A 222087-nucleotide genomic window follows, 5' to 3' on the forward strand; every position below is an offset into this window, starting at 1 on the left:
AGCGATGACCAGGGGTTTTGCTTTTGCGCGCGGAAAAAGGCGTGCTTCCTGTTCACCTTGCCGAAACCCTCCTGGCATGTCCTCTTTCGCGTCTAGCGTAGCGAGAGTCCGGGCGGATCCGCATGGCGCTGGCGTTCTTGGGTTCGCCGTACCTATCCCGATCCGCGAGTTAGGGCCTCGCTTCGAGGAGAAAGACGAAAGGTGGCTTCCGATGAAGGGAATCGCTTGATTTACTGTATGAATAAACAGTATCTTGAGCGCTCCCCCCTTCGTGGCCATCCCTGTTGGCCATCCCAAGGCAGCTCGTCTCTCGAGCTGCCTTTTTCTTTGTCTCAATGGAAATCCCGGCTGCGGACGTCCAGGCCGGTGAGTAGAGGGGTCAGGTCATGCAGGCGCCCTGCGATGACGTGGCGCACCTCGCCGGAGGACTCCAGGATGCCCTCCACCTGCAGCAGCCGGGACTCGAGGAATGGCCGCCTCTGCCGTTCGGCGAGGTCGTGCCGGACCACCACGTTGACCATGCCGAACTCGTCCTCCAGGGTGATGAAGGTGATGCCGCTGGCGGTCTGTGGGCGCTGCCGGCCGACCACCAGGCCGGCGACCCGTATCGGTCGCCCATGTCCCAGTTTCGCCAGTTCGCGGGAGTCGCGGCAGCGGCGGGCCTTGAGCTGTCCACGCAAGAGTTTCAGCGGATGCGGGCCGAGGGTGGTGCCGAGGAGAGCGTAATCGCTCAGCAGTTCCTCGCCGCGCGAAGGCAGCGGCAGGCTGACCGTGGTTTCTTCGATGACGGTCCCTTCGGCGAACAGTGGCAATTGCGGCTCGACGCTGGCGACGGCCCAGCGCGCCTTGTGCCGGTGTCCGGCGAGACCGCGCAGGGCGCCGGCATCGGCCAGCAACTCCAGGGCCCGGGCGTCGAGCCTGGCGCGTCGGCCGAGATCGTGCACGTCGAGGAACGGCTCGGCCTCCCGGACCTGCTCGATACGCCTGGCATCCTCCTCGCGAAAGCCTCGGATCATCCGCAGGCCGAGGCGTATGGCCGGTTGCGCCTGGCCGAACGGCTCCAGGCTGCAATCCCAACCGCTGTGGCGGACATCCACCGGGCGTGTCTGCAGGGTGTGGCGGCGGGCGTCCTGGAGCAACTGGTCGGGGCTGTAGAAGCCCATCGGCCAACTGTTGATCAAGGCGCAGGCGAAGGCCGCCGGCTCGTGACGTTTCAGCCAACTGCTGGCGTAGGTGAGCAGGGCGAAGCTGGCGGCGTGGGATTCAGGGAAACCGTAGCTGCCGAAGCCTTTGATCTGCTCGAAGATGCGCGCTGCGAAGTCGGCCTCGTAGCTCTTGGCGAGCATGCCCCGGGTCAGCCGCTCGCGGTGGTGTTCCAGGCCGCCATGACGCTTCCAGGCGGCCATCGAACGACGCAGTTCGTCCGCCTCGCCCGGCGTGTAGTCGGCGGCGACGATCGCCAGTTCCATGACCTGTTCCTGGAACAACGGGACGCCCAGGGTACGTTCGAAGACCTTCTCCAGTTCGGCCGATGGATAGGCCACCGGCTCTTCACCGTTTCGCCGGCGCAGGTAAGGATGCACCATGTCGCCCTGGATCGGCCCCGGCCGGACGATGGCGACCTGGATCACCAGATCGTAGAACTTCTGCGGGCGCAGGCGTGGCAGCATGGCCATCTGTGCGCGCGATTCGATCTGGAACACACCGATGGTATCGGCGCGGCTGATCATTTCGTAGGTGGCCGGGTCTTCGCTCGGGATACTGGCGATGCTCAACCGCTTGCCGCCGCGCAGCGCGTGGATCAGGTCGAAGCTGCGGCGCAGGGCGCTGAGCATGCCCAGGGCGAGGACGTCGACCTTGAGCAGGCCGACCGCGTCGAGATCGTCCTTGTCCCACTGGATCACCGTGCGCTCGGCCATGCTGGCATTCTCCACCGGGACCAGGGTGTCCAATGGCTGTTCGGAGATGACGAAGCCGCCGGGGTGCTGCGAGAGGTGGCGCGGAAAACCGATCAACTCGTCGGTCAGGGCCAGCACCCGGCGCAGGATCGGACTCTGCGGATCGAAGCCGGCCTCTTCCAGGCGTTCGGCGCTGGGGGCCTGGTCGCTCCAGCGGCCGCAGCAGTTGGCCAGGACGTCGACCTGCTCGGGCGGCAGACCCAGGGCCTTGGCTACGTCGCGCACCGCGCCGGCGCCGTGGTAGGTGCTGACCACCGCGGTCAGCGCCGCGCGCTGGCGTCCGTAGCGTGTGAAAACGTACTGGATGACCTCCTCGCGGCGCTCGTGTTCGAAATCCACGTCGATGTCCGGTGGTTCGTTGCGCTCGCGGGAAAGGAAGCGCTCGAACAGCAGGTTGGTCCGGTCCGGGTCCAACTCGGTGATGCCGAGGGCGAAGCACACTGCCGAGTTGGCCGCCGAGCCGCGGCCCTGGCAAAGGATTTTCCGGCCCCGGGCGAAGGCGACGATGTCCTGCACGGTGAGGAAATAGCTTTCATAGCCCAGTTCGGCGATCAGCTCGAGTTCTCTCCCGATCTGCTTGCGGACCTTGGCGCTCGCGCCGTTCGGCCAGCGCCTGGCGATGCCCTGTTCGGTGAGATGGCGGAGCCATGACGCCGGGTCGTGTCCGGCCGGTACCAATTCGCGTGGGTACTGGTATTTCAGCTGTTCCAGATCGAACCGGCAGCGTTCGGCGATCTTCAGGGTTTCCGCCAGCAGGGCTTGCGGGTAGATCCCCTGCAGGGCCTCCAGGGTACGCAGGTGGCGTTCCCCGTTGGGGAAGAGATAGGCGCCGGCCTCGCTGACCGGAAGATGGTTGCGGATCGCTGTCATGCAGTCCTGCAGGGCTCGCCTGCCGCGGGCGTGCATGTGGACGTCGCCGCAGGCCACGGGCGGTAGCCGGAGATGCGAGGCGAGCGCGAGCAGTTTGTCCAGGCGGGCATCGTCATCGGCGCCGCGATGCAACTCGACGCCCAGCCAAAGGCGCTGGGGGAAGCGTTCGCGGAGCCAGGCAGCCTGCTCGTCCCCATGGTCGTTCGGCAACCAGATCGCCAACAGGCCGGCGAGCGGCTGTTGCAGATCTTCGCGCAGCAGCCGGTAGTGGCCCTTGTCGGCTTGTCGCCGGCCGCGGGTGATGAGGCGACAGAGGTTCTGGTAGCCCTCCAGGTCCTCCGCCAGGAGGACCAGCTTGGGCCCCTGTTCGAGGCGGATTTCGCTGCCGATGATCAGTTGTACCTGATGCTCCCGCGCCGCCTGCCAGGCCCGCACGATACCGGCCAGGCTGCATTCGTCGGTGATCGCCAGGGCCCGATAGCCCAGGCGTGCTGCACGGGCGAAGAGTTCCGCGGCGCTGGAGGCGCCGCGCTGGAAACTGAAGTTGGACAGGCAATGCAGTTCGGCGTAGGCGCTCATGCGAACCAGCCATGCAGCCACAGCGGCCCTTCGCTGCCGACCTCGCGATAGACCCAGGCACGTTGTCCGCTGCGGGTTTCCACCAGGTAATAGTCGCGGCGGATGTCTTCGCCATCCCACCAGCCCGACTCGATCCGCTCCGGGCCGGCCAGCACGGTGGGCAAGGCCTCGCCGAGGGGGCGTGGCTCCGCCAGCAGCCAGCCGGGGCGGAGGCCGCAGGCTGCCGGCGATTGCGCCCTGTAGCAGCTGTGCGGCCGCCAGCTTCGCTCCGGACGGTGTTCGGCGACGGCGCTCAGGCCCTGTACCGCCTCGTCGCCCAGCCGCGCGCGCAGGCGTTCCCGCAACTGTTCCCAGCCGAGATACTGCTGTGGGCGCTCGTCGAACAGTTCGCGGTGCTGCGGCGTGAAAGGAGGCAGCTCGCGGGCCTCCAGGCGCACGGCATGCACGGGGGCGGGCAGTTGCAGCTGTTCGAGACGGCCGCGGGTCAGTTCGAAGAGCATGGCCGCCTCGCGTTCGGCGCTGAGCAGGCCGACCGTGACCTGGCTGTCGGCGCGCCCGTGATGCTCCAGATGCAGGGTGAAGCGCTGCACGCCGCTGTCGCGTCCGGCGAGAAAGGCGGCGAGATCGGCGCTCAGCCGTCGCAGGGGGAAGAGCAGGGCCTGGTGCGACTCCACGTCGAAATTGAGTTCGATGCGCAGGTCGAAGGTGTCCGGCGGCCGGTAGTGCTCCAGCGCCAGCGGGCTGCGGCCGCAGAGGCGGTCGATGTGCAATAGCAGTTCGGCCGGGAAGCGACGGGCCAGGGCGGCGCGCGGCAACTCGAGGACCTGGCGCAGATGGCGCAGTCCCATGCGTCCGAGGGCGACGGCCAGCTCCCGCGAGAGTCCCAGGCGGTCCAGCGGAAGGGCGGACAACTGGCGTTGCAGCGCTGTCTCGTCCTCGATGGCCAGGCCGTCGTGGCTGTTCGCCAGGACCCTCGCCGCCACCGGGTTCGGCGCCAGGCACAGGCGATGGCGGAAGCCCAGCGCCGTGAGTTCCTTGCGCAAGCGGGCCTCGAAGCGTGGCCAGGGGCCGAACAGGGCAAGGCTGGACTGCACTTCCAGCAGCAGCGCACGCGGATAGTGCAGGCTGACCTGCGAGCTGAAACCGTAGGCCCAGGCGGCGAGGAAGGCCTGCCAGCGCTCCACGGCGGCGAGGTCGTATTCCGCCGTGGCGAAGTCCCGGCTCAGGGCCTGGGCGGCGATCAGCGATTGACCGGGCTTCAGGCCGAGCGCGCGTGCCGCTGGGTTGACCGCCTGCAACTGCCGGCGCTGCGCTGGGCCGCCGAGCAGCGCCAGCGGTGCGTCGGGATTGCTCCGTTGACGCAGCGCGCTGTCCATGGCCAGTTGCGGCAGGAGAATGCAAGCCCAGAGCATGGTCGCCTCATTGCCAGGCGCTGGCCGGCAGGGCGGTCGCCGGCGCGAGGCCGCCCCGGCACTTGAGGATGCGCAGGCGTGGGGGGCGGGTTTCGATGCACAGGCGTAGCGCTGCCGGCGAAGGGTTGACCGCTTCGCGCAGGGGGCGATAGGCGAAACCCAGGGCCTGACCGCTTTCGGCGGCGACCTGGAGGCGGCGCAGGGCGCGGTCGTCGGCCTGCTGCGGCCAGCACAGCACTGCGGCGCAACTGCCCGAGCGCAGGCACTGTTCGGCAGCCCACAAGGCGTCGCGTCCGCTGGCCTGCAACAGGACCAGGTGGCGCAGGTCGACCGCGGCGGCCAGCCAGGCCTGCGGATAAGGTACATAGGGGGCGCCGACCAGGACGACACGACGTTGCGCCTGGGTCAGGCGAGCGAGGGTCGGCATCAGTAGTTGCAGTTCGCCGACACCGTCGCGGGCATGGAGGATTTCGCTCAGGGCATGCTCCGGCCAACCGCCGCCGGGCAGCAGTGCGTCCAGGCGCGCATGCCCGGTGGGCAGGGAAGCGCCGGCCGGTACGGCGGACTGGCCTTTCCAGATCCTACGTGCGTCGAGCAGCGCACTCAGCGCTATGCCATTGCCTCGTCCGGCGACGGCTGCGGGTGGGGAGATGTCGGCTACGGATGAAAGGGAGGCCAAGGAAATAACTCGAATGCTGTATGTAAATACAGTATTTGCTGTAGTCCTTTTCTGGTCAATGGCAGTCGGTCGGCATCCTTTCATGTGACACTGAGATTCAATAACGAATATAATTGAGAATCGTTATTGATCCTGGGCGCGCTATGTCGGCCCAGTGCGTTCCGTCCCTCGAAAGGAATTCCCCTATGGATACCCTGGCCCCTGAATCCACTCGGCAAAACCTGCGTTCGCAACGCCTCAACCTGCTGACCAACGAGCCGCACCAGCGCCTGGAGAGCCTGGTGAAGAGCAAGGAACCCTTCGCCAGCCGGGACAATTTCGCCCGCTTCGTCGCCGCCCAGTACCTCTTCCAGCATGACCTGGAGCCGCTTTATCGCAACGAAGCGCTGGCCCGCCTGTTCCCCGGCCTGGCTTCCCGCGCCCGCGACGACGCCGCTCGTGCAGACCTGGCGGACCTCGGCCATCCGGTGCCGGAGGGCGACCAGAGCGTGCGCGAGGCCGACCTGAGCCTGGCCGAGGCACTGGGCTGGCTGTTCGTTTCCGAAGGTTCGAAGCTGGGCGCTGCGTTCCTGTTCAAGAAAGCCGCCGCGCTCGAACTCGACGAGAACTTCGGCGCCCGCCATCTGGCCGAACCGGAAGGCGGCCGCGCGCAAGGCTGGAAGAGCTTCGTGGCGATCCTCGACGGCATCGAGCTGAACGAGGAAGAAGAGCGCCTGGCCGCCAAGGGCGCCAGCGATGCCTTCAATCGTTTCGGCGACCTGCTGGAGCGTACCTTCGCCTGAGGGGCGTTCCTTGTCCTTTGATCGGCGGCCAACCTCGCCGACGACGATTGCCCCGGCCTGGTTGCCGGGGTTTTCTGTCTTGCGCCGCCGGCCAGGAGCGCGGACCTGCGGAGACCCTTAGCGAGGCGGCCGCTGCGCTTCCACTGAGTTGCCGAACGAGGTGCCCAGGCGAATGCGCGTCGCCGATTGGTTGTACAGGCCGAGCTGGTTTGGCGGACGCCGGACGATGGCGGCGGAATCCAGCTCCTGTTCGCGGCGGGTCCTGGCCGCGCTGTCAGGATCGGTCATCTGCTGGCTCAGGCATTCATAGGACAAAGCCTGGTAGCCGTTGACCTCGGTGTTGATGCAGTTCGCCGGCGGCGTCGGCTCGTCGGCCAGGGTGGCGTTCATGGCCAGGCCCAGGATCAGGGCCGGCAGAACCTGCGATGAACGGTGCATGGCGATTCTCCCGCGCTGGGATGGTGGTTTCCCGCTTATACGGCAATCGGTGAAAACATGTCACCGCAGGTACCGTCACACCACAGTCACACAGTGCCATCAGGATGTCCCTCCTGGGTGATGGCCATCTGGCCTGAACCGGGTAGTTCGGACTGGAATCCGTTGATGTCGATCCTCGGGGTGGCAAGGTCGTGCGCAGTGTCGTTGCTCGGTCTCGGCATGCTGCTGCCGGCGTCCGGCGCCGTGCCGGGCGATGGCGGCAGGCCGCCGTTGCGCCTGGCGGTGCACGCGTTCGATATTCCTCCGCAGAGCCTGGCATCGGCGCTGGTGACCTACAGCGGGGTGACGGGAATGGCGGTTCTGGTGGATGGCGAGCTGGCCCGTGGACGGCGCTCGGCCCGCTTGCAGGGGCGCTTCACCGCCAGCGACGCCCTGACCCGACTGCTCGGCGGAACCGGCCTGATGGCGCGCTACACCAGCCAGGAAGCGTTCACCCTGCTGCCGGCGCAGGCCGTCAGGAACGCTGCGCCGCTGCCGGCAGAGATGCCGAAGGTCGAGCAGCCGCTGGATCGCCGCTACGCGGGAGCGGTCCAGGCGGCGCTGGAAGAACAGTTGTGCCGCTCGCCGCGCACTCGTCCGGGTACCTATCGCGCGGTGCTGCAACTCTGGATCGGTCGCTTCGGCGAGGTTCGCCACAGTCGCCTGCTCGGTTCGACCGGCGACCCGCAGCGGGACAGCGCCCTGGTGGAAAGCCTGCGCGGCGTGCGGGTGATGCAGGCGACGCCCGCTACGCTGGCCCAGCCGCTGACCATCCTGTTGCTGCCGAAGACGACGGGCAAGGCCATGGAATGCAAGCTGACGGAGGGAGTGGGAGGGTCATGAGCGATTCGCGGCAAAGCGCGATGGTGAAGCTGTTCCTCGCCTCCTACGACGACTTCAAGGCGCGCCTGAAACGGCGCCTGGGCTCCGAGGACCTGGCGTGCGACGTGCTGCACGAAACCTACCTGAGAGTCGACCGGCTGGATGATGCCCTGGAGGTCAAGAAGCCCCAGGCCTACCTGTTCCGTATTGCCCTGAACATTGCCGCCGACCGCCGCGAGGGCGACGCCCGCCTGCTCACCGGGGAGGAGGTGGCGGAGCTGTTGCAGGTGGCCGACGAAGGCCTCGACCCGGAGCGCATCGTCGGCGGTCACGCCGAGATCCGTCGCCTGCTGGAGGCGCTCTGCGAACTGCCGGCGCGGCGTCGGCAGATTCTCATCGCCTCGCGCCTGGAAGAGACGCCGCATGCGGAAATCTCCCGTCGCTTCGGCATTTCCACCCGCACCGTGGAGAAGGAACTCAAGGCCGCCCTGTGGTTCTGCGCGGAGCGCCTGGAAAGAAAAGTCATCCAGAGGTTCGGTCCCGGGGCCGGAAAACCGTCATAAGCATAAGCAGGTGGAAAACCGCCGCCATATCCATCCCATGAGCCATTCCGGTGTCCGTACAGCACAGTCATGACAGCCTCAGACTCCGCCGCCGATGAAACCGGCGACCTTCGCCACGAAGCGCACGCCTGGGTGATCAGCCTGACCTCCGGACGCGTCACCCAGGGCGACGCGCGGGCCTTCCGCCAGTGGTGTGCGCGCAGCCCGCAACACCTGCGAGCGTTCGTCGAGGCGCGCGATCTCTGGCAGGCGCTCGGCAGTGCCGCCGCTCTGCCGCTGGAGCCGCCGGCCGTGGCGCAGATCGCGCCGAGGCGTTTCGGTCGTCGCTGGTTCGTCGGCGGTGCGCTGGCCGCCTCGGTGGCGTTGTTCGTCTTGCGCCCGTCGCTGCTCGACCATGGCCTGGGCGGCGCCGACTACGTCACGGCGGTCGGCGAGCAACGCCAGGTGCAGGTGAGCGGCGAGACGCGGATCGAGATGAACACCCGCACCCGCCTGAACGTGCGGCGCAATCAAGAGCAGCAGGAAACCATCGAACTGCTCGGCGGCGAGGCCGAGATCATCGCCAGCCACCCGCCGCAGAGCAGCCTGCGGGTGATGGCCGGGAGCGCCTGGCTGAGCGCCAGCCGGGCCCGCTTCAACGTGCGCAGCAGCGGTGATGTCTGCGTGGTGACCTGCCTGGAGGGCAGCGTGCGGCTCGAACACCTCGGCCAGCGCCTGGACCTCCAGGCCGGCCAGCAGCTGACCTTCGACGAGCGACGCAACGGACCGCCGGTGCCTTTCGACGTTGCCGAGGTGATGGCCTGGCGCGAGCGCATGCTGGTGTTCAACGACGTACCGTTGGCCACGGTGATCGACGAAATCAACCGCTACCGTCCCGGCATGCTCCTGCTGCTGGACAAGGCCCTTGGCCGACGCCGGGTCCAGGCCCGTTTCAGCCTCGATCAACTGGCCGACGTGGCGACCCTGATCCGCGATGCCTATGGCATCGAGGTCACCCGCCTGCCGGGCGGGGTGGTGCTGCTCGGCTGAGCCACCGCTTCATTGCAGGGCCACCACCCGTCGATAGCGCTCCACGCCGTTGCGGGTGACCCGCGACAGGCTGATCTCCAGTCCGCTGGCGCGGACTTTGCTGCGTGCCGGCAGGCGCGTCCAGCCCTTTCCCGGCACCCAGGCACGGATCTCGAACCGACTCACGTCGTCCAGCACAGCCACCCGCTCCGCCAGCGGCGGCAACGGCAGGCGGTCGCCGCTGGGCGAGGCGGCGCGGTAGAGGATCTTGCCCTGTCGCCACCAGCGCACGCGCTGCAGCGGCGCGCCTGGCTCGGTACTGGCGCGGACGATGTCCAGGCGCAATGGAATCTCGCTCAGGCGCTTCAGTGCGAGTCCGGGCGGCAGGCTGTCGCCGGCCCGGATCGGCTCGTCGCCGCTGGGCAGGCCGGTCTCCTCCCGGATGGCGCTGTGCAGGGCGATGTCGCGCTCCAGCTGGTTCAGCGCGCGCAGTAGCGCGGCGCCCTGCTCGGTGCTGTCCTCCAGGTGCGCGCTGGCCCGGGCGATGCTGTCCAGGCCGCGCCAGGCCATCAGGCTGACGATGGCCATGAGCATGATCGCGACCATCACCTCGATCAGGGTGAAGCCGGCTTGCCGGCGCCGCGTCGTCGCGCGTTCAGTGTACCCGGACATGGCCGTTCGCCTCGCGCAGCACGGTGACGCTGTGTTGGCCGTCGGAGAGCGTTATCCGCAACGGCGCGCCGATCCATTCGGCGTCCAGCAACACCGGTCGCGGCGGGCGCACGCTGACCCGCAGCGGCGCGGCCTGCCAGTCGCGCGCGCGCAATTCGGTGTCGGCGGCGAAGGCGTCGGTCTTGCCGCGATAGGCCTGCGGGCTGAAGCGATAGCCCTTGGCGCTGGGCTGCCAGAGGATCGGCGTACCGCGTACCCGCGCTTCGCCCTGGGCTATTTCCAGCAACCGCGCCAGGCGCGCGGCATCCTGGCGCAGCAGGCCCGTCGGGTCGGGGCGGGCGCTCAGGCTGATGGCCGCCGTGGCGATGCCGACGATTACCAGCACCACCATCAGTTCGATCAGGGTGAAACCGCCTTGCCGGGGTCGCCTCACCGGATGCCGCTCCGCGAAGAGAGAGGTTTCCAGAGTGCCCGACGAAGATGATCGGCGTGTGAAACATAACGGAGAGAATTCCGCGCTAGGCTGGTGCCGGGGCGCCGTTCGTGGCGCCCGTCGCCCAGACGCCAGGAGAGCCCGCCATGCCGGCCATGCCCCGTATCGATCCGCCCCGCCTGGTCCAGTTCGCCGCCGTGCTGGCGATCCTCGCCGGCCTGCTGTTCTGGGGCTATCTGTTGCTGGCGCCGATTCCCGGCGTGGTCCAGGCCGAGGTCGCCGACGTTCCGCCGCCCAGCGGCGAGGGCGCCGCTCAACGCTGGTTCGCGACGCCTTCCAGTGAGGTCGAGGTGCAACTGGCGGGATTGATCAGCGGTGGTCCCGCGGCGATCGCCATCCTCTCGGTGAACGGCGCGCCGGCCCAGGCCTATCGCGAGGGCGAGGTCCTGGCACGTGCGGCGAAGGTGCGGCGGATAGAGGCCGACGCGGTACTCATCGAGCAGAACGGCGAGGTTCGCCGGGTGGCCATGCAGCGGCTCGCCGAACCGCCGCCGCTGGATACCCTCAAGCGCGGTTGAGATCACCGGGAGCGGCTCAGCAGGGTGTTCAGGCGCGCCAGCGGCACCGCCTGTTCGCGCTGCGTGCGCACACGGATTTCCACCCACAGTAGCGCGGGGTCGTCGGTGGCCTCGACGCGTTGTTCGCAGTACAACCGCAGGCGGCCCTGGGAGCATTCGAAATCACTGTTTCCCGGAGCCGTGCCGACGCCCAGGCGTAGCTCGGCGAGCCGGCTCTCCGCTGCCAGCAGGGCCAGCGACTTGTCGCGCAACAGACCATTGCCGTCGGTCATCAGGCCCACCGCGCGGATCGCCGCGGCCAGGGCGATGGCGACGATGGCCAGCGCGACCAGCACTTCGATCAGGGTGAAACCGCGGGAAGACAGGCGCGTGGACATCGCGGAAAGGTCGGCGAAAGGGGACTTCCAGGCTAGCCGGGAAATCTGACCGATCCCTGACAAAAGCTCGGGAGGGCGCTCCCGCGAGCCATCCCCGGCGCCTGCCGGAAAGCCCGGCTCCAGGGCCTTGCGGGCGCCTCCGGAAGAGCGGCGCACCCGAGGATTTTCAATATCGTTGACATATCTTCCTGAAACAATCCGCGGCGAATCGAACCATGCCGAGGAGTGTCGAGATGGATGTCGTGCAGTTCAGCTCCAGCCCGAAAGGACATCGGGGACAGCGGGGCTTCACCCTGATCGAGATCATGGTGGTGGTGGTGATCCTCGGCATCCTCGCCGCGATGGTGGTGCCCAAGGTGCTCGACCGTCCCGACCAGGCCCGCGCCACCGCGGCGCGCCAGGACATCTCCGGGCTGATGCAGGCGCTCAAGCTCTACCGCCTCGACCAGGGCCGCTATCCGAGCCAGGCGCAGGGCTTGAAGGTGCTCGCGGAGCGCCCTGCCGATGCCTCGGCGAGCAACTGGCGCTCGTACCTGGAGCGCCTGCCCAACGACCCCTGGGGCAAGCCCTACCAGTACCTGAATCCCGGCGTGAACGGTGAGATCGACGTGTTCTCCCTCGGCGCCGACGGGCAGCCGGGCGGCGAGGGCATCAACGCCGACATCGGCTCCTGGCAGCTCTGAGCGCGCCATGAACGGTCATCGCCAGCGCGGCATGGCGATCATCAGCGCGCTGCTGATCGTCACCGTGGTCGCGGTCATAGCCGCCGGCCTGATCGCCCGCCAGAGCGCATTCATCCGCGCCCTGGAAAGCGAGCAGCTACGCATCCAGGCCGGCTGGATGCTGCGCGGCGGCCTGGAATGGAGCCGCCAGTTGCTGCTCGAGGACAGCCGCCGCGACCCGCTGACCCGCCTCGACCAGCGCTGGGCGCAACCGATGCGTGGCTTGCGTCTGAGCAGCGCCGAATTGCCGTTCAACGGCCAACTGGAAGACGAGCAGGGCAAGTTCAACCTGCGCAACCTGTTGGTCGACCAACGCCCCGATCTCCAGGAGCGAGCGAACTTCGAACGCCTCGCCGGTCTGCTCGGCGTGCGCCCGAAGGAGACGCGGCTGATCGTCGAGCGGGTACTCGATTCCTATGCACGGCTGCCCGCCGAAGCGCCGCCGGCCGAGACGCAACCCGCAGGTTTCGACAGCGGCCGCGAGACTTCGCCGGGCGCCGTGTTGCGTGCGCTTCCGGCGCGCATGCCGGCGCTCAGGCGTCTCGACGACCTGGCGCGGCTGGGCATTCCGCCGGCGACCCTGGAACGCCTGCGACCCTACGTCACCATCCTGCCCGAAACCACCTGGATCAACGGCAACACCGCGCGCGCCGAAGTGCTCGCCGCCTGTGTCCCCGGCCTCGGGCTGGACCAGGCGCGGCGGGTGCTAGGCGAGCGCGACCGGGGCCGCTGGTTCCTCAATCGCGGCGACTTCGTCAACCGCCTGAACATGCCGCAATTGCAGGCGCAGTCGGTGAAGGTCGGGATCACCAGCGACTGGTTCCTGCTCACCGCCTATGCCCGGCGCGACCGGCAAGAGGTGCGCCTGCAAGCCCTGGTGCAGCGCAAGGCCGGTGAAAGCACGGCGGTCAACTGGATGAGGGTGGGCTCATGAAGGCCGCCTGGCGTTGCCTGCTGCCGCCGCTGAGCGAGTTCGCCGAGGCGGCGCCGCTGCATTGTTTGCGCCTGGATGCGCGCGGCGCGGTGCAGGAACGAATCGAGGTCTCGCTCGCGGAACTGGCGCGGCGGCGCCAGGGGTTGCCGGTGGCGCTGTTCCTGCATCCGCGCGATTGCCGCCTGGTCAGTCTCGAACTGCCGGCGCTGCCTGCGGCGAAGCTTGCCGCCGCGGTGAACTGCGCGGCCGAGGCGCTGGTCCTTGGCGATCCGGCGCAGCTACGCCTGGCCCACGGCCCGCGCGGCGCCGACGGGCGCCTGACCTTGGGGTGGCTGGAGGCGTCGGCGCTGGCCTCGCTGGAGCAGGCCGTACAGCGGCTGCGGCTCGACGTGCGGGAGGTGCAGGCCGCGCCGTTCCTCCTGCCGTTGCGCGATGACGCTTGGGTGGCCGGCGAGTGGGACGGCCATCTGCTGTTGCGCCGCTCGCTGAGCGACGCTGTGGTCCATCCCTTGCCGGAGCAGGGCCTCGCTGAGGTCCCGCAGGAGTTGCGGCTGTTCTGGCTGGGCGAGCGTCCGGCGTGGCGCTCCGCAGCCCTGGAGCGGGCCGAGGCGCTGGACGAAGCGCTGCGCTGGAGCGGGCCCGCCAGTCCGTGGGGATTGGCGCTGAAAGCGCCGGCGACGAGCGCCGGCAACGGCACCTGGAAGATGCCCCTGATCTGCGCTGCCCTGGCCTTGCTGGTGTGGGTCGCCGGCCTGAACCTGTACGCCGGGCAACTGGCCGAGCAGGGCCAGTCCTTGCAACGGCAGAGCAGTCAACGCGTGCAGCAGGCCTTCCCGGAACTGCCGGTGGTGCTCGATCCGCTGCGCCAGGCTCGCGAGCGACGCGACGCCTATCTGGCCGGCAAGGCCGATGGCGATGCCGTACCGGGGCTGGCCGCGCTGCTGCATGGCGCCGGCGAGGCGATGCCGTTCCTCGCCGGACGCCTGCAACGACTGGACTACCACGCCGGCGAACTGGACCTGGAGCTGCTGCCGGGACCGCCAGGCGGCGATGCCGCTGCCTGGCAGGGCGAGTTGGGCAAGCACGGGTTGCAGGCCGATGCCTCCGACAAGGGCTGGCAGGTGCGCGCCATGGAAGCGCCGCCAGCGCCGGCCGCTGGCGCGGCAGACAGTGGCACTGCCGAGGCGGCTGCCGATGAAGATGAATAAGCGCCTGGCGGGCCTGCTGAATACTCCGGCGCAGCGCTGGAGTCCCCTGCTGCTGCGATTGCAGGCCTACTGGCGGCAACTGGCGCCGCGCGAGCGCAAGATTCTCGCCGGCGGTGGCCTGGCGCTATGCCTGGCGCTGACCTGGCAAGTGTTCATCGATCCGCCGCTGGCGCGGATCGAGCATTGGCAAGCCGAACTGCCGCGCCTGCGTGCGCAGGCTGCGGCGGTGGACGGCGTGTTGCGTGAGGTCGAGGCGTTGCGCGGTCCGACCCTGAGCGGTACGGCGGACGCCGAGGCGATCCGTCGCAGCCTGCGCGATCAGGGACTCGACGGTTTCCAACTGGACGCCCCGCAACCGGGCCAATGGCAACTGGACTTCGCCAGCGTGTCCGGCGAGGCCTTGCTGCGCTGGCTGGCGCGCAGCCCGGCAGCGTTGCGCCTGAGCGTCAGCGAGGCGCAGGTGACGCGTCTCGATGCTCCTTCCGAGGAGCGCTCCGGCTCTTCGAACGAGCCGTCCGGCGGGCTGGTGTCCGCCTCGATCCATTTGCAGTCGACTTCCGCTCCCAAGGATTCCCCATGAGGCAATCAGCTTTCCACCATGCCCGGCGTCGTTGGCCTGTACTGGGCGTGGCGCTGGGCGCGCTGCTGGTCGCGGCGTGTAGCGAGACGCCGAAGGTCCCCGGCGTGCCCCCGGCCGACGAGGAAGTCGGCCGGCCGCTGAGCAGTGTCCGCTCCGGTGCGCCGTTGCGCAGCGCCGACGTCCGCGAGCGGCCCCAGGCCGAGCAGGCCCGCCGCGCGCTGAGTGCCGGACGCGGCGTAGCGCGCTCCGGTGGCGTGGCTCCGGTCCCAGCGACAGCGGCCGAACTCGGCGAGCAGCCGGTCAGCCTGAATTTCGTCGATACCGAGGTGGAAGCGGTGGTGCGCGCGCTGTCGCGCGCCACCGGCCGGCAGTTCCTGGTCGACCCGCGGGTGAAGGGCAAGCTGACCCTGGTTTCCGAAGGCCAGGTGCCGGCGCGCACCGCCTACCGCATGCTCACCAGCGCCCTGCGCATGCAGGGCTTCAGCGTGGTCGACGTCGACGGGGTCAGCCAGGTGGTGCCGGAGGCCGACGCCAAGCTGCTCGGCGGGCCGGTCTACGGCGCCGACCGGCCGGCGGCCAACGGTATGGTCACGCGGACCTTCCGCCTGCGCTACGAGAACGCGGTGAACCTGATCCCGGTACTGCGCCCGATCGTCGCGCAGAACAACCCGATCAATGCCTATCCGGGGAACAACACCGTGGTGGTCACCGACTACGCGGAAAACCTCGACCGGGTCGCCGGGATCATCGCCAGCATCGACATCCCCAGCGCCAGCGACACCGACGTGGTACCGATCCAGAACGGCATCGCGGTGGACATCGCCAGCACCGTCTCCGAACTGCTCGACAGCCAGGGCAGCGGCGGCGCCGAGCAGGGCCAGAAGACCGTGGTGCTCGCCGACCCACGCTCCAACAGCATCGTGATCCGCTCGCCGAGCCCAGAGCGCACGCAATTGGCGCGCGACCTGATCGGCAAGCTGGACAGCGTGCAAAGCAATCCCGGCAACCTCCATGTGGTCTACTTGCGCAACGCCCAGGCGACCCGCCTGGCCCAGGCCCTGCGCGGGCTGATCACCGGCGACAGCGGCGGCGAGGGCAACGAGGGCGACCAGCAGCGCGCGCGCCTGAGCGGCGGCGGCATGCTCGGTGGCGGCAATAGCGGTACTGGTAGCCAGGGCCTGGGGAGCAGCGGCAATACCACGGGCAGCGGTTCCAGCGGGTTGGGCGGCAGCAACCGCAGCGGCGGCGCCTATGGTGCGATGGGCAGCGGCCAGGGCGGCGCCGGACCCGGTGCGATGGGCGAGGAGAACTCGGCGTTCTCCGCCGGCGGGGTCACCGTACAGGCCGACGCCACCACCAACACCCTGCTGATTTCCGCACCCGAGCCGTTGTACCGCAACCTCCGCGAAGTCATCGACCTGCTCGACCAGCGCCGCGCCCAGGTGGTGATCGAAAGCCTGATCGTCGAGGTCAGCGAAGACGACTCCAGCGAGTTCGGCATCCAGTGGCAGGCCGGCAACCTCGGCGGCAACGGCGTGTTCGGCGGGGTCAACTTCGGCCAGTCGGCGCTGAACACGGCCGGCAAGAACACCATCGACGTGTTGCCCAAGGGGCTCAACATCGGCCTGGTGGATGGCACCGTGGACATCCCCGGGATCGGCAAGATCCTCGACCTCAAGGTGCTCGCCCGGGCGCTGAAGAGCCGCGGCGGCACCAACGTCCTGTCGACCCCGAACCTGCTGACCCTGGACAACGAGTCGGCGAGCATCATGGTCGGCCAGACCATACCCTTCGTCAGCGGCCAGTACGTCACCGACGGCGGCGGTACCAGCAACAACCCGTTCCAGACCATCCAGCGCGAGGACGTCGGCCTGAAGCTGAACATCCGTCCGCAGATCTCCGAGGGAGGAACGGTCAAGCTCGACGTCTACCAGGAAGTCAGCAGCGTCGACGAGCGCGCCAGCACCGCCGCCGGGGTGGTCACCAACAAGCGCGCGATCGATACCAGCATCCTCCTCGACGACGGCCAGATCATGGTCCTCGGCGGCCTGTTGCAGGACAACGTGCAGGACAACACCGACGGCGTTCCCGGACTCTCCAGCCTCCCCGGCGTCGGCTCGCTGTTCCGCTACCAGAAGCGCTCGCGGACCAAGACCAACCTGATGGTCTTCCTGCGTCCCTACATCGTCCGCGACGCCGCCGCCGGCCGCAGCATCACCCTCAACCGCTACGACTTCATCCGCCGCGCCCAGCAGCGCGTGCAGCCGCGCCACGACTGGAGCGTCGGCGACATGCAGGCTCCGGTGCTGCCGCCGGCGCAGCAGGGCATCCCGCAGGCCGCCTACGACTTGCGCCCGAGCCCGCGGCCGCTGCGCGCGGTACCGCTGGGCGAGGCGGCGCCGCTATGAGCCTGCTGCCCTACGCCTGGGCCAAGGCGCAGCGCGCCTTGCTGCGGCCGGGCGAGCATGGCGCGACCCTGCTGGTCAGCCCGCGGACGCCCGGCTGGGCGATCAGCGAGGTGCGCCAGCGGCATGCGCCGGCCAGCCTGGAGAGCGTCCGCGACGACGAGCTCGACACCCTGCTGGCCAGCGCCTACTCCGATACCGGCAGCGCCGCGGCGGTGGTCGGCGCGGCGGAGAGCGAGGTCGACCTCGACCGCCTGATGGACGATATCCCCGAGGTTACCGACCTGCTCGACACCCAGGATGGCGCGCCAGTGATCCGCATGATCAACGCGCTGCTGACCCAGGCCGCGCGCGATGAGGCCAGCGACATCCACATCGAGCCCTTCGAGACCCATTCGGTGGTGCGCTACCGCGTCGACGGCGCCCTGCGCGACGTGGTCGCGCCGCGCAAGGCGCTGCACGCGGCGCTGGTGTCGCGGATCAAGATCATGGCGCAGCTGGATATCGCCGAGAAACGCCTGCCCCAGGACGGCCGCATCGCCTTGCGGGTAGCCGGGCGGCCGATCGACATTCGCGTCTCCACCGTGCCCACCGGCCACGGCGAACGGGTGGTGATGCGCCTGCTCGACAAGCAGGCCGGACGCCTGAGGCTGGAGACCCTGGGCATGGCTCCCGGCGTGCTGGCGCCGCTGGACAACCTGATCCGCCAGCCGCACGGCATCGTGCTGGTCACCGGGCCCACCGGCAGCGGCAAGACCACCACCCTCTACGCCGCCCTGGCGCGGCTCGACGCCAGCACCAGCAACATCCTCACCGTCGAGGACCCGGTGGAGTACGACCTGCCGGGGATCAGCCAGATCCAGGTCAACGCGCGCATCGACATGACCTTCGCCGTAGCCCTGCGGGCGATCCTCCGGCAGGACCCGGACATCATCATGATCGGCGAGATCCGCGACCTGGAGACCGCGCAGATCGCCGTGCAGGCCTCGCTCACCGGGCATCTGGTGCTGGCCACGCTGCACACCAACGACGCGGTGTCGGCAGTGACGCGGCTGGTGGACATGGGGGTCGAGCCGTTCCTGCTCGCCTCGTCGATGCTTGGCGTACTCGCCCAGCGCCTGGTGCGGCGCCTGTGCACGCATTGCCGGGTCGAAGAGGATGGCGGCTGGCGCGCGGTCGGCTGCCCGGCTTGCAACCAGACTGGCTACAGCGGGCGCACCGGCATCCACGAACTGTTCGTGATCGACGACGAGATCCGCCGCCTGGTCCACCAGGGCCGCACCGAGCAGGATCTCCGCGAAGCCGCCCGCGCGGCCGGCATGCGCAGCATGCGCGAGGACGGCGAGCGCTGGATCGCCAGCGGCTCCACCACCCTGGAGGAAATCCTCCGCGTGACCCGGGACGCCTGATGCAGACCTTCCGCTACGAAGCCGCCGACGCCCAGGGCCGGATCGAGACCGGCACCCTGGAGGCGGACAGCCAGCGTGGCGCCCTCGGCCAACTGCGCGCCCGCGGCCTGACCCCGCTGGAGGTCCGCGAGCAGGCTGGCGGCGGGACCGGGCAAGGGGCGGGCGCGCTGTTCGCCCCGCGCCTGTCCGACGGCGACCTGGCCTGGGCCACCCGCCAGCTGGCCAGCCTGCTGGCCGCCAGCCTGCCGCTGGAGGCGGCGCTGAGCGCCACCCTCGACCAGGCCGAGCGCAAGCACATCGCCCAGACCCTGAGCGCCGTGCGCAGCGACGTGCGCGGCGGCATGCGCCTGGCCGACGCCCTTGCCGCACGGCCGCGGGACTTCCCGGAAATCTACCGGGCGCTGGTGGCTGCGGGCGAGGAGTCCGGCGACCTGGCCCAGGTGATGGAGCGCCTGGCCGACTACATCGAGGAACGCAACGCCCTGCGCGGCAAGATCCTCACCGCGTTCATCTACCCGGCGGTGGTCGGCGTGGTCTCCATCGGCATCGTCATTTTCCTCCTCGGCTACGTGGTGCCGCAGGTGGTCAGCGCCTTCTCCCAGGCGCGCCAGGACCTGCCGGCGCTGACCCGGGCGATGCTCCAGGCCAGCGACTTCGTGCGCGCCTGGGGCTGGCTCTGCGCCGGCGCCATCGGTAGCGCTTACTGGGGCTGGCGCTTGTACCTGCGCGACCCGCAGGCGCGGCTCAGCTGGCACCGGCGAGTGCTGCGCCTGCCTCTGCTCGGTCGCTTCGTGCTCGGGGTGAATACCGCGCGCTTCGCCTCCACCCTGGCGATCCTCGGCAGCGCTGGCGTACCGCTGCTGCGCGCGCTCGATGCGGCGCGCCAGACGTTGGCCAACGACTGCCTCGCGCAGGCGGTGGAGGAGGCCACCGCGCAGGTTCGCGAAGGTGTCTCGCTGGCCTCGGCGCTGCGCACGCGGCAGGTGTTCCCGCCGATCCTCACCCACCTGATCGCCAGCGGCGAGAAGACCGGTGCGCTGCCGCCGATGCTCGACCGCGCGGCGCAGACCCTGTCGCGCGACATCGAGCGCCGCGCCATGGGCATGACCGCGTTGCTCGAGCCGCTGATGATCGTGGTCATGGGCGGGGTGGTGCTGACCATCGTGATGGCGGTGCTGATGCCGATCATCGAGATGAACCAACTGGTCCAGTAGTCCGTACCTGAACAAGCCCTTCCCGTGCTGGGCGATTAACCGCTCGCGGCTATCCGCCGTGGGGATGGGGCGTCTCAGCAGTCTTCCGAAGAGAGGTATCGGCGGATAACGCCGCTGGCGTAATCCGCCCTACGGGAGGGGCCTGTGCAAGCCGGCCTTCCTCTCGCTGTCATCAACCCGTGTGGCCTCTCGCCAGGGCTCGGGTGCATGTTTCAGCAAGGTTGCCCCGAGGGCGCGCCATGGCCGTCGCGGGCCGGCCGCCGGGAGGCGCTCGCGGAACCTCGCAGGTCCCGCGAAAAGGCCCGGCGCAGAGCCTGCGAACACCCGAGGAAAGGCTGCGAAAACAATTCGATGCTCCCGAGATTTTTTCCCCGATCTGTCACCGGAACTTGCGAGTTTTATCCCCAGCGGCCCCTTCGACCGGCTAGGGATGCAAAGCCCGGCAAGCACGGCGCCGCCTCATGCAAGACGACTTCCTCAACGTACCAACACCACGATGAAAGGAGATTCTTCATGTTCAAGCGCTCTCTGATCGCTGCCTCGCTGAGCGTGGCCGCCCTCGTATCCGCCCAAGCCATGGCCGTCACCGGCGGTGGCGCTTCCCTGCCGGCCGAGCTGTACAAAGGCTCCGCCGACAGCATCCTGCCGGCCAACTTCAGCTATGCCGTGACCGGCAGCGGCACCGGCAAGAACGCTTTCCTGACCAACAACTCCTCGCTGTTCGGCACCACCGGTACCGTTCACTATGCCGGTAGCGACTCGGTCCTCAGCGGTAGCGAACTGACCACCTACAACAGCAACTACAACGGCACCTACGGTCCGCTGATCCAGATCCCGTCGGTAGCCACCTCGGTCACCGTGCCCTATCGCAAGGACGGCAACACCACGCTCAACCTGACCAGCGCCCAACTCTGCGACGCCTTCTCCGGCGCCAAGACCACCTGGGGTCAACTGCTGGGCACTACCGACAGCACGCCGATCCGCATCGTCTACCGCACCGGTAGCAGCGGCACCACCGAACTGTTCACCCGCCACCTGAACTCGATCTGCCCGACTCGCTTCGCCACCAACTCGACCTTTACCAACGCCCGTCTGCCGGCCGGCGGTACGTTGCCGAGCAACTGGGTTGGCGTCGCCGCCACTTCCACCGTGGTGTCGACCGTCAAGGCAACCAACGGCTCCCTCGGCTATGTCAGCCCGGATGCGGTGAACATCAACAGCAACGCCGAGGTTTCCCGTGTGAACGGCAACCTGCCGACCCAGGCTAACGTTTCCACTGCCCTGGGCAGCGTGGCTCCGCCGGCCAACGCCGCCGACCGTGCGGACCCCAGCAAGTGGGTTCCGGTGTTCACCAATCCGAGCGCCGGCTACTCCATCGTCGGTTACACCAACTTCGTCTTCGGCCAGTGCTACAAGGACGCCAGCGTTTCCACCGACGTCCGCGCCTTCATCAACAAGCACTACGGTGGCACTACCACCAACGCCGCAGTTGCCGCCCATGGCTTCATCCCGCTGACTCCGGCCTGGAAGAGCGCCATCGTGAGCGCCTTCTACACCGGCACCAGCGAAAACCTGGCCATCGGCAACACCAACGTCTGCAACACCAAAGGCCGCCCGTAAGCGCTTCGCCTAGGCGAATCGATACGAGGACCGGCAGCCCTATGGCTGCCGGTCTTTTTTCTTGTGGGGAACCCAGGAGGTTTTCATGCTCAAGCCAATGTTTGGCGTCGTTGCTCTGACGCTCTTGACCAGTCATACAACGCTGGGCGCTACGGTGACCGGCGGTGGTGCTTCCATGCCGGCCAAGTTGTACAAAGGTTCTGCCGACAGCATCCTGCCAATCAACTTCAGCTATGCCGCAAGCGGCAGCGGCATTGGCAAGACCGCTTTCCTGATGAATAACCCCATGCTGCTTGGCGCTACTACCGGCACCGTCCACTACATTGGTAGTGACTCGATCTTGAGTAGCAGCGAACTGAGCGCCTATTCAACCAACTATAGAGGCGCATATGGTCCACTGATCCAGATTCCATTGGCGGGTACCGCAGTAACCATTCCTTACAAGAAGCCCGACATTACCGACCTGAACCTGACCAGTGCCCAGCTCTGCGATGCCTTTTCCGGCGCCAAGGTCACTTGGGGGCAACTATTGGGGAACCCCGCCGACCGTACGCCGATTCGTATCGTCTACCAGCGGGGCGGCAGTGGAGCCACCGAGTTGCTGACCCGCCACCTGAACTCGGTCTGCCCGACTCGCTTCGCCACCAACTCGATCTTCACGAACGCCCGTCTGCCGGCCGGCGGTGCGCTGCCGAGCAACTGGGTGGCAGTACAGCCTTATGAAAGTGTCAGGAATGCCGTCGACAATGTGTCAGGCTCGATCGGCTATGAGGGGCCTGATGGTGTGGACCTGAGCGACAATTCAAAGATCGCGCGAGTGAATGGCTTGCTCCCTACTCTAGCCAATCGCGTGATCGCTGTTCGTAGCGTGGCTCCGCCGGGTGTCGCTGCAGATCGCGCCGATCCGAGCAAGTGGATACCGGTCTTCGTCAACCCGAACGCAGGCTACTCCATCGTCGGCTATACCAACTTTGTCTTTGGCCAGTGCTACAAGGATGCCACTGTTGCCGCCGACCTGCGTGCCTTCCTTACCCAGCATTATGGCGGCACCACTACAAATAGAGCGGTAGCTGACCACCGTTTCGTACCCCTGGTCGCTTCCTGGAAGAGCGCCATCATGAGCGCCTTCATCACTGGTACCAGCGAAAACCTCGCGATCAACAATCCCTCCGTCTGCAACGGCAAAGGGCGTCCATGAGTGACCTGTCATGACGGTGGCTGAAATCCGGCTGCCGTCGTGTTTCCGTTCGCCCAGGCTCCTCGCTCCGCTCCATGAACTTTCCATGACAAGTCTTCGGCCCACCCTCCGCCAGGCCGTCTACCAGTAACGGGCGTCGTTGCGGGCGCCCGACCGACTTCATGCTCAAGGACCCCTTCGCCATGCCGTCCCGTTCGCCGTCGTCCGCCCGTTCCTCCCGCGCGCTTTACGCGCCGCGCCTGAAGCCGCTGGCCCAGGCCATCGCCCTGCTGCTGGTCGCAGGGGGCGCCCAGGCCGCCGGGCAGCCGTTCAGCGCCGCCTGGTTCGCCGCCAAGGGCGCGGCTCAGGGCGGCGCTGCCGGGGCGCCGCGACCGGGAGCGCAGTTGCCGGGGGCGCCGCCGCCGCTGGCGCAGCAGCAGCGGGTCAACCAGCAGTTGCAGCGTTCGATGGCCAACCTGAACAACACCGTCGCCGCCATTGCCGCCCAGCAGGCCGCCCAGGCCGCCGGACGCCAGGCGGCGCTGAATCTCCCGCAGGATGTTCCGGACGGGCTCGGCGAGGGCGGCCTCAAGGTCGACGCCTCGCTGCCGTTCGAGCAGGCCTGGCAGAACGCCAAGGGACCGGTGCAGACCCAGGCCGCCGGCAAGACCACGGTGAGCATCGAGCAGACCGCCGACAAGGCGGTGCTCAACTGGGAGACCTTCAACGTCGGCCGCAACACCACCGTGGACTTCCAGCAGCACGCCGACTGGGCGCTGCTCAACCGGGTCAACGACCCCAGCGCGCGGCCCAGCCAGATCCAGGGGCAGATCAAGGCCGACGGCACGGTGATGCTGGTCAACCGCAACGGCGTGGTGTTTTCCGGCAGCAGCCAGGTGGACGTGCGCAACCTGACGGTGGCGGCGGCGAACATCTCGGACGAACAGTTCCGTCAGCGCGGCCTCTACTACGACAACGCCGGCAGCCGTCCGACCTTCACCGACGCGGCCGGCGCCGTGCGCGTGGAGCAGGGCGCACAGTTGCGTACGGCAGCGCCGTCCGGCTCGACCAGGGGCGGCGGCTACGTCCTGCTGCTCGGCAGCGAGGTGGACAACGCCGGCAGCATCGTCACACCGAAGGGGCAGACGGTCCTGTCCGCCGGCGACAGCTTCGTCATCCGCCGTGGCCAGGGCACCGACGGCAACCTGACCTCCACCACCCGCGGTAACGAGGTGCTGCCGGGCTTCGCCGCCGACAGCAGTGCCGGCCGGGTGCGCAACAGCGGCCTGGTGCAGGCCGCCACCGGCGATATCAGCCTCAGCGGCCGCGAGGTGGAGCAGGCCGGCGTATTGCTTTCCAGCAGTTCGGTGGACAGCCGCGGCACCCTGCACCTGAAGGCCAGCGAGCGGATCACCCTGGCCGAAGGCGCCACCAGCGCCATCCTGGTGGATAGCAGCGGCAGCGCCGCCCTCGACAGCCAGCGCGAGGCCTTGCTCAAGCCGTTGAACGGCTCCAGTGCCGCCGTCAGTCGGGGCGACGACGACCGCCGCGACCTGTCGCGGGTGGAGATCGACTCCGCCGGCAGCGTCGATTTCCGCGACGGCTCCATCACCCTCGCCAGCGGTGGCCAGGTGGCGGTCAACGCTGGCCAGCGCGCGCTGCTGCGCGACGGCGCGGTGATCGATGTCTCCGGCGCGCAAGGCGTGCAGGTGGCGATGGAGACCAACAGCATCAAGGTCAACGTGCGCGGCAACGAGCAGCGCGACGCCTCGGTCAACCGCGAGGGCGGCGGTCTGAACAGCCAGGACGTGTGGGTCGACGTGCGCGACCTGGTACGGGTGCCTGCCGGCACCAACGGCTATGCCAGCGACCGCTGGTACACCGCTGGCGGCCTGCTGGAGGTCGGTGGCTACCTGGGCACCCAGGGCCACTCGGCGGGCGAGTGGATGGCCCAGGGCGGCATCGTCAGTTTCACCGGCAACGACGTGGTGACCCAGGCCGGTTCACAGATCAACCTGTCCGGCGGAACCCTCGATGTGCAGGGCGGCTACATCCGCCAGACCTGGCTGAAGGGCTCGGACGGACGCCTCTACGAACTCGGCTCGGCGCCGGGTGACCTGCTCTACGACGGCATCTACCGCGGCTACGAGGCACACAGCGAGCGCTGGGACCAGACCCGTTATTTCTACAATCCGCTGATCGCGCCGACCCAGCGCTACGAGAACGGCTACAGCGTTGGCCGCGACGCCGGCAGTCTGGTGATCGGCAGCGCCAATGCGCGGCTCGACGGCCAGGTGGTCGGCGATACCTATCGCGGCGAGCGGCAGACCGAAGCGCCACAGGCCGGCCTGGACGGCTACAACCAGTCGCAGAATGCCGTGGCGCGCGGCGCGCAGCTGGTCGTCGGGCGCTACACCCCCTACTACGTGAAGAGCAGCGGCCTGCTGGAGTACGCTCTCGGCGCCGATGCCGGCAGCCTCAAGCAGGTGGTCATCGGTACCGGCGAGGTGGCGGCCGAGGAGCCGACCCTGGACGCTCCGGTGGCCGCCGAGCGCCAGGGCCGCCTGAGCCTGGACAGCGAACTGCTCAACGGCTTCCAGCTGGGCGGCCTGAAGGTGGCGGCCGGCGAGAGCATCCGCGTCGACAGCGCGCTGACCCTGGCCAATGGCGGCGAGGCGATCCTGTTCGCCAACGACGTGGCGATCGACGCCGACATCACCGCTCATGGCGGCAGCCTGCAGGCCGGCAACGTACTGGCGCAGATTTCCCCGAACGGGACGATCGATGGTTTCGTCGATGCCGGCCGCGAAGCCGGCATCTTGCGCGTGGGCGATGGTGTACGACTGGATGCCAGCGGCTTGTGGAGCAACCTGCTGCTGGCGCCGGAGGACAACGATACGTTGGCCTACCGCGACGGCGGACGGATTTCCCTGCGCAGCGGCGGCGACCTGAGCCTGGGACAGGGCAGTCTGCTCGACGTGTCGTCCGGGGCGGCGCTGCTGGCCGACGGCAAGCGACTGGGCGGACGCGGCGGCGACATCGCCTTGCACGCCAGTGCCGGGCTGGCGCAGGCCAGCGATGGCCAATTGCAGTTGGGCGGCACATTGAATGGTCTCGGCACGAGTGGCGCCGGCACGCTGTCGCTGCAGAGCGGCAAGGTGCGGATCGGCGGCGACGACCTCGGGGATGGCAGCCTGCAACTGGCCGAAGATTTCTTCCAGCAGGGCTTCGCCAGCTACCGGGTGGTCGGTCGCTCCGGATTGACGGTAGCCGAGGATGCCCAGGTGCGGGTCGCGCGGCCGGTCTACCGTTTCGCCAGCGGGGCCGGCGAGGTCGCGGCTGGCGAGGCGCCGCGAGAGGCGCTGGAGGCCTGGATACCGCCGCTGTACCTAGAGGATGCCTTGGCCGGACGCTTGGTCCAACGCGAAGGGGCGGACCTGTACCTGCAGGCAGGCGGCGACGGCAATATCCTCGGGCAGCTCGATCCCGCCAGCCAGACGCTGGAGCTGGGGCGCGGTTCGCTGGTCGAGGTCGATCCGGGGCGCGCCATCGTCCTGCGCGGTCCCGGACAGATCACCTTGGATGGCATTCTGAACGCTTGGGGCGGACGCATCGACGTGCGCCAGCAGCAGTTCGGCGCGCTCGACGTTACCCAGGACAATCAGCCCAAGGCGCAAGGCCAGCCCCATGCTCGCTCCATCTGGATTGGAGAGCAGGCATTGCTGGATGTTGCCGGCCGCGCTGTCACTGCCTTGGATGGGCGCGGTCGCCGCTATGGAGAAGTGCAGTCCGGCGGCAGCATCGTCATCGGCGGCGAGATCGATCCGGGCAAGGCGATCGCGACCTCGGCGGATGCGTTCGTCATCGTACGCCCCGGTGCACGACTGGAGGCCTCCGGCAGCCAGGCACAGCTGGATGTACCGGGACTGGGAAGGGTTTTGCTGGCCGGCGACGGCGGGCGCATCGCTCTCAGTTCCTACAATGGGCTGTATCTAGACGGCTCGTTGCGCGCCGCAGCCGGCGGCTCGGGAGCGGCGGGCGGCAGCCTGGAGATCATTGCGGACGCTCCCCTGTACCAAGGTTTTACTGTCGTGGATGACCGGGTATTGGCCATGCGTGAGCTGATCCTGACGGCAGGGCACGCCGATTCGGGATTACCGACCTTGCTGCAACCGGGAATGGACGATTCGGCTCTGCGCTATGGCCAGAGCCGAGTTGGGACTCAGTCGCTGACGGGCGGCGGATTCGACCAACTTTCGTTGTTCAGCAACGGTCCGCTGTCGTTCGAGGGGAACATCGATCTTGCGATGGGGCGCAGCCTGAATCTGTACGCGGGGACGATAGCCGCCACAGGTGGTGGGCCGAGCGAGGTGAAGTTGCAGGCGCCCTATGTCCGCCTTTCCGGCATCGGGATGTATGGGCAGCAGGCCTCTGGCGAGTTTCGTCCGCGTCTCACGTACGGGCCGACCGCGACAGCGGAGCAGGTTCGCTTGCAGGTTTCTGCCGGGCGCCTGCTGGATATCGCCGGGCGCTTGTCATTCGGTAGCGACGGGGTGATCAATGGGGTCAACGCAGAGGCTGTCCGCTATCAGCGACCAGGTTTCGAGAAGGTAACGCTGCGCAGCGAGGGCGACCTGCGTTTCGCTGGCGACTATCCAGAGAATGGCGATCCGTCGGGGCGCTTGATAACCCACGGCGATCTGCAACTGACTGCGGCCCAACTCTATCCGGTGACGGGAGCGAGTTCGACCCTCTATGCCGGGTATGGACTGGATGAGGGGGGGCAGGCTGTCTTCGATGCCGAACGGCATTTGGCTATCGAACGTAGCGGCGAGTCCTTGCCGGACACTCCGCTGTCGGTATTCGGCAGTCTGGCGTTCATGGCATCGAATATCGAGCAGGGTGGCGTGGTGCGTGCGCCGCTGGGGCTCATCCAGTTCGGCAGCAATCTGGATCGTGCCCCGGGCACGGTAAGGTTGTTGCCGGGTAGCCTGACCTCGGTTAGCGGCGCTGAGCTGGTCATGCCCTATGGAGGCACGACCGATGGGATCAACTATCTGGTCAACCAGGTCCCCATTCAACTGACCGGTGCCGGGGGCGCTCTCGCTGCTGGGACACTGGTTGCGGGAGTCGGCCTTTATGCCAGCGAGGTCGATGTGCAACAGGGCGCGCGGCTGGACCTGTCCGGCGGCGGCGAACTCGCGGGGGCTGGATTCATCTCCGGCAGAGGGGGTTCGACCGATGCGCGTTTTCATCCCCTGGTGCAGCAGGACAATGATGGGTTCCGTCTGCCGGAGCTGTCCAGCAACCCGGTGTATGCCATCGTGCCTGGACACCAGGCCGTTAGTGCGCCATTGGGCGGCGAGGCGGGCGCCATCCAGCCGTTGGTCGGGCAACAGGTCACCATCGGGGATGGCGTTCCCGGCCTGGCCGCCGGTACCTACACCTTGCTGCCTTCGACCTATGCCCTGTTGCCGGGCGCTTTCCGCGTCGAGATCAACGGTCTGGCGGGGCAAGGCGCGCCCATGGCGACGCAGGGGTTGCGCAATGGCTCCTGGGCGACGTCCGGGCAGTTGTCGATTGCCGGCACGTCCATCCGCGACAGTCTGAGCCGTCAGGTCATCCTGTCTTCCGCCGATACGCTGCGCCGCTACTCGCAGTACAACGAAATGAGCTATGCGGATTTCATTCGCGCCGATGCCGCGCGCAAGAACATCCCCAGAGCGATGTTGCCAGTGGATGCCAGATCCCTCTACCTGGGATTGCGCGCGGATGAGGAGCTTCGGGAAAACGCCCTGAGCTTCGAGGGGAAGGTCGACTTCACGCCGGAAGAAAGCGGATATGGCGGCAGCCTCATCGTGGATGCCGAGGCGGGCATCGAGATTCTGCCTGAAGGTGGGCTGCCCGACTCCGATTTCGCTGGCGTGTCGTTGGTTGCGGACGATCTGAATGCAATAGGCGCCAGCCGTATCGCCATTGGCACGCTGCCCTACGTCGAATACGGCGAGCAAGGAAACTTCGTCCAGTTCGGCGGGAGCAACCGGCTCTTTCCCGTTGTGCTGCGAAAGGGCGCGCACCTTTCCGCACCGGAGGTGATCATTGGCAGGGATATCACCCTTGAAGGCGGGAGTGGCATCAGCACTCTGGGGAAAGGCAAGACTGCATACGATTCGTCCGATGGTTTCATCTATCAACCCGGCGGCCGTAACCTGCTGCTCTTGTCCAACGGATGGCTGAACCTGCTGGCACCCGCAGCGGATAGCTCGTTACCGGTTCGTCTCGGAGGTTGTGCGGAAGGGGCGGGCTGCGCCGACACCGAACTCTATTCGGAGGGCACTCTGGGTATCGCCACCAATGGTACGGTGACGTTTGGCGACAACGTTCGTTACGGGACACGCAATCTCAGCCTGGCGCTGAGTACGATCAATATCGGCTCCAGCCAGTCGCTGGCCGACGCGGCCGCTCGCGGCGTGTTGCCGAACGGCCTGGCGCTGGACCAGACGGTGCTCCAGCGCCTGCTGCGCGGCGAGCGCGGGGCGGGTATTCCGGCCCTGGAAAACCTGATCCTCAGTGCCCGCGATGCGGTCAACATATACGGTAGCGTCAGCCTCGACACCTACGACCCGGCCACCGGCAAATCCAGCCTGGCCAACCTGGTGCTGGGCACCCCGGCCATCTACGGCCATGGCACCGGCGAGGATGTTGCCAGCATTCGCACCGCCAGCCTGGTCTGGAGCGGCTCCAGCCAGCCGGCCGCGGCACCGGTCGCCGGCGGCGCCGGTAGTGGTAGCGGAACCCTGCGGGTGGATGCCGAGCGCATCACCCTGGGCTACGGCGCGAATACCCAGCCGGCCGGCGAGACCGACGAGGCACGCCTGGCGCTGGGCTTCGCCGAGGTGCAACTGAACGCCAGCGAGCGGATCAGCGCCAACCACAAGGGCAGCTTGCGGGTCTACCAGCGCCTGGACGGCTACGTCGCCGGCGAAGGCCTGCGCTACAGTGGCGGCGACCTGCGCCTGAGCACGCCGTTGCTGACCGGCGAGGCCGGCTCGCTGAGTCGGATCAGCAGCGGCGGTAGCCTCAGCCTGGCGGCGCCGGCGGGCGCTGCCGCGGTGACCTTCGACAGCGGCACCGCCGGGCTTGGTGCCGAGTTGTCCCTCAGCGCCCGCGAGATCCGCCTGGATAGCGCGGTCTCGCTACCCAGCGGCAAGCTGAGCCTGAGCGCCGAAGACGACCTGGAGCTGGGCGATGGCGCGCGCATTGACCTGGCCGGACGCAAGGCCAGTTTCAACGATGTGGATAAATACAGCTGGGGTGGCGACCTGCTGCTGAGCAGTCGCGCCGGCGACATCCGCCAGGCCGCCGGTTCGCTGATCGACCTGTCGGCGCGCAACAACCGCGGCGGTACCCTGAGCGCCGTGGCGTTGGCCGAGGACGCCGGGGTGGTGGACCTGCAGGGCCGCATACTGGGTGGCGCCAGCGGCGACTACGATGCCGGCGGCACCCGCGTGCCGTTCCTCGGTGGCGAGCTGGAGATCCGCGCCCAGCGCCTGGGCGATGGCGGCAGCCTGAGCGAGCAGTTCACCGCCTTGAACCAGCGCCTGAACCAGGGCGAGGTCTTCGGCGCGCGGCGCTTCCAGCTCAAGCAAGGCGACCTGCAGATCGGCGACGGCCTGAAGGCGCATCGCATCGAGGTGTCCCTCGACAATGGCCAGCTCGGCGTGAGCGGAACGGTGGACGCCAGCGGCGCGCAGGTCGGCGAGATCCGCCTGGCCGGCGGCCGCGGCCTGAGCCTGGGTGGCAACGCGCTGCTGGATGCGCATGGAAGCCTGCTGCGGCGCGACAGCTACGGGCAGATCATCGACAGCCCGAACCGGGCGATGGTCGAGCTGAGTTCCGGCAGCGGCACCTTGGTCCTGGCCGGCGGCGCGCGCATCGACCTGCGCCATGGCACCGCGGCGCCAGCGGAACAGGTTGATGGCGTCGCCCGTGGCACGTTGGAGTTGAACGCGCCACGCCTGGGCGGGGTCAGCGCCGGCGACATCGCCATCGATGCCAGCGGCGCGCTGGATATCCGCGGCGCCGGCAGCATCGCCCTGAACGCGATGCAGCGTTACGACGATGCGCCCTGGGGCAACGATCCGGCGGCCGGCGGGCGGTCCTACCAGGTGATCGACCAGGCTTACCTCGATGCGCGGCATGCCGAGAGCAGCGCGTTCATCGCCGCGGCGCTGGCCAACCGCGAGTTGCTCGACGGCAAGCTGGCCGGACTGACCAATGCCACCTACGCGGATGCTTTCCACCTGCGTCCAGGGGTGGAGATCGTCAGCGCAACGGCGGACGGCGATCTGGTGGTGCAGGGCGATCTCGATCTGTCCGGCTACCGCTACGCCAGCCTCAATCCGAACACGCCGCTGACCGAGGTCTACGGTTCCGGCGAGGTCGGCGCGCTGGTGCTGCGCGCCGGCGGTGACCTGAACCTCTACGGCAGTATCAACGACGGCTTCGCGCCGCCGCCGGACTCGCCGGACGACAAGGGCTGGATCCTCACCCCGGGAGTGCAGCCGTTCGGTGGCGACCTGGTGGTTCCCGGCCCGGGCGTGGTGCTCGGCGACGGTACCGCGTTCCTCGGCGGCCGCACCCTCAACTACGACCTGCCGATCAAGGGCACCACCCTGGCCGCCGGCACCCGTCTGGCCACCGAGGCGGTACTCGAGCAGCCCTATACCCTGGCCGCCGGCAGCGTGCTGGTAGCGGACATCCACGATGCCGCCGGCACCCTGCTGTACGCCGCGGGCAGCCTGCTGCGCGACGGGGTGACGCTGGAGGTCGGCAGCCGGCTGGGTGCCGGTACCCTGCTGGCGGCACCGGCCAGCGTGCAGGCGATGACCTGGCCTGCGGGCGTGCCCTTGCCGAGCATCCTGCGCGAGGGGCCCAGCAGACCCAATGTCCTGCTGCTCAATGGAGAGCTGGCCTTGGCACGTGGTTCTCTGATCCCTTCGCAGACCGAGGTGGTACTGGCTGGCGATGCGCCTTTCATCGAGTTGCGGCCCAGCGACGGTGTCCGCCAGGGACGCAACTGGGCATTGGCCGAGATGCTGCCGGCCGGTAGCCAGTCCTGGTCCATGCGCCTGGTCGCCGGTGCCGATCTCGCGGCTGCCGACAACCGTCTGGTGCGTCCGGACTCCTCGGCCAGCCTGAACCTGGCCGATACGCACTATCAGGCGAAGATCGAACAGAGCTCGGGAGGGCTGGTGTTCACCGATCAGGCTACCGACTGGGGGATCACCCCGGGAACTCCGGTCGACGAGAGCAATGAATGGATCTGCGGGCTGGGGCCGTATTGTGCCGAGCCTCCCCGCTGGACCTGGGCGCCCGGCAATTACCTGGGCATGCCTGCTGGTACGGCGATCGGCGAGGGCGATCTGTGGTGGTGCAGTGTCGATCCGTCCCTGTGTATCGAGAATCTCGGCAAAACCGTGGTCACACCGCAGAACCAGTTGTTCAGTGTGCTGCGCACCGGCACTGGCGATCTTGACCTGGCCAGTGCCGGTAACCTTACGCAATGGTCGCCGTACGGCGTCTATACCGCCGGAACGCAGGCCGCCGATGTCGCGACGGGATTCAATCAGCCTCGCGGTCTGTTCAATGGGTCGGTACTGGGCGCCGGTGGCGCGGATTACGAAGTGCTCTCAACCAGCCAGTACCAGGCCTGGTATCCGGAACATGGTGGCAACCTCGATATCGCCGTTGGCGGTGATGTGGTTGGCGATCAATGGGCCGAGAAACTGACAAGTAGCGATCCCATTCGCCCCTTGCCCCCCAGCGCTGCAGTCGGCAACTGGCTCTGGCGCCAGGGCAGCGCCGATAGGGAAGGAGTGCCGACGGCCTGGTGGGTCAATTTCGGCAGCTATGTGCGTGGCGCGGAGGGAGATGCTCCCTATCTGGTCGGCTTCACCGGTTTCGGCACTCTGGGAGGCGGCAATCTCAGCATGCGAACCGGAGGTGATGCCGGCAATATCGCGCCACGCGGAGATGGCTCGATACCTTCGTCCGGTAACCTTAATCCGCGCAGCCAGGGACTGGTCTTGGCGGTTGCCGGCACTGGCCGGCTCACCTCCGACGGCGCGCTGCAACTTGGCGGCGGCGGTGACCTGAATGTGAGAATTGGCGGGGAGGTGAACCCGAGCCGGGAGGCGCGGGCTACCCAGACCTACTCGAGTTCGGGGTTTGACGGTCTTTACAGCGGCGGCACCATTCACGATCTGCAGGGGGCCCTCATCAATCTGCGCGGTTCCGCGAGCTTGTACAGTGGTGCGCTGGGAGGCATCGATCCTCGCTACGACACTCTACTGCGGGACCCCGCCGAAGTGCGCAGCAGGGATGCGTTCAGCCCGACGCTGGCTAGCTCCACGGGCGGCCTCACCCTGGTGGCCGGAGATACTGGCATGCGTCTGGAAACCCGTGGCGACCTGGTCCTGGGCGGGGTGACTGATCCCGGTAGGGTGGGGGTGCCGAATACCGTTGGCTTCACGGCTCCCGATGGCAGCGTCTACCAAGGGGGCGGGATCGCTTGGTTCAGTCTCTGGACTGCACACACCTCGATCGATCTGTTTGCGGCGGGCGGCAACCTGACGCCCAGCACCCAATTGGTCGAGGCAACCAACGCTATTCCCATGGCAGGCCGAAACCTGTCGCCTAGCGATGGGCGATTCATCTATCCATCGATAGTACGTGCGGCGGCCCCGGAAGGAAGTATCTATCTCGGTCCTTCCAGCGGTTACATGGGAGGCGTGAGCCTGAATGTCTCGACCACTCCCTACTCCTTGTTACTGGCACCGTCGCTCAACGGTGAACTGGAGTTGCTGGCTGGAGACTCCATTTATGCCGGTGGCTATTCGGTGCAACGCTCAGGTGCCGATCCTGCGAACCTGCCATCGATCTGGACGCCGGCATTTGCCGGCTACTCCGATGCCGCGCTGCTCAACCCGATAGCCGGCAACGGCAGTCCGGACGGGAATCCGGCCGTCATTGGCGGATTGCCTCTGTTCTACTTCGGCCCCGATAGCGCTGCGAGCCTGGCGCGCGATCTGCAACCGGCGCGTTTCTATGCGTTGACAGGAGATATCGTCGGGCTCAATAGCGGTGCGCAGATTCGTTTCGGCGAGCAGGCGGGGAACCGCGCCGGGCAAACCTGGTATGAAGGCGCCGGTCCCGTCTGGATGCGCGCCGGGCGCGACATCGTTGCCTCCGGAACCCCATTGGGACAGCGTATCAGCGCTCCCAGTCAGATCAGTACGGATGCCTCGTTCACCGGCAACCTCTTCGTCCACGACGACCCCAACGACCTCTCGCTGGTCCAGGCCGGCCGCGACATCCTCTACGGCAACTTCAACGTCGCCGGCCCCGGTACCCTGGAGATCAGCGCCGGGCGCAACATCCTCATGGAGGACCGCGCGGCGATCACCAGTCTCGGTGCGGTGGTGCCGGGCGACAGCCGGCCGGGTGCCGATATCGTGCTCCAGGCCGGCGCGGCGGGGGCCGACTATCAGGCCTTCCTCGAGCGCTACCTGGATCCGGCCAACCTGGCGCAGGCCGGCACCCCGCTGGCCGAGCAGCCGGGCAAGGTGGTCAGGACCTACGAAAGCGAGTTGGCCAAGTGGTTGAACGAGCGCTTCGGCTTCGCCGGCGACGCGGAACAGGCCCAGGCGTTCTTCGCTGGCCTGCCCGCCGAGCAGCAGCGGATCTTCGCCCGCCAGGTGTACTTCGCCGAACTCAGGGCCGGCGGCCGCGAGTACAACGAAGTCGGCGGGGTACGCCAGGGTAGCTACCTGCGCGGGCGCAACGCGATCGCCGCGCTGTTCCCCGAGCGCGATCCGGCGGGCAATCCGATCAGCTACGAAGGCGATATCGTCATGTATGGCGGTGCCGGCGTGCACACCGACTTCGGCGGCGACATCCAGTTGCTCAGCCCCGGCGGGCGCCAGGTGTTCGGTATCGAGGGCGAGGCGCCGCCGTCTACCGCAGGCATCGTCACCCAGGGCCAGGGCGATATCCAGGCCTACTCGCGGGACAGCATCCTGCTCGGCCAGAGCCGCATCATGACCACCTTCGGCGGCAGTATATTGGCCTGGTCGGCGGAAGGCGACATCAACGCCGGTCGCGGTTCCCAGACCACCGTGGTGTACACCCCGCCGCGGCGCATCTACGACGCCTGGGGCAACGTCAGCCTGTCGCCGCAGGTGCCCAGCACCGGCGCCGGTATCGCCACCCTCAACCCGATTCCCGAAGTGGCGCCGGGCGACATCGACCTGATCGCCCCGCTCGGCACCATCGATGCCGGCGAGGCGGGCATCCGGGTCTCCGGCAACGTCAACGTGGCGGCGCTGCAGGTGGTCAACGCGGCGAACATCCAGACCCAGGGCCAGTCCAGCGGCATTCCGCTGGTGGCTTCGGTGAATACCGGTGCGTTGACCTCCGCCAGCGCCGCGGCGAGTTCCGCGACCCAGGCGGCGGAGGACGTCAGTCGCCAGCAGCAGGCCGCCGCGCGGCAGCGCATGCCGTCGGTGATCACGGTGCAGGTGCTCGGGTTCGGCAACGAGCGCCTGGAGCCTTCGCGCGACGGCGCCAGTCGTTCGCCGGGCTACAACCCGGACAGCGCCGTGCAGGTGCTCGGCGCCGGAGCCCTCGGCGAACAGGCGCGCAGCCAATTGACCGATGAAGAGCGCGGCAACCTGATCCTGTAAGGCACCGCCGCGGAGGCACGATACCCGCCAGGCCCTCCCCACGGAGGGCCTTTTTTTCGGCGAACTTCCGAGGTGCTGGTCGATTCTCGGGTGAATGCCCGTTCGTCCCCGCCGGCGGCGCGCGAACGGCCGGTCGCATGAAGTTTTCATGACAAAAGTTCGGTGGTGCGGCGGGGTTGCCGTCAAACAGGTGTGAATGAGGAAAACGGAATTCAGTGGTGAAAGGCAGGGACGGGAACGAAAGGAATCGGCCATTTCCCGGTTGCGCTGACCGGTTGCTGGAAATGAGCGTGTCGTTCGAGAAAGACGCGTTCCGCTCTGAAACAAGAGAACAGTATCCGCTAACGGCCGTGGTCACTCCGGTGAATACGGCGAAGGACGGTGAGTATTGATGGAAAGTTACTCGAAAGTCGGTATGCAGGAACTTGATCAGCGCCTATCGAAGATCGTCGAAGCCGCACGCAAGAAACCGGTATCGGTTTATCGATATGGGGCGCCATGGGTCTGGATAGTGTCCCAGGAAGATTGGCAGGGGGCGCTCAAGGAAGTGTCCAGCTATATACCGCCGGGACATTCCCTGGCGTTGCTGAAACCGCAAATAGAAAGTCTCCTTGGCGAAGAGGCTAAAGTCCTCTCGGCGCTCGCCCGCGAACATGGCATGCAGTTGGCCCCGGAGCCGCTGATCCACGCGCTGCTGCTGCAACTGCTGTACGCGATTCCCAGCGAGCAGCAGTTGTACGAGCAATTGAACTACAACCTGCTGTATCGCTGGTTCGTCGGCCTGGAAATGAAGCAGAAGATCTGGAATTTTCCGGTTTTCGTCAGCGATATAACCGTCCTGCTGAACAGCGCGGAGGCGGTAAGGATAATAGGCAGGATTATCGGGGAAGTGATTTCCGGGGATCTCATGCAGATGCCGGAGTTCTCCCTGAACTTCGCCTTGTTGCATACATGGCAAGCGCGCCATGGCGGAGCGCGACGGCTGAATATCTAGCACGAAAGTGAAAATAGAAAAGAACGAGATTTCATAAGGGCGGGCGCCGTTTTTAACAGGTTGTTCATGCGTCGCCGCTAGTTTGTTGTCTTTCACAGAACTGTTCGATGAACGGACTTGTTGCATTAGAACAATAAGTCCCGATGGAACTTCGGGGGACCGTGTGAAGCGTTCGCTGTTCAATTGTGCGCACCCGTTTCGCCAGCGCTGGTCGATCGGTTGCCTGGCTGTCGCATTGTCGTGCGCTTCGCTGGCCGACGAGGCCCCTCCCGCCGCGGCGGGAGCCGAGCCCCAGCGTCTGGTGGACATCAACGAGTACGTGGTACGCGGCAACACCGTGCTGGACAACCGCGCCATCGAGGCGGCGGTGTATCCCTTCCTCGGACCGCAGCGCAGCCTGGGCGACATCGAGGGGGCGCGCGATGCGCTGCAGGCCGCCTACCAGGAGAAGGGCTACCAGTCGGTCTACGTCGAGCTGCCGGAGCAGCAGGTGAGCGGCGGGGTGGTCTACCTGCAGGTCACCGAGACCACTATCGGTCGCGTCCGGGTGGTCGGCGCCAAGCACTATTCGCCGGTGGAGTTGCGCGAGGAAGTGCCGGCCCTGGAGGAGGGCAAGGTGCCCGACTTCGCCCAGGTCCAGCGCGAGCTGGCGCAGGTCAACCGCACCCCCGGCCGCCAGGTGCTGCCGATGGTGCGCGAGGGCCAGCGGCCCGGCACCATGGACGTCGACCTGCAGGTGGAAGACAAGAATCCCTGGCACGCCAGCATCGGCCTGAACAACGACTACAGCGCCGACACCCGTCACTTGCGCTCGGTGGTTTCGCTGGGCTACGACAACCTCTGGCAACTCGGCCACGCCATCTCGCTGACCTATTTCACCGCGCCGCAGGACCAGGACAACGCCAAGGTCTGGTCCGGCTCCTATACCGCGCCGCTGAGCCAGCGCTGGAGCGTGCAGTTGTCCGGCTACCAGTCCGACAGCGACGTGGCCACGGTGGGCAGCATGAATGTGGTCGGCCAGGGCCACTCCTATGGCGTCGCGGCGATCTACAGCCTGCCGGTCACCGGCCTCTGGTCGCACTCGTTCTCCTTCGGCGTCGACTTCAAGGACTTCGAGGAACAGACCCGGATCGGCGGCAACAACGACAGGGTGCCGATCAAGTACGCCCCGCTGACCCTCGGCTACAACGGCTTCCGCTACACCGAACGTTCCCAGTTGGCCCTTGGCCTGAGCCTGGTGGCCGGTACCGGCAGTCTCCTCGGCTACGGCGACGACGACGAGGAATTCGACCGCAAGCGTTATCGCGCCAAGTCCGGCTTCGGCGTGCTCAAGGGCGATCTCAACCACACCCTGACCTTCGGCGGCGACTGGCAGGTGGCGACCAAGGCGGCCTTCCAGCTCGCCTCCGGGCCGCTGATTTCCAACGAACAGTTCGCCGCCGGCGGTGCCACCAGCGTGCGTGGCTACCTGGCGGCGGAGAACACCGCCGACGACGGCTACCTGCTCTCCCAGGAATGGCGTACGCCGTCCCTCGGACGCTTCCTCGGCAAGCGCGCCGGCGGCTACGTCAACGACTGGCGCTTCTACGTGTTCGCCGAGGGCGCGCAACTGCGCCTGCAGGATGCGCTGCCCGAACAGGACGACGACTTCAGCCTGGCCAGCGTCGGCATCGGCACCCGCGCGCAACTCGCCGACTGGCTGTCCGGCAGCCTCGACTGGGCCTTCCCGCTGCTGGAAGGGACGAACACCGACAAACACGACTCGCGCCTGCATTTCAGCGTGCAGGCGAGCTTCTGACGCTGACCCCGGAGTAACCCCACATGTATCGCTTATTGCTGACATCGCTGATCTGCCTGGGCCTGCTGGCCCCGGCCAGCGCCAGTGCCTGGTGGCAGGACGACTGGCAGTACCGCAAGCAGGTCTCGGTCGATACCACCCCGCAAGGCGCGGCGATCAACGAGAGTCTCGGTCGCCTGCCGTTGCTGGTGCGCCTGCATACCGGCAACTTCACCTTCGACGGGGTCAACGAGAACGGCTCGGACATCCGCTTCGTCGCCGCCGACGACAAGACCGTGTTGCGCCACCAGGTCGAGAGCTTCGACCCACTGATGGGCATGGCCCTGATCTGGGTCGACGTGCCGCGGGTGGAGGGTGGCCAGCGCCAGGACATCTGGATGTACTACGGCAACGCCAAGGCGCCGGAGAGCGGCAACGGCCAGTCGGTGTTCGACCCGGACTACACCCTGGTCTATCACTTCGACGGTGCGCCGGGCACTCCGCCGCGGGACTCCACCGCCTACGCCAACAATGCGCAGACCGCCGCCGGCAGTCCGGTGGAGGGCGTCATCGGTCGCTCCGCGCAACTGCTGGGCCAGCCGCTGCTGCTGCCGGCCAGCCCATCGCTGGCGGTGAGCGCCGGTGGCACCTTCAGCTTCAGCGGCTGGGTGCGTCCCGACCAACTGGCCGGCGAACAGGTCCTGCTGTCGCGCCGCGAAGGCGGCAACGCCCTGTTGGTCGGCCTGGCCCAGGGCGCGCCCTTCGTCGAGCTGAACGGTCAGCGCGCTGCCGCCAGCCAGGCCCTGGCGCAGGGGCAATGGCAGCATCTGGCGCTGGTCGCCGACGGTACCCGGCTGGCGCTGTATCTCGGCGGTCGCGAAGTCGCCAGCCTGGCGGCGGCGCTGCCGGCGTTCAGCGGCGCGATCGCCATCGGCGCGGAAGGCCAGGGCGCGCCTGCGGTCGCCACCGAAGCGGCAAGCGGGGAAGGTGAGGCGAGCGCCGCGGCGCCGACCCTGCAACCCTTCCAGGGCGCCATCGACGAGTTGCGCCTGTCGAAGATCGCCCGCCCGGCGGCGCTGCTCCTCGCCGACGCCACCGCCCAGGGCGCCGAGTCGCGCCTGGTGGCCTACGGGGTCGACGAGAAGCAGTCCGGCTTCGGCTTCGGCAAGCTCGGCTTCCTGCTCAACGCAGTGCCGCTGGATGCCTGGGTGATCATCGCGATCCTGGCGCTGATGATGGTCCAGTCGTGGGTCATCATGTACCGCAAGAACCAGAACGTCGGCCGTGTCAGTCGCGCCAACGGGCTGTTCCGCGAGCGCTTCGCCGAGGTCGGCACGCGCCTGGAACTGCTCGCCGACGACCGCGAGCTGGCCGCCCGCCTGCAACACTCCTCGCTGTGGCGCCTGTACCAGGTGGCGGTGAAGGAGATCCGCACCCGCCGCGAGCAGGGCGCCGACACCTCTTCCGTCTCCGCGGCCACCATCGAGGCGATCCGCGCCTCCATGGACGGCGTGCGCACCAAGGAGAACCAGCAGCTCGGCTCGCGCCTGTCGAGCCTGTCCAACGCCATCGCCGGCGGCCCCTACATCGGCCTGCTCGGCACCGTGCTGGGGATCATGGTGGTGTTCCTCGGCACCGCCATGGCCGGCGACGTCAACATCAATGCCATCGCCCCGGGCATGGCCGCCGCCCTGCTGGCCACGGCCATGGGCCTGTTCGTCGCGATCCCCGCGTTGTTCGGCTACAACCGCCTGGTCACGCGGAACAAGGAAGTCAGCGCGGACATGCGGGTGTTCGTCGACGAGTTCGTCACCCGCCTCGCCGAGGTGCATGGCGAAAGCCAGCTCAGCGAAGTGGCCCATCGTCGCAACGGCCAGCCGTTGCCGGCCTGAGGAGAACGCCATGGCTTCCGTGAACAGCAGCCACGACGATGACGACGACGGCGCCGTCGACAGCATCAACATCACCCCGCTGGTGGACGTGCTGATGGTGGTGCTGGTGATGTTCATCCTCACCGCCACCGCCCAGGTCGCCGGGATCCAGATCAACCTGCCGAAGGCCAGTGCCACCGTGGCGCTGTCGCAGCCCAAGACCAAGGCGATCTCGGTGAACGACGCCGGCCAGGTGTTCCTCGACGCCTACCCGGTGACCCTGCCCGAGCTGGAGGACCGCCTGCGTACGGAGAAGGCCCTCAACCCCGACTTCCCGGTAGTGGTCCGCGGCGACGCCACGGTGCAGTACCAGAAGGTCATCGAGGTCCTCGACCTGCTGCGCCGCCTGGAGCTGTCCCAGGTCGGCCTGGTCACCGGCAAACCGACCTGAGGCCCGGGATGAACATGTCCGCCGATCCCAAGCACACCCCCGAGCCGAAAAATGCCGCGCCGCTGTCCATCGACGGCCGCCCGGCGAACCCGACCCTGCGCTACCTCAAGTGGGGCCTCGGCGCGCTGCTGCTCGCCGGCCTCGCCTGGCTGGTCTGGGAGTGGGCCAACGACATGAGCGGCGTGCGCCGCGAGGCGCCCAAGGTGCCGGCGATCATCCCGCTGCCGCCACCGCCTCCGCCGCCGCCGGAAAAACCGCCGGAACCGGAGCAGCCGGTGGAAGAGGAAAAGATCGTCGAGCCGGAACCGCAACCCGAACTGGAGGAGGTCAAGCCGCAGGAGGAAGCGCCGCCGTCGCCGGCCGACGACCTGGCCGACCCGATGCAGATGGATGGCGACGCCCAGTCCGGCTCCGACGCTTTCAACATCGGCGCCGGCAAGGGCGGCGGGATGGCCGGTTCCGGCGGCGGTCGCGCCGGCAACGCCAGCTATAGCCAGTACCTGGCCTACGCCTTCCAGCGCCTGCTGCGGGACAACCCGGAACTGCGCAACCTGGCGTTCCGCCTGCAGGCGGAGATCTGGCTGAGTTCCTCGGGGGATATCACACGGGCCGAACTGACCCGCTCCAGCGGCGACCCCGAGACCGACCAGAAGGTGCTGGCCGCGCTGCGCGCCGCCGGCCGCCTGGAAGAACGCCCGCCGGCTTCGCTGACCCTGCCGGTGCGCATCGCCCTGCAGGGCAAGCGGCCGGGATGAGAAGACGCCAACCCAGAACGATTTCCGGCAGGCGACTGCCTTGAAGGACCTTAGGAGCCGTACACAGATGAACGCGAAAGTGAACCGACTGGCGCTGGGGATGGGCGTCATGCTCGCCGCGCTGGCCGGCCAGGCGCAGGCCCAGCCGCCGGCGCCCTCGGAGAACGCCACGATCAACCTGATCCGCCTGCTGGTACAGCAGGGCGTGTTGAAGAAGGAACAGGCCGATGCGCTGGTCAGGCAGGCCGAGGCCGAGGCGCAGCAGGCCCAGCAGGCGCGCCAGGCCGTGGCGCCCGCGGCGGCCGTTGCCGCTGTCCCCGGGGAGGTCCGCGTACCCTATATCCCGCAGGTGGTGCGCGACCAGATCCGCGACGAAGTGAAGGCCGAGGTAATGACCCAGGCCAAGGCGGAGAATTGGGCGCAGCCCAACGCCTTCCCGGACTGGGCCTCGCGCATCAGCTTCGACGGCGACGTGCGCCTGCGCTACGAGTCGCGCTCCTTCGGCAACGGCAACAGCAACCAGATCACCGACTTCGCCGAACTCAACGACGACGGTCCCTATGACGTCAACCCGAATACCAGCTCGGGCCTGCCGCCGCTGCTCAATACCCGCGAGGACCGCGACAGCCTGCTGCGCCTGCGCGCGCGCTTCGGCCTCAAGGCGGCGCTGTCGGAAAGCTGGAGCGCCGGCATCCGCATCGGCACCGGTTCGGACAACAACCCGGTGTCGACCACCCAGACCCTCGGCGGCGGCTTCGGCAAGAAGGACCTCTGGCTCGACCAGGGCTACCTGACCTGGAAGCCCAGCGAGCGCCTGAGCCTGACCGGCGGGCGGATCGCCAATCCGTTCCTGTCCACCGACCTGCTGTATTCCAACGACCTCAACTTCGACGGCGTGGCGGCGATCTTCAACCAGCCGCTGAGCCGCGATGTCGCGCTGTTCGGCACGGTCGGCGCGTTCCCCGTGGAATACAGCTCGGACACCGCCTCGTCGAACGGCTTCGACAAGGAAGACAGCGACAACAAGTGGCTCTACGGCGCGCAACTGGGCGCCACCTGGAAGATCAACCCGCAGCACAGCCTTACCGGCGCGCTGGCCTACTACCGCTTCGACGATATCGAAGGGCGGCGTTCCAGCCCTTGCCGGCCCTGGGCCGGAGATCCGGAGTGTGACACCGACGGCAGCCGTCCGACCTTCATGCAGAAGGGCAACACGGTGTTCCTCCTGCGCGACATCGTGCCCAACCCGGCCGACCCGGCGAACACGCCGAACCCGCAGTACGTCGGCCTGGCCTCGGAGTTCAATCTGCTCGACCTGAACCTCGGCTGGGATGCCGAGCTACCCAACGACTTCAAGCTGCGGGTGGCCGGCAACTACGTGCACAACCTGGGCTACGACGAGGGCGACATGCGCAAGCGCGCCGGCGGTGTGGCGCAGATCGCCAACAACCTCGGCTCCGACGGCGACATCAAGAGCGGGGCGGACGCCTGGATGCTCCAGTTCACCCTGGGCAACGCCCTGGACATGCGCGACGCCGGCGACTGGCAGGTCTTCGCCGCCTACAAGTACATCCAGCCGGATGCCCTGCCGGACGGTTTCAACGATTCCACCTTCCACCTTGGCGGGACCAACGCCAAGGGCTACATCCTCGGCGCCAGCTATGGCTTCGACAAGCGCGTCTACGGTACCGCGCGCTGGCTCAGCTCCGACGAGGTCTACGGCGCACCGTTCTCCATCGACGTCCTGCAACTCGAGGTCAACACGCGCTTCTGAGCGCTCCTCGAGGCAGACCATGAAGAGGCAGACCATGAACACGCGACCTTTCTCATTACCGATCTGGGCCCAGGCGCTGCTCGCCGGGGCCGCCTTCGCCGCCTACGCCAGCCAGGCGGCCTACGCCGACAGCCTGGAGGAACGCCTGCGCGCCCAGTTGCGCAGCACCACCCAGCAACTCCAGGCGCTGCAGACCGAACAGGCCCAGGCCACCGCGGCGAAAGCCGCGCTGGAAAGCCAGCGCGATGCGGCGCTGGCCCAGGTCAAGCAACTGAGCGCCGAGCTGGCCCGGGCCAAGGGCCAGGCCGAGCAGCTCTCGGCCCAGCAACAGGGCTTGCACGACCGGGCGCGGCAGATGGTCGAGGCGAGCAACGAGCAACTGGGCAAGTACAAGCAGGCCTACGACGAGTTGCTGGTCATGGCGCGAGCCAAGGAGGCTGAGCGGCAGAAGCTCGACCTGGCGTTCCGCGAGCACGACCAGCAGTTGCAGCAGTGCACCGCGAAGAATCGGGAGATGTATGGCGTGGCCAAGGAGATCCTCGGCGCCTACGAGAACGTCAGCGTCGCCGAGGTGATGAAGATCCGCCAACCGTTCGCCAGCGGTGCGCGGGTGAAATTCGAAGAGATGGCGCAGAAGCTCGGCGACGACCTCTACAAGACCCAGGTCGAGAACCGCCAGGCGGCGCTCGCCCAGTGAAATCCGACAGCAAACCAGGAACCCGGATATGAACGACATCACCCTGATCGAACACCTTTCCGTCGACAGCCTGACCGAGGCCTTGCAGGACGCCGGCTACCGGGTCAACCGCAGCGAGCAGAACGGCGTCGTGCAACTGCTCAGTGCCAGCCAGGGAATCGGCTACGCGGTGCGCTTCGGCAATCCGGCGGCGACGCCGGCGAGCTACCTCGACTTCACCTTCAGCTGCGCCCTGCGCGTGCAGGGCGAATTGCCCGCCGGGCTGACCGAGCGCTGGAATCTCAGCCGGCGCTTCGGCCGCCTGTCGCAGCAGGGCGAGTTCCTGGTGATGGAAATGGACGTGATCGTCGCCGGCGGCGTCAGCCCGGCCAACCTGCGTAGCCATATCGAACTGTGGGATCGCCTGCTGCAGGAGTTCATCGCCTATCTGCGCGACTACAGCCGCCTGGCCGCGGAGCAGCAGGGCATGGTGCAGGATGCCGGTCAACCCGTCGATGGCGAGGCCTGAGCCGATGCGGCCGGCATTTCGTTGCGGCGTCCTGGCGTTCGCGCTTGCCGTTCTCGCCGGCTGTGGCCAGCGCGAGGACGGCGGCGCGGGCCAGGCCCAGGCCGCGCTTGCCAAGCCATCTGCCAGCGCCGCCGCGGAACCCGCGGTGGCCCGCCTCGGCGCCTTGCAGGTGGCGCCGGACGAACTGAAGGCGCTGCTGGCCGAGGTGCCGGCGGAAACCCGCGCGCAGTTGAGCGAGAACCGCGACGCACTGGAACGCTGGATGCGTGCGCGGCTCGCCGAGAAGGCGCTCTACGAACAGGCCAGCGCCCAGGACTGGCAACAGCGTCCGCAGGTGAAGACGTTGATCGATGCGGCGGCGCGGCAGATCGTCCTGCGTACCTACCTGGAGTCGGTGAGCACGGTGCCCGAGGACTACCCCAGCGATGCCGAACTGCAGGCCGCCTACCAGGCGAACAAGGCGCAACTGGCTGTACCGGCGCTGTACCGGGTCAGCCAGATCTTCATCGCCGCCTCTGCGGCCGGCGGGCTTGCCGAAGCGCGCAAGCGCGCCCAGGAACTCTACCGGCAGGCCGCGGACGGCGACTTCGCCGAACTGGCGCGCAAGCATTCCGACGACCCGCAGACCGCCCGCAACGGCGGCGACATCGGTGGGTTACTGGCGCAGGCGCAACTGCTGCCGGCGATCCGTCCGGCGCTGGAACGGCTAAAGGTCGGCGCGGTGTCCGAGCCGATCCAGGGCGCCAACGGTTTCCACCTGGTCAAGCTGACCGAGCGTCGCGACGCCCGCCTCGCCACCCTCGACGAGGTCCGTGGTCGCCTGCGCGAAAGCCTGCGCGCGCAACGCCAGGAGCAGATAGCCAAGGCCTACCTGGATGGCCTGGTGAACAACGCTACCCTGAGCATCGACGGCGCGTTGCTCGGCAAGACCCTGGCGGAACTGCACTGATGGACGGCATCCCGGAGGCCAGGCGTGGGCCGCGCGCGAGCCGCTGGCGGCACCTGCGCAGCTGGCTGTTCGGCGAGCCCGAGCGGTTCCGCGACGAACGCCAGCGGCTCTGGGGCGCCTATGCCGCATGGCTCGGCGAGCAGGTCCAGCAGCGCCTGGGCGAAGACGCCGAAACCGCGCCGCGGCTGCTGGCCTTCCTGGAGTCGCGGCGCGCGGCGGGGCAGTTGCCGAATACCGACATCGACCTGCGGGTCTGGCTCGACGAACGCGGCTGGATCGTCCGTCTCGCCTGCCTGCGCAGCGACGCCGAGCCGATCGAGAATGAACTGCGGCGCGCGCTGATGGACCGTTCGTTGCGCCTGCCGCCGCCGGAACACATGCCGCAGCCGATCGAACTGCGGATTCGCCTCATGCCTGGACGCTAGCGAGGAAGCATGGCCCTATCGGAGTCCGCCGGGCAGCGCCCGGCACTGCTCAGGCCCGCGCAGGGACGCGACGACCGTGCCTATTGGCACGAGCTGTTCGGTTCTCTGGAGGTGGTGCATTTCTTCCTGGTCACTGCCCGTTGCGGCTGTTTCATGCAGGCTGCGCGCAGCCTGGACGTCAAGCCGACACTGCTGCGCAAGACCCTGGCCCGGCTCGAGGAGCGCCTCGGCCTGCATCTGTTCGTGCATGAGGGCAACGCCCTCTCGCTGACCCGCGAGGGCCGCATCGTCCAGGCCGCCGGGCAGCGCCTGGTCGAGGACAGCCAGAGCCACGCCGATCTTCACCGGCAACAGCCGCTGGTGCGCCTGGCGGTGGCCGAAAGCGTCCTGCACGATGTGCTCAGTCGCGAGCTGTGGGGCTACCTGCGCAAGAACGCCAACCTGCGCGTAGCCCTCGCCGAGTTGCGCGAGGGCTGGCCGGAAAGCGCAGGGCCGGCGGAGATCGCCATCTGGATCGCCGATCCGGGGCAGCCGCATCCGGCGATGGAAGGCCACTTCGCCGCACCGGCGCGCATCGCCGAGCTGGAGTACCAGCCGCACATCGGCAAGCGCTATTCGCGCGAGCGCACGCGGCCGGCCAGCGAGGACGAGCTGGACGACTACCTGCTGGCGCAGCTCCATGGTCACGCCGCCAGCGCCGCCCTGGCGCCCTGGAACCGGCGGGTGGCGGCTCGCCAGTCGGGAGTGATCGAGGTGCAGAGCCACGACCTGCTGCTACAGGCGATCCTCTGGGGCGCCTGCATCGGCCTGCTGCCGCATTACGCCGGACGCCTGGAGCGCAACCTGGCGGCGTTGCCGCAGGTCTTCGACGAGCCGATGCGGCGGGAAGTCTGGATGAGCGTGCAGCCGGAAGCGGAGAACCGCGTGGAGGTGCGTGCCTTGCTCGATCTGATCGAGCACGCCTTCGACGATCGGCGCGACTGGTTCGGACGCTGACCTTGCGGGCTTGACGGCGGTCGCCATAGCCGACACCGTTTCGCCACGGAACGGTTGACGGAAGGTACGCGATGACGGAGCGGCATTGGCAGGGCGAGGTCTGGCTGGCGCGGGACCACGCGCTGTTCGCCGGGGTCAACGGCGATACCCGCGAGCACGCGCACTATGCCCACCAGTTGCTGCTGGCGGAGACGCCGCTGCGGGTGCGCGTCGCTGGCCAGGTACTGGAGGCCCGGCGCTTGCTGGTGCCCTCGCTGCAAGCCCATCGCGTCGACGCGTCGCAGCCGTTGCTGGCGCTGTACGCCGAGCCGCTGGCGTTCGACAGCGACGACCTGCGTCAGCTTCTCGAGGACGCTCCCGGCGAGCCCGAGGCGTTGCTGGGGCGGCTTGCGCGGCTGCCTCGTCGACGGCTCGACCGCCGCGTCGAAAAGGCCCTGGCGGCGCTCGACGAGCAACTCGCGGCGCGGGTCGAGGCGGAAAGACTGGCGCGCAGCGCCAGTCTTTCGCTGAGCCAACTGGAGCGGCTGTTCGCCGTCCAGGTCGGCCTGTCGGTACGCCGCCTGGTGCTCTGGCGCCGCCTGTACCTGGCCTTCGCCCTGGCCTTGCAGGGGCGCAGCCTGACCGAGGCGGCCCATCACGCCGGCTTCGCCGACGCCGCGCACCTGTCGCGCAGCGTACGCAGCCTGCTCGGTATCCGCGCCGGCCTGTCGCTGCCGCACCTACGCCTGGCCGGCTGAACGCCCCAATCCTTCCGGCGGCTGTGGGACGTGCCTGCTGCGTGGCAGGTCGCGGAATGGCGCGAGCAACTGGCCGGCATAGTCGCGGGGATAGTCAGGCTGGTCGCCGATGCCCATGTCGGTGCTGTCCAGGCGGTAGTCGGGACGATGGAGGGCGGTGCCGAGCAGGCGGTCCCAGACGCTGAAGAACAGCGCGAAGTTGACGTCGCCGGCGCGCCCGTAGCGGATGTGGTGCAGGCGATGCAGCGGTGCCCAGGCGAACACATGGCGTAACCCGCCGATGCGCATGTCGACGTTGCTGTGTTGCAGCAGCAACTGGATGCCGATGGCGAAGGCGAGCAGCGCGGCGACCGTCTGCGGCACGCCGAGCAGCAACAGCGGCAGGGTGCCGCCGAGCGCTTCCAGGCCCAGGTGCAGGGGATGCTTCATCAGCCCGTTGAAACCGTACAGGCGCTGCACGCTATGGTGCACCGCGTGCAGCCGCCAAAGCAGCGCCGAACGGTGGCTGGCGTAGTGCACCAGGGTGATGCCGAGATCGGCCAGGACGATCGCCAGCAGCAGTTGCAGCCACAGCGGCCAGGCCTGCGGCCATACCGGCCAGAAGCCCAGGACTCCGGCCAGCAGTGGCAGGGCGAGGATGCCAAGTGCGTTCAGGCTTTCGTTGACCGACGCGTGCAGGACATCGCGCAGGCGGTCGGCGTGCGGCCGGTTCCAGCGTGGCTGGTAGGGCAGTCGTCGTTCGGCGAGAAAGGACAGGCCGAGCGCCCCGAGGAACAGGGCGACCAGCCAGGCGTGGGAAGCCTGGCGATAGCCGACCTGCCAGGTCGCCAGGCCGATGAAGCCGGACCAGAAGAGGGGCGCGTAGGCGTAGCGCAGGAAGAACTGCATGGTGGGACCTCCGGATGAATGAGGTCCCCAGCGTCGCCCGCGACAGGCCGGCGGCGCTTGAACGAACCGCGCAAGTTCTCAGTCGCGCAGCACCAGCGGCGCGCCTTCCATGTCCCCGCGACCCGGCCAGGTCTCGCGGGCCAGCCAGGCCCCAACCAGGCAGACCAGGTTGGCCAGCAGCAGGTAGCCCAGCGGCGACAGCGGATTGCCGGTGACGCCGATCAGCCAGGTCACCACGATCTGCGCGGTGCCGCCGAACGCGGCGACGCCGGTCGCATAGACCAGGGAAAAACCGGTGGAGCGCAGCGCCCGGGGGAAGCTTTCTACCAGCAGCACGATCAGCGCCGCGCCGCTCATGCCATGCAGGGCCGAGAGCAGGGCGAGGACGGCGAGGAAGACTGCCGGCTCGGGGTGACGGGTCATTGCCTGCAGTGCCGGGAACAGCACCGCGAGCAGCGCCAGGCGCGGCAGGATCAGCACGGCGCGGCGCCCGTAGCGGTCGCAGAGCACGCCGCCGAGCAACGCCGAGAGCGCCAGTGCGGCGCCGGCGACCAGCGTCGAGAGCATCGCGATGCCCGCCGGCAGGTGTAGCTCGGTAAGGGCGAAGGTGGTCATGTAGTTGAGGAAGTACTGGGTGATGGTGCTTCCGGAGAGGATCAGCAGGCCGAGCAGCAGGGCCCGCCGATGATTGCCGAACAACTCGCCGAGCAGGTTCCGGGTGCTGGCCTGGCGGCCGCGTCCGGAAAAGGTCTCGGCCAGGTTGAGGCGGATGTACAGGCCGATCGGCAGGACCAGCAGGCCGGCCGCGAAGGGAATCCGCCAGCCCCATTCCTGCAGTTGGCGCTCGTCGAGCCAGAGGGTGAGCAGGTAGCCCATCAGCCCGGCGGCGACCGCCGCGATGCCTTGCGCCACGACCTGCCAGCAGGCGTAGGTGCCGCGCTTGTGCGGCGGTGCCGCCTCGAGGATGTAGGTGGTCGCCGGCCCGGCCTCGCCGCCCCAGGCCAGGCCTTGCAGCAGGCGGGTCAGCACCAGCAGCAGCGGCGCGGCCGGGCCGATGCTGTCGTAGCCGGGGAGCACCGCGATGCCGCCGGTGCCCAGCGCCATCAGGAACAGGGTAAGGAGCATCGCCGGCTTGCGCCCGGCGCGGTCGGCGTAGGCGCCGATAAGGACCGCGCCGAGGGGGCGGATGACGAAGCCGACGCCGAACGCGGTGACCGACAGGAGCAGGCTGACGAAGGCGCTGTCGGAGGGGAAGAAAGTCCGTCCGATCATCACCGCGAAGGTGGCATAGACCCCGAAGTCGAAGAATTCCACGGCGTTGCCGAGGACCACGGCAAAGACGCTGCGGCGGCTGGCCGGATCGGCGGCCGCCGGGGGACGGGTGGGGGAGCGCATGGCGAAGGCCCTCTCGGAGTGACGACTGAAACACTCAGGCCTGGAGCCGAGCGACGAGCGGCTGCCGGCTTCAGTCAGCCGGCGGCCGTGGCCAGCCGTGGATCGGACCGCGCCAGCCTTCGTAGGTCTTGCCGATGCGCAACAGCCAGGTATCGGCGAAGCGCGGCGCGACCAGTTGCAGGCCGATCGGCATGCCGGCGGCCGTGAAGCCGCAGTTTATCGAGAGCGCGGGCTGTTCGCCCATATTCCACGGCACGGTGAAGACGATGTGCTCGAATGGTCGCTGCGGGTCGTTCAGCGGCGAGGCCCAGTCGGCGGGGAAGGCCTCGACCTGGTTGGTCGGCGTCAGCAGCAGGTCGATCTCGCCGAACAGCCGGGCGGCGCGCCGGCGCATCTCGAAGGTCTGGTTGAAACCGCGCACCGCATCGACCCCGCTGACCCGTGCGCCGCCCTCGGCCCAGGCGTGGACATAGGGCAGCACCCTGGCCCGCCGCGTCTCGTCGAGGAGCAGCAGTTCGCTCCACAGGCGGGCGCGCCAGAAGTCGTTCAGGCCGTCGAGCAGGCTCCGGTCCATCAGCGGTTCGACGATCCTGAGCTGGGCGCCGTGCTCCTCGAACAGCCGCGCCGCGGCCTCGATCGCGGCGCGGATTTCCGCGTCGGGCTGCAGGCCGCAGCCGGGGTCGAGTTGCAGGCCGACCCTCAGGCCGCGCACCGACAGCGGCTCGGCGCTCCAGTCCAGCACTTCCGGCGGCAGGCTGGTGGCGTCGCGGGCGTCGGGCTGCGCGAGGTAGCGCATCAGCAGCAGGCAGTCGTCCATGCAGCGGGTCATCGGACCGGCGCAGCGACCGGTGTAGTAAGGGTCGATGGGGATCCGCCCGAGGCTTGGCTTGAAGCCCACCAGGCCGCACCAGCCCGCCGGCAGTCGCACCGAGCCGCCGATGTCGGTGCCCAGGTGCAGCGGTCCGTAGCCGGCGGTGGCCGCCGCTGCCGCGCCCGAACTGGAGCCGCCGGTATTGTTGGCCAGGTTCCAGGGATTGCGGGTGACTCCGTGGAAGCTGGAGAGGCCGGATGAAAGCATGCCGAAGTCTGGAACCGTAGTCTTGGCCAGGACGATCGCGCCGGCTTCGCGCAGCCGAGCGGCCGGCGGCGCGTCGCAGGGCGCGGGTTGCAGGGCGGTGGCGGCGCTGCCCAATGGGATAGGTTCGCCAGCGGTGGCGATCAGCTCCTTGATGGTTACCGGCAGCCCGTCCAGCGGGCCTTTGGGCTGTCCCTTGCGCCAGCGCTCGGTGGCCGCCGCGGCCTGTTCGCGAACCCGTTGCGGGTCGAAGCGATACAGCGCGTTGAGATGCGGTTCCCAGCGCTGGATGTGGGCCAGCAGATGCTCGTAGTACTCGCCAGGCGAGAGTTCCCGGCGGGCGAACAGTGCCAGCAGGCGGGTTCCCGGGAGGTCGTGCAGCGCGGTCATTCAAGCTCCCTCGAAGAACGGCCGCGGGCGTCAAGCGGCCGGCCTACCCGTTGTCGGGCGGCGATTCGAAACCAAGGTGTATCGGGGAGGTATAGCCCATGCACGACGAATCTTCGCGGTGACGGACTCAGCTCTCGTGATGGAGAAGGAAGCGCTTCAACCGGCGGAAGGTGGTGCGGTTCCACTGCCGCAGCGGCAGCGAGCGGAGCAGTTGCCAGGCATGCCGCTTGTCCGCGACCACGGCGTATTTCAGGGCCTTGTTGACCAGCTCCGTGCGGCCGCGCTCGTAGGCGGGATGCGACTGGTAGGGGGCGATGGTGCGCAGGTCGGCATCGAGCAGCACCTTGTAGCGCCGCGACAGGTTGTCGGGGTGGCGCCGGTAGCGGGTGACCAGTACCGGCAGCTTGTGGATCTGGTAGCCCTGGCTGGCGATGCGCAGGGTCATCTGGAAGTCCTGCACCTTGATCTCGGGATCGTAGAAGCCGGCTGCGCGCAGGGCCTCCATGCGGTACAGGGACACCGGGGCGCCGCAGACGTAGGCGTTGCCGAGCAGGTAGTCGAAGTCCAGCTGGCGGATGCGATTGCCGTTCTGCCGCTTGGTTTCCTGGCCTTCGCTGTCGATGTAGATCACCAGGGCGCCGACGCAGCCGACTTCCGGGTGCTGGTCGAGGTACGCGGCGCGCACGCTCAACGAGTGCGGCAGCATGATGTCGTCCAGGTCCGGCGTGGCTACGTAGTCGCCGCGGGCGTGTCGCAGGCCGAAGTTCAGCGCTGCGCTGACGCCCTGGTTCTGCTGGCGGTAGAGCTGGAAACCGTGGACTTTCTGCAACTGCTCCAGCATGGCGTAGCTGTTGTCGGTGGAACCGTCGTCGACGATGATCACTTCGAAATTCGGGTAGTCCTGCTCGTAGATGCTGCGCAGGGCTTCTTCCAGGTACTTTTCCGCGTTGAAGCAGGGCGCTACGACGGATACCAGCGGGGCGTCCGTCGTGCCTGAGTGCTTGCTGGAAGTGGCTTCTTCAATCATGTGTCGTTCTTGTCACTCGTCTTGCCCGGTAGCCGTTCCAGGGGGCCGTCGGTCATGAAGTCCTGCGATCGTTCCGGCGATCGGTGCTCGGCGCGGGCTGTCGGAAACACAGCGTTTCGCTCCGCCGCTACGGTCGCTGGAGTGGCTCTGGCACGCATGCCTGGATGGCCAGGCATCGCGACAGTATACCGTCGGAAGCATAGAGGGTAGGCCATCGGGCCCGAGAAAAATCCTCGACCTCCTTCGTCCAACCGTCAGGCCGTGGCCTGGCGCTGTTTCCAGTGCCGGTACAAGGCGGGGATATCCCCAGTACACAGCAGTGGCATGGCTGCCTCGATATCGGCCAGTGGCCAGTCCCACCAGGCCATTTCCAGCAGGTTCTGGATATCGCCATCGGAAAAGCGCTTACGAATGGTCCGGGCCGGGTTACCGCCGACGATGGCATAGGGCTCGACATCGCCGGTCACCAGCGCGCGGCTGCCGATGATGGCTCCGTGGCCGACCCGTACGCCGGGCATGAACATCGCCTCGGTACCGATCCAGACGTCATGGCCGATCAGCGTGTCGCCGGCTGGCTGATAGCCGTTCACGGCGCCGGCGAAGACAGGCTCTTCGTGCATGAAGTGGAAGGGGAAGGTCGACGCCCATTCGGCGCGGTGTCCCTGGTTGCCGGCCATGATGAAGGCGGCGCCACTGCCGATCGAGCAGAAACTGCCGATGACCAGCTTGTCCACGTCGTCGCGGTCCGGCATCAGGTAGCGGGCGCAGTCGTCGAAGGAATGCCCGTGATAGTAGCCGGAGTAGTAGCTGTAGCGCCCCACCCGTATGTTCGGGTTGCTGACCTGTTCCGAGAGCAGCTTGCCCCTGAAGGGGCTCTCGAAATAGTTGCCCATGACCGTCGTCCCTGTCCGTCGAAACCGCCAAGGGTAGCGCCTGGCGGGATAGCGGGCCAGCCTGGCGTGACGGCTGGCAGCCGCGTCGGCGTTCAGCAGGCCGGACTGCTGAACGGCCAGGCCTGGAAAGGCTCCGAATAGTGCCTGCCGTGACGGAAGGCGAAGGGGAGTGCGTTGGCTTGTTGGTGCAGTTCCTCATTGTCGACGTTGAGGCAAAGCATCTGGATGTCCTGTGCCACCAGCAGCCGGTTCAGGTACTCGATGCTCTTGCGCTGGCGCAGGTTACGCGTCAGCGGGCCGGGGGCAAGCAGGCGCGCGTCCAGGCCCAGGTAATCGCAGAGGCCGGCGTCGACCTCGGCGAAGCACTGGCGAGCGTCGGTATCGATGCGTTGCGGGTGCAGCGCGATGCGCACGCCGCTGTCGCGTAGCCGGGCGAGGGACGTCAGGTACTCCGCCGAGGCGGGTTCCTGCTCGTCGATGGCCAGCAGCAGGCAGAGTTCGACCTGGTGCTGCTGCAATTGCCTGGCCGAGGCCAGGATCCGCTCGCAGACCCCGGCGTTGCCCAGGCTGCTGGCATGCAGGGGAATGAAGTTCTTGCCGAGCAGTTCGAGGTCGGTGTTGTGCCGGTGCACGCACAGGAGGCGTGCCAGCAGGTGCTTGACCGCCGCCTCGGCAAGCAGCGGCGGTGCGCCGGAAAGGAAGGCCGACAGGTCGACGCGCTGGCGCCGTTCGCGCAGGGAGAGCTTGCTGCCGACCAACGCGCCGTTCCTCGCATAGATGCCATGGGCGAAGAGCTCGAATCCGTCGTTCGCATCACGGTTGCCGAGGCAGAGCCATTTCAATGGCGGGGGCGTTCTGTCTGTCGCAGTCATAAGTGATGGCTCTATGGGCAAATCTCGCCAAGGCGCTCGGGCATGGAGCCCGCACGCAGGGTTGAGGGGTATCTAGCGGAGACGACCCTACCTCCCACGAATCAAGGTCTTTCGTCGGAAAACCCAGGGGGCAGGTAGGGGATCGGCTCGGCAATCGGCCGCCGAGGGTACTTCCGGTGTCGCCGCCAGGCCTGGTTGGTGGCGGCTTTTTCTCTGGTCTGTGCAGTGGTTCCGCTGTTACCGATTTTTCCGAGTGCGTTTGTGTTGCGGCATCGTTCGTTGGCGTCAGTCGGCGCCGATGCTGTCGATGAAGCCCTGGATCAGCGGTGAGGCTTGCTGTTTGCGCCAGACGAAATGGATATCGCTGGAGTCCAGGCCGGCTACCGGTTCGGCATGGAAACCCCGTCGCGTGGAGGGCCTGCGTGCAACGAAGCTCTCCGGCACGCAGGCGAAGCCGAGACCGGCCTCGATGCAGGCGAAGAGGCTCGGGTAGGACTCGATTTCCAGGGTTGCCCGCGGCTGGATAGCGCTCTCCGCCAGCCAGCGGTCGACCTGGCGGCGGTAGTGGCAAGTGTGGCCGAACACATAGAGTTCGAGGCCGGCGAGGTCCTCGGGAGTGGGTGCCGGCAGGTCGGCGGGAGTGACCCGCAACAGGCGCTCGCGGAAGGCCAGGCGGCTGGCCAGCAACGGGTGTTCGATGGGGCCGTCGGTAACGATCAGGTCCAGCTCTCCCTCCATCAGCAGACGCTCGAGCAGCAGCGAATGCTCCGGGCGGATGTGCAGTTCAACGCCCGGCGACTCGCGGCGGTAGCGGGCCAGGCGCTGTGGCAGGTGATTGGCCAGGGCCACGTCCAGTGCGCCGACCCGTAGCGCGCCGTGCGCCTGGTCGCCGGCGAACAGCGCGGCGGTCTCGTCGGCCAGCGCCAGCAGGCGCGTGGCGTGGCGGTACAGCAGGCGGCCCTCGGGGGTGACCAGCAGACGATTCCTTTCGCGATTGAACAGGGCTACGCCGAGTTGTCCTTCGAGTTCGCGCAAGCGGGTAGTGATGTTCGACGGCACGCAATGCAACTGTTCGGCCGCGGCTGCGATGGTGCCGCGTTCGACCACCGCGCAGAAGAATCCGAGTTGAGAGAGTTTCACATCATTCTCTTTAAGTGAGCGATTTGCTGATTATTGATTACTTTTAATGAGTAAAAGGCCACCCTAGCATGGACCTCGCGATCGCTTCCAACCCCATTTCACGAGGAAAGATTCCATGACCTACCACGTACTGGTTCAGTTCGACGTTCCCTCCGACAAGCGCGAAGCGTTCGCCGCGGCAGGCCTGTTCGATGCCAATGGCTCGTTGCAGAACGAACCGGGCACCCTGCGCTTCGAGGTGATCCGCGACGAGAACAACCGCAACCGCTTCTACCTCGACGAGGTGTACGAAGACGAGGCGGCGTTCCTCCAGCATTGCCGCAACGAAACCATCGCGCGCTTCTACGAACTGATCGACAGCTACGCCTTCGGTCCGCTTTTCCTGTTCAAGGGCTACCGCGTCGAGGGTTGATCCCCGCTCCGGCGGCTCGCCGCCGGACTCCACGGAGAGTTTCCATGCGAATCCTGCACAGCATGCTCCGCGTGGCCGATCTCGAGGCCGCGCTGGAGTTCTACACCCGCGCCCTGGACATGCGCCTGCTGCGGCGCCGGGACTATCCCGAAGGCCGCTTCACCCTGGCCTTCGTCGGCTACCAGGACGAGCGCGCGGCCGCTGCCCTGGAGTTGACCCACAACTGGGACCGGGACGGCTACACCCAGGGCGACGGCTACGGCCACCTGGCCATCGAGGTCGAGGATGCCGCCGTCACCTGCGCCCGGGCCAGGGCGCTGGGCTATCGGGTCACCCGCGAGGCCGGGCTGATGCAGCACGGACGCAGCGTGATCGCCTTCCTCGAAGACCCGGACGGCTACAAGGTGGAACTGATCCAGAAGGGCACCCAGTTCGATTGAGCCCGCGACCAGGGGGCGACATAGCGGCTGCTGTCGTTCCGGCTCAGCCGCTGGCGTCGAATGCGGCGTGGAAGGCCACTATTCCTTGCGCCATGCGCCCGCTGAAGGACTGTGCCTGGAAGTATTCGGCGGGAACGCCGGGCAACGCCAGGCCGCTTTCCACCCGAAAGCCGAAGCGCGAGTAGTAGGTCGGTTCGCCCAGTACCACGCAGCCACCCGCGGGCAGCAGTCGCAGCTCGGTGAGCAGGCGCCGGACCAACTGCGAACCGAGACCCTGGCGCTGTCGCCCGGGCGCCACCGATAGCGGCGCGAGGCCGTACCAGTCGCCCGCTTCGCCATCGATGGTCACTGGCGAGGCTGCGATATGGCCGATCACCTGGCCATTCGCTTCGGCCACCAGCGAAAGCGTCAGCGCGCCAGCACGGCGCAGGGCATCGACGATGTACTGCTCGGTATGGCTGCTGTGCGTTTCGTTGCGGAACGCGGCTTCGGTCAGGTGGGCGATGGCGTCGATGTCGCCGGGCGTCTCCGCACGGATGGAAATATTCATGCAAGCACTCCTCGGAACCCCCCCCCTTGTCCCGGCGGGGGCAATGGAAAAGGAAGGGGGTCAGCGATTGTCCGCCTGCGGGCGCACGGCTTTCAGCCCGGCCATGGATATCCGGTAGGGCCTGCCCTGGCGGGAGTGGACCAGGCCCTTGTTCTTCAGCCTGGAGAACACCGCCAGGGTGCAGTCGAGCAGCAGGTGGCCGTCGCGGTTGTAGCACTCGACGCGGGTGATCTTGCCCGAAGCGTCGCGAAGGAAGGCGATATGGCCGCCCTGGGCCAAGGCGTGAAGCGTCCGTTGTTCCGGCTTGGAAACGTTCATGTCGGTAGAACCTGTAATCATCGGTGTGACAACGCGGCCGCACGGCGCGAAAAGGCGCGTGCGAGCCATGGCGAAGGCAGATAACCGGCGACACCTCGTGCGGGATGACGAAGTGGCGGTTATCGGATGACTACTATCTCCAACATGCAAGCCTCGGATCGGGGAGGGCGCAGCCACGAAAGCGTGCTGCGATGCGGCAGTCTAACGAAGCTGGCGAAGCGACGGCAAGGAACTGCCTGCGTCGCCATGCCGCTGTGCGACGCTTGCGGCTTTGTGAGGGAGTTCGCCTCGCCCCGCGGCGGTCCGCGCTTTCATTATCGGGGGAAGCGGGAGGTATCCATGTTTCGCACGGCGCTGACGCTGTTCATGTCTTCGTTGGCAATTCCTGCCGTCGCCTCGATGAGATGCGGCACGCACCTGGTGGACGAGGGCGACAGCGTCGAGCAAGTCCTGGAAAGGTGCGGGCAACCGCTGAGCAGGATCGTCAACGAGCCTGCCCTGCGCAACAACGGCGTGCCCAAGTTGAATGCCGCACGCACCGAATTCTGGGTGTATGGCCCCAGTGGAGGCGTCTACCGACACTTGCGCTTCATCGATGGCAAGCTGGTCGAGATTCGGCTCGAGCGGAAGTGATACGAGGCTGTTGAGGAGTTATTCCTACAGATAATTACTAATTTGCTGCGGGACACCGTGAAAGAGCGCTGAGAGAGAAGACGAGCCGGGTGCGGGCCTAGGTGGATGCGTCTTCCGTCGTGTAGGAATTGCCCGATATCGGGCGGCGGGGCGGAAGGTTGCGGGCCACCCTGATCGCATACCTGAAAAGTTGGCGGCGTAATCTCCGCGATTTTCAGGCGAGGACGCGTCGTGTTGAAGTTATTGGTCGTGGTTGCTTCCCTGTTCATCGGCGGAGGCATGGCCATGGGAGAGCCTGGGGGGGCGGATGGGTTTTCCGCTGTCGCAGCGGTCGATCCGGGAGCGAACCCCGAAGCGCAACTGGACGAGGAGCCCCAGGAGGTCAGCGAAGCGCCGGCCTATCGCGTGGATGACCTCACCTTCCTGTACCTCACCCATGAGGTCTATCTGGAACCCTACGTTTCCTGCCGTCCGAAAGTCCTGGGCGAACGTTCGTACGTCGCCTGCTGGAACGAAACCTATTCCGGCCGCTCCCCGCTGAATTTCTGGGAATACGACGGGGGCGACTTCCTCGCCCTCAACGACCCGGCACGTGTGTTGGCCGAGGGAAAGTTCGCCAGCGAGCAGCACATCGGCGAAGCGCCCCTGCCGCTGCCCCTGGATATCGATCTCGACCAGTTGGAGCGGGCCTACTCGCTGATGATGTAAGGGAGAGGAACCTTCCGGCTGCGTCTCCGCCGAAATCCATGGGGCGCTTCCGATCTTTCCCGGGCTTTACGCGGTAAAGCCTGAAAACAAAAAGCCCCTGGCACTGGTTGGTGTCAGGGGCTTTTGCATTGGGATCTGGAGCGGGCGAAGGGAATCGAACCCTCGTCATGAGCTTGGGAAGCTCAGGTAATGCCATTATACGACGCCCGCTCGGATGGCTTTTGCGGCCAAGGCGCCTTTTTACCAGATGCGCGGCGGCAGGTGAAGCCCGGGGCGGGGTTTTTGTTGATTTCGCTGGGTTTTTCCGCCAGGGGAGCGGGGCTCCCCGTGGCGGTGGCGGTTAGCTGGCGAGGGCGGCGAGGGGGACGCTGGCGCCGTTGGGCTGGGGGCGGTAGATCGGGTTGAGCGGCTGCGTGCGCTGCGGGCGGAGGAAGGCCAGCAGGGCGTCCTGGGTCTGCTGCCAGGCGGCCTTGTGCTCGACGTCGATGAAGTGGCCGGCATTGCGGATGGTGTGGAATTCCGCGCCGCGGATCAGTTGGCCGAACTGGCGGGCTTCGTGGGGCGTGGTGTAGATGTCCAGCTCGCCGTTCATGAACAGCATCGGGATCTCGATGCCGGCGAAGCTCTCGGTATAGCTATCGGCGTTCAGGCGCAGCACTTCGCGGATATGGAAGTGCATCTGGTGGTATTCGTGCTCGTCCAGGCTGCTGACGTGGCGGAAGTTGTAGCGCTTGAACAACTGTGGCAGGTAGCGGCCGATGGTTTCGTTGACCAGGTTGCCGATCTGGGTGCGATCGCAGGCGGCGAGGTAGTCGAGGCCGCGATGCAGGTAGTCGAGCATGGCCGGGTTGAGCTGAGGCGAGAATGAGTTGACCACCGCCCTGCGGATCCGTCCGGGACGTTGCGCCAGGGCCAGCAGGGTGGCGACGCCGCCCCACGAGAACGACATCACTACCTCGGCACGGAAGCGTTCGATCAGTTCCAGCAGGATCCTGGCCTCGCATTCCTTGCTGATCGGCGTGTGGTTTTCGTTATGGGGTTTGGACTGGCCGGCATACGGCTGGTCGTAGAGCACCACGTTGTAATGCGGCTGCAGGTACTTCACGGTCTGGGCGAAGGACGCTGTGGTCGACAGCGAGCCGTTGACCAGGATGATGGTTTGCTGCGCCGCGGGGTTGCCGTAGAACTCGGTGTGAATCCTGTATTGCCCGTGGATCTCGATGATGGCTGTTTCCGGCCTCATGTCGCTTCCTCCTGGAATCGTTCGATGGGAACGCGGCGACCTGCTTGTCGCGGCGAATACAAAATGCTCATGGGCAGATGAAAGCGCCTCCCAATGACAGTTGAATGTCATTCGGATGGATTTGATAAACTTTTGATTTTCAACGACTTACAGGCAAATAGAGAGCGTCCGAAATCCTCTCGGATTTTGGCGAAGCGGCTATTGGCCGGGCAGGAAAGGCCGGCGCCTAAGCGCGGGCAGTCACGCGGGCTTTCTTGGAAGTCGTTTGTGACTTGTCAGTCACAACGTGAGCGTCAGTTAAGCAGCCGGCGTGCCGGGCTGCAAGCCCTGTTTCGCTTTTGGATGGGGGAAGGGGGGCTGGAATCCGACGAAATGCCGCGAGGCAAGTACCGATGCTGCGATTTCGGGATGCCGGGAAGGAAAGGGACGGCGCGGCCGCCGCCCCGGCGGTTCATTTGAGCAGGCTGGCGATGACTTCCGGCGTACGCGCCGCACGTGCCACGGCGCAGCTCTGCGGGGCGAGGAAGCGCGAGGTTTCCAGCCACTTCGGTTGCGGGTAATAGGCGAACACGTAGCTGCCGCGCTTGAGGGTGTTGATCAGCCGGGCCGCCACGGCCGGGCGTACCGCAGGGCAGCCCTGGCTGCGGCCCAGACGACCGAGCCCGGGAACCACCCTGGGATCGGCGTAGGCAGCGGAATGCATGACGATGGCGCGTTCTTCGCTCTTGTCGTTGAAGCCCGGCTCCAGGCCAACCAGGCGCAGCGACTGACCATGCTTGCCGGTATAGAGCTGGCCGGTCTGGAACAGCCCGATCGACGACTGGTAGCTGTTCGGCCGGTTGGAGAAGGAGGTGGCAAGGTCATCGCCGCTGTTCTTGCCGTGGGTCACCCACTCTTCGAAGAGCAGCTTGCGGGTCTTCAGGTCGAATACCCAGAGACGCTTGTCGCGCGACGGCCGCGAGTAGTCGATCACCGTCAGCAGGCCGTTGTCGCCGCCCTGGCTGGCACTCGCGCAGGCATAGGCGGTAAGGGCCAGTTCGAGGGTTGGCAGGCTGGCCTGTGGAGCGAGTTTCTGCAGGTCCTTGGCGGAGGGAAGTGGCATGGCGAATACCGGCCCGCTGGCCAGTGCGCAAAGGGTGGCGCCCGCCAGGCTCAGCCTGCGCAGGGCGGCACGGAGGAAGGTTGGCATACGAGCAGTATTCCCATCGGTTCAGTGTGGTTTTTACCGGATGAGAGGCATTGTGCTCGATTTTTGAACAACTTGCCGACTACTTTTTAAGCGATTTCGTCGGATTGTTCGGTGTTTCCGTGGCGATCACCGTGAAATCGGAGTCGCTGTGGGTGTCCCGGGTCGAGGCCCAGTCGGTGATCACCAGGGTGCTGCCGACGTCCATGGCACCGAGCATTTCGCGGACGAAGGTCGGGTCCATGCGGATCTTGCCCAGTTGCTCGGAGGGTGTCAGGCCCTGTCCCGGGTTGCTCACCTGGACCACCGACCAGCGCAGGTTCGGCGAGGTCTCGCTGATTTCTTCCGGGGTCGGCTTTTCCAGCAGCGAGAACACCGCCATGCCGGTTTGCGGGCGTGCCGGCAACTGCACCGGTGCGGTGCCGATGCGCTGGCCGCCGCGATAGACATAGGCGCGCTGGTCGGCGCGGCTGATCAGCACCGACAACGGACCGCGTTCCGCGCCGGGGTCGTTCCAGGCGATTTCTCCGGGCTCCACCGGCAGCGTCACCGGTCGCCCGTCCGCTACCGTCGGTGCCAGCAGGCCGGGGTGGTCGACTTCCTTCGGCGCGCTGCTGGCGTTGGAAATGATTACCGTGGTGGAGCTGAATCCGGTGATGCCGTAGAGCTTCTTGGCGAACGCCATGGGCAGGCGGATGCAGCCGTGGGAGGCGGGATAGCCGGGCAGGTTGCCGGCGTGCAGGGCGATGCCGTCCCAGGTCAGGCGCTGCATGTAGGGCATGGGCGCGCTGTTGTAGAGGTCGGACTTGTGGTCGACGCTCTTTTGCAGGATCGAGAACACTCCGGTCGGGGTCTCCCGGCCCTTCTTGCCGGAGCTGAGGGTGCTGACCCCGATGGCGATACCGTTGCGGTAGATGTAGGCCTTCTGTTCGGTAAGGCTGACCACGATGGTCACTGGTCCCTGCGGGGAAACCTCAGGGTACCAGAGGTACTCGCCGGGCTTCATGCTCTTCAGCCGCGCCTTGATGTCGGCCGGCGGCAAAGGCGCGTTCGCTGGGCTGGCGGGCGCCGCGTGGAGGCTGCCGACGGCGAAGGCCAGCAGCAGTACGGCAAGGGATCTTTTCATTGGCGCTTTCTCTTGCTCCATGCGGGAAAGGCTGTCGCTCCGACAGATGCCATTCAGCTTAGCGTCGCTCGCGACGGCCGGCCAAACCCCTGCGGTCCGGCCTCTTTCGGTGGACAGGCGGCGGGCGGCGGGGTTTCACACCGAACAGATTTCTTCAGCATTCAGGGGGCGCCAGGCACCCGGCGGCAACTGCGGGTCGAGACAAATATCGCCCATGCGCTCGCGGTGCAGGCGCAGCACCTTGTTGTCGAAGTGGCCGAACATGCGCTTGACCTGGTGATAGCGGCCTTCGTGCAGGGTCAGGCGGGCGCAGCGTGGGCCGATCGGTTCGAGCTGCGCGGGGAGGGTGACCAGGTCTTCGAAGCGGAAGTGGAGGCCGGCGGCGAAGGCATCCACGTAGCGTTGGTCGATGGGCGCCTCGGTTTCCACGTAGTAGACCTTGTCGCGCCGGCTGCCCGGCAGGGTCAGGCGGCGCGACCACTGGCCATCGTTGGTCAGCAGCATCAGGCCGGTGGTGTTGTAGTCGAGACGACCGCCAATGTGTAGGTCGTCGCGCAGGTCTTCCGGGAACAGGTCGAGGACGGTCGGGTGTTGCGGGTCGCGGGTGGCGCTGACGCAGCCCATCGGTTTGTGCAGCATGTAGTAGCGCGCCGGCTTGCCAGCCTGGAGCAGCCGCTCGTCCAGTTCCACCCGGCTGAACACCCGCACCTCGTGGGTGCCGTCGCGCACCACCTGGCCGTCCACGCGCAAGTGTCCACCGGCGATCAGCATCTGCGCGTCGCGGCGGCTGAGTTCGGGCAGGTTGGCGAGGAAGCGGTCCAGGCGCATCAGTCGTCGGCGTCGGGCGGCAGCAGTTGCGCGCAGCGTGGGCAGAGGCAGGCGCGGCGGCGCAGCTCGGCGGGAATCCGCTCCAGCACGGCCGCATCGATCTCCGTGGTGAAGCACCAGCAAGCCTGGGTGGCGCTAGTGGGATAGGCCAGGGTGCAGCGGTTGGATTGCTGGCACAGCGGGCAGCGGCCTGGATCGATTTCGCTGTTCATGGCGCGGTGGATGGCTGGCGGGTGCCCAGGGTGCAGGGCCCGGCGCGCGGATGCAAGCATCGTGCGCCAGGCGGGGCGTTTCAGCGGCGAACGGCGTTGGTGATCCAGGGCTCCAGGCGCTGGCCGAAGCTGAGGTGCAGTTCCAGCGGCGCTAGCCGGTAGTTTTGTTCGTCGACCTTGGCGAATACCGCGTGCCATTGTCGTGGCACGTTGATCGCGGCGAGGTCGGTACGGCTGATGTAGCCGCCGACCAGCGTCCTGCCTCCGTCGACCGCGGACCAGGGACGCACCCGGCCCTTGACGATGGCGTAGCGCTGGCGCTCGGGGTAGCGCTGGCGCAGGGCGGCCAGGTCGAGGCCGGTGTCGACGATGAACAGTCGGCTGGCCTCTCCCTGCTCATGCTTCAGTTGGTGGCGAGCGGCCTCCATCTGGCTGGACAGCATTTCGTCCTTGGGCAGGGCCTTGCTGCGGGCGCGGGCCTCGGCCAGGCGCTCCTCGGCCAGGCGTACTTCGCGGCGATAGGCCGGGCCGTCGAGCTCCAGGACCAGTAGCACCTGTTTTTCCTGTTGGCGGCGGTAGCGCCGTACGCTCTCTTCGTCGAGCGCGTCCGGGATGCTGAAACCGAGGGCGCGCATCTGCTCGGGCGGCAGCGGGGGAGCGAGGTCACTGGGCGGCTCGCTGCTCGGCGAGCGAAGCTCCAGGCGCAGTTCGACGCCACTGTTCTCTTCGCTCCAGAAACCGTAGGACCAGTTGCGCTGGAGCTCGCGCTGGCTGAGCACCAGCTTGCTTTCGGCCTCGCCGGACCGGTTCCAGGCGACGCCACCGAGGGCGGCCAGGTTCGCCGCCAGCAGCAGGAGGCTGCCGGCGATCAGGGCGTTGCGACGGTTGCGATTCATGCGTCAGTCCTCGCGGCGATGCCCAGGGGCGTGCGCAGGCGGCGCAGGACCAGCAGGATCAGCAGGGCGCTGAGGCCGAGCACCAGGAAGAACAGGTACTTCGGCATCGCTTCCCACCACCAGTCGAAGAACTTGGTGTAGAGGAAGATGACGAAGAAGGTGATCCCGGTATTGCTCACGTCCGCCCAGTTGCGTCGCGCGCCGAGCCAGATCACAAGGGCGGCGGCGACGAAGCCGGCGACCTGGTAGAGCCCCTCGATGAGCGCCGACGGCAGCGCCAGGTAGCTGCCTGAGCCCCAGTTGGCCAGCACCAGCATCGGCAGGAACAGGCCGAGCAGGGCGAACACCCGGTAGATCACGGCGAAGCCGCTGAAGTTGCGCTGATCGAAGCACAGCGGCACGGCGAAGATCAGCGCGGCGGCGGGGAAGAAGTTCTCCGGTCGCTCGCCTACGCTCAGCCAGTAGCCGCCGCCCCAGGTGCCGACGCGCGCGGCGATGAAACCCATCACGCAGAGGATCGCCGCCACCAGCAGCAGGCGGGCGTTGCACAGGTAGGCCAGGAGCAGGGCGTAGAGCGCCCAGGGCACCAGCGCCAGGTCGCTGGGGGTGACGTTGAATATCTGCCCGAGCATGGTCAGGTCGAGGACGAAGCAGGCGAACGCGACCATCGCCGCCAGCTTGCTGAAGTAGCCCGAGGCGTCCTTGGCCTGGACCCAGAGCGTGGCGAAGAACGCGGCGAAGGCGCTGCCGATCAGGATCGCCACCTGGGCGACGGTGGGGAACAGGCCCCAGAAGCGATAGAACAGCAGGAACACGCTGGCGGCGAAGGCCAGGGCGCCGAAGAACGAGGCTACCCGCATGCCCAGCGAAAGTTGCTGGCTGCGCAGGTCGTGGTCGATGTCGAAACGGTCGCGGTAGCTGTCCAGCAGGGCCAGGTGATAGTCGGCGAGTTGCCGGGCCTGGGCCGGTTCGAGGCGGAACGCCTGCTCCTGGTCGAGGCGTTGCAGCTCGCGCTGGAACACCAGGATGTCGTTGGCGCGCTGCTGTGCCTGGGCGCGGTCGATGGGTTGCATGCATGCTCCTTGAGCGGTTCCGGCGGGGCCGGCAGTCCTTGGTCCGCGCACTCTACCGAGAAACGCCGGCTGCGGTCACGTTCTGGAGGCCCGTGTCGTTGGTCGGATTCAGGGAATTTCCGTTTTTTCCTTCGGTCTCTAGTGCAGCCGGGTTGCAACCGCCGCAACCGGCTTCCCGCTCCATCGGGATCTTGTCCAGGCGTGGTTCGGCTGCGTTCTGCGATGAAGGAGAATGCTGATGGTCATGCGATTGTTCGGGCTGCTACTGGCGGCCTTCCTGATGAGCGGTTGCAGCGTTCGGGTGCCGGGCGCCTACGTCGAACTGGATCCGTTCGACGATGGCTACTACGGCTACGATCGCGGCGGCCCGCCCCATTGTCCTCCGGGCCACGCCAAGAAAGGCTGGTGCTGAGCCCACTTCCATTTCCCGAGTCTTCACGTCGTATGCGCGCCTCGCGGCGTCGCCGGTCGTCCGGCCGGTCGGCAGCGGGGCCGCAGGAGGCTGCCATGTGGCGCACATTCCTGAGAGTCCCGCTTCTTCTGCTTCTCGCCAGCCTGGGTGGCTGCGCGGTGTATGACTACGACTACGATGACGGCGATTGGCGCCACTATCGCGGCCAGCCCTACGGCTACGCCTACGAAGTGCCGCGCTATCGCGTGTATGACGATGGCTGGCGCAGCGAACGGCGCTACTACTCGACGCGCTACTACGACCAACGCTACTACCCGTCGCCACGCCGCTACGATGGCCACCGCGACTACCGGCGCGAGCAATATCGCTACCAGCAGCGCTACCACGAATCGCGCCCGGCCCATCGCGGCGAGCGGCATCCGGGCAACTGGCAGCGCGGTGGCCAGCCGCAATGGCGCGGGCATTCTCCGCAACGCTGGCAGCAACACGGTGGGCAGGATCGTCCGCGGCACCGGGGCCAGCAGGGCGGGGTGCCTCGCTGGCGCAACTGAGGTGCGCAAGCAAAGACGGCGCCTGCGGGCGCCGTCGTGCTTTCCAGTCGAAAGTGCGGACCCCCTCGGCGCATTTGCTCGGCACACTCTGCCGACATCGAAACGAGGAGGTTCCCCCATGAGTCATTTCCTGTCGTTCGCCAAGGGCGCCCTGGCGATGTTCTGGCTCGTCGCGCTGGTCAACCTGGCCTACCCGCTGGGCGAGTTGCATCGACCGATCCTGCTGTTGTCCGGCGTGCTGGTGCTGGTCCATGCCGCCGAGATCCTGCTGCTCAACGGGCGTCTCAAGGCGCGCCCGGCACCTTGGCTGGAGCGCCTCCAGGTGCTGCTGTTCGGCGTCCTGCACCTGCGTAGCCTCGGCTGATTTACTCAGGCTTTACCCTCGCCGCGGGCACCGCCCGCGCGCCGCGCAGTCCGATGTGCAGGTTCCGGAACAGGCAATCCTCCCGCATCCGCAGGAGAGGCCGGAACCGCACAGGAGGCGCCATGCGTCGTTTGCTTTCCCTGCTGATCCTCGTCCTGCCGCTGTCGGCCTGCGTGGTCTACGACCGCAACGACCACCGGCATCGTCCCGACTACCGCTACGAGCGCTATCACGACCGTGACCGTGACAACCGCGGGCGCGACTGGAACCGTACCTGGCAGGAGCGCCGCGACGACGCTCGCTGGCGCTGAGCCTCAGGCGGCGAAGCGCCGGTCCTGTTCCAGCACCCGCTCGACGAACACCGCCGCGGCCGGCGACAGGCTGCGGCCGGCACGGCTGACCAGACCGTAGGCGGAGCCCTTGGCGCGGGCGGGCTCGGCGCCGGCGGGCCAGGGCAGCAGCGCCAGGCGGCCGGCCTCGACGTCGGCGGCAACCACGTCCCAGGGCGCCAGGCTGATCAGCTCGCTGGAGCCGACCAGGCCCTTGAGCATCAGCACGTCGTCGCACTGTATGCCGAGCGGTTCTTCGCGTTGCAGCAGGCGCGCCAGGTCGCCGCGGACTGCCTCGGGCAGGCGCGGGCCGGCCAGCGGGTAGTCGGCCAGTTGCTCGGCGCTCGGCCTCACCAGACGCAGCAACGGATGGCCGGGGCGGCAGAAGAGTACGCCGGGATACTCGCGTAGCGGGTGGATGCGCAACTGCGGATCGCCTTGCAGCTCGCGGATATCGGCGACGAAGAGTTCGACGGCGTCATCCAGCAGGCGCTGGCGTAGGGTCTGCCAGTCTTCGATGAGCAGTACGACGCGCACGCGTGGGTGGGCGCTGGAGAAACCGGCCAGTGCCTCGGGCAACAGCCGTGCGGCGGGGAAGGGACCGCCGCCCAGGCGTAGCTCGCCGCTGTCGAGATTGGCCAACTGGCTCACCGCGTTGTGCAGTGCGCGATGCCCGGCCAGCAGGCGCCGAGCGTGTTCCAGCACCAGCCGGCCGTGGGCCGTGAGGGCCACGCCGCGGCTGCCGCGCTCCACCAGGGTGCAACCCAACTGTCCCTCCAGCGCCTGGATGCTGCGTGACAGCGCCGGCTGGCTGAGATTCACCGCTTCGGCGGCGCGGGCATAGTGGCCGTGCTCGGCGAGGGCGACGAAGTGGCGGAACTGGCGTAGATCGCTCATGCGGACTCCGCATCGAATGTGGACCTGGAATGCATTGGAATTATTGCCGTGCCGCTCGGCATAGTGCCAGCCGAAGCCCACAACAATAAAACGGAGTATCCGATGAGCCGTCTGCTTGCACTCCTGGCGCTCGCCCCGCTGCTCGCCGGCGCCGCCGAAACCACCACGCCCAAACCGCCCAGTGCCTTCACCGTCGAGGCCCAGCGGCGGGTCGAAGCGGAATTGCCCTTCGCCGACCGCGCCGACTTCGAGCGCGCCGACCGCGGCCTGATCCGGCGCCCGGAGCGGTTACTCATCCGCAACCCCGACGGCAGCGTCGCCTGGCAGCTCGGTGGCTACGACTTCCTCCTCGACGGCAAGCCTCGCGACAGCATCAATCCCAGCCTGCAACGCCAGGCCCTGCTCAATCTCAAGTACGGCTTGTTCGAGGTTGCCGAGGGTATCTACCAGGTGCGCGGCTTCGACCTGGCCAACATCACCTTCATCCGCGGCGACAGCGGCTGGATCGTGGTCGACACCCTGACCACCCCGGCCACCGCCAGGGCGGCCTACGAACTGGTCAGCCGCGAGCTGGGCGAGAGACCGATCCGTACGGTGATCTACAGCCACGCCCACGCCGATCACTTTGGAGGCGTGCGCGGTCTGGTAGAGCCACAGCAGGTCGCCAGCGGCGCGGTGCAGATCATCGCTCCGGCCGGCTTCATGGAGGCGGCGATCAAGGAGAACGTCCTGGCCGGCAACGCCATGATGCGCCGCGCCACCTACCAGTACGGCACGCAACTGCCCAAGGGGCCGCAGGGGCAGGTCGACATGGCCATCGGCAAGGGATTGGCGCGCGGACCGCTGAGCCTGCTGGCGCCGACCCGCCTAATCGAAGGCGAGGGCGAGGACCTGGTGCTGGACGGCGTGCCGTTCACCTTCCAGAACACGCCGGGTACCGAATCGCCGGCGGAGATGAACATCTGGCTGCCGCGGCAGAAGGCCCTGCTGATGGCCGAAAACGTGGTCGGCACCCTGCACAACCTGTACACCCTGCGCGGCGCCGAGGTACGTGATGCGCTGGGCTGGAGCAAGTACATCAACCAGGCGCTGCATCGTTTCGGCAGGCAGGCCGAGGTGATGTTCGCAGTGCACAACTGGCCGCGCTGGGGCAACGCGGAGATCGTCGAGGTGCTGGAGAAGCAGCGTGACCTGTACGGCTTCCTGCACGACCAGACCCTGCACCTGGCCAACCAGGGCGTGACCATCGGCCAGGTGCACAACCGCCTGCGCCTGCCGCCCAGCCTCGACCAGGAATGGTACGATCGCGGCTACCACGGCTCGGTCAGCCATAACGCACGGGCCGTGCTGAACCGCTACCTGGGCTACTACGACGGCAACCCGGCGAGCCTCGACCCGCTCAGCCCGGAGGACTCGGCGGGCCGCTACGTGGAATACATGGGCGGCGCCGAGCGCCTGCTGGAGCAAGCGCGGGCGTCGTACGCCAGGGGCGAGTACCGCTGGGTGGTCGAGGTGGTCAACAGGCTGGTCTTCGCCGAGCCGGATAACCGGGCCGCGCGCGAGCTGCAGGCCGACGCCCTGGAGCAGCTCGGCTACCAGGCGGAGAACGCCGGCTGGCGCAACAGCTACCTCAGCGCCGCCTACGAACTGCGCCACGGCGTACCGCGCGACCAGCCGACGATGAAGGCCGGCAGCGCCGATGCCCTGGCGGCGATGGACACCGGCCTGCTGTTCGACTATCTCGGCGTGCGCCTGGACGCCGGCGCTGCGGAGGGCAAGGCGCTGAGCATCAACCTGCGCCTGCCGGACATCGGTGAGAACTACCTGCTGGAACTGAAGAACTCGCACCTGAACAACCTGCGCGGCGTGCAGAGCGAGGACGCCGGGCAGACCGTGAGCATCGACCGCGCCGATCTCAACCGGCTGCTGCTCAAAGAGGTATCGGCGGTACGCCTGGTCTTCGAGGGCAAGCTGAAGAGTTCCGGCAATCCGCTGTTGCTGGGGCAACTGTTCGGCATGCTCGGCGACTTCGACTTCTGGTTCGATATCGTCACGCCGGCGGCGAAGTCCGAAGGCTGACGACGAAGGCGCCCGAGAGGGGCGCCTGGTCTTTTCAGTAGGCCACGGTGAAGCGCTGGCGATGATGACGGGGCTGCTCGGCCTCGTCGAGCATGGCTACCGCCAGGTCTTCCAGGGAAATCCGGCTCTCGCCCTTGGCGTCAAACAGGACCTGGTCGCCGCCGAGGCGGAACTTGCCGCTGCGCTGGCCGGGTTCGAGGAGCATCGCCGGGCTGAGGAACACCCAGTCCAGTCGTTGCTCGCCGCGCAGTTGGTCGAGGGCGTCGGCGGCGCCGAGGGCGCCCTGCTTCCACTGCTCGGGGAATTCCGGGCTGTCCACCAGGCGCTGGCCGGGGGCGATCTCCAGGCTCCCGGCGCCGCCGAGAACCAGCAGGCGCGGCACGCCGGAGCGTTTCACGCCGTCGAGAATGGCCTGGCTGCCGGCGGCGTGGCGGGCGCGGAGGTCGGCGCTGCCCCAGCCGCCGTTGAAAGCGCTGATGACCACCTCGTGGCCTGCCACGGCGCTGGCCACCTGGGCCGGGTCGCTGACGTCCGCCTGCACTACGCCGAGGCCGTCGCGCGCCGCCAGCTTGCTCGGGTCGCGGACCAGGGCGGTTACCGCGTGGCCGCGTTGCAGGGCTTCGTTGAGGAAATAGTGGCCGACGTGGCCGGTGGCGCCGATCAGGGCGATTTTCATGCTGCACCTTCCGTTCGAGAAATGCCGCAGAGCGGCGTCGATCAGCATCATCCGCCCTGCGCTCGCCGGGATAAACCGCTGCGAGGGGGATGCACTCGTTAGCCCAGCTTAATAATCAGACCTCCTCGCTGTCGCTCATCAGGGTCAGGCTGCGGGCCACGGCGAGGGCGATGAACAGGACCCCGATCACTCCTTCGCTGCCGGCCAGCAGGCGCGCCAGCGGGTTGATCGCCTGGATGTCGCCGTAGCCCACGGTGGTCAGGGTCACCAGGCTGTAGTAGACGAAGGTATCCAGGCCGAGTGCGCCATGGCTGGCGATGAAGCTGGCCGGCTGCATCTGTTCGACCATGTAGTAGGCGAGAGCGAAGGCCAGCGCCATCTGCAGGTAGAGCGCGCAGAGTCCGTAGAGCAGCTCGTGGGTCACCGGGCGCTCCTGGGTGACGCGGCGGAACAGCGCGGCGAACAGGGTCAGGTACAGCAGGATCAGGCTCAGCCCGCGCAGCAGGCCGGGCGGCAGGCTGGAGTAGGGACTGCTGAAGTCCGCAGTGGTGTACAGGGCCAGGCTGAACAGGCCGAAGAAGGCCGTCAGGTAGACCAGCGGACTGCGTCTGCGCAAGGTGTTCATCCCGGCCAGCACCAGCAGCAGGAGGCTGCCGAGCACCCGTGGCTTGGTGCTCGACGGCAGGCCGAGGATCGCCGTGAACAGCACGGTGGAAAAGAACAGCAGGCGGAAACGGTAACGCAGCAGCAGGGCGTTCAAGGCGGGCTCCTCGCATCGTCGAATCGACCAGCCTGGGCGCGGACCCGCCTGCCTGTCTATTGGCCTTGGGTCGGATCGAACAATTTCTGCACCACGGAAAAGTCCCGCTCCGCATAGCCCTGCTTCAGCAGCAGACGGTACAGGCTCAGCGCCAGGCTGCCCATCGGCGTGCTGCTGGCGCTGGCCTGGGCGGCTTCCTGGGCCAGCCCGAGGTCCTTGGCCATCAACTGGGCCATGAAGCCGCCGCTGTAGTCGCGCGACGCCGGAGCGTTCTCCATAACCCCCGGCCAGGGGTTGTAGACTTCCAGCGCCCAGTTGCCACCGGAGCTGCGGCGCATGATCTCGGCCAGCACCTTCGCGTCGAGGCCGTTGGCCACGCCCAGGGCCATGGCTTCTGCGGTACCGATCATCAGCACCGCGAGGAGCTGGTTGTTGCACACCTTGGCCACCTGGCCGGCGCCGTCGGGGCCGGCATGGAAGATGTTGCGACCCATGGCCTCGAACAGCGGCCGGGCCTTCTCCAGGGCTTCGTCGTCGCCGCCGACCATGAAGGTCAGGGTGCCGGCTGCCGCGCCGGCAGTGCCGCCGGACACCGGCGCGTCGAGCATCGCCAGGCCGCGCTCGCGGGCGGCGGCGTGGACCTTGCGCGCCGAGGTCGGGGCGATGGTCGAGCATTCCAGCACCAGGGTGCCGGGGGCGATGTGCGCGAGCAGGCCATCGTCGTCGAGGTACAGGCCTTCGACGTGCTGGCTGGCCGGCAGCATGCTGATGACCACGTCGGCGCCCTGCACCGCGTCGCGGGCGCTGCGGGCGGCGCTGGCGCCGGCGGCGACCAGGCCGTCGACGGCGCTCTGCACCAGGTCGAAGACGTTCAGCAGGTAGCCGGCCTTGAGCAGGTTGGTGGCCATCGGCGCGCCCATGTGGCCGAGGCCGATGAAGGCGATCTGTTTCATGGAGCTCCTCCTGTGGCGGCCGCGAGGCCTCTTGGGGATGCTGTGAAACAGCTTAGACGCTATGGACGTGGCGGGCCCGCGCCCTCCTTCGGCAGAGGGCGGCGCGGCGGATCAGAGCCCCGCCAGCGGATGCTCGCCCTCCCAGGTCGGCTCGAAGTGCGCCTCGATCACCGCCTGCGGGATCGATTCCACCTGCGGCCAATGCCAGTTCGGTGCGTTGTCGCGATCGATCAGCCTTGCGCGTACCCCCTCGGCGAAGTCCGGATGGCGCGTGCAGTTCAGGCTCATGGCGTATTCCAGGCGGAACACCTCGGCCAGCGACAGGTAGCGCGCACGCTCGATCTGCTGCCAGACCAGATGCGCGGTCATCGGGCAGCCCTCGGCCAGGGTCTTCGCGCCACGCGCAAGCAGCGGGTCGGCGTCGTCGCGCAGCGCCACCAGCGCCTGCCAGGCGCTCGCCAGGTCCGGCTGGTCGAGCAGTGCGTCCAGGCGCGGCCGGCGCGGGAGCAACTGGGCCTCCGGCAGTTCGCCGCGGGCCTCGTGTTCGAGGGCGCGAAGCAGGCTGTGAAGTTGCACTTGGGGCGACTCGTTCCAGTTCATCTGCACCAGGCCGGCGAGCAGGGCGTCCTGCTGGTCGTCGAGAAGGAAGCGGTCGGCCAGGTCGAGGTCGAGAGCGTCGCGGGCGTTCATCTGCGCCGCGCTCAGGCCGAGGAACAGGCCGAGCCTGCCGGGCAGGCGGGCGAGGAACCAGCTGGCGCCGACGTCTGGGTACAGGCCGATGCCGATCTCCGGCATCGCCAGGCGGCTGGACGGGGTGACGATGCGAATCCCGGCACCCTGCATCAGCCCCATGCCGCCACCCATCACATAGCCGTGGGCCCAGCAGATGAAGGGTTTCGGGTAGGTATGGATGCGGTAGTCGAGGCGGTATTCATCGGCGAAGAAGCGTCGCGCCAGGGCCGGTACCTCGCCGGGTTGCTCGCGGCAGGCGTCCACCAGCTTGCGCACGTCGCCGCCGGCGCAAAAGGCCTTGGCGCCGTTGCCGCGCAACAGCACGCAGGCGATGCCGGCGTCCTCGGCCCAGGCGTCGAGTTTCGCCGCCAGGGCCTCGATCATCGGCAGGGACAGGGCGTTCAGACTCTTTTCCGCATCCAGGGTGGCAATGCCGATGCGGAAGCCATGCAGGCTCGGGCGTTCTTCGAAAAGCACGTTCATGTCGGGGCTCTCGGCTCGGGCGGGCTGTGGCGCAGCCCGCCGGGTTCGATGGGAAGGCTCAGCAGTTGCGCCACTTGGGATCGCGCTTCTCGAGGAAGGCGTTGACCCCTTCGCGGGTGTCCTGGGCGTCGAACAGATCGACGAAGCGCTCGCGCTCCTCCGGCAGCCAGGTGTTCGGCGCGCGTTCGCGGGCACCCTGGATCAGCGGCTTGATGGTGCGGATCGCCACCGGGCTCTGGCGTGCCACCTTGGCCGCCAGCAGCAGGGCGGCGCCGCGCGCCTCGCCGCTGTCCACCACCTGTTCGACCAGGCCGATGCGCAGGGCGGTTTCCGCATCCACCCGCTCGTTGCAGAGGATCATCCGCTTGGCCCAGCCTTCGCCCACCAGCCAGGGCAGCGCCTGGGTCCCGCCGGCGCAGGGCAGCAGGCCCACCGCGGCCTCCGGCAGGGCCATCTGCGCCTGGCGCTCGGCGATGCGGATGTCGCAGGCGAGGGCGCACTCCAGCCCGCCGCCCATGGCGTAGCCGTTGATCGCCGCGATCGACACCCCGCGGAAATCGCGCAGCGCCTCGAAGGCTTCGCCGAAGCGGCGGGCCATCTCGCGAGCGCGGGCCTTGTCGCCGTCGGCGAACATGTTCAGGTCGGCGCCGGCGGAGAAGAACTTCGGCCCCTGGCCGGTCACTACCAGGGCGTAGATATCGTCGTCGCGGTTGAGGTGCTCGATCAGTTGGCGGAGGCCGATCAGCGAGTCGCGGTCCCAGGTGTTGGCCGGCGGGTGGTTGATGGTGATCAGCGCGGTGTGCCCGTGCTTTTCCACGGTGAGCTTGTGGGTCAGGTCGAAGGAGGAAGCCTTGTAGGGTTCGACGGCAGTGTTCATGAAGTCCCTCACTGGATCATGGGCCGGGGCGTCCCGGCACTATCGGATGCGATGGTTCGCGGCGTTCACAGCAGGCGATCGAGCATGCCGCCCTGCTCCAGCAGGCGGCGGGCGACGATCACCCGCATGATTTCGTTGGTGCCTTCGAGGATCTGGTGCACGCGGGTGTCGCGTACCCAGCGCTCCAGCGGATAATCGTTGAGATAGCCGTAGCCGCCGTGCAGTTGCAAGGCCTCGTTGCAGACATCGAAGCAGCGGTCGGTGGCGAAGCGCTTGGCCATTGCGCAGTACAGGGTCGCCTCGGCGTCGCCGCGGTCCAGCCGATGGGCGCCGAGGCGGACCATCTGGCGGCTGGCGGTGAGTTCGGTGAGCATGTCGGCGAGCTTGAACTGCAAGGCCTGGAAGGTCGCCAGCGGCTTGCCGAACTGCTCGCGCTCCTCGACGTAGCGCATCGACTGCTCCAGCGCCGCCTGGGCGGCGCCCAGGGAACAACTGGCGATGTTCAGGCGGCCGCCGTCGAGGCCTTTCATGGCATAGACGAAGCCCTGGCCCTCCGGGCCGATGCGGTTGCCGGCGGGGATGCGCACGCCTTCGAAGGTGATGGTGCGGGTCGGCTGCGCGCGCCAGCCCATCTTGTCCTCGTTGCGGCCGTAGCGGATGCCGGGCGCGTCGGCCGGCACCAGGAAGCAGGAGATGCCCCTGGCGCCGTCCTCGCCGGTGCGCGCCATGACGATCAGCACCTGGGTGCTGCCGGCGCCGGAAATGAAGCACTTGCTGCCGTCCAGCACGTATTCGTCGCCCTCGCGGCGGGCGCGGGTGCGCAGGCGCGCGGCGTCGGAGCCGGCATCGGGCTCGGTCAGGCAATAGGAGGCGAGCGACTCGCCGCCGATCAGGCCGGGCAGCCAGGCCTCCTTCAGCGCCGCGTCGCCGAACGAGGCGAGCATCCAGGCGGCCATGTTGTGGATGCTGATGTAGGCGGTAGTGGCCACGCAGCCGGCGGCCAGTTGCTCGAAGATCAGCGAAGTGGACAGCCGCGACAGGCCCAGGCCGCCGTCTTCCTCGGCGATGTACAGGCCGAGGTAGCCCTGTTCGGCGGCGGCGCGGATGACTTCCACCGGGAAGTGATGGTCGCGGTCCCAGTCGGCCGCCTTCGGCGCCAGTTCGTGGCGGGCGAAGGCGCGGGCGCTCTCCACCAGCAGGCGTTGTTCTTCGGTGAGGTCGAAATCCATAGGTCCTCGGGTCACTTGAGATGGATGGTCATGTTCGGGCCGGCCGACGATTCGTCGGTCGTCGGTTCATCGTCGAGCCAGCGGCTGGTGACGGTCTTGGTCTCGGTATAGAAGCGCACCGCCTGCTTGCCGTAGGCGTGCAGGTCGCCGTAGAAGGAACCCTTCCAGCCGGTGAAGGAGAAGAACGGCAGCGGTACCGGGATCGGCACGTTGATACCCACCTGGCCGACCTGCACCGCGTGCTGGTAGCGCCGAGCGGCGCCGCCGGAGCGGGTGAACAGGCTTGTTCCATTGCCATAGGGGTTGGCGTTGACCAGGGCGATGGCCTCTTCCAGGCTTTCCACCTCCAGGCAGGCCAGCACCGGGCCGAAGATTTCCTCGCGGTACAGGCCCATCTTCGGCGTCACTGCGCGGAACAGGGTGGGACCGAGCCAGTTGCCGTTGGGATAGCCTTCGACCTGGCACTGCGAGCCGTCGAGCAGGCACTCGGCGCCTTCCGCCTTGCCTTCGGCGATCAGGCGCAGCACGCGCTGGCGCGCCTGCGGGCTGATCAGCGGACCATAGGCGGCGTCCGGGTCCTGCCAGTGGCCGGGGCGCAGGGCGGCCATCCGCTCGGCCAGTTCGGGAATCCACTCGCGCGCCGCGCCGACGAACACCGCCGCGCTGATCGCCATGCAGCGCTGGCCGGCGGCGCCGCAACTGGCGCCGACCAGGTTGCCGAGAACCTGGGCCTTGTTCGCGTCGGGGAGGATCACCATGTGGTTCTTCGCCCCGGCGAAGGCCTGCACCCGCTTCAGGTGCGCGGTGCCGGTGCGGTACACGTGCTGGCCGACGGCGACCGAGCCGACGAAGGAAATCGCCCGGATGTCCGGGTGGGTAAGGAGGGCATCGACCTGCTCGCGGCCGCCATGAATCACCTGCAGCACGCCCTTCGGCGCGCCGGCCTCGAGGAACAGCTCGGCGAGGCGGTTGGGTGTCAGCGGATCCTGTTCGGAGGGCTTGAGGACGAAGGTGTTGCCGCAGGCGATGGCTAGCGGGAACATCCACAGCGGGATCATCGCCGGGAAATTGAACGGGGTGATCCCGGCGCACACACCGAGGGGCTGGATCCAACTGGCGGTGTCGATCTCGCGGGCGACGTTTTCCACCGTCTCGCCCATCATCAGGCTGGCCACGTTGGCGGCGTGTTCGACCACCTCGATGCCGCGCCACACGTCGCCCTTGGCATCGGCGAGGTTCTTGCCGGTCTCCCGGGCCAGCAGTTCGCCGAGTTCGTCGTGGTGTTCCTTGAGCAGGTGCTGGTAGCGCAGCATCAACCGCGCTCGCTCGGGAGCCGGGACTTCGCGCCAGGTCTCGAAGGCGCGCTGGGCGCTGGCGATGGCCTGCTCGATCTCGTCGGCGGTGGCCTTCGGCGCCAGCGCGAGGACGTCCTGGGTCGCCGGATCGGTGACTTCGATCAGTTCGCGGGAACGGCTGCCGCGCCATTCGCCGTCGATCAGCTGGGGGATTGCCTTGGCCATCGTCGCCTCCGCTTCCCGGTGGACCGGGATGTTGTTTTGAGTCGTTATAGCCGGCCGCAAGCCGCCTGTGGATTGACGATCTTGCGCAAGGGATGGACGATCTTGGGATTCAGACTGCCGAGTCGCGTCGCCGTGAAGCGTTCCGTACAGACCTCCGCCTGGCCCCTGCCCAACCAGGGGGTGCGTTTCATCACGCCGCCCCGCCTGCGTCGCGCCCTGGCCCGCCATCCGCTCGGCCAGGCCTGCTACCCACTGGCCCTCGGTTACTACCCGGAGGCGCATGGCCACCACATGCAGCGGCGCGCGCCGGACGACCATCTGTTGATCTACTGCCGTGCCGGACGCGGCTGGCTGGAGTGCGCCGACGAGCGCGTCGAGGTCGGCGGCGGCGACCTGCTGGTCCTGCCCAAGGGCCTGGAACACGCCTACGGCGCCGACCCGCAGCGGCCCTGGAGCATCTACTGGGTACATTTCGAAGGCCTCTTGGCGGAGGACTTCCTGCGCCCGCTGGGCAGCGCTCCGCGCCTGCGCCTGGGCATGCAGCCGCGCCTGCTGGCGGAGTTCGACGCGCTGCTGGCGCTGCGTCGCCAGGGCCTCAGCCTGCCGCACTTCATCCATGCCGCGCACCTGTTGCAGGGCCTGCTCACCTCGCTGGCGGTGCGTCCGGCGCGGGCCAGCCTGAAATCCGGGCGGGTGCTGGACATCGACGCGGTGCAGGCGCTGATGCGCGCGCACCTGCACGACAGCCTCAACCTCGACGAGCTGGCGGCGCAGTTCAAGCTGTCGCGCTTCCATTTCGCCAAGACCTATCGCGCCCTGACCGGCCAGGCGCCGATCCAGGATTTCATCCAGATGAAGATGGCCCATGCCTGCCGCCTGCTCGACGAGGGCGCGCTGGAGGTGCGGCAGATCGCCGAGCAGCTTGGCTACGCCGATCCCTATTACTTCTCGCGGCTGTTCCGCAAGGTGGTGGGCATGGCGCCCAGTCACTACCGGGCGCTGCACCAGGGCTAGTGCTCCGGGCATAATGCTGCATCCTGCCCGTGGGCCGAGACCGACAAGGATCGTCGATGCGCAAACCCCTATCGCTCTACCACCCCTGGCTCTACTGGCTGCGGGTCTGGCAACGACGTCTCTGGCGGCACTGCCGCTGGCGTCTTGGCGGCCGTCGCTACGTGCGGTTGCCATCGGTCGACGAGCGCCTGCCGTACCGCTACATCAAGCACACCTCGAAGTTGATCCGCCGCCTCGGCGACAGCGACCTCGCCCTGCAACGCAACAAGGTGGTCAACCTGCGCCTGGCGGTGGACTGCATGAACGGCGTGAGCATCGGCCCCGGCGAGTACTTCTCGTTCTGCCGGCTGGTCGGTCGGCCCAGCGCCCGGCGTGGCTTCGTCGAAGGTATGGAGTTGTCCTTCGGCGAGGCGCGCAGCGGAATCGGCGGCGGCATCTGCCAACTGAGCAACCTGATCCACTGGATGGCCCTGCATTCCCCGCTGCGCGTGGTGGAGCGGGCCAACCACAGCTTCGACCCGTTTCCCGACGAGGGACGGATCCTGCCGTTCGGCTCGGGCGCGGCGATCTTCTACAACTTCATCGACCTGGTGCTGCACAATCCGACGGCGGATACCTTCCAGCTGCGCTTCCATATCGCCGCCCACCAACTGGAAGGCGAACTGCTGTGCAGCGCGCCGCGCCCTGTGCGCTACCACGTCTATGAGAGGGCCCAGCGCTTTGTCCGCGACGGCGATGCGGTGCTGAGGCTCAACGAGATCTGGCGCGACATCCGGGAAAAGGGCCAGGCCGGCACCCTGCTGGCCAGCGAGTGCCTGTACCGCAACCGGGTGCGCGTGAAGTATCCGGTGGAAGAGGCCCGCCTGTCCCGAGATTGACAAGCGCGGCGGGCTTTTCTACGGTTCCGCGGCCACAGGCTGTCGGCGACCTTCTGAAAAAGGCCGGACGACTTTTTCAGTACCGAGACAGGGGGTTCCATGACCGATAACGACGACCGCATCAAGCTCGAGGCGAGTTGGAAGGAAGCGCTGCGCGAGGAATTCGACAAGCCCTACATGAAGCAACTGGGCGAGTTCCTGCGCCAGGAGAAGGCCGCCGGCAAGGTGATCTTTCCGCCCGGGCCATTGATCTTCAACGCGCTGAACACCACGCCGCTGGAGAACGTCAAGGTGGTGATCATCGGCCAGGATCCCTACCACGGACCAGGCCAGGCCCACGGCCTGTGCTTCTCGGTGCAGCCCGGCGTGCCGACGCCGCCGTCCTTGCAGAACATCTACAAGGAACTCAACCGCGACCTGAACATCCCGATTCCCAACAACGGCTACCTGCAGCGCTGGGCGGAGCAGGGCGTGCTGTTGCTCAATACCTCCCTGACCGTCGAGCAGGCCAAGGCCGGCTCCCACGCCAATGCCGGCTGGCAGCCGTTCACCGACCGCGTCATCGAGGTGGTCAACGAGCGTTGCGAGCGCCTGGTGTTCCTGCTCTGGGGCAGCCACGCGCAGAGCAAGCAGAAGCTGATCGACCCGCAGCGCCACCTGATTCTCAAGTCGGCGCACCCGTCGCCGTTGTCGGCCTACCGCGGTTTCCTCGGCAACGGCCACTTCAGCCGCACCAACAAGTTCCTCGAGCAGAACGGCAAGACGCCTATCGACTGGTCGCTGCCGGACCTCTGAAGGCCGCTGTCGCCCAGCTCTTCACATGGTGGGCGCCGCTGTGTGCCTCTGACCGCGCCCGGAAAAAAAAGCCCGCACGAGGCGGGCTGGAAAACGCCACACATCCAGTGTGGCGGCGTGGCTCGATCAGCCGGCGCGCTTCCTCCAGTAGCGGAAGCACGGCTCGGCGAGGAACAGCACCAGCAATAGCCTCAGTACCTGCAAGGCGGTGACCAGCGGCACCGAGAGCTGCAAGGCTTCGGCGGTCAGGCTCAGCTCGGCGATGCCGCCGGGCATCATGCCGAGCATCAGCGACTGGTGGTCGAGGGTGGTCAGCCAGCCGAGCAACTCGGCGGCGAGCGCCGCGGCGAACATCATCCACAGCGTGCAGACCAGGGTACGACTGACGAAGGCTGGAGCGCTGCGGAAGAAACTGCGGTTGAAATGGCAACCCAGGGCGCTGCCGATCAGCCATTGGCCGACGCCGCTGGAACCGGCCGGCAGGCCGATATGCAGGTCGAAGCCGAGGCTGACGCCGGCCGCCAGCAACAGCGGGCCGAGCAGCCAGGGATTGGGTTGGCGCAACTTCTGCCAGCCCAGCGCGACCAGCGCCCCGGCCGGGAACAGCAGGGCCAGCCAGTGCCAGTCCACCGGCGCGGCCTGGTGCGGGCCTGGCTGGCCGCCGCCGAGCAGGTACTGGAACGCCGCCGGCACCAGCAGCACTACCAGCAACAGGCGCAGGCTCTGCGCTGCAGCGACGCGGCTGAGCACCGCGCCGTGGCGCTGCCCGAGGTTGACCATCTCGCTGGCACCACCGGGCATGCTGGCGAAGAACGCGGTGGCGCGGTCCTCGCCGCTGCGGCGCATGAAGGCGATCGCCAGCACGCTGGAAAGCGTGGTGGCCACGGCGCCGAAGACGATGATCACGCTATGCGCCAGCACTTGCTCGATCACTGCCGGGGTGAAGTGCAGGCCGATGCCGATGCCGACGATCCATTGCCCGCACTTGCGTGCCCCCGGCACTTCGGCCAGCGGCAGGTCGGCCAGGCAACGCACCAGCATCACCGCAAGCAGCGAGCCGATCATCCACGGCAGCGGCCAGCCGACCAGGCTTGCCAGCCAGCCGCCAAGGGCGCCCACCAGCGGCGTCGCCCAGTACAGCCTCCAGGTGACGCGCTCAGGCATCGGCCAGCCCTGTCGCGCGACGGGCCACGCGGCGGCGCCAGGCGCGGACCAGCGGCAACAGCAGCATTACCACCACCAGCGCCCAGGTCACCAGGCTGATCGGGCTCGACCAGAGGATGCCCAGTTCACCGTTGGAGATCGACAGCGCGCGGCGCAGGTTCTGCTCCATCAGTCCACCGAGGATGAAGCCCAGCAGCAGCGGCGAGAGCGGGAAGTCGAGCTTGCGCAGGATATAGCCGATCACGCCGATGCCGACCATCAGGAACAGGTCGAAGGTGGTCGCATGCACGCCGTACACGCCGATCCCGGTGATGATCGCGATGGCCGGCACCAGGGCCCAGTTCGGCACCGCGAGGATGCGGGTGAATACGCGGACCATCGGCACGTTGAGGATGATCAGCATGACGTTGGCGATGAACAGCGAGGCGATCAGGCCCCAGACGATGTCCGGTTGCTGCTGGAACAGCAGCGGGCCGGGAGTGATGTTGTACAGGGTCAGGGCGCCGATCATCACCGCAGTGGTACCCGAGCCGGGCACGCCGAGGGTCAGCATCGGCACCATGGCGCCGCAGGCGGAGGCGCCGATGGCGGTCTCGGGAGCGGCCAGGCCGCGCATGTCGCCCTTGCCGAACTCGCCCTTGGCACCGGCCAGCTTCTTCTCGGTCATATAGGCCACCGCGCTTGCCAGGGTCGCGCCGGCGCCGGGCAGTACGCCCATGACGAAACCGAGCAGACCGCAGCGCAGGTTGACCAGGAATACGCTGGCGGCCTCCTTGAAGTTGAACAGCATGCGTCCGGTGGCTTTCACCGCCTCCTGGCCGTGGTGGGTCTTCTCCAGCAGCAGGAGGATCTCGCTGACCGAGAACAGGCCCAGCACCAGGACCACGAACTGGATGCCGTCGGCGAGGTGGATGCTGTCCCCGGTGAAGCGGTACACGCCGCTGTTGGCGTCGATCCCGACGCTCGACAGGAACAGCCCGAGCAGCGCCGCCAGCAGGGTCTTCAGCGGGCGGTCGCCGGCCATCCCGCCGAGGCAGACGATGGCGAACACCATCAGCACGAAATATTCCGCCGGACCGAAGGCGATCGCCCACTTGGCCAGCAGCGGGGCGAACAGGACCATCCCGCAGGTGGCGATGAAAGCGCCAATGAACGAACTCCAGGCCGACAGCGACAGGGCCACGCCGGCCAGGCCCTTGCGTGCCATCGGGTAGCCGTCGAGGGTGGTCATCACGGTCGAGGCTTCGCCGGGGATGTTGAGCAGGATCGAGCTGATCCGCCCGCCGTATTCGCAGCCCAGGTATACGGCGGCGAGCAGGATCAGCGCGGTTTCCGGCGGCAGGCCGAGGGCGAAGGCCACCGGGATCAGCAGTGCCACGCCGTTGATCGGACCGAGGCCTGGCAGCAGGCCTACGATGGTGCCGATCAGGGTGCCGATCAGCGCGGTGATCAGGTTGGTCGGCGTCATCGCGACGCCGAAGCCCTGGCCGAGGTAGTTCAAGGTTTCCATCACGAAGTCCTCACAGCGGCAGGAAGTCGAGAACGCCCAGCGGCAGCGGGACGTCCAGGGCGCGGTCGAACAGCCAGTAGAGGCCGATCCCGAGCAGGCTCGCGGTGACCACCGCAGGGATTGGCCGGGCGCCGTAGAGAATGGCCATGCAGGAGCCGACCAGGGCGGCGCTGAGGATGAAACCGAGCGCTTCGAACAGACCGGCGAACACCAGCAGCAGGGCGATGCAGGCGAGCACCTTGAGCAGCACGGCGCCGCTCAGCGGCTGTTCGTCCTCGGCGTGGCGGATCGGCGTCGGCCGCACGATCAACCAGGCCAGGCCGGCGCCCATCAGCGCCAGGCAGAGCAGCGGGTAGGCGCGCGGGCCGACCGGTTCGTAGGAAAACGGCGCCTGGTAACGCCAGCCGGCGACCGCCAGGCCGACGCAGGCGAGCAGCCAGAGCCCGGCGAACAGGCGCTGGTACAGGTTGGAACGGGTCATGGGACTATCCTCGTGGCGCGGCCGTGGCCCGGCCGCGCGCGGGCTGGCTTACTGGATCAGGCCGAAGTCCTTGGCCAGTTGCTTGTACTGCTGGACCTGCTGCTTCACGTAGCCGTCGAGTTCCTCGCCGGTCATGGCGAAGGGGAACAGCTCGCGCTGGTCGCGCAGCTTGGCGAAGTCCTCGGAGGCCAGCAGTTGGTCGAAGGCGTTCTTCCACCAGGCGTAGTCTTCGTCGCTGACCTTCGGCCCGAGGTAGAACCCGCGAACTACCGGCCAGACGATGTCGTAGCCCTGTTCCTTGGCGGTGGGGATGTTGGCCATCGCCGCCTCCGGCAGGCGTTCTTCGGAGAACACCGCGAGCAGGCGCATGTCGCCGCTGAGGATGTGCGGCATGGAGTCGGAAATGTCGGTGCTGCCGACCTGGATGTGCCCGCCGAGCAGCGCGGTGGCGATCTCGCCGCCGCCTTCCAGGGCCACGTAGCGCAGGTCGCGCGGATTGATCCCGGCGGCCTTGGCGATCAGCGCGGTCTGCATCCAGTCCTGGCTGCCGACGGTGCCGCCGGAGCCGATCACCACCTTGCTCGGGTCGGCCTTGAGCGCCTTCACCAGGTCGTCGAGGCCCTTGTAGGGCGAGTCGGTGCGTACCGCGATGGCGCCGTAGCTGGTGCCGATGGCGGCCAGCCATTTCACCGCGTTCTCGTCGAAGCGGCCGAACTTGCCCTGGGCCAGGTTCAGCAGCGAGCCGCTGGAGAAGGCGGTGATGGTGCCGGCGTCGCCCGGGCGTTGGGCGACCACCGCGTTATAGGCGACCGCGCCGACGCCGCCGGGCATGTAGGTGACGCGCATCGGCTTGCTCAGCAGCTTGGCCTCGACCAGGGCGCTCTGGGCCAGCTTGCAGGTGAGGTCGAAACCGCCGCCGGGGGACGCCGGGGCGATGCATTCGGGACGCTTGGGTTCGGCCACGGCGGCGCCGGCCAGCAGCAGGCCGGCGGCAACCAAGGCGAGGGGACGAAAAGACAGTTTCATCATCATCGGTGCTCCTGTGGAGTTCTTGTTCTGGCTTACCAGATCGGCAGGGTATAGCTGACGATCAGGCGGTTCTCATCGATGTCGCGGGTGAAATTGGAACGGAAGGTCGCGTTGCGCCAGCGGATTCCGAGGTTCTTCAGCGCGCCGCTCTGGAACACGTACTGCAGTTCGGTGTTGCGTTCCCATTCGCGGCCTTCGCCGCGCTGCCCGGCGAGTTCGACATTGTCGCCCTTGACGTAGCGGGTCATGAAGGTCAGGCCGGGAATGCCGAGGCCGACGAAGTCGTAGTCGTAGCGCAGTTGCCAGGAACGCTCCTTGGGGCCGGCGAAGTCGTTGACCTGGACGAAGTTGACCAGGTACGGGTTGCTGCCTTCCAGGTAGGGGAAGGCGTCGTCGCCGTTCATTCGCTGCCAGGCCGCACCGAAGGCATGGTTGCCAAGGCTGTAGGTGAACATGCCGTTGAGCGACTTGTTGTCGATGCCGCCGGCCTTGGCCGAGCCGCTGTCGGTGCTGCGGGCGAAGCGCAGGTCGCTGGTCAGTTCGCCGGGACCGATCGGCCAGCTGTGCAGCAGGCCGACGAAGTGCTGGCGGTAGACGTCCTGCAGGTTGCTGTAGTGATAGCTGGCGGTGAGTTGGTCGGTGAGCTTGTAGTCCAGTCCGCCGAGGTCGAAGTGATCGGCGCTGACCCCGGCGAAGCGGCCGTTCTTGTCGTTCAGCGCGAGGTCCTCGGAGTCGCTGGAGTCGCGGATCTTGGTCTTTTCCAGGCGCCCGGCGGTGAAGCCGAGGTCCTTTATCTCCTTCGAGGTGAGCAGCGCGCCTTCGAATATCTGCGGGAAGATCCGCCCGTTGTTCGGTTGTACCGATGGCAGCTTCGGAATCAGCGTGCCGACCTTCAGCTCGCTCTGCGAGACCTTGACCTTGGCGGTCAGGCCCAGTTTCGAGTAGGTGTCCGGCGCGCGGCCGTCGGAATCCTTCGGCAGCAGTCCGGTACCGCTGCGGCCGCGGCCGGAGTCGAGCTTGACGCCGAGCATGCCCATGGCGTCGAGGCCGAAGCCGACGGTGCCCTGGGTGTAGCCGGACTGCAGGTTGAGGATGAAGCCTTGCGCCCACTCCTCGCGCTTGGACTGGCCGGGGCCGTCGCGGAAGTCGCGGTTCATGTAGAAGTTGCGGGTTTCCAGGCTGGCCTTGCTGTCTTCGAGGAAGCCGGCGGCGTTGCCCAGGGGCGCGATGCTGGCGAGCACGACGGCGGTGGTGGTCAGGGTGGTGCTGCGGGACGAACGTACAGACCTTGCGGCCTGCGGCAGGGAAGTCGACATGCAGTGGTCTCCGATTCTTGTTCTTGTACGCCGAGCACCACGCTGCAAGGCGTTTTGGCGGACGATCTGCGCCGTCCATCGACTGATCCTAAGGCGCCAAGCTTTCGCCAGGCTTTCAGCAATCCCCGGTGGCAGAGAAGCCATTTACCGGAGGGTTTTCCCCGGTACACTTCGCCTCTTGTGCCCTCATCCGGTGGTGGAGAACCGTCCATGCGCATCCTTCTGGTGGAAGATCATCCGCAGCTCGCCGAAAGCGTGGTCCAGGCGCTCAAGGGCGCCGGCTGGACGGTAGACCTGCTGCAGGACGGGGTGGCCGCCGACCTGGCCCTGGCCAGCGAGGAGTACGCCCTGGCGATCCTCGACGTCGGCCTGCCGCGGATGGACGGCTTCGAGGTGCTGGCGCGCCTGCGCGGGCGCGGCAAGACCCTGCCGGTGCTGATGCTGACTGCGCGCGGCGAGGTGAAGGACCGGGTGCACGGCCTCAATCTCGGCGCCGACGACTACCTGGCAAAGCCTTTCGAACTGTCCGAGCTGGAGGCGCGGGTCAAGGCCCTGCTGCGCCGCAGCGTGCTCGGTGGCGAACAGTTGCAGCGCTGCGGCGCCCTGGTCTACGACCTCGGCACCCGGCGCTTCAGCCTCGACGAGCAGCCGCTGACCCTGACCTCGCGGGAACAGGCGGTGCTGGAAGCGATGATCGCCCGTCCGGGGCGGGTGATGAGCAAGGAGCAACTGGCCGCCCAGGTCTTCGGCCTGGACGAGGAGGCCAGCGCCGACGCCATCGAGATCTACGTCCACCGCCTGCGCAAGAAGCTGGAAGGCGGCGCCGTGCGCATCGTCACCTTCCGCGGCCTCGGCTACCTGCTGGAGGCGCAGGGTGACTGATGCCGGCAGCCTGCGCGGAAGGCTGCTGCTGTGGCTGGCCCTGCTCCTGCTGCTGGTGCTCCTGGCGAGCGGCCTGAGCGCCTACTGGAACGGTCGCGAGGTGGCCGACACCGCCTACGACCGGACCTTGCTGGCCTCGGCGCGGGCGATCGCCGACGGGCTCTACGAGAAGGACGGCACCCTGCGCGCCGACGTCCCCTACGTGGCACTGGATACCTTCGCCTACGACAGCGCCGGGCGGATCTTCTACCAGGTCAACGACATCCACGGACGGATGATCTCCGGCTACGAGAATCTTCCGGCGGCACCCGCCGATACCCTGCGCACCGACGACTACCCGGCCCTGGCCAAGTTCTACGACGGCGTCTACCAGGGCGTCGACGTACGCGTGGTGAGCCTGCTGCAACCGGTCAGCGAACCGAGCATGAGCGGCATGGCGGAGATCCGCGTGGCGGAGACCGAAGGCGCCCGCGAGCGCATGGCGCGCAGCCTGATGACCGATACCCTGCTGCGCCTGGGCGTCCTCGGCGTCGGCGCGCTGGTGCTGGTGTGGCTGGCGGTGAGCGCCGCGCTGCGTCCGCTGGATCGCCTGCGCCGCGAGGTGGAAGAGCGCCAGCCGGACGACCTGCGGCCGTTGCCGATGCTAGAGGTCCAGCATGAATTGCGGCCGCTGGTGGAGTCGCTGAACCACTTCACCCAGCGCTTGCGCAGCCTGTTCGAGCGGCAGTCGCACTTCATCGCCGATGCCGCCCACGAGTTGCGCACGCCGCTGGCGGCGCTCAAGGCGCGCCTGGAACTGGGCCTGCGCGAGCAGGAGCCGGAAGCCTGGCGTTCGACCCTGGAGACCACGGCGAAGAACACCGACCGCCTGATCCACCTGGCCAACCAGCTGCTCTCCCTGGCGCGCATCGAAAGCGGCGCCCAGGCCATCGCCGAGGGCGGCGCCGAGCGTATCGACCTGACCGCCCTGGCCCGGGAACTGGGCCTGGCGCTGGCGCCGCTGGCCTATGCGCGGGGAGCCTCGCTGGCGCTGGAAAGCGCCGGGCCGGTGTGGATCCAGGGTGAACCGACGCTGCTCAACGAATTGCTCAGCAACCTGCTGGACAACGCGCTGGCGCACACCCCGCAGGGCGGCAACGTGATCCTCAGGGTGCTGGAGGGGGGCGTGCTGGAAGTGGAAGACGATGGTCCGGGAATTCCCGCCGCCGACCGCGAGCGGGTCTTCCAGCGCTTCTACCGGCGCGGCGACAGCCCCGGCAGCGGCCTGGGGCTGGCGATCGTCGGCGAGGTCTGCCGGGCGCACCGGGCGCAGATCCAGCTCGACCAGGGCGAACTGGGCGGCTTGCTGGTGCGGGTGCGCTTCCCGGCGGAGTAGGGCGGGGTCTATTGCAGCATGCTGGTGGCGGCTTCCAGGGCGCTGGAGAGGTCCTCGTCTTCCTTCATGTCGACGGTCGGCTCGAGGCCGAGCTTGGCGAACGCCGGGATCTGGCTCCAGTCCAGGCGGGTATAGGGATGCTCGCTGCCAAGGTAGCTCTGCAGGGTGGCGACCTGGACCAGGTCGGTATAGTCCGCGCGCGGCGAGTTGCGGGTGAAGTCCAGGTGCTGGCGCGGGACCTCGGCGATCGGCGCGGGGAAATCCCAGGCCTTGAGGATGCGCTCGCCGATCAGCGGATGGATGCGCTCGATCACATGGCTCAGGCTGATGGAGTCCGACAGCAGCTCGTTGTGATCCTCGGCGTAGGTGAGGATCGGCAGCACGCCGATCTGGTGCACCAGCCCGGCCAGGGTCGCCTGGTCCGGCGCCAGGCGGGTGTAGTGACGGGCCAGCACGTGGCAGATGCCGGCGATCTCGGTGCTCTTGTTCCAGACTTCGCGCATCTTGCGGTCGACCACGTCGGTGGTGGCCTGGAACATCTGCTCCATGGCCAGGCCGGTGGCCAGGTTGCAGGTGTAGTTGATGCCCAGCCGGCTGATCGCCATCTGCAGGTCGGTGATTTCCTTCGGGCTGCGCAGCAGCGGACTGTTCACCACGCGGATGATGCGCGCGGTCAGCGCCGCGTCGTTGCCGATCACCTTGCTCAGGGCCTGGATGCTGACATCCGGGTCTTCCGCCGCCTCACGGACCTGCAGGGCCACCTCGGGCAGGGTCGGCAGCACCAGTTCATCCTGATCGATGGCGCGGATCAGGTCCTGTTGGACTTTGTCGGCAAGCTTGCTCATGGCATTTCCTTTGAAAACGCAATGGCCGGAGCACGCTCTACGTGCACCGGCCATGGGAATACTGGCGGGCCGTCCGCGGACGGCGAGGCACAGTTTACGGTCAGCGCTGGATTTCGCGGTCGCTGTCCAGCGTGTAAGGCAGATTGAGGAGGACGAGCGGCGCTCCTTCGGCGCTTCCGAGGCTGATCCGGCCGTCGGCGACGGCGTCGTCCTGCAGCACGGCGAGCAATTCCACGCTGTTCTCCGGCGTACGGGCGGCCAGTACCACTTCGCCGACGCTGGTGGAATGGACTGGCGAGAACAGCCCGGTGCCGGGCGCCGGCACCTCGTCTGCGTCCAGCGCCAGGCGATACAGGCGGCGCTTGAGGCGGCCGAGATACTGCATGCGGGCGACGATTTCCTGGCCGGTATAGCAGCCCTTCTTGAAGCTGACCCCGCCGACCGCCTGCAGGTTGATCATCTGTGGGATGAACAGCTCGCGGGTAGCGCCGAACACCTGGCCGATGCCTGCGCGCACCTGGCCGAGCAGCCAATCGTCGAGCGGCGCCTCGCGGCTGTGCTCGCGGAGCGTGGCAAGCACCGCCTCGGCGCGCTGCGCCGGAACCCATAGCTCGACGCGGCCGTCGCCCAGGGCGACGGCGAGCAGGTCGCCGTGGCGGGCGATCCTGCCGCTCTCCGCCGGGGTGTCTATCCCCAGGGCGCGCAGTGCCTCGCTGGCGTCGCGCAAGCCTATGCGGAGCCAGGCTGCGCTCTCGTCGGCAAGGCTGGCCTTGGAGAATACGGCGTATTTCTTCAGGTCCGCCAACTGGGCCTCGAGCAGCTCGCCGGCCATCGCCAGCAGCAGGCCGTCGCCCTCGGGCAGGATGCGGAAGCTCGATAGCAGGCGGCCCTTGATGTTGCAGCGGCCGCCGAGGCTGGAGGTCTCGTCGTTGAGGTAGGCGAGGTTGCAGGTCAGCTGGCCCTGGAGGAACTTGGCGGCGTCAGGGCCGCGGACGGCGAGGATGCCTTCATGGACTAGCGGGGTGTGGAAAGCGGGGTCGGCCATTGCGATGCTGCGCGGTCAGTCAGTCAGGACCGTCATCATAGAACTCGGTCCGAGGCTTGTCAGCGGGCAAGAATGCCTGGCGCATCCGCCTTGGCGGTTGTCGGACACTTCCGAGGCCGCCGTCGGCATGGGCCTGCGTCCCGCGCGGATACCCTTGGTTTGCCGGGCAATACGACCAAGGGCGGACGCCGGCGGAGCGACGCCTCGTCATCGGGCCGCGCCATTCGAGCGCAACCGCCCTATAATGCCGGGCGTTTTCGAGGAGCCCGAACATGGCAGATGAAACCGAACTGAAACGACTCTACTGGCACAGCCGTCGCGGCATGCTGGAACTGGATGTGCTGCTGGTGCCTTTCGTGCAGGAGGTTTACCCGGGCCTGGACGCCGAGGACCAGGCGCGCTTCCGCAAGCTGCTGGAGTGCGAGGACCAGGACATGTTCGGTTGGTTCATGCAGCGCGGCGAGCCGGAAGACGCCGACCTGCGGCGGATGGTGCGGATGATCCTGGACCGTGTCCAGCCGGATTGAGCCGTTCGAATGCCGCTGGCGGGTCTCTCCGATCCTGCTGGCGGCGAGCCTGGCACTGTGGGCCCTGGCGCTGCTGTCGATCCTGCTGGCGGCGCTGCCGGTCTGGCTGAAGCCGCCGCTTGCGCTGGTCTGCCTGGCCTACGGTGCCTGGGGGCTGTACCGCCAGGTACTGCTGCGCGGCTCGCGGGCCTTCCGCGGCGTGCGCCATGACGAGCGGGGCTGGCAGCTGTGGAGCGCCGGAAGCGGCTGGCAAGCGGTGCAATTGCGCCCTGACAGCCTGGCGTTGCCCTGGCTGATCGTACTGCGCGTGCGCCTGCCGGGCCGCTGGCGCATCCTTGGCTGCTGTATCCCGGCCGATGCATTGGGCGCCGACAGCCATCGGCGCCTGCGTGTCCGCCTGCGCTTCAGTCGCCGTAGATGGGCGGCACCAGGATAGTGTCGCGGGCTTCGGGCAGCAGGTCCGGATAATCCAGCGTGTAGTGCAGGCCCCGGCTTTCGCGGCGCTGCATGGCCGAGCGGATGATCAGTTCGGCGACCAGTGCCAGGTTGCGCAACTCGATCAGGTCGCGGCTGACCTTGTAGTTGCTGTAGAACTCGTCGATCTCGCTGAGCAGCAGGCGTACCCGGTGCTGGGCGCGCTGCAGGCGCTTGTTGGTGCGCACGATACCGACGTAGTCCCACATGAAACGCCGCAGTTCGTCCCAGTTGTGCGCGATGATCACGTCCTCGTCGGAGTCGGTGACCTGGCTGGCGTCCCAGCTCGGCAGGCTTTCCGGCACGGGCGTGCCGGGCAGGCGCTGGAGCATGTCGGCGGCGGCAGAGCGGGCATAGACGAAGCATTCCAGCAGCGAATTGCTGGCCATGCGGTTGGCGCCGTGCAGGCCGGTGAAGGTGGTTTCGCCGATGGCGTAGAGGCCCGGCACGTCGGTATGCCCGTGCTGGTCGACGAGCACGCCGCCGCAGGTATAGTGAGCGGCCGGCACTACCGGGATCGGTTGCTGGGTAATGTCGATGCCGAAGTCCAGGCAGCGCTCGTAGACGGTGGGGAAGTGCGCCTTGATGAACTCGGCCGGCTTGTGGCTGATGTCCAGGTAGACGCAGTCGATCCCCAGACGCTTCATTTCATGGTCGATGGCGCGGGCCACGATATCCCGGGGCGCCAGTTCGCCACGCGGGTCGAAGCGCGGCATGAAACGCTCGCCATTGGGCAGGCGGAGCAGGGCGCCTTCGCCGCGCAATGCCTCGGTGATGAGGAAACTCTTGGCCTGCGGGTGGTACAGGCAGGTCGGGTGGAACTGGTTGAACTCCAGGTTGCCGACCCGGCAGCCGGCGCGCCAGGCCATGGCGATGCCGTCGCCGGAGTTGCCGTCGGGATTGCTGGTATAAAGGTAGACCTTGCTCGCGCCACCGGAGGCCAGCACGCTGAAGCGGGCACGGAAGGTATCGACTTCGCCGCTTTCCCGATTCAGCACGTAGGCGCCCAGGCAGCGCTTGCTCGGCAGGCCGAGCTTGCGCTCGGTGATCAGGTCGACCGCCACCCGCTGCGACAGCAGCTCGATGTTCGGTCGCCGCCGGGCCTGGGCCAGCAAGGTATTGAAGATCGCGGCGCCGGTGGCGTCGGCGGCATGGATGATGCGCCGGTGGCTGTGCCCGCCTTCGCGGGTCAGGTGGTATTCGAAGCTGCCTTCCTCGTGGTTGTGCTGCTCGTCGCGGGTGAAGGGCACCCCCTGTTCGATCAGCCACTGGATCGCTTCGCGGCTATGCTCCACGGTGAAGCGCACCGCATCCTCGCGGCACAGGCCGCCACCGGCGACCAGGGTGTCCTCGACGTGGGATTCCACGGTGTCGGTATCGTCCAGCACGGCGGCCACGCCGCCCTGGGCCCAGTAGGTCGAGCCCTGCGACAGTTCGCCCTTGCTGAGGACGGCGATGCGCAGGTGTTCCGGAAGGGTCAAGGCCAGACTCAGGCCGGCGGCGCCGCTGCCGATGACCAGTACATCGTGTTGATAATGTTGGCTCATGCCCGCATTTCCCCGTGGTGGAGCCCTAGTATATAGAAGGGCCTGGCGGCACAATAGCGCACCCCCGCTGCCGGTCCGGCGGATGAGCTGCGGGCCTGTCATCGGCAGGCGTCATCAGAGCGGGGCGATGTAGTGCTGGAACTTTCTTAGACGCATCGGTTCCAAAGCAGGATGCCTGAAGACCTCGTCCGGTTGGCCTACCCAGCGGCACAGAGGCCGGGCCCTGAGCCCGATGCAATCCATTTTCGCGGGGCCCGGACACGATGTCCGGGGCCGCACGTCACGAGCGAGGAAAAAACTCGTGACGCATGCTTGGAGGGGAGAACTTTTGCAAGAAGCCCGAGTCTATCTTGGCAAGACGATTCGCTGGGACGCTCGAAGCTCCTCCAGGTTCGAAGAGGAGCTTTCATGCTAACCCAGGAACAGGATCAGCAACTGGTTGAACGGGTACAGCGCGGAGACAAGCGGGCTTTCGATCTGCTGGTACTGAAATACCAGCACAAGATACTGGGATTGATCGTGCGGTTCGTGCACGACGCCCAAGAAGCCCAGGACGTAGCGCAGGAAGCCTTCATCAAGGCATACCGTGCGCTCGGCAATTTCCGCGGCGATAGTGCTTTTTATACCTGGCTGTATCGGATCGCCATCAACACCGCGAAGAACCACCTGGTCGCTCGCGGGCGTCGGCCACCGGACAGCGATGTGACCGCAGAGGATGCGGAGTTCTTCGAGGGCGACCACGCCCTGAAGGACATCGAGTCGCCGGAACGGGCGATGTTGCGGGATGAGATCGAGGCCACCGTGCACCAGACCATCCAGCAGTTGCCCGAGGATTTGCGCACGGCCCTGACCCTGCGCGAGTTCGAAGGTTTGAGTTACGAAGATATCGCCACCGTGATGCAGTGTCCGGTGGGGACGGTACGGTCGCGGATCTTCCGCGCTCGTGAAGCAATCGACAAAGCTCTGCAGCCTTTGTTGCGAGAAGCCTGACACAGCGGCAAATGCCAAGAGAGGTATCGCTATGAGTCGTGAAGCCCTGCAGGAAACTCTGTCCGCTGTGATGGATAACGAAGCGGATGAACTCGAGTTGCGGCGGGTGCTCGCAGCTTGCGGCGAGGATGCCGAGCTGCGTTCCACCTGGTCGCGTTACCAGTTGGCGCGGTCCGTCATGCACCGCGAGCCTACCCTGCCGAAGCTGGATATCGCTGCGGCGGTCTCTGCTGCCCTGGCCGACGAGGCCGCTCCGCCGAAAGCGGAGAAGGGACCGTGGCGGATGGTCGGTCGCCTGGCGGTCGCTGCCTCGGTGACCCTGGCGGTGCTGGCCGGCGTGCGTCTGTACAACCAGAACGACGCCCTGCCGCAGATGGCGCAACAGGGGACCACCCCGCAGATCGCCCTGCCTCAGGTGAAAGGCCCGGCCGTGCTGGCCGGCTACAGCGAAGAGCAGGGGGCGCCGCAGGTGATCACCAACTCCTCGTCCAGCGATACCCGCTGGCATGAGCAGCGTCTGCCGATCTACCTGCGTCAGCACGTGCAACAATCCGCCGTCAGTGGTACAGAGAGCGCGCTGCCCTACGCTCGGGCAGCCAGCCTGGAAAACCGCTGAGGAGAGACATGCGCACCACCTCCCTGTTGCTTTTGCTTGGCAGCCTGATGGCGGTTCCCGCCACTCAGGCTGCCGACGCTTCCGACTGGCTGAATCGTCTCGCCGAGGCCGATCGCCAGAACAGTTTCCAAGGCACCTTCGTCTACGAGCGCAATGGCAGCTTCTCCACCCATGAGACCTGGCATCGCGTGGAGAGCGATGGTGCGGTTCGCGAGCGCCTGCTCCAGCTCGACGGCGCGCGCCAGGAAGTGGTCCGGGTCGACGGGCGCACCCAGTGCATCAGCGGCGGCCTTGCCGACCAACTGGCCGATGCCCAGCTGTGGCCGGTGCGCAAGTTCGATCCCTCCCAGCTGGCTTCCTGGTACGACCTGCGCCTGGTCGGCGAATCCCGTGTCGCCGGCCGCCCGGCAGTGATCCTTGCGGTGACTCCGCGCGACCAGCATCGCTACGGCTTCGAGCTGCACCTGGACCGCGACACCGGCCTGCCGTTGAAGTCGCTGCTGCTGAACGAGAAGGGGCAGTTGCTCGAGCGCTTCCAGTTCACCCAGTTGAATACCGGCGCGGCACCTGCCGAAGACCAGTTGCAGGCGGGCGCCGAATGCCAGGTCGTCGGCCCGGCCAAGGCCGACGGCGAGAAGACCGTGGCCTGGCGCTCGGAATGGCTGCCGCCAGGTTTCACCCTGACCCGCAGTTTCATGCGTCGCAGTCCGGTCACCCCCGATCCGGTCGCCTGCCTGACCTATGGCGATGGCCTGGCACGATTCTCGGTGTTCATCGAGCCGCTGCACGGTGCCATGGTTGGCGACGCGCGCAGCCAGCTCGGCCCGACCGTGGTGGTTTCTAAGCGCCTGCAGACCGATGACGGCGGCCAGATGGTGACCGTCGTCGGCGAAGTGCCGCTGGGCACCGCCGAGCGGGTGGCGCTGTCCATCCGGCCCGAGGCCGCCGCCCAGAAATGATCGAGGAGCAGGGGCGAGTGGTGGCGACCGAGCCGGGAGCGGTATGGGTCGAGACCGTGCGCCGCAGTACCTGCTCGTCCTGCTCGGCCAATGCCGGTTGCGGCCAGGGGCTGATGCAGCGCCTGGGCGTCGGCGCGGGGCGTGCCCGGGTGCGCGCGTTGAGCGACCTGAGCCTGCGGGTCGGCGATGCGGTCGTCCTAGGAATTCATGAAGACCTGTTGTTGCGCGCCTCCGTCCTCTTCTATCTTTTCCCTCTGCTCGGGTTTTTCGTGGCAGCATTGCTGGCGACCCGGGCGGGCCTTGTCGAACCTCTGATCATCGTGTCCGGGCTGGCGGGTTTGCTGGCGGCCTGGCTATTGGTGCGTCGGCATGCTCGTCGTCATGCCGATGATCCAGCCTCGCAGCCGGTGGTTCTGCGAGCGCTGATTTCCGGGCCGTCCGATTCGGCCTGAGTCTTTCTCTTCCCTCGAACATCACGGGAGCTGTAGTCGATGCATACCCTAAAACGCTGTATGGCTGCGATGGTGGCCTTGCTGGCCTTGAGCCTGGCGATGACGGCCCGGGCAGAACTGCCGGACTTCACGCCTTTGGTCGAACAGGCGTCGCCGGCGGTGGTGAATATCAGTACGCGGCAGAAGCTGCCGGATCGCGCCATGGCGCGCGGGCAGCTGTCTATCCCCGACCTCGAAGGGCTGCCGCCGATGTTCCGCGACTTCCTCGAACGCAGCATCCCGCAGGTTCCGCGCAATCCGCGCGGCCAGCAGCGCGAGGCGCAATCGCTGGGTTCCGGCTTCATCATCTCCAACGACGGCTACATCCTCACCAACAATCACGTCGTGGCCGATGCCGACGAGATCCTGGTGCGCCTGTCCGACCGTAGCGAGCACAAGGCCAAGCTGGTCGGCGCGGACCCGCGCAGCGACGTGGCGGTGCTGAAGATCGAGGCGAAGAACCTGCCGACCCTGAAACTGGGCGATTCGAACAAGCTGAAAGTGGGCGAATGGGTCCTGGCCATCGGTTCGCCGTTCGGCTTCGATCACTCGGTCACCGCCGGTATCGTCAGTGCCAAGGGTCGTAGCCTGCCGAACGAGAGCTACGTACCCTTCATCCAGACCGACGTGGCGATCAACCCGGGTAACTCCGGCGGTCCGCTGCTGAACCTGCAGGGCGAAGTGGTCGGCATCAACTCGCAGATCTTCACCCGTTCCGGCGGCTTCATGGGCCTGTCCTTCGCCATTCCGATCGATGTCGCGCTGAACGTCGCCGACCAGTTGAAGAAAGCCGGCAAGGTCAGTCGCGGCTGGCTGGGCGTGGTGATCCAGGAAGTGAACAAGGATCTCGCCGAGTCCTTCGGCCTCGACAAGCCGTCCGGCGCGCTGGTGGCGCAACTGGTGGAAGACGGCCCGGCGGCCAAGGGTGGCCTGCAGGTGGGCGATGTGATCCTCAGCCTGAACGGCCAGTCGATCAACGAGTCCGCCGACCTGCCGCACCTGGTGGGCAACATGAAGCCGGGCGACAAGATCAACCTTGACGTGATTCGCAACGGCCAGCGCAAGTCCTTGAGCATGGCGGTAGGCAGCCTTCCGGACGACGACGAGGAAATCGCCTCGATGGGCGCTCCGGGCGCCGAGCGCAGCAGCAACCGCCTGGGCGTGACCGTCGCCGACCTGACCGCCGAGCAGCGCAAGAGCCTGGATATCCAGGGCGGCGTGGTGATCAAGGAAGTCCAGGACGGTCCGGCCGCGGTCATCGGCCTGCGTCCGGGCGATGTCATCACCCACCTGGACAACAAGGCGGTGACCTCGACCAAGATCTTCGCCGACGTGGCCAAGGCCCTGCCGAAGAACCGTTCGGTTTCGATGCGGGTGCTGCGCCAGGGACGTGCCAGCTTCATCACCTTCAAGCTGGCCGAATAAGCCGGCTGGCGAAAAAAGGGCGGTTTCCACCGCCCTTTTTCATGCCCGTCAATCCGTTACCTGCGTGACGCCTTGCCCGAGCATCAGGTAAACTCCCCGGCTATTTTTCGGCGGATTGCCGCCCTTGCCCTTTTCGAGTGTGTTGAGCCGTGAGCGACCTGAGCCATATCCGCAATTTCTCCATCATTGCCCATATCGACCATGGCAAGTCGACGCTGGCCGATCGCTTCATCCAGATGTGCGGCGGCCTCTCCGATCGCGAAATGGAGGCCCAGGTCCTGGACTCCATGGACCTGGAGCGCGAGCGCGGGATCACCATCAAGGCCCACAGCGTGACCCTGCACTACAAGGCGCAGGACGGTAAGACCTACCAGCTCAACTTCATCGATACCCCCGGCCACGTCGACTTCACCTACGAAGTCAGCCGCTCGCTGGCCGCCTGCGAGGGCGCGCTGCTGGTAGTGGACGCCGGCCAGGGCGTCGAGGCGCAGTCCGTCGCCAACTGCTACACCGCCATCGAGCAGGGGCTGGAAGTGATGCCCGTGCTGAACAAGATGGACCTGCCCCAGGCCGAGCCGGAGCGGGTGAAAGAGGAAATCGAGAGCATCATCGGCATCGACGCCACCGACGCCGTGGCCTGCAGCGCCAAGAGCGGGATGGGCGTGCTGGAGGTGCTGGAGCGCCTGGTGACCGCCATCCCCGCCCCGGAAGGCGAGATCGAGGCGCCGCTGCAGGCGCTGATCATCGACTCCTGGTTCGACAACTACCTCGGCGTGGTCTCGCTGGTGCGGGTGAAGAACGGCCGGGTGAAGAAGGGCGACAAGATCCTGGTGAAGTCCACCGGCAAGGTCCACCAGGTGGACAGCGTCGGGGTATTCACTCCGAAGCACACCGAGACCGTCGACCTGAAGGCGGGCGAGGTGGGCTTCATCATCGCCGGTATCAAGGATATCCACGGCGCGCCGGTGGGCGATACGCTGACCCTTAACAACACGCCGGACGTCGAGGTCCTGCCGGGCTTCAAGCGGGTCAAGCCGCAAGTCTACGCGGGCCTGTTCCCGGTCAGCTCGGACGATTTCGAGGACTTCCGCGACGCCCTGCAGAAGCTGACCCTCAACGACTCGTCGCTGCAATACGAGCCAGAAAGCTCCGAAGCCCTGGGCTTCGGCTTCCGTTGCGGCTTCCTCGGCATGCTGCACATGGAGATCATCCAGGAGCGCCTGGAGCGCGAATACGACCTGGACCTGATCACCACCGCGCCCACGGTGGTCTTCGAGATCGTGCAGAAGAATGGCGAGATCATCTACGTCGACAACCCGTCCAAGCTCCCGGACCTGGCGTCCATCCAGGAAATGCGCGAACCGATCTGCCGCGCCACCATCCTGGTGCCCAAGGACCACCTGGGCAACGTGATCACCCTGTGCATCGAGAAGCGCGGCGTGCAGCGCGACATGCACTTCCTCAGCGGCCAGGTGCAGGTGGTCTACGACCTGCCGATGAACGAGGTGGTGCTCGACTTCTTCGATCGCCTCAAGTCCACCAGCCGCGGCTATGCTTCCCTGGACTACAGCTTCGATCGTTTCGAGCCGTCCAACCTGGTTCGTCTCGACGTGCTGATCAATGGCGAGAAGGTCGACGCCCTCGCCCTGATCGTCCACCGCGACAACGCCCCCTACAAGGGCCGCCAGCTGGTGGAGAAAATGAAGGAACTGATCCCGCGGCAGATGTTCGACGTGGCGATCCAGGCAGCCATCGGTGGGCAGATCATCGCCCGCTCGACGGTCAAGGCGCTCAGGAAGAACGTGCTGGCCAAGTGTTACGGTGGCGACGTGAGCCGTAAACGCAAGCTGCTGGAGAAGCAGAAGGCTGGTAAGAAAAGGATGAAGCAGGTCGGTAGCGTGGAAATTCCCCAGGAAGCCTTCCTCGCCGTGCTCAAAGTGGATAGCTAGAACCCATGACACTCAATTTCCCGTTGTTGCTGGTCATCGCCGTGGCTGTATGCGGCGCCCTGGCCCTGGTCGACCTGGTGCTGTTCGCGCCGCGTCGGCGGGCCGCGATCTCTTCCTACGAAGGGCAGGTGAACGAGCCCGATCCGGCGGTGCTGGAGAAGCTCAACAAGGAACCGCTGCTGGTGGAGTACGGCAAGTCGTTCTTCCCGGTGCTGTTCATCGTGCTGGTGCTGCGTTCCTTCCTGGTCGAACCGTTCCAGATTCCCTCGGGGTCGATGAAACCTACCCTCGAGGTCGGCGATTTCATCCTGGTCAACAAGTTCGCCTACGGTATCCGCCTGCCGGTGCTGGACACCAAGGTGATCCCGATCGGCGACCCGCAGCGCGGCGATGTCATGGTGTTCCGCTATCCCAGCGAACCGAACATCAACTACATCAAGCGCGTGGTCGGCCTGCCCGGCGACACCGTGCGCTATACCAAGGAAAAGCGCCTGTACGTCAACGGCGAGCTGGTGGCGGAGAAACTGGTCGGCGAGGAACCGGGCACCCTGGGCAGCGTGACCCTGTACCAGGAGAAGCTGGGCCAGGCCGAGCACCTGATCCGCAAGGAAATGAGCCGCTATCGCATCGAGCCCGACCGCCAGTGGACCATTCCCGCCGGCCACTACTTCATGATGGGCGACAACCGCGACAACTCCAACGACAGCCGCTACTGGAACGATCCGAAGATCCCCAAGGATCTGCTGGGCATGGTTCCGGACCGCAATATCGTCGGCAAGGCCTTCGCCGTGTGGATGAGCTGGCCCGATCCGAAGATGAGCAACCTGCCGAACTTCTCCCGGGTCGGCGTGATTCACTGACCTGTGCGCAGGTTCGCCACGCGGAAGGGCGCTCCTGCTGAATAATCGCGAAGCGGGGCTGCTCCCGAGGGCAGCCCCGCTTTCACTTCCGCGAACGCCGCCGCAGGGCCCTGCCCGATGGCGTTACCGCTCGCTGGACGGAATAACTACACTGACATGAGGTCCGACATGAGGTTCGCGCGTTCGCAGAAGGGGATGTCCCTGCTGGGGTGGCTGGTGGTGCTGGGCGTGGTGGCGTTCTTCGCCAGCGCCGCGTTCAAGATCATCCCGCACTACATGGATTACTACTCGCTGGAGAAGGTGATCACTTCCGTGGAGACCGACAAGGCGGCCGAGGTGCGTTCCGTGCCGGAGTTCTACAGCTACGTCGGCAAGGGGATGCAGATCAACGGCATCCGCAACCTGGACCTGGAGAAGGCCCTGGAGGTGCAACTGGAAGACAACCAATTCCGGGCGCACCTGAAATATGAAAAACGCGAGCCACTGATCAGCAACATCGACCTGGTGGTCCACTTCGACAAAGAATTCCGTGTACGCATGCCGTGAGTAATTCGCTGGACCGACTCGAGCGCAAGCTCGGCTATACCTTCAAAGACCGGGACCTCATGGTCCTGGCCCTGACCCATCGCAGCTACGCCGGGCGCAACAACGAGCGCCTGGAGTTCCTCGGTGACGCCATTCTCAACTTCGTCATCGGCGAGGCGCTGTTCCACCACTTCCCGCAGGCTCGCGAAGGCCAGCTTTCGCGCCTGCGCGCGCGACTGGTCAAGGGCGAGACCCTGGCCCTGCTGGCGCGCGGCTTCGAGGTGGGCGACTACCTGCGGCTGGGCTCGGGCGAGCTGAAGAGCGGCGGGTTCCGCCGCGAGTCGATCCTCGCCGATGCGATGGAAGCCCTGATCGGCGCCATCTACCTGGATACCGGCATGGACTCCGCGCGCGAGCGGATCATCGCCTGGCTCGGACCGCAACTGCGCGAGCTGACCCCGGTGGACACCAACAAGGACCCCAAGACCCGCCTGCAGGAGTTCCTGCAGTCGCGTGGCTGCGACCTGCCGCGCTACGAGGTGGTGGATATCCAGGGCGAACCCCATTGCCGGACCTTCTTCGTCGATTGCGAAGTGGCCCTGCTGAGCGACAAGACCCACGGGCACGGCGGCAGCCGCCGCATCGCCGAGCAGGTGGCCGCGGCCGCCGCGCTGGTGGCCCTGGGCGTGGAGAATGGCCATGACTGACATGCACGACGACATCCCCGCCGGCAGCCGTTGCGGCTACGTGGCGATCGTGGGCCGCCCCAACGTGGGCAAGTCCACCCTGCTCAACCACATCCTCGGGCAGAAGCTGGCGATCACCTCGCGCAAGCCGCAGACCACCCGCCACAACATGCTCGGGATCAAGACCGAGGGCGAGGTGCAGGCCGTCTACGTCGATACGCCCGGCCTGCACAAGAGCGGCGAGAAGGCCCTCAACCGCTACATGAACCGTACCGCCAGCGCGGCATTGAAGGATGTCGACGTGGTGATCTTCGTGGTCGACCGCACCCGCTGGACCGAAGAGGACCAGATGGTCCTGGAGCGCGTGCAGTACGTCAGTTGCCCGGTGCTGATCGCGGTGAACAAGACCGACCGCATCGAGGAGAAGGCCGACCTGCTGCCGCACCTCGAATGGCTCACCCAGCAGTTGCCGAAGGCCGAGATAGTACCGATCTCGGCGCAGCACGGGACCAACCTGGACGTGCTGGAGAAGCTGGTCGCCGAGCGTCTGCCGGAAAGCGAGCACTTCTTCCCCGAAGACCAGATCACCGACCGCAGCAGCCGCTTCCTGGCCGCCGAGCTGGTCCGCGAGAAGATCATGCGCCAGCTCGGCGCCGAGCTGCCCTACCAGATCACCGTGGAGATCGAGGAGTTCAAGCAGGAAGGTCGCATCCTGCATATCCATGCGCTGATCCTGGTGGAGCGCGAGGGGCAGAAGAAGATCATCATCGGCGACAAGGGCGAGCGGATCAAAAGCATCGGCCAGAACGCGCGCAAGGACATGGAAGTGCTGTTCGACTCCAAGGTCATGCTCAACCTCTGGGTCAAGGTCAAGGGCGGCTGGTCCGACGACGAGCGTGCCCTGCGCTCGCTGGGCTACGGCGACCTCTGACCGTTCCCGGCAGCCCGGCGCCAGCCGGGCGCCATTCCTCTCGCGCCCGGTCGACCCGCCATGTCCTTCGCCGCCGCCCAAGCCACCTACGTGCTGCATAGCCGGCCGTACAAGGAAACCAGCGCCCTGGTGGACTTCTTCACCCCGCTGGGTCGCCTGCGCGCGGTCCTGCGCGGCGCCCGCGGCAAGGCCGGCGCCCTGGCGCGGCCATTCGTGCCGCTGGAAGCGGAGTGGCGCGGGCGCGGCGAACTGAAGACCGTGGCCCGCCTGGAAAGCGCCGGTATTCCCAACCTGCTCAATGGCCAGGCGCTGTTCAGCGGTCTCTACCTCAACGAGCTGTTGATCCGCCTGTTGCCGGCGGAAGACCCGCAGCCGGAAATTTTCGCCCACTACGCCGCGACCCTGCCGCTGCTGGCGGCGGGGCGACCCATCGAACCGCTGCTGCGCGCGTTCGAATGGCGCCTGCTGGAGCAACTGGGCTATGGTTTCGCTCTCGATGTCGACATCGATGGGCGCCCGATCGAGCCGCAGGCGTTGTACCAGCTTTTGCCAGAGGCCGGCCTGGAGCCGGTGGCGCAGCTGCAACCCGGGCTGTTCCAGGGCTCCGAACTGTTATCCATGGCCGACGCCGACTGGAGCGCCCCCGGCGCCCTGGCGGCGGCCAAGCGCCTGATGCGCCAGGCGCTCGCTCCCCATCTGGGCGGCCGGCCGCTGGTCAGCCGCGAGCTGTTCATGAACCGTAAGGAGTCACCCCGTGACTGAAGCCATTCGAATTCTGCTCGGCGTGAACATCGATCACGTCGCCACCCTGCGCCAGGCCCGGGGCACCCGCTATCCGGACCCGGTGAAGGCCGCCCTGGACGCCGAGGAAGCCGGCGCCGACGGTATCACCGTGCACCTGCGCGAGGACCGCCGGCATATCCAGGAACGCGACGTGCGGGTGCTCAAGGAAGTGCTGCAGACGCGGATGAACTTCGAGATGGGGGTCACCGAGGAAATGCTCGCCTTCGCCGAGGAGATCCGGCCGGCGCATAGCTGCCTGGTCCCCGAGCGCCGCGAGGAACTGACCACCGAGGGCGGCCTCGACGTCGCCGGCCAGGAACAGCGCATCCGCGACGCGGTACGACGCCTGGCTGCGGTGGGCAGCGAAGTGTCGCTGTTCATCGATCCCGATCCGCGGCAGATCGAGGCCTCCGCCCGGGTCGGCGCGCCGGCTATCGAACTGCATACCGGTCGCTACGCCGACGCCGAAGACCCCGAGGAGCAGGCCCGCGAGCTGCAGCGGGTACGCGAGGGCGTGGCCCTCGGGCGTTCCCTCGGCCTGATCGTCAACGCCGGGCATGGCCTGCACTACCACAATGTCGAGCCGGTCGCGGCCATCGACGGCATCAACGAGCTGAACATCGGCCACGCCATCGTCGCCCACGCCCTGTTCGTCGGCTTCAGGCAGGCGGTGGCTGAGATGAAAGCGCTGATGCTGGCCGCGGCGACCAAGCGCTGAGGCAATCGCGCCCCGCTTGCCGTCGACCTGTGGGGCGGATGAAAGCATGAAAAAAAGCCCATCCGAGGATGGGCTTTTCCCTATCCGCTGTCAGGGCTTGCGCGCCACCAGCGTGGCGCGCATCGGTGCCGGCAGGCCTTCGACGGTTCGCGAACGGTCCTGCGGATCGAGGAATTCCGGCAGCGACTGGAAACGCATCCATTCGGTGGAGCGTTGTTCTTCGACGCTGGTCAGGCTGACGTCGACGCAGCGCGCGTCGGCGAACCCGGCGCGGCGCAGCCAGAGCTCCAGGGCTGCCACCGAGGGCAGGAACCAGACGTTGCGCATCTGCGCGTAGCGGTCCTCGGGCACCAGCACGGTGCTGGCGTCGCCTTCCACCACCAGGGTCTCCAGGACCAGTTCGCCGCCGCGCTTCAGGCAGTCCTTGAGCGCCAGCAGGTGGTCGATGGGCGAGCGACGGTGATAGAGCACACCCATGGAGAACACCGTGTCGAAGCCTTCGAGCTTCTCCGGCAGGTCTTCCAGGGCCAGCGGCAGGTGCCAGGCCGGCAGCTCCGGCAGGTAGCGCTTGGCGGCGAGGAACTGGCAGAGGAACAGCCAGTTCGGATCGACCCCGACCACGCTTTCCGCGCCGGCGCCGAGCATGCGCCACTGGTAGTAGCCGTTGCCGCAGCCGACGTCGAGGACGCGTTTGCCACGCAGTTCGACATGTGGCGAGACACGCTCCCATTTCCAGTCGGAACGCCATTCGGTATCGACCTGTACGCCGAAGAAGTCGAACGGCCCCTTGCGCCAGGGAATCAGCCCTTGCAGCGCTTCCTTCACCTGCGCTTGCAGCGCCGCATCGTGGTCGCTGTGCAGGGCGAAGCGCTGGGCCAGTTCGACCTTCGGCGCGGGCACCTGGGGCAGGCGCTGGACCGCGCTCCACCAACGGGCCAGGTCGCCGTGGCCTTCCTCGATGCGCGCGGCGATCTGCGCGGGCAGGCTGGTCGCCCAGCCGTACAGCGGCGAGCCGGCGAGGTGTCGCTGGAGGGCGTCGAGGGCGAGGTGCTGGATCATGGCAGGGCGATCATCGAGGCGAAGTTGAGACACTGGAACCATTGGCTGACCCGGCTGAAGCCGGCGGCCAGGAGCCGTTCACGGTGTTCCTCGAAGGTGTCGGGGAGCATGACGTTTTCCAGCGCGCTGCGCTTCTGCGCGATCTCCAGCTCGCTGTAGCCGTTGGCACGCTTGAAGGCGATGTGCAGGTCGGTGAGCAGCGCGTGCTCCTGCGCATCGGCGAAGCGCAGTTTCTCCGAGAGGATCAGCGCGCCGCCGGGCAGCAGTGCCTGGCGGATCCTGCGCAGCAGGCCGAGGCGCTGGTCGGGGGCGACGAACTGCAGGGTGAAGTTCATCGCCACCAGCGAGGTGGGTTGCAGGTCCAGGGCGAGAATGTCGGCCTCGATCAGCTCGACCGGCAGCAGCTCCTGGTACATGGCGTCCTGGGCATGCAGGTATTCACTGCAGCGCTCGATCATCGCGTGCGAGTTGTCCACCCCGATCACCCGGCAGCCGTCGTTGCGGACGTGGCGGCGCAGCGACTGGGTGACCGCGCCGAGCGAGCAGCCGAGGTCGTAGAGCACGCTGTTCGGCTGGGCGAACTGCGCGCCGAGTACGCCGATGTTCTCGACGATGGTGGGGTAGCCCGGCACGGAGCGCTTGATCATGTCGGGGAACACGCGCACCACGTCTTCGTTGAATACGAAGTCGGCGACACGTTGCTGGGGTTGGGCAAACAGGCGATCGGACTCGCTCACGCGGGTGACCTCGGGCATCACGGCTTTTCAGGGGGCCGAATTGTAGCCGAGGGACGAGCGTCGCCCAACTGCGCGGCGACGATTCACCCATGCGCGCAGGCGAATCACCTGAGCTTGTCGGAGAAGTACTCTCCCGCGCCCTGCAGCGGACCCAGCGGGTTCTTCTTGTCTTCCAGGCGATGGATGTTCGGTTCGCCGTTGCTGACCTTGTGCACCAGCACGTCGTTGACGAAGACGAACACTGCCTTGAACGACCAGCCCTGCAACTCCCGTTTCTTGCGGAAGTTGAACACGTCCGCCCAGAAGCTGCCGACCCGCTGGGTGTCGGTCTTGCTGAAATCGAAGGCGTAGCCGATGCAACGGTCCTTCGCTTCCAGGCATTGCACCAGGCCGCCCGGCAGGTAATCGATGGGGATGTTCGGCTGGATGAACATGAGCCGCACGTCGATGAACGACAGCATGCGGCCGTTGCCCTGGGTCAATGGATCGAAACCCAGCCCGAACAGCTGCGAACGGGTCGTGCTGCCGGGTTGCGCCTGGGAATAGCGCAGTTCGGCATCGAGGTAGTCGACGAAGGGGGATTGGACTTCCGCTCGTTCGCTGGGCAGCAGGCTGCCGCAGGAGGAAACGAAGACAGTGGATGCCCAGAGCAGTGAGTAACGAAGAGCGGTGCCCATGACGCGCCTCCTTTCGGTGCCGTCGTAGATTGAGTAATAGACGACGCCAAAAAGGCCTGCCGGAATTTATTCAATCGGCTGAAAGCAGCGTGGTTGCTGGGCTGGCGGCGGATTTCCGGCGGCCCGGAAAGTCATTCGAAAGAAAGCCTATAGCGCTCGCCGAGGACCTTCAGGGTGCCTTCGCGACGCAGTTGGCGCAGCCCTTCGTCGAGTTCCGCGAGACGCGCGTCGACCTCCGGCAGGTGCGGGCTGAGGCCGACGTGCAGCGGCTGCCGCCCGGGCAGTTCGCCGGCGCGGCGGACCTGTCCGGCGAGCTGCGGATGATGCTCCAGGTAGTGCTCGATGATGTCGCGGTCTTCCAATAGCACGTCGATGCGGCCGAGCAGCAGTTTCTGCAGGTTGCGCGGCAGCACGCGCTCGCCGCCGAGGACCTGCAGGTGCAGGTCGTCGTCGCCGGCCTGGCTGCGCCAGGCTTCGAAGCGCGGATTGTTCACGTAGCCCTGGGCGAGGCCCAGGCGCTGGCCGAGCAGGGATGCATCGCCGGAGTAGCGCCAGTCGCTGTCGTGGCGGGTGTAGAAGGCCAGCCCGACCCAGCCGATGGGCTCGCTGCCGACCCGCAGGCCGTCGAGTCCATAGGCGCCGACCAGGCCGTCGCGATGGCCGTCGCGGACCATCTGCACGGCGCGCGGCCAGGGCAGGCTGTCGAAGTGCGGTGGCTCCCGAAGGACCTGGCTGAGCGCCTCGACCAGGTAGCCGGGCCGCTGCGGCGTGCCAGGGCACAGGTAGGGGCAGCCGTCGTCGCCTGCGAAGCGCAACGGTTCGGCCAGCGTGAGCAGCGGAGCGGCGCAGGACAGGGCGAGCAGGACGAAGGAGGCGCGGAGCATGGAGTCCTCGGGGCGACGGGGCCTGTCAGGATAGGCCAGGTCGCCACGGCGCAGGACGTCGGTCTTCGTACAGAATGTGTCCGCCGGGGGCAGCGGTTTCAGCGCACCTGGATCGCGCAGGAAAAGCTTTCCGCCGGTTCCGCGTCCTTTTCCCAGGGCCGCCGGTAGACCAGTTCCAGGCGGTCTTCGCCGCTGGCGGCGACGCGGAAGCGCCAGGTCGATTCGCCGCCGCTGCCAACCAGGCCGCTGTCTTCTTCGGAATTGCTGTAGACCTCCGGGCCAAGGCGCTTGAGCACACTGGCGGCGGGGTTGCGCAGTTCCCAGCGGAAGCCGGTGGTGGGATTGCTCGGCAGGGTCAGCACCAGTTCCTGGCCTTGCGTCAGCTTCAGCGGCGAACAGTCGTCGGCGTCGTCCAGGGTGACCACCGGCTTCTGTTGCCCGGCGCAGCCGGCCAGGACCACGATGGACAATGGCAGCAGCAGACGGGAGGGGGAAAAGGACATGCAGCGCTCCTCGGCTCGAATGGAAAGGGCGCCAGCATAAACCCTGCTGGCGCCCGAGTGCCAAGGTTGGCGCGGCGGACGGCTGAACCGGTCGGCCATCCGCCGCCGGCTCAGGCCGGGAACAGCACCTTGGCCACGTCGCCGTAGCGCTTGGCGAAATGCACGGTCAGCCCTTCCCTGAGATAGTCGGGCAACTCTTCGAAGTGGCCGCGGTTGGCTTCCGGCAGGATCAGCTCGAAGATCTTCTGCCGGCGCGCGGCGATCACCTTCTCGCGGACCCCGCCGATGGGCAGGACCTGGCCGGTCAGGGTCAGTTCGCCGGTCATCGCCACGCCTTTCTTCGGCACCTGGTTGCGCGCCAGGGAGAGCAGGGCGCTGGCCATGGTGACGCCGGCGCTGGGACCGTCCTTGGGCGTGGCACCTTCCGGCACGTGCAGGTGGACGAACGCCTGGTCGAAGAAGGTCGGGTCGCCGCCATACTTCTTCAGGTGCGAGCCGATGTAGCTATAGGCGATCTCGGCGGATTCCTTCATCACGTCGCCGAGCTGGCCGGTGAGCTTGAAGCCACGGTTCAGCGTGTGGATGCGGGTCGCCTCGATCGGCAGGGTGGCGCCGCCCATGCTGGTCCAGGCCAGCCCGGTGATCACGCCGATCCCGGAAAGCACCTGCTCGCTGCGGAACACCGGCATGCCGAGGTAGTCCTCGAGGTCCCTGGGACCGATCTTCACCTTCGACTCGGGATCCTCCAGCAGTTTGACCACCGACTTGCGCACCAGCTTGCCGAGCTGTTTCTCCAACTGGCGCACCCCGGCTTCCCGCGCATAGCCCTCGATCACCGCGCGCAGCGCGGCATCGCTGATGCTCAGGCGGCCCTTGGGTACGCCGGCCTTTTCCAACTGCTTGGGCCACAGGTGGCGCTTGGCGATGGCCAGTTTTTCCTCGGAGATGTAGCCGGACAGGCGGATCACTTCCATCCGGTCGAGGAGCGGTCCGGGGATCGAGTCGAGGGTGTTGGCGGTGCAGACGAACAGCACCTTGGACAGGTCCAGGCGCAGGTCCAGGTAGTGGTCGAGGAATTCGACGTTCTGCTCCGGGTCGAGGGTTTCCAGCAGCGCCGAGGCCGGGTCGCCCTGGTAGCTGGCGCCGAGCTTGTCGATCTCGTCGAGCATGATCACCGGGTTCATCACCTCGACTTCCTTCAACGCCTGCACCAGCTTGCCGGGCAGGGCGCCGATGTAGGTGCGGCGGTGGCCCTTGATCTCCGCCTCGTCGCGCATGCCGCCGACGCTGAAACGGTAGAACGGCCGGCCGAGGCTCTCGGCGATGGATTTGCCGATGCTGGTCTTGCCCACTCCCGGCGGGCCGACCAGGAGCACGATGGAGCCGGCGATCTCGCCCTTGAAACTACCCACGGCGAGGAACTCGAGGATGCGATCCTTGATGTCGTCGAGGCCCGCGTGATGCTTGTCGAGGACCTTGCGCGCATGCTTGAGGTCGAGCTTGTCCTTGCCGTACACGCCCCAGGGCAGGGCTGTGGCCCAGTCCAGGTAGTTGCGGGTGACGGCGTACTCGGGCGAGCCGCTCTCGAGGATCGACAGCTTGTTCAGCTCTTCGTCGATACGCTTGCGCGCCTGCTCGGGCAGCACCTTGCCTTCCAGGCGGGCGCGGAATTCGTCGGCGTCGGCGCTCTTGTCGTCCTTGGTGATGCCCAGCTCCTGCTGGATGATCTTCAACTGTTCCTTGAGGAAGAATTCGCGCTGGTGTTCGCCGATCTTGCGGTTGACCTCGGCGGACAGTTCCTTCTGCAGGCGCGCGACTTCCACTTCCTTGCGCAGCAGCGGCAAGACCTTCTCCATCCGCTTGAGGATCGGCACGGTGTCCAGCACTTCCTGCAGTTCGCCGCCGGGCGCGGTGGTCAGGGCCGCGGCGAAGTCGGTGAGTGGCGACGGGTCGTTGGGACTGAAGCGGTTCAGGTAGTTCTTCAGTTCCTCGCTGTACAGCGGATTGAGCGGCAGCAGCTCCTTGATCGCGTTGATCAGGGCCATGCCGTAGGCCTTCACTTCGTCACTGGGATCGATCGGGGTCTTCGGATAGTCCACCTCCACCATGAACGGCGGACGATGGCGCTTGATCCAGCCCCGGATACGCACCCGCGACAGGCCCTGGGCGACGAACTGCAGCTTGCCGCCCTCGCGCGAGGCATGGTGCACCCGGACCAGCGTGCCGTGCTCGGGCAGGCTGTTGACGTCGAAGTGGCGCGGGTCTTCCGGAGGATTGTCCATGAAGAACAGGGCCAGCGAATGGTGGTCGGTCTTGGCCACCAGTTCGAGGGTTTCCGCCCAGGGTTCTTCGTTGACGATCACCGGCAGCACCTGCGCCGGGAAGAACGGGCGGTTGTGGATCGGGATCACGTAGAGGGTGGTCGGCAGGGTCTGGCCGGGCAGCACCAGGCCGGTGCCGGCGGGCTGCGCGTCGCTGATGTGTTCGGGATTAACGTCCTGGTCGCTCATGAGGCACCTGACTGGCTGAAACATGAGAGTCTAGATGGGGCCCCGGGGGCGGGTTTCAATCCCTGTCCGTTCAAGGATGTTGCCGAAGGTTTCCACGCAGCACGCGGTACGCGGGTACCACTTGCGGCAAGGTGCTGGGCAGCGTCGGGCAAGTCGAGTAGAGTGCGCAAAAATTGAGCAGTTGCCGTTCATGTTCGACACCCGCCTCATCCGTCTGCCCGACCAGTCGCACACCCACGCCCACGAGCATCACCAACTGGTGATGTCGCTGGCCGGGCGCGCCGAATTCGAGGTCAACGGCTGTGGCGGGGAAGTCTGCCGGATGCGCGCCTGCCTGGTGCCGGGCGAGGCGGGCCACGTGTTCGCCGGGGTGGGCGACAACCGCATGCTGATCATCGACCTGGGCGAGGACAACCCGACCCCGGAAGACCCCGACCTGCTCGCGCGCCTGTTCGAGGCGCCGCGCTACCCGACCCTGGACGCCGACTTCCAGAACCTGCTCAGCTACGCCGGCGCCGAACTGGCCCGCTACGGCAGCGACCCGCTGCTGACCCGTGCCCTCGGCGGAGTGCTGATCCGCGCCCTGCACCTGCGCCTGTTCGGCGAGCAGCAGCCCCTGGCGGCCAGCGGGCCGCTCGACCTGGAGCGCCTGGACGCGCATATCGTGCGGAACCTGGCGCGGCGCATCACGGTCGCCGAACTGGCCCAGGTCGCCTGTCTCAGCCCGAGCCATTTCCACGCGCAGTTCAAGGACAGCGTCGGCCTGACCCCGCACCAGTACCTGCTCAAGGTCCGCCTCGACTGCGCCGCGCGGTTGCTGCGGGAAAGCCGCCTGCCTCTGGTGCGGATCGCCGAGGAATGCGGCTTCTCCAGCCAGAGCGCGCTGACCACGGCGATGCGCCGCTACCTGGGGCTGACGCCGAAGTCGCTGCGCAAGGGCTGAGCGCCATCCGCCACCTTCGGCGGATAACCGCAGGCGGTTATTCGCCCTACCGGGAGTGGTGTAGGACGGATAACGGCGCGGACGTCATCCGCCGAGCGAATTCGTCCCGCACGGCCTGTCTCAGAACGCCACCTTCACCCCCGCCTCGATGCCGCGTCCCGCCGCCGGCACCCGGTCGCGCAGGATCGAACTGGCGTAGCGCACGGTCTGGTTGGTCAGGTTGGTGCCCTTGACGAAGGCCAGCCAGCGGCTCTCGCCGAGGTCGAAGTTGTAGCCGAGGCTGGCGCCGAGGGTGGTGTAGCCGTCGGTGGAGAGTTCTTCCTCCGGCACGCGGTGCTGCGAGGCGGCGTGTTCGACGTCGACCCGCGCCTGCCACTGCTGCAACTCCCAGATCAGCGCGGTGTTCAGGCGCAGCGGGGCGATGCGTGGCAGCGGTTCGCCGGTGTCCTTGTTCTTGGCGCGGGTGTAGTCCCCGGAGAGTTCCAGGTCGAAGTTGCCGTACGGGCTTTCCAGCAGGTGGATGCGGTCCTGCGCCTCGACGCCGTAGAAGTCCGCGCGAACGCCGCTGTAGAGGTATTCCGGCAGCGCCTCGTCATCGCCGGCGGCGACCACTTCGCCTTCCTCGTTGCGATGGCGACCGCTGGCGAGCAGGCCGATGTAGTTGGAGAAGCGGCTGTAGAACACCCCGACGCTGCCCTTGTGCACGCCGTTGTCGAAGCGCAGGGCGAGGTCGGTGGAGACCGCCTTTTCCTTGTCCGCGTCGGCATCGCCTACCTCGTAGGTGCCGGTGGCGGCGTGCGGACCGTTGGCGTACAGCTCGTAGAAGGTCGGGGCGCGCTCGGTGTAGCTGAGGGTGGCGGCCAGCGACCAGATCGGCGTCAGCTTGTACACCGCGCCGGTGGACAGGCTGCCGGTGGTGAAGCTCTGCGAACCGTCGTTCTCGGCGAAGCGCTCGTTGCCCTTGGCGTCGGGGTCCACGCGGGTGTGCTCCAGGCGGGCGCCGAAGCTGAGGTCGAGGCGGTCGCTGAGCTTCCATTCCTCCAGGGCGAACAGCGCGGCGCTGTCGGTTTCCGTGTGCGGCACGAAGGCTTCCTCGCCGAGGGCGGAGAAGCGGCTGTTGGCGAACTGCGCGCCGACCACCCCGTTCAGCGGGCCGAGCGGGCGGTGGCGGGCCTCGATGCGGCCTTCGTAGCCTTCGTTCTTGAAGGTGGTGCCGGTCTCGCTGTCCTCGATTTCCTTGTGCTCGTACTTGGTATAGGCGGCGTCCAGCTTCAGCGAGGTGAACGGGCCTTCGAGGTCGCGGATCTCGGAGGCGAAGGCGTAGCGGTCCTGCTGCATCTTCAGGCGCACGTCGTCCTCGGCCGGCGAGCCATAGTTGCTGTCGTAGCCGCTGTAGGAGAGGCCGGCGTAACCGTGCTCCCAGTGATAGGAGCCACCGACGGCGCCGCCGTCCTGGCGGCCGTCGCTGTTCTGCACCCGATGCTTGCCGGTGTCGCCGTCGATCTGCCGCTGGCGGCTGGAATGGGCGTAGCCGGGAATCCTGACGTCGTTGAACTCGCGGCTGGCGGCGTCCACGTGCAGGGCGAAGTTGCCGTCGCCGGCCTCCAGTGCGCCGGAGCGGCTACGGGTGGTGTCGGCGCCGCCGTAGCGCAGTTCGCCGCTGCCGTGGATGCCGTCGACGGGTTCGCTGGGGATGCGGTTGTCGAAGCTGTTCACCACCCCGCCGATGGCATTGCCGCCGTAGAGCAGGGCGGCCGGGCCGCGTACCACTTCCAGGCGCTCGACGCTGTTGGGGTCTTCCGGCACCGCGTGGTCGTAGGACAGCGACGAGGCGTCGAGCGCACCGATGCCGTTGCGCAGCAGGCGGATGCGATCACCGTCCATGCCGCGGATCACCGGTCGGCTGGCGCCCGGTCCGAAGTAGGTGGAGGACACCCCGGGCAGGCCGTTGAGGGTTTCGCCGAGGCTGCCTTTCTGTCGCAGGGTCAGCTCGTCGCCTTCGAGCACGCTGCTGGGCGTGGCGGGAGATTCGTTGCCCAGCGGGTTGGCGGTGATCACCTGGGAGGGCAATTCGCTGGGGCGGCCGTCGGCGCCGAGCGTTTCCCCCGAAACAATCAGGCAGGCCAGCGCCAGTGGCGTGAGAGGCCAGAGCGGACGGGAAGGGAAAAGGCCGGAAGAGGACATTGCGGGCTCCATGGTCATGGGTCGGACTTTTTTCAGGCCAAAGCGAACCCAGGCCCTTCCCGGAGGAAGGGCGACGGGGTCGGATCGGCGTATTTATTGGGATGTTATATTATTTCTTTTTGTGTCGGTAGACCCGCGTAGCCACTCTGCATGGCGTCGTGCCGACGTGCAGCGGCAATGTCCGCATGCCTGCCGGCGAAGAGGAACGGGAAAGTTCCGCAGCCAGGAGTTTTCCGCAAAAACTCCAGAGTCTTTCGCAAGAATCGCCCCTCTCGCAGCCACTACATTCCGCTATCCGCTGGTGCCTCGCGCCGGCGGAATGGGCCTGACCCATACTGATCCGTATTCCCGCGCCACAGGACGTGCCGCGCCGCCGGCACAACCCGCCGGCGGCGGTGCCCCGGGCAATGGACGCCTGGACGGACTTCTTTCAATAACAATGGCTCCACAAGAGGAGGGCGTGATGTTCAAAGCCAGTCACGTCTTGCAGGGCGAGGACCAGACCCGGTCCGCAGCCGAATTCTTCCCTGTCATCAGCGCCAACTACGCGGTCGACGAGGAAGCCTACCTGGGCGAACTGCTGCAGCTCGCCGACCCCGGTCCCGACGGCATCGAGGCTATCCGCCGCAACGCCCGCGCACTGATCGAAACCGTGCGCAGCCGGGACAACGCCGTCGATACCCTCGACGCACTCCTGCGCCAATACAGCCTGGACACCCAGGAAGGCCTGATGCTGATGTGTCTGGCCGAGGCGCTGTTGCGTGTGCCTGACGCGGCGACCGCCGACGCGCTGATCCGCGACAAGCTGTCCGCCGCCGACTGGCAGCGCCATCTCGGCCAGAGCGACAACGTTCTGGTCAATTTCGCCGCCTGGGGCCTGGTGATGACCGGCAAGGTGGTGAACATCGACGAACGCACCGACGGCCGCGCCCCGAGCGTCATCAGCCGGCTGGTGCAGCGCTCCGGCGAACCGGTGATCCGCGCCGCGATGAACCAGGCGATGAAGCTGATGGGCAAGCAGTTCGTGCTTGGCCGGACCATCTCCGAAGCGCTGAAGAACGGTCGTCCATGCCGCGAGCAGGGCTACACCTATTCCTTCGACATGCTCGGCGAGGCCGCGCTGACCGCCGCCGACGCCGAGAAATACATGGCCGACTACCGCCAGGCCATCGACACCGTCGGCGCCGAGCCGCAGGTCGGTCCGGGGCCGCGGCCGTCGATCTCGATCAAGCTCTCGGCGCTGCATCCGCGCTACGAAGTGGCGCAGCGCGAGCGGGTGCTCAGCGAGCTGTTCGCCAATGTCCTGGAACTGGCGGTGCGCGCGCGCAAGCTGAACGTCGGCATCACCATCGACGCCGAGGAAGCCGATCGCCTGGAGCTGTCCCTCGAACTCTACGAGAAGCTGATGCGCGACCCGGCCATCGCCGGCTGGGGCGAGTTCGGCCTGGTCATCCAGGCCTACTCCAAGCGCTGCCTGCCGGTGCTGGTATGGCTGACCCTGCTCGGCCGCGAGCTTGGCGCACGCATCCCGCTGCGCCTGGTGAAGGGTGCCTACTGGGACAGCGAGATCAAGCAGTGCCAGGTGCAGGGCGCCGATGGCTACCCCGTCTACACCCGCAAGGAAGGCACCGACACTTCCTACCTGGCCTGCGCCCGCTACCTGCTCAGCGAGCACACCCGCGGGGTGATCTACCCGCAGTTCGCCAGCCACAACGCCCACACCGTGACCGCCATCCTCGCCCTGGCCGACGAAGCCAGGGCCGCCGGCGGCGAGGAGCGCGACTTCGAGTTCCAGCGCCTGCACGGCATGGGCGACGCGCTGTACGACACGGTGATCGAGAAGTACCGCCGCAACGTGCGCATCTACGCCCCGGTCGGCGCGCACAAGGACCTGCTGCCGTACCTGGTCCGGCGCCTGCTGGAGAACGGCGCCAACTCTTCCTTCGTGCACAAGCTGGTGGACCCGCGCGTGCCGGTGGAGACGCTGATCCAGCACCCGGTTACCCAACTGCGCCAGTTCAAGACGCTGGCCAACGACCGTATCCCTCTGCCCCAGGCGATCTTCGGCGCCGGGCGGAAAAACTCCCAGGGCATCAACATGAACATCCAGAACCAGTGGAACGAGCTGGAGCTCGCCTACAAGCCGCACCTGACCCGCCAGTGGCAAGCCGCGCCGATCGTCAACGGCGAGAAGCTCTCCGGCCCGGCCCACGAAGTGCGTTGCCCGTACGACCTGGAGAGGCTGGTCGGCAGCGTCCAGTACGCGTCCGCCGAGCAGGCCGGCAAGGCCCTCGACGTGTTGCAGGCGGCCTGGCCGCGCTGGAGCGCCACCCCGGTGGACGAGCGTGCCGGCATCCTCGAGCGTCTCGCCGACCTGCTGGAAGCCCAGCGCGGCGAGCTGATGGCGCTGTGCACCCTGGAAGCCGGCAAGTCGTTGCAGGACGGTATCGACGAGATCCGCGAGGCGGTCGACTTCTGCCGCTACTACGCCCAGCAGGCCCGCCAGCGCCTGGTCCGCGAGGAACTGCGCGGCCCGACCGGCGAGCGCAACGAGCTGTTCTACGAAGGCCGCGGCATCTTCGCCTGCGTCAGCCCGTGGAACTTCCCGCTGGCGATCTTCCTCGGCCAGATCAGCGCCGCGCTGGTGGCCGGCAACACTGTGCTGGCCAAGCCGGCCGAGCAGACCAGCCTGATCGCCGCGCGCACCGTCGAACTGATGTTCGAAGCAGGCCTGCCGAAGGACGTTATCGCCCTGCTGCCGGGCGACGGCGCCACCCTCGGCGGCGTGTTCTGCCGTGACGCGCGGGTCGCCGGGGTGGCCTTCACCGGCTCCACCGACACCGCCCGCATCATCAACCGCCAACTGGCCGAGAAGCCCGGCGCCATCGCCACCCTGATCGCCGAGACCGGCGGGCAGAACGCGATGATCGTCGATTCCACCGCTTTGCCGGAACAGGTGATCAAGGATGCGGTACAATCCGCGTTCACCAGCGCCGGCCAGCGCTGCTCCGCGCTGCGCGTGATGTACGTGCAGCAGGACATCGCCGAGCGGGTGATCGAGTTGCTCAAGGGCGCCATGGCCGAGCTGAAGGTCGGCCCGACCGACGTGCGCGTCAGCGACGTCGGCCCGGTGATCGACGCCGAGGCCAAGGCCGGCCTGGAGCAGCACATCGCCGCGCTGAAGGCCGCCGGCAAGCTGATCGCCGAGACCAAGGTGCCGGGCAACCTGAACGGTCACTTCGTCGCTCCCGTCGCGTTCGAGATCAGCGGCATCGACGAGCTGAAGAAAGAGAACTTCGGCCCGGTGCTGCACGTGGTGCGTTATGCCGCGCAGGACCTGGAAAAGGTCGTGCAGGCGATCAACGCCACCGGTTTCGGCCTGACCATGGGGGTCCATAGCCGCAACGAGGAAACCGCCCGTCGCATCGAAGAGCTGGCGCGGGTCGGCAACCTCTACATCAACCGCAACCAGATCGGCGCGGTGGTGGGCGTGCAACCGTTCGGCGGCCACGGCCTGTCCGGCACCGGTCCCAAGGCCGGCGGGCCGAACTACCTGCTGCGTTTCGTCAGCGAGCGCACCACGTCGGTGAACACCACCGCGGTGGGCGGCAACGCGTCGCTGCTGTCGCTGGCCGACGCCGAGTGATACTCCGTTCCCGGGCGCCTTGGCGCCCGGGTCGGTTTCCGGGGTTCGCCGCAGCGAACGCCGAGGGAAATGACCGCCGTTCCGGTGCGTGCCCGGAACGGACCATAAAGGACGATTTTCCCTGCCCGACAGGGGAGGGATCGTGAGGCGTGGGCCTGTTCGGACTCGTTTGAGGCCACCCACGTTTCCGGCTTGCTCCGGCAAGCGCTCACGGAGTGACGCCACAAGCGCCATTCTGCCAACCAAGGGCCCGCTACCCGTTGCTTGCACACGCAAGGGCCCGGATAAAAACAAGCAATAGGGGAGTCCCTATGAGTGTCAATACGCCCACGCTGATCACCTTCGTGATCTACATCGCGGCCATGGTCCTGATCGGCCTGGCGGCATATCGCTCCACCAACAACTTCTCCGACTACATCCTCGGTGGCCGCAGCCTCGGCAGCTTCGTCACGGCGCTGTCCGCCGGCGCCTCCGACATGAGCGGCTGGCTGCTGATGGGCCTGCCCGGCGCGGTGTACCTGTCGGGCCTGTCCGAAAGCTGGATCGCCATCGGCCTGATCGTCGGCGCCTACCTCAACTGGCTGTTCGTCGCCGGCCGCCTGCGGGTGCAGACCGAGCACAACGGCAACGCGCTGACCCTGCCCGACTACTTCACCAACCGCTTCGAGGACAACAGCCGCCTGCTGCGGATCTTCTCGGCCCTGGTGATCCTGGTGTTCTTCACCATCTACTGCGCTTCCGGCATCGTCGCCGGTGCGCGCCTGTTCGAGAGCACCTTCGGCCTCTCCTACGAGACCGCGCTGTGGGCCGGCGCCGCGGCGACCATCGCCTACACCTTCATCGGTGGCTTCCTCGCGGTGAGCTGGACCGACACCGTGCAGGCCTCGCTGATGATCTTCGCGCTGATCCTCACCCCGGTGATCGTGATGCTCGCCACCGGCGGCGTCGAGCCGACCTTCACCGCCATCGAGCTGAAGGACGCGACCAGCTTCGACATGCTCAAGGGCGCCTCCTTCATCGGCGTGATCTCGCTGATGGCCTGGGGCCTGGGCTACTTCGGCCAGCCGCACATCCTGGCGCGCTTCATGGCCGCCGACTCGGTGAAATCGATCCCGGCCGCGCGCCGCATCTCCATGACCTGGATGATCCTCTGCCTCGGTGGCGCCGTGGCCGTGGGCTTCTTCGGCATCGCCTACTTCCAGGCGCATCCGGAGCAGGCCGGCGCGGTCAGCGAGAACCCCGAGCGGGTATTCATCGAGCTGGCCAAGATCCTGTTCAACCCGTGGATCGCCGGCGTGTTGCTGTCCGCCATCCTCGCCGCGGTCATGAGCACCCTGAGCTGCCAGCTGCTGGTCTGCTCCTCGGCGCTCACCGAGGACTTCTACAAGGCCTTCCTGCGCAAGGGCGCCAGCCAGCTGGAACTGGTCTGGGTCGGTCGCGCCATGGTGCTGCTGGTGGCGGTGATCGCCATCTGGCTGGCCTCCAACCCGGAAAACCGCGTGCTCGGCCTGGTGTCCTATGCCTGGGCCGGCTTCGGCGCCGCCTTCGGCCCGCTGGTGCTGTTCTCCCTGCTGTGGAAGCGGATGACCCGCAACGGCGCGCTGGCCGGCATGATCGTCGGCGCGGCGACGGTGATCCTGTGGAAGAACCTGTTGGGCTGGACCGGCCTGTACGAGATCATCCCCGGCTTCCTCTTCGCCAGCGTCGCCATCGTCGTCTTCAGCCTGCTCGGCAAGGCGCCTTCGACGAGCATGCTCAAGCGCTTCGACGATGCGGAGCAGGAGTACCGCGAGGCGCACCAGGGTTCCGCCGCTCCGGTAACCCAGCGCTGATCGAGCCTGCGGGCGGGTAAAGCGCCCGCGCATGGAGACGGCCCGCCCCGCAAGGTGCGGGCCGTCGTTTTGTCCGGCGGCTGCTGCGCCTGGCCGCGCAGGACGGATAACGGCAGCCGCGTTGTCCCTGTCCCGCCGCGCCGCTCAGGCGTCCCGCTCCAGCCGGCAAGCGTGCCCCGACTGTCGTGCCTCCAGCCTCAGCCATTCGAAGAATGCCTTCACCGGCGGATGACGTTCCCGTCCGGGCACGCATAGCGCGCTGTAGCCGGCGCCGTCGACACTGATATCCGCTCTGTAGGGTTGCAGCAGGCCGCTGGCGACGCTTTCCGAAACCAGGATCGAACTGGCCAGCACCAGTCCCTGGCCGGCGATGGCCGCCTGCAGGGCATAGTGCTCCTCGTCGTACTGGCGGATCACCGGCTGGCCCTCCATCCAGTCTTCGCCGGCCTGCGCGCACCAGGCCTCCCAGCCGTGGGCGTAGAGCCTGGAGTTGTGCCAGCGCACGCTGATCAGGGTCGGCTGCCGTTCTGCGGCCAGGGCGACCTGGGCCGGCGAGCCGTAGACCGCGAAGCATTCGTCGAACAGGCAGAGACCGTAGAAGTTCGGATGGTCGTCGAGGCTGTAGCGGATCACCAGGTCGATGCTGGCGTCCTGGTGCAGGTCGAGGACTTCGCAGTTGGTGTCCAGGCGCAGGTTGATCTGCGGGTGCGCGGCGTAGAAGCGGCCGAGACGCGGCACCAGCCAGAGGGCGGCGAAGGCCGGGGTGGTGGAGACCGTCAGGTTGCCTACGCTGCGCTGTGGACGCAGCGTGTCGACGCTCTGCGAAATTTCCAGCAGGGCCCCGTGCAGGCTGCGGAACAGCCGTTCGCCGCAGTCGGTCAGGCGCACTTTCCGTGGCAGGCGCTGGAACAGCGGAACGCCGAGCCAGGCTTCCAGCGAACGGATCTGGTGGGAAACCGCGGTTGGCGTTACCGCAAGCTCCTCGGCGGCGGCCTTGAAGCTCGACTGGCGGGCCGCCGATTCGAAGGTGCGCAACGCGGTCAGCGGCAGGGAAGCGAACATTGGAATCTCCATGGGTGAACTGAATTCACCCTGAACAACTATTGCTCATTTGTCGGGAACCCCCGCTGCCAATAATTTATGGCTCCAGGAGAAGGGCCTTGAGGCCATTCGAGTCTAGCCGAATCCAAGGAGATACAGATGAGTAGAATTCTTGCAGTGCATGCCAGTCCGCGAGGCGAGCGCTCGCAGTCCCGGCGTCTCGCCGAGGTTTTCCTGGCGGCCTATCGCGAAGCCCATCCGCAGGCCCGCGTGGCTCGCCGCGAAGTCGGCCGGGTACCGCTTCCGGCGGTCACCGAGGCCTTCGTCGCCGCCGCCTTCCATCCCCAGCCGGAACAGCGTTCGCTGGCGATGCAGGCCGACCTGGCGCTGAGCGACCAACTGGTCGGCGAACTGCTCGACAGCGACCTGCTGGTGATCTCCACGCCGATGTACAACTTCAGCGTGCCCAGCGGCCTGAAGGCCTGGATCGACCAGATCGTGCGCCTCGGGGTGACCTTCGATTTCGTCCTCGACAATGGCGTCGCCCAGTACCGGCCGCTGCTGCGTGGCAAGCGTGCGCTGATCGTCACCAGTCGCGGTGGCCATGGCTTCGGCCCGGGCGGCGAGAACCAGGCGATGAACCACGCCGATCCCTGGTTGCGCACCGCGCTGGGTTTCATCGGCATCGACGAGGTCACGGTGGTCGCGGCGGAAGGCGAGGAATCCGGCGGCAGGTCCTTCGAGGACTCCTGCGCCGAGGCGGAACAGCGCCTGCTGGCGCTGGCGCGGTCGGCCTGAGGAGCCGCCATGGCCTGGTTCCATCTGCTGGTGGCGGCGGCCTTCGAGGTCGCCTTCGCCATGGGCATGAAGTTCTCCAACGGCTTCGGCAGACTCTGGCCGTCGCTGCTGACGGTGGTCGCGGCGATCGGCGGGATCTATTTCCTGACCCTGGCGCTGCGCGAGTTGCCGGTCAGCGTCGCCTATCCGATCTGGACCGCGATCGGCTCGCTGGGCACGGTGTTCCTCGGCGTCCTGCTGCTTGGCGAGAGCCTGACGGCGGTGAAGCTGGTTTCTGTCGGGTTGATCGTCGCCGGGGTAGCCGGGCTCAAGTAAGCGATGCGGCATTTGGCCTACAATCGGCCGCGTTTCCGTTCCTTCGAGAGCAGCCATGCTGACCACCCTGGCGGTGTCCAACTACCGCACCCTGCGCGACCTGGTGATGCCGCTGCGGCGCCTGAACCTGATCACCGGCGCCAACGGCGCCGGCAAGTCCAACGTCTACCGGGCCTTGCGCCTGCTGGCGGACAGTGCGCGCGGCGAAGTGGTCCCGTCGCTGGCGCGCGAGGGCGGCCTGCCATCGACCCTGTGGGCGGGACCGGAGGACATCAGCCGGGCCATGCGCAGTGGCGCCCAGCCGATCGAAGGCAGCGTGCGCCGGCAGTCGGTGAACCTGCGCCTGGGCTTCGCCGGGGAGGATTTCGGTTATTGCATCGACCTCGGCCTGCCGGAGCCAAGCCAGAGCAAGTTCGGTCTCGACCCGGTGATCAAGCGCGAATGCATCTGGGCCGGCCCGTTCCTGCGCCCGGCCAATGTCCTCGTCGACCGTCGCGGGCCGTTGTTGCGCGCACGCGGCGGCGGCGGTCGCTGGGAAGTGGCGGCGCAGCACCTCGCCACCTTCGACAGCATGCTGGGCGCGGCGGTGGACCCGCGACAGGTGCCGGAACTGCTCGGCCTGCGCGAGCGGATCCGCTCCTGGCGCTTCTACGACCATTTCCGCAGCGACGCCGAGGCGCCGGCGCGGTGTCCGCAGATCGGCACCCATACACCGGTGCTGGGCGCCGACGGCGCCGACCTGGCCGCGGCCCTGCAGACCATCCGCGAGATCGGCGATGCGGCGGCGCTGGACGAGGCGGTGGACGATGCCTTTCCCGGCAGCCGCCTGCACATCGACAACCCGGGAGGGCGCTTCGAAGTGCTGATCGAGCAGCCCGGCCTGCTGCGGCCGCTGCGCACCGCGGAGCTGTCGGACGGCACCCTGCGCTACCTGCTGTGGATCGCCGCCCTGTTGTCGCCGCGGCCGCCGGCGCTGCTGGTGCTCAACGAACCGGAAACCAGCCTGCATCCCGACCTGCTGCCGGCCCTCGGGCGCCTGGTCGGCCAGGCCGCGCAGCACTCCCAGGTGCTGGTGGTGTCGCACGCCGCGCGGCTTGTCGCGACGCTCGAAGAGCACCCGGAATGCCATTCGCTGGGGCTGGAGAAGGACTTCGGCGAGACCCGCATCCAGGGGCTGCGCGAGCTGGACCGACCGGCCTGGTACTGGCCGGTGCGCTGAACCGCTACAGGCGGCCGATCTGTTGCGGCGACAACGGTACCTGGCAGCGGGTGGCGGTGCGTGGGTCGAGGTAGTCCCTGAGGAGCGGTGCCATGCCCTTGAGTACCTGCACTGGCAGGGCCGAGGTGAACTTGAACTGGCTCGACTCGCTGCCGTCGACGTAGGCGGTGAGGGTACCGAAGTGCCGTGGGCCGATGTAGAAGACGAAAGTGGCGGTGCGGTTCAGTGCCTTCGAACTGCGCACGTGGCCGCCGGCGCTGAAGGTCTGCAGGCGGTTGTCGCCGGTGCCGGTCTTGCCGCCCATCACCAGTGGCGCGCCGTCCGGACGGCTGAAGGTGCCTTGCAGGCGCCGCGCGGTGCCGGCGTCGACCACCTGGGACAGCGCGTTGCGCAGGGTCGTGGCGACCTCCGAGGTCATCACCCGCTGGCCGAGGGTGGCTTCCGGGGCGAAGCGCGTCTCGTAGGGCGTACCCAGGGCGAAGTCGAGGTGCTCCAGGCGCAGGGTCGGCATGCGCACGCCATCGTTGACGATGATCCCCATCAGTTCGGCCAGCGCCGCCGGGCGGTCGCCGGAGCTGCCCAGGGCGGTGGCGTAGGAGGGCACCAGGTGATCGAAGGGATAGCCGAGTTTCTTCCATTGCTGGTGCAGGTCGAGGAAGGCCTCCACCTCCAGCAGGATGCGGATGCGCTTGTCGCGGGCGTTCTTGTGCCGCGACTTGAACAGCCAGCCGTAGACCTCCTTGCGCTCGGCGCCGCTGGCCGCCACCGCCTCGCCGAAGGTCGCCTGCGGCTGCTTCTGCAGATAGCCGAGCAGCCATAGCTCCAGCGGGTGCACGCGGGCGACGTAGCCCTGGTCGTTGAGGTTGAACTTGCCCGGGCCGTAGCGCTCGTACAGCTCGGCGGCGCGCTTGTCGGTCAGGCTGCCGCGGGGCAGGCGTTCGCGGAGGAAGGCGCTGAAGCTCGCCAGGTCTGCCTGTGGCTGCAGGTAGCGGTGGATCGCGGCCAGCCGCACCGGCCAGGGACGCAGGCCGTCGAGGAAGGTCTCCAGGCGCTGGTTGGCGTCCTTGTCGCGGTACTTGACCCAGAAGCGGCGCAGGTAGACCTGGCTTTCCTTGTCGACGAAACGGTCGAGGTAGTCGGCGCGGCGCGGGTCCTTGTCGTCGGCCAGCAACTGCACCTTGCTCCCGGCGTTCTGGTAGATATCGTGGCGGATCAGGTCGCGCAGCAGGCGCACGAAGGGCAGGTTGATCGATTCGCGCAGGGCTTCCAGCAGCATCGGCCGGCGGCCGTTGTCTTCCTTGCGGAAGTTGTTGAAGGTGTGCAGCCCGCCGCCGGTGAAGAAGCTCTCGTAGGGGCTGGCCGAATAGCGCCGTTCCATGGCCGCCTGGAGCATCGCGGAAAGATCGCGGTCGCGGCTGGCGACCAGGTAGTCGATGCCCCAGCGGAGGATGAAATCGAGCGGCTCCACTTCCACCTTGCGCAGCTCGGCGACGCTCATGCCGCCATAGTCGCGGTGGATCTGCGCGACGGTCTCCAGGTAGCTGGCCAGCACCCGTAGCTTGGCGGTGGAGCCCAACTCCAGCTTGCTGCCTTCGTTGATGTCGAAGGGCTGGTCGGTGTTGTCGGTCTGCACCCGCACCTGGTTGCCGCTCGGCGTACGTTCGAACAGGGTGAAGCTGTAGCGTACCGAGCGGGTCGAGGTCGGGGTCAGCAGGCGTTCGCCGATCAGCCCGAGCTGGGCGGCGTAGTCCGGGTCGGCGAGTTTCTGCAAGTAGGCGGTGACGCTTTCCTGCAACTCGTGCTGGAGGGTGGTATTGGCCCGCAGGTCGAGACGGTCGAGGTCGTACAGTGGCACGCCGAGCATCCCGGCCAGGCGGGTGCGAGCCAGGGTCACGCCCTTGTTGGTCGGCAGCGGTTGCACCGTCGGCTGGCTGCGTGGGTCGCGGAACGCCAGCTTCTGCGCCAGCGCCGCATCGCGTAACGGCGCCTCGATGACGCCGGCCTGGGTCAGGACCCGCAGGTGGCTGTCGGTCATCCGGTCCAGCTCGTCGCGGCCGCGCGGCGCCAGATAGAAGGAAGGCCGGCGGTGGGCGATCATCAGCGCCAGCACCTGGCGCAGGGCCAGGCCCTGGGCGGCCAGTCCGGCCTTGCCGTCGAGTGCCTCGCCGACCTGCCGGTAGTCGGCGCCGTACCAGACCCACAGGCCATCGGCCAGGCCGGTGACCTCGCCGTAGCCCGGCGCCGCCGACAGCGGCACCGAGTTGAGGTAGGTGAGCACGATGTCCTGGCGCGCGGCGAAGTTGGCCGGGCCTTCGCGATAGCTGCGTACGCTGGCCGAGAGCATCTGCCGCAGCTTGTCGCCGATGCTGCCGGTGCGCCCTTCGGCAGAGTGGCGGTATTTCTCGATCTGGGTCGCCAGGGTGCTGCCGCCGGAGGAGTGCGCGCTGAAGCCGAGCATCTTGCCGACCTGCGACAGCGCCGCCTGGGTGAAGCGACCCCAGTCCACCGCCGGGTTGAGGTAGGGGCGTTCGTGATCGAGCAGGTCGCGGTTCTCGATGAACAGCAGGCTCTGCACCACCAGCGGCGGCAGGCTGGCGAAGTTCGCGTAGCGCCGTTGCGGATAGCGGAAGTCGTAGATCGGCACGCCGCGGCAATCGGCGATGTCCAGCCCGGCCTGGGCCTTTTCCGCGTAGGGCGGGAACAGCCGGTGTTCGGCGTAGCGCATCAGTGCCGGGGAGAAGTGCGCCTGGCGGGTGATGGCGTAGTCGCGGTCGTACAGGCGCTGCATGAACGAAGGCAGCAACTGGTAGCCGAGGCGGCGGTCGAAGGGGCCGTCCGCCGGGAACAGGATGGCCTCGCTGGGACCCTGGCGCACCTCGTAGTCCAGGGTCGCGGCATAGCGTGCCAGCTCGCGTGCCTGCTGCCGCGAGGTGTGCGCTTCGTGAAGTACCACGATGCCCACCGCGGCGAGGATCGGCAAGGCGAAGCCGATCAGCATCAGGCGTTGGCGGAGACGGCTTTTTCGAGGAGAAGCGGAGGCAGGGAGACTGCAGGGTTGCAGCTCGGAAGGGTCGTTCGTGGATCGTTCTGATGCACCCATGCTCGCACCGCCTGTAGCTGCGCAATTCATCCGCACCTGGGGGGAAGTCTAGTTGTCCCGCTGCAACCCTGCTGTCATTCGTGCAAGGAAAATCTCCCCGGTGGCAATCGGACGACCGAGGATTGGAGCGGCGTGGCGCAGGGGTTAGAGTGTCTGTCTGAGTTCCTTGTGTTTCGGGTCCGGAATGTCGATGCGCACACTTTTTCCCCTTCTCGTCGGTGTCGTCCTGGCGGGTTTCTCCGGCCTCGCGGCGCAGGCCGCGCCGGCGCCCTTCTACAAATGGCAGAGCAAGCTCGACGGCCAGGTCGCCTGCATGCAGACCTCGCCGGGAGACGGCTGGGTCAGGCTCGACGGCCCCTACCGCGATCTCCGCTGCCGCGAACCCCTGCGCTGACCCCATGCAGCGCAGCCGGCTGCTCGAGCGCAGCTGGCGCCTGCAAGGCCAGCGCGAAACCGTCCACTCCCGGCTCGGCCGGCCGCTGTCCCTGCTGCCGCGCGCGCGGCCCAGGGAGTGAATCCATTCAGCGTTGGCGGTCCTTACGCCTTTGGTCCAGTTGCCCCATCGCGGGGCATGACGGCCTTGAAATCTTGTGTAAAACTCCGGCCCGACCTCAGTTGTAGTCGACTCCCGCAATGCCCACGTTCGCTCCACGAGAGCGGACAGCCTCTTCCGGTGTGCAGTCCTGGAACCTATGACGCCCCGTCGTCGCCCGCTGTGCGGTATCGCGCAGGGGCCGCGCCGTTGGTGAAATCCGCTTCCCTACCCCGACCGCACGAGCGAGTCCGCAACTGATCTATCTCAATAACAAAATGAGGTTGTTCCCATGTCGTCTGTCGGCGAACAGAAGGTTCAAGACGGCTCCCTGAAGCGCGAGCTCGGTGAGCGACACATCCGCCTGATGGCGCTCGGCGCCTGTATCGGCGTCGGCCTGTTCCTGGGCTCGGCGAAGGCCATCCAGATGGCCGGCCCGGCCATCATGATCTCCTACATCCTCGGCGGCCTGGCGATCCTGGTGATCATGCGCGCCCTCGGCGAGATGGCGGTACACAATCCGGTGGCCGGTTCCTTCAGCCAGTACGCCAAGGACTACCTGGGCCCGCTGGCGGGCTTCATCACCGGCTGGAACTACTGGTTCCTCTGGCTGGTGACCTGTGTCGCCGAAATCACCGCCGTCGCCGTCTACATGGGTATCTGGTTCCCCGACGTGCCGCGCTGGATCTGGGCCCTGGCGGCCCTGGCGAGCATGGGCACGATCAACCTCATCGCGGTGCGTGCCTTCGGCGAGTTCGAGTTCTGGTTCGCCCTGATCAAGATCGTCACCATCCTGGCGATGGTGGTGGTCGGCATCGGCATGATCGCCTTCGGCTTCGGCAACGACGGCATCGCCACCGGCATCTCCAACCTCTGGGCCCACGGCGGCTTCATGCCCAATGGCATCCAGGGCGTGCTGATGTCGCTGCAGATGGTGATGTTCGCCTACCTCGGGGTGGAAATGATCGGCCTCACCGCCGGCGAAGCGCGTAACCCGACCAAGACCATTCCCAGCGCGATCAACTCGGTGTTCTGGCGCATCCTGCTGTTCTATGTCGGCTCGCTGTTCGTGATCATGTCGCTCTATCCGTGGAACGAGATCGGCACCCAGGGCAGCCCCTTCGTGATGACCTTCGAGCGCATGGGCATCAAGACCGCCGCCGGGATCATCAACTTCGTGGTGATCACCGCCGCACTGTCGTCCTGCAATGGCGGCATCTTCAGTACCGGGCGCATGCTCTACAGCCTGGCCCAGCATCGCCAGGCCCCGGCCTTCTTCGGCAAGGCCTCGCGCAGCGGCGTACCGCGCCGGGCGCTGATCCTGTCGATCCTGGCGCTGCTGCTGGGCGTGTTGCTGAACTACCTGGTGCCGGAGAAGGTATTCGTCTGGGTGACTTCCATCGCCACCTTCGGCGCGATCTGGACCTGGGCGATGATCCTGCTGGCCCAGTTGCGCTTCCGCAAGACGCTCAGCCCGGCCGAGTGCGACAAGCTGCAATACCGCATGTGGCTGTACCCGGTCAGTTCCTACCTGGCGCTGGCGTTCCTGGTGATGGTGGTGGTGCTGATGGCCTTCTTCGAGGACACCCGCATCGCCCTCTACATCGGCCCGCCGTTCATCCTGCTGCTGACCGTCCTGTACTACGCCTTCAACCTGGCGCCGAAGGAGCCTTCCGGCACCGGCTCGGTAAGCCGCGCGGCGTCCTGAGCGGTGTAGCGCCGGAAAAGAAAAGGGGCCTCGGACGAGGCCCTTTTTTCGTTGCGCCGATATCCGGTCCGGTGCATCCGGCGGATAACGCCGTTGGCGTTATTCGCCCTACCCAGGCTGGGGCATCAGCCCGCCAGCATGCTCAGCATCACCGCCGCCAGCAGGCCGACGTACACCCGTGCATGCAGCGCATCGGGAATCCGCCCGATCAGCGGGGTCGCCAGGCGGATGCCGAGCCAGCCGCCGCCGGCCAGGGTGGCGAAGGCCAGCAGGTCGATGTAGCCGACGAAGCCTCGGCCCAGGCCTTGCTCCTGGTAGCCGGCCAGGACCAGGTAGGTAAGGGTGCCGCCAAGAGCCACCGGCAGGCTCAGCGGGTTGGCCATGGAGGTCGCCTGGGTCATGCTCAGCCCGCAGCGGCGCAGCAGTGGTACGGTCATCACGCTGCCTCCGACGCCGAGGAAGGTGGCGATCGCACCGATCAGCGTTCCGCCCAGGCGCGTCTCGCCGACGCCCAGCGGCCGCGCCTGGCGCTCCTCGGCGCGGCTGAGGAAGCCGCGACGCAACAGGCAGTCGAGGATGGTGATGGCGAGGTAGGCGACGAAGGCCAGGCGAATGAAGTCGCCGCTGGCCAGGCCGACCAGCGCCGCGCCAAGCACCGCGCCGATACCGATGTACGCGCCCAGCGGCCAGACATAGGCGCGCAGCAGGCTGCCGGCGCGCCGGTGGCGATAGGTGGCGAGGGCGGCGTTGACGATCATCACGCAGGTCGAGGTGGCCACCGCGACCTGCATGGCCGCCTGGGCCAGCGGGTCGTCGGCGGCGCGACCGAGTTGCAGCAGGTGATAGAGCAGCGGCACCACCACGAAGCCGCCGCCAAAGCCGAACAACACGGCGCTGACCCCGGTGAGGCAGCCGCAGAGAAAGAGCAGGAGATAGAACATGGCGGGTTTCCGGAGCGAGAGCGGAAGGCCAGCTTAGGCGTCCCGGGGCTGGCCCGCTTCGCGAGGTTGGCCAATACTATTCGCGTTTCGGCCAAGTGCTTCGACCATGCGCAACGCTTCCATCGAGCAGTACGACGCCACGCCCCGGGCCGTGGTGGCCATGGGTACCGACTATCCCGACGGCTACCTGCTGCCGCGCCATCGGCATCGTCGCGCGCAATTGCTGTACGGTGCCAGCGGGGTGATGCAGGTGCGTACCGGCGACGCCGGCTGGGTGGTGCCGCCACAGCGCGCAGTGTGGATTCCGCCGGGCGTCGAGCACGAGGTGCGAATGCTCGGGGTGAGCACCCGCAGCCTGTACATCGAGCCCGGCAGCGCCATGGCGATGCCGGCGCACTGCCAGGTGCTGGCGGTGTCGCCGCTGCTGCGGCAACTGTTGCTGGCGGCGGTGGACATGCCCCTGGAATACGACACCGAAGGTCGCGACGGCGCGTTGGCGACGCTGTTGCTCCATGAGCTGGCGGCGGCCGAGACGCTGCCGCTGCACGTGCCCTTGCCGCCCGAGCCGCGCTGGCTGGCGCTCTGCGAGGCGTTCCTCGTCGAGCCCGACATCCGCGCCAGCGCCGAACGCTGGGCCGGGTTGCTGCATACCAGCCTGCGCAGTTTCAACCGCACCTTCCGTCGCTACACCGGCCTCAGCTTCGGTGCCTGGAAGCAACGCGCCTGCGTGGTGCAGGCACTGGCGCGGCTGGCCGGCGGCGAAACGGTCACCGCCATCGCCCTAGACTGCGGCTACCAGAGCCCGGCAGCCTTCTCGACCATGTTCCGCCGGGTCCTCGGCCAGCCGCCCAGCGCCTTCCAGGCGGGCGCGCTCAGATCGCCAGGAGGTCCATGAAGCGGTTCACCGGCGTGGCTTCCAGCGATGCCTGGTGGCTGCACAGGTCGAAGATCCTCTGGCAGCGCTGCGGCGGGAAGCGCGTGGCCAGGTTGGCCTTGAACTTCTCCTGCAGCAGCGGGATGCCTTCGGCGCGCCGGCGGCGATGGCCGAGCGGGTACTCCACGGCGACCTGGCCGGTGCTGCTGCCGTCGTCGAAGAATACTTCCACGGCGTTGGCGATGGAGCGCTTGTCCGCCTCCAGGTATTCACGGCTGTAGCGCGGCTCCTCGACGATCTCCATTTTCTCGCGCAAGCGGTCGATCAGCGGGTGGGCGGCGTGGAAGGCGTCCTCGTAGTGCTCGGCCACCAGGTCGCCGAAGATCAGCGGCACGGCGGTCATGTACTGCAGGCAATGGTCGCGGTCGGCGGGGTTGGCCAGCGGGCCGACCTTGGAAATGATGCGGATCGCCGACTCGTGGGTGGTGATGACGATGCGGCTGATCCGTTGCAGGCGGTCCTTCACCAGCGGATGCAGGCGCACGGCGGCCTCGGCGGCGGTCTGCGCGTGGAATTCGGCGGGGAAGCTGATCTTGAACAGCACGTTTTCCATCACGTAGCTGCCGTAGCCCTGGGGGAAGCTGAAGCGCCGCTTGTCCTCGGGCTTGGTCGCCAGGTCCTTGCTGGTGTGGCTGAACAGGACATCGTAGAAACCCCATTGCGGCGCGCTGAGCACGCCGGGGATGCCCATCTCGCCGCGCAAGGCGATGTCCGCCAGGCGCACGCCGCGGCTCGTCGCGTCGCCAGCGGCCCAGGACTTGCGCGAGCCGGCGTTCGGTGCGTGACGGTAGGTGCGCAGGGCCTGGCCGTCGACGAAGGCGTGGGAGAGGGCGGCCAGCAGTTGCTCGCGGTCGGCCCCCATCAGCTTGGCGCAGACGGCGGTGGACGCGACCTTGACCAGCAGCACATGGTCGAGGCCGACGCGATTGAACGAGTTCTCCAGGGCGATCACGCCCTGGATCTCGTGGGCCATGATCATCGCTTCCAGTACCTGGCGCATGCTCAGCGGCGCTTCGCCGTTGGCCAGGCGTTTCTGCGAGAGGTGGTCGGCGACGGCGAGGATGCCGCCGAGGTTGTCCGAGGGATGGCCCCACTCGGCGGCCAGCCAGGTGTCGTTGTAGTCCAGCCAGCGGACGATGCAGCCGATGTCCCAGGCGGCCTTGACCGGGTCGAGCCGGAAGGAGGTGCCCGGCACCCGCGCGCCGTGCGGGACCAGGGTGCCCTCGACCAGCGGGCCGAGGTGCTTGGTGCATTCCGGGAAGCGCAGCGCCAGCAGGCCGCAGCCGAGGGTATCCATCAGGCAGTTGCGGGCGGTGTCCAGGGCCTCCGTGGAATCGATGCGGTAGTCCAGCACGTAGTCGGCGATGTCCTGCAGGACGGCGTCGTAGTCGGGACGTTGGTTGAGATCGACGTTGGCACTCATCGCGTACTCCAGTGGTTCGTAAGTGGTGGGTTTCCTCTCGGGTCAGGCTGGTTCGGGGATGGTTTTTCTTGTCGTGGCTGCAAGACGCCCCGGCCTTTCGCGGTGGCGGAAGGCCGGGGCAAGGATAGGTCGGTTCAGAAGGCGTCGCCGGGTACGCGCACCCAGCCTTCCATGAGGATTCGCGCGCTGCGGCTCATGATCGCCTTGGTCACCGTCCATTCGCCGTTCGCCTGGCTGGCCTCGGCGCCCACTCGCAGGGTGCCGGAGGGATGGCCGAAGCGTACCGCGCTGCGTTCGCCGCCGCCGGCGGCGAGGTTCACCAGGGTGCCGGGAATGGCTGCGGCGGTGCCGATGGCCACCGCCGCGGTACCCATCATCGCGTGGTGCAGCTTGCCCATGGACAGCGCGCGGACCAGCAGGTCGATATCGCCGGCCGCCACCAGCTTGCCGCTGGCGGTGCGGTAGTCGCGGGGCGGGGCGACGAAGGCGATCTTCGGCGTGTGCTGGCGGGTCGCGGCTTCCTCGGGGGTCTTGATCAGGCCCATGCGCAGGGCGCCGGCGACGCGGATCCGTTCGAAGCGCGCCAGTTGCTGCGGGTCGCCGTTGATCTCTTCGCGCAGCTCGGTGCCGCGGTAGCCGATCTCCTCGGCATTGACGAACACCGTGGGAATCCCGGCGTTGATCATGGTCGCCTTGAAGGTACCGACCCCCGGCACCTCCAGATCGTCCACCAGGTTGCCGGTGGGGAACATGGCGCCGCCGTCCTCGCCGTCGTCGGACGGGTCGAGGAACTCCAGCACGATCTCGGCCGCCGGGAAGGTCACTCCGTCCAGCTCGAAGTCGCCGGTTTCCTGGACTTGGCCGCCGCTCACCGGCACGTGGGCGATGATGGTCTTGCCGATATTGGCCTGCCAGATGCGCACCTCGCAGATGCCGTCTTCCGGTATCCGCGCCGGATCCACCAGCCCGGCGTGCAGGGCGAAGGCGCCGGCCCCGGTGGAGAGGTTGCCGCAGTTGCCGCTCCAGTCGACGAAGGGCTTGTCGATGGAGACCTGGCCGTAGAGGTAGTCGACGTCATGGCCCGGCTGGCTGCTCTTCGAGAGGATCACGCACTTGCTGGTGCTGGAGGTGGCGCCGCCCATCCCGTCGATGTGCGCGGCATAGGGGTCGGGGCTGCCGATCACCCGCATGAACAGCCGATCGCGCGCCTCGCCGGGGACCCGGCAGGATTCCGGCAGGTCTTCCAGGCGGAAGAACACGCCCTTGCTGGTGCCGCCGCGCAGGTAGGTGGCGGGGATGCGGATCTGGGGTGGGTGGGCCATGCGTCGTCGTCCTCGGCAATCGAATTCAGGGGCAGCGGCTGCGTTCGACAGCCGCTGCCGGTCGTCGGCGGATGACGCTACGCGTCGTCCGTCCTACCAGGGTGTTTCGCCGGCGCCATCAGGCGCCGGCCGCCTCCAGGAAGTCCTGGGCGAAGCGTTGCAGTACGCCGCCGGCTTCGTAGATGGAGACTTCCTCGTCGCTGTCCAGGCGGCAGGTCACCGGCACTTCGAGCCGCTCCCCGTCGCGCCGGTGGATGACCAGGGTCAGGTCGGCGCGCGGCCGGCGAGCGCCGAGCACGTCGAAGGTCTCGCTGCCGTCGATCCCCAGGGTCAGGCGGGTGGTACCCGGCTTGAACTCCAGCGGCAGCACGCCCATGCCGATCAGGTTGGTGCGGTGGATGCGCTCGAAGCCCTCGGCGACGATCGCCTCCACCCCGGCCAGGCGCACGCCCTTGGCTGCCCAGTCGCGCGAAGAACCCTGCCCGTAGTCGGCGCCGGCGACGATGATCAGCGGCTGCTTGCGCTCCATGTAGGTCTCGATGGCTTCCCACATGCGCATCACCTTGCCTTCCGGCTCGACCCGCGCCAGCGAACCCTGCTTCACGCTGCCGTCGGCGTTGCGCACCATCTCGTTGAACAGCTTCGGGTTGGCGAAGGTCGCGCGTTGTGCGGTGAGGTGGTCGCCGCGGTGGGTGGCGTAGGAGTTGAAGTCCTCCTCGGGCAGGCCCATTTTCGCCAGGTATTCGCCCGCCGCGCTGTCGGCGAGGATCGCGTTGGACGGCGACAGGTGGTCGGTGGTGATGTTGTCCGGCAGCACCGCCAGCGGGCGCATGCCGCGCAGGGTGCGTTCGCCGGCGAGGGCGCCTTCCCAGTACGGCGGGCGGCGGATGTAAGTGCTCGTCGGGCGCCAGGCGTAGAGCGGGTCGACCTTCTCGCGCTCGCCGTGGGTGATGTCGAACATCGGGATGTAGACCTGGCGGAACTGCTCGGGCTTCACCGCCGCCCTGACCACCGCGTCGATCTCCTCGTCGCTCGGCCAGAGGTCCTTCAGGCGGATCTCCTTGCCGTCCACCACGCCGAGCACGTCGCGCTCGATGTCGAAGCGGATGGTCCCGGCGATGGCGTAGGCCACCACCAGCGGCGGCGAGGCGAGGAAGGCCTGCTTGGCGTAGGGGTGGATGCGCCCGTCGAAGTTGCGGTTGCCGGAGAGCACCGCGGTGGCGTACAGGTCGCGCTCGACGATCTCCTGCTGGATCGCCGGGTCGAGGGCGCCGGACATGCCGTTGCAAGACGTGCAGGCGTAGGCCACCACGCCGAAGCCGAGGGCTTCCAGGTGCGGCAGCAGGCCGGCTTCGCGCAGGTATTCGGTGACCACCTTGGAGCCGGGTGCCAGCGAGGTCTTCACCCATGGCTTGCGGACCAGGCCGAGGCGGTCGGCGTTGCGCGCCAGCAGGCCGGCGGCGATCACGTTGCGCGGGTTGCTGGTGTTGGTGCAACTGGTGATCGCGGCGATGATCACCGCGCCGTCCGGCATCAGGCCCTCGGCTTCCTCGGCGCGGGCCCGCTCGAGGTTGCCGGCGATGCCTTTCGCCGCCAGTTCGCTGGTGGCGACCCTGGCGTGCGGATTGGACGGGCCGGCCATGTTGCGCACCACGCTGGACAGGTCGAACTTCAGTACCCGCTCGTACTCGGCGTCGACCAGGCTGTCGGCCCAGAGTCCGGCGGTGCGCGCATAGGCCTCCACCAGGGCGACCTGCTCGTCGTCGCGGCCGGTGAGGCGCAGGTAGTCGATGGTCTGCTGGTCGATGGCGAACATCGCCGCGGTGGCGCCGTATTCCGGAGCCATGTTGGAGATGGTCGCGCGGTCGCCGAGGGTCAGGCTGGAGGCGCCTTCGCCGTAGAACTCCAGGTAGGCGCCGACCACCTTCTGCTTGCGCAGGAACTCGGTCAGGGCCAGCACCACGTCGGTGGCGGTGATGCTCGGCTGGCGACGGCCGCTCAGCTCGACGCCGACGATGTCCGGCAGGCGCATCCAGGAGGCGCGGCCGAGCATCACGTTTTCCGCTTCCAGGCCGCCGACGCCGATGGCGATCACGCCCAGGGCGTCGACGTGCGGGGTATGGCTGTCGGTGCCCACGCAGGTATCGGGGAAGGCCACGCCGTCGCGCGCCTGGATCACCGGCGACATTTTCTCCAGGTTGATCTGGTGCATGATGCCGTTGCCCGGCGGGATCACGTCGACGTTGCGGAAGGCCTGCTTGGTCCAGTCGATGAAGTGGAAGCGGTCCTCGTTGCGGCGGTCCTCGATGGCGCGGTTCTTGGCGAAGGCCTCGGGGTCGTAGCCGCCGCATTCCACCGCCAGCGAGTGGTCGACGATCAGTTGCACCGGCACCACCGGGTTGACCTGGGCCGGGTCGCCGCCCTTGTCGGCGATGGCGTCGCGCAGGCCGGCGAGGTCGACCAGAGCGGTCTGCCCGAGGATGTCATGGCAGACCACCCGCGCCGGGTACCAGGGGAAGTCGAGGTCGCGCTTGCGCTCGACCAGTTGGCGCAGCGAAGCCTCCAGGGTCGCCGGGTCGCAGCGGCGCACCAGGTTCTCGGCGAGCACGCGGGAGGTATAGGGCAGCTTGGCGTAGGCACCGGGCTGGATCGCCTCGACCGCCTCGCGGGCGTCGAAGTAGTCCAGGCGGGTGCCGGGGAGCGGTTTGCGGTGTGCGCTGTTCATGGCTCGGACTCAATCACGGGGTGTTCGGAAGCGTGTCGCTCGCGCCGTGGCGCAGCCCACGCCGGCCTTTCGAATTCTGGGTGCGGCAACCGTCCGGCGCGCTCGCGTTCGGCGCGCCGGACGGCGTGGATCAGCGTTGCTCCAGCGGCACGAACGCGCGCTGCTCGACGCCGGTGTACTCGGCGCTCGGGCGGATGATGCGGTTGTTGGCGCGCTGTTCGAAGACGTGGGCGGTCCAGCCGCTGGTCCGCGAGCAGACGAAGATCGGCGTGAACAGCTTGGTCGGGATGCCCATGAAGTGATACGCCGAGGCGTGGTAGAAGTCGGCGTTGGGGAACAGCTTCTTCTGCTCCCACATGGTCTTGTCGATGGCCTCGGAAACCGCGAACAGGACCTTGTCGCCGACCTCGTCGGCGAGCTGCTTCGACCAACCCTTGATCACTTCGTTGCGTGGGTCGGAATCCTTGTAGATGGCATGCCCGAAGCCCATGATCTTGTCCTTGCGCTCGAGCATCTTCAGCAGCTCGGCGGTGGCTTCCTGCGGCGAAGAGAAGCGTTCGATCAGTTCCATCGCCGCCTCGTTGGCGCCGCCGTGCAGCGGGCCGCGCAGCGAGCCGATGGCGCCGGTGACGCAGGAGTAGAGGTCGGACAGGGTCGAGGCGCAAACCCGCGCGGTGAAGGTGGATGCGTTGAACTCATGCTCGGCGTAGAGGATCAGCGAGACGTTCATCACCTTCACGTGCAGCTCGCTGGGCTTCTTGCCGTGGAGCAGGGCGAGGAAGTGCCCGCCGATGGTCGGCTCGTCGCTGTTGCAGTCGATGCGCTGGCCTTCGTGGGTGAAGCGGTACCAGTAGGTCATGATCGCCGGGAAGGCGGCGAGCAGGCGGTCGGCGACGTCGCGCTGCTGGTCGAAGCTCAGCTCCGGTTCCAGGGTGCCGAGGACCGAGGCGCCAGTGCGCATCACGTCCATCGGGTGGGCGTCCTTGGGAATCCGTTCGAGAACTTCCTTCAGCGCCTGCGGCAGGTCGCGCTGGCCCTGGAGCTTCTTCAGGTAGGCGTCGAGCTGTTGCTTGTTCGGCAGTTCGCCGTAGAGCAGCAGGTAGGCGACTTCCTCGAAGATCGCCGCCGCCGCCAGGTCGCGGACGTCGTAGCCACGGTAGGTCAGGCCGGCGCCTTCCTGGCCGACGGTGGACAGGGCTGTCTGACCGGCCACCTGGCCACGCAGGCCGGCGCCACTCAGTACTTTTGCTTCAGCCATTGCTCTCTCCTTTCTTGAACTTTTTCTGGATGCTGCAACTCGGTTTCACGGGGTTCGCGGACCGGCGCTCAGGCGCACGCCGGGCTCGATGTTCAGGCGTTCTTCTTCTGCGCGAAGAGCGCGTCGAGCTTCTGCTCGAAGCTGTGGTAATCGATGCGATCGTACAGCTCCATGCGGGTCTGCATGGTATCGATCACATTCTTCTGGGTGCCGTCGCGACGGATCGCGGTGTAGACGTTCTCCGCCGCCTTGTTCATGGCGCGGAAGGCCGACAGCGGGTAGAGCACCAGGGACACGTCGGCGGAGGCCAGTTCGTCGGTGGTGAACAGCGGGGTGGCGCCGAACTCGGTGATGTTGGCCAGCACCGGCACCTTCACCGCGGCGGCGAATTCCTTGTACATGGCCAGTTCGGTCATGGCTTCCGGGAAGATCATGTCGGCACCGGCCTCGACACAGGCGCAGGCGCGGTCGATGGCGGCCTGCAGGCCTTCCACGGCCAGCGCGTCGGTGCGCGCCATGATCACGAAGGAGTCGTCGCTGCGGGCATCGACGGCGGCCTTGATGCGGTCGACCATCTCCTGCTGCGAGACGATCTCCTTGTTCGGCCTATGGCCGCAGCGCTTGGCGCCGACCTGGTCCTCGATATGCATCGCGGCGGCGCCGAACTTGATCATCGACTTCACCGTGCGGGCGACGTTGAACGCCGAGGAGCCGAAGCCGGTGTCGACGTCCACCAGCAGCGGCAGGTCGCAGACGTCGGTGATCCGGCGCACGTCGGTGAGCACGTCGTCGAGGCCGCTGATACCCAGGTCCGGCAGGCCCAGGGAACCGGCGGCGACACCGCCGCCGGACAGGTAGATGGCCTTGAAGCCGGCGCGCTTGGCCAGCAGGGCGTGGTTGGCGTTGATGGTGCCGACCACCTGCAGCGGGTGTTCGGTGGCCACGGCTTCGCGGAAGCGCTGGCCGGGGGTAAGGGACGTCTGGCTCATCACGGACCTCTTAGACGGTGGAGGAAGCGGAGGCGAGCTTCGCCGGCTGGGGTTCCAGCTGGCGCTCGATATTGCGGCGCGACGCACTGATGTGGCGGCGCATCAGCAGCTCGGCCAGTTCGCCGTCACGGTCGGCGATGGCGTCGAGAATGCGGTGGTGTTCGGCGAAGGCCTGGCGCGGCCGGTTCGGCGTGGTCGAGTACTGGATGCGGTACATCCGCACCAGTTGGTAGAGCTCGCCGCAGAGCATGCGGGTGAGAGTGGCGTTGCCGCTGCCCTGGATGATCCGGTAGTGGAAGTCGTAGTCGCCTTCCTGCTGGTAATAGCCGCGCCCGGCCTGGAACGCCTCGTCGCGCTCGTGGGTATCGAGCACCCGGCGCAACTCGTCGATCTCGGCCTGGCTCATGCGCTCGGCGGCCAGTCGGCAGGCCATGCCTTCCAGGGACTCGCGGATCTCGTAGAGCTCGATCAGCTCGGCGTGGCTCAGCGACACCACCCGCGCCCCGACATGCGGCACCCGCACCAGCAGGCGCAGGCCTTCCAGGCGGTGGATCGCCTCGCGCAGCGGGCCGCGGCTGATGCCGTAGGTGCGCGCCAGCTCCGGCTCGGAGATCTTGCTGCCCGGCGCGATCTCGCCGCTGACGATGGCGCTCTGGATCTTGCGGAAGACGTGTTCCGACAAGGTCTCGCCGTCGTCATGGGCAATCTCGAGAGGGGGTGGGTTCTGGGTCATGGTACTGGCTGTCCGGGTCGATGTGTCGACAATGTTTGCGAAAGCTACCGCCTGGATTGCGTGGGGTCAATCATTCGTCGCTTGATTGTCGACAATCGTCTAATGCATCGCTGGTCTATGCTTTCCCCTCCAGCCGCTGTGCCAGGAGAGAGTTTCATGGGCATCTATGACCGTTACGTGTTGCCGCGCCTGATCGACTTCGCCTGCGGCATGGGCGACGTGATGAAGCAGCGTTCGCTGCTGGTGCCGCGCGCCCATGGGCGGGTGCTGGAGATCGGTCTGGGCACCGGGCTCAACCTGGGCTTCTACGACGCGGCGAAGGTGTCGGCGATCGTCGGTGTCGACCCGGCCGCGCAAATGCAGGCGCTGGCCCGCGAGCGCGCGGCGCAAATCGGCATCCCGGTGGAAATGGTCGCCCTCGAGCTTGGCGAGATCCGCGCCGAGGCGGAAAGCTTCGACACCATCGTCTGCACTTTCACCCTTTGCTCCATCGCCGCGCCGCTGCCGGCGCTGGGCGAGATGCGTCGGGTGCTGAAGCGTGGCGGCGAATTGCTGTTCTGCGAGCATGGGCGCGCGCCGGACGCCTCGGTGCTGGCCTGGCAACGGCGCCTGACGCCCTGGTGGAAACCGCTGGCCGGCGGTTGCCACCTGGACCGCGACATGCCGGCCTTGCTGCGCGAGGCCGGCTTTCGCATCGACGAGCTGGAACAGGGCTACCTGCCCGGGCCGCGGCCGATGACCTACGTCTACCGCGGCGTCGCGCGCTGAATCCGGGCGGCCCTCAGAGCGCCTTGGGCAAGGGCGCGAACAGCGCGTCGATATCGGCCTCGTCGAGCTTCCAGCCGTCGCCGTTGCCTTCGCTGAACAGGCCGTCGGCGAGGGCGGCCTTTTCCTGCTGCAGGTGCTGGATCTTCTCTTCCACCGTGCCGCGGGCGATCAGCCGGTAGACGAACACCGGCTTGTCCTGGCCGATGCGGTAGGCGCGGTCGCTGGCCTGGTTCTCCACCGCCGGGTTCCACCAGGGATCGTAGTGGATCACGGTGTCCGCCGCGGTCAGGTTGAGGCCGACCCCGCCTGCCTTCAAGCTGATCAGGAACACCGGCACCTTGCCGCTCTGGAAGCGCTGTACCGGGGCGCGGCGGTCGCGGGTCTCGCCGGTCAGCAGGACGTAGTCGACGCCGCGCTGGCGCAGGGCGTCCTCGATCAGCGCGAGCATCGAGGTGAACTGCGAGAACAACAGGACCCGGCGACCCTCGGCGATCAGTTCGTCGAGCATGTCGAGCAGGTAGGCCAGCTTGCCCGAGCTGAGCGCCCGGCCGCTGCGCGCGCCGTCTTCGTGGCGTTGCAGCAGGCGCGTGTCGCAGCAGACCTGGCGCAGCTTGAGCAGCGCCTCGAGGATCACGATGCGGCTGCGCGCCAGGCCGCGCCGGGCGATCTCCTCGCGGACCTTGCGGTCCAGCGCCAGGCGCACGGTCTCGTAGAGTTCGCGTTGCGCCTCGCTGAGTTCGACGAACTGGGTGAACTCGCTCTTCGGCGGCAGTTCCGAGGCCACCTGTTCCTTGGTCCGTCGCAGCAGGAACGGCCGCAGGCGCGCGGCCAGGTGACTGAGGCGTGCCTCGTCGCCGTGCTTCTCGATCGGCGTGCGGTAGTCCTGGGCGAACTGGCGGGCGTCGCCGAGCCAGCCGGGCATCAGGAAATGGAACAGCGACCAGAGTTCGCCGAGGTGGTTCTCCAGCGGCGTGCCGGTCAGGCACAGGCGATGCCGTGCCGCCAGCTCGCGGGCGGCGACGGCGGCCTTGGTGGTGGCGTTCTTGATGTTCTGCGCCTCGTCGAGGATCAGCAGGTGGAACCGCCGCTTGCCCAGCTCGGCGGCGTCGCGTGGCAGCAGGGCATAGGTGGTCAGCACCAGGTCGTGCTCGTCGATGCGGGCGAAGTCGCGGCGCCGGCCGGTGCCGTGCAGGGCCAGCACGCGCAGATCGGGGGCGAAGCGCTCGGCCTCGTCCAGCCAGTTGGGGATCAGGCTGGTGGGCATCACCACCAGCGCCGGCGTGTCGAGCCGCCCGGCCTGCTTTTCCAGGAGCACGTGGGCCAGCGACTGCAAGGTCTTGCCCAGCCCCATGTCGTCGGCCAGCACGCCGCCGCTGTCGAGTTCGCGCAGGGTCTGCATCCAGCTCAGGCCTTCGAGCTGGTAGGGCCGCAGTTCGGCGCGCAGGCCTTGCGGCGGGGTCGCCGGACGAGCCTGGAAACTGCGTAGGCGGCGGGCGAAGTCGCGCAGGTTGTCGCCGCCTTCCCAGGCCAGCGGCAACTCGTCGAGATCGGCCAGGCGCGCCGCGTCCGGTGCGCCCAGGCGCAGCTTGCGCTGCGGTTCGGGGTCGCCCAGGTAGAAGTCGGAAAGCGCCGCCAGCACCGGCTTCAGGCGGCCGAAGGGCAGCGCCACGCGCAGCGGCGGGTTGAGTTCCAGGCGCAGCACCAGTTGCTCTTCGTCGGCGTGCCGGGCGAGGGCGCGCGGATCGAGCAGGGCCGGACTGCGGCGGATCAGTTCGGTCAGCGCCGGCAGCAGGCTGACCCGCTGGCCGGCGACCTGGATGCCCAGTTCCAGCTCGAACCACTGGCGGTCGTCGGCTTCCTCGACCTCGGCGTACCAGGCGTCGATGGGCGTCAGGTCGTAGGCGAAGTCGGCGCGGATGTCGATGAACCAGCCTTGCTGGCGCAGGCGCGGCAGGTCGTCCTGCATGAAGTGCAGCCAGGCGTTGTCGCCGGGCAGTTCGAACATCTCGCCGGCGCTCTCCTCGAGCGCGTCGCTGCGCCGGGTCGCCGGCTTGAAGCCGAGGCGGCGCAGGGTCTCGCGGTATTCCTGCTCGTGCGCCGGACGCCGTTCGATACGCCGCTGGGCCTCCCGTGGCTCGCTGCCGGGACGCCCGGAAACCGCCTCGCCGGCATAGATGAAGGCCAGCGCCGCACGGTGCCGGGAAATGCTCTGCATGCGTCCGCTGCGCAGGTCGTAGCCGCTGTGCACGTGGCTGCCGAGGGTCAGCCGCGCATACGGCCGGGCCGGGTCGATGGCCAGGCTGAGCTGGGTGTCTGGGGCGGAGGGTGAAGTCATCCGGTATGTCCTTCGGCGAAACCAGCCGAAACCGCAAACAGCCGATATTACCAAGCTCGGCGCGCTTGCGCAGAGCGGAGATGGACGTATGGCGCGGCGGACGAATGCGACGGGATACGACCCGCACTCGTCGGACCCCGGCAATCCCTGGCGCGACGCGACCTGGCGGTCGTCCGGAGCAAGTACAAATGCGAACGTAATTGAGATACAGTCGCAAACCTTCCGAATCGACGACCGCCTCGCCACCCGCGAGCGCGGCGTCGCCGTGCCAGCCAGACGAGGTAGCGACGATGCAAGGCCCTGTTTCCACCCGGGACGCCGCCCCATGACCAGCCAGGCCCTGGCCGGCGGACTGTCCGTCACCGGCCGCATCCTCGTCGCGGTGCTGCTCGGCTACGCGCTGGCCTACGCGGTCACCGCCTGCCTGAGCATCTACCTGCCGCTGCCGCGTCCCGACCGGGTCTCGTTCGGCAGCCTCGGCTGCTTCGCCGTGTGGGTCGCGGCCATCGTCTACGCCTTCGCCGCGCGCAGCGCCTGGCGCGCCTGCTGGGTGCTGGCGCTGGCCAGCCTGGCGCTGGGCGGCCTGGCCTGGCTCGGCCTCGACTACGGAGCGCGTCCATGAACCTGCGTCAATCGATGTCCGGCCTGCATACCTGGTCGGGGCTGCTGGTCAGCTGGCTGCTGTTCGTCATCGTCTTCGCCGGCAGCCTGGCCAGCTTCGACAAGGAGCTGACCCGCTGGATGCAGCCGGACCTGCACCTGCCCGGCGCGCAGTCGCTGGGCGCCGACCAGGTGCGCGACTGGTTGCGCCAGCGCGCCCCCGATGCCCATGCCTGGTGGATGCTGCCGCCGAGCGAGCGGGCGCCCTACTGGAACGCCGGCTGGGAGCCGCGCGACGGCAGCGAGTTCAAGGTCTTTCAGCTGGACGCGGTGAGCGGCCAGCCGCTGCCGAAGACAGTCGGCGGCGAGTTCTTCTTCACCCTGCACTACGACCTGCACGCCGGCATGGTCGGCCTGTACATCGTCGGCATCGCCGGGATGCTGATGCTGGTGGCGCTGGTCAGCGGGACCATCGTGCACCGGCGGATCTTCAAGGACTTCTTCACCCTGCGCCCGCAGGCGGCGCGGCAGCGCGCCTGGCTCGACGCGCACAACGTGCTGGGGGTGATCGGCCTGCCGTTCCACCTGATGATCGCCTACACAGGCCTGGTGATCTTCATCGTCTACTACATGCAGGCGGGCCTGCAGGTGGTCTACCAGAACGATGGCGAGCGCTTCTTCCATGAAGTGCAGGGCTCCTACGAACGCGAGGAGGTCGGCCGCCCGGCGGGGCCGCCGGCGTCCATAGACGGCCTGATCGTCGAGGCCGGCAAGGTCTGGGGCGACGGCGGCGCGCCGGGCTGGATCAGCGTCCACCATCCCTATGACGAGGCGGCCACCGTGGACATCCGCCGGCGCGACGCCTCGCGCATCCTCGACGACCAGCGCACGGTCAACTTCGATGCCTCCAGCGGCGAACTGCTGCATGCCCAGCCGTCCTATGCGCCCGGCTACGCCACCTACGGCTGGCTGACCGGCCTGCACATGATCCAGTGGGGTGGCCAGTTGGTGCGCTGGATGTACCTGTTGCTCGGGCTGTCCGGGGCGATGATGATCTTCGGCGGGTTGCAGGTCTGGCTGGCCAAGCGCGAGGTCCGCGGCAGTCGTGGCGTTGGTCTGGTGCGGGCGCTGAACCTGGCGGTCTGCGGCGGCCTGCCGCTGGCCAGCCTGGCGCTGCTGTGGGGCAACCGCCTGCTGCCGACGCAACTGGCCGGCCGCGACACCTGGGAGATCCGCGTGTTTTGCGCCAGTTGGGCGCTGGTCGCGCTGTGGGCCATCGTCCGCCGCAACAGCGGGACCCTCGGTCGCACGCAACTGCGCCTCGCCGCCGTGCTGGCGCTGGGCCTGCCGCTGCTCGGCCTGCTGCGTAGCCCGGAAGGCAACCTGTTGGCCAGCCTGCAGCGCGGCGACTGGGTGCTGGCCGGCGTCGACCTCAGCCTGCTGGGCCTCGGCCTGCTCTGCGCCTGGCTAGGTTGGCGACGTCGGCAAGCGTCGAGCAAGCCCGTCCGGCGACGCCTGAACGTCCAGGAGGTGGCCTGATGCTGCTGGTCTTCGGCCTCAACCTGCTGGCTTTCACCGCTCTCTGCCTGGCCATGAACCGCCACCACAAGAACCTCCTCGGCCACGAGCCGTCGGCTCCCCGGGTGCTTCTGCTACGCGGCGTGGCGCTGCTCGACCTGGGCCTGGCACTGGCCTTCTCGATCCACCGGCAGGGCGTGGAGATCGGCATCGTCTTCTGGTCCTGCCTGCTGATGCTGGCGGCCGGCACGCTGGTCCTGCTGCTCGCCTGGCGGCCACGCTGGGCATTGCCTTGCGCCGCCGGAGTGCCGTTGCTCGGCGGGGTGCTGGCGCTGCTGCGCTGAAGGGCGCGCCGCCCATCCGTGCCTCGGGGGCGGTCCGGTCCAGCGTCTATGCTGGTGGTCGTGCTTTCCCCCGGAGGTATGCGCCATGCACACGCCCGCCAGCAACACCGTCGCCAGCGTCATTCCCTGCCTGCGTTACCGCGATGCGCCGGCCGCCATCGACTGGCTGTGCCGGACCTTTGGCTTCCAGCGCAAGCTGGTGGTGCCCGGCGAGGACGGACAGGTGCTCCACGCCGAGTTGACCTACGCCAGCCCGAACGGCGCCAACGGCATGCTGATGCTCGGCTCGAGCGTCCGCGACAACGCCTACGGTCGGCTGATGCGGCACGTCGACGAAGCCGGCGGCAATACCCAGAGCCTCTACCTGGTGGTCGCCGATCCCGACGCCCTGTTCCGCAGCGCCCAGGCCGCCGGCGCCGAGATCGTCATCGACATCAAGGACGAGGACTACGGCGGTCGCGGCTTCACTTGCCGCGATCCGGAGGGCCACGTCTGGAGCTTCGGCAGCTATGATCCCTGGGCATGAGGCCCCGTCCATTCACCACAGGAGACGCTGCATGAAAACGCTCACGCTGATCGATGGCCAGGAGGTCGCCGCCATCGGCCAGGGTACCTGGCATATCGGCGAGCAGCCCGGAGAACGCAAGCGCGAGGTCGCGGCGCTGCGCGAAGGCATCGAGCTGGGGATGACGCTGATCGATACCGCCGAGATGTACGCCGAGGGCGGCGCCGAAGACGTGGTCGGCGCGGCTATCGCGGGACGCCGCGAAGAGGTCTTCCTGGTCAGCAAGGTCTACCCGCACAACGCCAGCCGCAAGGGTCTGCCGGCGGCCTGCGAGCGCAGCCTGCGCCGGCTCGGTTGCGAAACCATCGACCTCTACCTGCTGCACTGGCAGGGCCGGTATCCGCTGGAGGAAACCATCGAAGCCTTCGAGCGGTTGCGCGACCAGGGCAAGATCCTGCGCTGGGGCGTGTCCAACTTCGACCTGGGCGACATGTACGAACTGGACGGCAGCGCCTGTGCCGCCAACCAGGTGATGTACAACCTGGAGGAACGCGGTATCGAATACGACCTGCTGCCCTGGTGCCAGGAGCGCGGCATGCCGGTGATGGCCTACTGTCCGGTGGGGCAGGGCGGCAGGCTGCTACGGCACCCGGCGCTCGGCGAGATCGCCGCGCGCCACGACGCCAGCAGCGCCCAGGTCGCCCTGGCCTGGCTACTGGAGCAGGGGGTGATCGCGATCCCGAAGGCGGTGACGTCCGCTCACATTCGCCTGAATGCAGCGGCGGCCGACCTGGAACTGAGCGCCGATGACCTGCGGGCGCTCGACCAGGCGTTTCCGCCGCCTACCCGCAAGCGAAACCTGGCGATCGTCTGAGTGGAGTACGGGAGAAACGGCCTGCGCTTGTTTCCCCTGGCCGCGGGAATATGACGAAGTTGGCGAGGAAATATTTAAAAAGGAATAAGTAAATATTTATTTCCTGCGTGGGAACTTTCTTCAACTTAACCTGTACTTTTCGCTGTCCCACAAAAAAGCCCCGTCGGGGACGGGGCTTTTCCTTGCATTCGCGCTGATGCTTGCATGATTCAGGCAGCCAGTGTTTTCTTGCGAACTCGATTGATCACTTCTTCCATTTTGCCGGAGTCGTCGTACTGCTCCGGATACAGGCGCTCGCTGTGGCAGGCCACGCCATGCTGGTCAACGATGGTGAAACTGAAGTTTCCTTTACGAGTTGCCTGGATCAGGCAGTCGAACGGCGCAAATGCGGCGGTTAGGGTGCGAATTGCATCCTGAGTACGATGTTGAATAGACATATTCTTATGTTCCTTTACTTTCACGCTTATGGAGCAGCGTATATTGCAAATGTTCCCGCTCCGTGACAGTGCCAAGAAAGCTTTGTGTCGGGGGAACGTACTGGTTATGCCGGCTTTTTTCGAAAAGAGCAAGCTGGCAGTTCAGGTACTAATCAGAGGATCGATTGGCAGGAAAGTTTCCAGGCCAAGATCCTGATCAATCTGCGGGTGGTATTGCGGGACGCCGGTCTTCCCATCGGCCCTGCATGGCAGGGGATTGCTTCAGAAGAGTGGCGACCGAAGAACCATCGGAAGGCTGTAACCCTGATGGTAGAGCCCTTTTCATCTGTGGGCCCGGTCGTGGGGTAAAGCCTGATTGACTTTCAGTTTGGTACGCAGTCCCGGATTGTATGTCTTTCGACGAAGAAAGGCCAGGACATTTTTTGAGCAGATGTCGCCCCGGCGGCGGGAATGTTTGAGCATTTGTTTCGGCGGACGCCTGCCAACCGGGCAAAGGTTATGGGCCTGGCGTCGGCGGCGCGTGGCAGGATTGCCGTTCCATCGCCGCGCCGAGGTTATCCATGCCGTCGCCCGCTCGCACGCTGCTCGTGGCCTTCGTGTCCGCCTGGTTCCTGCTGGGTGGGCTTGGCCATTTCGTCTTCACCGATTTCTTCGTCGGCATCGTCCCGCCCTACGTGCCCTGGCCGCTGGCGGCGGTGTGGGTCAGCGGGGTCTTCGAACTGCTCGGCGCCGCCGCCCTGCTGGTGCCGGCATGGCGCCGGCTGGCGGCGTGCGGGCTGTTCATCCTGACCCTCTGCGTGACCCCGGCCAACCTCTACATGTGGCAGCACCCCGACCTGTTCCCATCCTTCCCGCCGACGCTGCTGGCCGCTCGCCTGGCGCTGCAGGCGTTCCTCCTCGGCTGCATCCTGGCGCTGATGCTGGCGCGGGACGAGGCGCCGCTGGCACGACGCTAGGCGCAGGCGAAAAAAAGCCACTGTGCGGGGGTGGACAGTGGCCGGGAATGCCAGGAGATGGAAGAGCAATCGGACCTGGCGTGGATAGAGTAGTAGCCGCTCTGTCGAGGGTCTGTATGGCTATTGGTGAACTTTGTGAAGAAGTGCAAAGTAGAGCGGCCAACGGACGAACGGTGTTGCACGCGGCGGGACGCTCGCGGTAGTTTTTTCCCATGATCACGTTTCCCGTGGTCGCCCTCGAAGCCCGGCCCCAGCGCCGGGCTTCGTCGTTTCCGCCCGCCGCGCAACCGGACGCAGCGGGCGGCGACCGCTGCGAAAGGCTCTGGGGTGCGCCCGCACGGCGTCCGGCCAACTTAAAGTTCGGTTGTGCCGGGTGCTGTCATAACGCCATCTTTCAGTGGCCTCGGTGAGCCCCCGTACCCCCAGTTCGCTGGGGCTTGCCTTTGGTGTATCCCTTTTGCCCGGCCGCGTGCCGGGCTTTTTTATGCCCGGTCTTCTTCCTTCCGGTTTAGCCGGGGCCCGCGTTTCCTCGGCCGGCCCCTGAACCTCATCGCTGCATCGACGTCCCTAGCTACAGGCGAGCCTGTGGCCGGGGGCTTTCCATCATCCGCAAAAAGGTGAAAACCATGCTGACCATCGACTACAACAGCTATCGCACCACTACCCCCTACGGCAAACGCGTGCGCTTCCTGGTGCTGCACTACACCGCGCTCGACTTCGCCGCCTCGGTCAAGGCGCTGACCACCGGCGCCGCCAGCGCCCACTACCTGATCCCGGCGCCGCACGACCCCAGCTACAAGGCCGCCGGCTTCAAGGGCCAGCGCATCTTCAACCTGGTCGCCGAGGAAGACCGCGCCTGGCACGCCGGCGTCAGCGGCTGGGCGCGCCGCGACAACCTCAACGACACCTCCATCGGCATCGAGATCGTCAACCTCGCCCGCGACGACGACGGCGTGTTCACCTTCCCCGACTACGAGCGCTCGCAGATCAACGCACTCAAGCAACTGGCGAAGAACATCCTGCAGCGCTACCCGGACATGACCCCGAAGAACGTGGTCGGCCACTCCGACATCGCCGTCGGGCGCAAGTCCGACCCGGGTCCGAAGCTGCCCTGGAAGGAACTCTACGAGGCCGGTATCGGCGCCTGGTACGACGACGCCACCCGCGATCGCTATCGCGAAGGCTTCGAGCGCGACGGCCTGCCGCCGCGCGCCGACCTGCTGGAGGCGTTCCGCCTGTACGGCTATGCGCTGCCGGCGACGGTCGACGATGCCTACTTCACCAGCCTGCTGCGCGCTTTCCAGATGCATTTCCGCCCGGAGAACTACGACGGCGCGCTGGATGTGGAGACGGCGGCGATCCTCTACGCTCTGAACGAGAAATACCCGGCCTGAGCCACTAGCCACGAGCGGCCGCCCGAGGCGGCGGCCGCTTCCTTGCCCACCCCCATGGAGGACTTGCCATGACTGCCGTCGCACAGGTCGTCGCCAAGGCGGAAATGCTGATCCGCCGCCCCATCGCCGAGGTCTTCGAAGCCTTCGTCGATCCGGCCATCACCGCCAGGTTCTGGTTCAGCCGCGGCGATGCCCGCCTCGAAGCCGGGAAACGGCTGCGCTGGCACTGGGACATGTACGGGGTTTCCCAGGAAATCGAAGTGAAGGACCTGCAGACGAACCGCCGCATCCTCATCGAATGGCCGAATGGCGACAGCAACCCTTCCCAGGTGGAGTGGCTGTTCGAGGAACTGCCCGGCGCCGGGACCTTCGTCAGCATCCGCAACAGCGGTTTCGTCGGCACCCCGGAAGAGGTCATCCCGCGGGTGGTCGACGCCACCGAAGGTTTCACCCTGGTGCTGGCCGGGCTCAAGGCCTGCCTGGAGCATGGCATCGCCTTGAACCTGGTGGCCGACCGTTTTCCCCGCGGTCTCGATGGCTGAGCATTGCCTGAGTGCGCGTCCCGCACCGCGCAGCGTGCCCTCAGGCAATGCTCAGCCGAACGCGAAGTCGGCCAGCAGTTGCAGGTTCAGGCCGACGATCGCCAGCGCTACCGCCCAGGCCAGCCACCGGGTCCCGGCGCCGATCGCCAGCGGGCCCATCAGGCGCCGGTCGGAAACGAACTGTAGCAGCGGGATCACTGCCAGCGGCAACTGCATCGACAGGATCACCTGGCTGAAGATCAGCAGCCGCGCGGTGCCATCCTCGCCGTAGAGCAGGGTCACCAGCAGCACCGGCAGCACTGCGACGCCACGGGTCAGCAGGCGCCGCGCCCAGGGCGCCAGGCGCAGGCGGAGGAAGCCCTCCATGACGATCTGCCCGGCCAGGGTGGTGGTGACCGTCGAGTTGAGGCCGGACGCGAGCAGCGCCACGGCGAACAGCAGCGAGGCGAGTTCCAGGCCGAGCAATGGCGAGAGCAGCGCGTGGGCCTGCTCGATATCGACCACCTCGGTGTGCCCGTTGCGGTGGAACACGCTGGCGGCGACGATCAGGATCGCCGCGTTGACCAGCAGCGCCAGGGTCAGCGCCAGGCTGCTGTCGGCCACCGCCCAGCGCAGCGCCTGGCGCTTGCCGGCAAGGCTGCGCGGGTAGGCGCGGCTCTGCACCAGCGAGGAATGCAGGTAGAGGTTGTGCGGCATGACGGTCGCGCCGACGATGCCGATCGCCAGGTACAGGGCAGCCGGGTCGCTGAGCACCCGCGGGCTCGGCAAGAACCCTTGGAGCACCTCGCCGAGTTCGGGACGCGAGAGCAGCAACTGTACCGCGAAGCAGGCGAAGATCAGTGTCAGCAACGCCACCACGAAGGCCTCCAGCGGCCGCTGGCCACGTCCGATCAGGACCAGCACCAGCAGCGCGTCGCCCACGCAGAGCAAGGCGCCCCAGGCCAGCGGCAGGCCGAACAGCAGCTTCAGGGCGATGGCGGTGCCGATCACCTCGGCCAGGTCGCAGGCGATGATCGCCGTCTCGCAGGCCAGCCACAGCAGGCGGCAGGTGCTCGGCGAGTAGCGTTCGCGGCAGGCCTGGGCCAGGTCCAGGCCGCTGGCGATGCCCAGGCGCGCGGACAGCGCCTGCAGCAGCATCGCCATCAGGCTGGAGAGCAGGATTACCGAGAGCAGCAGGTAGCCCAGTTGCGCGCCGCCGGCGACGTCGGTGGCCCAGTTGCCCGGGTCCATGTAGCCCACCGCGACCAGGTAGCCGGGGCCGGCGAAGGCCAGCAGGCGGCGCCACCAGTGGCCGCCGCCGGGGACTTCGACCGGCTGGGCGCGACCGGGCTCGGCGGCCTGGGGGGCCGGGGTATCCTTCGCGGACATGACGAAGCTCCTGCCGGACGCGTGCCGGCGCTGCGCGCGCCTTTCCCGGCGCGCCGTGGCGCGCGGGTTGGGCGAGCGGTTCAGGGGGCAGGAAGGAGGAAGTCGGTCAGGCCGAGGCCGCCAGTTGCCGGTGCAGGTCCAGCAGGTCGCTGGCGATCAGGTCCCAGTCCTGCTCGGCGGCGAGGTCCTGGGACTGGCCGGGGCCGTATTCCAGCGGCCGGGCGATGAACGCGGTCTTCAGGCCGAGGGCGCGCGCGGCCTTGAGGTCGTAGTTGTGCGCCGCGCAGAGCATCACCTCCTGCGGCGGCAGGTCGAGCAGGCGGCAGGCGCCGAGGTAGACCTGCGGGTCGGGCTTGTAGTGGCCGAACAGGTCGGCGCACAGCAGCATGTCCCAGGGCAGCCCGGCGTGCCGCGCGACGTCGAGCATCAGCGCGGTGTTGCCGTTGCTCAGCGCGGCGAGCCAGTAGTCGGCCTTCAGCGCGTGCATCCCGGCGAGCGTGTCCGGCCACGGCCGCAGGCGGTGCCAGAAGCCAGTGATGCGTTGCAGCAGGGCCTCGTCCAGCGCCAGGCCGAACTCTCCGGCCAGGGCCTCGAGACTCTGCCGGTGCAACTGGTCGAGGTGCTGCCAGGGCGCCTGGCCGTTGCGTACCCGGTCCATCGCCGGCTTGTATTGCTGGCGCCAGCGGTCGGTCAGTTCCACGCAGGGCAGGGTCCCGCCGAGTTCGCGCTCCAACGCCTGGAACTGCTCGATCAGGCTGGAACGCCAGTCCACCAGGGTACCGAACACATCGAACAGGATCGCGCGCATCGTGCCTCCTCGGCCGTGGCCGTCATCGCTTCAGTGCTTCTGTGGCAGCGCGGTGGGCAGGCCGCGGCCGCTCCAGGCGGTGACCACAAGGGCTACCGCCGCCATCAGGCAGAGCGCCAGCCAGCCGGGGACGAAGCTGTGGCTGAAGTCCTTGAGCAGCCCCAGCGCCGGCGGCGCGAGAACGATCGCCAACTGGTTGATGGCCATCGCCAGGCCGAGGGCGAAGCCGGTCTTGCCGACCGGCGCGGTATCCGCCACATAGGCCACCCAGGGACCGTACCAGCCGAAGCCGAAGAAGCCCAGCCAGGCCACTACCAGGCCCATCCCCAACGGTGATTGCAGGGGCAGCAGGACCAGCGCCAGCAGGCCGAGGATCACCGCGCCGAGGCAGACCATCACCGGGAAGTAGCGCCCGGCGCGGCAGCGGTCGCTCCAGGCGGCCAGCAGGATGCGCCCGGCGACGCCGCTGCCCTGGGCGACGAACAGCAGGGTCGCGGCCATGCCGATGCCGATCTCCAGGGTCTCGTGCAGGTAGAGCACGGTGAACACCAGGATGCCGTACTGCACCGAGATCAGCGCCACCCCGGAACAGACGATGTTCTTCATCGCCGGGTCGGTGATCATCGCCAGCCGCGACTTCACCACCGCGCCCAGGTCGCGTTCGGCGGGGTTCGCGCCGGGCGCGGGGGCGTCCGGCGGGGTGCGGTAGAAGAGCATGAAGGCCAGCGCGCCGAGGAACGCTACCAGGCCGCCGGCGAGGAATGCGCTGCGCCAGCCGTAGATCCCCGCCAGGTACGGCAGCAGCGCGGCGGACAGCGCGCCGCCCAGCGGCAGCCCGGCCTGGCGGATGCCCATGGCGAAGCCCAGCTGGGTCTTGGCGAACCAGCGTGACACCGACTTGCTGCCGCCCGGCTGCGCCGTGCTGTAGCCGGCGCCGACGACCACCAGGAACAGCAGGATGGTCAGGTAGTCGGTGGCCCACAGCGAGGCGCAGAGGGCCAGCGCGACGATCAGCGTGCCGAGGCCGACCACCAGCCGCTCGGAGTAGCGGTCGAGCAGCTCGCCGGCCACCAGCAGGCCGACGATCGGCACCAGCTGCGCCGCCGACACCAGCAGGCCGATCTGTAGCGACGAGAGTTGCAGGTCGTTCTGGATGAACACGGCGATCGCGCCGATGCCCTGGACGAAGAAGCAGGCGCAGGCCTGGGCGAAGGTGGCGATCAGCAGGATGACCCAGCGGTAGCGCTGGGTTGGGTTCGCGGCGAGGGCGGCGGTCACTGGACGAACTCCCGTGCGAGGGTGAAGTTGGCTTCGCCGAGCGGATGCAGGCGCTGCAGCGACAGGTATTCGCCGAGGGTGCGTTCCATGCCCATGCGCTGGAAGATCCGTTCGCCGTCGAGCTCGGCCTCGGCGCCGTTGGCGCGCAGTTCGTCGAGAGCCTGGCGCAGCAACTGGCAGTTGTCGCTGAGCGTCACCTGGCCGTCATCGTCCACCGCGTAGGGCGTGTCCTCCATGCCGACCCGCAGCACGTCGACCTGGCTGTCCGCCTGCGCGGCATAGGCGGCCAGCCGGCGCACCGCGCAGAGCGGGGTGCCGGCGCGAGGGCCGACGTCGAGCGGCCGGAAGTGCTGCGCGGCATGCTGCGGCATCACCGCCGCGCCGACCGTGATGCTGACCTTGCGCTTGCGCACGCCGGGTTCGCCGATGTCGTACTCCAGGCTCTTGGCGCTCTCGATCACCGCGCGGAACTGCTGGTAGGTCTCCGGGAACGGCAGGCGTGGCGAGAAGCCGAACAGCAGGATCACGTTCAACTGGCCGGAACCGCCCAGGCGCAGGCGCGGGTGCTCCACGGCGAAACGGGTCATGGCGTAGCTGCGCACATGCTGCACCCACTCCACCTCGTGGAACAGGCCGAGCTTCTGGCGCGCCTGGATGGCGTTGCGGTAGACCTGGAACTGGGTCATCGGCGAGGTCACCCCGTAGTCGGCGCCCTTGCTGGTGGAGTGGGTCTGCAACTCGGCCTTTTCCAGCGCCGTCGACGGCTGGTAGTCGCGCAGGTCGGCGAGGAAGGCCGGGCTGGAGGCATAGTCGAGGTCGAGCTTGCGCCTTTGCTTCTCCAGCTCGCAGATCACCTGCAATTCGATGGCCGCCTGGATCGTCACGAAGTGCGCACCGCCCAGGTGCAGCGGGATGGCGCAGTGGCTGACCCGCTCCCACTCGCCGAAGCGGCGGATGTTCTCCTGCACCTCGCTGCCGTTGCGGCTGGCGCCGAAGCTCAACATCAGGTCGGGGAAGCGGTTCTGCAGGGCGCGGCTGACCGCCTGGTAGATGTCGTTGTCGGTGGTCTGTTCCTGGGTCAGCGGGTTGCGCGCGTGATAGTGGTAGTAGCGGCAACCCATCTCGTAGAGTTGGCGCGCTTCGTCCAGCAGTTCGCCAGGGGCGGTGCGGATGGTGGCGCCGGTGCAGATGCTGTCGAGCAGGCGGTCGCCGGTGGCGGCGTGGTTGCGCGGGGTGAACTTGGCGCCGGTGGAGGCGCATCCGAGAATCAGGGTTTTCCGGGATCCGGTCATGGTCGTCTTTCCTCCATTCATCATTCCATTGAGGGCGGAGCGGTCCGCGGCGGACCGAAAGGCTGCCCAGGGCGTCGAAAGTCGTCGGTGTCTCAGGCAGGTGAAAGATGTCGCTGGCGGGATCGTTATGCGTTGTTCTACGAGAGGGATTTAAACCGCATGGCGGCGGCCGTGCGCGGCGCATTCGGCAACGCTCGTTGCCGCCGGCACAAAGACCTTGCGCAAATCGCCCGGCGTTGCGCCAACCGCCGGCACGGCGGCGCAACGTTGCCATTCGCGCAAGGTCGCTCAACTGGCGGCGCGCTGTCGCAGGCAATCCTCCAGGGCCTCGCCGAGGCGCTCGATCTCGCCGTCGTCGGTCAGGTAGTGCGGAGTCAGGCGCAGTACCCCCGGCAGCGCCTGCTCGCGCAGCGCCCAGCGGGCATACTGCGGGCCGATGTAGGAGGCGTTCACGCCGCGCGCGTGGAGGCGCTTCAGCCATTGCTCGCCGCTCAGTTCGGGGGCTGCGTAGGTCATCAACGCGCTGGCGTGCGGCCCTTGCTCCAGTGGCGTCCAGCCGAGCCGGCGGTAGAGCTGCTGGGCGATGCGTTCGCGCAACTGGCGGTTACGCCGGGCGATGCGCCGGACGTCGGTCTGCAACAGGTAGTCGCAACTGGCCTTGAGCGCCAGGCGCAGCCCCGGGTTGAACTCCGAGCATTCGAAGCGCCGCGCGTCATCCCGTGCCTGCAGGGCGAAGGCGTCGCTCCATTGCGCGCCGCCGACGTCCAGCCCGTCGGGCAGGGCCAGGCGCTCCAGGGCACGTTCGCCGAGATAGAGCACGCCGAGTCCCTTCGGCCCGCGCAGCCACTTGCGCGGCGGGAACACCAGCACGTCGCAGCCGATCGCCTCCACCGCCAGCGGCAACTGGCCGACCGCATGGCTGGCATCGAGGAACAACAGCCCGTCATGGGCGCGGATGCGCTCGGCCACGCCCTCCAGCGCGGTAGCCGCGCCATGCCCGGTGGGCACCGCGCTGAGCGACAGCAGCGGCGTCTGGCCGGGGGCGAGGTCGTGCAACTGCTCGTCGAGCCGTTGCAACAGCTGTGCGGCGTCGCCGCGCGCGTCGATCAGGCGCAGCTCCAGCCCGCGCTGCTGGCGCGCGGCGAGCAGGCACAGGCTGTTGGAACCGTATTCGTCGAAGCTGCTGATCGCCCGTATCCGTGGATGGGCGGCCAGGGCCGCGGCAAAGGCCACCGACCATGCGCGGCTGGCGCAGTCGAGCAGGGCGATGTGCCGTGGCTGGGTGCCGAGCACTCGCGCGACGCTGTCGCGGACCGCCAGCAAGGGCTCGGCGAAATGCTCGGCGGCGCGCTGCACGCCCCAGCGCCGCTCGGCTTCCAGCCAGCTGTCGAGGGCGTCGTAGAGCACCTGCGGCGGCAGGCTGGCGGAGCCATGGGCGAAGTGCGCGTAGCTGCCCCAGGCCGGGGTCTCGCGGCGCAGGCGCAGCAGTTCGTCGGCACCGAAGGCGTCGGGGGCGGCGGGGAAGAGCGCGCTCATGGCCGCACCGCCGCGATCAGTTCCACCTCCACCGCGGCGCCGCGCGGCAGCTCGGCCACGCCGACGGCGGCGCGGGCGTGGCTGCCGCGCGCGCCGAGCACCTCGTCGAAATATTCGCTGGCGGCATCGATCACCGCCGGCTGCTGGACGAAACCCGCCGCGCTGGCGACGTAGCCGGTCACCTTGAGCAGCCGCTCGACCCGTTGCAGGCCGCCCAGCGCCTCCTCCAGCGCCTGCAGGCAGCGCGCCGCGCAGAGCCGGGCGGCCTGGCGGGCCTGTTCCAGGTCGAGTTCGCTGCCGACCTTGCCGGTCCAGCGCAGCTCGCCGTGCTGGCGCGGCAACTGGCCGCTGACGTAGGCGATGCCGGCGTGGAGCACCACCGGCTGGTAGGCGCCGCCGGCGACGATGGCCGGAGCGGGGGATGTCTGCATGGTCCTGTCCTCGTGGCGGACCCGCCCGGCCACGATGCTCGGGCGGGTCGATGGCTGGAAAAGCGCGACCTCACTACTGTGGGCCGGTTTTCCCGGTCTGTTTTGCGGGAGTCGACGAGCTGCTTGCCAAATCGGCAAAACAAACCGAACTTTAGCCTTGCAACGGGCACCGCCGCGCGAAGTAGACTGAAAACGCCCGACCGTTGAGGAACGCGCAACGATGATCGACCTGGTGATGCTCAAGGACTTCCTCGTCCTCTGTCGGATCAAGAGCTTCAGCCGTGCGGCGCAGGAGTGCCATGTCTCCGTGTCCGGGCTCAGCCGGCGTATCCAGACCCTGGAACAGTGGCTCGGCGCGCCGGTCTTCGAGCGCCACAAGCACGCCCTCGAACTGACCGAGGCCGGCCGCCAGTTGCAAGGCGTGGCGCAGGACGCGGTGCGCGCCCTGGACAACCTGCGCCAGTCGATCCGCGAGCGCGACGAAGACGCCCAGCGGCGCATTCGTTTCTGCGCCCCGCACATCCTCTCCTCGGTGTTCTTCCCGCACTGGATTCCGCGCCTGCAGGCGGACTTCCGCAGCGCCAAGTTCAGCGTCGACTGCGATTACCTGCCGCAATGCCTGTCGCGCCTGCGCGACGGCTCGGTAGACTACGTGGTGGCGTTGCTCGACGAAGGCGAGGCGGTGTCGCGCCGCCTGGGCATCGACAGCGAAGCCGAGTTCCAGCGCCTGGAGCTTGGCCACGAACAACTGGTGGCGGTCTGCGCGCCGGACGCCGCCGGCCAGCCGCTGTTCAACCTCGACCGCCTGCAGACCGAAGCGCTATCGTTCCTCGGCTACTCCGAGGAATGCCACCTGGGCTGGGCCCTGGAACCGCTGCTGCGCGACAGCGGCCTGTTCCTCCAGCGCCATCACAGTTCCAGCCAGACCGAGGGGCTGCGCTTCTTCGCCCAGTCGCGCCTGGGCGTCGCCTGGCTGCCGCATACCCTGGTCCGCGAGGACCTCGCCAGCCGTCGCCTGGTGCGCGCCGGCGGCCAGCGCTTCGACGTGCCGTTGCGCTACACCCTGATCCGTCGCCGCCTGCCGCTACCCGGCGAGGCCGAACGCCTGTGGACCTTCCTCGGCGAGCTGGCGCGCCCGGCGCCGCGCTACGCGGTGGTCGGCGCGGCCTCCTGAGCCGCCGTCTCGGCCAGCAGGGCGCGGCGGAATTCACCGACCAGGTCGTCCTGCGCCGAACCGCTGCGGCTGACCATCACCAGCTCGCGCTGGAATTCCAGCGCGCCCAGTTCGATCACCCGTACCCGCGCCGGCTCGCGTAGCCACAGCCCGGCCCGGGGCAGCAGCGCCACGCCGAGACCGTTCTCCACCATCCGCGCGATCGCGTCGATCTCATCCAGCTCCATCACCTGGCGTGGCCTGAGCTGTTGCGCCTCGAGGAAATCGCCCACCAGGCGACCGCCGAAGGACACATGGTCGTAGCGGATGAACGGTTGCGTGCGCAGCAATTCCAGCGCATCCGTCGCAGTGCATTGCGGCGGCGCGATCAGCACGAACGGCTGGCGCTCGACCCGTTGCGCGGAGAGCCCGCGCGGCAGGTTGAACGGCGGGCGGATGAGGATCGCCAGGTCCAGTTCGGCGGCGTCCACCTGGTCCAGCAGGTGCAGCGAGACGCCCGGCACCACCTGCGGCTCGATGTGCGGCGCCTGTTCGGCGAGGCGCTTGAGCACCTCCGGCAGCAGCCCGGTCTGCGCCGTGTTCACTGCACCGATGCGCAGGCGTCCGCGCGGGCTGTCGCCCTGGCCGATGCCGTCGAACAGCGCGAGGATCTGCTCGGCCGTACGCACCGCCTGCCTCCCGGCCTTGTTCAGGTGTGCCGCGCGCGGCGTGCGCTTGAACAACTCGACGCCGACGCTGCGTTCCAGCGCGCGGATCTGCGCGCTCACCGCCGACTGCGTCAGCCCCACCTGTTCCCCCGCCGCGGCGAAGGAGCCCCGGCGCGCCACGGCGACCAGGGTGCGGAGTTCGCGGATCATCCAAGCCTCGAAAAAAGTGTTGCTCAGGCGAAATATTATGCGCTTTCCATCGAAATCGGCACGGCAAATAATCCCGGCACAACCACAAGGAACCGCGCCATGAGCCTGATGCCCTTCCACCTCGCCATCCCTGTCCACGACCTGCCCGCCGCCCGGCGCTTTTACGGCGAGGTCTTCGGCCTGAGCGAAGGCCGCTCCGCCGAGCACTGGGTCGACTTCGACTTTTTCGGCCACCAGTTGGTCATCCACCAGCACCCGCAGACCGACTCCCAGCGCCACGCCGGCAGCAACCCGGTGGACGGCCACGACGTGCCGGTGCCGCACTTCGGCGTGGTCCTCGCCTGGGACGACTGGCACGCCCTGGCCGAACGCCTGCAGCAGCGCGGCACCCGCTTCGTGATCGAGCCCTACATCCGCTTCAAGGGCCAGGTCGGCGAGCAGGCCACGCTGTTTCTCTTCGACCCCTGCGGCAACGCGCTGGAGTTCAAGAGCTTCCGCGACATGGGCCAGTTGTTCGCCAAGTGAGATTGCCGGCGCTCCACCTTACTGTGCGCAGTCCGTGCAGAACTCCAGCGCCGCGCAGCTGGACTGCTCGTCCGGTAGGCTCGATGTCGCGCACTCTTTCTTGCGCACCACGCTGCCCAGCGGCGCCAGCTTGAACCGCTCCGGCGGCGGGCTGGCCGGCTTTGCGCTTGTCGTCCCGTCGAGGTCGGGCTTGAAGGCGTGTTCAAGGTCGCCCAGGCGTTCGTCCAGGGTGGCGGAGGAGGCGAGGGCGGGCGTCAGGGCCAGGATGAGCAGGAGAACGCGGTAGGGCATAGGGTTTCCGGTGTGGGTGGCGATGCGCTGGAGCCGAGCACGGCATCCCCGCATGACGAGGAATCGAAGCGGCCATTCAAGGCGATTGCGTGTTGGCGATGGGATGCGCTCGCCCTCTGTTTGGCATTTTGTGAAGCGCTTCGCACCTTGCCCGAGCGGCACCTTGTCCGGGCAAAACCGTCACCGCACAGTCCCCTTCCACCTTCATCCCCCTGCGACGCACCTCGCAATGCAACCAGCATCCCGGCTGCGCCACCCTCTACCTGGACTGCAGTGCAGCCAGCGAAGATCTGTTCGACACCGCCCGCACCCGTCTGGAGTCGGCGATCGGAACGCTGAGCGTCCTCGACCTGCTCGACGAAACCGAAGAACCCGGTGAAAGCACCTGCCGCATCACCGGCTCCTTGCTGTCGCTGTTCGAGGCGGAATACGCACGCAGACACCGATAACCGACGGAGGCGGTGCCCCCGGCCCGTTCTCGTTAATGGTCATAAATAGCCAAGGCTGGGCAGGACTGGGGCTGGATCGGAGGGGACGGGCCAAGCTCTGTGCTATGCCGGCCTGTATGGGCGAGTAATTTCGACACTTTTTCGACACACGGAATGAGGCTGCCTCGCTGGTCCTGGTTCGTCCGTCTGGCGCCGGATCGTCTTCAGGACTCCGTGCGTTCTGTCCGTTGTCGGGAAGCGGTCTCTTTAAGTAGGATTCCTTTGATGGAATATTCCCTGGGGGTTATATTTTGTGGCGTGGGATATCGAGTACACCGACGAGTTCGGTGATTGGTGGGGTTCTCTGTCCGAGGATGAGCAGGAGTCGCTAGCTGTGACGGTTCGCTTGCTTGAGGAGCGGGGGCCATCCTTGGGGCACCCCCACAGCAGCGGCATCAATGGCTCCCGCCATGGCCATATGAGAGAGCTACGGACTCAACACGGCGGGCGACCTTTCCGAACGCTTTACGCGTTTGACCCCAGACGCTCCGCGATACTGCTGATCGGTGGCGACAAGACTGGCGATGATCGTTGGTACGAATTGAACGTGCCCATTGCCGACCGCCTCTATGACGAACACTTGCACCAGCTCCGTGAGGAGGGACTGATCGATGGTTAAGAAATTCTCCGACCTTCGGGCGCAAATGTCGCCTGAGGCACAGGCCCGCGTCGAGTCCAAGGCCCAGGAACTGTTGGCTGAAATGCCCCTGAATGAGTTGCGCCAGGCTAGAGGCTTGTCGCAGAAGATGCTGTCTGAAGTGCTGCAGGTGCAGCAGCCGGCAATTGCCAAAATGGAGCGGCGTACGGATATGTACATCTCCACCTTGCGCAGCCACATCGAAGCCATGGGTGGCCAGCTGGAAGTGATCGCACGCTTCCCGGATGGCGCGGTGAAAATCAGCAACTTCGCGGATATCGAAGAGGCGGGCGCCTAAGGCTATTCGTTACGACAGTTCTTCGACTTCAAAGCCTTAGAGCTGTTTCCAATTTAAAGGTATTTTAGATATCACCGATAAGAAGTAAATGACGCCAATGGAGATGGTCTTATGGGTTTGAAGAAGTTTTAGTAAGGTGTAAGGAAGACAGATTTTGAGTTTGAGTTTGAGTTTGAGTTTGGGTTTCGAGTCGCGAATCTATTAAAGGGGGATGGTTGTTGAATAATAAGTAATAGATACTGTTTGGGTGATATTGAAGGCACGATTAGATAGGTTGAATTCTTGCTTATAAGCACTCTTGTGAGGGGCGGATATTTTTTCTGTCAGGCTCGCCTCATAGGGAGTTTAGCCTTGACGAGCACTTTTGATCCCAGAAAACGTAAGCCCCTACAGGCGCTCCGGCAGCGTATTCGTCGCGTCCAGGCAAGGCTCAGCGCTGAGCAGTTTGTCGCGCCACCGGGGAATCTCGCTGTCTTCCACATCCAGCCGTTTCAGCCATTGATCGGCCGCCCAGCCCACCAGCCGCAATTCGCCGTCGTGGGAGCCGCCGTGTAGCGAGCCGATGGTTTCATAGCGAATGCCTTTGAGCGCGTGGTTCAGCAGCACATACGGAGCGGGCCTGGAGTCTTCCGCATCACCCGCGATATAGGGATAGGCACCGGCCTGGATTACCACGCCATCGCCGTAGCGGTAGAAGGCAAAGTGGCTGGAGGGCAGTTGCGCACGCAGGACATCGAGCCCGCCGGCCAGCGCCAGGCGCTCGTTGTTCAGGAGGGTTAGCCAACTGACAGTTTTGATTCTTGTAGGTTTGAACTCGGGAGTATTGGCCAACAGACAAGCCGTCCCTACATCCAAACCCGGCATACGCGCCGCCATAAAGGCTTCGGAGGGCTCGTCATTGTCCCAACTGGTCGGCGAGAGATTGTAGGCATGCCCCGCATACCCCTGCTCAGGCTCTAGTCGACGTGCGAAGTCGATAAATAGCTGTAGGAAATCCAATGGCTGCTGCTCTTGATATAGCAGAGGTACGGAGAACTCCAGAACACTAAGATCATGCCCCATTTTGGCTTGCCAGCTCCGCTTGCCGTAAATATCAAACAGCCAGGCGCCTGCATCGCGGGATTTCTTGCCGCTGGTGTAGCAGAAGCTGAGATGATCGTCTTCATCCATTGCCCCCATCATCTCGCGCAGTGGTTGGGTGTCACGGTATGCGGTCAGTGGCTTTCCTTGTGCAGGCTCTTCACGCCAGAGCCGGGTGAGGTGGGGCTCTGCCAGGCGCTTGAACTCATCGAAGCATTGGCATAATGACTCTCGTACCAGAGGGGTATGGGCCTCTTTGAAGTAGAGAGTGCCGCGTAGGCAAAGCACTGCACCGATATAGTCTTCGGGGCCGCCCTTCATCAACAGGTTGCCGGCTATTTCCAGCAGATGGGGTTGCTTGGCTAACTCTGCGGCCAGATCGAATGGCTGTTCCATGGGCTTTTCCTCTTGATCAATAGGCGGGAATCATCGGGCGAGGGGAACGGCCTCGGGTCAAGACGAACATCACCCCACCTGCGATGGCGGCGGCCCACCCTACTTGCTCTACTGGCACCTTGGATCGTTGATTTTCCTGGCCACAGTCGCAGTCGGAGGGCTTCATTTCAACAATCTTGTTCTTGTTGCCGGCAATCGCTGCATAATCCTCAAGTTGTTCCCTATTATGTGGGTCAGGCGGAAACTTCATCTCCACCACCTGTTTGATATTGTCCTGGGTTGGCGGCCTGTTGGGATTCTGAACGATGATCACGTCGGGCCTGCGAATCATTCCTTTCCCTGGCTTGAACGGCGGATGCTCCGGATCTTCATCCCAATACTTGCTGATCCATCCCGATATCCAGCCATGTGGACTGTTACCGGTCTGGCTATCGAGAATCGGCTGCGGTGGGTTCTTGGTCATGTCGTAGCTGACCTCGGGCTTGTAGGGGCTGCGTCCCTGGAGAACTTCGTCCAACTCTCCCAGCCGCTGTGCCACGCACGCCTGCTTGAGGCTTTTGCCATCCTGGCTGAGGTTAGGCGTGCTGCTGCAATGGCAGACCGCCGAGCACAGCACCTTCTTGTCCTGCGGATCGAGCCTGGGTTCCAGGGTGCCGACGGGGTTGGTCCTGCCTTCGGGGCTCATGCCTCCCCGGGACAGGCTGGGCTGGTCGCTCATGCGTCGCACCTCTGCACCAGGTCGATGTAGAGGATCTCCGCGGTGGGGCGCTCGATCCAGGAGGTCATGCCGTCGGCATCCGTGGTGTCGAACGCATTCCAGCCGCCACTCGACCAGACCCTGACCCGGCGTCCGGCGACGGGCTTGCCCGTTTCGTGGTCGATGAGCTGGAAGCGCCCGGAACAGGGCACGCCGTTGCGGTTAGGGGGAAGGGCGGGAGCGCGCGGGGCGGGCGTGAAGACGTCGCCGATGAGTACCGTCCCCGAGCCGCCGATCACCACATTGCCGTGCGCCCCGATACTACCCAGCGTCACCGCCGGCAGGCCGTTGATGAGTACCGTCGACGAAACGGCTGAGATCATCGGGCTTCCGCAGGCTGAGGCGTCGCCTTGCCGTGCTGCCGGCAGGCCGTCGAAAACGACGTCGGGAGAGCCCTGGACGATGGGGTTGCTGCCATGCCCTGGCACTGGGCAGGTCGTTGGATCGGTGACGCGGGCGGCGGGTTTTCCACTCATGTGCGGGTCCTTGCATCAGTGAGATGTGCTGGCCGCTCTGGCGGCCAATTCGGGATTGAGCGAGTCGGCACCTATCGCCAGCGGAAGAAACGCAGAAGGGGACTTCTCCTTGTCCCACCTCCCGGCATCGGTTTCTTCTCCGGCCCGCCGAGGACCGTAGCGAGGTGCGCCGGTCAGTCTTGAGGGTGCGACACGGAAGCGCCGGCTACCTGCAGCGCTGCAACTTCCAGCCGGGCGTCGCGGCGGGTCTGTTCCGTATGGCCCTGGATGATGCCGGGAATCAGGAAGGCATCGACGATCCACCAGATGCCGGTAATGATCAGGGGGAACAGGGTGAAACAACCGATCAGTGTGATGATCAGTTGGGTAACCGCCGTGCCGGTTTTCCCCAGGTAGAAGCGGTGTGCGCCGAAACCGCCCAGGAAGAACCACAGAAGATAGGCGGTGCCGGTGGATTTCTGGGCGTTGGAAACTTTCTGCTCCACGAGCATTTCAGACTGTAGTGACATGAGTTTTCCCACTGATCCATGCGGAAGATATGGTGGGAATTGAAACGTTGCCAACGGTGTTTTTTCAAGCATCCAGTCTGAGGATATTTTTGATTTGTAGTTTTATTGCGGAACTCTGGAAGAGTCGGCCAGGAGTCGGAACTCCTGGACTTCGTGGAAGTTCTTGAAAGCAACTGGCGAGTGGCTGGGGTTTATTGGCGAAAGGCGTCCGGCCGGGCGCCTTTCGCTTTTGTCCGTTAACTTCATAGTGGCGTGGTTTCGAACTTTATCTTTTGATAGTTCTCGAAAATGAACCTGTCTTCCGGCGACAGGGCCGTTTCGTCGAAGGGCAGGATCGCGCCGTCATGCATGACCTTGTAGTCGCGAGAGGTGATTTTCGTCTCCGCCGTGGTGAATGTACTCATGAAGCGCTTATGGGCATCCCCCTGGAACTCCTTCCTGTGCTGGAGGAAGTAGGCGAAGTCCATGTGCCCGACCATGAAGACGATGCTCCAGTCCTTCCTGGCGGCCATGTCCCATTTCCACATGGCGGAGAGTTTCCGCCGAATGGCCTGGTCGGACTCCCTCAGGGCCTTCTTGAGACAGTCGAAGGCGTAGGTACTGTCTATGTCGAATTCGCAGATGGTCAGGTAGTTCACGAACTTTTCGCCGAAGACACAACTGGAGCCGAGGGTGAAAATCTCGTATCCAGGGTAATACCTGCGAAAGAAATCAAGTTCCGTCAGGAACCAGTCTTCCAGTGCGGGTCGGCTGCTCTTCCCGTAGACGTTCTTGACGATGTCTGGCGTATATTCGAACCCTTCGCTGGTGCAGGTCAGAACGTTCTTCTCATCTTTGGCGATGACTATCCTGTTTTTTGCTCCTTTCGGTTCCTTTTTCATTTTTCTTGTCCTTCGAGCGTCTGTGGAGGCCGGTTTATCGTGTTTTGGAATCTCTGTTTTAGGTTTCGCTTTCCAGGGATATAAGACGCCTGCTTACCCTAGCCCGGATTTCTCATGAGGCCGGCAGGCGTGGCCGGTGAAGCCTCGGTGTATCAACAACCTGCCTTCCACCGCTAAAAATTGATCGTTTTTTATTCAATTCCCGCGTATGGGGCGCACTGCCCCCTTTCCCCCATTGAGCCGGGCCGGGGGCGCCCGCCTGTTCAGGTCGGCTTGAGGCGGGCAACCAGCCCCGCAAAGAGTTCCTGATGCGGATAGGCCTCGCTGATCAGCACGCGGATGCGCCGGCTGTTGCGAATGATCACCGCACCGATCTTGAGCAGTTTCAAGCGCAGGTTATGGATGCTCATGCGCGCCAATGCGGTGCCCTGGAGATGATCGCGTAGCCGTTCGAACAGCACATAGGCAAAGGCCGACAGCATCAGCCGCCACTGGTTGGTCCACCAGCGTGGGCTGGAGGTGCGGTCGGCGAACAGATCCAACTGTTGGTCCTTGATCCGATTCTCCATGTCGCCACGGCCGCAGTAGTCTTCGTAGTACTGCTGGGCAGCATCCTCGGCAAAGCGGGACACGACGATGAAGCGTGGATTGGCACCCTGCTCGCCATGTTCCAGGCGCGACACGACCAGGCGGCGCCTACGCCAACTACCGGCCTGATAGAGGAAGCGATACACGCCGGACATCTTCTGCCCGGTTTCTTGGTAGGCCTCGGCGACAGCTTGCATGGCCGGCGCCGCCATCCGCTGCAGGCGGGTGTTGCGGGCCAGACCCACCACATAATCCACCTGCTTGCGGTCACACCAGTCGAGCATGCGATGTCGGCAAAAACCGCCGTCACCGCGGAACACGATGCGGGTCTCTGGCCAGAAGCGGCGAATGAACTTGACCAGCAGTGCCAGGATGGCCCAACTGTGTCGGGCGCCATCGATGTTGCTCGGGCGCAAATAGCTCACCAGCAGATGGCGACCACAGAACACATAGAGCGGCAGGAAGCAGTAATGGTCGTAATAGCCATGGAAGAAGCGCCCTTCCTGATCACCATGCACCGGCACATCGGTCGCATCGAAGTCGAGCACGATCTCAGCCGGCGCCTGGTCATGCTGGGCGATGAAGTGCTCCCACAGCAGGCGATGGGCTTGCACCACCGTTTCGCGATCGGCTTGCTGTTCCAGGCGCCCCAGAGTGGATTTGCCGGCCAGCGGTTGCAGGCGGTTGACCGCAGTCTGCAGCGCGTAGTCATGGCGCAGGCCGTCATGATCGTTGAGATCCTCGTAGCCGGCGGCCAGTGCATAGATACGCTGGGCGAGCAGTGTCTGCAGTCCATGCTGGACACGCCCAGGATCACGCCGATCGGGAACGATTTTGGCCAGGCGGCGGGTCAAGCCATGTTGCCGGTCGACCTCGCGCAGCAGCAACAAGCCCGCATCCGAGGTGATGTGACCACCGGTGAAAGAGGCCTCGACGAGGCGGCGAGAGAGGGGTGAAAAGTGGAGTTTTTCTGGTAGCATTTTGTGCGCGGCTGAAGACTTATGGGGCTTTGTTTGGCGACAAGAATCATAAGGCTTTCAGCCGTTTTTGTTTATGCGGTCATGAGAAATCCGGGCTAGTAGTGAGTGTCTAGCTCAAATTCTTTTTCTGTGCTTGACGAAAAGTATGCGTCGGTTTCTCGGAGGCTCGTTTTCTTGGGCGGGGAGTTTCGAACCTGAATCCATGAATGTTTTCCTGCCAGCGTTCCAGAACCTTGTTGGCGGCGGAATCGAACGGTCTCATTAACAGATTCGGGAAATATCATTCCACGCGTCCGCAGCCAAAAGGGCGGGCTGGCGAAGCTCGCCGGGTGCCGGTCACGGTAGGGGAGGGAGCAGCAAGGCGAGCCGGCAACAGGAAAGGCCCGGCGCTGGAGGAGCAGGCAAGGAACTGGGCAAAGAAAAAGCCCCTGAAATTCACTAGGAAAATCAGGGGCTTATCGTTTGCGTTTGGTGGAGCCGGGGGGATTTGAACCCCCGTCCGCCAGCTCTCCGCTATCGGTTCTACATGCTTAGCCAGCTCTACTGAGTTAACTCCGCGCCGCCCGAGTGGCAGGGTGCTTGGAGCGAGCTGTATGAGTTTTAGCCGTTACGTCTACAGCGAACTTGGCGGCGATCCTGTTCTATCTGACAGTCGTTTCGGGTTTACAGGCATCCCCTAGCGACTGCTAGCCGCATTAAGCAGCTAGAGCGTAGTTGTCGTCGTTGGCAACTATAAGTTTGCAGCAGCGAATTTACGAGTTCTGCTACCAGCTCGGCATGCCCCTCAAGTTTTGTTACCGGCGTCGAATCCTAATCGGCCCCAAAACCTTGACAGGTCGACGACCAGTCTACGGCAAAGGGCTGCGAGAGTCCAATCCGCCGCTCATAAACCTTTGACGCCGCTGGGTTTCCCCTCCGGAGGCGGGCTCAGGTCCAGGGCTTTGGCCGGTGCCTTGGCGTTCCGCCCGGGCGCCAGCTGTTTTTCCACGTCGGCCTGGATCGCCTGCAACACCGGTTGCAGGTCGCGCATGTTGTCGCGGACCTCGGGGTAAGGGTGGTCCTTGGCGAAACCGGCGATGCGTTCCAGCAACTGGGCGCGCACCGGGGAGGGCAGGTGGATGAACAGCTCGGGCATTTCCTTGGCCAGTTCGGCGGAGTAGAGCACCAGGTCCTGGCGCTCGAACTGGGCGGTGAGGCCGAGGTAGTCGAGAGCGCTGCCGGTGAGCATCGCCGCGGCCGCCTTGGTTTCCTGCATGCCCTGCAGGCGCGCGGGGTTGCGCTGCTCGGCCTGGGACAGGGTCATCCAGAATTCGACGGTGAGGGTGAACAGGATCGACTGCTCGCGCAGCGAGTAGCTCATCAGGCCCAGCGCCTCGGCGCCGTAGGGCTGCTTGGCGGCGCGGAAGTCGAAGTACAGGCGCATTAGCTCCTTGAGCTTGAACAGTACTTCGCGGGCCTCGTTCTGGCGGATCTCCAAGGGGCTGTAGATGTTCAGCTGCGGGCGGAAGTTTTCCTCGCTAACCATGCGCAGGTAGAGCGGCCCGGTGAATTCGCCGCTGCGTCGCGGCAGGGCGTTCTTCTGGGTTTCCTCGATCTTCTTCAGGGCGTCGATCAGCACCTGGTAGTCGTGGCTGTCCCAGGGCTTCTGGATGTCCGGGATGCGCTGGCCGAGGTAGTAGAGGTCGGCGGCCGCGAGCGGGCGGCCGAGAACCAGTAAAAGGATGGCCAGCGGCCAGAGCAGGCGGCGTGATAGGGTCGGCACGGACTTTCCTTGCGGGGCGCGTGGATCGGCCTAGGTTAGCGATGGCCGGGGCCGCCGTCACCCCGCGCTTCGATTGGGGCGGACGGGATGGCAACGGCGCAGTGGGACGGCTTGCAGGCGGTATTCGAGGATCTCGGCGGCTACGGCGCGCTGGCGCGCCAGGCGGCGCAGGGCGAGGGGCCGCTGGTGGGGCATCTGCAACGGACCAACATCCAGCTCGCGGCGATCCCGGTGTTCACCCGCAAGGGAGTCGCCGAGACCACGGTCAACGACCTGCTGGAGGCGGCGCGGGTCTCGCGGCGGACTTTCTACAAGTATTTCGCCGGCAAGCTGGAGGTGCTGGAAAGCATCTACCACAGCGCCGTGCAATTGCTGCTGGCGCGCTTCGGCGGGCTGCGCAGCGAGGCAGGCAGCGACGAGGACTGGCTGCGGGCGATGGTCTCGCTGTTCTTCGACTACCACCTGGCGGTCGGTCCGATCATCCGCATGATGCAGGAGGAGGCCCTGCATGCCGGCTCGCCGCTGGCGGCGCACCGGCAGCGCGCGCACCTGAAGATTATCGAGCTGTGGGCCGAGCGCCTGGGCGCCCAGGGCGCGGCCCACGATGCGCTGACCTACCGGGTGCTGATCTGGGCGATGGAGGCGGCTTCGCTGGAGCTGCTCAATGCCAGCGACCCGCTGGAGCTGCCGCGGGTCAAGCGGGTGCTCGGCGACCTGCTGGTGGGTACGCTCTGTCCCAGCACCCAGGCTCCGACGAGACTGCAAGGGTAACAGCCGGGCAATCGCCGCTCGCGCCTACAGAACCTAGGTTGGGCTCGCATCCCGCCGTGGCCATGCTCTGATGCCCTGTCATAACAACAAGACGGGAGACGTGCGTCCATGTCCGCGACACCCTATCTGCTGCAACCGCCGCTGGCGGTCGGATTCGCCCGCCTGGGCTTCGGCTCCCTCTCGCTGGAGTCGTTGCGCGAGCGCTACGCCGCACCGTCCAGCGGCTCGCGCTTCATCGAGCTGGACGGTTTCCCGCTGCACTACCGCGACGAAGGCAGCCGCGACAAGCCGGTACTGGTGATGATCCACGGCGTAGTGGCCTCGCTGCACACCTGGGACGACTGGGTGAAGGCGATGTCGCCGTACTTCCGCATCGTGCGCTTCGACGTACCGGGCTTCGGCCTGACCGGGCCGGGGCGTGACAGCCGTTACTCTGGCGAGCGCATGGTGGCGATCCTCGGCCAGTTGCTCGATTTCCTGAAGATCGACAAGGCCTCGATCGCCGGCAACTCCCTGGGCGGCTATATCGCCTGGAACTTCGCCCTGGCGCAGCCGCAGCGGGTGGAGCGGCTGGTGCTGATCGACCCGGCCGGTTACCAGATGCGCAAGGTGCCGTGGATGATCGCCTCGGCGGCGCTGCCCGGCTCGACCCTGGCGATGCCGCTGTGGATGCCGCGAGCGCTGATCGCCCAGGGCATCAAGGAAGTCTATGGCGAGCCGGGGCGGATCAAGCCGGGGGTGGTCGACCGCTACTACGATCTGAGCCGCCGCCCGGGCAACCGCAAGGGCATGATGGAGATCTTCCGCGTGTTGCTGAAGGTCAACCGTGAGGAGCTCGGCACCTCCGGCGAACGCATCGCCCGGATCGTCGCGCCGACCCTGCTGATGTGGGGCGAACGCGACCGCTGGATCTCGCCGAAGCATGTACCGCTGTGGCAACGCGACCTGCCGGGGATCCAGGTGAAGACCTATCCGGGCGTCGGGCATATCCCCATGGAGGAGATTCCCGAGCAGACCGCGGCGGATGCACTGCGCTTCCTGATGGCCTGATCCCAGGCCTTCATGAAGAAGCCCGCGCTGGTCAGTCGCGGGCTTTTTAATGCGTGGACGAAAGGCCGAAATACCAGGCAGGGCAGGGAAGCGATGCATGCCCCTCTCGCGGCGCGGAGGGGCGGCGAGGAGGGTCAGGCGGCCTTCGGTTCCGGTTCGAATTGGTCGCGGTACTGCTCGATGAGGTGCAGGTTATTGTGCTGCCAGGGGTGGAAGTCCTTCTTGTAGAAGTCCAGGTACACGCCCACCAGCGAGCGGAACACGCCGTCCTTGCCCCACAGCCACTTGATGCCGTCGCGCCAGACCTTGAAGTTCCACAGCAGGCCGTCGCGCTTGAGCATGTGGACCAGGCCCTTGGTGGTGTCGAGGGCGAAGAAGAAGGTGCCCTGGACCATCGCCCGGCGGCGCAGCCTGGCCTTGCCGTTGACCAGCATGAACACGTCGTAGGCCACCGCCTTGTGCTCGGTTTCCTCCAGTGCGTGCCAGCGCCACAGGCGGGCCATGGTCGGGTCGGCGCCTTCCAGCCACCTGGGGTTGCTCAGCAGGCCGTCGGCCATGATCGCGGTGAGGTGCTCCAGGGCCGCGGTGGCCGCCAGTTGCCGCGACGGGTGCAGTTTCTGCTGGGCGAAGCGGATGCGCCGTTTGGCGCCGCCTTCCAGGCGGTCGATGTCGTAGCCGAGGGCGCGCAGGCGGTCGCTGTAGACCAGGTGCTCGCGGCTGTGGTGGCCTTCCTGGCCGATGAAGCCACGGATCTGTTGCTTCAGCGCCGGGTCCTCGACCCGTTCGCGGTAGTGGCGCACGGAGTCGATAAAGAAGCGCTCGCCATCGGGGAACAGCACCGACATGGCGTTGAACATGTGGGTCTTGAAAGCGTCGCCGCTGTGCCAATGGCGCGGCATCGGATCGGGCAGGTCGAAGTCCAGATGACGCGGGCGGATCTCCAGACCTTCGGGGGTGGTGCTGGCCATAGCGGCTCCCTGTGATGGTGAAGGACCATGGGATCGACTATCGCTTGCGGGGGATAGCCTCACAAGGTTATCTTCTGCCAACTTTCCGGTCATATCCGGCCAGCGGTCAGAACAATAAACAGCCATGAAACAACCGCTCAATTTCACCGCCGAACTGGTGCCGGTGGCCTATGCCGAGGCACTCCTCGATCTTGTCGCGGAGTACGGCGTATCCCGCCAGGCGCTGTTCGACGCTGCGCGGGTGCGTCCCGAGGTGCTGGACAGCCCGAACGGCCGCCTGTCCTTCCTCGACTTCAACCAGCTCACCTACAGCGCCCAGGCCCTGTGCGGCGAGCCGGCGCTGGGGCTGGTGCTCGGCCAGCGCCTGAACGTCTCCGCCCACGGCATCCTCGGCTACGCGGTGCTGTCCAGCGCCAACCTGGGCAAGGCCATCCAGTTCGCCCTCAAGTACTACCGGGTGCTCGGCCTGGCCTACGAACTGGAACTGGTGCTCGATGACGGCCGCGCCGAGTTGCGCGCGGTGGAGTCGATGCCGCTGGGCGCCGCTTCGGTGTTCGCCGCCGAGGGCCTGATGGCGACGCTGTATTCCATCGCCTGCTTCCTGGTCGGCGAGCCGTTGCAGGACGTGCGGGTCGGCTTCGCCTATCCGCCGCCGGCCCATGCCCGGCGCTACGCCGAGGTGTTCGGGGTGGCCGCGGAGTTCGAGCAGCCCTGGCACTGGCTGAGCATGCCCAGCGAGTACCTGGAACGACCGATGGCGCTGGCCAACCCGGCCACGGTGCAGATGTGCGAGCAGCAGTGCGAGGCGCTGCTGGCCACCCTGGATGTCCAGGAAGGCCTGCTGACCCGTGTGCGCCGCCTGCTGCTGGCGCGTCCCGGCGACTTCCCCGATCTCGAACAGGCCGCCCGCGAACTGCACACCAGCGGGCGCAGCCTGCGCCGGCACCTGTCGTCGTTGGGCACCACCTACCAGCAGGTCCTCGACGATGTGCGCAAGCGCCTGGCCCTGCAATACCTGACCACCACCCAGCTACCGCTGTACGAGATCGCCCTGCTGCTCGGCTTCAACGATTCGTCGAACTTCCGCCGGGCGTTTCGCAAGTGGACCGGCAAGCTGCCCAGCGACTACCGCGAAGCGCCCTGAGCCGACGCCGGCGATCCTCGGCAGCGGATGGATGTGCCATGCTTGGCGTTTCATAGAAATCCATGGCGCGCTTGCCGCGCCGACCGTGATCGGAGTCTTGCATGTCGACATCCCCCGCGCTGATCCGCGAAACCTTTCCCGTCGGGCCTTTGCAGTGCAACTGCACCATCATTGGCGATCCGCTGACCAGGAAGGCCATCGTCGTCGATCCGGGCGGCGACCACGAACTGATCCTGCAGCGCCTCGACCGCCTCGGCCTGCAGGTGGTCAGCATCATCCATACCCACGCGCACCTGGATCACTTCCTCGCCTCCGGCGAGATGAAGAAGCGCACCGGCGCCAGCCTGCACCTGCACAAGGACGACCAGTTCCTCTGGGACAACCTGGAGATGCAGTGCCAACTGTTCGGCGTGCCCTACACGCCGGTGCCGGCCCCGGACCGCTGGCTGGCCGACGACGAGGAACTGGCCTGCGGTTGCGGAGTGGCACTGCACACGCCGGGGCATACGCCGGGCTCGATGAGTTTCTGGTTCCCCCGGGCGAAGCTGCTGATCGCCGGCGACACCCTGTTCCGCCGTGGCATCGGCCGCACCGACCTGTGGGGCGGCGACTCGGCGGCGATCCAGCGTTCGATCAGGCAGCGCCTGTACAGCCTCGATGAGGACGCCACGGTGGTCGCCGGCCATGGCCCGGATACCACGCTGGGCGAAGAGATGCGCGAGAACCCCTTCGTCAGGGGCTGAAAAGGATTTTTCCGAGCATCGGGAATTTTGCCACCTGGCTATGCTCTAAGATATCAGCCGCCCCTCACGCAGGGGCGTTTCAGTACCTCGAGGAGTAGTTTTCCCATGTTCACCTCCCGTTGCCTGCCTCTGGCCGCAGCCGTCACCGCACTGGCGCTGCTCGCCGGTTGTGCCAACAACAACCCCTACGACACGCAAAGCCAAAGCCAGGGTGGCATGAGCAAGACGGCCAAGTACGGCGGACTGGGTGCGCTGGCCGGCGCCGTCGCCGGCGCTGCGATCGACCACAACAACCGTGGCAAGGGCGCGCTGATCGGCGCTGCCGTTGCCGGCGCGGCCGCCGCGGGTTATGGCTACTACGCCGACAAGCAGGAAGCCGAGCTGCGTCGGCAGATGGAAGGCACCGGCGTGGAAGTGCAGCGCCAAGGTGACGACATCAAGCTGATCATGCCGGGCAACATCACCTTCGCCACCGATTCGGCGAACATCGCCCCGAGCTTCTACGCGCCGCTGAACAACCTGGCGAACTCGTTCAAGCAGTACAACCAGAACACCATCGAGATCGTCGGCTACACCGACAGCACCGGCAGCCGCCAGCACAACATGGACCTGTCCCAGCGTCGTGCGCAGAGCGTGGCCGGCTACCTGACCGCCCAGGGCGTCGACGGCACCCGCCTGAGCACCCGCGGCATGGGCCCGGACCAGCCGATCGCGAGCAACTCCACTGCCGACGGTCGCGCGCAGAACCGGCGCGTCGAGGTCAACCTGCGACCGGTTCCGGGCGCCCAGGGCCCGGCGCAGACCCAGCCGCAGTACTGATCGCGGCCTGGACGAAAAAGCCCGCCATTCGGCGGGCTTTTTCATGGGCGCTGGTCGGCGCTCTTCGTCCTAAGCCTTGGCGTTACCGGGAAACTCGCGGTGCAGGCTGTCGAGCAACTGGTCCTTGCGCTCCCACAGCTGGTTGACCCATTGCTGGAATTCCGCGCGGTAGCCGGCGTCCTGGTCGTAGCTCTTGCCGACGAACTGGCGCGGAATCTCCAGTTCCTCGAAGCGCACCACGACGTCCTTCAGGCGTCCGGAAAGCAGGCACCAGAAGGTCGGGCTGCCGTCCGGGTAGTGGATGGTCACGTTGACCAGGGTCTTCAATTGCTCGCCCATGGCGTCGAGGACGAAGGCGATACCGCCGGCCTTGGGCTTGAGCAGGTGGCGGAACGGCGACTGCTGCTCGTCGTGCTTGGCGCGGGTGAAACGGGTGCCTTCGAGGAAGTTGAACACTGCTACCGGGATGCGGCTGAACTTGGCGCAGGCCTTGCGCGTGGTCGCCAGGTCCTGGCCTTTCTTCTCCGGGTGCCTGGCCAGGTAGGCCTTGCTGTAGCGCTTCATGAAGGGGAAATCGAGGGCCCACCAGCACAGGCCGATGATCGGGACCCAGATCAGTTCCTGCTTGAGGAAGAAGCGCAGCAGCGGGATGCGTCGGTTCAACTGGTATTGCAGGACGAGGATGTCGACCCAGCTCTGGTGGTTGCTGGTGACCAGGTAGGAGTGTTGGTACTCCAGGCCCTCCAGGCCCTGGACGTTCCAGCGGGTGCGCTGGACCAGGTTCATCCAGCCCTTGTTGCAGGCGATCCAGCCTTCGGCGATCAGGCTCATGATCTTGCTGCACAGGCGCTGGGCGGCGGCGAACGGCAGGAGCAGCTTGACCAGGGTCATGCCGAACAGCAGGCAGGCCCAGCACAGGGTGCTGGACACCAGCAGCAGGCCGGCCAGGGAGCCGCGCAGGAAATGGGGGAGAAACGACAGCATCAAGGAGTCCTTGTACGTAGGCGCCCGGCCTGGGCCGGGCGCGTGGAGCGGGGCGTGGTCCCGCCGTTCACATGGCACATCCTCGTGCCTGGCCGAAGCCAGTGCCGCCCACTGGGCGGCGTTCCTTCAGGCCGGGGCCTGGGCGTCCGCCTGGATGGCGGTGAGGGCGATGGTGTAGACGATGTCTTCCACCAGCGCGCCGCGCGACAGGTCGTTCACCGGTTTGCGCAGGCCTTGCAGCATCGGCCCGACGCTGACGCAATCGGCGCTGCGCTGCACCGCCTTGTAGGTGGTGTTGCCGGTGTTCAGGTCGGGGAAGATGAACACCGTGGCCTGCCCGGCCACCGGGCTGTTCGGCGCCTTCTGGCGGCCGACGCTGGCGATGGCGGCGGCATCATACTGCAAGGGTCCGTCGATCAACAGGTCGGGGCGCTGCTCGCGCGCCAGGCGGGTGGCCTCGCGAACCTTGTCGACATCCACCCCGGAACCGGAGTCGCCGGTGGAGTAGCTGATCATCGCGACCCGTGCCGGGATGCCGAAAGCCTGCGCCGACGCGGCACTCTGCACGGCGATCTCGGCCAGGTCACTGGCCGAAGGATCGGGATTCACCGCGCAATCGCCGTAGACCAGCACCTGGTCCGGTAACAACATGAAAAACACTGACGACACCAGGTTGTAGCCGGGCGCGGTCTTGATCAGTTGCAGCGCCGGGCGGATGGTGCTGGCGGTGGTGTGGATGGCGCCGGAGACCAGGCCGTCGACCTCGTCCAGGGCAAGCATCATGGTCGCCAGGACCACGCTGTCCTCCAGTTGCTGCTCCGCCATCGGCGCGTTCAGCCCCTTGCCCTTGCGCAGCTCGACCATCGGTTCGACGTAGCGCTGCCGCACCAGGTCAGGGTCGATGATCTCCAGGCCTTCCGGTAGCACGATGCCCTGGGCCTGGGCCACCGCCTGGACCTCTTCCGGCTTGGCCAGCAGCACGCAGCGGGCGATGCCGCGCGCCTGGCAGATCGCCGCCGCCTGTACGGTGCGCGGCTCGCTGCCCTCGGGCAGGACGATGCGCTTGCCGGCCTTCTGCGCGCGTTGCACCACCTGGTAGCGGAACGCCGGCGGCGACAGGCGCAGCTCGCGCGGCGTGCCGCAGCGCTGCTTGAGCCATTCGAAATCGATGTGCCCGGCGACGAACTCGGTGACCCGCTCGGCGCGCTCGCGGTCGTCCACCGGGATTTCCTTGTTCATCCGGTTCAGGTTGGTCGCGGTGTCGTAGGAGCCGGTGGCCACCGACAGCACCGGCAGGCCGCCCTGCAGGGCGCCGCGGCAGAGTTCCATGATCCGCGGGTCGGGCGGGAAGTCGCTGCACAGCAGCAGGCCGGCCAAGGGTACGCCGTTCATCGCGGCCAGGCTGGCGGCGAGGATGATGTCGTCGCGGTCGCCGGGGGTCACCACCAGCACGCCGGGCTTGAGCAGTTGCACGGTGTTGGGCACGGCGCGGGCGCATAGCACGATCTTCTGCACCCGGCGCTGCTCATAGTCGCCGGCGTTGATCACCCGTGCGCTGAGCAGGTCGGCGATGTCGCGGGTGCGCGCGGCGTTGAGTTCGTCCTGCCAGGGAATGCAGCCGATCAGGCGGAAGTCGTCGCGCAGCAGCGGCGAGTGTTCGGTGAGGCGCCGGGCGAAGTCCGCCACGCCGTCCTCGGCGTTGGCCGCGTCGGCCTCGCCGCGGACCTTGTTGAGGATCACCCCGAGCACCTTCGGGTCGCGCGGGCCGCCGAACAGCTGGGCCTGGATCTCGATACGGTCGGTCAGTTCGGTGAGCGTCTCGTTTTCCGGCGCGGAGACCAGGATCACCTCGGCGTCGAGACTCTTCGCCAGGTGGAAGTTGACCCGCGCGGCGTAGCTGGCGTGACGGGTCGGTACCATGCCTTCGACGATCACCACGTCCTTGTCGGCGGCGGCGCGCTGGTAGAGGCTGATGATCTCTTCGAGCAGTTCGTCCAGTTGGCCGTCGCCGAGCATGCGCTCGACCTGGGCCAGCGGCAGCGGCTTCGGCGTATCCAGGCCGTGGGTGCGCGCCACCAGTTCGCTGGAGCGCTCCGGGCCGAGGTCGCCGGGATGCAGTTGGGCGATGGGTTTGAAGAAGCCAACCTTCAGCCCGGCGCGTTCCAGGGCGCGAAGCAGGCCGAGGCTGATCGAGGTGAGGCCGACGCCGAAACCGGTCGGGGCGATGAAGAAGGTATGCATCTGGGCTCCTTAAGCCGTGCGTTTGGCCACGCCGCCTGGTTGGGCGGGGGCGTCGATCCAGTTCAGTCGAGCAGGGCCAGCGTGTCGAGGGCGATCTGCCGCTCTTCGTTGGTCGGGATCACCAGTACCCGCGGATGCCCCGCGGCCTGGATCGGCCCGGCGACGCCGCGCACGCAGCGGGCGTTGGCCTCCTGGTCGAGGCGCAGGTCGAACAGCCGCAGGTGGGCGGCGGTCTTGGCGCGCACCAGCGGCGAGTTCTCGCCGATGCCACCGGTGAAGATCACCCCGTCCAGTTGCGGCAGGGCGCAGCTCATCGCCGCCAGGGACTTGGCCAGGCGGTAGCAGAACACCTCGATCGCCAGGGCCGCGCCGGGGTGGCCCTGCTCGCGCTCCTGCTCCAGGGTGCGCATGTCGTTGGACAGGTCGGAGAGGCCGAGCAGGCCACTTTCGTTGTTCAGCATCGAGTCGATGCGCTCCAGGCTCCAGCCCAGGGTCCGCGCCAGGTGGCTGTGCAGGTTGGGGTCGACGTCGCCGCTGCGGGTGCCCATTACCAGGCCTTCCAGCGGGGTCAGGCCCATGCTGGTGTCGAGGCTCTGGCCGTTGACGATGGCGCAGGTCGAACTGCCGTTGCCGAGGTGGGCGCTGAGCCAACTGCTGTCGCCGACCGCCAACCCGGCCATTTCCGCGGCGCGGTGGCTGACGTAGCGGTGGCTGGTGCCGTGGAAGCCGTAGCGGCGTACGCCATGCTCGCGGTAGAGGGCTTCCGGCAGGGCGTAGCGGTAGGCGTGCTCCGGCAGGCTCTGGTGGAAGGCGGTGTCGAACACGGCGACGTGGGGCAGCTTGGGAAACAGCGTCATCGCTGCCTCGATGCCTTGCAGGTTGGCCGGGTTGTGCAGCGGCGCCAGCGGCGCGGTGGCCCGGATCGCCTCGACCACCCGGTCGTCGATGCGCGTGGCATGGGTGAACAGCTCGCCGCCATGCACCACCCGGTGGCCGATGCCGTGGAGCTTGCCGCCCGCGGCGTTCTGCACCATCGGCAGCAACTGGGCGAGGGCGGCGCGGTGGTCGGCGTTGGGAATCATCAGGCTGTCGCTGTCGCCGCCGCGCTTCCAGCGCAGCACCGCATCGCGGCTGCCCAGGCGCTCGGCGAGGCCGTGCAGGGGAAACAGGGAGTGGGCCTCGTTGACCAGGGCGAACTTGATCGACGAACTGCCGCAGTTGATCACCAGTATGTTGCGTGAGGGCATCACTGCTCCTTGGTCTGCTCTTCTTCTTCCCGGGCACACCAGCCGCAGCGAAATTCGCGGCCGAGCTGTCTGTGCCGCTCGTTTTCGTCAAGGACCCAGGCGCGCGATTGCCAGGGCGGTTGGTGGCGCAGGTGTTGAGTATGGCCACAGGACAAGACTGCCACCCAATGGCCTTCCTCGTCCTGATGAAAATCAATCACCCGCGACGGCGCTCGCGCGCCCCGTTCATCAGGGGCGCGGTCGCTTTCGGGGCTATTGATGCGTACACTTACGCATTCATCTTCTTTATCGAAAAGGTTTCGAACCATGCAGATCGCGGCCAACAAGGCGGTTTCCATCGACTATACCCTGACCAACGACGCCGGGGATGTCATCGACAGTTCCGCTGGTGGCGCGCCGCTGGTCTACCTGCACGGTGCCGGCAACATCATCGTCGGCCTGGAGAAGGCCCTGGAAGGCAAGAACGTCGGTGACGAACTGAGCGTCGCCATCGAGCCGGAAGACGCCTATGGCGAATACAGCGCCGAACTGGTCGCGACCCTGACCCGCGAGATGTTCGAAGGCGTCGACGAACTGGAAGTCGGCATGCAGTTCCACGCCTCGGCTCCGGACGGCGGCATGCAGATCGTCACCATCCGCGACATCGACGGCGACGACGTGACCGTCGACGGCAACCATCCGCTGGCCGGCCAGCGCCTGAACTTCAAGGTCAAGGTAGTCGACGTGCGCGAGGCCAACGCCGAGGAAATCGCCCACGGCCACATCCATGGCGAAGGCGGTCACCACCACTGATCGGCGTTCATTCGCCGATTGATGGCCTGGGCCGTCCGCCGGCGGAACTGCTAAGCTGGTATAGCGAAAGGCGCCTGTGGGCGCCTTTCGCGTCATGCGCCATGCCTGGGCTCTTTACCCCGTCCCTGGGGATGCGCCGCAGCCAGGGTTCTTGCCCGGTGCGGGGCTTGGCACGTTGTGTCGCTGAATGCGCAAGGAGTACGTCATGAGTGCCTTTCACGATCTCACCCTGCAGGGGTTGGATGGACAGGACCTGCCGCTTTCCCCGTTCAAGGGCAAGGTGCTGCTGGTGGTCAATGTCGCCTCCAAATGCGGCCTGACACCCCAGTACGCCGGCCTGGAGAATCTCTACCAGACCTACCGCGAGCGCGGTTTCGCGGTGCTCGGCGTGCCCTGCAACCAGTTTGCCGGGCAGGAGCCGGGCAGCGAGGCGGATATCCAGTCCTTCTGCAGCCTGAACTATGGCGTCAGCTTCCCGATGAGCGCCAAGGTCGAGGTCAACGGCAGCGCGCGGCATCCGCTCTATCGCCTGCTGGCGGGCGAGGGCGCGGAGTTTCCCGGCGACATCACCTGGAACTTCGAGAAATTCCTGCTCGGTCCCGACGGTCGCGTGCTGGCGCGTTTCAGCCCGCGCACGGCGCCGGACGACCCGGCCCTGGTGCAAGCCATCGAGAAGGCCCTGGGTTGATCTCCCGCGGGACGCGTTCGCGTCCCGCCGCTTCCTTTCCTGTCTTGCGCCGCTTCATGACGCAACGCGATAAGCCCCTGCCTGTAACGCCTGATCACCGCCGTTGATAATGCTGGGTGGACGAGACGACCGGTCATATTCTCTCGTTCCATGACTAGCAACCGACTCGACAAGCGCGAACTGATCCTGGCCAAGGGCTCCGAGGTCATGACCCGACGTGGCTACCACGGCACTGGGGTGCTGGAGATCGTCCAGGCCGCGCGCATCCCCAAGGGCTCTTTCTATCACTACTTCGATAGCAAGGAAGCTTTCGCCCAGCAGGCCCTGGAGCACGTCTACGCGCCGCGCCTGGCGCGCTACGCCCAGGCCCTCGGCGATAGCCGCTTCAGCCCGCGCGAGCGGGTGCTGCGCTACTACGGCGAGCTGCTGGAGCACTTCGCCCGCCAGGAAAAGCCCGAATACCACTGCTTCATCGGCAGCCTGAGCTTCGAGATGGCCGAGCTGTCGCCGCCGATCGCGGCCAAGGTCGAGTCGATCCTGCAGGCTTCCGCGCGAATCCTCCAGGACTGTCTGGAGCAGGCGCGCGAGGCCGGCGAACTGGCCGCCGACGAGGACTGCGCGAGCCTGGCCGGCTTCATCGGCTTCGCCTGGCAGGGCGCCCTGGCGCGCTTCAAGGTCGGCGCCGGCCTCGCTCCGCTGAATGCTTTCATGTCGCGCCTGGAGCTGCTGCTCCGCGCCTGATACCTGCCCGAACCTCCCATTCCCCCTCAGGAGTCCGTCCATGAGTGCCCCCGTAGAAGCCCTGTTCCAACCGTTCCGTCTCGGCGCCCTGGAGCTGCCCACCCGTGTGGTGATGGCGCCGATGACCCGCAACTTTTCCCCGGGCGGCGTACCCAACGCCAAGGTCGTCGAGTACTACCGCCGGCGCGCCGCCGCCGGCGTCGGCCTGATCGTCAGCGAAGGCACCACGGTCGGCCACAAGGCCGCCAACGGTTATCCGAACGTGCCGCGCTTCTATGGCGAGGACGCCCTGGCCGGCTGGAAGCAGGTGGTCGAGGCGGTGCATGCCGAGGGCGGGCGCATCGTTCCGCAGCTCTGGCACGTCGGCAGCGTTCGGCGCCTGGGCGTGGAGCCGGACGCCAGCGTGCCCGGCTACGGCCCGATGGAGAAGGCCAAGGACGGCAAGGTGCTGGTCCACGGCATGAGCAAGGCCGACATCCAGGACGTCATCGCCGCCTTCGCCCAGGCCGCCCGCGACGCCCAGGCGATCGGCATGGACGGGGTGGAGATCCACGGCGCCCACGGCTACCTGATCGACCAGTTCTTCTGGGAAGGCAGCAACCAGCGGGACGACGAGTACGGCGGCAGCCTGGCCAATCGCTCGCGCTTCGCCGTCGAGCTGGTGCGGGCGGTGCGCGCGGCGGTCGGTGCGGATTTCCCGATCATCTTCCGCTTCTCCCAATGGAAGCAGCAGGACTATTCCGCGCGCCTGGTGGAAACCCCGGAGGGCCTGCGCGAGTTCCTCGCGCCGCTGGTGGAGGCCGGCGTCGATATCTTCCACTGCTCGACCCGCCGCTTCTGGATTCCCGAGTTCGAAGGCTCGGAACTCAACCTGGCCGGCTGGACCCGCGAGCTGACCGGCAAGCCGACCATTACCGTGGGTAACGTCGGCCTGGACGGCAGCGAGTTCCTGCAATTCTTCGGCAAAACCGACGAGGTGGCGCAGCCGGCGAGCATCGACGGCCTGGTGGAGCGCCTGGACAAGGGCGAGTTCGACCTGGTCGCGGTGGGCCGCGCGCTGCTGGTGGATCCGGAGTGGGCGGTGAAGGTCCGCGAGGGGCGTATCGGCGACATCAAGCCGTTCAGCCGCGAGGCCCTGGCCAGCCTGGTCTGAAGGCGCGTCCGCGACGCACCGGCCCGGCGCCGCGCCGGCAAGCAGATCCCACCCCTCGGGGTGGGATTTTTCATGGCCGTGATTTTTTCCGAAAACCCGCCGTGCGGCCGGCTGACTTCAAAGTCCGAAACGGGCATTGTATGACCGCCAACACAACAATAGGCCGAGAAACGGCCAGAGGAGCGAATCCATGCGTATCGGCCTGGTGGTCGACGCGACCTGCGACCTGCCGCCCGAATTCCTCGCCGCCCACGGCATCCGCGTGATGCCGATCGGGATCCGCCTGGGCGAGCAGCGGCTCATCGATCGACGCGACCCCGACACCACCCTGAGCTTCTACCGCGACCACCTGCCCAAGGTCGGTAGCAAGGACGGCAGCCAGCCGCTCTCCGCCGCCGAGTTGCAACAATGGTTCCTCGACGAACTGGTGACCGACTTCGACTACGTGGTCTGCCTCACCGTCGACAGCCTGCGCAGTCCGATCTTCGAGCACGCCACCCAGGCCTCCTTCGGCCTGCTCCAGCACTACCACGAGCGCCGCCACGCGGCCGGCATCGCCGGTCCCTTCACCCTGCGCGTACTCGACAGCCACTCGGTGTTCGCCGGCATCGCCTGCCTGGCGGCCGAGGGCACGCGCCTGCTGGCGCAGGGCAGCCACCCCAACGCGCTGCGTACGCGCCTCGAACAGCTCAGCCAGCAGACCTGCACCTACCTGGTCGCCGATGACCTGGGCCACTTGCGCCGGCGCGGCTTCCAGAAGGGTGATCGCAGCGGTTTCGTCGACCGGGTCAAGGGCGCGGCGCTGGGGTTGGGCTCGCTGCTCGACGTCAAGCCGGTGTTCAGCCTGGCCGATGGCGAGGACAAACCGGTGGCGCTCTCGCCGAGCTTCGAGAAGTCGGCGGAGAAGCTGTTCGGCTATGCCCTGGCGCGGGTACAGGCGGGTGAGCTGCTGGCACCGCAACTGGGTCTCAGCTATGCCGGCGATCCGACCGCGCTGCGCGACCTGCCGGGCTTCGCCGCGCTGGAGAACGCCTGCCGCGAGCGCGACATCCACTTGCACCTGGGCATGCTCAGCCCTACCGGCGGCATCAACCTGGGCGCCGGGGCCATGAGCCTGGGCTTCATCGCCACGCCGAAAGCCTTTGCCTGAGAGCTACTCGCGGCTGCGAGGCAAGGCCCCGCCATCCTCTGCCGGCGGCCGCTCGGGCTTCGACCGAGCGGGCTGGACCAGCGGACTGGCGCAGGCGTCTTCCAGGTAGTTCTGGAAGTGCTCGACGATACTGTCCCAACCTTGCCGACTGGCGTGTTGGCGGGCGTTTAGACGGACCCGGCGCAGGCGTTCCTGGTCGTCCAGCAGCCAACTGGCGACTTCGACGAAGCCGCTCTTGTCGCCCGGCGCGGCGAGCACGCCGTTGTGCCCATGGCGGATGTGCTGGCCGGCGGCGGCCTGGTCGAAGGCGACCACCGCGAGGCCGGCGGCCTGGGCTTCGAGGACCACGTTGCCGAAGGTCTCCGACAGGCTTGGGAAGAGGAACAGGTCGCCCGAGGCGTAGTGGGCGGCCAGGGTTTCGCCGCGCTGGACGCCGCAGAACAGCGCTTCGGGCAGGTCCCGTTCGAGGTGCCTGCGCTCCGGCCCGTCGCCCACCAGTACCAGGCGCAGCTTCAGCTGCGGATGGGCGGCGCAGAGCGCGCGGAAGGTGCCGCCGAGCAGGCCGAGGTTCTTCTCTGCCGCCAGCCGGCCGACGTGCAGCACGGCGATGTCCTGTTCGCCCAGGCCCCAGCGCCGGCGTAGTTCGGGATCGCGCCGGGAGGGATGGAAGAGTTGGCTGTCGACCCCGCGGGAGAGCAGGTTGAGACGTTCGAAACCGCGCCGCTGCAATTCCATGCGCTGGCTGCCGCTGGGCACCAGGGTCATCTGCGTGCGGTTGTGGAACCAGCGCAGGTAGCCGGTGACCAGCCGGGTCAGCGGACCGAAGCCGTAGTGCTCGCTGTACTGCTGGAAGTTGGTGTGGAAGCCGCTGACCGCCGGGATGCCCAGGCGCCGCGCGGCGCGCAGGGCAGAGAAGCCGAGCGGGCCTTCGGTGGCGATGTAGAGCACGTCCGGGCGCTGGCGCTTCCAGCAGCGCAGCAGCTTGTGCAGGCTCGACATGCCCCATTGCAGGCCGGGGTAGCCGGGCAACGGCCAGCCGCGGGTCAGCACCAGCTCGGCGTCGCTGCGCCGGCCGTCGTCGCCGGGCTGGCGCGGGCGCACCACCTGGACCCGATGGCCAAGCTGCTGGAGACCGGCATGCAGGCGCCCCAGGGTATTGGCGACGCCGTTGACTTCCGGTGGGTAGGTTTCGCTGATCAGGGCGATGCTTAGAGGTCTGCTCATGACGTCAGTGTCGACCGACGCCGTGTAGCGGATGTGAAGTTTTGGTGACGCTTGCGTGACGGCGCCCCTGTCGGGGCGCCGTGGATTTCAGCGTTGCAGCAGGCGTGGGTTCTCCTCGCCGAAGATCTGCTTGCGCAGGGCCTTGAGGCGTTCGTCGATGGCGGCGTGACGCTGCTCCTCGCCGTCGACGCTGGCGAGCACCTCGGCGATCACCTTGTCCGACTCTTGCGCGTATTCGCGCAGTTGCTCTTCCTCGCCAGGCGTCGGCGCTTGCTGCTGGACGGAGGCGTTGTCCTTGAGCGCCATCCAGATCTCGAAGTCGAGCGCCTCGCGGCGCCTGGCATCGGCCTCCACATAGGGCGTCAGACGCTGGATCTCCTCGAAGGTCTGGCGCGGATCGGCGCCGACCGCCACCTCGCGCTTGAGCTGTTCGATCAGACCTTCGGCGGCCTGCTTGCGTTCGATCTCGGACATCTGCCCGGCGTTGCGGCCGAACTCGCCGAGTTGCTGTTCCAGGTTGTCGGGAGCGGTGGCTGTATTCATCTCGGGGGCTCGGGAAGGAATGGAAGGTTTTGCCGCCGGTGTGGCCTGCGGGGGAGACGCGAAGGGCGCGACGGGCGCCGGCTCCGATGGGTAAAACAACAGGACGGCGCCGATGGCCGTGCCGCAGAGCAGCAGGGCCAGCAAGGTCCAGGTCAGGGTAGGTCTCATGCGATGGACTCCTCGCTTCAGGTCGCTGCGATGTCGAGCAATGGATCGCTCCTGCTCGGCTTGCCGGTCTCGACGTGTCCGGCCAGGCGGCGGAAATAGTTGGCTTCCGTATTGCTGGCGGTCACGCTGAGGTCGTACCAGCCCTGGCTGCTGCGTAACAGCCACACTTCACTGATCGCCTGGTTCGGTTCGAGTTCATAGCGACGGCTGCCCTCCCGGGTATAGGCCGGGTTCGGCGTCACCGTCACGCTGCACGGCAGGCGGCCGAGATTGCGGATGTTCAACTGCAGGTTGCCGTTGCGTTGATAGGTGACCGATACCTCGGGCCGCGCCATCTGCGCGGCGAGATGCAGGTTGCCGTGGAACTCGCGGAAGAAGCCGTTGGGGCCGTGCACCTCGAAGGCGTAGCGGCCGTTGGCGTCGAGCAGGTCGTCGAGTTCGTCGTTGAGGGTCCGGCCCAGTTCCTCTCCGCTTTCCTGGACCACCGGATAGCTGGTCACGGTATAGAAGCGCGGATTGCCGACTTCCCGCGGCTGCACCTGGAATACCGCAGCGGAGTGTCCCTGCGGATTGCCCGGCAGGCTCATGCCGTCGTTGCCCAGGGTCAGGCGCAGCTTGCCGGCGGCGATGTCGAGGGCCAGCGTGGCGTGCAACTGGTAGGGCACCGCGAGGGTAGGGCGCTGGCCCTTTTCCTGGCCGGGCAGGCTCTTGGGCTCGTAGGACCAGTACTTGGGACTGGGCCGGTAGAACTGCTGCCAGTAGGCGTCCTCCTTGCGCGCGTCGCTCTGCGGGACGTTGGTCAGGTCGGGGGCGACCTGGGTATCGCCTGCGCCCTGGAAGTCGAACAGCGAAGTCAGGTCGCCGCAGACGGCACGCCGCCAGGGCGAGATGTTTTCCTCGACGACGCCGAAGCGGCGTTCGAGGAAGCGCAGCACCGAGGTATGGTCGAACACTTCGGCGCTGACCTTGCCGCCCTTCGACCAGGGCGAGATGGCGATCAGCGGGACGCGGTGGCCGAGCCCGATGGGCAGCCCGCTGGATGCCTCGATCTCGCCGGCGGTGCTGACCGTGGAAAGGCCGACGCCATCCTTCCACGGCGGCACCGGGGCGCTGGCGTGGTCATAGAAGCCGTCGCCCTCGTCGTAGTTGAGGATGAACACGGTCCTGGCCCAGACCTCGGGGTTGCTGGTCAGCGCCTCGAGCACCCGGGTCACGTAGTACTCGCCGAACGAGGGGCCCCACCAGGGATGCTCGCAGTAGCAGTAGGGCGCGACGATCCACGACACCTGCGGCAGCGTGTTCTCCTGCACATCCTTGCGCAACTGGTCGACGCCGCGGGCGAGCATGGCGCGCTGCCAGAGGTCCGAATCGCGCGGAGCGTTCTTGAAGTTCCTGAACCAGGCGAGGGCGTTGCAGTCGTAGTTGTTCTGCTCCTGGAGCCGGTATTTCCAGTAGGCGTCGACGTACAGGTACCAGAGTGACGAGGAGCGGTAGCCGCCTTCCTGGTAGACCCGCCAGTCCACGCCAGCGGCGCTTAGCCGCTCGGGATAGGTGGTCCAGTCCACCGTGCCGCTGGCGCCGATGGTGCCGTCGCCCATGTCGTTGCCGATGTGTACGTCCTTGCCGTCGCCGCTGGGGGCGGCGCGTCCGCTCATGTGGTAGAGGCGGTTCGGATTGGTCGGGCCCATCATCGACTGGTGGTAGGCCTCGCACAGGGTGAAGGCGTCGGCCAGGGCGTAGTAGTAGGGAATGTCGCTGCGCTTGAAGTAGCCCATGGCTTCGGGGTACTGCACCGCCATCCACTTGTCGTTGCGGCCCTGGTTCCAGATCGCGTGGAAGGCCGACCATTCATGGTTCTGCGAACTCACCCACTGGGCGCTGGTGACTTTGGTATCCCAGTGATAGGGGGAGAACTCGTACTTGTAGTTCTGGTACCAGACCGGCTTGCCGTCCTGGCGCTTGAGCGCGCGAGGATCGTTGAAGCCGCGGACGCCGTTGAGGTGGCCGAAGTAGTGATCGAAGCTGCGGTTCTCCTGCATCAGGATGACCACGTGCTGGACGTCCTGGATGGTTCCGGTGCGGATGTCCGGCTCGATGGCCAGGGCGCGCCGGAGCGTCTCCGGGAACAGCCCGGAAAGGCCGGCCAGGGTAGCGGCCTGGGCGCCGTGCTTGAGAAAGGTTCGACGGCGGAATTTCCAGTTTTCGGTCATCGTTTTATTTCCCGGGTGGTTTTTTGATTTCCATCAATCTGCGTACTTCTTGTTTCGAGATGATTAATCGTCTTCGCTGTTTTTCCGGCAGGGAATACAGCGAGCCGATGGTTTCATGGCGATAATTTATCGGTTGATCCCGAAAGCGACTTCGATATGACCTTGAGCGACAACTTGAGAAGTTTTTCGGGATAAAAACAAAGGGCATGGAAATGGAGTTTCATGCCCTTGTCGGCTGAATGAAAGGTCACTTGTTCATGTGTTTTAAATCACATTTTATTTGACGACTTTCATGCGTCATAAAGTTGGCTGGCGAATCTCGCAACCTTGGCTGGAGCCCGCTAGGGAGTGGTGCCGAGCACCTCGAAGGAGCGGGTCGATCCGCCGATTTCGCTGATCTTCTGGGTCCAGAAGTTCTTCGCGTTGCCGTAGTGCCTGATGTAGTAATGGCCGGGCTCGGTCCCTGGTGGAATGGACCAGCTGATAGTCGCTTTCGAGGCAGATATACCCACTCTCTCCCAGCGGTATTGGGTATCCCAGTCATTATCGGTGGCAACGGTCACGGGCGTCTGTTTGCCATCCTTGCCGATATTCACCACTTCCAGGAAAGTCTTCTCGGTGCGCAAGTCATTCTTCGGATGTCCGGTCACGAAAGCGACGGTCACCTTGTCGCCGATGCGATAACTTTCCCTGGGTTGTTGCAACACGTCGCCGAAGGACTTGCCGATATAGGGATCGTCGGCCACTACTCCGGTCTGGAAGTTCATCTGGCAGCAGGACAGGTCCGGCGCTATCGCCGAGGTTTCCACCGGCAGGCGTTCGCGCAGCGCCACCGCCATGTCGACGAACAACTGCTGGTAGGCGGCCTGGGTCCAGGGGCCGTAGAGGGTCGAGCCGCCTTCGTATTCCTGGGCGGCGTATTCCTCGCGGGTGGTGACGTAGCTGGCATAGGCATTCGCGTAGCCATTGAAGACCACATGGCGGATACCGGCCGCTTCGCTGGCCGCCTGCACCGCGCGGCGGATCCGCACCCCGGCCATCACGGTGAACTCGGCGGGGGCGCCGAGCAGTTCCAACTGGCCGATGCGGAACATCTGGATCGGCAGCACCGTCGGCGTCCAGGGGTAGGGTTTCTTGTTGCCGGTGTCGGCGAGGATGGTCTTTTCCGCCTGGCATTGCACCAGTTCCTGCGGCGGCACGCCGGTGAGCAACCCGCCCAGGGCCGAGAGGAACGGATTGTTGCCTTCCTCCAGCCCCAGCGGGCCTGGACCGTCTTCGGTGCTACCGGCGGCCAGGCTGGTGCCGATGGCCGCGGTGCACAACTGGCGCGGCTGGCCGTCGGTGAACTCCGGGCGGATCGGCAGGCGGGTGAAGTCGACGAAACGGAAGCGCGAATCCAGTTCGCCGAGCACTTCCTCCTGGGCCTGGCCGGCGATCTCGTAGGCCTTGGCGAATTGGCGCAGACCGATCTCGCGGGTGTTGTCGAACTCGTTGTCGAAGGGACCGGAGCCGGGCTTCAGGTTCAGGTTGGGCGACAGGTTGCCGGCATTGGTCTGGGCGAAGGCGGCGACGAAACCGCTCTTGCGGCTGACGTCGTGCTCCCAGTGATAGGAGGCGTAGCCCTTGTTGTCCGGGGAGATCAGGTGATTGGCGTTGGTCATCGAGGTGCTGTGCACCGGGAACCAACTGATCGCGCCGGCCAGCTCGCCGTTGGCGTCGACGAAGCTGAGCACGCTCATCTGCGGGTCGATGCCATCCTCGTAGCCGGCGATGTCCGGATTCTTCAGGTGCGACAGCAGCGAGCGGTTGCGGCTGGCGTTGCGCAACTCGCCGCTGCCGTAGAACAGGCGGCCGGGCTGCAACCTGGCCTGGGCCCGCTCGATGGAGCGGACGATGCCGTCGACGATGGCGTTGAAGGTCTTTTCCTGGAAGCCGAGCACCGACAGGTTGTACATCGCGTAGTGGGAGAAGCCGCCCGGACCGGAGTGGGTGTGGGTGGCGGCGAGCATCACGTTGTTCTCGTCGTAGACACCGGGGTACTTCGCCTTGAGCCGGGCCAGGACCTTCAGGTGCACGGCCTGGAAGATCATCCCCAGGTCGGTGTTGACGTAGACCAGGCGACGTCCGCTGGCCGCTTCCTCGATCACGAAGGCACGCGCCCACTGGCGCATGTGGATGCCGGCGGTCTTCTGTTCGAGGGAGGAGTAACCCATCATGCCGACTTCGGCGGCTTCGCCGGTGATGTCCGCCTTGCCCAGGCCGAAGCGGTAGGGCAGGTCGTCGGCCCTGGCAGGCATGGAGAGCGCCAGCAGGACGCAGGACAGCAAGAGCGCGGTGAATGCGGAACGTGACATGGCGACCCTCTTCTTGTTTTCCGCCGCTGGGCGGGCTGGGGACGGTGGTCATCGAAAGCGGGCCGGAGCCTGCTTCGCCTGGTTGCCACTGTAGTGCCAGGGTGGTGGAGTCGAGGGGGGCGTAGCGGACAGGAAGGGGGTGAGCGCCGGCCATCCTGCATGGACGGCAAGGCAGGCGGGTAAAAAAAGGCCGCCTGCGTGGGGAGGCACCGGCGGCCAGTCGGTTCGGCAGCGTCGAGCCGGTCTGCAAGGGCTGGCGCAGGTCTCGGCTGCGGCCTGCGCCGACGCTCCCGAGGGCATTCGTAGTGTGCCCGACGCCGGCTGTCAGGGCGCTGACGCCCGCCTGACAATGCCGACAGCGGACACCGGGCGCATGCTTATTTCACCAGCGCCTTCTCGCCTTCCTCGCGGACCCAGAACAGGGTGGCGCCGGCGACGGCGGCGGGCATCATGACCAGGTTGACCAGCGGGATCAGCAGCGCCAGGTAGGTCACCCCGCCGAAACCCATGCACGCCCAGCGCTTGCTGCGCAGCCAGGCGAGCATCTCGTTCCAGCCGAGCTTGTGGTTGTCCGCCGGATAGTCGATGTACTGCACCGCCATCATCCAGATGCCGAAGAGGATCCACAGCGGCGTGGCGATCAGGTTGACCCCGGGCACGAAGCTCAGCACCAGCAGCACCAGCGCGCGCGGCAGGAAGTAGGCGAGCTTGCGCATCTCGCGACCCATGGTGCGCGGGATCATCGCCAGCAGTTCGGCCCAGCTGAACGGCGGGAAGTCGTCGCGGCCGCGAACCACCACCTCGACCTTTTCCGAGAGGAAGCCGTTGAACGGCGCGGAGATGATGTTGGCGACCATGGTGAAGGTGAAGAACACGATCACCAGCACCAGCAGGACGAACAACGGCCAGACGATGTACTGCAGGAAGCTCAGCCAGTCGGGCAGGCTGGGCATCAGCAGGTCGACCCAGTGGCTGAACTGCTGCATCGCGAAGCCGATCAGCAGGGCGAACACCAGCAGGTTGAGGGTCAGGGGGATCAGCACGAACAGGCGCAGGCCGGGACGCATGATCAGCTTCAGGCCTTCGCCGAGGTATTGCGGGCCGCTCAGGGCTGGCATAGGGAATGGTTCTCCGATGGGATGCGGGCTGAAACCTTAGCAGACTGGCGAAAGCCCGCGACAGAGCCTGTTTGACCGCGCATTTCAGGCTGGCGCCTGGTACAGGCAATAGTGGTTGCGCTGGCGCTTGGCCTCGTACATGGCGCTGTCGGCGGCACGGACCAGTCCTTCGGCATCGCCGGCATGCCGCGGGTAGAGAGCGATGCCGATGCTCGGGGTGACGAAGTCGATGCGTTCGCCATTCAGCGCGATCGGTTGGACCAGCGCCGCCAGCAGGCGTTCTGCGAGGCGCTGCGGATTGTTTTCCTGGCTGTCCTCGAGGAGCACGGCGAATTCGTCGCCGCCCAGGCGGTAGGCCTTGTCCGGCTGCCGCAGGGTGCTGCGTACCCGTTCGGCGACGGTCCTGAGGAGGGCATCGCCGATGTCGTGGCCGAAGCGGTCGTTGACCTCCTTGAAGCGGTCCAGGTCCAGGTACAGCAGCGCCAGTTCGCTTCCGCCGGAGCCGGCGCGAAGCAACGCCTGGCCGAGCTGTTCGTCGAAGGCCTTGCGGTTGCCCAGGCCGGTCAGGGGGTCGCGGTAGGCCATTTCCAGCAATTGCTGCTGGTAGGCGATCTGGTCGCTGACGTCGCGGACGATGCCGCGGTAGCCCCGTAGTTCGCCCTGCAGGTCGTGGATCAGCGAAACCGTGGCCTCGAAGTAGCCGAGGCTGCCGTCGGCGCGCTGCAGGGGGATGGCGAAGGTCTTGCCTGCGCCGCTCTGCATGGCGCGCTGGAAGGGTTGGCGGGCACGCGCCAGGTCGTCTTCGCCGAGCAGTTCGTAGTAGGGATGGCCGATCAGCGTTTCGCGCGTCTGGCCGAGCAGTTGGCAGAGCGCGGGGTTGACGGTGAGGATCACGCCGTCGACGTCCATTTCGAAGTAGCCGTCGCGCATCGACTGGAGGATCGCCCGGTCGCGCGCCTCGCTGTGTTCCAGGCGCTCGAGCATCTGGTTCATCTCGCCCGCCAGTTGTCCCAGCTCGTCGTTGCCGAAGTCGCTCAGGCGTATCGAGTGGGCGTTGCGTCCGACTTCGGCGACCTCCCGGTTGAGCCGTTGGACACGGCGCAGGACCCACAGCTCCAGGGCCAGGTAGCCGACCAGGAAAGCGCCCAGCGCGACCAGCAGGGAGGCGCCGAGGAAGAAGTTGATGGCCTTCTCGCCCTGGATGTAGAGCAGGCGTTTCTTGGTGATGTCGAAGCGCAGCTGCGGCTCGCCGCTGGAACTCAGGTACTGCACCGAGACCTGCTGGACATGTTCGCCGATGAACCGCCGTGGGCTGAGCAGGGCCTGGTTGTGGGTACTGCCGCTGCGGCTGCGCAGCGGCTTCCAGGTGGAGTCGGTGGCGATGTTGGGCATCGGTTGCAGGTCGGCCTGCATCTGTTCGCGGAGGTTGGCCAGGCGTTCCCGGTCGAGGAAGTAGCCGGCGAGGATCGCGCCCTTCGCCGGCGCGCTACCCTGGTTGTTGCTGATAGGCACGCTGACCAGCAGGGTCGGCAGGTTGTCGACCAGCAGCAGCTCGCTCAGGCTGTGGTCGGTGCGTCCGCGAAAGTCCAGCGCGCCGAGGCGGATGGCGCGTTGCTGCAGTGCCTCGAGCAGGGCCTGGTCGCTCGCCGAGGGGGCGCCGAAGAGCACGCGCTGGTCGGGCGCGGGCGGGGACCACTGCTTCAGTTGCAGGTGACCCCGGTCGTCGAGGAACAGGACGAAGTCGAATCCCAGGTCGTCGAGCATCTCGTGGTCGAGGTTTTCCTGTTCGAAGGTCTCGTTGGGGCGCTGGATGAAGTCGTAGCTGGCATCCCACCAGGCGTAGGTGCGAACGATGTCCAGGTGGCGCTTCAACTCGAAGTCCAGCCGGTTGTGCAGGACGGTGGCGCCCTCTTGCAGGCGTTGCTGGTCCTCTCGGTCGAAACGGCTCAGCAGGATGCTTTCCGACAAGAGCCAGATACCGCCGAGACTGGCGGCCAGCAACGGCAGGAACAGCCAGAGCAGGCGTGTGCGTAGGGGCATGCGGTGAGGACGGGTAATGGGCGACAGCATGAGTCTAGCCGCAGGTTGAGAGCATAGGCTGACTCTATCGTGCGAATTGAAATTCGACATTTCAATGCATCGTCGTGGCTGGGTAACCTGCGCTGCATATTCTTCCGGGAGCCTGGCGTCGCCGGGCGCAACCCAACCTTCTAGGAGCCTCGCGATGAGCGTACTGGTCAACAAGCAAGCCCCCGATTTCACTGCCGCCGCGGTCCTCGGCGACGGTTCCATCGTCGATGCCTTCCAGCTTTCCAGCCTGCGCGGCAAGTACGTCGTACTGTTCTTCTGGCCGCTCGACTTCACTTTCGTCTGCCCCTCGGAAATCATCGCCCACAACAACCGCATGGATAAGTTCCGCGAGCTGGGCGTCGAGGTGGTCGGTGTCTCCATCGACTCGCAGTTCACCCATCACGCCTGGCGCAGCACGCCGGTGGAGAAGGGCGGCATCGGTGCGGTCGAGTTCACCATGGTCGCCGACGTCAAGCACGAGATCACCCGCGCCTACGGCATCGAGCACGAGGACGGCGTGGCCTTGCGTGCTTCGTTCCTGATCGACCGCGCCGGGGTGGTCCAGCACCAAGTGGTGAACAACCTGCCGCTGGGGCGCGAGGTGGACGAGATGGTGCGCCTGGTCGAGGCCCTGCAGTTCACCGAGGAACACGGCGAGGTCTGCCCGGCCGGCTGGCGCAAGGGCCAGAAAGGCATGAAGGCGAGCGCCGAGGGCGTGGCCTCGTACCTGGCCGAGAACGCCGAGGCACTGTGATCCCGATGCCGGGCGCGAAGTGTGCCCGGCCGACCTTTTCCCGGGGCGACCGCTCCTTCCAAGCCTTCCCCATGTGCTTTGGTGGCCCCGTTTTTATTCGCGCCGACGCTGATGTCGGCAGGAGTCCGACGAGATGCCCGATACCCTCCGCCACGCCCGAGTGATCATCCTCGGTTCCGGTCCCGCCGGTTACAGCGCGGCTGTCTACGCCGCGCGCGCCAACCTCAAGCCGCTGCTGATCACCGGCATGCAGGCCGGCGGCCAGTTGACCACCACCACCGAGGTCGACAACTGGCCGGGCGATCCCCACGGCCTGACCGGCCCGGCACTGATGCAGCGGATGCAGGAGCACGCCGAGCGCTTCGAGACCGAGATCGTCTTCGACCACATTCATGCCGTGGACCTGGCCGGCAAGCCGTTCACCCTGCGCGGCGACAATGGCACCTACACCTGCGACGCACTGATCGTCGCCACCGGTGCCAGCGCGCGCTACCTGGGGTTGCCGTCGGAGCAGGCGTTCATGGGCAAGGGCGTGTCGGCCTGCGCCACCTGCGACGGTTTCTTCTACCGCAACCGCGAAGTGGCGGTGATCGGCGGCGGCAATACCGCTGTCGAAGAGGCCCTGTACCTGGCCAACATCGCCAGCCGGGTGACCCTGGTGCATCGTCGCGAAACCTTCCGCGCCGAGAAGATTCTCCAGGACAAGCTGCAGGCGCGGGTCGCCGAAGGCAAGATAGTGCTCAAGCTCAACGCCGAGGTCGATGAGGTGCTTGGCGACACGATGGGCGTCACCGGCGTGCGCCTGAAGACCCGCGATGGTGGCAGCGAGGAGATCGCCGTGGATGGCATGTTCGTCGCCATCGGCCATACTCCCAATACCTCGCTGTTCGAAGGGCAACTGGCCCTGAAGGACGGCTACCTGGTGGTCAACGGCGGGCGCGAAGGCAACGCCACCGCGACCAACGTACCGGGTGTGTTCGCCGCCGGCGACGTGGCCGACCACGTCTACCGCCAGGCGATCACCTCGGCCGGCGCCGGCTGCATGGCCGCGCTGGATGTGGAGCGCTATCTCGATTCGCTCTGATGAGAAGACAGCCCTGAGTGCTGCGTGCAAGGAAGGCCCCGCTTCGGCGGGGCTTTTCTTTGCGCGGGCAGTGGGTCGTCCGGTTACGCATCCGCCGACGGCGTACATCGGGGCCGAGCGGCGTGCCGGCAGAACACGACTTAAGGACGGCGGACTGCGAATAGAGCAATTGCTCTAGCCGGCCTAGAATCCAGACGCTTCATCCTTCCCACGACAACACAATAGAAGGAGCGTCATCCATGTTTCTCAGCCCTAGCGCGATCTGCCTGCTCGGCCTGATCGCCTGGACCCTGTTGCTGGTCTTCCTGCTGGTCAGCCAGCGCGGCCTGCTGGTACTCGGCGGGCGGATGGCGGTGAACGCCTTCGCCGCCGATGGCAGCAACACGCCTGGCGGTTTCGGCCAGCGGCTGGTGCGAGTCCATGCCAACTGCGTGGAGAACCTGCCGCTGCTGGCCGGCGCGCTGCTCTACGCGATCGCCAGCGGGCAGAGCAGCCTGACCGACCCGTTGGCGCCACTGGTGCTCGGCGCCCGGCTGTTCCAGTCGCTGATGCACCTGGTCAGCACCTCCGCGCTGTTCGTCTGGCTGCGTTTTGCCGGCTTCTTCGTGCAGTTGCTGGTGCTCGCCTGGTGGCTGCTGCTCCTCGCGGGGCTGGCCTAGCGGCGCCGGCTCAGTCGCCGGCGGCCAGTTGCTCGGCGAATACCTCGCGGTCGACGTTCGCTCCGCTGAGGATCAGGCCTACCTTCAGCCCCTTCAGGCGCTCGCGCTCCTGCCAGGCGGCGGCCAGCGCCGCCACCCCGGCGCCCTCGGCGACGTTGTGGGTGCTGGTGAAGCACAGGCGCATGGCCGCGCCGATCTCCCTGTCGCTGACCCGCACCAGGCGATCGGCGCCGGCCAGGATCATTTCCAGCGCGCTCGGGTCCGGCGTACTGCACGCCATGCCGTCGGCCAGGCGGGTGTCGACCGGGTGGCTGATCGCCGTGCCGGCCTCGAACGACAGGGCGTAGGCCGGCGCATGGGCGGACACCACGCCGACGATGCGGGTCTTCAGGCCCAGCGCGTCGCGCGCGGCGATCAGGCCGCAGATGCCCGAACCCATACCGATCGGCACGTAGACTTCGTCAAGGTCGGCCAGCGCGGCGAACAACTCCAGGCTGTAGCTGGCGACCCCGGCCACCAGCCAGGGATGGAACGCCGGAATCAGGTGCAGGCCTTCGCGCCGGGCGCGCTCGGCGGCGTATTCGCGGGAGGCCTGGAAGTCCTCGCCGTGCTCGATCAGCTCCGCGCCAAGGCTGCGCATCGCCGCGTTCTTCTCGCGGCTGTTGCCGTGCGGGACGACGATGATCGGCTGGATGCCGTAGCGGCTCGCCGAGAAGGCCACCGACTGGCCGTGGTTGCCGCGGGTCGCGCTGATCACGGCGGCCGGCCGCTCGCCCTGGTGCGCCAGGTGGTGGAAATACACCAGGCCGCCGCGCAGTTTGAAGGCCCCCACCGGCAGGTGGTTCTCGTGCTTCATCCACACTTCGCAACCCAGTGCCTCGCATAGCAGCGGCCAGCGTATCTGCGGCGTCGGCGGCAGGCTCTGGTGGACGATGGCGGCGGCCTGTTGGAGGGCGGCGAGAGAAAAAGGCATGCGTGGTTTCCCCGTGCTGGTGGTCGGACCAGCCTAGGGAGCGCACGGCAGATTGAACAGGCACACGTAGCCAGGGTTTCGCCGGGGGACTGTACCGTTGCGCGGATTCGCCGTCTCGCGGCGGGTGCCTGGCGGCGAAAACGACTGCCGCCCGGAGCGGGCGGCAGTCGAGGGCGTTACAGCAGGGTCCAGGCGTCCTGCCAGGCCATGCCCTTGCCCGGGGCGTAGTAGAGGTCCCAGCCCTTGCACCAGCCGGAGTTCGGGTAGGGCTTGCACTGGTAGCGCTTGCCATCGGCACCGCGCACTACGGTCCCGGCGTCGTATTGCTGCAGGCCTTGCGGATAGTCGAAGTCGACCTTGCCGTCGCCGCCCGGTTGCTCGCCGCCGCCCTCGACCGGCAGTTCGATGTCGACCTGGAAGCGGTAGCCGGCCTGGCGCACGTAGACCTGGTTGTCCTGCGAGCTGGCCACCGGGCTGACCGCCCCGTAGGCATCCAGCACGCCGATGTTGACCAGGGTGGAGTCCTGGTTGACCTTCTGCGCCAGCGCCAGCGGCCATTGCTTGGCACCGTTGGCGCCCTGGGCCAGGGTCAGGCTGTGACGCTGGGCGTCGCGGCCCTGGGCATCGAACAGACGCAGGGTGACGGTAGCACCGGCTGGCAGGTCCTGCTGCGCGCGCAGGTTGCCCAGCGCTTGCCAGGGGTTGGCGACGGCGCCGCTGAAGCTCACGTCGATGCAGGCGTAGAAGGCTTCCGGGCTGTCCGAGCGCTGCCAGACGTTATAGATCACATGCTTGCCGGTCTTGCCCTGGGGCAGCGGGCAGTTCATCCGGTAGGTGCCGTTCTCCAGCTTGACGCTGGTGATCGAGCAGAACGGCGCGGGTTCCAGGTCGCTCCAGGCCAGCGGCTTCTCGGGGTTGTAGCCGTCCTTGGTGATGTAGAAGTCGAAGTAGCGGGTCGCGTGCGGCGCGCTGGCCTTGTAGACGAACTGGAAGTTGCCGCTGGCGTCCGGCGCGATGGCAGTGCTGGGCCAGTCGCTGCGAGCCAGGTTCAGGCCCTTGAACAGTGCCTTGCCGGCGCCGCAGAGCTGGCCGTCGGGGACCACCGCCTGGTGGTTGCCGTTGGCGTTGCCCTGGTTGACGCCATTCCAGTCGTACAGCGCCTGGGTGCCGCCGGCGGCGACGGCGGCCTTGCAGGCGGCCGACTTGGGATTCTCCGGACCTTCGAGGAAGCAGCCGTAGACCCGACTGGGCGGCGTTTCCATCGAGCCGTGGGCATGGGCTGCCTGGGGCAGGAACAGGGCGAGGGTGAGTGGCAGGAGTGCCAGGGTGGCTGAGTAGTGTTTCATGACAAGTCCTTTTTTCCAGAACCGGATTCATTTCGAAGCGGGCTGATCCTAGCCCTCGGTGCCGGTTTGAGGTCCCTACCAAATGTGACGGGCCGGTCAGATTCGCTACCCATTCCTGATGGATGTCGCGGAATGCAAAGCGGTCGGCACCCGCACTGTGAGCCGGTAGAGGCAGGCAAAGGGCCGCCATGGGGGCGGGGAAGGGAAGCCGGCGGGAAGGTGGCGGACCTGTCAGAACGATCAGTGTCCGCGCCCGGCCGCAGCCGGGCGGGAAGGGAACTAGACCTGGCTGCCGAGCTGTTCGGCGCGACGCAGCCAGCCCTGGCGCTGTTCCTCGCTGGAACTGCGCATCGGCGCGAACTCTTCCAGGCGGCGGGTGGCGATGCCACAGGCGCCGAGCACGCTGCGCACCATCTGCCGGTGCGCCGGCGGGCCCTTGAGGAAGCGCAGCCGCGACAGCGGCTGGTCGTGGCAGACCAGCAGGTCGGCGCTGCGCCCGCCCAGCAGTTGCTCCCAGTCCTTGTCCTGGGTGCCGCGGTAGCGGAAGGCGAAGCCCGGCTGCAGGACGCGGTCGAAGAAGCCCTGCAGCAACGCCGGCAGGCCGCCCCACCAGACCGGGTAGACGAACACCAGGTGCTCGGCCCAGTGGATCTGCCGCTGCGCTTCCAGCAGGTCGGGTTCGAGCACCTGGCTCTGTTCGTAGCCTTCGTGGAGGATCGGGTCGAAGGCCAGCTCGCCCAGCTTCAGTTCGCGCACCACGTGATCCTTGCTGCGCGCGCCCTGGGCGTAGCATTCGGCGAGCAGGTGGCAGAAGCTCTTGCGCTTGGGCGAGCCGACGATCAGCAGGATGCGCTTGCCGTCGCCTTCCAGCGGGGTGGCGCCGGTCTTGGCGGTTTCAACCATGGTGGCCGGCCTCCAGCATCTGCTCCGGCCGTACCCATTCGTCGAACTGCGCTTCGTCCAGGTAGCCCAGCTGCAGCGCCGCGGCGCGCAGGGTGGTGCCTTCGGCGTAGGCCTTCTTGGCGATTTCGGCAGCCTTGTCGTAGCCGATGTGCGGGTTCAGCGCGGTGACCAGCATCAGGCCGCGCTCCAGCAGGTCGGCCATGCGCTGGGCGTCCGGCTCCAGGCCGGCGACGCAATGCTTGTTGAAGTTGCGGCAGCCGTCGGCGAGCAGGCGGATGGACTCCAGCAGGTTGTAGACGATCACCGGCTTGAACACGTTGAGTTGCAGATGGCCCTGGCTGGCGGCGAAGGAAATCGTGCTGTCGTTGCCCATGACCTGGCAGGCCAGCATCGACAGCGCCTCGCACTGGGTCGGGTTGACCTTGCCGGGCATGATCGAGCTGCCCGGCTCGTTGGCCGGCAGCTTCACCTCGGCGAAGCCGGCGCGTGGGCCGGAACCGAGCAGGCGCAGGTCGTTGGCGATCTTCGTCAGGGCCACCGCCAGGCTCTTCAGGGCGCCGGAGAGGATGACCAGCGGCTCGTGGCCGGCCAGGGCGGCGAACTTGTTCGGCGCGGCGACGAAGGGCAGGCCCGATTCGGCGGCGATTTCCGCGGCGATGGCGTCGGCGAAGCCCTTCGGCGCGTTGAGCCCGGTGCCCACCGCGGTGCCGCCCTGGGCCAACTGGTAGACCGCCGGCAGCGCCGCGCGGATGGCGCGCTCGGCGTAGTCGAGCTGGGCGACGAAGGCCGAGAGTTCCTGGCCGAAGGTGATCGGCGTGGCGTCCATCAGGTGGGTGCGCCCGGTCTTGACCAGGCTGGCGTGCCGCGCCGACTGTTCGGCGAGACCGCCGGAAAGCTCGGCGATGGCCGGCAGCAATTGTTCGTGCACGGCCTTGGCGGCGGCGATGTGCATGGCGGTGGGGAAGCTGTCGTTGGAACTCTGCGCGCGGTTGACGTGGTCGTTGGGATGCACCGGCGACTTGCCGCCACGCGGATTGCCGGCCAGTTCGTTGGCGCGGCCAGCGATCACCTCGTTGACGTTCATGTTGGTCTGGGTGCCGCTGCCGGTCTGCCAGACCACCAGCGGGAAGTGTTCGTCGTGGCGGCCTGCGAGGACTTCGTCGGCGGCCTGTTCGATCAGCCGGGCGACTTCCGGCGGCAGTTCGCCGAGGTGGTCGTTGACCCGCGCGGCGGCTTTCTTGATCAGCGCCAGGGCGTGGATCACGGCGAGCGGCATGCGCTGGCCGCCGATGGCGAAGTTCTCCAGCGAACGCTGGGTCTGGGCGCCCCAGTAGGCGTCGTCGGGCACCTCGATGGTGCCCAGGCTATCGGTTTCGGTCCGGCTCATGAGTGTTCTCCAGGGTGCGTATCCGGCAGTTTAGGCCTTCGCTCCCGCCTTGGGTTCCGCTGCCGTCGCTTCCTCGTGGGCATTTTTCGCCGCGCTGCGGGTCGGAAATAGATTGCCCGCCGCCGGCCTCACCAGCGCGCGCGGGTCGAACCGATCCAGCCGAGGGCGCCGTCCACCGGCACGCAGTCGCCGTCGTCGTGGCGCAGGGTGCCGTTGAAACGGCCGAACCACTGGCGGGTATTGGCATAGAACAGGCCGACGCTGGGCCGCGCCTGGTGCAGCTGTTCGGGACGGAAGAGCAGCTCGACGCGACCGCAGGCGCTGTCCAGGCGCCATTCGGCCAGCGGGTCGCGAGGCTCGCGGATGTGCACGTCGTCGAGCACGCGGCTGAGCTTGCCGCCGAACCACAGGGCGTTCTCGCGCAGGTCGCTGGCTTCGGTCCAGCCGGTGCCGAAGTTGCCGGCGATGCCGCCGGGGGCGGCGAAGGCGGCGCGGGTCCAGTAGGTATGCAGCGGCCAGACGCCGCGGCCGAAGTCCAGCGCGGCGAAGCTCTGGCCCGCCTGGCAGTCGTAGCGTCGGCGGCCGAGCTGCAGGCAGCCGCTGATCGGCAGGCCGAGCTGGCGGCTGCAGGCATGGAAGGTGTGTTCGCCCATCGGCACCACCAGGTTCACCGACTCCAGGTGCGACGGTCGTCGCACTTCCAGCGCCAGCTCCAGCGGCAGGCCACCGAGGTCCGGGGCCTGGCCGGTGACGCGCAGGCGCCCGGGCTGTTCGTCGAAGCGCAATTGCAGGCGGGGATGCTCGAAGGCATGGCTGGCCTGCGGCTCGTCGGGCAACTGGCAGCCGAGGCCGAAGAAGCGGATCTGCGTGTGCGCTACCGCCTGGCCGCTGTCCAGGTCGAGGAAATAGGCGGCGCCGTAGGTCAGGTAGTCGAGGTCGGCGATGGTCAGCGAGAGCATCCAGCCGGGGCTGACGATGCACCAGTGGTTCCAGCGCTTGCGCCGGCCGAAGTGGCCGGGGATGTGGCAGAGCACCCGCGGCCGGGCGGACCAGCCGACCGCCCGGGGATCGAGCCGGCCGTGGCTGTCGCAGAGGTTGCGCAGGGGCGGGGGCGATACGGCGAGGGTATCGGCGGCGGTTCCGTTCATCTAACACATCCATGTGACAGGCTGACGCAAGCATGCCGGCTGCGGAAGGAAGGCGGCAAGTACCCACTACAGAACTGATAGTAGACGGCATGGAGCGGGCGGGCGCCGGATAGGATTCTCCCGATATTCGGCGCCGCGCTTGAGCGGATTTCGAACTTAGGCGCAGAATGTCGGGTCCCACGGACACATCTACCCAACCTCAAGGATTTTCCATGACCCGTCTTCGCCTCATCGGCAGCGCCGTGCTGCTCAGCCTCAGCTCCATGGCCATGGCCGATTCCGCCAGCCAGGCCGAGCAATTCCTCAAGCTGGTCCATGCCGACAAGCTGACGGTCCCGGTCTATGCCCAGGTGCAGCAGATGCTGGCCCAGCGCTTCGCCCAGGCCAAGGCGCCGGAGAGCAAGAAGGCGGTTCTCGAGCGTTACCAGGCCAAGGCCAATGCCGAGCTGGACCGCGCCATCGGCTGGGACAAGATCAAGCCCGAGCTGATCAAGCTTTACACCACCAACTTCACCGAGTCCGAGCTGAAGGACCTGAATGCCTTCTACCAGTCGCCGCTGGGCAAGAAGGTGCTGGAGAAGATGCCGCGCCTGACCGCCGAATCCGCCCAACTGACCCAGGCCAAGCTGCAAGGCGCCGTCGAGCCGGTGAACAAGCTGATGGCCGACATGGACAAGGAACTCGGCGTCGCCGCGCCGGCCCAGAAGAAAAAGTGAGTCGTGATTCGCGATGAGCATGCGTGACCGTATCCAGACCGCCCTGCAGCCCCTCGATCCGCAACACGTCGAGGTGCTCGACGAGAGCCACATGCACAGCCGCGGGCTGGAGACCCACTTCAAGGTGGTGCTGGTCAGCCCGCAGTTCGCCGGATTGAACGCGGTGAAGCGGCACCAGAAGGTATATGCCACCCTCGGTGGGTTGATGGGCGAGTTCCACGCCCTGGCGCTGCATACCTTCACCCCTGAGGAGTGGAGCCAGGCTGCGGTGCCGGCCTCGCCGACCTGCCGCGGCGGGAGCAAGCACGACATACCCTGAGACGGCGTCCGTCGCGGCGGGGTGCAGAGCCTGCCCCTGCTGCGCTAGACTACGCACCCAGCGCCGGCCTTCCGCCGGCGTTGTCGTTTCCATGGCGCCAGCGGCTGGCGCTTTTCGTTCCGGTCCGCCCTTTACGCGGGCGACCACCTGGAGGCTATATCCCCATGACATCCATCGTCGTGGCGGCGCTGTACAAGTTCGTGACTCTCGACGATTACGTGGCGCTGCGTGAACCCCTGCTGCAAACCCTGCTCGACAACGGTGTGAAAGGCACCTTGCTGCTGGCCGAGGAAGGCATCAACGGCACCGTCTCCGGTAGCCGCGAAGGCATCGATGCGCTGTTCGCCTGGCTGCGCAGCGATCCCCGGCTGGCCGATATCGAGCACAAGGAATCCTACTGCGACGAACAGCCGTTCTACCGCACCAAGGTCAAGCTGAAGAAGGAAATCGTCACCCTCGGCGTGCCTGGCGTCGATCCGAACAAGCAGGTCGGCCAGTATGTCGAGGCGAAGGACTGGAATGCCCTGATCAGCGATCCGGAAGTCCTGCTGATCGATACCCGCAACGACTACGAGGTGGCGATCGGCACCTTCGAGGGCGCGGTCGATCCGAAGACCAGGTCGTTCCGCGAGTTCCCCGAGTACATCAAGGCCCACTACGACCCGGCGCGGCACAAGAAGGTGGCGATGTTCTGCACCGGCGGCATCCGCTGCGAGAAGGCTTCCAGCTACATGCTCGGCGCCGGTTTCGAGGAGGTCTTCCATCTCAAGGGCGGCATCCTCAAGTACCTCGAAGAGGTGCCGCAGGAACAGAGCCTGTGGCGCGGCGACTGCTTCGTATTCGACAACCGCGTGACCGTGCGCCACGATCTTAGCGAGGGCGAGTACGATCAGTGCCACGCCTGCCGCAACCCGGTTTCGCTGGAGGACCGCCAGTCCGAGCACTACGTGCCCGGCATCAGCTGTCCGCACTGCTGGGACTCGCTGAGCGAGAAGACCCGCGCCGGCGCCCGCGAGCGGCAGAAACAGATCGAACTGGCGCGGCAGCGCAACCAGCCGCACCCGCTCGGTCGCGATCCGCGCCAGTCCACGCTGGAGAACTGAACCTTGGCCAAGGCCCGCCTGCTGTACGTGATGGACCCCATGTGCTCCTGGTGCTGGGGCTTCGCCCCGGTCGCCGAGGCGCTGTCCCGGCAGGCGGCCGCCGACGGCGTCGCTTTCCACCTGGTAGCCGGTGGCCTGCGCGCCGGCCACGGCGCGGCGCTCGACCCGAATACCCGCGGCTACATCCTCGGCCACTGGCAGACCGTGCAGCAGACCACCGGCCAGCCGTTCCGCTTCGACGACGCGTTGCCCGAAGGCTTCGTCTATGACACCGAGCCGGCCTGCCGGGCCCTGGTGGCGGCGCGCAGCCTCGACGAGGAAAGCGCCTGGCCGCTGGTAAGGGCGATCCAGCGGGCGTTCTACGCCGAGGGTCGCGATGTCACCCAGGCGGCGGTGCTCGCCGGCCTGGCGGAAGCGGTGGGGCTTCCGCGCATCGAGTTCGCCGCGGCCTTCGACAGCGGCGAGGCGCGTGACGCCACCGCCGCCGATTTCGCCTGGGTCCAGGACCTCGGCATCGCCGGGTTCCCGACCCTGCTGGCCGAACGCAACGGCCAACTGGCGTTGCTCACCAACGGCTACCAGCCGCTTGCCGAACTTTCACCTTTGCTCGGCCGCTGGCTGGAACGGGGCCGGCATGAGTGAGCGCGGAGACCGCCTGAGCTGGGCGGAGATTCGTCGACTCGCACTGCGCCACAAGAAAGCCCTGTTGTTCGCCAACCTGGTGGCGGTGCTGGCCACCCTCTGCACCGTGCCGATTCCCTTGCTGCTGCCGCTGCTGGTGGACGAAGTGCTGCTCGGCAAGGGTGACGGCGCGCTGCGTTTCATGGACCGCCTGTTGCCCGCCGACTGGCAGGTGGCGTTCGGCTACATCGGCCTGATGCTGGCGGCGACCCTTCTGTTGCGGGGGGCGGCGCTGGTGTTCAACGTGCTCCAGGCGAAGCTGTTCGCGCGGCTGTCCAAGGACATCGTCTACCGCATCCGCCTGCGTCTGATCGAGCGCCTCCGGCATATCGCCCTGGGCGAATACGAAACCCTCGGCGGCGGGTCGATCAGCGCCCACCTGGTCACCGACCTGGATACCCTGGACAAGTTCGTCGGGGAAACCCTCAGCCGCTTCCTGGTCGCCTTGCTGACGCTGCTCGGCACCGCCGCGATCCTGGTCTGGATGCACTGGCAGCTGGCCTTGCTGATCCTGCTGTTCAACCCGCTGGTGATCTGGTCCACGGTGCAGCTGGGCAAGCGCGTCAAACATCTCAAGAAGCTCGAGAACGACAGCACCGCGCGCTTCACCCAGGCGCTCACCGAGACCCTCGAGGCGATCCAGGAAGTCCGCGCCGGCAATCGCCAGGGCTATTTCCTCGGCCGCCTCGGCCACCGCGCCCAGGAGGTCCGCGACTACGCCGTGGCCTCGCAATGGAAGAGCGACGCCGCCGGGCGCGCCAGCGGCCTGCTGTTCCAGTTCGGCATCGACGTGTTCCGCGCCGCGGCGATGCTCACCGTGCTGCTCTCGGACCTGTCGATCGGCCAGATGCTCGCGGTGTTCAGCTACCTCTGGTTCATGATCGGTCCGGTCGAACAGCTGCTCGGCCTGCAATACGCCTACTACGCCGCTGGCGGCGCGTTGCAGCGGATCAACGAGTTGCTGGCGCGGGCCGACGAGCCGCGCTACCCGCCGCTGCGCGATCCGTTCGCCGGCCGCACGACCGTTGGCATCGAGGTGCGCGGGCTGGATTTCGCCTACGGCGAGGACAAGGTCCTGGAGCAGTTGGACCTGAACATCGGCGCCGGCGAGAAGGTTGCCCTGGTCGGCGCCAGCGGCGGCGGCAAGAGCACGCTGGTGCAACTGCTGCTCGGCCTCTACAGTGCGCAGCGCGGCAGCATCCGCTACGGCGGGGTGCCCCTGGAGGAAATCGGCCTGGACTGCGTGCGCGAACATGTCGCGGTGGTCCTCCAGCATCCGGCGCTGTTCAACGACAGCGTGCGGGCCAACCTGACCATGGGCCGCGAACGCAGTGACCAGGCCTGCTGGCGGGCTTTGGAGATCGCCCAGTTGGCCGACGGCGTGCGGCGCCTGCCGCAGGGGCTGGACACCGTGGTCGGGCGTTCCGGGGTGCGCCTGTCGGGCGGTCAGCGGCAGCGCCTGGCGATCGCCCGGATGATCCTCGCCGAGCCCAAGGTGGTGATCCTCGACGAGGCCACCTCGGCCCTCGACGCCGCTACCGAGTACGCCCTGCACCAGGCGCTCGGGGACTTCCTCGAAGGCCGCACCACATTGATCGTGGCCCATCGGCTGTCGGCGGTGAAGCAGGCCGACCGGGTCCTGGTCTTCGATGGCGGGCATATCGCCGAAGACGGCGATCACCAGCAACTGATCGCCGAAGGCGGCCTCTACGCCCGGCTCTACGGACATCTGCAACAGATGTGAGGCGCCAGGCTGTCGCCTGGCGGTTTTTCTCGTATATTCCATATAAGACATCCGGTTTTTATTGGTTGCGGCAATAAAAAACGCTGTCTGTTCCGCCAGGTGCAGGGCAGGTTCGGCAAACAGCCACTAGACTCCTACTGTTTGCCAGGTGTCCGCCTCCTCCAGCGTCGTGGCTGCCGGCAGGCAAGGCCTCGGGAGTTCTGCGACGGGATCTTGAGCGGCCGACAGGTGATGCAGTCAGGGGCGACGGAGACGGCGCCCGATCGCTTAGCGCCAGTTTGAATGGTAGATGGAATGAGGCAGAACCGGACTCTCGACAAGCCCCGCCTGCTCGGCCTGGTATGGCCCTTCATCGTCGTGGTGCTGCTGCAGGCCATGCTGGCGGGCGGCAGTCTCTACGTCCTCTCCGCGGTGCGCAGCTATGTCGGCGGCGAAAGCCTCTGGTCGAAGGGCCAGAAGGATGCCATCTACTACCTCACCCTCTATGCCGACTCACGCGCCGACGAAGACTTCCGCCGCTACGAGGAGGCCATCGCGATCCCCCTCGGCGACCGCGAGATGCGCCTTGCCCTGGACCAGCCCGACCCGGACATCGAGGCGGCCCGCCAGGGCATCCTCAAGGGCGGCAACCATGCCGACGACGTTACCGCGATCATCTGGCTGTACCGCAACTTCCACGACTTCAGTTACTTCGAGCGCGCCATCGAGCTGTGGCTGGTGGGCGACAAGTACGTCATGGAACTGATCGATGTCGCCGGCAAGATGCGCGCGGGCATCGGCGCCGGGCAGGCCAGCGCCGAGCAGGTGCAACAGTGGAAGACCGAGATCCACGCGATCAACGAGAAGGTCACGCCGGCGGCCAAGGCCTTCAGCGACGCCCTTGGCGAGGGCTCGCGGGCCTTGCTCAGGCTGCTGCTGGTGGCCAACCTGACCACCGCCAGCGTGCTCATCCTCCTGGCGTTCCTGCGGACCCGGCAGCAACTGATGCAGCGCCAGGAAGTGGAGAACGCCCTCGATGCCGAGCGCGAACGGGCCCAGATCACCCTGGCCTCGATCGGCGACGGAGTGATCACCGCCGACACCCAGGGGGGCATTTCCTACCTCAACCCGGCCGCCGAGCAGATGACCAACTGGACGCTGGACAAGGCCCGCGGCCTGCCCCTGGCGTCGCTGTTCCGGATCGTCGACGAAAGCTCGCGGGAGGAGGGCATGCTGCTGATCGAGCAGATCCTCAGCGGCGAGATCGACGGCGGTCGCGAGCATTCCAAGCTGGTTCTGCGTCACGACGGCAGCAGCGTGCCGGTGACCCTGGTGGGCGCGCCGATCCACCGTGGCGCCGAGATCACCGGGGTGGTCCTGGTGCTTCACGACATGACCCGCGAGCGCCAGTACATGGCGCGCCTGTCCTGGCAGGCGACCCACGATGCGTTGACCGGGCTGACCAACCGCCGCGAGTTCGAGTATCGCCTGCAGATAGCGCTGGAACGCCTGGAGCGCAACAGCGGGCGGCACGCCCTGATGTTCCTCGACCTGGACCAGTTCAAGCTGGTCAACGACACCTGCGGCCACGCCGCCGGCGACGAACTGCTGCGCCAGGTCTGTACCCTGCTGCAACAAGGCTTGCGCGAGGGCGACACGCTGGCGCGGCTGGGCGGCGACGAGTTCGGCATCCTGCTGGAGAACTGTCCGGCGGAAAAAGCCGTGGAGATCGCCGACCATCTGCGCAAGACCATCCAGGACCTGCACTTCACCTGGAGCGGGCAGCCGTTCAACTGCACCGTCAGCGTTGGCCTGGTGCACCTGCTGCCGGGTATCTCGACCCTCGAGGAGGCGCTGCGCTCCGCCGATATGGCCTGCTACATGGCCAAGGAAAAGGGCCGCAACCGGGTCCAGGTGTTCCATCAGGACGACGTCGAACTATCGATGCGCTTCGGCGAGATGACCTGGGTCCAGCGCATCCACCTGGCGCTGGAGGAAGACCGCTTCAGTCTCTATGCCCAGCCCATCGTGCCGCTGGGCGAAGGTGCGGAGGAGGGCTTGCACGTCGAACTGCTGCTGCGCCTGCGCGACGAGGGCGGGCGCCTGGTGCCGCCGCTGAGCTTCATACCCGCCGCCGAGCGCTACGGCCTGATGACGCTGATCGATCGCTGGGTGGTGGAGAATGCCTTCCGCACCCTTGTCGAGCGCGCCCAGGACCCTCGCGCCGAGCCGATCGGCACCTGCGCCATCAATCTCTCCGGCGCGACCATCGGCGACGAGTCGTTCCTGCAGTTCCTCACCGAGCTGTTCGCCCGTTACCGCATTCCGCCGCAGACGATCTGCTTCGAGGTCACCGAAACCGTGGCGGTTGCCAACCTGGCCAGCGCCATCCGCTTCATCAACGAGCTCAAGGACACCGGTTGTCGTTTCTCCCTGGACGATTTCTGCGCCGGCATGTCGTCCTTCATCTACCTCAAGCACCTGCCGGTGGATTACCTGAAGATCGATGGCAGCTTCGTCAAGGACATGCTCGAGGATCCCATCGATCGCGCCATGGTCCAGGTGATCAACCATATCGGCCACGTGATGGGCAAACGTACCATCGCGGAGTTCGTCGAGACCGTCGAAGTCATGGAAGCGCTGCGCGAGATCGGCATCGACTATGCCCAGGGCCTGGCCATCGGCGCGCCCCTGCCGTTCAGTCGCCAGCCTCCGGGGGCTGGAGTGGATGCCCAGGGCCTGTGGCCGAGCCTGGGACAGAACCTCCGGTAGGTGACCGCGGGGCGAAGAAAGAGTAGTTTCGCTGCTATGAGGCCGTTGCCGACAAGAAGAGAAGGGAGACGGGTGTGAGCGAGTTCTTTGACCGTACGGGCCCCTTGCAGGAGGCGGGAAGCTATCCGCAGTGGGCGCAGCAACTGATCGTCGACTGCCAGGCGAGCAAGGACCGGGTTTCCGGTCACGAGCTGTACCGGCGCATGCGCGACGCCGAGCTGAGCCCGGCGCTGATGCGCCTGTACCTGATCGGCGGCTGGCCGGTGGTCGAGCAGTTCCCCTTGTACATGTCGCAGAACCTGCTGAAGACCCGTTTCGCCCGCCATCCCGGCGAAGACATGGCGCGCCGCTGGCTGATGCGCAACATTCGGGTCGAACTCAACCACGCCGACTACTGGCTGCACTGGGCCGAGGCCCACGGCGTGAGCCTGGCCGAGATCCAGGCGCAAGACGTGCCGGCCGAACTGCACGCGCTCAGCCACTGGTGCTGGCACACCTGCGCCAGCGACTCACTGGCGGTGGCCATGGCCGCCACCAACTACGCCATCGAAGGCGTCACCGGCGAGTGGTCGGCGCTGGTCTGTTCGAACGGCGTCTACGAAAACGCCTTCCCCAAGGAAGGCCGCAAGCGCGCCATGAAGTGGCTCAAGCTCCACGCCCAGTACGACGATGCCCACCCCTGGGAGGCGCTGGAGATCATCTGCACCCTGGCCGGCACCAATCCCAGCGCCGAGCTGCGCCGGCAACTGCGCGACGCGATCTGCAAGAGCTACGACTATATGTACCTGTTCCTCGAGCGCTGCATGCAGCTGGAGGAGGCGCGCAGCGCCCGCAAGCTCGCGGTCGGCGCGGAGTAGCCTTGCGCACAGCGGAATCCCGGCATGTTCCGCCGGGATTCCGCTGGTCCTCAAGGCACCAGGATGATCTTCTCGCAGGTGCCTTCGTTCACCGCCCGGTACTGCTCAACGCCCTGCTCCAGCGGGACTTCCCGCAGCCCGTCCGGCAGCGGCAGGCGGCCTTGGTCGAACAGCTTGCCGAAGGCGTCGAGGAAGCCTGCGCAGGCTTCCACGCCATAGAGCAGCGAGTTGATCCCCACCACCGAGCCACCGCGACGGTACAGGTTCAACGCCGGCAGGCGCACATGGCCGTCGGCCGGTGCGGCGATGATCGCCAGGCGACCGAAGGCGGCCAGCGCCGGGACCGCCGCCTCGAGCCAGAAACCGGTCGTATCGAAGATCACCTCGGCCCCGCCGGGGAAGATCCCTTCCACCTGTGCCGCCAGTTCGGCCGGCTCGCCCAGCAGCAGCGCGGCGATGCCCTGCGTTTCCAGCGCCTGGCGTTGCTCCTCGCGCCGCACCGCGCCGATCGCTTCGGCCCCCAGGGCCTTGGCCAGCGCCAGCGCGGCCTTGCCGACCGCGCCGTTGGCGCCGATTACCAGGAGCCGGGTGCCGGCCTTGACCTGGCTGCGTTGCAGGGCATCCCAGGCGGTGCTGTAGGGCACCCCGCAACTGGCGGCCTGGGCGAAGCTCAGGCTTTCCGGCTTGAGCGCGACGCCGGCGGCCGGCAGGGTCAGGAACTGCGCGTGGCTACCGTCGCGGAAGAATCCCGGCTCCCGCCCGGTGCCCCAGACCGCCTGGCCGAGCAGAGCCTTCGGTCCCTCCACCACCACCCCGGCGAAGTCGCGGCCCGGTACCCGGGGCAGGGTGGTATAGGGGAAGCGGCCGAGGACGTTCTTCACGTCGCTCGGATTCAGCCCGGCAGCGCGGATTTCCACCCGCACCTCATCGGCGGCGGGAAGCGGGTCGGGCATGTCCACCAGCTCGAGGGCGGCGAGGTCGCCGGTACGGTCGAATTGCAGTGCTTTCATCGGGGGCTCCGTGTCGTCGCGGCGATCAGTGCAGCCACTGCTGCAGCAGGTCGCGGCCAAGGGGGAAAAGCTGTTCGCCGAGCTGCATGCCAAGCAGGCCGACCAAGGCGATGGTGGGGGGCGCCGGCGAGCGGAAGTCGAGGACGGCGTAGAGCGCGCCGACCAGCAGGCCGATGCCGAGGGAGATCAGGTAGTTCATGGCGGCTGACAGGGACGGTGAACGATGGCACCAGTCTAGTTGGCCGAAAAAACATCTATCGGCCAATCACTATCGAATGCCGGTCAAGGCTGGAACGGCTGGTGATGCTCGGCCCTGTACTCGGTGGGAGAGACGCCCAGCTCGCGGCGGAACATGTCGCTGAAGGCGCTCGGCGTATATCCCAGGGCATGGGCGATGCCTGCCACCGGACGGCCATCGATCAGTGCGGCGGCGGCGGTCGCCAGCTGCACCTGCCGCCGCCAGTCGGCGAAGCCCATGCCCAGGCTGCGCTGGAACAGGCGCGAGAGGGTCCGCACGCTGGCCCCGGCGTCTTCGGCCAGGCGCTCCAGGCCGATGTCCAGGGAGGGATTGGCCATCACCGCCTGGCACAGCGCGAGCAGGCGCCTGTCGGAGGCGTCCGGCAGCGGTACGCGGAGGCTGGAACGGCGCGCGCGGCCGAGTTCGAGCACGGCGAGATCGGCCAGCGCCCGATAGTAGTCGGGGTCGCTCTGCCGTTCCTGCTCCACCAGGCTGACGATCAGCTCGCGCAGCAGCGGGCCGACCACCAGCACCAGGGTGCGGTCCTCCAGGCCGCGGGAGAGTTCCGGGCTCAGGTAGATGTTGCGCATCTGCAACTCGGAGGCGACCCGCACCGCATGGCGCAGGCCCGGAGGCAACCAGACCGCCCGTTGCGGCGGGACCGGCAGGGCCTCGTCGGGCGTCTCCAGCCACATCATCCCGGACACCGCATAGAGCACCTGGCCCCAGGCGTGCTCGTGGGCATCGACGCGGTGCCCGGCAGGATAGCTGCGGGCAACGCCGCGCAGGGGCCGGCGGCTGTCGCTCAGGTCGGGTGGGGCGGGTCGTGCCATGGGAATGCCGTCGCGGAGGAAAGACGCAGATTAACCGCTTGACGCCGATCATGCAGCGCCGGCTTTCAGCGCAGCCGTGACAGCGCTGCTGGCAGCTTTTCGCACCGCACTGTAAAGATAACTTTACGAAGACCGGGCGTTCGCCATGCATGCCGCCGGCGCGTAAGGAATAGTTGCCAGAAACCCTGCGCCAGGCCCTGTGCCGGGCCCTGCGGACGGCTTGTCCGCCGCGCCGCCACGGGGTGAGATGAAGGCATCTCCCATGTCGTCGGCCGCCTGGACCGGCGGCGGTCCATTCAACAAGAACAACGAGGAGGCCGGATGAACGCCGTGGCCAAGATCGAACAGCACAATCCCATCGGTACCGACGGATTCGAATTCGTCGAGTTCACCGCCCCCGACGCCAAGGGCATCGAGCAGCTGCGCCAGCTGTTCAACATGATGGGCTTCACCGAAACCGCCAAGCATCGTTCCAAGGAAGTCTTCCTGTTCCAGCAGAACGATATCAACATCGTGCTCAACGGCAGCCCGACCGGGCATGTCCATGAATTCGCCCTCAAGCACGGCCCGAGCGCCTGCGCCATGGCCTTCCGGGTGAAGAACGCTTCCCAGGCCGCCGCCTACGCCGAATCCCAGGGCGCCAAGCTGGTGGGCAGCCACGCCAACTTCGGCGAGCTGAACATCCCTTCCCTGGAAGGCATCGGCGGTTCGCTGCTGTATCTTGTCGACCGCTACGGCGACCGCAGCATCTATGACGTCGACTTCGAGTTCATCGAAGGCCGCAGCGCCAACGACAACTCGGTCGGCCTGACCTACATCGACCACCTGACCCACAACGTCAAGCGCGGCCAGATGGACGTCTGGTCCGGTTTCTACGAGCGCATCGCCAACTTCCGCGAGATTCGCTACTTCGACATCGAAGGCAAGCTCACCGGCCTGTTCTCCCGCGCCATGACCGCACCTTGCGGGAAGATCCGCATCCCGATCAACGAGTCGGCCGACGATACCTCGCAGATCGAGGAATTCATCCGCGAATACCATGGCGAAGGCATCCAGCACATCGCCCTGACCACCGACGACATCTATGCCACCGTGCGCAAGCTGCGCGACAACGGCGTGAAGTTCATGTCGACCCCGGACACCTACTACGAGAAGGTCGACACCCGCGTCGCCGGGCATGACGAGCCGCTCGAGCAACTGCGCGAACTGAACCTGCTGATCGACGGCGCCCCGGGCGACGACGGCATCCTGCTGCAGATCTTCACCGACACGGTGATCGGCCCGATCTTCTTCGAGATCATCCAGCGCAAGGGCAACCAGGGCTTCGGCGAGGGCAATTTCAAGGCCCTGTTCGAGTCCATCGAGGAAGACCAGATTCGCCGCGGCGTGATCTGATCCCGCTGCCGCCAGCCTCTTCCGGGGCTGGCGGTTTTCCTTGCGCTCCGCGTTTCCGTTCCAGCGGCGCCGATCGCGCCAGCCTTGCCCGCACCGCCGAGCCACGAGCCTGGCGGCCCATTCACGTCACGTACAACAACAAACAGGTGACGCATGATCCGTGAGTCCTCCCTCCGCCCAGCCGACCGCCCGCCGCCACGCGCCCCGCATGGCGCCCGCCGTGCGCCTGCCGCCTGAGCCGCACGGCCCCGTTTCGCCTCCGACAACAATAAATTTCCACTTGCGTGAGATAATTCAATGGACGGCCAACATCCGCATTCGGGCGAGCTCAAGCGCGGCCTGAAGAATCGTCACATCCAGTTGATCGCCCTCGGCGGCGCCATCGGCACCGGCCTGTTCCTCGGCTCGGCCGGGGTGCTCAAGTCGGCGGGCCCGTCGATGATCCTCGGCTACGCCATCGCCGGCTTCATCGCTTTCATGATCATGCGCCAGCTCGGCGAGATGATCGTCGAGGAGCCGGTCGCCGGCTCCTTCAGCCACTTCGCGCACAAGTACTGGGGCGGCTTCGCCGGCTTCCTCTCCGGCTGGAACTGCTGGGTGCTGTACATCCTGGTCGGGATGTCGGAACTGACCGCGGTCGGCAAGTACATCCACTACTGGTGGCCGGAGGTGCCGACCTGGGCCACGGCGGCGTTGTTCTTCGTCGTCGTCAACGCGATCAACCTGGCCAACGTCAAGGCCTTCGGCGAAGCCGAGTTCTGGTTCGCGATCATCAAGGTGGTGGCGATCATCGGCATGATCCTGCTCGGCTGCTACCTGCTGTTCAGCGGCAGCGGCGGTCCGCAGGCTTCGGTGAGCAACCTCTGGGCACACGGCGGTTTCTTCCCCAACGGAGTGAGCGGACTGGTGATGGCCATGGCGATCATCATGTTCTCCTTCGGTGGCCTGGAAATGCTCGGCTTCACCGCGGCCGAGGCGGACAAGCCGAGGACGGTGATCCCGAAGGCGATCAACCAGGTGATCTATCGCATCCTGATCTTCTACATCGGCGCCCTGATCGTGCTGCTCTCGCTGACGCCCTGGGACAGCCTGCTGCAGACCCTCAACGCTTCCGGCGATGCCTACAGCGGCAGCCCGTTCGTGCAGATCTTCTCGATGATCGGCAGCGGCACCGCCGCGCACCTGCTGAACTTCGTGGTGCTCACCGCCGCACTGTCGGTGTACAACAGCGGCACCTATTGCAACGGCCGCATGCTTCTCGGCCTGGCCGAGCAGGGCGATGCCCCGCGCGCGCTGGCCAGGGTCGACAAGCGCGGCGTACCGGTACGCGCCCTGGTGGTATCGGCGCTGGTGACCTTCCTCGCGGTGGTGGTGAACTATGTGATCCCGCACCAGGCGCTGGAGCTGCTGATGTCGCTGGTGGTGGCGGCGCTGGTGATCAACTGGGCGATGATCAGCATGGCGCACCTGAAGTTCCGCGCGCAGATGGACCGCCAGGGCACCCGTACGCACTTCCGCGCGTTCTGGTATCCGTACGGCAACTACCTGTGCATGGCCTTCGTGGTGTTCATCCTCGGCGTCATGTTGCTGATCCCCGGCATCCAGGTCTCGGTCTATGCCATCCCGGTCTGGCTGCTGGTGATGTGGGCCTGCTATCGACTCAAGGGAGCCCCGCGGCCGATGCCGGGCCTGCGGGTGAAGCCGGTCACCGAGTGATCGATGGGGCGCCGGCGCGCAGAGGAGAGGGGAGCGCTCCTTTGCGTGTCCCGGCGGCCCACAAGACTTTTTCTAGGGGCGCCTGTCGTTGACGCGGCAGGTGCCGAATTCCTACAGTGGCAGCGCCATTTTTTCTCGTTAGAGGGATTTCCATGAAAAAAGCGCTCTGGCTGCTTCTGGCTGCCGTTCCCGTGGTCCTGGTCGCCTGCGGCGGCAGCGACGACGACAAGCAGACCGCCCAGGTCGATTACCTGGCCCTGCCGGGGGATGCCAAGCTGGATACCCGCAGCGTCGACTACAAGTGCGAGAACGGTCGCAAGTTCACCGTGCAGTACCTGAACAAGGGCGACAACAGCCTCGCCGTGGTGCCGGTCAGCGACAACTCGACGCTGGTCTTCAGCAATGTGATTTCCGCCTCCGGCGCCAAGTACGCCGCCGGCCAGTACATCTGGTGGACCAAGGGCGAGGAAGCCACCCTCTACGGCGACTGGAAGGGCGGCGAGCCCACCGACGGGGTCGCCTGCAAGGAGCGTTGAGTTCGACCTGGCGCCTTAGCCGAAATGAAGGAACCCGGCCGCGGCCGGGTTTCTTTTGGCCTGCTTCTCCGCTCGGCAAAGGGGTTATGCTGGCAGCCCGTTGGTCCACCGTGCCGCCCCATGCTGATCATCTCCAATGCCGTCCACCTGCCCGACCATGAGATCGAGCTGAATGCCATTCGCGCCCAGGGCGCCGGCGGGCAGAACGTCAACAAGGTCTCCAGCGCGGTGCACCTGCGCTTCGACATCCAGGCCTCGTCGTTGCCGCCGTTCTACAAGGAGCGTCTGCTGGCACTGAACGACCAGCGCATCAGCGGCGACGGCGTGGTGGTGATCAAGGCCCAGCAGTACCGGACCCAGGAGCAGAACCGCGAGGATGCCCTGGAGCGCCTGGCGGAGTTGATCCGCAGCGTGGCCAAGGTGCAGAAGGCGCGCCGCCCGACCAAGCCTACGCGCGGCTCGCAGAAGCGCCGGCTGGACGGCAAGGCCAAGCGCGGCGCGGTGAAGGCCGGGCGCGGCAAGGTGGATTTCTGAGCCGGCCGGTCTTCGCGACGGATCAGCGTACGGCCTGGGCCACCGGCTGGCCGAGGCCGCGCTCGCGGTCGCGTTGCAGGCGATAGGCCTTGGCCGCGGCCGGGATCGCAGTGACCTGGCCGGTTTCCAGCCAGCGTCGCAGGCGCGTGGCGTCGGCGAAGTGGGTGTACTTGCCGAAGGCGTCCAGCACCACCAGATTGACCGGATTGCGGTTGATCGTGGTGCGCATCACCAGGCAGTGGCCTGCTTCGTTGGTGAAGCCGGTCTTGGTCAACTGGATGTTCCAGGTCTTGTTGTTGATCAGGTGGTTGGTGTTGCGGAAGCCCAGGGTGTAGTTGGGGTGGCGGAAGGCCACGGTCTTCTCCGGAGTGGTGCTCCACTGACTGAGCAGCGGATATTGCCGGCTGGCCACCAGCAGGCGGGTGAGGTCGCGAGCGGTGGAGACGTTGTGCAGCGACAGCCCGGTCGGCTCGACGTAGCGGGTGTTCTTCATTCCCAGGGCGTGAGCCTTGGCGTTCATCGCCTTGACGAAGGCGTTCTTGCCGCCCGGATAGTTCTGCGCGAGGCTGGCGGCGGCGCGGTTCTCCGAGGACATCAGGGCGAGCAGGAGCATGTCCCGGCGGCTGATCTGGCTGCCGACCCGCACCCGGGAAAACACCCCGCGCATTTCGCTGGTCTCGCTGATGGCGATCGGCAGTACCTCGTCCAGCGGCAGTTTCGAGTCGAGCACGACCATGGCGGTCATCAGCTTGGTGATCGAGGCGATCGGCACCACCAGGTCGGGGTTGCGCGAGTAGAGCACCTTGCCGGTGTTCTGGTCGGTAACCAGCGCGCTGCCCGACGCCAGCTCCTGTTGCAGCGGCAGCCCGGCCTTGGGCGGCGGGGAGGCGGATACCGCGGTGGCAACGCTGAGGGACAGGAACAGGGTGACCAGTGACAGGAGACGGTTTCTCACGTGCGTTGCTCACTAAGACGAGAAAGTGGGGGCCGTGGGGCGCAGTGTGAACTGGTGCCCATAATTGAGCATTTTATGCTCTTTTGTAGGAAAAGCACGTAGGGCTTTGAAAGTGCTGACTTATGGTTGGCCCGGTTCGGAGAGGTTCGGCGGATAACGCCTGTGGCGGTATTCGCCCTACGCCCACAAGGTCGTGGTGCGGTAGGGCGAATAACCGCAACGCGGTTATCCGCCGCCTCGGCGGGAGTGCGCGGCATTCGCTGGGGCGAAAAAAAGCCGGCCATCACAGCCGGCTCAGGGTAACCGTGAGGGTTCAGTCCGCGCAGACCTGGGCGATGGCTTGCGCCAGGCGGTCGAGGCGGCGCGCGTCGAGACCGGCGACGTTGGCCCGGCCGCTGGAGACCAGGTAAACGGCGTGCTCGTCGCGCAGCCGAGCGACCTGCTGCGGGCTCAGTCCGGTATAGGAAAACATCCCGCGTTGCGCGCCGACATGGGCGAAGCGCTCGGCCAGGCCGTGCGGCGCCAGGGCTTCGACCAGGCCGATGCGCAGGCTGGCGATGCGCGAGCGCATGCCTTCGACCTCTTCCTGCCAGAGTCCCTTCAACTCGCTGTCGCCGAGGATCGCCGCGACCACCTCGGCGCCATGCGCCGGCGGGGTCGACCAGAGGTTGCGGGCGAGGAAGGCCAGTTGGCTACGCAGGTCGGTGAGCTTCTCGGCGTTCTGCGCGCAGACGATCAGTGCACCGACGCGGTCGCGGTACAGGCCGAAGTTCTTCGAGCAGGAACTGGTGACCAGCACCTCCGGCAGTTCGCCGGCGAACAGGCGTACCGCCCAGGCGTCTTCCTCGAGACCGTCGCCGAAGCCCTGGTAGGCGAAGTCGATCAGCGGCAGCAGCTCGCGGCGACGCACCACGTCGAGCACCCTGCGCCAGTCGTCGTGACTCAGGTCGAAACCGGTCGGGTTGTGGCAGCAGGCATGCAGCAGCACCACGTCTCCCTGGGGAATGCGCTCCAGGCCAGCAAGCATCGCCTCGACATCCAGGCGGTTGTCGGCGCTGACGTAGGGGTAGTGGGAAACCTTCAGGCCGGCGGCGGCGAACAGGGTCTCGTGGATCGGCCAGGTCGGGTCGCTCAGCCAGATGCCGCGGCCGGGCAGGCAATGGGCGATGAAGTCGCCGGCCAGGCGCAAGGCGCCGGTGCCGCCGGGCGTCTGGGTGGCGTCGGCGCGTTGCTCCAGCAACAGCGGCGAGGCGGCGCCGAGCGCCAGTTCCGCCAGGCGCGCGGCGAACAGCGCATCGCCGTGGCCGCCGACGTAGCTCTTGGTGGTTTCCTGCTCGACCAGGCGCTGCTCGGCGAGTTTCACCGAGCGCAGGATCGGGGTCAGGCCCTGGGCATCCTTGTAGACACCGACGCCGAGGTCCAGCTTGTCCGCGCGCGGATCGTTGCGGTAGGCGTCGAGCAGGCCCAGGATCGGGTCGCCCGGTACGCGGGCGACCTTGGCGAAATGACTCATTTGCGCCCCTCGGCGGTTTTCGCTACCTCGTCGGTGCGCGCCGCCATGATGAAGTCGTTGCGGTGCAGGCCCTTGATCGAGTGGCTCCACCAGGTCACGGTGACTTTGCCCCACTCGGTCAGCAGGCCCGGATGGTGGCCTTCGGCCTCGGATATCTCGCCGACGGCATTGGTGAAGGCCAGGGCATGCTTGAAGTTCTTGAACAGGTAGACCTTCTCCAGTTGCATGATGCCGTCGCGGACTTCGATGTTCCAATCCGGGATCTGCCGCAGCAGCACGGGCAGTTCTTCGTCGCTGACGTGCGGGGCGTCTGCGCGGCAGGCTTCGCAATGGGCTTGGGTGAGTGCGGTCATGGTGGGAGTCCTTGGTTGTCGCATGTGGGAGCGGCGGACGGGCCGTGCCCGTCCACCATAGTACAAGGCCGCCGCGGGGTCAGCCGCGGCGGCGGCGTTTCTCGTCAGGCCGCCTGCTTGGGCGGGAACAGCGGCGCGTGCAGGCCCAGGCGCATGGCCTCGTGGACCAGCGCCATGATGTCTTCCTGGGCCAGTTGGAACAGGCGCTTGAGGTCGGGCAGGACGAAATAGAGCGGTTGCAGGATGTCGATGCGGTAGGGCGTGCGCATCGCCTCCAGCGGATTGAAGGCCTGGTGCAGCGGCTCGTCGGAGAGGCTGTAGACGGTCTCCTTCGGCGAGGAGAGGATGCCGCCGCCGTAGATGCGCTTGCCCTGGTCGGTCTCGACCAGGCCGAACTCGATGGTCATCCAGTACAGGCGGGCGAGGAACACGCGTTCCTCCTTGCTCGCCTTGAGGCCGAGCTTGCCGTAGGTATGGGTGAACTCGGCGAACCAGGGGTTGGTCAGCAGTGGGCAGTGGCCGAAGATCTCGTGGAAGATGTCCGGCTCCTGCAGGTAGTCCAGTTCTTCCGGGGTGCGGATGAAGGTGGCGACGGGGAATTGCTGGCTGGCCAGCAGTTCGAAGAAGGTCTGGAACGGAATCAGCGCCGGAACCCGTGCCACGCGCCAGCCGGTGGTGGCCTGGAGAACCCTGTTGATCTCGTCGAGCTGGGGGATCCGCTCGTGGGGCAGGCCGAGCTGTTCGATGCCGTCGAGGTATTCCTGACAGGCGCGGCCTTCGATCACCTTCAGTTGCCGGGTGATCAGGGTATTCCAGACCTGGTGCTCGGTTTCCGGGTAGTGGATGAAACCGTTGTCGTCGGGCTGGCGGGCCACGTACTGCGTCGTTTTCATACGGACTCCATGAGCGGCTTGTGGCCGCGGGGTCTTTGTTGTTGTCGTTGCCTTATCGATACCGCGTCGGGACGGTCCGTGCAGCCCCGGATAGGGACCGGGCAACGGGGAGGAATCGGCGTTTTCGTAAAATTTTCCTTACGAATTGGCCTGGGTCGCCTGTTCATTGGGCCAGGCATTGTTGCTGGTGAGTCTAACTGTCACATATTCTTGACGGAAATTTCCGGCCGGGAGTTAAAAAACCGGCCGCGAGCCCATCAGAACGACAACACCGGGCCACGCCATGCGTATCAAAGTGCACTGCCAGAACCGTGTAGGCATCCTCCGCGACATCCTCAACCTGCTGGTCGACTACGGCATCAACGTCAATCGCGGCGAAGTCGGCGGCGACCAGGGCAACGCCATCTACCTGCTCTGTCCGAACATGATCAACCTCCAGTTGCAGTCGTTGCGGCCCAAGCTGGAGGCGGTGCCGGGGGTCTTCGGGGTCAAGCGCGTCGGCCTGATGCCCAGCGAGCGCCGGCACCTGGAACTCAACGCGCTGCTCGCCGCCCTGGACTTCCCGGTGCTCTCGGTGGACATGGGCGGGCAGATCGTCGCCGCCAACCGTGCCGCCGCGCAGTTGCTCGGCGTGCGCGTCGACGAGGTGCCGGGGATTCCGCTGTCGCGCTATGTGGAGGACCTCGACCTGCCCGAACTGGTGCGCGCCAACAAGGCGCGGATCAACGGGCTGCGGGTGAAGGTGAAGGGCGACGTGTTCCTCGCCGACATCGCGCCGCTGCAATCCGAGCACGACGAGAGCGAGGCGCTGGCTGGAGCGGTGCTGACCCTGCATCGCGCGGATCGCGTCGGCGAGCGCATCTACCATGTGCGCAAGCAGGAGCTGCGTGGCTTCGACAGTATCTTCCAGAGTTCGCGGGTAATGGCCGCGGTGGTCCGCGAGGCGCGGCGCATGGCGCCGCTGGACGCGCCGCTGCTGATCGAGGGCGAGACCGGCACCGGCAAGGAGCTGCTGGCGCGCGCCTGCCACCTGGCCAGCCCGCGCGGGCAGTCGCCGTTCATGGCGTTGAACTGCGCCGGCCTGCCGGAATCCATGGCCGAGACCGAGCTGTTCGGCTATGGTCCGGGAGCCTTCGAGGGCGCCCGCCCGGAGGGCAAGCTCGGCCTGCTGGAGCTTACCGCCGGCGGCACGCTGTTCCTCGACGGCGTCGGCGAGATGAGCCCGCGCCTGCAGGCCAAGCTGTTGCGCTTCCTGCAGGACGGCTGTTTCCGCCGGGTCGGCAGCGACGAGGAGGTGTACCTGGACGTGCGGGTGATCTGCGCCACCCAGGTAGACCTGTCCGAACTCTGCGCCAAGGGCGAATTCCGCCAGGACCTCTATCACCGTCTCAATGTGCTCTCGCTGCACATCCCGCCGCTGCGCGAGTGCCTGGATGGCCTGGCGCCGCTCGCCGAGCATTTCCTCGACCAGGCCAGCCGGCAGATCGGCTGCGGCCTGCCGAAGCTTTCCGCGCAGGCGCTGGAACGTCTCGAACGCTACCACTGGCCGGGCAACGTGCGGCAATTGGAAAACGTGCTGTTCCAGGCGGTTTCGCTGTGCGAAGGGGGAACGGTCAAGGCCGAGCACATCCGCCTGCCGGACTACGGCGCGCCGCAGCCGCTGGGGGATTTTTCCCTGGAAGGAGACCTCGACGCCATCGTCGGGCGCTTCGAGAAGGCGGTGCTGGAGCGCCTGTTCCGCGAACATCCGAGCAGCCGCCAGTTGGGCAAGCGCCTCGGCGTTTCGCATACCACGGCGGCGAACAAGCTGCGCCAGCATGGCGTGGGGCAAGGCGAGGGCTGAGCGGCATGCTTGCCGGTTTGTTGCAGGCTGGGAAAGAAACGGTGGAGGCGTCGGCCCTTGTGAAAGGGCGGCAGCACGATGAGGCGTGGGGAAGACGGCCAGGATGTTCGCCGAGGGGCGGGATTGTCGCCGCCGAGTACACAATGATCGCGCCGGATGGGCGAGCTGCCCCTCGTGGCGCGATCCTTCGGAGGTCGACCCGGAGGTCGAGCAGAGTTTAGCCGCCAGTGCAGCCGTTGCCCCAGACCTGATATTCGACGGTATGTTTCTGGCCGTTCGAATCTTCGTAGGTCATGCGTGCGGGAACGATGCCGCAGGCATTGGAAGTGTCGGTTGAAGATATAACGCGAGCCACATCCAGTTGCATGCCATAGGCATATTCTTCAACAGCGTTTTCCTGCTGGCTGGCAGGTTGATCCTGGGCGCCAGCCGCCATCACCAGCGGCGAGCAGGCGAACAGGGCCATCAGGGCGAAAGCCTTCATTACTATTTACCTGAGTAGTTTCTGAGTGGGTACGATCTGCCGTCGGAAGACAGGCGGACAGGTCACCGGGGCAACTCGATAAACAAGGCTGGGTAAGTAAGTCTGCAATCAAGTTGCGGAGTCGAAGTTCAACGGGAGTTAACTTCGGCTGTTAGGTTTATTGTAAGTTGGGATAGGCTGCGACATATAGACTCAGTCAAGACAAGAACCTTGTACGGATCGGTAACAATATCCCTGTGGCCTTCTGCGCCGCGGCTTTGCGACCGGCTCACGGGTTTCTTTCCTGGCCCAGGGGCGATTGCGGGTCGAGCAGGGCGCTGCGAATGAAGTGCAGGTAGCTGAGCACCCGTCGCAGCGGCGAGGTATCGAACTGCGGTGCGCGCGGCTCCGGCGCCGCCCGTACCGCCATGATCGCCTGGTTCACCGCGTGCAGGGCGCGCTGGCGGTTGCTCGGCCCGGGTTGCAGGAACAGCCGGATCAGCGCCCGGCCCATCAGGCGGATCGCCCGGCGCCAGGCGGTGTGTTCGGCGTAGCAGGGCTCCTGGGGCAGGCGTTGCTGTTCGAGGCGCAGCTCGATGATCGCCTGGCCGACCTCCAGCACCAGGAACATCCAGCCCAGCAACCGGCGTTGCACGTCCGGGCGGCCGGCGGAGAAGGTGTAGGCCTGGTTCAGCAGGTCGCGGGTGCCGCTTTCGAAACCGGAGACCAGGCCCTTGCTCTTGCCGCTGATGGCGAACACCACCCGCTCGCGCAGGTCGTGCTCCAGGCGCTTCCACATCCACGGCCGGTTCGGCGGCAGGATCACCATGGCGGCGACCGTGGCGAGGACCATCGACAAGAGTAGTGCCAGGTATTCGTTGAAGAAGGCCAGGGCGTCGTAGCGCGCCATGTTGGCCGGCAGCGAGGCGAAGCAGAACCACACCAGTAGGCCGACGCCGTAGCCGTTCCACTGCGGCCGCCAGAGCAGCAGGGCGCCGACCGCGAAGACCGGCAGCAGGCAGCAGAGCAGCATCGGGAAACCGTCCACGTGGGGTAGCAGGTAGAGCAGCACGAACAGCCCGGTGCAGGCCCCGGCGAGGGTCCCGAGGGTGAGTTGCAGCGACAACCGGCCGGGATTCGGCGAGGTCGAGGAGAGCGCCGAGATCAGTACCGCGGTGAGGGCGAAGGTGCCGCCGTGGGGCCAGGAGGTCTGGATCCAGAACGTGCCGAGCAGGCCGATCATCAGCGCGCTGCGCGCTCCGGCGACCAGCGCGGCGACCGGGTTGGCGCGGGCGACGAAGCTTTCCTTCCATTGCTCGCGGGCATGGTGGTGTTCGGCCAGGGAAGCGTGGGTCAGGGCGTAGTTGTGCAGGTCGTCGGTGAAACGGAAGGCCAGTTCGGCAGCGGTGTTGAAATCCAGCAGGTCGTTCTCGCCGGGGCGCTGCTCCACCAGGCGCTGGCGGGCCTGGCGGATGTTCTGCATCAGTTCCGGCTTGTAGGCCTCGATGCGTTCGGCCAGGCGCGCGGCGTCGGCGTCGGTGGGCGTCCGTTCGCGAATCGGCGCGAGCAGCCCGGCAAGCTCCGCCAGGCAGGGCGCCAGGACCTCCAGGACATTCTGCGCCCCGCGCCCGCGCAGGCGTTCGAGCAGGCGGTGGAGGCCGTGGAAGCGACTGGTCATGACCATGAATTCGTTGTTCAGGCGAATCAGCCGGCCGCTGCGCAGGCGCATGTGCGGATCTTCGAAAGTAGTGGCGCTGCGCAGGTTTTCCAGGCCCACGGACTGGGCGACGAAGCGCGCGCTGAGCTCGCCGAAGCGCTCGCCGTCGAGGCTGCCCTGCAGGCCTTCGGCGGCGAACCCGGCGAAGTCGCGGAAGCGCCCGTAGAGTGTGTTGCGCAGGGCGGCGCCGCTGGTCTGCGGCAGGAAGATGGCGCTGACGGTACCGGTGCAGAGGATGCCCAGGGATATTTCCAGGACCCGCCACAGCGCCGCCATGAAGGCGCCTTCCGGGTGCGCGGTGGCTGGAATCCCGATCATGGTCGCGGTGTAGCCGGCGAGTACGCAGGCGTAGCCGCGGAAATCGCGGTAGCGCGCGGCGCCGGCGGTGCACAGGCCGACCCAGAGCGCCAGGCAGGCGAGGAACAGCACGCGCTCCTGGGCGAACAGGGCGATCAGAGTGACCATCACGCTGAGGCCGATCAGGGTTCCGACGATGCGGTAGAAGCTCTTGGCCAGGACCTGCCCGCTCTGCGTCTGCATGACGATGAAGACCGTCACCAGCACCGTGCTCGGCTGCGGCAGTTCCAGGCGATAGGCCAGCCACAGGGCGAGGCTGGCGGTGATCAGGGCCTTGAACACGAAGACCCAGGCGACGCCGTCGCTACGCGCCCATTCGAGCAGGGCGCGGCGCAATTCGTCGGGGCTGGGAAAGAACGCGAGGGGAGCCGGTGGAACCAGGGGGAGACCTTTCCGGGTGGCGCGGGGCACTGCTGCGAATCCTGAACGACGGCGAGGGGAGGCCGAAACGGCTGGGAATTCTAGGAGCGCCCGCGCTTGCGGATAAGAGCTCGGATAGGTGAAAAATTTTTGTCACAAAAGGCAATAATAGGTGGGTTGACTCGTGACAGAATCTGCGCCGCCTTGGGGTGTCCTCCGGGTTGCGTGGAAAAGAGACGCGCCATAAGCGTCAGAGCCTAGAGGGCCGTGATGGATATCCTGTTCAATATGCGCGCGTTCGTCAGCGTCGCGGAGACCGGCAGTTTCACTGCCGCCGCCCAGCGCCTGGACCTGACGACCGCCTATGTCTCCCGTGCGGTGGCCAAGCTGGAGGCCCACCTGCAGACCCGCCTGCTGCATCGCACCACCCGGCGCATCGCGCTGACCGAAGCCGGGCAGCGCTACCTGATGCGCGCCCAGCAGATACTCGCCTACATCGAGGAGGCCGAGGCCGAGGCGGGCGACGCCCATGCGCGGCCGTCGGGCACGCTGAAGGTCCACGCGATGACCGGCATCGGCCAGCACTACCTGATCAAGGCCATCTCGCAATATTGCGAGACCTACCCGGAGGTTGGCTTCGACCTGACCCTGGCCAACCGGATCACCGACATTCTCGACGAGGGCTACGACATTTCCGTGGTGATCGCCCCCGAGCTGCCGGACTCCGGTTTCGTCTCCAAGTGCATCGGCCAGACCTACAGCATCCTCTGCGCCTCGCCGGGCTACATTGCCGCGCACGGCTTCCCCAAGCTGCCGGCGGAGCTGTCCGCGCACCGTTGCCTGCGCCTGGTGAACTCGGTGATGTCGCTGGACCGCTGGCTGTTCGACGGTCCCGACGGCCAGGAACTGGCCTGCATCAACCAGACGCATTTCCAGGTCAACACCGCCGACGCCATGACCGAGGCGGTGGTCTCCGGCATGGGTATCGGCGCGCTGCCGGTGTACGCGGCGGTCAACGGCCTGAAGGACGGCAGCCTGGTGCGGGTGTTGCCGCGCTATAGCCTGTTCCATCTCAACGTCTACGCCCTCTACCCCTCGCGGCAGTACCTGGATGCGAAGATCCGCACCTGGGTCGAGTTCCTCCGCGAGCACATGCCGGCGATGCTCGCCGCGGACGAGCACAGCCTGGCGGAGAGCGGTGGGTTGGCGAACTGAGCGGGAGTGGTGGGCGGCGCCCTTCGCGACGATCGCACCCCGGCTTGTCGGGAGTCGTAGGGCGGATAACCGCCTGGCGGTTGTCCGCCGATTCTCCGGAGCCCCGCGGACAACGCCAGGGGCGTTATCCGCCCTACAGGCTGTCTCCCACCCTCTGCAACTCCTCGATCAACGCCCGCAGGCAACTCGGCAGTGCTTCCAGGTCGCGTACCAGCAGGCTGCGCTCGCGGATCGCCCAGGGCTCGTCGAGTTCGATGGTCGCCAGCTTCATCGTCCGGCTGTGGCGGCGCGCGGCGGACTGCGGGATCACGCCGATGCCGACGCCGCCCTCGATCATCCGGCAGATCGCCTCGAAGCTGGAGACCTGGATGCGCAGCGATAGCTGCTCGCCCATCTGCTCCACCCGTTCGTACAGGAAGGCGTGCAGGGTGGTGCCCTCGGGCAGGCCGATATGCTGGAACTGCAGGGTGTCGCGCAGGCGTACCCTGGCCTGTCCGGCCAGCGGATGGCCCTGGGGCACCGCCATCACCAGGCGGTCGGTGCTGAAATGCAGGACCTGCAGGCCACTGGCCGCCACCGGCCCGGCGATGATGCCGAGGTCGGTGGAGCCGTCCAGCACGCCGCGGACAATGTCGCGGCTGAGGCGTTCCTGCAGGTCGACGGTGACCCCGGGACGAGCGGCGAGGAAGCCGGCGAGGATTTCCGGAAGGAATT

General features: G+C 66.8%; 202 protein-coding genes, 1 tRNA gene and 1 other RNA gene (1 of these 204 cut by a window edge). 104 read left to right on the forward strand and 100 right to left on the reverse strand.

The genetic code is table 11. The features are described from left to right. Positions 1-332: 332 nt before the first annotated feature. The 3 genes from dnaE2 to imuA are packed head-to-tail and all read right to left on the reverse strand — an operon-like array spanning position 333 to position 5432. Positions 333-3428 (reverse strand): error-prone DNA polymerase, encoded by a 3096-nt coding sequence (gene dnaE2, locus HMPREF1224_RS34090; protein ID WP_074198617.1) that lies wholly within the window; start codon positions 3426-3428, stop codon positions 333-335. Beyond that, on the reverse strand, positions 3404-4819 hold the full coding sequence (locus tag HMPREF1224_RS34095; RefSeq protein ID WP_010793835.1) for a Y-family DNA polymerase: 1416 nt from the start codon (positions 4817-4819) through the stop codon (positions 3404-3406). Before HMPREF1224_RS34095 ends, dnaE2 begins: the two co-directional genes overlap by 25 nt. A 7-nt stretch (positions 4820-4826) precedes the next feature. Beyond that, complete coding sequence (imuA, locus tag HMPREF1224_RS34100) at positions 4827-5432, reverse strand: translesion DNA synthesis-associated protein ImuA (protein WP_031627677.1); 606 nt, start codon at positions 5430-5432, stop codon at positions 4827-4829. 251 nt (positions 5433-5683) lie between these two features. Here imuA and pigA point away from each other — a divergent pair, with 251 nt between their 5' ends. Further along, positions 5684-6280, forward strand: a complete 597-nt coding sequence (gene pigA / locus HMPREF1224_RS34105) for a biliverdin-producing heme oxygenase PigA (RefSeq protein WP_003085321.1) — start codon at positions 5684-5686, stop codon at positions 6278-6280. Between the two features lie 117 nt (positions 6281-6397). Here pigA and HMPREF1224_RS34110 read toward each other — a convergent pair whose 3' ends face one another. Further along, positions 6398-6718: a hypothetical protein gene (locus tag HMPREF1224_RS34110; RefSeq protein ID WP_003455167.1), complete on the reverse strand. Its 321-nt coding sequence runs from the start codon at positions 6716-6718 to the stop codon at positions 6398-6400. A gap of 165 nt (positions 6719-6883) precedes the next feature. Between HMPREF1224_RS34110 and vreA the strand changes: the two genes are divergently transcribed. From vreA to vreR, 3 genes are all read left to right on the forward strand, one after another. Next, positions 6884-7600: a TonB-dependent outer membrane receptor VreA gene (vreA, locus tag HMPREF1224_RS34115; protein WP_003120815.1), complete on the forward strand. Its 717-nt coding sequence runs from the start codon at positions 6884-6886 to the stop codon at positions 7598-7600. Continuing rightward, on the forward strand, positions 7597-8142 hold the full coding sequence (vreI, locus tag HMPREF1224_RS34120; protein ID WP_003085329.1) for an RNA polymerase sigma factor VreI: 546 nt from the start codon (positions 7597-7599) through the stop codon (positions 8140-8142). The genes vreA and vreI overlap by 4 nt, the downstream gene beginning before the upstream one ends. 69 nt (positions 8143-8211) lie before the next feature. Then, positions 8212-9171, forward strand: coding sequence for an anti-sigma factor VreR (gene vreR, locus HMPREF1224_RS34125; RefSeq protein WP_003106396.1), 960 nt, complete (start codon positions 8212-8214; stop codon positions 9169-9171). Positions 9172-9180: 9 nt separating this feature from the next. On the opposite strand, the gene HMPREF1224_RS34130 is transcribed toward vreR, so the two are convergent. Together HMPREF1224_RS34130 and gspH are read right to left on the reverse strand one after the other, a co-directional pair. Then, positions 9181-9822 (reverse strand): PulJ/GspJ family protein, encoded by a 642-nt coding sequence (locus HMPREF1224_RS34130; RefSeq protein ID WP_010793836.1) that lies wholly within the window; start codon positions 9820-9822, stop codon positions 9181-9183. Then, positions 9806-10255 (reverse strand): type II secretion system minor pseudopilin GspH, encoded by a 450-nt coding sequence (gene gspH, locus HMPREF1224_RS34135; RefSeq protein ID WP_003111910.1) that lies wholly within the window; start codon positions 10253-10255, stop codon positions 9806-9808. The genes HMPREF1224_RS34130 and gspH overlap by 17 nt, the downstream gene beginning before the upstream one ends. A gap of 146 nt (positions 10256-10401) precedes the next feature. Between gspH and HMPREF1224_RS34140 the strand changes: the two genes are divergently transcribed. Further along, positions 10402-10833, forward strand: a complete 432-nt coding sequence (locus HMPREF1224_RS34140) for a type II secretion system protein N (RefSeq protein WP_003455151.1) — start codon at positions 10402-10404, stop codon at positions 10831-10833. Between the two features lie 2 nt (positions 10834-10835). On the opposite strand, the gene gspI is transcribed toward HMPREF1224_RS34140, so the two are convergent. Continuing rightward, positions 10836-11210: a type II secretion system minor pseudopilin GspI gene (gene gspI, locus HMPREF1224_RS34145; protein ID WP_003455149.1), complete on the reverse strand. Its 375-nt coding sequence runs from the start codon at positions 11208-11210 to the stop codon at positions 10836-10838. 233 nt (positions 11211-11443) lie between these two features. Between gspI and gspG the strand changes: the two genes are divergently transcribed. The 22 genes from gspG to HMPREF1224_RS34255 all read left to right on the forward strand — a co-directional run bounded on the left by gspG (position 11444) and on the right by HMPREF1224_RS34255 (position 47159). Next, a complete protein-coding gene (gspG, locus tag HMPREF1224_RS34150; RefSeq protein ID WP_003085349.1) occupies positions 11444-11893 on the forward strand; it encodes a type II secretion system major pseudopilin GspG in 450 nt (149 codons plus the stop codon). A gap of 7 nt (positions 11894-11900) precedes the next feature. Beyond that, a complete protein-coding gene (gspK, locus tag HMPREF1224_RS34155) occupies positions 11901-12866 on the forward strand; it encodes a type II secretion system minor pseudopilin GspK (RefSeq protein ID WP_003106847.1) in 966 nt (321 codons plus the stop codon). Next, on the forward strand, positions 12863-14074 hold the full coding sequence (gspL, locus tag HMPREF1224_RS34160; RefSeq protein ID WP_010793837.1) for a type II secretion system protein GspL: 1212 nt from the start codon (positions 12863-12865) through the stop codon (positions 14072-14074). Before gspK ends, gspL begins: the two co-directional genes overlap by 4 nt. Further along, a complete protein-coding gene (locus HMPREF1224_RS34165; protein WP_010793838.1) occupies positions 14061-14654 on the forward strand; it encodes a type II secretion system protein M in 594 nt (197 codons plus the stop codon). The genes gspL and HMPREF1224_RS34165 overlap by 14 nt, the downstream gene beginning before the upstream one ends. Next, complete coding sequence (gene gspD, locus HMPREF1224_RS34170; protein WP_010793839.1) at positions 14651-17062, forward strand: type II secretion system secretin GspD; 2412 nt, start codon at positions 14651-14653, stop codon at positions 17060-17062. Before HMPREF1224_RS34165 ends, gspD begins: the two co-directional genes overlap by 4 nt. Next, a complete protein-coding gene (gene gspE, locus HMPREF1224_RS34175; RefSeq protein ID WP_003158899.1) occupies positions 17059-18468 on the forward strand; it encodes a type II secretion system ATPase GspE in 1410 nt (469 codons plus the stop codon). Before gspD ends, gspE begins: the two co-directional genes overlap by 4 nt. Further along, positions 18468-19682, forward strand: coding sequence for a type II secretion system inner membrane protein GspF (gspF, locus tag HMPREF1224_RS34180; protein ID WP_010793840.1), 1215 nt, complete (start codon positions 18468-18470; stop codon positions 19680-19682). Before gspE ends, gspF begins: the two co-directional genes overlap by 1 nt. A 513-nt stretch (positions 19683-20195) precedes the next feature. Next, a complete protein-coding gene (gene lapA / locus HMPREF1224_RS34185; protein WP_003112123.1) occupies positions 20196-21302 on the forward strand; it encodes an alkaline phosphatase LapA in 1107 nt (368 codons plus the stop codon). An 85-nt stretch (positions 21303-21387) separates the two neighbouring features. Continuing rightward, positions 21388-22500 (forward strand): substrate-binding domain-containing protein, encoded by a 1113-nt coding sequence (locus HMPREF1224_RS34190; protein WP_003112720.1) that lies wholly within the window; start codon positions 21388-21390, stop codon positions 22498-22500. A gap of 182 nt (positions 22501-22682) precedes the next feature. Further along, complete coding sequence (locus HMPREF1224_RS34195; protein ID WP_010793841.1) at positions 22683-35225, forward strand: filamentous hemagglutinin family protein; 12543 nt, start codon at positions 22683-22685, stop codon at positions 35223-35225. A 391-nt stretch (positions 35226-35616) separates the two neighbouring features. Beyond that, entirely contained in the window at positions 35617-36219 is a 603-nt protein-coding gene (locus tag HMPREF1224_RS46230) for a transposase (RefSeq protein WP_003098455.1), read from the forward strand. Between the two features lie 163 nt (positions 36220-36382). After that, complete coding sequence (locus tag HMPREF1224_RS34205) at positions 36383-38017, forward strand: ShlB/FhaC/HecB family hemolysin secretion/activation protein (protein ID WP_003112718.1); 1635 nt, start codon at positions 36383-36385, stop codon at positions 38015-38017. 23 nt (positions 38018-38040) lie between these two features. Further along, entirely contained in the window at positions 38041-39888 is a 1848-nt protein-coding gene (locus HMPREF1224_RS34210) for a DUF2341 domain-containing protein (protein ID WP_003160823.1), read from the forward strand. 10 nt (positions 39889-39898) lie between these two features. After that, entirely contained in the window at positions 39899-40318 is a 420-nt protein-coding gene (locus HMPREF1224_RS34215; protein ID WP_003085366.1) for an ExbD/TolR family protein, read from the forward strand. Positions 40319-40326: 8 nt separating this feature from the next. After that, the gene (locus HMPREF1224_RS34220) at positions 40327-41073 is read left to right on the forward strand and encodes an energy transducer TonB family protein (RefSeq protein ID WP_003098450.1); all 747 of its coding nucleotides are present in this window, start codon (positions 40327-40329) and stop codon (positions 41071-41073) included. A gap of 67 nt (positions 41074-41140) precedes the next feature. Next, positions 41141-42847 (forward strand): putative porin, encoded by a 1707-nt coding sequence (locus HMPREF1224_RS34225; RefSeq protein ID WP_010793842.1) that lies wholly within the window; start codon positions 41141-41143, stop codon positions 42845-42847. Between the two features lie 34 nt (positions 42848-42881). After that, positions 42882-43544: a hypothetical protein gene (locus HMPREF1224_RS34230; RefSeq protein ID WP_003085372.1), complete on the forward strand. Its 663-nt coding sequence runs from the start codon at positions 42882-42884 to the stop codon at positions 43542-43544. 28 nt (positions 43545-43572) lie between these two features. After that, positions 43573-44052, forward strand: coding sequence for a YbjN domain-containing protein (locus HMPREF1224_RS34235; protein WP_010793843.1), 480 nt, complete (start codon positions 43573-43575; stop codon positions 44050-44052). Between the two features lie 4 nt (positions 44053-44056). Then, complete coding sequence (locus tag HMPREF1224_RS34240) at positions 44057-45001, forward strand: peptidylprolyl isomerase (RefSeq protein WP_003120806.1); 945 nt, start codon at positions 44057-44059, stop codon at positions 44999-45001. Next, positions 45001-45426, forward strand: a complete 426-nt coding sequence (locus HMPREF1224_RS34245) for a hypothetical protein (protein ID WP_003110838.1) — start codon at positions 45001-45003, stop codon at positions 45424-45426. Before HMPREF1224_RS34240 ends, HMPREF1224_RS34245 begins: the two co-directional genes overlap by 1 nt. 9 nt (positions 45427-45435) lie before the next feature. Beyond that, on the forward strand, positions 45436-46422 hold the full coding sequence (locus tag HMPREF1224_RS34250; RefSeq protein WP_003098443.1) for a LysR family transcriptional regulator: 987 nt from the start codon (positions 45436-45438) through the stop codon (positions 46420-46422). Positions 46423-46493: 71 nt separating this feature from the next. Then, complete coding sequence (locus HMPREF1224_RS34255; RefSeq protein ID WP_003085387.1) at positions 46494-47159, forward strand: helix-turn-helix transcriptional regulator; 666 nt, start codon at positions 46494-46496, stop codon at positions 47157-47159. Here the strand turns inward: HMPREF1224_RS34255 and HMPREF1224_RS34260 are convergent. The 7 genes from HMPREF1224_RS34260 to HMPREF1224_RS34290 form a co-directional block, all read right to left on the reverse strand. Beyond that, complete coding sequence (locus tag HMPREF1224_RS34260) at positions 47142-48047, reverse strand: sterol desaturase family protein (protein ID WP_003085391.1); 906 nt, start codon at positions 48045-48047, stop codon at positions 47142-47144. The genes HMPREF1224_RS34255 and HMPREF1224_RS34260 overlap by 18 nt on opposite strands. Positions 48048-48125: 78 nt before the next feature. After that, on the reverse strand, positions 48126-49442 hold the full coding sequence (locus HMPREF1224_RS34265) for an MFS transporter (RefSeq protein WP_003112713.1): 1317 nt from the start codon (positions 49440-49442) through the stop codon (positions 48126-48128). A gap of 70 nt (positions 49443-49512) precedes the next feature. After that, complete coding sequence (locus HMPREF1224_RS34270) at positions 49513-50907, reverse strand: amidase (protein ID WP_003112712.1); 1395 nt, start codon at positions 50905-50907, stop codon at positions 49513-49515. A gap of 127 nt (positions 50908-51034) precedes the next feature. Then, positions 51035-51934, reverse strand: a complete 900-nt coding sequence (migA, locus tag HMPREF1224_RS34275; protein ID WP_003112710.1) for an alpha-1,6-rhamnosyltransferase — start codon at positions 51932-51934, stop codon at positions 51035-51037. A gap of 254 nt (positions 51935-52188) precedes the next feature. Further along, positions 52189-52827, reverse strand: coding sequence for a type B-4 chloramphenicol O-acetyltransferase CatB7 (locus HMPREF1224_RS34280; protein ID WP_003112709.1), 639 nt, complete (start codon positions 52825-52827; stop codon positions 52189-52191). A 92-nt stretch (positions 52828-52919) separates the two neighbouring features. Beyond that, positions 52920-53699, reverse strand: a complete 780-nt coding sequence (gene toxR / locus HMPREF1224_RS34285) for a toxA transcriptional regulator ToxR (RefSeq protein WP_010793844.1) — start codon at positions 53697-53699, stop codon at positions 52920-52922. A gap of 285 nt (positions 53700-53984) precedes the next feature. Beyond that, the gene (locus tag HMPREF1224_RS34290; RefSeq protein ID WP_003112707.1) at positions 53985-54839 is read right to left on the reverse strand and encodes a LysR family transcriptional regulator; all 855 of its coding nucleotides are present in this window, start codon (positions 54837-54839) and stop codon (positions 53985-53987) included. A gap of 115 nt (positions 54840-54954) precedes the next feature. Between HMPREF1224_RS34290 and HMPREF1224_RS34295 the strand changes: the two genes are divergently transcribed. Together HMPREF1224_RS34295 and gloA are read left to right on the forward strand one after the other, a co-directional pair. Further along, the gene (locus HMPREF1224_RS34295; protein WP_003085421.1) at positions 54955-55251 is read left to right on the forward strand and encodes a heme-binding protein; all 297 of its coding nucleotides are present in this window, start codon (positions 54955-54957) and stop codon (positions 55249-55251) included. Positions 55252-55295: 44 nt separating this feature from the next. Then, a complete protein-coding gene (gene gloA, locus HMPREF1224_RS34300) occupies positions 55296-55691 on the forward strand; it encodes a lactoylglutathione lyase (RefSeq protein WP_003112706.1) in 396 nt (131 codons plus the stop codon). Positions 55692-55734: 43 nt separating this feature from the next. Here gloA and HMPREF1224_RS34305 read toward each other — a convergent pair whose 3' ends face one another. Then, the gene (locus tag HMPREF1224_RS34305) at positions 55735-56241 is read right to left on the reverse strand and encodes a GNAT family N-acetyltransferase (protein WP_003112705.1); all 507 of its coding nucleotides are present in this window, start codon (positions 56239-56241) and stop codon (positions 55735-55737) included. Positions 56242-56301: 60 nt separating this feature from the next. Then, on the reverse strand, positions 56302-56559 hold the full coding sequence (locus tag HMPREF1224_RS34310; RefSeq protein WP_003085431.1) for a YjhX family toxin: 258 nt from the start codon (positions 56557-56559) through the stop codon (positions 56302-56304). A gap of 339 nt (positions 56560-56898) precedes the next feature. Here HMPREF1224_RS34310 and HMPREF1224_RS34315 point away from each other — a divergent pair, with 339 nt between their 5' ends. Continuing rightward, positions 56899-57192 carry a DUF2845 domain-containing protein gene (locus HMPREF1224_RS34315; protein ID WP_003141121.1) on the forward strand — a complete coding sequence of 98 codons (294 nt, stop codon included), beginning with the start codon at positions 56899-56901 and terminating at the stop codon, positions 57190-57192. Between the two features lie 231 nt (positions 57193-57423). Next, entirely contained in the window at positions 57424-57900 is a 477-nt protein-coding gene (locus tag HMPREF1224_RS34320; protein WP_024100039.1) for a hypothetical protein, read from the forward strand. A gap of 136 nt (positions 57901-58036) precedes the next feature. Here HMPREF1224_RS34320 and HMPREF1224_RS34325 read toward each other — a convergent pair. From HMPREF1224_RS34325 to HMPREF1224_RS34360, 8 genes are all read right to left on the reverse strand, one after another. Beyond that, a tRNA-Gly gene (locus tag HMPREF1224_RS34325) sits at positions 58037-58110 on the reverse strand. 130 nt (positions 58111-58240) lie between these two features. Continuing rightward, a complete protein-coding gene (phaG, locus tag HMPREF1224_RS34330) occupies positions 58241-59143 on the reverse strand; it encodes a (R)-3-hydroxydecanoyl-ACP:CoA transacylase (protein ID WP_003114157.1) in 903 nt (300 codons plus the stop codon). A 451-nt stretch (positions 59144-59594) separates the two neighbouring features. Then, on the reverse strand, positions 59595-60332 hold the full coding sequence (locus HMPREF1224_RS34335; protein ID WP_003114158.1) for a murein L,D-transpeptidase catalytic domain family protein: 738 nt from the start codon (positions 60330-60332) through the stop codon (positions 59595-59597). A 79-nt stretch (positions 60333-60411) separates the two neighbouring features. Continuing rightward, the gene (locus tag HMPREF1224_RS34340) at positions 60412-61455 is read right to left on the reverse strand and encodes a L,D-transpeptidase (RefSeq protein ID WP_003098363.1); all 1044 of its coding nucleotides are present in this window, start codon (positions 61453-61455) and stop codon (positions 60412-60414) included. 135 nt (positions 61456-61590) lie between these two features. Then, a complete protein-coding gene (locus tag HMPREF1224_RS34345) occupies positions 61591-62283 on the reverse strand; it encodes a pseudouridine synthase (protein WP_003114159.1) in 693 nt (230 codons plus the stop codon). Continuing rightward, positions 62283-62495 (reverse strand): cysteine-rich CWC family protein, encoded by a 213-nt coding sequence (locus HMPREF1224_RS34350; RefSeq protein WP_003114160.1) that lies wholly within the window; start codon positions 62493-62495, stop codon positions 62283-62285. Before HMPREF1224_RS34350 ends, HMPREF1224_RS34345 begins: the two co-directional genes overlap by 1 nt. Before the next feature lie 80 nt (positions 62496-62575). Next, positions 62576-63391 (reverse strand): DUF4824 family protein, encoded by an 816-nt coding sequence (locus HMPREF1224_RS34355; protein WP_003114161.1) that lies wholly within the window; start codon positions 63389-63391, stop codon positions 62576-62578. After that, positions 63388-64464: a DUF2157 domain-containing protein gene (locus HMPREF1224_RS34360; protein WP_010793845.1), complete on the reverse strand. Its 1077-nt coding sequence runs from the start codon at positions 64462-64464 to the stop codon at positions 63388-63390. Before HMPREF1224_RS34360 ends, HMPREF1224_RS34355 begins: the two co-directional genes overlap by 4 nt. Positions 64465-64696: 232 nt before the next feature. Here HMPREF1224_RS34360 and HMPREF1224_RS34365 point away from each other — a divergent pair, with 232 nt between their 5' ends. From HMPREF1224_RS34365 to HMPREF1224_RS34380, 4 genes are all read left to right on the forward strand, one after another. Beyond that, positions 64697-64876: a hypothetical protein gene (locus tag HMPREF1224_RS34365; protein ID WP_003098355.1), complete on the forward strand. Its 180-nt coding sequence runs from the start codon at positions 64697-64699 to the stop codon at positions 64874-64876. 95 nt (positions 64877-64971) lie between these two features. Further along, positions 64972-65427 (forward strand): hypothetical protein, encoded by a 456-nt coding sequence (locus HMPREF1224_RS34370; protein ID WP_010793846.1) that lies wholly within the window; start codon positions 64972-64974, stop codon positions 65425-65427. Between the two features lie 118 nt (positions 65428-65545). Then, entirely contained in the window at positions 65546-65791 is a 246-nt protein-coding gene (locus HMPREF1224_RS34375; protein WP_003085479.1) for a DUF1145 domain-containing protein, read from the forward strand. 122 nt (positions 65792-65913) lie between these two features. Further along, positions 65914-66102 carry a hypothetical protein gene (locus HMPREF1224_RS34380; RefSeq protein WP_010793847.1) on the forward strand — a complete coding sequence of 63 codons (189 nt, stop codon included), beginning with the start codon at positions 65914-65916 and terminating at the stop codon, positions 66100-66102. 3 nt (positions 66103-66105) lie between these two features. Here HMPREF1224_RS34380 and HMPREF1224_RS34385 read toward each other — a convergent pair whose 3' ends face one another. Then, on the reverse strand, positions 66106-67017 hold the full coding sequence (locus tag HMPREF1224_RS34385) for a LysR family transcriptional regulator (protein ID WP_010793848.1): 912 nt from the start codon (positions 67015-67017) through the stop codon (positions 66106-66108). A gap of 102 nt (positions 67018-67119) precedes the next feature. Here HMPREF1224_RS34385 and HMPREF1224_RS34390 point away from each other — a divergent pair, with 102 nt between their 5' ends. Beyond that, complete coding sequence (locus tag HMPREF1224_RS34390) at positions 67120-69096, forward strand: alkyl/aryl-sulfatase (protein ID WP_010793849.1); 1977 nt, start codon at positions 67120-67122, stop codon at positions 69094-69096. A gap of 34 nt (positions 69097-69130) precedes the next feature. Here the strand turns inward: HMPREF1224_RS34390 and HMPREF1224_RS34395 are convergent, their stop codons facing one another. The 7 genes from HMPREF1224_RS34395 to HMPREF1224_RS34425 all read right to left on the reverse strand — a co-directional run bounded on the left by HMPREF1224_RS34395 (position 69131) and on the right by HMPREF1224_RS34425 (position 76326). Further along, positions 69131-69772: an NAD(P)-dependent oxidoreductase gene (locus HMPREF1224_RS34395; RefSeq protein WP_003098346.1), complete on the reverse strand. Its 642-nt coding sequence runs from the start codon at positions 69770-69772 to the stop codon at positions 69131-69133. A gap of 115 nt (positions 69773-69887) precedes the next feature. Next, positions 69888-70532 carry a potassium channel family protein gene (locus tag HMPREF1224_RS34400; RefSeq protein WP_003085490.1) on the reverse strand — a complete coding sequence of 215 codons (645 nt, stop codon included), beginning with the start codon at positions 70530-70532 and terminating at the stop codon, positions 69888-69890. Between the two features lie 56 nt (positions 70533-70588). Further along, on the reverse strand, positions 70589-71485 hold the full coding sequence (mmsB, locus tag HMPREF1224_RS34405) for a 3-hydroxyisobutyrate dehydrogenase (protein WP_010793850.1): 897 nt from the start codon (positions 71483-71485) through the stop codon (positions 70589-70591). A gap of 111 nt (positions 71486-71596) precedes the next feature. Further along, entirely contained in the window at positions 71597-72700 is a 1104-nt protein-coding gene (locus HMPREF1224_RS34410) for an enoyl-CoA hydratase/isomerase family protein (RefSeq protein WP_003114169.1), read from the reverse strand. 58 nt (positions 72701-72758) lie between these two features. Beyond that, complete coding sequence (locus HMPREF1224_RS34415) at positions 72759-73577, reverse strand: enoyl-CoA hydratase (protein ID WP_003085498.1); 819 nt, start codon at positions 73575-73577, stop codon at positions 72759-72761. A gap of 65 nt (positions 73578-73642) precedes the next feature. Continuing rightward, positions 73643-74806 (reverse strand): isobutyryl-CoA dehydrogenase, encoded by a 1164-nt coding sequence (locus HMPREF1224_RS34420; RefSeq protein ID WP_003085499.1) that lies wholly within the window; start codon positions 74804-74806, stop codon positions 73643-73645. An 11-nt stretch (positions 74807-74817) separates the two neighbouring features. After that, a complete protein-coding gene (locus HMPREF1224_RS34425; RefSeq protein WP_010793851.1) occupies positions 74818-76326 on the reverse strand; it encodes a CoA-acylating methylmalonate-semialdehyde dehydrogenase in 1509 nt (502 codons plus the stop codon). A gap of 132 nt (positions 76327-76458) precedes the next feature. Here HMPREF1224_RS34425 and HMPREF1224_RS34430 point away from each other — a divergent pair, with 132 nt between their 5' ends. From HMPREF1224_RS34430 to ung, 3 genes are all read left to right on the forward strand, one after another. Continuing rightward, positions 76459-77340 (forward strand): AraC family transcriptional regulator, encoded by an 882-nt coding sequence (locus tag HMPREF1224_RS34430; RefSeq protein WP_010793852.1) that lies wholly within the window; start codon positions 76459-76461, stop codon positions 77338-77340. Positions 77341-77396: 56 nt separating this feature from the next. Continuing rightward, positions 77397-78218, forward strand: a complete 822-nt coding sequence (locus HMPREF1224_RS34435) for a VanW family protein (protein ID WP_003114171.1) — start codon at positions 77397-77399, stop codon at positions 78216-78218. A gap of 99 nt (positions 78219-78317) precedes the next feature. Further along, positions 78318-79013, forward strand: coding sequence for a uracil-DNA glycosylase (gene ung / locus HMPREF1224_RS34440; protein WP_003106436.1), 696 nt, complete (start codon positions 78318-78320; stop codon positions 79011-79013). Positions 79014-79139: 126 nt separating this feature from the next. Here ung and HMPREF1224_RS34445 read toward each other — a convergent pair whose 3' ends face one another. From HMPREF1224_RS34445 to HMPREF1224_RS34465, 5 genes are read right to left on the reverse strand one after another with little or no spacing between them, the layout of a single operon-like run. Continuing rightward, a complete protein-coding gene (locus tag HMPREF1224_RS34445; protein WP_003114172.1) occupies positions 79140-80177 on the reverse strand; it encodes an AbrB family transcriptional regulator in 1038 nt (345 codons plus the stop codon). Further along, positions 80170-81687: a tripartite tricarboxylate transporter permease gene (locus HMPREF1224_RS34450; protein WP_003116509.1), complete on the reverse strand. Its 1518-nt coding sequence runs from the start codon at positions 81685-81687 to the stop codon at positions 80170-80172. Before HMPREF1224_RS34450 ends, HMPREF1224_RS34445 begins: the two co-directional genes overlap by 8 nt. Before the next feature lie 10 nt (positions 81688-81697). Continuing rightward, positions 81698-82168 carry a tripartite tricarboxylate transporter TctB family protein gene (locus tag HMPREF1224_RS34455; RefSeq protein ID WP_010793853.1) on the reverse strand — a complete coding sequence of 157 codons (471 nt, stop codon included), beginning with the start codon at positions 82166-82168 and terminating at the stop codon, positions 81698-81700. Positions 82169-82216: 48 nt separating this feature from the next. Further along, on the reverse strand, positions 82217-83200 hold the full coding sequence (locus HMPREF1224_RS34460) for a tripartite tricarboxylate transporter substrate binding protein (protein WP_004348207.1): 984 nt from the start codon (positions 83198-83200) through the stop codon (positions 82217-82219). Between the two features lie 29 nt (positions 83201-83229). Beyond that, positions 83230-84513, reverse strand: a complete 1284-nt coding sequence (locus HMPREF1224_RS34465) for an OprD family porin (protein ID WP_003101939.1) — start codon at positions 84511-84513, stop codon at positions 83230-83232. 210 nt (positions 84514-84723) lie between these two features. Between HMPREF1224_RS34465 and HMPREF1224_RS34470 the strand changes: the two genes are divergently transcribed. Then, a complete protein-coding gene (locus HMPREF1224_RS34470; RefSeq protein ID WP_003085524.1) occupies positions 84724-85395 on the forward strand; it encodes a response regulator in 672 nt (223 codons plus the stop codon). Continuing rightward, complete coding sequence (locus tag HMPREF1224_RS34475) at positions 85388-86770, forward strand: sensor histidine kinase (protein WP_010793854.1); 1383 nt, start codon at positions 85388-85390, stop codon at positions 86768-86770. Before HMPREF1224_RS34470 ends, HMPREF1224_RS34475 begins: the two co-directional genes overlap by 8 nt. Positions 86771-86778: 8 nt before the next feature. On the opposite strand, the gene HMPREF1224_RS34480 is transcribed toward HMPREF1224_RS34475, so the two are convergent. Both HMPREF1224_RS34480 and HMPREF1224_RS34485 read right to left on the reverse strand, forming a co-directional pair. Then, positions 86779-87615 (reverse strand): HDOD domain-containing protein, encoded by an 837-nt coding sequence (locus HMPREF1224_RS34480; RefSeq protein ID WP_003085528.1) that lies wholly within the window; start codon positions 87613-87615, stop codon positions 86779-86781. A 100-nt stretch (positions 87616-87715) separates the two neighbouring features. Further along, positions 87716-88660 (reverse strand): CAF17-like 4Fe-4S cluster assembly/insertion protein YgfZ, encoded by a 945-nt coding sequence (locus tag HMPREF1224_RS34485; protein ID WP_003114180.1) that lies wholly within the window; start codon positions 88658-88660, stop codon positions 87716-87718. A 272-nt stretch (positions 88661-88932) separates the two neighbouring features. On the opposite strand from HMPREF1224_RS34485, the gene HMPREF1224_RS34490 reads away from it, so the two are divergent. Next, entirely contained in the window at positions 88933-89187 is a 255-nt protein-coding gene (locus tag HMPREF1224_RS34490; RefSeq protein WP_003085532.1) for an FAD assembly factor SdhE, read from the forward strand. Beyond that, positions 89171-89623 carry a protein YgfX gene (locus HMPREF1224_RS34495; protein WP_003114181.1) on the forward strand — a complete coding sequence of 151 codons (453 nt, stop codon included), beginning with the start codon at positions 89171-89173 and terminating at the stop codon, positions 89621-89623. The genes HMPREF1224_RS34490 and HMPREF1224_RS34495 overlap by 17 nt, the downstream gene beginning before the upstream one ends. On the opposite strand, the gene nadB is transcribed toward HMPREF1224_RS34495, so the two are convergent. Beyond that, positions 89592-91208 carry an L-aspartate oxidase gene (nadB, locus tag HMPREF1224_RS34500; RefSeq protein ID WP_003114182.1) on the reverse strand — a complete coding sequence of 539 codons (1617 nt, stop codon included), beginning with the start codon at positions 91206-91208 and terminating at the stop codon, positions 89592-89594. The genes HMPREF1224_RS34495 and nadB overlap by 32 nt on opposite strands. A gap of 408 nt (positions 91209-91616) precedes the next feature. On the opposite strand from nadB, the gene rpoE reads away from it, so the two are divergent. The 12 genes from rpoE to pdxJ all read left to right on the forward strand — a co-directional run bounded on the left by rpoE (position 91617) and on the right by pdxJ (position 102141). Next, complete coding sequence (rpoE, locus tag HMPREF1224_RS34505) at positions 91617-92198, forward strand: RNA polymerase sigma factor RpoE/AlgU (RefSeq protein WP_003085543.1); 582 nt, start codon at positions 91617-91619, stop codon at positions 92196-92198. Positions 92199-92229: 31 nt separating this feature from the next. Then, positions 92230-92814, forward strand: a complete 585-nt coding sequence (mucA, locus tag HMPREF1224_RS34510) for an anti-sigma factor MucA (protein ID WP_003101958.1) — start codon at positions 92230-92232, stop codon at positions 92812-92814. 8 nt (positions 92815-92822) lie between these two features. Next, entirely contained in the window at positions 92823-93773 is a 951-nt protein-coding gene (gene mucB, locus HMPREF1224_RS34515; protein ID WP_010793855.1) for a sigma factor AlgU regulator MucB, read from the forward strand. After that, positions 93770-94225: an alginate biosynthesis regulator MucC gene (mucC, locus tag HMPREF1224_RS34520; RefSeq protein WP_003110245.1), complete on the forward strand. Its 456-nt coding sequence runs from the start codon at positions 93770-93772 to the stop codon at positions 94223-94225. The genes mucB and mucC overlap by 4 nt, the downstream gene beginning before the upstream one ends. Before the next feature lie 39 nt (positions 94226-94264). Then, the gene (gene mucD, locus HMPREF1224_RS34525; protein ID WP_010793856.1) at positions 94265-95689 is read left to right on the forward strand and encodes a serine protease MucD; all 1425 of its coding nucleotides are present in this window, start codon (positions 94265-94267) and stop codon (positions 95687-95689) included. A 149-nt stretch (positions 95690-95838) separates the two neighbouring features. Then, entirely contained in the window at positions 95839-97638 is a 1800-nt protein-coding gene (gene lepA / locus HMPREF1224_RS34530) for a translation elongation factor 4 (protein WP_003085555.1), read from the forward strand. Between the two features lie 5 nt (positions 97639-97643). Continuing rightward, on the forward strand, positions 97644-98498 hold the full coding sequence (lepB, locus tag HMPREF1224_RS34535; protein ID WP_003101969.1) for a signal peptidase I: 855 nt from the start codon (positions 97644-97646) through the stop codon (positions 98496-98498). A gap of 168 nt (positions 98499-98666) precedes the next feature. Next, positions 98667-99044, forward strand: a complete 378-nt coding sequence (locus HMPREF1224_RS34540) for a DUF4845 domain-containing protein (RefSeq protein WP_003085562.1) — start codon at positions 98667-98669, stop codon at positions 99042-99044. Then, on the forward strand, positions 99041-99730 hold the full coding sequence (gene rnc, locus HMPREF1224_RS34545) for a ribonuclease III (RefSeq protein ID WP_003085565.1): 690 nt from the start codon (positions 99041-99043) through the stop codon (positions 99728-99730). The genes HMPREF1224_RS34540 and rnc overlap by 4 nt, the downstream gene beginning before the upstream one ends. Continuing rightward, entirely contained in the window at positions 99723-100640 is a 918-nt protein-coding gene (gene era / locus HMPREF1224_RS34550) for a GTPase Era (protein WP_010793857.1), read from the forward strand. The genes rnc and era overlap by 8 nt, the downstream gene beginning before the upstream one ends. A gap of 60 nt (positions 100641-100700) precedes the next feature. After that, positions 100701-101402 (forward strand): DNA repair protein RecO, encoded by a 702-nt coding sequence (gene recO, locus HMPREF1224_RS34555; RefSeq protein ID WP_003085569.1) that lies wholly within the window; start codon positions 100701-100703, stop codon positions 101400-101402. Next, the gene (gene pdxJ, locus HMPREF1224_RS34560) at positions 101395-102141 is read left to right on the forward strand and encodes a pyridoxine 5'-phosphate synthase (protein ID WP_010793858.1); all 747 of its coding nucleotides are present in this window, start codon (positions 101395-101397) and stop codon (positions 102139-102141) included. The genes recO and pdxJ overlap by 8 nt, the downstream gene beginning before the upstream one ends. A gap of 90 nt (positions 102142-102231) precedes the next feature. Here pdxJ and cmoB read toward each other — a convergent pair whose 3' ends face one another. The 6 genes from cmoB to lon all read right to left on the reverse strand — a co-directional run bounded on the left by cmoB (position 102232) and on the right by lon (position 108511). Continuing rightward, a complete protein-coding gene (cmoB, locus tag HMPREF1224_RS34565) occupies positions 102232-103200 on the reverse strand; it encodes a tRNA 5-methoxyuridine(34)/uridine 5-oxyacetic acid(34) synthase CmoB (RefSeq protein WP_003085573.1) in 969 nt (322 codons plus the stop codon). Beyond that, positions 103197-103937 (reverse strand): carboxy-S-adenosyl-L-methionine synthase CmoA, encoded by a 741-nt coding sequence (gene cmoA, locus HMPREF1224_RS34570; protein ID WP_003123029.1) that lies wholly within the window; start codon positions 103935-103937, stop codon positions 103197-103199. The genes cmoB and cmoA overlap by 4 nt, the downstream gene beginning before the upstream one ends. Positions 103938-104041: 104 nt before the next feature. Beyond that, positions 104042-104614: a hypothetical protein gene (locus HMPREF1224_RS34575; protein ID WP_003085577.1), complete on the reverse strand. Its 573-nt coding sequence runs from the start codon at positions 104612-104614 to the stop codon at positions 104042-104044. Between the two features lie 131 nt (positions 104615-104745). Continuing rightward, the gene (locus HMPREF1224_RS34580; protein ID WP_010793859.1) at positions 104746-105498 is read right to left on the reverse strand and encodes a substrate-binding periplasmic protein; all 753 of its coding nucleotides are present in this window, start codon (positions 105496-105498) and stop codon (positions 104746-104748) included. A 98-nt stretch (positions 105499-105596) separates the two neighbouring features. Beyond that, a complete protein-coding gene (locus HMPREF1224_RS34585; protein ID WP_010793860.1) occupies positions 105597-106001 on the reverse strand; it encodes a protease inhibitor I42 family protein in 405 nt (134 codons plus the stop codon). Between the two features lie 110 nt (positions 106002-106111). Further along, entirely contained in the window at positions 106112-108511 is a 2400-nt protein-coding gene (gene lon / locus HMPREF1224_RS34590; RefSeq protein ID WP_003101982.1) for an endopeptidase La, read from the reverse strand. A gap of 190 nt (positions 108512-108701) precedes the next feature. Between lon and HMPREF1224_RS34595 the strand changes: the two genes are divergently transcribed. After that, positions 108702-109454 carry an AraC family transcriptional regulator gene (locus HMPREF1224_RS34595; RefSeq protein WP_003085585.1) on the forward strand — a complete coding sequence of 251 codons (753 nt, stop codon included), beginning with the start codon at positions 108702-108704 and terminating at the stop codon, positions 109452-109454. Positions 109455-109574: 120 nt separating this feature from the next. Here HMPREF1224_RS34595 and HMPREF1224_RS34600 read toward each other — a convergent pair whose 3' ends face one another. Further along, positions 109575-111638, reverse strand: coding sequence for a TonB-dependent receptor (locus HMPREF1224_RS34600; protein WP_010793861.1), 2064 nt, complete (start codon positions 111636-111638; stop codon positions 109575-109577). Positions 111639-112101: 463 nt separating this feature from the next. On the opposite strand from HMPREF1224_RS34600, the gene putA reads away from it, so the two are divergent. Further along, positions 112102-115284 carry a bifunctional proline dehydrogenase/L-glutamate gamma-semialdehyde dehydrogenase PutA gene (gene putA / locus HMPREF1224_RS34605; protein WP_003085590.1) on the forward strand — a complete coding sequence of 1061 codons (3183 nt, stop codon included), beginning with the start codon at positions 112102-112104 and terminating at the stop codon, positions 115282-115284. A 311-nt stretch (positions 115285-115595) separates the two neighbouring features. Further along, the gene (gene putP / locus HMPREF1224_RS34610; RefSeq protein ID WP_003103073.1) at positions 115596-117116 is read left to right on the forward strand and encodes a sodium/proline symporter PutP; all 1521 of its coding nucleotides are present in this window, start codon (positions 115596-115598) and stop codon (positions 117114-117116) included. Positions 117117-117260: 144 nt separating this feature from the next. On the opposite strand, the gene HMPREF1224_RS34615 is transcribed toward putP, so the two are convergent. Beyond that, a complete protein-coding gene (locus tag HMPREF1224_RS34615) occupies positions 117261-118190 on the reverse strand; it encodes a LysR substrate-binding domain-containing protein (protein ID WP_003123025.1) in 930 nt (309 codons plus the stop codon). A 126-nt stretch (positions 118191-118316) separates the two neighbouring features. Here HMPREF1224_RS34615 and azoR1 point away from each other — a divergent pair, with 126 nt between their 5' ends. The 3 genes from azoR1 to HMPREF1224_RS34630 are packed head-to-tail and all read left to right on the forward strand — an operon-like array spanning position 118317 to position 120489. Next, the gene (gene azoR1, locus HMPREF1224_RS34620; protein ID WP_010793862.1) at positions 118317-118955 is read left to right on the forward strand and encodes an FMN-dependent NADH-azoreductase AzoR1; all 639 of its coding nucleotides are present in this window, start codon (positions 118317-118319) and stop codon (positions 118953-118955) included. Positions 118956-118964: 9 nt separating this feature from the next. Continuing rightward, entirely contained in the window at positions 118965-119270 is a 306-nt protein-coding gene (locus tag HMPREF1224_RS34625) for a DMT family transporter (RefSeq protein ID WP_003103070.1), read from the forward strand. A 55-nt stretch (positions 119271-119325) separates the two neighbouring features. Continuing rightward, on the forward strand, positions 119326-120489 hold the full coding sequence (locus tag HMPREF1224_RS34630; protein WP_010793863.1) for an AAA family ATPase: 1164 nt from the start codon (positions 119326-119328) through the stop codon (positions 120487-120489). Between the two features lie 4 nt (positions 120490-120493). Here HMPREF1224_RS34630 and HMPREF1224_RS34635 read toward each other — a convergent pair whose 3' ends face one another. Next, on the reverse strand, positions 120494-123619 hold the full coding sequence (locus tag HMPREF1224_RS34635) for a transglycosylase domain-containing protein (protein ID WP_031628512.1): 3126 nt from the start codon (positions 123617-123619) through the stop codon (positions 120494-120496). Positions 123620-123773: 154 nt separating this feature from the next. On the opposite strand from HMPREF1224_RS34635, the gene HMPREF1224_RS34640 reads away from it, so the two are divergent. After that, entirely contained in the window at positions 123774-123983 is a 210-nt protein-coding gene (locus HMPREF1224_RS34640; RefSeq protein ID WP_009875978.1) for a hypothetical protein, read from the forward strand. Positions 123984-124413: 430 nt separating this feature from the next. After that, a complete protein-coding gene (locus HMPREF1224_RS34645) occupies positions 124414-125829 on the forward strand; it encodes an amino acid permease (protein WP_010793865.1) in 1416 nt (471 codons plus the stop codon). 125 nt (positions 125830-125954) lie between these two features. On the opposite strand, the gene HMPREF1224_RS34650 is transcribed toward HMPREF1224_RS34645, so the two are convergent. Further along, entirely contained in the window at positions 125955-126770 is an 816-nt protein-coding gene (locus tag HMPREF1224_RS34650; RefSeq protein ID WP_003159593.1) for a sulfite exporter TauE/SafE family protein, read from the reverse strand. A 106-nt stretch (positions 126771-126876) separates the two neighbouring features. Between HMPREF1224_RS34650 and HMPREF1224_RS34655 the strand changes: the two genes are divergently transcribed. Then, a complete protein-coding gene (locus tag HMPREF1224_RS34655) occupies positions 126877-127665 on the forward strand; it encodes an AraC family transcriptional regulator (RefSeq protein ID WP_003103062.1) in 789 nt (262 codons plus the stop codon). On the opposite strand, the gene prpD is transcribed toward HMPREF1224_RS34655, so the two are convergent. The 6 genes from prpD to HMPREF1224_RS34685 all read right to left on the reverse strand — a co-directional run bounded on the left by prpD (position 127643) and on the right by HMPREF1224_RS34685 (position 136154). Beyond that, entirely contained in the window at positions 127643-129127 is a 1485-nt protein-coding gene (prpD, locus tag HMPREF1224_RS34660; RefSeq protein ID WP_003103059.1) for a 2-methylcitrate dehydratase, read from the reverse strand. The genes HMPREF1224_RS34655 and prpD overlap by 23 nt on opposite strands. 134 nt (positions 129128-129261) lie before the next feature. Then, positions 129262-130449: a 2-methylaconitate cis-trans isomerase PrpF gene (gene prpF / locus HMPREF1224_RS34665; protein WP_003103056.1), complete on the reverse strand. Its 1188-nt coding sequence runs from the start codon at positions 130447-130449 to the stop codon at positions 129262-129264. A gap of 118 nt (positions 130450-130567) precedes the next feature. Next, positions 130568-133174: a Fe/S-dependent 2-methylisocitrate dehydratase AcnD gene (gene acnD, locus HMPREF1224_RS34670; protein ID WP_010793866.1), complete on the reverse strand. Its 2607-nt coding sequence runs from the start codon at positions 133172-133174 to the stop codon at positions 130568-130570. Between the two features lie 130 nt (positions 133175-133304). After that, complete coding sequence (gene prpC, locus HMPREF1224_RS34675) at positions 133305-134432, reverse strand: bifunctional 2-methylcitrate synthase/citrate synthase (protein ID WP_003103050.1); 1128 nt, start codon at positions 134430-134432, stop codon at positions 133305-133307. Between the two features lie 92 nt (positions 134433-134524). Next, complete coding sequence (gene prpB, locus HMPREF1224_RS34680; protein WP_003103044.1) at positions 134525-135421, reverse strand: methylisocitrate lyase; 897 nt, start codon at positions 135419-135421, stop codon at positions 134525-134527. A 10-nt stretch (positions 135422-135431) separates the two neighbouring features. Further along, positions 135432-136154 (reverse strand): GntR family transcriptional regulator, encoded by a 723-nt coding sequence (locus tag HMPREF1224_RS34685; protein ID WP_003085635.1) that lies wholly within the window; start codon positions 136152-136154, stop codon positions 135432-135434. A 117-nt stretch (positions 136155-136271) separates the two neighbouring features. Here HMPREF1224_RS34685 and HMPREF1224_RS34690 point away from each other — a divergent pair, with 117 nt between their 5' ends. Continuing rightward, on the forward strand, positions 136272-136922 hold the full coding sequence (locus tag HMPREF1224_RS34690) for a class I SAM-dependent methyltransferase (protein WP_074198675.1): 651 nt from the start codon (positions 136272-136274) through the stop codon (positions 136920-136922). 13 nt (positions 136923-136935) lie between these two features. Here HMPREF1224_RS34690 and HMPREF1224_RS34695 read toward each other — a convergent pair whose 3' ends face one another. After that, positions 136936-138927 carry a DEAD/DEAH box helicase gene (locus HMPREF1224_RS34695; RefSeq protein WP_074198676.1) on the reverse strand — a complete coding sequence of 664 codons (1992 nt, stop codon included), beginning with the start codon at positions 138925-138927 and terminating at the stop codon, positions 136936-136938. A 655-nt stretch (positions 138928-139582) separates the two neighbouring features. Here HMPREF1224_RS34695 and HMPREF1224_RS45680 point away from each other — a divergent pair. The 5 genes from HMPREF1224_RS45680 to HMPREF1224_RS34720 all read left to right on the forward strand — a co-directional run bounded on the left by HMPREF1224_RS45680 (position 139583) and on the right by HMPREF1224_RS34720 (position 143098). Beyond that, positions 139583-139879: a DUF3649 domain-containing protein gene (locus HMPREF1224_RS45680; RefSeq protein WP_003085639.1), complete on the forward strand. Its 297-nt coding sequence runs from the start codon at positions 139583-139585 to the stop codon at positions 139877-139879. Next, positions 139876-141396: a PepSY-associated TM helix domain-containing protein gene (locus HMPREF1224_RS34705; protein ID WP_003103038.1), complete on the forward strand. Its 1521-nt coding sequence runs from the start codon at positions 139876-139878 to the stop codon at positions 141394-141396. Before HMPREF1224_RS45680 ends, HMPREF1224_RS34705 begins: the two co-directional genes overlap by 4 nt. Next, on the forward strand, positions 141396-141719 hold the full coding sequence (locus tag HMPREF1224_RS34710; protein ID WP_003114195.1) for a DUF3325 domain-containing protein: 324 nt from the start codon (positions 141396-141398) through the stop codon (positions 141717-141719). The genes HMPREF1224_RS34705 and HMPREF1224_RS34710 overlap by 1 nt, the downstream gene beginning before the upstream one ends. Before the next feature lie 85 nt (positions 141720-141804). Further along, the gene (locus HMPREF1224_RS34715; RefSeq protein ID WP_003085641.1) at positions 141805-142245 is read left to right on the forward strand and encodes a VOC family protein; all 441 of its coding nucleotides are present in this window, start codon (positions 141805-141807) and stop codon (positions 142243-142245) included. Between the two features lie 31 nt (positions 142246-142276). Continuing rightward, complete coding sequence (locus HMPREF1224_RS34720) at positions 142277-143098, forward strand: aldo/keto reductase (protein ID WP_003123018.1); 822 nt, start codon at positions 142277-142279, stop codon at positions 143096-143098. Between the two features lie 209 nt (positions 143099-143307). Here HMPREF1224_RS34720 and HMPREF1224_RS34725 read toward each other — a convergent pair whose 3' ends face one another. After that, on the reverse strand, positions 143308-143535 hold the full coding sequence (locus HMPREF1224_RS34725) for a hypothetical protein (protein WP_003085644.1): 228 nt from the start codon (positions 143533-143535) through the stop codon (positions 143308-143310). A gap of 560 nt (positions 143536-144095) precedes the next feature. Here HMPREF1224_RS34725 and HMPREF1224_RS34730 point away from each other — a divergent pair. From HMPREF1224_RS34730 to HMPREF1224_RS34740, 3 genes are all read left to right on the forward strand, one after another. Then, on the forward strand, positions 144096-144491 hold the full coding sequence (locus tag HMPREF1224_RS34730; RefSeq protein WP_003106627.1) for a DoxX family protein: 396 nt from the start codon (positions 144096-144098) through the stop codon (positions 144489-144491). A 626-nt stretch (positions 144492-145117) separates the two neighbouring features. Continuing rightward, the gene (ampDh3, locus tag HMPREF1224_RS34735; protein ID WP_003106625.1) at positions 145118-145885 is read left to right on the forward strand and encodes an N-acetylmuramoyl-L-alanine amidase AmpDh3; all 768 of its coding nucleotides are present in this window, start codon (positions 145118-145120) and stop codon (positions 145883-145885) included. A gap of 68 nt (positions 145886-145953) precedes the next feature. Continuing rightward, a complete protein-coding gene (locus tag HMPREF1224_RS34740; protein WP_003085649.1) occupies positions 145954-146427 on the forward strand; it encodes an SRPBCC family protein in 474 nt (157 codons plus the stop codon). 51 nt (positions 146428-146478) lie between these two features. On the opposite strand, the gene HMPREF1224_RS34745 is transcribed toward HMPREF1224_RS34740, so the two are convergent. The 6 genes from HMPREF1224_RS34745 to HMPREF1224_RS34770 all read right to left on the reverse strand — a co-directional run bounded on the left by HMPREF1224_RS34745 (position 146479) and on the right by HMPREF1224_RS34770 (position 153140). Further along, a complete protein-coding gene (locus HMPREF1224_RS34745) occupies positions 146479-147795 on the reverse strand; it encodes an Nramp family divalent metal transporter (RefSeq protein WP_003106624.1) in 1317 nt (438 codons plus the stop codon). Positions 147796-147901: 106 nt separating this feature from the next. After that, positions 147902-148603, reverse strand: a complete 702-nt coding sequence (locus HMPREF1224_RS34750; RefSeq protein ID WP_003106623.1) for a haloacid dehalogenase type II — start codon at positions 148601-148603, stop codon at positions 147902-147904. Between the two features lie 30 nt (positions 148604-148633). Beyond that, positions 148634-149881: an MFS transporter gene (locus HMPREF1224_RS34755; protein ID WP_003085654.1), complete on the reverse strand. Its 1248-nt coding sequence runs from the start codon at positions 149879-149881 to the stop codon at positions 148634-148636. Beyond that, positions 149878-151173 (reverse strand): 3-keto-5-aminohexanoate cleavage protein, encoded by a 1296-nt coding sequence (locus HMPREF1224_RS34760; RefSeq protein ID WP_003124233.1) that lies wholly within the window; start codon positions 151171-151173, stop codon positions 149878-149880. Before HMPREF1224_RS34760 ends, HMPREF1224_RS34755 begins: the two co-directional genes overlap by 4 nt. A 288-nt stretch (positions 151174-151461) precedes the next feature. After that, positions 151462-152709 (reverse strand): aminotransferase class V-fold PLP-dependent enzyme, encoded by a 1248-nt coding sequence (locus HMPREF1224_RS34765; RefSeq protein WP_010793868.1) that lies wholly within the window; start codon positions 152707-152709, stop codon positions 151462-151464. Next, on the reverse strand, positions 152706-153140 hold the full coding sequence (locus tag HMPREF1224_RS34770) for a RidA family protein (protein ID WP_010793869.1): 435 nt from the start codon (positions 153138-153140) through the stop codon (positions 152706-152708). The genes HMPREF1224_RS34765 and HMPREF1224_RS34770 overlap by 4 nt, the downstream gene beginning before the upstream one ends. A gap of 220 nt (positions 153141-153360) precedes the next feature. Here HMPREF1224_RS34770 and HMPREF1224_RS34775 point away from each other — a divergent pair, with 220 nt between their 5' ends. Next, positions 153361-154314 (forward strand): LysR family transcriptional regulator, encoded by a 954-nt coding sequence (locus tag HMPREF1224_RS34775; RefSeq protein WP_003085661.1) that lies wholly within the window; start codon positions 153361-153363, stop codon positions 154312-154314. On the opposite strand, the gene HMPREF1224_RS34780 is transcribed toward HMPREF1224_RS34775, so the two are convergent. Beyond that, positions 154287-155171: a LysR family transcriptional regulator gene (locus HMPREF1224_RS34780; protein ID WP_003114205.1), complete on the reverse strand. Its 885-nt coding sequence runs from the start codon at positions 155169-155171 to the stop codon at positions 154287-154289. The two genes, HMPREF1224_RS34775 and HMPREF1224_RS34780, sit on opposite strands and share 28 nt — an antisense overlap. A 99-nt stretch (positions 155172-155270) precedes the next feature. Here HMPREF1224_RS34780 and HMPREF1224_RS34785 point away from each other — a divergent pair, with 99 nt between their 5' ends. Further along, entirely contained in the window at positions 155271-155696 is a 426-nt protein-coding gene (locus HMPREF1224_RS34785; RefSeq protein ID WP_003114206.1) for a VOC family protein, read from the forward strand. Positions 155697-155714: 18 nt separating this feature from the next. Here HMPREF1224_RS34785 and HMPREF1224_RS34790 read toward each other — a convergent pair whose 3' ends face one another. Beyond that, positions 155715-155987 (reverse strand): hypothetical protein, encoded by a 273-nt coding sequence (locus HMPREF1224_RS34790; RefSeq protein ID WP_003085667.1) that lies wholly within the window; start codon positions 155985-155987, stop codon positions 155715-155717. Between the two features lie 206 nt (positions 155988-156193). On the opposite strand from HMPREF1224_RS34790, the gene HMPREF1224_RS0112375 reads away from it, so the two are divergent. From HMPREF1224_RS0112375 to HMPREF1224_RS34795, 3 genes are all read left to right on the forward strand, one after another. Continuing rightward, on the forward strand, positions 156194-156436 hold the full coding sequence (locus HMPREF1224_RS0112375) for a hypothetical protein (protein ID WP_042115131.1): 243 nt from the start codon (positions 156194-156196) through the stop codon (positions 156434-156436). A 292-nt stretch (positions 156437-156728) separates the two neighbouring features. Continuing rightward, entirely contained in the window at positions 156729-157094 is a 366-nt protein-coding gene (locus HMPREF1224_RS0112380; RefSeq protein WP_003111825.1) for a type II toxin-antitoxin system RelE/ParE family toxin, read from the forward strand. Continuing rightward, on the forward strand, positions 157087-157410 hold the full coding sequence (locus tag HMPREF1224_RS34795) for an XRE family transcriptional regulator (RefSeq protein WP_010793870.1): 324 nt from the start codon (positions 157087-157089) through the stop codon (positions 157408-157410). The genes HMPREF1224_RS0112380 and HMPREF1224_RS34795 overlap by 8 nt, the downstream gene beginning before the upstream one ends. A gap of 387 nt (positions 157411-157797) precedes the next feature. Here HMPREF1224_RS34795 and HMPREF1224_RS34800 read toward each other — a convergent pair whose 3' ends face one another. The 8 genes from HMPREF1224_RS34800 to HMPREF1224_RS34830 all read right to left on the reverse strand — a co-directional run bounded on the left by HMPREF1224_RS34800 (position 157798) and on the right by HMPREF1224_RS34830 (position 164839). Further along, complete coding sequence (locus tag HMPREF1224_RS34800; RefSeq protein WP_010793871.1) at positions 157798-158886, reverse strand: DUF3396 domain-containing protein; 1089 nt, start codon at positions 158884-158886, stop codon at positions 157798-157800. Positions 158887-158902: 16 nt separating this feature from the next. Next, complete coding sequence (locus tag HMPREF1224_RS34805; RefSeq protein ID WP_010793872.1) at positions 158903-159604, reverse strand: VRR-NUC domain-containing protein; 702 nt, start codon at positions 159602-159604, stop codon at positions 158903-158905. Beyond that, complete coding sequence (locus HMPREF1224_RS34810) at positions 159601-160119, reverse strand: PAAR domain-containing protein (RefSeq protein ID WP_010793873.1); 519 nt, start codon at positions 160117-160119, stop codon at positions 159601-159603. Before HMPREF1224_RS34810 ends, HMPREF1224_RS34805 begins: the two co-directional genes overlap by 4 nt. 173 nt (positions 160120-160292) lie before the next feature. After that, entirely contained in the window at positions 160293-160628 is a 336-nt protein-coding gene (locus HMPREF1224_RS34815; RefSeq protein ID WP_003119438.1) for a TM2 domain-containing protein, read from the reverse strand. Positions 160629-160870: 242 nt separating this feature from the next. Then, positions 160871-161509 carry a hypothetical protein gene (locus HMPREF1224_RS34820; RefSeq protein ID WP_003119439.1) on the reverse strand — a complete coding sequence of 213 codons (639 nt, stop codon included), beginning with the start codon at positions 161507-161509 and terminating at the stop codon, positions 160871-160873. Between the two features lie 263 nt (positions 161510-161772). After that, positions 161773-163077 (reverse strand): IS1380-like element ISPa33 family transposase, encoded by a 1305-nt coding sequence (locus tag HMPREF1224_RS34825; RefSeq protein ID WP_010793081.1) that lies wholly within the window; start codon positions 163075-163077, stop codon positions 161773-161775. Positions 163078-163546: 469 nt separating this feature from the next. Beyond that, positions 163547-163899, reverse strand: a transfer-messenger RNA (tmRNA) gene (gene ssrA / locus HMPREF1224_RS44650). A gap of 61 nt (positions 163900-163960) precedes the next feature. Beyond that, the gene (locus tag HMPREF1224_RS34830) at positions 163961-164839 is read right to left on the reverse strand and encodes a hypothetical protein (RefSeq protein ID WP_010793874.1); all 879 of its coding nucleotides are present in this window, start codon (positions 164837-164839) and stop codon (positions 163961-163963) included. An 87-nt stretch (positions 164840-164926) separates the two neighbouring features. Between HMPREF1224_RS34830 and HMPREF1224_RS34835 the strand changes: the two genes are divergently transcribed. Together HMPREF1224_RS34835 and HMPREF1224_RS34840 are read left to right on the forward strand one after the other, a co-directional pair. Further along, a complete protein-coding gene (locus HMPREF1224_RS34835; RefSeq protein ID WP_003085795.1) occupies positions 164927-165610 on the forward strand; it encodes a TetR/AcrR family transcriptional regulator in 684 nt (227 codons plus the stop codon). A gap of 108 nt (positions 165611-165718) precedes the next feature. Next, entirely contained in the window at positions 165719-166660 is a 942-nt protein-coding gene (locus HMPREF1224_RS34840) for an alpha/beta fold hydrolase (protein ID WP_003085798.1), read from the forward strand. Between the two features lie 134 nt (positions 166661-166794). Here the strand turns inward: HMPREF1224_RS34840 and HMPREF1224_RS34845 are convergent, their stop codons facing one another. Beyond that, on the reverse strand, positions 166795-167628 hold the full coding sequence (locus HMPREF1224_RS34845) for a metal-dependent hydrolase (RefSeq protein ID WP_003109433.1): 834 nt from the start codon (positions 167626-167628) through the stop codon (positions 166795-166797). Between the two features lie 124 nt (positions 167629-167752). On the opposite strand from HMPREF1224_RS34845, the gene oruR reads away from it, so the two are divergent. The 3 genes from oruR (at position 167753) to HMPREF1224_RS34860 (ending at position 170334) form a co-directional block, all read left to right on the forward strand. Next, positions 167753-168772, forward strand: a complete 1020-nt coding sequence (gene oruR / locus HMPREF1224_RS34850) for an ornithine utilization transcriptional regulator OruR (RefSeq protein WP_003114220.1) — start codon at positions 167753-167755, stop codon at positions 168770-168772. 101 nt (positions 168773-168873) lie between these two features. Further along, the gene (locus HMPREF1224_RS34855; RefSeq protein WP_003085806.1) at positions 168874-169515 is read left to right on the forward strand and encodes an MBL fold metallo-hydrolase; all 642 of its coding nucleotides are present in this window, start codon (positions 168874-168876) and stop codon (positions 169513-169515) included. Positions 169516-169620: 105 nt separating this feature from the next. Then, the gene (locus HMPREF1224_RS34860) at positions 169621-170334 is read left to right on the forward strand and encodes a YiaD family glycine zipper/OmpA-like lipoprotein (protein ID WP_003085808.1); all 714 of its coding nucleotides are present in this window, start codon (positions 169621-169623) and stop codon (positions 170332-170334) included. 69 nt (positions 170335-170403) lie between these two features. On the opposite strand, the gene HMPREF1224_RS34865 is transcribed toward HMPREF1224_RS34860, so the two are convergent. The 4 genes from HMPREF1224_RS34865 to HMPREF1224_RS44655 all read right to left on the reverse strand — a co-directional run bounded on the left by HMPREF1224_RS34865 (position 170404) and on the right by HMPREF1224_RS44655 (position 175144). After that, positions 170404-171318 (reverse strand): acyltransferase, encoded by a 915-nt coding sequence (locus HMPREF1224_RS34865; protein ID WP_003085811.1) that lies wholly within the window; start codon positions 171316-171318, stop codon positions 170404-170406. 126 nt (positions 171319-171444) lie between these two features. Further along, positions 171445-173559: a phosphate acetyltransferase gene (gene pta, locus HMPREF1224_RS34870; protein ID WP_003114221.1), complete on the reverse strand. Its 2115-nt coding sequence runs from the start codon at positions 173557-173559 to the stop codon at positions 171445-171447. A gap of 62 nt (positions 173560-173621) precedes the next feature. Further along, on the reverse strand, positions 173622-174806 hold the full coding sequence (locus tag HMPREF1224_RS34875) for an acetate kinase (protein ID WP_003085814.1): 1185 nt from the start codon (positions 174804-174806) through the stop codon (positions 173622-173624). Next, positions 174806-175144: a DUF3565 domain-containing protein gene (locus HMPREF1224_RS44655; RefSeq protein WP_003109430.1), complete on the reverse strand. Its 339-nt coding sequence runs from the start codon at positions 175142-175144 to the stop codon at positions 174806-174808. Before HMPREF1224_RS44655 ends, HMPREF1224_RS34875 begins: the two co-directional genes overlap by 1 nt. Here HMPREF1224_RS44655 and HMPREF1224_RS34880 point away from each other — a divergent pair. The 5 genes from HMPREF1224_RS34880 to HMPREF1224_RS34900 all read left to right on the forward strand — a co-directional run bounded on the left by HMPREF1224_RS34880 (position 175113) and on the right by HMPREF1224_RS34900 (position 179330). Continuing rightward, entirely contained in the window at positions 175113-175598 is a 486-nt protein-coding gene (locus HMPREF1224_RS34880) for an FKBP-type peptidyl-prolyl cis-trans isomerase (protein ID WP_003085816.1), read from the forward strand. The genes HMPREF1224_RS44655 and HMPREF1224_RS34880 overlap by 32 nt on opposite strands. Positions 175599-175803: 205 nt before the next feature. After that, a complete protein-coding gene (locus tag HMPREF1224_RS34885) occupies positions 175804-176286 on the forward strand; it encodes a glutathione peroxidase (RefSeq protein ID WP_003109429.1) in 483 nt (160 codons plus the stop codon). A 150-nt stretch (positions 176287-176436) separates the two neighbouring features. Further along, the gene (locus tag HMPREF1224_RS34890) at positions 176437-177027 is read left to right on the forward strand and encodes a TetR/AcrR family transcriptional regulator (RefSeq protein WP_003116488.1); all 591 of its coding nucleotides are present in this window, start codon (positions 176437-176439) and stop codon (positions 177025-177027) included. 40 nt (positions 177028-177067) lie between these two features. Next, a complete protein-coding gene (locus HMPREF1224_RS34895) occupies positions 177068-178180 on the forward strand; it encodes an NADH:flavin oxidoreductase (RefSeq protein WP_003122997.1) in 1113 nt (370 codons plus the stop codon). Between the two features lie 190 nt (positions 178181-178370). Further along, positions 178371-179330: a DegV family protein gene (locus HMPREF1224_RS34900; RefSeq protein WP_003114223.1), complete on the forward strand. Its 960-nt coding sequence runs from the start codon at positions 178371-178373 to the stop codon at positions 179328-179330. Between the two features lie 3 nt (positions 179331-179333). Here the strand turns inward: HMPREF1224_RS34900 and HMPREF1224_RS34905 are convergent, their stop codons facing one another. The 6 genes from HMPREF1224_RS34905 to HMPREF1224_RS34930 all read right to left on the reverse strand — a co-directional run bounded on the left by HMPREF1224_RS34905 (position 179334) and on the right by HMPREF1224_RS34930 (position 188987). Beyond that, complete coding sequence (locus tag HMPREF1224_RS34905; protein WP_003116486.1) at positions 179334-180554, reverse strand: glycosyltransferase family 4 protein; 1221 nt, start codon at positions 180552-180554, stop codon at positions 179334-179336. An 87-nt stretch (positions 180555-180641) separates the two neighbouring features. Continuing rightward, positions 180642-181265, reverse strand: coding sequence for a phospholipase C accessory protein PlcR (gene plcR, locus HMPREF1224_RS34910; RefSeq protein ID WP_003122996.1), 624 nt, complete (start codon positions 181263-181265; stop codon positions 180642-180644). A gap of 17 nt (positions 181266-181282) precedes the next feature. Continuing rightward, a complete protein-coding gene (locus HMPREF1224_RS34915) occupies positions 181283-183475 on the reverse strand; it encodes a phosphocholine-specific phospholipase C (RefSeq protein ID WP_010793875.1) in 2193 nt (730 codons plus the stop codon). Between the two features lie 341 nt (positions 183476-183816). Further along, positions 183817-185829 (reverse strand): ceramidase CerN, encoded by a 2013-nt coding sequence (gene cerN, locus HMPREF1224_RS34920; RefSeq protein WP_003145650.1) that lies wholly within the window; start codon positions 185827-185829, stop codon positions 183817-183819. A 377-nt stretch (positions 185830-186206) separates the two neighbouring features. After that, positions 186207-186947: a sulfate transporter CysZ gene (gene cysZ, locus HMPREF1224_RS34925; protein WP_003116482.1), complete on the reverse strand. Its 741-nt coding sequence runs from the start codon at positions 186945-186947 to the stop codon at positions 186207-186209. 84 nt (positions 186948-187031) lie between these two features. After that, positions 187032-188987, reverse strand: a complete 1956-nt coding sequence (locus HMPREF1224_RS34930) for a sensor domain-containing diguanylate cyclase (RefSeq protein WP_003115193.1) — start codon at positions 188985-188987, stop codon at positions 187032-187034. A gap of 184 nt (positions 188988-189171) precedes the next feature. Here HMPREF1224_RS34930 and HMPREF1224_RS34935 point away from each other — a divergent pair, with 184 nt between their 5' ends. From HMPREF1224_RS34935 to HMPREF1224_RS34945, 3 genes are all read left to right on the forward strand, one after another. After that, positions 189172-189771, forward strand: a complete 600-nt coding sequence (locus tag HMPREF1224_RS34935) for a peroxiredoxin (protein WP_003085842.1) — start codon at positions 189172-189174, stop codon at positions 189769-189771. Between the two features lie 133 nt (positions 189772-189904). After that, positions 189905-190855 carry a thioredoxin-disulfide reductase gene (gene trxB, locus HMPREF1224_RS34940; protein ID WP_003114229.1) on the forward strand — a complete coding sequence of 317 codons (951 nt, stop codon included), beginning with the start codon at positions 189905-189907 and terminating at the stop codon, positions 190853-190855. A gap of 239 nt (positions 190856-191094) precedes the next feature. Then, a complete protein-coding gene (locus HMPREF1224_RS34945) occupies positions 191095-191514 on the forward strand; it encodes an MAPEG family protein (protein ID WP_003085846.1) in 420 nt (139 codons plus the stop codon). Between the two features lie 10 nt (positions 191515-191524). On the opposite strand, the gene HMPREF1224_RS34950 is transcribed toward HMPREF1224_RS34945, so the two are convergent. The 5 genes from HMPREF1224_RS34950 to HMPREF1224_RS34970 all read right to left on the reverse strand — a co-directional run bounded on the left by HMPREF1224_RS34950 (position 191525) and on the right by HMPREF1224_RS34970 (position 197271). Beyond that, entirely contained in the window at positions 191525-192487 is a 963-nt protein-coding gene (locus tag HMPREF1224_RS34950; protein ID WP_003114230.1) for a threonine dehydratase, read from the reverse strand. A gap of 176 nt (positions 192488-192663) precedes the next feature. Beyond that, positions 192664-193833, reverse strand: a complete 1170-nt coding sequence (gene cbpD, locus HMPREF1224_RS34955; RefSeq protein WP_003114231.1) for a chitin-binding protein CbpD — start codon at positions 193831-193833, stop codon at positions 192664-192666. A 279-nt stretch (positions 193834-194112) separates the two neighbouring features. Then, positions 194113-194736, reverse strand: a complete 624-nt coding sequence (locus HMPREF1224_RS34960; RefSeq protein ID WP_003114232.1) for an NAD(P)H-dependent oxidoreductase — start codon at positions 194734-194736, stop codon at positions 194113-194115. Then, the gene (locus HMPREF1224_RS34965; protein WP_010793876.1) at positions 194729-196123 is read right to left on the reverse strand and encodes a class II fumarate hydratase; all 1395 of its coding nucleotides are present in this window, start codon (positions 196121-196123) and stop codon (positions 194729-194731) included. Before HMPREF1224_RS34965 ends, HMPREF1224_RS34960 begins: the two co-directional genes overlap by 8 nt. 128 nt (positions 196124-196251) lie before the next feature. Next, a complete protein-coding gene (locus HMPREF1224_RS34970) occupies positions 196252-197271 on the reverse strand; it encodes a DUF2804 domain-containing protein (protein ID WP_003109416.1) in 1020 nt (339 codons plus the stop codon). A 167-nt stretch (positions 197272-197438) separates the two neighbouring features. On the opposite strand from HMPREF1224_RS34970, the gene HMPREF1224_RS34975 reads away from it, so the two are divergent. The 7 genes from HMPREF1224_RS34975 (at position 197439) to HMPREF1224_RS35005 (ending at position 205442) form a co-directional block, all read left to right on the forward strand. Beyond that, positions 197439-197987, forward strand: a complete 549-nt coding sequence (locus HMPREF1224_RS34975; RefSeq protein WP_003120754.1) for a DUF2059 domain-containing protein — start codon at positions 197439-197441, stop codon at positions 197985-197987. Between the two features lie 13 nt (positions 197988-198000). Next, the gene (locus tag HMPREF1224_RS34980; protein WP_003114234.1) at positions 198001-198306 is read left to right on the forward strand and encodes a BolA family protein; all 306 of its coding nucleotides are present in this window, start codon (positions 198001-198003) and stop codon (positions 198304-198306) included. A 164-nt stretch (positions 198307-198470) separates the two neighbouring features. Then, positions 198471-199409: an oxygen-dependent tRNA uridine(34) hydroxylase TrhO gene (locus HMPREF1224_RS34985; RefSeq protein WP_003085861.1), complete on the forward strand. Its 939-nt coding sequence runs from the start codon at positions 198471-198473 to the stop codon at positions 199407-199409. Between the two features lie 39 nt (positions 199410-199448). Then, positions 199449-200051, forward strand: a complete 603-nt coding sequence (locus HMPREF1224_RS34990) for a DsbA family protein (protein ID WP_003145641.1) — start codon at positions 199449-199451, stop codon at positions 200049-200051. Then, a complete protein-coding gene (locus tag HMPREF1224_RS34995; protein WP_003085865.1) occupies positions 200044-201834 on the forward strand; it encodes an ABC transporter ATP-binding protein in 1791 nt (596 codons plus the stop codon). Before HMPREF1224_RS34990 ends, HMPREF1224_RS34995 begins: the two co-directional genes overlap by 8 nt. 294 nt (positions 201835-202128) lie before the next feature. Further along, positions 202129-204585, forward strand: a complete 2457-nt coding sequence (locus tag HMPREF1224_RS35000; RefSeq protein ID WP_003145639.1) for an EAL domain-containing protein — start codon at positions 202129-202131, stop codon at positions 204583-204585. A gap of 74 nt (positions 204586-204659) precedes the next feature. Further along, positions 204660-205442: an iron-containing redox enzyme family protein gene (locus tag HMPREF1224_RS35005; RefSeq protein ID WP_003106577.1), complete on the forward strand. Its 783-nt coding sequence runs from the start codon at positions 204660-204662 to the stop codon at positions 205440-205442. 50 nt (positions 205443-205492) lie between these two features. Here the strand turns inward: HMPREF1224_RS35005 and HMPREF1224_RS35010 are convergent, their stop codons facing one another. The 3 genes from HMPREF1224_RS35010 to HMPREF1224_RS35020 all read right to left on the reverse strand — a co-directional run bounded on the left by HMPREF1224_RS35010 (position 205493) and on the right by HMPREF1224_RS35020 (position 207523). Beyond that, complete coding sequence (locus HMPREF1224_RS35010; RefSeq protein ID WP_003106575.1) at positions 205493-206452, reverse strand: quinone oxidoreductase family protein; 960 nt, start codon at positions 206450-206452, stop codon at positions 205493-205495. 25 nt (positions 206453-206477) lie between these two features. Beyond that, the gene (locus HMPREF1224_RS35015) at positions 206478-206651 is read right to left on the reverse strand and encodes a DUF1427 family protein (RefSeq protein WP_003163180.1); all 174 of its coding nucleotides are present in this window, start codon (positions 206649-206651) and stop codon (positions 206478-206480) included. 83 nt (positions 206652-206734) lie between these two features. Further along, a complete protein-coding gene (locus HMPREF1224_RS35020; RefSeq protein ID WP_003106570.1) occupies positions 206735-207523 on the reverse strand; it encodes an AraC family transcriptional regulator in 789 nt (262 codons plus the stop codon). A 321-nt stretch (positions 207524-207844) separates the two neighbouring features. Here HMPREF1224_RS35020 and hppD point away from each other — a divergent pair, with 321 nt between their 5' ends. The 4 genes from hppD (at position 207845) to arfB (ending at position 211704) form a co-directional block, all read left to right on the forward strand. Beyond that, the gene (hppD, locus tag HMPREF1224_RS35025; protein ID WP_010793877.1) at positions 207845-208918 is read left to right on the forward strand and encodes a 4-hydroxyphenylpyruvate dioxygenase; all 1074 of its coding nucleotides are present in this window, start codon (positions 207845-207847) and stop codon (positions 208916-208918) included. A gap of 297 nt (positions 208919-209215) precedes the next feature. Continuing rightward, a complete protein-coding gene (locus HMPREF1224_RS35030) occupies positions 209216-210634 on the forward strand; it encodes an amino acid permease (protein WP_003159652.1) in 1419 nt (472 codons plus the stop codon). 152 nt (positions 210635-210786) lie between these two features. Further along, entirely contained in the window at positions 210787-211170 is a 384-nt protein-coding gene (locus tag HMPREF1224_RS35035; protein ID WP_003085889.1) for a lysozyme inhibitor, read from the forward strand. 120 nt (positions 211171-211290) lie between these two features. Continuing rightward, positions 211291-211704: an alternative ribosome rescue aminoacyl-tRNA hydrolase ArfB gene (arfB, locus tag HMPREF1224_RS35040; RefSeq protein ID WP_003105972.1), complete on the forward strand. Its 414-nt coding sequence runs from the start codon at positions 211291-211293 to the stop codon at positions 211702-211704. Positions 211705-211726: 22 nt separating this feature from the next. Here arfB and pbpG read toward each other — a convergent pair whose 3' ends face one another. From pbpG to phhA, 4 genes are all read right to left on the reverse strand, one after another. After that, positions 211727-212659, reverse strand: a complete 933-nt coding sequence (gene pbpG, locus HMPREF1224_RS35045; protein ID WP_003105974.1) for a D-alanyl-D-alanine endopeptidase — start codon at positions 212657-212659, stop codon at positions 211727-211729. A gap of 313 nt (positions 212660-212972) precedes the next feature. Beyond that, on the reverse strand, positions 212973-214172 hold the full coding sequence (locus tag HMPREF1224_RS35050) for an amino acid aminotransferase (protein ID WP_003114240.1): 1200 nt from the start codon (positions 214170-214172) through the stop codon (positions 212973-212975). Beyond that, positions 214169-214525 (reverse strand): 4a-hydroxytetrahydrobiopterin dehydratase, encoded by a 357-nt coding sequence (locus HMPREF1224_RS35055; RefSeq protein ID WP_003085898.1) that lies wholly within the window; start codon positions 214523-214525, stop codon positions 214169-214171. The genes HMPREF1224_RS35050 and HMPREF1224_RS35055 overlap by 4 nt, the downstream gene beginning before the upstream one ends. A gap of 104 nt (positions 214526-214629) precedes the next feature. After that, complete coding sequence (gene phhA, locus HMPREF1224_RS35060; RefSeq protein WP_003114241.1) at positions 214630-215418, reverse strand: phenylalanine 4-monooxygenase; 789 nt, start codon at positions 215416-215418, stop codon at positions 214630-214632. 283 nt (positions 215419-215701) lie between these two features. On the opposite strand from phhA, the gene HMPREF1224_RS35065 reads away from it, so the two are divergent. Beyond that, positions 215702-217261 carry a sigma-54-dependent phenylalanine hydroxylase transcriptional regulator PhhR gene (locus HMPREF1224_RS35065; protein WP_003105980.1) on the forward strand — a complete coding sequence of 520 codons (1560 nt, stop codon included), beginning with the start codon at positions 215702-215704 and terminating at the stop codon, positions 217259-217261. A 217-nt stretch (positions 217262-217478) separates the two neighbouring features. Here HMPREF1224_RS35065 and HMPREF1224_RS35070 read toward each other — a convergent pair whose 3' ends face one another. After that, complete coding sequence (locus tag HMPREF1224_RS35070; RefSeq protein WP_003085904.1) at positions 217479-217745, reverse strand: DUF2790 domain-containing protein; 267 nt, start codon at positions 217743-217745, stop codon at positions 217479-217481. A gap of 268 nt (positions 217746-218013) precedes the next feature. After that, complete coding sequence (locus HMPREF1224_RS35075) at positions 218014-220209, reverse strand: FUSC family protein (RefSeq protein WP_010793878.1); 2196 nt, start codon at positions 220207-220209, stop codon at positions 218014-218016. A 219-nt stretch (positions 220210-220428) separates the two neighbouring features. Between HMPREF1224_RS35075 and HMPREF1224_RS35080 the strand changes: the two genes are divergently transcribed. Then, positions 220429-221373: a LysR family transcriptional regulator gene (locus tag HMPREF1224_RS35080; RefSeq protein ID WP_003105984.1), complete on the forward strand. Its 945-nt coding sequence runs from the start codon at positions 220429-220431 to the stop codon at positions 221371-221373. Between the two features lie 133 nt (positions 221374-221506). Here HMPREF1224_RS35080 and HMPREF1224_RS35085 read toward each other — a convergent pair whose 3' ends face one another. Continuing rightward, positions 221507-222087 carry the 3' portion of a LysR family transcriptional regulator gene (locus tag HMPREF1224_RS35085; RefSeq protein ID WP_003085908.1) on the reverse strand. It continues 316 nt past the right edge of the window, so 581 of the gene's 897 nt are visible here — the last part of the coding sequence; its start codon lies beyond the right edge, outside the window; it ends in the stop codon at positions 221507-221509.

This window comes from Pseudomonas sp. P179, from assembly GCF_000478485.2.
In the GTDB taxonomy this organism is placed as follows: Bacteria; Pseudomonadota; Gammaproteobacteria; order Pseudomonadales; family Pseudomonadaceae; genus Pseudomonas; species Pseudomonas aeruginosa.

Excerpts from the sequence above, each read along its gene's own strand:
- HMPREF1224_RS34095 (WP_010793835.1), bottom strand. The coding sequence starts at position 4,819 with ATGCTCTGGGCTTGCATTCTCCTGCCGCAACTGGCCATGGACAGCGCG.
- pigA (WP_003085321.1), top strand. The coding sequence starts at position 5,684 with ATGGATACCCTGGCCCCTGAATCCACTCGGCAAAACCTGCGTTCGCAA.
- HMPREF1224_RS34110 (WP_003455167.1), bottom strand. The coding sequence starts at position 6,718 with ATGCACCGTTCATCGCAGGTTCTGCCGGCCCTGATCCTGGGCCTGGCC.
- vreA (WP_003120815.1), top strand. The coding sequence starts at position 6,884 with ATGTCGATCCTCGGGGTGGCAAGGTCGTGCGCAGTGTCGTTGCTCGGT.
- vreI (WP_003085329.1), top strand. The coding sequence starts at position 7,597 with ATGAGCGATTCGCGGCAAAGCGCGATGGTGAAGCTGTTCCTCGCCTCC.
- vreR (WP_003106396.1), top strand. The coding sequence starts at position 8,212 with ATGACAGCCTCAGACTCCGCCGCCGATGAAACCGGCGACCTTCGCCAC.
- HMPREF1224_RS34130 (WP_010793836.1), bottom strand. The coding sequence starts at position 9,822 with ATGTCCGGGTACACTGAACGCGCGACGACGCGGCGCCGGCAAGCCGGC.
- HMPREF1224_RS34140 (WP_003455151.1), top strand. The coding sequence starts at position 10,402 with ATGCCGGCCATGCCCCGTATCGATCCGCCCCGCCTGGTCCAGTTCGCC.
- gspI (WP_003455149.1), bottom strand. The coding sequence starts at position 11,210 with ATGTCCACGCGCCTGTCTTCCCGCGGTTTCACCCTGATCGAAGTGCTG.
- gspG (WP_003085349.1), top strand. The coding sequence starts at position 11,444 with ATGGATGTCGTGCAGTTCAGCTCCAGCCCGAAAGGACATCGGGGACAG.
- gspK (WP_003106847.1), top strand. The coding sequence starts at position 11,901 with ATGAACGGTCATCGCCAGCGCGGCATGGCGATCATCAGCGCGCTGCTG.
- gspL (WP_010793837.1), top strand. The coding sequence starts at position 12,863 with ATGAAGGCCGCCTGGCGTTGCCTGCTGCCGCCGCTGAGCGAGTTCGCC.
- HMPREF1224_RS34165 (WP_010793838.1), top strand. The coding sequence starts at position 14,061 with ATGAAGATGAATAAGCGCCTGGCGGGCCTGCTGAATACTCCGGCGCAG.
- gspD (WP_010793839.1), top strand. The coding sequence starts at position 14,651 with ATGAGGCAATCAGCTTTCCACCATGCCCGGCGTCGTTGGCCTGTACTG.
- gspE (WP_003158899.1), top strand. The coding sequence starts at position 17,059 with ATGAGCCTGCTGCCCTACGCCTGGGCCAAGGCGCAGCGCGCCTTGCTG.
- gspF (WP_010793840.1), top strand. The coding sequence starts at position 18,468 with ATGCAGACCTTCCGCTACGAAGCCGCCGACGCCCAGGGCCGGATCGAG.
- lapA (WP_003112123.1), top strand. The coding sequence starts at position 20,196 with ATGTTCAAGCGCTCTCTGATCGCTGCCTCGCTGAGCGTGGCCGCCCTC.
- HMPREF1224_RS34190 (WP_003112720.1), top strand. The coding sequence starts at position 21,388 with ATGCTCAAGCCAATGTTTGGCGTCGTTGCTCTGACGCTCTTGACCAGT.
- HMPREF1224_RS34195 (WP_010793841.1), top strand. The coding sequence starts at position 22,683 with ATGCCGTCCCGTTCGCCGTCGTCCGCCCGTTCCTCCCGCGCGCTTTAC.
- HMPREF1224_RS46230 (WP_003098455.1), top strand. The coding sequence starts at position 35,617 with ATGGAAAGTTACTCGAAAGTCGGTATGCAGGAACTTGATCAGCGCCTA.
- HMPREF1224_RS34210 (WP_003160823.1), top strand. The coding sequence starts at position 38,041 with ATGTATCGCTTATTGCTGACATCGCTGATCTGCCTGGGCCTGCTGGCC.
- HMPREF1224_RS34215 (WP_003085366.1), top strand. The coding sequence starts at position 39,899 with ATGGCTTCCGTGAACAGCAGCCACGACGATGACGACGACGGCGCCGTC.
- HMPREF1224_RS34220 (WP_003098450.1), top strand. The coding sequence starts at position 40,327 with ATGAACATGTCCGCCGATCCCAAGCACACCCCCGAGCCGAAAAATGCC.
- HMPREF1224_RS34225 (WP_010793842.1), top strand. The coding sequence starts at position 41,141 with ATGAACGCGAAAGTGAACCGACTGGCGCTGGGGATGGGCGTCATGCTC.
- HMPREF1224_RS34230 (WP_003085372.1), top strand. The coding sequence starts at position 42,882 with ATGAACACGCGACCTTTCTCATTACCGATCTGGGCCCAGGCGCTGCTC.
- HMPREF1224_RS34235 (WP_010793843.1), top strand. The coding sequence starts at position 43,573 with ATGAACGACATCACCCTGATCGAACACCTTTCCGTCGACAGCCTGACC.
- HMPREF1224_RS34240 (WP_003120806.1), top strand. The coding sequence starts at position 44,057 with ATGCGGCCGGCATTTCGTTGCGGCGTCCTGGCGTTCGCGCTTGCCGTT.
- HMPREF1224_RS34245 (WP_003110838.1), top strand. The coding sequence starts at position 45,001 with ATGGACGGCATCCCGGAGGCCAGGCGTGGGCCGCGCGCGAGCCGCTGG.
- HMPREF1224_RS34250 (WP_003098443.1), top strand. The coding sequence starts at position 45,436 with ATGGCCCTATCGGAGTCCGCCGGGCAGCGCCCGGCACTGCTCAGGCCC.
- HMPREF1224_RS34255 (WP_003085387.1), top strand. The coding sequence starts at position 46,494 with ATGACGGAGCGGCATTGGCAGGGCGAGGTCTGGCTGGCGCGGGACCAC.
- HMPREF1224_RS34260 (WP_003085391.1), bottom strand. The coding sequence starts at position 48,047 with ATGCAGTTCTTCCTGCGCTACGCCTACGCGCCCCTCTTCTGGTCCGGC.
- HMPREF1224_RS34265 (WP_003112713.1), bottom strand. The coding sequence starts at position 49,442 with ATGCGCTCCCCCACCCGTCCCCCGGCGGCCGCCGATCCGGCCAGCCGC.
- HMPREF1224_RS34270 (WP_003112712.1), bottom strand. The coding sequence starts at position 50,907 with ATGACCGCGCTGCACGACCTCCCGGGAACCCGCCTGCTGGCACTGTTC.
- migA (WP_003112710.1), bottom strand. The coding sequence starts at position 51,934 with ATGATTGAAGAAGCCACTTCCAGCAAGCACTCAGGCACGACGGACGCC.
- HMPREF1224_RS34280 (WP_003112709.1), bottom strand. The coding sequence starts at position 52,827 with ATGGGCAACTATTTCGAGAGCCCCTTCAGGGGCAAGCTGCTCTCGGAA.
- toxR (WP_010793844.1), bottom strand. The coding sequence starts at position 53,699 with ATGACTGCGACAGACAGAACGCCCCCGCCATTGAAATGGCTCTGCCTC.
- HMPREF1224_RS34295 (WP_003085421.1), top strand. The coding sequence starts at position 54,955 with ATGACCTACCACGTACTGGTTCAGTTCGACGTTCCCTCCGACAAGCGC.
- gloA (WP_003112706.1), top strand. The coding sequence starts at position 55,296 with ATGCGAATCCTGCACAGCATGCTCCGCGTGGCCGATCTCGAGGCCGCG.
- HMPREF1224_RS34305 (WP_003112705.1), bottom strand. The coding sequence starts at position 56,241 with ATGAATATTTCCATCCGTGCGGAGACGCCCGGCGACATCGACGCCATC.
- HMPREF1224_RS34310 (WP_003085431.1), bottom strand. The coding sequence starts at position 56,559 with ATGAACGTTTCCAAGCCGGAACAACGGACGCTTCACGCCTTGGCCCAG.
- HMPREF1224_RS34315 (WP_003141121.1), top strand. The coding sequence starts at position 56,899 with ATGTTTCGCACGGCGCTGACGCTGTTCATGTCTTCGTTGGCAATTCCT.
- phaG (WP_003114157.1), bottom strand. The coding sequence starts at position 59,143 with ATGAGGCCGGAAACAGCCATCATCGAGATCCACGGGCAATACAGGATT.
- HMPREF1224_RS34335 (WP_003114158.1), bottom strand. The coding sequence starts at position 60,332 with ATGCCAACCTTCCTCCGTGCCGCCCTGCGCAGGCTGAGCCTGGCGGGC.
- HMPREF1224_RS34340 (WP_003098363.1), bottom strand. The coding sequence starts at position 61,455 with ATGAAAAGATCCCTTGCCGTACTGCTGCTGGCCTTCGCCGTCGGCAGC.
- HMPREF1224_RS34345 (WP_003114159.1), bottom strand. The coding sequence starts at position 62,283 with ATGCGCCTGGACCGCTTCCTCGCCAACCTGCCCGAACTCAGCCGCCGC.
- HMPREF1224_RS34350 (WP_003114160.1), bottom strand. The coding sequence starts at position 62,495 with ATGAACAGCGAAATCGATCCAGGCCGCTGCCCGCTGTGCCAGCAATCC.
- HMPREF1224_RS34355 (WP_003114161.1), bottom strand. The coding sequence starts at position 63,391 with ATGAATCGCAACCGTCGCAACGCCCTGATCGCCGGCAGCCTCCTGCTG.
- HMPREF1224_RS34360 (WP_010793845.1), bottom strand. The coding sequence starts at position 64,464 with ATGCAACCCATCGACCGCGCCCAGGCACAGCAGCGCGCCAACGACATC.
- HMPREF1224_RS34365 (WP_003098355.1), top strand. The coding sequence starts at position 64,697 with ATGCTGATGGTCATGCGATTGTTCGGGCTGCTACTGGCGGCCTTCCTG.
- HMPREF1224_RS34370 (WP_010793846.1), top strand. The coding sequence starts at position 64,972 with ATGTGGCGCACATTCCTGAGAGTCCCGCTTCTTCTGCTTCTCGCCAGC.
- HMPREF1224_RS34375 (WP_003085479.1), top strand. The coding sequence starts at position 65,546 with ATGAGTCATTTCCTGTCGTTCGCCAAGGGCGCCCTGGCGATGTTCTGG.
- HMPREF1224_RS34380 (WP_010793847.1), top strand. The coding sequence starts at position 65,914 with ATGCGTCGTTTGCTTTCCCTGCTGATCCTCGTCCTGCCGCTGTCGGCC.
- HMPREF1224_RS34385 (WP_010793848.1), bottom strand. The coding sequence starts at position 67,017 with ATGAGCGATCTACGCCAGTTCCGCCACTTCGTCGCCCTCGCCGAGCAC.
- HMPREF1224_RS34390 (WP_010793849.1), top strand. The coding sequence starts at position 67,120 with ATGAGCCGTCTGCTTGCACTCCTGGCGCTCGCCCCGCTGCTCGCCGGC.
- HMPREF1224_RS34395 (WP_003098346.1), bottom strand. The coding sequence starts at position 69,772 with ATGAAAATCGCCCTGATCGGCGCCACCGGCCACGTCGGCCACTATTTC.
- mmsB (WP_010793850.1), bottom strand. The coding sequence starts at position 71,485 with ATGAAACAGATCGCCTTCATCGGCCTCGGCCACATGGGCGCGCCGATG.
- HMPREF1224_RS34410 (WP_003114169.1), bottom strand. The coding sequence starts at position 72,700 with ATGAACGTGCTTTTCGAAGAACGCCCGAGCCTGCATGGCTTCCGCATC.
- HMPREF1224_RS34415 (WP_003085498.1), bottom strand. The coding sequence starts at position 73,577 with ATGAACACTGCCGTCGAACCCTACAAGGCTTCCTCCTTCGACCTGACC.
- HMPREF1224_RS34420 (WP_003085499.1), bottom strand. The coding sequence starts at position 74,806 with ATGGATTTCGACCTCACCGAAGAACAACGCCTGCTGGTGGAGAGCGCC.
- HMPREF1224_RS34425 (WP_010793851.1), bottom strand. The coding sequence starts at position 76,326 with ATGGCCAAGGCAATCCCCCAGCTGATCGACGGCGAATGGCGCGGCAGC.
- HMPREF1224_RS34435 (WP_003114171.1), top strand. The coding sequence starts at position 77,397 with ATGCGCAAACCCCTATCGCTCTACCACCCCTGGCTCTACTGGCTGCGG.
- ung (WP_003106436.1), top strand. The coding sequence starts at position 78,318 with ATGACCGATAACGACGACCGCATCAAGCTCGAGGCGAGTTGGAAGGAA.
- HMPREF1224_RS34445 (WP_003114172.1), bottom strand. The coding sequence starts at position 80,177 with ATGCCTGAGCGCGTCACCTGGAGGCTGTACTGGGCGACGCCGCTGGTG.
- HMPREF1224_RS34450 (WP_003116509.1), bottom strand. The coding sequence starts at position 81,687 with ATGGAAACCTTGAACTACCTCGGCCAGGGCTTCGGCGTCGCGATGACG.
- HMPREF1224_RS34455 (WP_010793853.1), bottom strand. The coding sequence starts at position 82,168 with ATGACCCGTTCCAACCTGTACCAGCGCCTGTTCGCCGGGCTCTGGCTG.
- HMPREF1224_RS34460 (WP_004348207.1), bottom strand. The coding sequence starts at position 83,200 with ATGATGATGAAACTGTCTTTTCGTCCCCTCGCCTTGGTTGCCGCCGGC.
- HMPREF1224_RS34465 (WP_003101939.1), bottom strand. The coding sequence starts at position 84,513 with ATGTCGACTTCCCTGCCGCAGGCCGCAAGGTCTGTACGTTCGTCCCGC.
- HMPREF1224_RS34470 (WP_003085524.1), top strand. The coding sequence starts at position 84,724 with ATGCGCATCCTTCTGGTGGAAGATCATCCGCAGCTCGCCGAAAGCGTG.
- HMPREF1224_RS34480 (WP_003085528.1), bottom strand. The coding sequence starts at position 87,615 with ATGAGCAAGCTTGCCGACAAAGTCCAACAGGACCTGATCCGCGCCATC.
- HMPREF1224_RS34485 (WP_003114180.1), bottom strand. The coding sequence starts at position 88,660 with ATGGCCGACCCCGCTTTCCACACCCCGCTAGTCCATGAAGGCATCCTC.
- HMPREF1224_RS34490 (WP_003085532.1), top strand. The coding sequence starts at position 88,933 with ATGGCAGATGAAACCGAACTGAAACGACTCTACTGGCACAGCCGTCGC.
- nadB (WP_003114182.1), bottom strand. The coding sequence starts at position 91,208 with ATGAGCCAACATTATCAACACGATGTACTGGTCATCGGCAGCGGCGCC.
- rpoE (WP_003085543.1), top strand. The coding sequence starts at position 91,617 with ATGCTAACCCAGGAACAGGATCAGCAACTGGTTGAACGGGTACAGCGC.
- mucA (WP_003101958.1), top strand. The coding sequence starts at position 92,230 with ATGAGTCGTGAAGCCCTGCAGGAAACTCTGTCCGCTGTGATGGATAAC.
- mucB (WP_010793855.1), top strand. The coding sequence starts at position 92,823 with ATGCGCACCACCTCCCTGTTGCTTTTGCTTGGCAGCCTGATGGCGGTT.
- mucC (WP_003110245.1), top strand. The coding sequence starts at position 93,770 with ATGATCGAGGAGCAGGGGCGAGTGGTGGCGACCGAGCCGGGAGCGGTA.
- mucD (WP_010793856.1), top strand. The coding sequence starts at position 94,265 with ATGCATACCCTAAAACGCTGTATGGCTGCGATGGTGGCCTTGCTGGCC.
- lepB (WP_003101969.1), top strand. The coding sequence starts at position 97,644 with ATGACACTCAATTTCCCGTTGTTGCTGGTCATCGCCGTGGCTGTATGC.
- HMPREF1224_RS34540 (WP_003085562.1), top strand. The coding sequence starts at position 98,667 with ATGAGGTTCGCGCGTTCGCAGAAGGGGATGTCCCTGCTGGGGTGGCTG.
- era (WP_010793857.1), top strand. The coding sequence starts at position 99,723 with ATGACTGACATGCACGACGACATCCCCGCCGGCAGCCGTTGCGGCTAC.
- recO (WP_003085569.1), top strand. The coding sequence starts at position 100,701 with ATGTCCTTCGCCGCCGCCCAAGCCACCTACGTGCTGCATAGCCGGCCG.
- cmoB (WP_003085573.1), bottom strand. The coding sequence starts at position 103,200 with ATGATCCAGCACCTCGCCCTCGACGCCCTCCAGCGACACCTCGCCGGC.
- HMPREF1224_RS34575 (WP_003085577.1), bottom strand. The coding sequence starts at position 104,614 with ATGGGCACCGCTCTTCGTTACTCACTGCTCTGGGCATCCACTGTCTTC.
- HMPREF1224_RS34580 (WP_010793859.1), bottom strand. The coding sequence starts at position 105,498 with ATGCTCCGCGCCTCCTTCGTCCTGCTCGCCCTGTCCTGCGCCGCTCCG.
- HMPREF1224_RS34585 (WP_010793860.1), bottom strand. The coding sequence starts at position 106,001 with ATGTCCTTTTCCCCCTCCCGTCTGCTGCTGCCATTGTCCATCGTGGTC.
- lon (WP_003101982.1), bottom strand. The coding sequence starts at position 108,511 with ATGAGCGACCAGGACGTTAATCCCGAACACATCAGCGACGCGCAGCCC.
- HMPREF1224_RS34595 (WP_003085585.1), top strand. The coding sequence starts at position 108,702 with ATGTTCGACACCCGCCTCATCCGTCTGCCCGACCAGTCGCACACCCAC.
- HMPREF1224_RS34600 (WP_010793861.1), bottom strand. The coding sequence starts at position 111,638 with ATGTCCTCTTCCGGCCTTTTCCCTTCCCGTCCGCTCTGGCCTCTCACG.
- putA (WP_003085590.1), top strand. The coding sequence starts at position 112,102 with ATGTTCAAAGCCAGTCACGTCTTGCAGGGCGAGGACCAGACCCGGTCC.
- putP (WP_003103073.1), top strand. The coding sequence starts at position 115,596 with ATGAGTGTCAATACGCCCACGCTGATCACCTTCGTGATCTACATCGCG.
- HMPREF1224_RS34615 (WP_003123025.1), bottom strand. The coding sequence starts at position 118,190 with ATGGAGATTCCAATGTTCGCTTCCCTGCCGCTGACCGCGTTGCGCACC.
- azoR1 (WP_010793862.1), top strand. The coding sequence starts at position 118,317 with ATGAGTAGAATTCTTGCAGTGCATGCCAGTCCGCGAGGCGAGCGCTCG.
- HMPREF1224_RS34625 (WP_003103070.1), top strand. The coding sequence starts at position 118,965 with ATGGCCTGGTTCCATCTGCTGGTGGCGGCGGCCTTCGAGGTCGCCTTC.
- HMPREF1224_RS34630 (WP_010793863.1), top strand. The coding sequence starts at position 119,326 with ATGCTGACCACCCTGGCGGTGTCCAACTACCGCACCCTGCGCGACCTG.
- HMPREF1224_RS34635 (WP_031628512.1), bottom strand. The coding sequence starts at position 123,619 with ATGAATTGCGCAGCTACAGGCGGTGCGAGCATGGGTGCATCAGAACGA.
- HMPREF1224_RS34640 (WP_009875978.1), top strand. The coding sequence starts at position 123,774 with ATGTCGATGCGCACACTTTTTCCCCTTCTCGTCGGTGTCGTCCTGGCG.
- HMPREF1224_RS34645 (WP_010793865.1), top strand. The coding sequence starts at position 124,414 with ATGTCGTCTGTCGGCGAACAGAAGGTTCAAGACGGCTCCCTGAAGCGC.
- HMPREF1224_RS34650 (WP_003159593.1), bottom strand. The coding sequence starts at position 126,770 with ATGTTCTATCTCCTGCTCTTTCTCTGCGGCTGCCTCACCGGGGTCAGC.
- HMPREF1224_RS34655 (WP_003103062.1), top strand. The coding sequence starts at position 126,877 with ATGCGCAACGCTTCCATCGAGCAGTACGACGCCACGCCCCGGGCCGTG.
- prpD (WP_003103059.1), bottom strand. The coding sequence starts at position 129,127 with ATGAGTGCCAACGTCGATCTCAACCAACGTCCCGACTACGACGCCGTC.
- prpF (WP_003103056.1), bottom strand. The coding sequence starts at position 130,449 with ATGGCCCACCCACCCCAGATCCGCATCCCCGCCACCTACCTGCGCGGC.
- acnD (WP_010793866.1), bottom strand. The coding sequence starts at position 133,174 with ATGAACAGCGCACACCGCAAACCGCTCCCCGGCACCCGCCTGGACTAC.
- prpC (WP_003103050.1), bottom strand. The coding sequence starts at position 134,432 with ATGGCTGAAGCAAAAGTACTGAGTGGCGCCGGCCTGCGTGGCCAGGTG.
- prpB (WP_003103044.1), bottom strand. The coding sequence starts at position 135,421 with ATGAGCCAGACGTCCCTTACCCCCGGCCAGCGCTTCCGCGAAGCCGTG.
- HMPREF1224_RS34685 (WP_003085635.1), bottom strand. The coding sequence starts at position 136,154 with ATGACCCAGAACCCACCCCCTCTCGAGATTGCCCATGACGACGGCGAG.
- HMPREF1224_RS34690 (WP_074198675.1), top strand. The coding sequence starts at position 136,272 with ATGCTTTCCCCTCCAGCCGCTGTGCCAGGAGAGAGTTTCATGGGCATC.
- HMPREF1224_RS34695 (WP_074198676.1), bottom strand. The coding sequence starts at position 138,927 with ATGTTCGAACTGCCCGGCGACAACGCCTGGCTGCACTTCATGCAGGAC.
- HMPREF1224_RS45680 (WP_003085639.1), top strand. The coding sequence starts at position 139,583 with ATGACCAGCCAGGCCCTGGCCGGCGGACTGTCCGTCACCGGCCGCATC.
- HMPREF1224_RS34705 (WP_003103038.1), top strand. The coding sequence starts at position 139,876 with ATGAACCTGCGTCAATCGATGTCCGGCCTGCATACCTGGTCGGGGCTG.
- HMPREF1224_RS34710 (WP_003114195.1), top strand. The coding sequence starts at position 141,396 with ATGCTGCTGGTCTTCGGCCTCAACCTGCTGGCTTTCACCGCTCTCTGC.
- HMPREF1224_RS34715 (WP_003085641.1), top strand. The coding sequence starts at position 141,805 with ATGCACACGCCCGCCAGCAACACCGTCGCCAGCGTCATTCCCTGCCTG.
- HMPREF1224_RS34720 (WP_003123018.1), top strand. The coding sequence starts at position 142,277 with ATGAAAACGCTCACGCTGATCGATGGCCAGGAGGTCGCCGCCATCGGC.
- HMPREF1224_RS34725 (WP_003085644.1), bottom strand. The coding sequence starts at position 143,535 with ATGTCTATTCAACATCGTACTCAGGATGCAATTCGCACCCTAACCGCC.
- HMPREF1224_RS34730 (WP_003106627.1), top strand. The coding sequence starts at position 144,096 with ATGCCGTCGCCCGCTCGCACGCTGCTCGTGGCCTTCGTGTCCGCCTGG.
- ampDh3 (WP_003106625.1), top strand. The coding sequence starts at position 145,118 with ATGCTGACCATCGACTACAACAGCTATCGCACCACTACCCCCTACGGC.
- HMPREF1224_RS34740 (WP_003085649.1), top strand. The coding sequence starts at position 145,954 with ATGACTGCCGTCGCACAGGTCGTCGCCAAGGCGGAAATGCTGATCCGC.
- HMPREF1224_RS34745 (WP_003106624.1), bottom strand. The coding sequence starts at position 147,795 with ATGTCCGCGAAGGATACCCCGGCCCCCCAGGCCGCCGAGCCCGGTCGC.
- HMPREF1224_RS34750 (WP_003106623.1), bottom strand. The coding sequence starts at position 148,603 with ATGCGCGCGATCCTGTTCGATGTGTTCGGTACCCTGGTGGACTGGCGT.
- HMPREF1224_RS34760 (WP_003124233.1), bottom strand. The coding sequence starts at position 151,173 with ATGACCGGATCCCGGAAAACCCTGATTCTCGGATGCGCCTCCACCGGC.
- HMPREF1224_RS34765 (WP_010793868.1), bottom strand. The coding sequence starts at position 152,709 with ATGAGCGCGCTCTTCCCCGCCGCCCCCGACGCCTTCGGTGCCGACGAA.
- HMPREF1224_RS34770 (WP_010793869.1), bottom strand. The coding sequence starts at position 153,140 with ATGCAGACATCCCCCGCTCCGGCCATCGTCGCCGGCGGCGCCTACCAG.
- HMPREF1224_RS34775 (WP_003085661.1), top strand. The coding sequence starts at position 153,361 with ATGATCGACCTGGTGATGCTCAAGGACTTCCTCGTCCTCTGTCGGATC.
- HMPREF1224_RS34780 (WP_003114205.1), bottom strand. The coding sequence starts at position 155,171 with ATGATCCGCGAACTCCGCACCCTGGTCGCCGTGGCGCGCCGGGGCTCC.
- HMPREF1224_RS34785 (WP_003114206.1), top strand. The coding sequence starts at position 155,271 with ATGAGCCTGATGCCCTTCCACCTCGCCATCCCTGTCCACGACCTGCCC.
- HMPREF1224_RS34790 (WP_003085667.1), bottom strand. The coding sequence starts at position 155,987 with ATGCCCTACCGCGTTCTCCTGCTCATCCTGGCCCTGACGCCCGCCCTC.
- HMPREF1224_RS34795 (WP_010793870.1), top strand. The coding sequence starts at position 157,087 with ATGGTTAAGAAATTCTCCGACCTTCGGGCGCAAATGTCGCCTGAGGCA.
- HMPREF1224_RS34800 (WP_010793871.1), bottom strand. The coding sequence starts at position 158,886 with ATGGAACAGCCATTCGATCTGGCCGCAGAGTTAGCCAAGCAACCCCAT.
- HMPREF1224_RS34805 (WP_010793872.1), bottom strand. The coding sequence starts at position 159,604 with ATGAGCGACCAGCCCAGCCTGTCCCGGGGAGGCATGAGCCCCGAAGGC.
- HMPREF1224_RS34810 (WP_010793873.1), bottom strand. The coding sequence starts at position 160,119 with ATGAGTGGAAAACCCGCCGCCCGCGTCACCGATCCAACGACCTGCCCA.
- HMPREF1224_RS34815 (WP_003119438.1), bottom strand. The coding sequence starts at position 160,628 with ATGTCACTACAGTCTGAAATGCTCGTGGAGCAGAAAGTTTCCAACGCC.
- HMPREF1224_RS34820 (WP_003119439.1), bottom strand. The coding sequence starts at position 161,509 with ATGAAAAAGGAACCGAAAGGAGCAAAAAACAGGATAGTCATCGCCAAA.
- HMPREF1224_RS34825 (WP_010793081.1), bottom strand. The coding sequence starts at position 163,077 with ATGCTACCAGAAAAACTCCACTTTTCACCCCTCTCTCGCCGCCTCGTC.
- HMPREF1224_RS34835 (WP_003085795.1), top strand. The coding sequence starts at position 164,927 with ATGGCAACGGCGCAGTGGGACGGCTTGCAGGCGGTATTCGAGGATCTC.
- HMPREF1224_RS34840 (WP_003085798.1), top strand. The coding sequence starts at position 165,719 with ATGTCCGCGACACCCTATCTGCTGCAACCGCCGCTGGCGGTCGGATTC.
- HMPREF1224_RS34845 (WP_003109433.1), bottom strand. The coding sequence starts at position 167,628 with ATGGCCAGCACCACCCCCGAAGGTCTGGAGATCCGCCCGCGTCATCTG.
- oruR (WP_003114220.1), top strand. The coding sequence starts at position 167,753 with ATGAAACAACCGCTCAATTTCACCGCCGAACTGGTGCCGGTGGCCTAT.
- HMPREF1224_RS34855 (WP_003085806.1), top strand. The coding sequence starts at position 168,874 with ATGTCGACATCCCCCGCGCTGATCCGCGAAACCTTTCCCGTCGGGCCT.
- HMPREF1224_RS34860 (WP_003085808.1), top strand. The coding sequence starts at position 169,621 with ATGTTCACCTCCCGTTGCCTGCCTCTGGCCGCAGCCGTCACCGCACTG.
- HMPREF1224_RS34865 (WP_003085811.1), bottom strand. The coding sequence starts at position 171,318 with ATGCTGTCGTTTCTCCCCCATTTCCTGCGCGGCTCCCTGGCCGGCCTG.
- pta (WP_003114221.1), bottom strand. The coding sequence starts at position 173,559 with ATGCATACCTTCTTCATCGCCCCGACCGGTTTCGGCGTCGGCCTCACC.
- HMPREF1224_RS34875 (WP_003085814.1), bottom strand. The coding sequence starts at position 174,806 with ATGCCCTCACGCAACATACTGGTGATCAACTGCGGCAGTTCGTCGATC.
- HMPREF1224_RS34880 (WP_003085816.1), top strand. The coding sequence starts at position 175,113 with ATGCAGATCGCGGCCAACAAGGCGGTTTCCATCGACTATACCCTGACC.
- HMPREF1224_RS44655 (WP_003109430.1), bottom strand. The coding sequence starts at position 175,144 with ATGGAAACCGCCTTGTTGGCCGCGATCTGCATGGTTCGAAACCTTTTC.
- HMPREF1224_RS34885 (WP_003109429.1), top strand. The coding sequence starts at position 175,804 with ATGAGTGCCTTTCACGATCTCACCCTGCAGGGGTTGGATGGACAGGAC.
- HMPREF1224_RS34890 (WP_003116488.1), top strand. The coding sequence starts at position 176,437 with ATGACTAGCAACCGACTCGACAAGCGCGAACTGATCCTGGCCAAGGGC.
- HMPREF1224_RS34895 (WP_003122997.1), top strand. The coding sequence starts at position 177,068 with ATGAGTGCCCCCGTAGAAGCCCTGTTCCAACCGTTCCGTCTCGGCGCC.
- HMPREF1224_RS34900 (WP_003114223.1), top strand. The coding sequence starts at position 178,371 with ATGCGTATCGGCCTGGTGGTCGACGCGACCTGCGACCTGCCGCCCGAA.
- HMPREF1224_RS34905 (WP_003116486.1), bottom strand. The coding sequence starts at position 180,554 with ATGAGCAGACCTCTAAGCATCGCCCTGATCAGCGAAACCTACCCACCG.
- plcR (WP_003122996.1), bottom strand. The coding sequence starts at position 181,265 with ATGAGACCTACCCTGACCTGGACCTTGCTGGCCCTGCTGCTCTGCGGC.
- HMPREF1224_RS34915 (WP_010793875.1), bottom strand. The coding sequence starts at position 183,475 with ATGACCGAAAACTGGAAATTCCGCCGTCGAACCTTTCTCAAGCACGGC.
- cerN (WP_003145650.1), bottom strand. The coding sequence starts at position 185,829 with ATGTCACGTTCCGCATTCACCGCGCTCTTGCTGTCCTGCGTCCTGCTG.
- cysZ (WP_003116482.1), bottom strand. The coding sequence starts at position 186,947 with ATGCCAGCCCTGAGCGGCCCGCAATACCTCGGCGAAGGCCTGAAGCTG.
- HMPREF1224_RS34930 (WP_003115193.1), bottom strand. The coding sequence starts at position 188,987 with ATGCCCCTACGCACACGCCTGCTCTGGCTGTTCCTGCCGTTGCTGGCC.
- HMPREF1224_RS34935 (WP_003085842.1), top strand. The coding sequence starts at position 189,172 with ATGAGCGTACTGGTCAACAAGCAAGCCCCCGATTTCACTGCCGCCGCG.
- trxB (WP_003114229.1), top strand. The coding sequence starts at position 189,905 with ATGCCCGATACCCTCCGCCACGCCCGAGTGATCATCCTCGGTTCCGGT.
- HMPREF1224_RS34945 (WP_003085846.1), top strand. The coding sequence starts at position 191,095 with ATGTTTCTCAGCCCTAGCGCGATCTGCCTGCTCGGCCTGATCGCCTGG.
- HMPREF1224_RS34950 (WP_003114230.1), bottom strand. The coding sequence starts at position 192,487 with ATGCCTTTTTCTCTCGCCGCCCTCCAACAGGCCGCCGCCATCGTCCAC.
- cbpD (WP_003114231.1), bottom strand. The coding sequence starts at position 193,833 with ATGAAACACTACTCAGCCACCCTGGCACTCCTGCCACTCACCCTCGCC.
- HMPREF1224_RS34960 (WP_003114232.1), bottom strand. The coding sequence starts at position 194,736 with ATGGTTGAAACCGCCAAGACCGGCGCCACCCCGCTGGAAGGCGACGGC.
- HMPREF1224_RS34965 (WP_010793876.1), bottom strand. The coding sequence starts at position 196,123 with ATGAGCCGGACCGAAACCGATAGCCTGGGCACCATCGAGGTGCCCGAC.
- HMPREF1224_RS34970 (WP_003109416.1), bottom strand. The coding sequence starts at position 197,271 with ATGAACGGAACCGCCGCCGATACCCTCGCCGTATCGCCCCCGCCCCTG.
- HMPREF1224_RS34975 (WP_003120754.1), top strand. The coding sequence starts at position 197,439 with ATGTCGGGTCCCACGGACACATCTACCCAACCTCAAGGATTTTCCATG.
- HMPREF1224_RS34980 (WP_003114234.1), top strand. The coding sequence starts at position 198,001 with ATGAGCATGCGTGACCGTATCCAGACCGCCCTGCAGCCCCTCGATCCG.
- HMPREF1224_RS34985 (WP_003085861.1), top strand. The coding sequence starts at position 198,471 with ATGACATCCATCGTCGTGGCGGCGCTGTACAAGTTCGTGACTCTCGAC.
- HMPREF1224_RS34990 (WP_003145641.1), top strand. The coding sequence starts at position 199,449 with ATGTGCTCCTGGTGCTGGGGCTTCGCCCCGGTCGCCGAGGCGCTGTCC.
- HMPREF1224_RS34995 (WP_003085865.1), top strand. The coding sequence starts at position 200,044 with ATGAGTGAGCGCGGAGACCGCCTGAGCTGGGCGGAGATTCGTCGACTC.
- HMPREF1224_RS35000 (WP_003145639.1), top strand. The coding sequence starts at position 202,129 with ATGAGGCAGAACCGGACTCTCGACAAGCCCCGCCTGCTCGGCCTGGTA.
- HMPREF1224_RS35010 (WP_003106575.1), bottom strand. The coding sequence starts at position 206,452 with ATGAAAGCACTGCAATTCGACCGTACCGGCGACCTCGCCGCCCTCGAG.
- HMPREF1224_RS35015 (WP_003163180.1), bottom strand. The coding sequence starts at position 206,651 with ATGAACTACCTGATCTCCCTCGGCATCGGCCTGCTGGTCGGCGCGCTC.
- HMPREF1224_RS35020 (WP_003106570.1), bottom strand. The coding sequence starts at position 207,523 with ATGGCACGACCCGCCCCACCCGACCTGAGCGACAGCCGCCGGCCCCTG.
- hppD (WP_010793877.1), top strand. The coding sequence starts at position 207,845 with ATGAACGCCGTGGCCAAGATCGAACAGCACAATCCCATCGGTACCGAC.
- HMPREF1224_RS35030 (WP_003159652.1), top strand. The coding sequence starts at position 209,216 with ATGGACGGCCAACATCCGCATTCGGGCGAGCTCAAGCGCGGCCTGAAG.
- HMPREF1224_RS35035 (WP_003085889.1), top strand. The coding sequence starts at position 210,787 with ATGAAAAAAGCGCTCTGGCTGCTTCTGGCTGCCGTTCCCGTGGTCCTG.
- arfB (WP_003105972.1), top strand. The coding sequence starts at position 211,291 with ATGCTGATCATCTCCAATGCCGTCCACCTGCCCGACCATGAGATCGAG.
- HMPREF1224_RS35050 (WP_003114240.1), bottom strand. The coding sequence starts at position 214,172 with ATGAGTCATTTCGCCAAGGTCGCCCGCGTACCGGGCGACCCGATCCTG.
- HMPREF1224_RS35055 (WP_003085898.1), bottom strand. The coding sequence starts at position 214,525 with ATGACCGCACTCACCCAAGCCCATTGCGAAGCCTGCCGCGCAGACGCC.
- phhA (WP_003114241.1), bottom strand. The coding sequence starts at position 215,418 with ATGAAAACGACGCAGTACGTGGCCCGCCAGCCCGACGACAACGGTTTC.
- HMPREF1224_RS35065 (WP_003105980.1), top strand. The coding sequence starts at position 215,702 with ATGCGTATCAAAGTGCACTGCCAGAACCGTGTAGGCATCCTCCGCGAC.
- HMPREF1224_RS35070 (WP_003085904.1), bottom strand. The coding sequence starts at position 217,745 with ATGAAGGCTTTCGCCCTGATGGCCCTGTTCGCCTGCTCGCCGCTGGTG.
- HMPREF1224_RS35080 (WP_003105984.1), top strand. The coding sequence starts at position 220,429 with ATGGATATCCTGTTCAATATGCGCGCGTTCGTCAGCGTCGCGGAGACC.